We start from the raw sequence: 162862 nt of genomic DNA, 5'->3' as shown, positions 1-162862 counted from the left end.
TGCGGGGCACCATAGAATCTCCCACAGTGGCGTTGTAGCGGCCTCTGGAAGGCAACTCTGCGCGATGTTTGGGCGGCTCAGCTCTCCATCGCGGCCAGTTCATCCTCGAAGAAGAATTTCTCTTCGCCGAAGGCCGGTTCCAGATGGTTCAGCCAGGTGGCCTCGCCGTTGTATTTGGCGAAGAAAGGCCGTTGCACCCAGTCCGGGTTGCGGCCCTGGATGAAACGCAGCACGAACACCTTTTCGCCGTGGATCTCCGTTACCCCCTGGATCTCCACCTTGCCCGGATGGCTGGACATGCTCGGTCCGCGCGCGGTGCGGGCCAGGCCGGATACCTGTTTCATGGCGTCCCGGTAAATCCGCCAGGCTTTGGCCAGCGGCACTTCGAAATAGTGACGGGCTCCGGTGTCCCGTTCCACGAACATGTAGTAGGGCACCACGCCCAGCTCCACCTGGGTTTGCCACAGGCGTGCCCAGTCATCGGCGTTGTCGTTGATGTGCGCCAGCAGGGGCCCCTGGGCCCGGATCTGGGCACCGGTGGCACGAACCCGGCGGATCGCTTCCCGGGCGATGGACGGTTCCAGTTCCTTCCAGTGGTTATAGTGCGCCATCAGCGCCAGGTGCTTGCCGGCCGCCGTCACTTCCCGGAACAGGTCCAGCAGGTCGTTGGCGTCATTGTCGGAAACAAAACGGTATGGCCAGAACGTCAACGCCTTGGAGCCGATGCGGATGGTGCGCAGTTGTTCCAGTTCCAGCAGCGGTTCGATGTGGGCGCGCAGGTTCTTGGTCTTCATCACCAGCGGATCGCCGCCGGTGATCAGCACGTCGGTGATCTCCGGATGCGCCTGAATGTACTTCTTCAGTTGTCCCGCTTCCTTGGCCGCGATCTTGAGATCGTTGTCGCCGATGAACTGGGCCCAGCGGAAGCAGAAAGTACAGTAGCTGTGGCACACCTGACCCTGGCTGGGGAAGAACAGCACGGTTTCATCATACTTATGCTGCAGGCCATTGATGCGCTCGCCGTCCACTTCCGGAATATTGTGTTCCATCTGTCCGGCGGGGTGTGGATTGAGCGCCTCGCGGACTTCGGCGATGGCCTGGTTCAGGCTGTCCTTGTCGCCACTGCGCATGGCGTCCGCCACCCGTTCGAAGTGTTCCGGCGCTAGCATGTCCTTCTGCGGGAAAGTGAGCTGATAGATCGGGTCGTCGGGTACTTTGTCCCAATCAATCAGTTCCTCGATGACATACTCATTCACCCGGAAGGGCAGGACGCTGGCGACCACGTCCATGGCGAAACGGGCTTCCTCGTCCAGCCGCTGGAGCGGCTCGATCTTGTCCAACTGGCGGGCGGTATACACCTTGAAGCGACGGGGTTCGCCGAAGTCGGTGTCGTGATGCTCGCGCAGCGGTATCACGGTGTTGGTTTCTTGCATGCTTGTGTTCCTCATGCCGTGCCGACGCCGCAAACGCGTCGGTACACTGGTCAAGGGACCAGCAGGTTTCTGCTTTCAGAGTGACCGGCGCGGCCGATCCTGGAATTTGCCGATGATCGCAGGTACGGATGACCGGGCGATGATGGCACTTCAAATGGGTGGAAGATTCCGACCCGGTGCGCCTGTTGGACGCGGAGGGTGAAAAACGGACGACGATTGTAAGTTATTGAAAATAAAAGAGCAAAATCACGACTGCAAGCCCCGGGCCGGCCAATATGCTATGTTTCCCCGGGATTGCGGCCCCGGCACCGGGATGATCTAAGCGAGGCGATGACGTGAGCGACTTTCTACATACGGCTTTGCTGTGGCTGGAGCAGGCCTCCGCCTGGCTGGAGGCGTTCTGGCTGGCGATCGTCGCGCCGGTGGGCGTGGGGCTGGCGGTATGGGTGACCGTGCATGTGGCCCAGCACAAGCGGGATGCCCGGGCCGCCGCGGCCTGGACCGGCCTGGTCTGGCTGGTGCCGTTTCTGGGCGCTTTGTTGTATCTGTTGCTCGGGGTCAATCGTATCCAACGCCGTGCCCGGCAGCTTACCGGTGGCGGCATCGATACGCTGGAGAGCACGGAATCGGTCGCCGAGGACACGGTGCAGGCGCCGCAATTGCGCGTACTGTCGCGGCTGGTGGGGCGCCTGACGCGATTGCCGCTGACCGCCGGCAATCGCGTCACCATGCATGAGGCCCGCGAGGCCCTGCATTTGATGGCGCAGGCGGTGGATGAAGCACAACACAGCGTCTTCATGGCCACCTATATCTTCGGCAACGATGCGGCCGGCAAGCCGTTGGCGGAGGCGCTGACACGGGCCGCCGCCCGTGGTGTGCAGGTCAGAGTTTTGCTGGATGGCGTCGGGGCCTTGTATTCCCTGCCTTCGGTGACCTGGCGTTTGCGCAAGGGCGGAGTGCGGGTGGAGCGGTTCCTGCACTCGGTGGCGCCGTGGCGCATGCCTTACATGAACCTGCGCAATCACCGTAAACTGATGATCGTCGATCACACCCTGGGCTTTACCGGCGGCATGAACGTGCGTGCGGGCTATGTGCGGGAACCGGCTCGAACCCACGACCTGCATGCCCGTCTGGAAGGGCCGGTGGTGGGGCATCTGCTGCGCACCTTCGCGGCGGACTGGATGTTCACCTGCGGCGAGAAGCTGACGGCGGAATATCAGGGACAGCAGGCGCCGGGAACGGTGCGCGCCCGTGGCATCAGCGCCGGCCCGGACGCCGATTTCGATAAACGCCGCCTGACCCTGTTCGCCGCCATTGGCTCGGCGGAACGGGAGATCCGTATCGTCACGCCTTATTTCGTACCTGACCAGACCTTGATGGCGGCCCTGCAACTGGCGCTGCTGAAGGGCGTCAAGGTGGAACTGGTAGTGCCGCGCAAGAACAATCTGCGTCTGGTGCAGTGGGCCAGTATTCACGCGCTGAAATGGCTGGTGCGCGGTGGCGCGCATCTGTATCTTTCCGCTCCGCCGTTCGATCACAGCAAGGTGATGACCGTCGATGGCCATTGGGTACAGCTTGGCTCGGGGAACTGGGATGCGCGCAGTTTGCGGCTGAACTTCGAGTTCGATCTGGAATGCTACGATGGTCCCCTGGCGGAACAGGTCAACACTCTGATCGACGGCCGGATCGCCGGCGCCAGGCGCATGGACGATGCCGACTTCCAGGCCATGGCAGGCTGGCGCAATGTGCGCAATGCCCTGGCCCATATGCTGGAACCCTATCTCTGAGAGCACTGAGAGGAGCCCTCATGCGTCTGCCCCGGGATGCGGAACTGCCCGCCCATCTGGTTACCCTGATTCGTTTGCAATTCCTGCATGGTCTGCTGGTGGTGGCGGTGGCCACCGGGATCTGGCTGCCGGCGCCGGCGGTGGCGCACGGCTGGTTACCACTGGTGCCCTTGCTGGTGGCGATTTTCCTGTTGCTGCCCTCGGGATTGTATCTGGGGGCGGAGGTTCAAAGGGGAGAGGCAACGCTGACGCCGGCGGTATTGCTGTTGTGGTTGCTGGCCAGCGCCACGCCGTTCGTGCCGGCATTGATCGCCGCACTACTGATGATCGTCGCCGTGATGTTGTTGTTTCTGATGGAGAAGGTGGCCGCCATCCGCGAACACTGGCCGGAAGCCTGGTTACGGGGACGGCGGCAGCACATGCAGTTCCAGATGGTGTCTCTGGCCAGCGTGGTGTTCTGGCTTTTCAGCCGTGACAACCAGCTGTTGCTGAATCTGGGGTTGGGGGGCTGACCCCGGCCTGGTTATTTTTTCACCGGAGAGCCCGGTCCCAGCAGGGCCCAGAGAATCAGACCAAGCAGCGGCAGAATGACCACCAGCGCGATCCACAAGGCCTTTTGTGGTACCTCGGCGCCGGACTGCAGGATTTTCACGATGGCGAAAATATCCAGGATCAGAATGATGATGCTGAGTGCTTTCATGAGTGGATCCTTTCCTTGATCAGTTCTTGTTGACCCTAGAATCGCCTACCGTGATGCGTAAAGGCAACAAAGGTAAAACGTCATCCACGGAGGCGGGCTGTGGTCATGGCGAGGACAGAATCAAGGCCCCCAGCCGGGCGGCGAGAAACAGGCCGATACCGAATACGGTGTGATTGATCAGGCTGCGAAGACGGGCCTGATTCGGGTTCGGTGTTTTCGACGCCGCCACGCCAGCGCCCATGCCCGGCTGCAGAATCAACAGAGGCGCCGCCACGGACAACACACCGAACAGCAGCGCCGGCCATAAGGACGGTTCCCTGGCCCAGGATAACCCCGCCAGTGCCAGCAGCAGACCAGCGAAACCAATGCCTATGAGATAATGGGTAAGCCACCCCAGTGCGGTCTCGCCCGTGATCGCAGGGGCCTTGGCGATGCTGTCATGGATCCATCGACCGCGGCGCAGATGCCCCACCCAACGTCCCACCATCCCCCAGTTTGGCGCCGGAATACCCAGCAAACGCCGGGCGGCGAGAGCATAGCCATCCACTATCGCCGTGGCCCCGATCCCGATCAGCAGAGTGCGGATGACGAATTCGAAAATATCGGTCATGGCAGTGATTCCTGAATGATGAAAAAAGTATTCAATTGAATTATTGAATATTTGATGAGGCGATATGGAATGTCAATGGCTGACTCCCTGGATTCGCTGCCCAGGCAGCCTCCCACAGCAGCTTCGTCACTCCTTCTGTGGGAAGCTGCTTTAGCAGCGAATGGGCGTATGGGCTGGCACGGGGCGTTCAGGCCGGTACAATGCCGCCTTTCAATGCCCCGGTAGCTCAGTTGGGTGAGGGCGGGGCTTTCCGGCGCCCTGCGCCGGCCGTCCTCACGCCGCGCGGATACCGCCGCGTGGCCGGTGCCCGGAGGGTGAGTAAGCGCCTCCACAGAGAGTCTTGCTCCCCGCTACTGGCACTACCGCTTCAGGCCGGTACAATGCCGTTCTTCTGCCCCGGTAGCTCAGTTGGATAGAGCAAGCGCCTCCTAAGCGCTAGGTCGGACGTTCAAATCGTCTCCGGGGCGCCATTTCCCCCTCTTTCCTTGTCGAATTCGCCTTTGTCGTGGCTTTTGACGTAACGTTTTCCTTATCCGTGCGTCCATTACAGATAGAACAACGGACAGGAGCTGATCATGAGAGACAGTCGCGCGTTACTGGTACGCAGCGGCACCGATTTCCCCGCGCTACGTCGGCGGCGGACCACCATCTTGCAGGTGAATCTGGGCTATCGGTGCAATCTGAGCTGCGTGCATTGCCACGTGAACGCGGGCCCCACGCGCACGGAGATGATGTCCGCGGAGACCGCGGATCTGGTGATCGAGGTGCTGCGGCGGGGGCATATCGAGACCCTGGACCTGACCGGCGGCGCACCGGAGATGAGCCCTCACTTTCGTCGATTGGTCCGGGAAGCACGGGCGCTGGGAGTCACCGTGATCGACCGCTGCAATCTGACCATCCTGCTGGAACCGGGCTATGAGGATCTGCCGGCTTTCCTGGCGGAACAAGGCGTGCAGGTGGTGGCGTCCTTGCCCTGCTATCTGGAAGAGAACGTCAACAAGCAACGGGGCAAGGGGGTCTATGCAGCCAGTATCGAGGCGATTCGTCGACTCAATCGGGTGGGCTATGGCGGCGATTCCCTGATTCTGGACCTGGTGTACAACCCGGTGGGTGCGCACCTGCCGCCGCCGCAGGCCGGTTTGCAGGATGATTACAGGCGTGAACTGGCGGCCCGTTTCGATATCCACTTCAATCGCCTGCTGACCATCACCAACATGCCGATCAGCCGGTTCGGCGCGGTGTTACTGGCCCATCACCAGTTCGATGACTACATGCAACTGCTGCGCAGCAACCATAATCCGGCCAACCTGGACGACGTGATGTGCCGGAATACCCTGAGCGTGGATTATCAGGGCTACCTGTACGACTGCGATTTCAACCAGATGCTGGGCCTGGCTCAGGGGGGCGCCGGACGTCATCCGCATCTACGGGAAGTGTTACAGGGCGACAAGGACGGCGAACCGGTATACGTGGCGGACCATTGTTTTGGTTGCACCGCCGGTGCCGGCAGCAGCTGCGGTGGAGCGCTGGCGTGACGCGGCGTTTGAGCGTGGTGATTCCGGTGCTCAATGAAGCTCCTCGTTTGCGCCGGTTGCTGCCGAAGTTGCGACGCCATCTGTGGGATCAGGATGAGATCATCGTGGTGGACGGCGCCAGCACCGACGATACCGTGTCGGTGGCGGAGGAAGGCGCGGACAAGGTCCTGCACTGCGATCGTGGCCGGGCCCGGCAGATGAACTTCGGCGCTGAACGGGCCTGTGGTGATCTGCTCTGGTTCCTGCACGCTGACAGCGGCTTGCGCCGGGAGCAGCCGGCGGCATTGCGTTATCTGCCGGAGGGGCCGCTGTGGGGCCGGTTCGATGTCCGTCTCAAAGGCCGCCACCCGCTCTTCCCGATTATCGGCGGCGCCATGAATCTGCGCTCGCGCTGGACCGGCATTGCCACTGGCGATCAGGGGATCTTCGTGGACCGCCTTTTGTTTCTCGATGTGGGTGGCTTTCCATTACAGCCATTGATGGAGGACGTGGCGTTGAGTGCCTGCCTGCGTCGCCATGGCAAGCCGTTGTGTTTGCGCCCCAGGATGGTGGTGGACAGTCGCCGCTGGCAACAACACGGCGTGTTGCGGACCATATTGCTGATGTGGCGATTGCGCTGGCGCTATTGGCGCGGCGCCGACCCGGCTGAACTGCACCGAATCTACTATCGCGACCATGACGATGGTGAAGCCGCTCCAGAGCGGGAGGGCGGGCGTGCCCCGGGATAAGGGCGAGAGCACGTTGCTGTTGGTCTTCGCCAAGGCGCCGGAGCCGGGGCGGGTGAAAACCCGGTTGGCGGCTTCCTTGGGAGAGGCCGCTGCTCTGGCGGCCCATCAGGCGCTGCTGGAACGGACGCTGTGTTTGGCGGCGACGTTTCCCGGCCCGGCGGTGTTGATGCTGGACCGCGCCGAGGCCGCGACCGAGTGCCGGGCGCGAGAGCTCGGGCTGGACATCGACTACCAGCAAGGGGCGGATCTGGGCGAGCGCATGGAGCGGGCCATGGCCTGGGGGCTGGCGCGCGCGGATAGAGTGTTGCTGGTGGGCAGCGACTGTCCCGCGATGAGCCCCGACTATCTGCGGGAAGCCGCGGACACCTTACGGCAAGCGCCGGTGGTACTTGGTCCCAGCGAGGATGGCGGATTTGTCTTGCTGGGCGGCAGTGATGCCACGCTCTGGCGTCAGCCGCTGTTCCGCCATGTGGCGATGAGCACCGATCACACCTTGGCCGATACCCTGGCGGCGCTGTCCGCCCATTGTCAGCCACGACTATTGCCGATGCTCTGGGACGTGGATTATCCGAAGGATCTGGAGCGGGCCCGGCGTCTGGGCTTGCTGCCCTGAACCCTTTCTCTGGTCGTACCACCTTCATGGCCTCAACGTGCCCTTGCCGGGTGCGCCTGCCCGTTGATTTCTCATCCACTCCGTTGAAGTCTGTGCGATATTATGGCGCTGTTATTGGCGTCACGATCGTGTTGACGCGGGGCTCAGCTGGAGTGATTGATGAGCAGGCAGGAAGCGGTGGACCTGGCGGTTATCCAGGAACTGAAGGAAGTGATGGGGGCGGATTTTCCCCGCCTTGTAGTGTCGTTCGTCAAGGATGGCGAACAGCGTTTGCGCGCGATTCAGGATGGTCTGGTCGCCGCCGATGTGGAAGTGGTACGCCAGCAGGCACATAGCTTCAAGGGCAGTAGTGGCAACCTTGGTGCGGTACGGGTGTCGGCGTTGTGTCTGGAGATGGAAAGCGCGGCCCGCGACGGAGATCTGGCAGTGGCGGCATCCCTGTTCGAGCCGTTGAAGGAGGCTTTTGAATCGGTGTGTGTGCGGTTGAAGTCACTCTGACTCGTCGGACAAAAAAAACCCCTCTTCCAAAGGGGGGGGGTGGAAGAGGGGGGGGTTGTGAGCGCTATTTCTAGCGCCTTGGGGGGATACCTTTTCCGTTGGCTCGGCCTAATGCTCTAGCCAATCGAGATACTGTATATCCTACAGGGAGAGCCTTCCCCCTGCTGTAAAATGCGGTGAGAGAATGTAAAAACTTCCTAGCTTGTTCGGGTGCACCGTATCCGGGGTGCAAATGGCAGGCTCGTGAAGTGAGGATCAACCGCGATCTTGTAAGCCATAGCTTACAATGGTGTAAGCATTTTTACCAATGTTGTGTCCGCCATCTGCTCTTTCTTTCGACCTGAAAGTTCTTACCTCCCTGATCTAAAAGGGTTTTTTGTTTTTCTGAAGATAAGATCCATTTACTTTTTAAAGATCTTTAACCCTCGAGCGTCAGGGCGCTTGCTATAGTACTTCTCGTGCTCAGGGACATGAGCACAGGGAACTGCTAAGGATGGCGGACAAGGATGTCCAGGTGAGCGCAAATCGGGTAAGGACGACTCGACGCAAAAAGGGCGGCAGGATGCCGCCCTTCTCATTTTGTGGCCACCTTCCATGGCGATGCCAGTCCGCCGCTCAGGCGGTTGGCGGAAAGACGAGTCTTCGATCCGCCTTTCCCGCCCATCGAATTACCATTCCCGAATCAGCTTCTCGCGCTTGTTGGCCACGCCATCCCAATCCGCGGCGTCGTCAGGAGCGTCCTTCATCTCCGTGATATTCGGCCATTTCTCCGCCAATTCGGCATTGATTTCCAGGAATTCCTGCTGATCGTCGGGCAACTCGTCTTCCGAAAAGATCGCGTTCACGGGGCACTCCGGCTCGCACAGCGCACAGTCGATGCACTCATCCGGGTGAATCACCAGAAAATTCGGACCTTCATAAAAGCAGTCCACCGGACATACTTCCACACAGTCCGTGTGTTTACACTTGATGCAGTTTTCACCTACTACGAACGTCATTAGCCTGTCCTCGCCAGGTGTGTTCTCTTCCACGACCGGTCCGCTCGCTATAAAAGTCTAGCAGAGCACCGGTTTGGGGGTCTCGGGGCCGCGCTAGTCTAGCTTCAAGGTCCCGGGCAGGCAAACCGGCTTACCCGGTTAAGCTAAGCTCTTCAGCCGATAAAGCAGATCCAGCGCCTGGCGAGGTGTCAGGTGATCGGGATCGACTTCGGTGATGGCCTCCTTGAGCGGGTCCGGTGCCGCGAACAGCTCGCTTTGCATCGGCGCCACCGGGCGCGCGGGAGCGGGCGCCGGCGCGGGGGTGCCGGTTTCCAGCTCCTGCAGTTTCTCCGTGGCCCGCTGGATCACCGGCGCCGGCACCCCGGCCAGCTGTGCCACCTGCAGACCGTAACTGCGGCTGGCGGGCCCTTCCTGCACGCGGTGCAGGAACACGATGCGATTGTCGTGCTCGCTGGCGGTGAGGTGGGCGTTGTAGACCGTGTCCAGAGTTTCCGGCAACTGCGTCAACTCGAAATAATGGGTAGCAAACAGAGTGAAGGCGCGCAGCCGCGTGGCCAGATGCTCCGCCGCCGCCCAGGCCAGGCTGAGCCCGTCGAAGGTGCTGGTACCGCGACCGATCTCATCCATCAACACCAGACTTTCCGGTGTGGCGTTATTGAGGATGTTGGCGGTTTCCGACATTTCCACCATAAAGGTGGAGCGGCCGCCGGCCAGATCGTCGGAGGAGCCGATGCGGGTGAAGATCCGGTCCAGCGGCCCGATGCGGGCGCTGGCGGCGGGCACCGCGCTGCCGATGTGAGCGAGCAGGGCGATCAACGCGGTCTGACGCATATAGGTGGATTTACCGCCCATGTTCGGACCGGTGATGACGACCATGCGGCGGCGATCATCCAGGTGCAGACTGTTGGGTACGAACGCCTCTTCCAGCACCTGCTCCACCACCGGATGGCGGCCGTCGACGATTTCCAGTAGTGGTGTCTCCAGCAATTGCGGCCGCACCCAGCCGAGCGCCTCGGCGCGTTCGGCCAGTGTCGCCAGCACGTCCAGTTCGGCCACCGCCGAGGCGCACACCTGCAACGGACCCAGATGTGCCGCCACCGTTTCGATCAACTCCTCGTAGAGCCGTTTTTCCAGCGTCAGTGCCTTGCTGGACGCGGACAGTGCTTTGTCCTCGAAGGTCTTCAACTCCGGCGTAATGAAGCGCTCGGCGTTTTTCAGGGTCTGCCGGCGTTGATAGTCCACCGGCGCCTGCTCCGCCTCGCGGCGGGACAGCTCAATATAGTAGCCGTGGACCTTGTTGTACTTGACCCGCAGAGTGGCAAAGCCGGTGCGCTCGCGCTCGCGCTTTTCAATATCCACCAGCACCGCGCCGGCGTTCTCACTGATGGCGCGCAGCTCATCCAGATCCTCGCTGTAACCGGGGGCGATGACGCCACCGTCGCGGATCAGCATGGGCGGATTCTCGATCACGGCCCGAGTCAGCAATTCGCACTGTTCCGGGAACGCGCCCAGGCGCTCATGGGCTTCGGCGAAGGCGTTGGATTCCGGCAAGGCCGTGTGCAAGGCCGGCAGCGCTTCCAGGCTGGCGCGCAGGCGGGTCAGATCGCGGGGGCGGGCGGAGCGCAGCGCCACCCGGCCAAGGATCCGTTCCATATCACCAATCTGATCCAGTACCTGGCGCAGCGCCTCGAAACGCCAGCCGTCACGCAAGGCATCGATACGATCCTGACGGCCATTGAGCACGGCGCGATCACGCAATGGCTGATGCACCCAGCGCTTCAGCAGGCGCGCGCCCATGGCGGTGGTGGTGTTGTCCAGAACCCAGGCCAGGGAATGCTGTTCGCGGCCATCCAGCGTTTCGGTCAGTTCCAGATTGCGGCGGGTGGCGGCGTCCATGGCCACGCTGTCGTCGAACGACTCCACCGCCAGGCCAATGACATGGGGCAGGGCGCTGCGCTGGGTATCGCGGGCGTACTGCAACAGCGCGCCAGCGGCGGCCACCGCGGCGCCCGGCGGCTGCCCGAACCCGGACAGGTCCTGCACCTGGAACTGCTTGCACAACTGGCGCCGCGCCGCTTCCTCATCGAATTCCCACACCGGCCGGACCCGGCTGCCGGGGCGCTCCGTCAATGCCGCCGGGAAACCATGCGCTTCGCTCAGCAACAACTCCGCCGGCTGCCAGCGCTCCAGCAGCGCCTGCAACTGCTCCAGGCCTTCCACCTGGGTCACCACGAAACGGCCGGCGGCCACATCCAGCGCCGCCGCGCCCACGCGGGGGCCGTCCTCACACAAAGCGCAGAGCAGATTGTCGCGGCGCTCTTCCATCAAGGCTTCGTCACTCACCGTCCCCGGCGTGACGATGCGTACCACCTTGCGCTCCACCGGCCCCTTGCTGGTGGCCGGATCACCGATCTGCTCGCAGATCACCACCGACTCACCGAGCTTCACCAATCGCGCCAGATACCCTTCCGCCGCGTGATACGGAATCCCCGCCATCGGAATCGGCTTGCCCGCGCTTTGCCCGCGCTGGGTCAGTGTGATGTCCAGCAACCGGGCCGCCTTCTGCGCATCGCCGAAGAACAGCTCATAAAAATCCCCCATGCGGTAGAACACCAACTGGTCCGGGTGCTCGGCCTTGATGCCCAGGTACTGCTGCATCATCGGGGTGTGGCCGGATAGATCTTCCTTTGCCATATACGCGGTTTCGCCTGTTTTCTGGAGAATGTGGGCCGTGCCCCGGAAACGGGGCCCAAGTGGGGGAGAATAGCAAACCCTTGCGCATCGCTCTATTGAGTGGGTGGTGGGGTGCTCAGCGCTTGGCTACATCATCAGCCCGGCCAGCGCATAATAGCGGGTACCGCGCGATCAGGGTGGTCCGAATAAACAGTCATGCGGTTAGTCGGAAAGGCTCCCGCCGCCTGGGCGGGAGCCGTCATCCAAGGTTTGGGTTAGAGCCGGCAGTCTTTGCCAAAATTGGCTTCGATAATGGCCCGGTCAGCGGCATCGGTGATGCCGTCGTGATTCAGGTCATACCAGCTGGACAGGCCGCGAGCCGCTTCGGTGTCGGCCCAGTAGGTCCACTCGTCCAGGTCCGTTTGGTCCACCACCAGATCGTCGTTGCCGTCGCCGGGGCAGTCAGTGGCGGTGGCCAGCAGGCGGTCCAGTTGGTCACGCAGCACTGTCAGGTTGGCCGCTTGTTCATCGCTTAGATCGCCCTCGCCATTGGCCAGTAGATCCGCGTCGGCGCGATCCAGTTTTGGCGACGGAATGGCTTGATCGATTTGGTAGAATTCTTCGCTGTCCACCAGCGCATCCAGTGCGCAATCCTGTCGGCTTATTCGCACCAGTTTGTAGTGATCATTGCGCAGCGTCCGTTGATCCCGTGGGAAAATATCCACTGGATTCTCGCCTTGCGAAATCAGTTGATCGTTCACCGCGCAGCAGGAGTCGAAGCCGCCGTTACCGTGTTCATCCGGTCCGTACCAGACTCCTCCCTGGTCCGCACACACTTCTTCTTGGGGGAAGATCTGCACACACGTATTGGCGGCGGGGATGACGCAAGGCGGTGGCGGCGTGGCAGCGATATTGGTGCCCTGCTCGCTGAAGTTGTAGTCGCGAATGCCCGAGTGGCCCGGTTCTTCCAGGTAGGGGAGTACGGGCTGTGCATCCCGTGGCAGCCAAGCCGGTAGGGCACTATCTTCGATACCGGCGATTTCCCGGAACAGGCTGAACAGGTCGGTAGTGTTGATCAGGTGTTCAACGTCACGGTCGGGGTTGGCGACGATCGATTCCGGCCCAACCACGACCAGGGGCACCCAGACGCCGCTTTGGTACAGAGACCCTTTGGCGCGCAACGGGTCGAATGGCAGCTTCACTGAGGGCATATAAGTGCCATTGTCGCTTACCAGCACCACGACAGTGTTGCTATCCGGATTGTATTGCAGGCTACCGTCCTCCAGTCTTTTGGCGATATGGGTTTCCTCCAACAGTCGTCCGATTTCATGATCCACCGCTTCCAGCATGTGTTGAGCGACGATGCGCTGCTGGGCAAAGTCGCCGATGTCGCCGGTGACGGGCAATCCCACCTCCGCCAGACCGTCCGCCACGGGGGTGCCACAGCCGAGCAGACTTGGGGTGGCGTCGGGGTGGGGCAGCAGTGAGGCCGGCGGGGGTTGCAACGGTGCATGCAGGGCGGAAAAGCCCACGGTCATCATCCAGGGGGTATCAGAGTGAAACGACTGCTTTTCGGCGATCCAGTCGATGGCATATTGCGCTTCCAGGGTGAGGCGATACCCCCGGGCGCGGGCGTCGGGAGCGCGCAGGGTTTCATTGCCGCCATCTTCATGGTTGATTTTCCATTCGCCCGTGTAATAGCCGTTCTGGGCATTGAAATCGAGTTCGGCGCGCCGCTCCTCGCTGGCCGTCAGGGTGCCGGGATCAAGAATGCCGCCCAGTTCCAGGCAGGAGCGTCCGGGGGTTGCGTTATCCTGGCCGGGCAGGTCAATTGCTGGGTCCATGGGGATCCAGGCGTGCCCGCTGGGATGGTTGTCCGGCAGGTAGCAGACGCCGAAATCGGCGCCATTGTCACCATCGGCGGCGGTGGTGGGAACGAAGCCACATTGATAGGTCCCCTCTGGCGCCACGCCACCAGCGGTGGTGTCGATGGGGTAGGGGGCGCCATCCAGATACCCGGCAAAATAATCCCAACCCAGCTCGCGCATGGCGTCATCGTGCAGCGGATGGTTGTCCGGGTTCAGGTCGGAACCGGTCAGGTGCATCTTGCCCACCAAGGCGCTGACGTAGCCCTTCTCCTCACGCAGAAGTTTGGGAATCGTCAAGGCATAGGGAGAGGGCTGCGAGTTCGCCAGGTCGGTGCTGACGATGGCGTTGCGTACTCTGCTGCGGAACGGATACTGGCCGTTGAAAAAAGTAGCTCGGGTTGGTGAGCAGGTGGGCATGGACCAGGTATTGCGGAAGCGTACCCCGGCCTTGGCGAGGGCGGCGGGGGGCGCGCCGCCGTAACCGAATGCTTCGAACTGATCGACGCCGGCATCGTCCACGACGATGAACAGAATGTTGGGCGGTAGCGGATCGTCGGGTGACCCCTCTCCTCCAGTCGACTGCGAACTGGAGTCAGAACCGCAGCCGCCGAGGGCCAGCATGCCGGCGAACAGCAAGATGTATGATTTCATTATTGATCTCCCCAAGTGGGTATGGATTTTCTTGTCATTCCAGTCTGTAATCGCGCTGCCTGTACCACTGGGTCATCCGGGTTGAGGTCCCGCAGCTCGTTCAGCAGACGGTCACGTTCCTCTCCGGCCGGCAGGTAACTGATCAATCCAAGACGTAGCGGACGGTTGGCCGGGTGTTGCCGTACCTGATCCCGAAGTAGTTGGAGTGCGCGTTCCCGCTCTCCGGTGTCGTGCAATGCCACTGCCAGTACCCAGGCGTACTGGCTGTTGTCGGGGGCCAGCCGGTGGGCCCGTTGCAGAGCCTGGATGCCGGTGCGAAGCTGTCGCGCGCGGATCCGAGCCAGCCCCAGAGCGTGTTGCAGATTGGCATCGTCGGGGTAGGTGCGCGCCTGTTCCTGAAGTAGAGGCAAACCGGCGCCGGGAGTTTGTTGGTCAAGCCACTGACCCAAGGCAATGGCGGCGGGGGAGAAGGCCGGACTACGCTCCAGGGCGGCGCGCAGATGAGGCGCTACCTGTTCATCCCGGCCCGTGGCCTGATACAGGTTGGCGAGATTGAAGTGCGTTTCGGCATTGGCCAGCAGGGACAGCTGAAGCTGTTCGTATTCCTCGAACAGACTGGCGTCGAGCCGGCTGCCGAGCATCAGCATCTGCTCGGCGGCGCTCACACGCACCGCGCGCACCGGGTCGTCCAGCAGGGTCCGCAGGCGCGGCGTGAGCTGCTCCGGTGGCAACAGGGCAGTAGCGCTGTCGATAGCCGCCCGGCGCACATTCGGGTGGGGATGGTCGAGGGCTTCAAACAACTGTCGTTGCGCTGCCGCGGAAGGGTAGTTGGGCAGTTCCGCCACCAGAGCGGCCCGGCGCAGGGCAGGCAAATCGTCTCGCGCCAGTTGGGCCAGTAGCGCGCGGGCGGCGCCGGGGCGTCCTGCCCGCGCCTTGAACAGTGTCCGCGCATAGCCGCTATCGCGAGGTTGGTGGTCGGGATACCACCGGCGGAAGGTGGTTATCAGTTCGTCGTCCTTTTTATCCGCGTGGCAGTCCATGCAGGCGTCGCTGTGTCCGAGCGCCCGCGCTTGCACCGGGTCCGGTGAACTGAAGCTGTGATCGTGGCGCAGGTCGTTGCCCATGTAGACCTTGCCGGGCATATGGCAATTGCGGCACTGAGCACCGGGGGAGCCGGGAGCATGGTGATGGTGATCGGGATTGCCATAGTCGCCGGCCTGCAGGCCGCTTCCATCCAGACCGGGGCGGATGGTCTGACCCTCGGGGTTGTGGCACTGGGTGCAAACCGCGTTTCCGGGAGCACGCAATTGGCCGCTGTGAGGGTTGTGGCAATCGCTGCACTCCACCCCGGCCTGCTGCATTCGGCTTTGCATGAAGGATCCGTGCTCGAACACTTCATCGAGAATTTTGCCGTCCACTTGATAAAGATCCGCGCTTAACTGGCTGACCAGGTAATTGTCGTCCAGGCGCTCGCCGTACACCGGGTGGCCCAGTGGCGTGCGACGGCTGTGGCATTGGGCACAGGTTTCCAGCTGCCGGGTTCCCGGCGTCAGCGAGAGGGGAAAGCCCTTGTCGGCGGGGCCGGTGTCGGAATGCCGTTCCGGGCCCCGTGCCCAGGTCAGGTGTTCCGAGGCCGGGCCGTGGCAGGCCTGGCAACCAACACCGAGATCCCGCCAGTGGCTGTCGAAGTGGTCGCGTTTGGCATCGTAGCCGAGCTGGAAACCGCTGGTGTGGCATTCGATACAGTGGGTGTTGGCGTTCTGGGTTGGCTGTGTCCAATGCAGTGGATGATGCGCGTCCGTCGCCTCCGGGTAGAGTGGAAACCAGCGTTCCCGTTCTGTGTCCCAGGCCATGCCCAGCGCCTGGAGTTGGCCGTTTTCCATTTCCAGGAGGTATTGCTGCAAGGGCGCCCAGCCGAAGGTATAGGCCACGCGAAACTCATCCGGTGTGCCATCGGCACTGGTGGCCCGCACATGAAATTCGTCATTTTCACGGAAAAAGTGGAGGCTTTCGGTATCGTGGCGCGGCCGCGCATTGTCAAAATCGCCACGCACACTGTCTTCCGTTGGCGGCAACATGGCCAGTTGGTGATGCGAGCCTTGCCAGTCCTCGAACTGTGGCTGATGGCATTGCCGGCACTGGCTTTCATCCACCCAGTGCATCTCGGTGGTGGAGGTGTGGGTCTGGTGGGAAGGGTGCCTTATCAACCCAACCAGTACCCCAACCATAAGAAGCACGGGCAAGCCCAACCACAAGCGTGGCAAACGACGAGCTCCGGGCCTATCGTTGCTTCCCTCGCGACTGGTCATGGTGATCCCCCCTGTTCTGGAAAAGGGTGACAGGCCGAGAGGGAGATCCCTATACCCTGTTTATGGTAGTCGTACTGGCTTTGGCAGGGTGTCGCCGTTCCGGCGGCGGTCAGGTAAGTGTGGATGAGCCGGGCAGGTGTGGCGGCAACAGCAGAGTCAGTCGTGTGCCTTGATCCAGGGGGGCGATTTCAATAACGCCGCCAAGCTGACGGATGCGACGTCGCATATTGGGTAAACCGGAACCTGAACGGTTCGGGTTGCGGGGAATGGGGACGCCATCGTTTTCCACTTGAATACGTGCGGCGCCGTCTTCGGCCTGATCCCCCTTCACTTGAATGAAGGAAGCATGACCGTGCTTGATCGCGTTGGTGATCGCTTCTTGCAGGATGCGCAGGACATTCAGCGCTTGTGACGGCGTCACCCCCTGTATCTCCGGCAGTTGTGCCATGGACCATTCCAGCCGGACCCCAATGCGTTTGAGTTGCCGCTCCAGGCGCTCGCGCAAGCCTGCGAGAGCGACCGGCAATTCCCGGTCCTGAATATCCAGTGAGTGGATCACCAGACGCAGGTCGTCGAGGGCTTCGCGCGCGGCGCGCTCCACCAGCTCGGACTTTTCTCGTTCAGACAGTGCGATGATCGAGGCCAGGTGCCCTGACAGACCGTCGTGTAAGTCCGACGTCAGTCGACGGCGCTCTTCACTGAGGGCTCGCTGAGCGGTTTTCCGGCGCTCATCCTGGTGCAGACGCTCCAGCTCCCGTTCCTGCTCGTTGAGGCGTTGCGTCAAATAGGCATTGGCGCCGTCCAGCTGGTTCAGACTGACACCGAGACGGCGCATCAGAATCATGGCGATACCGATCATCAGAGCGGGCCGATAGTACACGGAGAGAAGCACCGGACCGTCCAGCCGGGTCGTGATCACCGCGTAGTCATGGAAGGCCGCGAGCACCGCCAGCAGCAACGGTAGCAACAGTAGCCAGGCCTCGCTCAGATGCCTGGTCACGGCGGCCCAGGCGGTGATGACCAGGCTGGCCAGCAGCCCCAGGATATTGAGCGGCGCATTCACCAGCTTCACCAACTGGGGAGCAGGAACAACACCGCTGAGCGCCAACACGATACACGCCACCGGTACCAGCACCGCCGCCAGCTTCAGCCAGCGCGGTGGCGGGATGCCCGCGATCAGCAACACGATGATCACCTGGATGGCGGCGGCGGAGGAGCCAAGCATGTGCAGGTAGGGCATCACGGCGAGCAACTGAGGCAACAGATCGCGCATCATGCCCAGATAGAGATACATAGAGGTCGTCAACAGCAGGAACAGCCAGCCGAATAGCGCCTCCCGGGGCCGGTACAACCACAGCACCGCCACCACCAGCGCGATGAGTATCTGGCCAGCGGGAATCATGAGACGCAAATATTCGAGCAGGAACACCTGACCGCGGTAGTAGCGGGAAAGCTCGTTCGCATTGCCGACATAGACAGTGGACAGATAGGAGGGGACCAGGCTCAGGGATTGAACGTGGATGTCGACCGCATTGTCGCCGGGGCGCAGCAAGCCTCTGGGTAAAGGAACCAGAGCCGCGACACCGGATGCCATGCCCATCAGGGTGGTGCGATGCTGAGTGTCGGCGATCTCTTCCCCCGCCAGTTCAATGATGGCGCGCTGACTGACCGTCGGGATAAACAGGTTCGGAGCGGCGTTCTCTTCGCTCTGAAAGACGAACCGGTAATGTTCCCAACTGCCTGAGGGCCGGCGCGCTTGCGGCAGGGTGACCGGCTTCCAGTTCCCCCCTTCCAAGCGCAGCACTTCGTTGACGGCACCCTTCTCGGGAGCGGGCATTTTCAGCCATAGAGGCACACTCGCCAGTGCCAGCAGCAGCCCCCACAACGCCCCCAACCCCAGCTTGCGTATCACAATCGAATCAGACCCCTTCTCGACGCTTCGTAGACGGCTTCCGACCGGTTATTGGCGGCCAGTTTGCGGTAAATGTTTTTAATATGCACTGGCACGGTCTGACGGGAAATACTCAGCCACTCGGCTAATTCGGCATAGGTGAACCCCTTGGCGATGCCGCGCAATATCTCGGTTTCTCGTGGTGTGAGCGGTGGCCCCGACGGGCTCGGGGGCGGAGCCGTCATGCGCCGTACCAGAATGCGGGCGATGGACGAGGAAATCGGCGATCCCCCGGCGCGCAGTTCCTCGATGGATTCCACCAGTTCAAAGGGATCCGCGTCCTTGAGCAGATAGCCCACGGCCCCGGCTTCGATGGCGGCGAGCACCGTTTCGTCATCGGCCAGCACCGAGATCACCATGGCATCGGCATTCGGATACAGTTTGCTCAGCAGGTGAATCGCCTCGATGCCATGGCCATCCGGCAGGTTCAGATCGGTCATCAATAAATCCACCGGCTGTTGCCTGAGCAGGGCCAGTGTCTCGTCCAGAGTGGCACAAGCCGCCACCAACTCGCCGCCGGGCCAGTCTTCGAGAATCCGCGCGAAACGTTCTCGCAGCGGGGTGTCATCTTCCAGCAGCAGCACCCGGACAGGGTCGGTCCGCTCCAGGTCAGGGCTGGCAGGGGTGTCGGTCATGGAAAGCCGCCTTGTTGAATGAGTCAATCATCGCAATTGGAACCCGCTAATCACTATACCCAATTCATGGTATGCCGGTGCCGGACTTTGGCCGGCTTTCCCTCTGTCTACCCTGTTTATGGTATTTGCCTGCCCGCCGGGAAACGGGATGCTGTGCTCAAATTGTATGTGGCGGAAAACGCATTTTGGGGCGCGCCGGTGGACTGGGCGTGTTGTATCAGTGGTGGGGGCCGCGTGGCCTTTTTGCATGCGGCAACTGGATTTCCTGGAGAGACCCGGATGAAGAACAATATTAAAACGGATCGTTTCGTGGGCCGCTGGCTCGGCCCCGTGTGCCTGAGCCTGGCCATGATTCAGCTTATCGGCTGCGGCGGAGACAGCCACTCATCGGCCGCGGAGGAACCGGCGGAACAAACCCCTCCCAATTTCGTGCTGGTGGTGGTGGACGACATCGGCATTGATCAGTGGGCTCAGTTTGGTTATGGCGGCTATACGCCGGCCGCGACGCCAAGCATCGACGCCATCGCCGAGCAGGGGGTGCGCTTTGACAATCTCTGGGCGATGCCGGCCTGTTCCAACGGGCGCGCCGCCTTGTTCACGGGCCGCTATCCGTTCCGCACCCAGGTTTATACCGCCCTGGGCAATAACGACCTGGCGAATTACATGGTCAATCCCAGCGAAACGACATTGCCCAAGCTGCTCAAGCCGGTTGGCTACAAGAGTGCGCTGTTCGGCAAATACCACCTGGGGATTCAGGCCAACAACCCCTACGGTTTGGGCATGGCGCGGGACGCCACGGGCTTCGACTATTTCGAGGGCTGGCTGGATGAGACCGGCGACCCGTCGTCCATCGACACCACCGCCGGTGGGGTGGGAGAGGACGGAGACTATACGTGTGGTTTCGTGCCCGACTTGCGCGTCGCCCCCCTGAAAGGCGCCAACAGCGGCGCCTGCTGGATGCCTGACGGCGCCTGTGAGGTGATGAACACCGTGGCCACCACGCCCCAGGCGCCGGGCCGGGTGTGCCGGGATCAGGGTGGTATTTTCGATCCGCGTGAGAGCTGCGGGGCTTCGGTCCCGGATTACATCGATTTCAACCGCCTGAGTGGCCACTATGTCTCGCCACTGGTGATCAATCATGAAAACGGCGAAGTGGAAGCGGTGCCGCCGACGGATCCGCGTGCCCGCACCTATCGGGGCAGTCAGTTGATCGACGCCGCCGCGGATTGGGTCGACCGGCAAGATCAGCCCTGGATGGTGGCGCTGAGCTTTGCCACCAATCACACGCCCTTGATGCAGCCACCCAGTGCGACGCTTCCGGATAGCCCGGATGCCGGAGGTCTTGACTGCGCTTCCCTGATTGACCAGCGCACCTTGTCCAATCTGATGGAAGAATCCCTGGACCATGAACTGGGGCGCTTCCTGGTCAATATCGGGGTGGCGACCTACGGTGATGAGGGGCAATTGGTCTACGACGGCGACAGCAACACCTACGTGATCCTGGTCAGCGACAACGGCAGCCTGGGCACCACGGTGAAAGTGCCCTTCGACGTGACCCGCGCCAAGTCCACCGCCTACCAAACCGGGGTCTGGAACCCTGGCCTGGTGGTCGGACCGGGTATTGCCGAGCCGGGCCGCGCAGTAGATGCCATGGTCAATATCGTCGACCTTTATCAACTTGTTGGGGAGTTGGCGGGGATTGCGGATGTCCACACCGAGGTATCGCGTCCTTTGGATTCCCAGCCGCTCAAACCTTATCTGGACAACCCCAGGCAAGCGCCGATCCGCACCAGTAATTACACGGAAATCGGCACTAATCACCACGCCAATGGCGGCATGAACAGCCCCTGCGTATTCAGTAACGGCTCCACCTGTAGTCAGATTACTCCGGATGCGGGCGTCTGCCACGACAACGGCGGCCTCTGGTTCGGCGAAAACCCGGACGACGCCAGCGCGCCGGCGCAGGGCTTTGGCAAATGCTGCGAACTGGCCACCTGGCAGCAACACACGGGTAAGACGGTAGTCGACAATATCTATCCCAAGGCCGCCTATGCAGTGCGCAATGAGCGCTTCAAGCTGGTGCGCAATGTCTATGACGATTACGACGAAACACTCTACGACGCGGACCTCTACGATCCGGCGAGCCCGGCGGCGAATACCGCCTGCGTGAACGACACTGTGGTCGATGAGCTCTATGTGATCGATCAGAACACCTCCGAACCCACCCTCGATACCGAGGAGCGCGACCTGCTGGCCGCTGGCGAGGCCGCACTCAACGAGGAGCAGGCCGGGAACTACCAGGTGTTGAGAACCGAACTGGCGGACCTGCTTGCTTCCAAGGCTTCCTGCACCGGTGATATCAATCTCGATGGCCAGGTTGATCAGGCCGATGTGGCGGAGTGGCAACGCTACAGGTCGCTGACCGACGGCTCCAGCTGGGCGGATATCAATCAGGATGGCGTGACCGACGATACCGACAAGCAACTGATCGAAGCCGCTTTCGGTACCTGCTTCAGGGGCTGACAGCCTGTTTGAACGGGGACAATGTATCCGAGGGGCGATGTACCTATTGCGTGAGAGATAGATGACATTGCCGATATACCCGGCTCGCTGGCCCTGGAAGCGGGAATACCCATGGTATTCCGCCCCAGGGCTGCGCCGATTATCCCTTCTGGCAGCGCATCATCGGCAGGAGGCTACACCTGCTCAAGCCCCAGATCGGCCAGTACTGTGGCCGCAAGTTTCCGCTGCTCGCTTGTCGGTTTCTGCTTCCAGTACAAACCCACCTGTCTGGCACCATTGTCCTGGCAAGTCACTTTCTCCAAGGTCTCGATGGAGGAGAGTGCGTGACTAACCTGATGCTCGGTGGCCATTTGCTTGAGTTTATAGCGAGCGATTTTCCCCACGGGAGTGAGTGGCATTTCCTCAAGGATAAAGGCGTGTTTTGGCCGGGCAGGCGGCTCGGCGATGCGCTCACCCGTATGCGCGATGAGTTCCTTGGGGCTGACCTGCGCTCCCGGTGTCAGCGCGACATACAAAACCGGGAGTTCACCCGCATAGGCATCGGGCATGGCGACCGCGGCGGCCTGAGCCACGGCCGGATGTTCCATGGCCACTTCTTCAATCAGTAGCGGGTCGATATTGTGTCCGCTACGGATGATGATTTCCTTGCTGCGGCCAACCAATCGCAGGTCGCCTTCCTCGGTGACTTCACCAAGATCCCCGGTGCTGATCCAGCCATCGGCCGGGCCGCCCTGAATACCGTCGTTGGTGCGGTAGCCGAGAAAGACATTCGGACCGGACACGAACACTTCACCGGTGTCGCCGGGTTGGAAGCTGCCGTTCGGGCCGCCAATCGCCACCTTCATCATGGGGATGGGCCTGCCGCCGAGGATCGGGTGATAACTTCCATCAGCGCTTTGAGCGGTGGTGATGCCGGCGGTTTCAGTCTGGCCATAAAGCTGGCACACCGGTTTGCCGCTGACTTCTTCCACCTTCCGCTTCAATTCGGCGGGCAGTGGTGAGCCGCCGGTTACGAACCCTCGTAATGTACTCAGTGTCGAGCCGGCACGTGGGCTGGATACCATCGCCGAGAGCATGGTCGGTACTCCGCCGACAAGGGTCGCCCGGGTCTCGTCCACCAAAGGCCAGAAGCGGCTGATGACTTCTGGATTGCGTAGGCCCAGGGCTGTAGGAAACATCAGCGTGACGCCGGCCGCGATGCCGGAAAGCAGCATGTCGACGGAACCGCCAACGTGAAACAGAGGCAGCCCGGTAAGAATGCGGTCGTTCTTCCGCCAGCCAAGCGCCGAGGCGGCCATGATAGCGCCGGCCGCCAGATTGCGCTGCGTCAGTTCGGCAAGTTTGGGGGCGCCGGTGGTGCCGCCAGTATGAACCAGCGCCGCCGGTGCCGCGGGAAAATCCTCAACAGGCGAATCAGTATTGCCGTCTGCAAGCAGCTGTGCCCAGGAAAACGAAGCTGAGGTCGGCTCGCCCAGAGCCACCTCGATCAGGTTGATCTCGCTATCCAGTAACTCGATGGCGGCGCCGACCCGCTCGTGGACGTCCAGGGCGGGGTGAGGGCCCATGACAATGATCTCTCTGGCCCGGGCCAGTTTGAACTGGGCGGCCATCGCTTCCGGAGACAGCAACAGATTCACCGGGAAGGCGACGCCCACGGTCAGGGCGGCAATCAGGCTGGATACCGCCTGAGGAACCAGTGGCAGCAGTATGGCGATGCCGTCATCCTGACTGACGCCTCGCGCTTTCAATGCTCGACAAAGGGTCTCTACTTCCTCGAGTAATTGACCATAAGTGAATGTCACGGGGTGCTGGTCGTTGGCATCGCGCAGATAGACCAGCGCCGGATGATCCGGACGCCGGGTAACGGTTCGGCGCAACAGTGCCAGCGGGCTGGGAGCCTGTTCAAGCAGTTTGGCGGCCTCAATGTCGTCATGAGGAATGGCCTGGCTCATCGATTCGTCTCCTGTTTCTTTATTTTCAAATGAGGATGGATTGCCAACCCGCCCGAACTGAGACGAAAAGAGCTTTCGGTGACGATGCTCAGGTTTCCAGTGATTTTTTGATCACTTCAACCCATAACGAAATCATTCGCCATCGGTATTCGGGCCGTTTTCTCAGGATGTCGGAAAAGGCCACGCCTCTGAGGAACTCCACGCTCAGATCCGCCAGAAGCTGATAATTTTCGTGCTTCTTCCAGCATTCAAGGAGCTTCCCGACCACCCGGTCCAGATCAAAGCGGGCAGCTTTTTCCGCCTGGTAGAGGGCGTCGCGTAATTCCTGATCGTTTCGTGAGATCGCCCACAGCTCCATTTCAGCCAGATACGAGGGACGGGCCATGTTGTCGCTCAATGCGATCAGCGCTTTTTCCACGTCCTCGGCCGGGTCCGAGCAGCTCAGAAAGGATTCATTGATCTGCTGCTCGTTCATCCGCACCAGCCTCTCGATGGTGGAGGCGAGTAATTCCGCTCTGCTCGGGAAGTGATAGAGCAGAGCCCCACGACTCACGTTCGCCCTTTTCTGAACCGCCACCGTTGTGGTTCTTGCCACGCCTTCGTCGATCAGCAATGCCACCGCCGCGTCGGTAATCCGATCCTTCAAGGAAGGGGAAGGCCGTGCTTTGGACGTTGAGCTCTTCATTGAGTTTGCACTCCGAAATCCAGGGTGATACTTTGCAGTCAGTCATGACTGACTGTCAAGAAGTCGAAAACCCCCTTATTGGAGAGAATCATGCTGGAATTGACAACCGTCCGGATTTCCCAGGATGAGAAAAACCCGAGAATCGCCAGGCTGCTCCTCAATCGTCCGGAGAAACTCAATGCCATCATCGATGAAACCGGTGACGATATTCGGCGCGCGGTAAGGTGGGCGGAAGACAATGACCAGGTCCACGTGATTGTCGTTGAAGGCGCCGGTAAGGGGTTTTGTGGCGGTTACGATCTGACCTACTACGCTGAATCACAAAGAGAGAATCCCTGTCAGCAGGAAGCTACTCCTTGGGATCCGATGGTCGACTACGCCCATATGAAGCGGAACACCGAGGATTTCATGAGCCTTTGGCGGTCCCGTAAACCCACGATTGCCAAGATTCATGGCGCCGCCGCCGCCGGCGGAAGCGATATCGCTCTGTGCTGCGATTTGATGATCATGGCCGAGAACGCACGTATCGGTTACATGCCGACCCGGGTTTGGGGATGTCCGACGACCGCCATGTGGACGTATCGGCTTGGGCCTGTCCGGGCCAAGCAGATGATGTTCACCGGGGATCTGATTTCCGGCAAGCAGGCTGGTGAATGGGGCCTGGCCAACTATGTGGTGCCGGAGGAGGAACTGGACGCCAAGACCATGGAAGTGGCGGGGCGCATTGCCGGGGTGCCAAGCAGCCATCTGAGCATGCACAAACTGGTGGTGAATCAGGTCATGCTGACCATGGGCCTGGAGCAGACCCAGATGCTGGCCACGGTGTTCGATGGCATCACCCGACACAATCCGGAAGGTCTCTGGTTCCGCCGTTATGCTCAGACCGAAGGGTTCAAGGCGGCCATCGAATGGCGTGACAGCGGCCGCGACATTCCTGAAGGCGATGAAGCGCGCCGCAAGATCGCCGAGCTGGAACAAAAGTTGAAGGAACTCAAGGGAGAGTGAGTCTCTCTGTCTGGCTGCTTCCCGGGTCCGACGAAGGGTGCGGCCAGGTCTGCATGGCATGGAGCCGGCTCACTGTTCTCTGAAAGGGCAAGATCAGATGCCCTTCCGTGTAGAGAGAATCCAGCGATACATCGGCGTGCACGTAGAGGGGGCAGCCACGGTCATAACATTCGTCCACCAGGGCGATCAACCGTCGGACGGCGTCGTCGTGCCTGGACAGGGCCGGCAGCGCCCGATCGCCGGCGGCGACCTGGCTGGCGGCGTCCTCGGTGCCGCGGGCGATACGAGACGCCCTCGGCGTGCCGCCCAGGGCCGGCACATGGCTGAGAAAAAGCGCCTGAAAATGGTCGCAAAGCGCCATGTAATCAGAACTGGATCGGGGTGTTTCACAGAGTTGAGCGAAGGTGGACCAGAGTGCGTGTTTCCCACGCCGGACCACCGGCAAGAGGCGCCGCTCTAATGTCCAGGGGGCGTCGGTAGCCGATTCTCCCGTTTCGAGATACTCCAGGAAAGCGCCTTCCAGCGGCTTGCGATCCATGACCCAGTATCGGGAAAAGGCGCCGCCATCGCGGAGCCGGTGGTCCTGCCCGCCGTCCACCCGGAGCACCTTGAGATGTTGCTGTAGTGCGCTGACAGCGGGGGCGAAGCGGTCATAGTTAAAACCATCCTGATACAGATGTTCCGGTGCGCAGTTGGACGTGATGATCAGCGTCAGTCCGGCGTCGATGAGCGTTTCAAATAGCGGCCCCAGCAGCATGGCGTCACCGATATCGCTGACGAACAGCTCGTCGAAGCAGAGCACGCGCAGTTCACCGGCCAGCTCCCTCGCCAAGTGGCGAAGCGGATCGCCGTGGCCAGTTAATTGGAACAAGCGTCGATGCACCCATTGCATGAAATGGTGGAAATGCTGGCGGCGGACCGGGACCGAAAGACTGTGATGAAACTGGTCCATGAGCCAGGTTTTGCCACGGCCCACCGGTCCCCAAAGATAGAGCCCGGCGGGGCGTTCGCCCCGTTTCAAAGCGTCAAAACACTGTTGCAGCGCGATCACGGCCTGTTCCTGGCCGGAGTCCATGGTGAAGCCATCCTTCAAGGCCTGGCGGTAGAGTGTCAGAGGGCCGGACTGGGGCATGGCGGTCACTGCCGAGGGTGGAAAGAGTTTGCTTGAGGTGAGCGGGAAATACGGTGTCGGCGGAACCACGGAAAGTCAAGCACCTGGCTGCGGCGGGGCGAACTTGATTTATGTTAAAGATGTACATAATATACCTCTTTATAAGATGTATTTTTAATGTACCTTAAGGAGGTGCCATGCTGTCAGCGGCCCAGATGGAGATCATCAAACAAACCGTTCCCGTGTTGGAGGACCATGGTGAGGTGCTGACGCGCCACTTTTATCAACGGATGTTCCGGGAAAACCCGGAGGTGCTGGCGTTCTTCAATCCGGCCCATCAGCATGCGGGAACCCAACAGCGCGCGCTGGCGGCCGCCATATGCGCCTACGCACGGAACATCGAAAACCCGGCCATGCTGGCGGGAGCGGTGGAACTGATCGCCCAGAAGCATGTCTCTCTGGGCATCCAGGCCGAGCATTATCCGATCGTGGGAGAGAACCTGCTGGCGTCGATCCGGGAAGTGTTGGGCGAAGCGGCCACGGATGAGATCATTGATGCGTGGGCGGCGGCTTACGGGGCATTGGCGGATCTCTTTATTCAACGCGAAGGTGAGATTTACCGCCACCAGACCGAGGTCCATGGCTGGCAAGGCTTCAAGCGGTTCGTCGTCCGGCAACGGGAAGCTGCCAGCGACAATATCGTTTCCTTGTATCTGGTCCCTGAAGACGGCCAACCTTTACAACCCCATCAGCCCGGTCAGTACGTGACGTTGCGTGTCACGCCTGAAAACGGTGTGCCGGTGATGCGCAACTATAGTTTGTCCAACCGGCCGGGCTCGGAGCACTACCGGATCAGCGTGAAGCGGGAGCTGGCCTGTGACGCCGGGGCCCCGGACGGTGTTTGCTCCAACTATTTGCATGACCGAATCGCGCAAGGCGATGTGGTGGAACTGGCGCCGCCCTGCGGTGAGTTTGTGTTGACCCCCGTCGCGGAGGCCGGCAAGCCGCTGGTCCTGATTGCCGGCGGTGTCGGTATCACGCCGATCCTGTCCATGCTCTATGCGGCTTTGGAGCAGCAGCCTGACCGGGAAGTGATCTTTATTCAGTGCGCCCTTAACGGAGCGGTGCGTCCGTTCGAGCGGGAACTGGCCACGCTGCGCGAGGAGTATCCCAATCTGACCGTCCATGTACGCTTCAGCGAGGCTACTGATGAGGACCGTATCCGGGCGCTTCATGACAGTGAGGGCCTGCTGGATTCCGCTCTGCTGGATCAACTGATCGGAGACCAGGACGCGGAATTCTACCTATGCGGCCCGGCGCCAATGCTGAAGCACGGTTGGCGGCTGCTGAAGCAGCGCGCCGTGGAGGACGCCGACATCCATTTCGAGTTCTTCGGACCCGCCGGGGACCTTGCCGCTTAGCGAGCCCGAAGGCCGCCGGTTGAGATCGGGGGCGGAAAGCGCGGAAAATAAACCTGTCCGTTGCAAGCGCCCCGCCGGATACTTAGGCTTGGCGGTCTGTTTCACCGGGAGATCCGAAAATGGCATTCAAGGTTTATGTGGACGGTCAGGAAGGCACCACCGGTTTGCGTCTGTTCGAGTACCTGGAAGGGCGCACGGACATCGAGTTGCTGCGCATTGACAGCGCGCTGCGCAAGGATCCGGACGAGCGCGCCCGGCTGCTGAACGCCGCTGACGTGGCCTTTCTGTGCCTGCCGGATGCCGCCTCGCGGGAAGCGGCGGCCATGGTGGATAACCCGGACACCTGCCTGATCGACGCCAGCACCGCGTTCCGGGTAGCCGACGACTGGGTCTATGGACTGCCGGAACTGGAAGCCGGGCAGCGTGACCGCATCCGTGCCAGCAAGCGCATCGCCAACGTGGGCTGCCACGCCAGTGCCTTTATTCTGGCGGTGCGGCCGCTGGTGGATGCGGGTCTGCTGCCCGCGGATTACCCGCTCAGCGCCACCTCCCTGACCGGCTACAGCGGCGGCGGCAAGAGCATGATCGCCGACTACGAAGCCGATAGCGAGGGCCGCCTGCGGGCGCCGCGCGCCTACGCCCTCGGCCTGGAGCACAAGCATCTGCCGGAAATGCAGCGCTACACCGGCCTGGCCCGGGCTCCGATCTTCGTCCCCACCGTGGGCCCCTTCCTCAAAGGGCTGGCGGTGACCGTGCCGCTGCAAATGTCCCACCTGAAACCGGGCACCGACGTTGGCCAGCTCTATGAGGCCTTGCGGCACCGGTACGCCGACGAGCCGTTCATCCGCGTCCACGCCCCGGACGATCCCGCCGGCCTCAACGGCGGTTTCTTCGACGTTCAGGGCAGTAACGACACCAACCGGGTGGATCTGTTCCTGTTCGGTAACGGCGAGCGCCAGTGCGTGATCGCGCGGCTGGATAACCTGGGCAAGGGCGCCGCCGGCGCCGCGGTGCAGAACATGAACGTCCATCTCGGCATTGACGAAACCACGGGACTTACCGCGGACTGAGCCACGCGTCCGGGCTCCAACAACGTCGACCGCTGGCACGGAAGGGGGTGGGAGCTGGCCTGCAAGCGAATCTTTGGGCCCGGAAGCCCATTCGCTTGCAGGCAAGCTCCCACAGCGGCGTTGTAGCAACCTCCGGATTTATGTCTCCAAGGCCATAAGAACACCTGTGCCTGCCGATTACCTCGAAGCGGAGCCGCGTTACGCCTTTGTGGGACCCTGCTTTACGGTGTTCCCGCAAAGGCGTAACGCGGCTCCGCTATCCCTGATGAAGGGTCATACCGTTTCCCTCTGAACCGCGATAAACCCGACAAAGGGGCCGGCCCGCTCAGAAGTCGTAACGCGCTTGCAAGGCGATGGAACGGCCTGGCTCCAACAGCGGACTCACGTCGAGGAACTCCTGACCATAGCTGGCCCGGTCCACGTAGTCCTCGTCATTGAGGTTGTCCACCGACAGACGCAGGGTCAGCGGCGGCACCGGCCGGTATTCCGCGTAGATGTCCACCACCGTGTAGCCCTGCTGCTTGGCGCCGCTGCTCTCCACGTCATCGTTGTCGAGGGCGATTTCCGCGCTGGCGCCCAGTTCCAGGGGCCAGCGCGGTACCGCGAACACGCCGCTGACGGTGATTAGCTCGCCCAGCGGCGCGGTGAAATAGTTGCCGTCATAAGAGGTGGCCGGGTCGCCGTCTTTCTCCGAATCGATGTTGGCGTATTTCACCGACACTTCGCCCAGACGTCCCATGTAGCCCACCGCCAGGTCGTAGCCATCAATGTCGAAATCCGCCACCGCGGCCGGGTCGCCGCTGTAGGACGGCACCCGGGCGTTGGCGATGGCGGTGCGGAAGCGATTGGCCTCGGCGAAGAAGCCGCCACGATGCAGGTGCAATCCGACGGTGCGGTTGTGGGCGCGCACCGGTTCCAGATTGGCGTAGTCCCAGGCGCCGTTGAGGATGTAGTTCTCGGCCAGGGCGGTGCCCGCCCAGACGTCGGTGTAGCCGGCGTTCAGTGACAGATGATCGTTGACGTGGAACTCGCCGAACACGTTGCTGCTGACGCCCTCGTCGTCGTGGTGGGAATCGTCGGTGCCGGTGAAGGTCTGGTCGTCGTAGCGGGCACCATAGGAGAGTTCCAGCCGTTCCCACAGATCCTGGCGAAACTGCACGAAGACCCCGGTATTGCGGGCGGCTTCCTCCAGGTCCGCGCTGCCGGCCTCGCGGAATATGGCACTGTCATCGTAATGATCGAGGCCAAAGGTGATATTGGCGAAGCGGGTGTGCGCCACGTTCTTGAGGGTGGCGGAGACGCTTTCGGTGATGCCGGTGTAGACCACCCGGGTATCCGGCGCGGACAGCGGCACTTCGCGGGTGTCCAGTTCGGTTTCGTTATGAGCCAGCGTCACCGCCGGGTTCCAGTAACCCTGGCCGGTGTCGCGCTGGTAATTGAAGACGGTATTGCGGCGGGTCAGATCGTAGACCCGGGAATCGGGCACCGGCCGGCCGCCGTCCAGACCGGCGAAGTTGGCCCGGTAGGGGCGGGCGGCATCGTCGTTGACCACTTCGTGACTGAGCTCGAAGCGGCCCGCTCCGGCATCCTCGTAGGCCACCTTGACCAGGCCGCTGATCAGTCCGGGGGCGGTGAAACGGGCGGTGTCGCCGTTGCCGTCTTCGTAGTCATTGCCGTCGGTATGCTTGATGTAACCCAGCCCCTCGAAGCCGCCGGCCCGGCCAAAGGCGGCGCCGGCAACGGACCGGGTATCGCCGTTGGAGGCATAACGGCCGTCCAGGAAAGCGCCGGCATTGTCGTCCGGCGCCAGCAGATCGGCCGCGTCCACGGTCTCGTAGGCGAGACTGCCGCCCAGTGCGCCGGGGCCGGCGTCGGCCGCCGCTACACCGGCAGAGGCGCGCGCGGCTTTGAGCAGGGACGGGTCGATCAGATTGGTGGCGTTGTGGTGGAACACCTTGTTGTTCTGCCGGGCGCCATCCACGGTGACCACCATGGCGGTTTCCTCGACACCGCGCACATAGACTTTCTGGTTCATGGCGATGGGGCCGCCCACCGCCACCGACGCTTCCTTCTTGAACAGATCCTTGATGTCCTGCGGACGCTGCGCCTCGATGGTTGCGCGGTCGTAGTCGAGGGTGCGCGGCCGCCCGCCCTGGTGAGTCGGCGCTGTGACCGTCACAGGGGCGAGCCGGGTGCTGGTGCTGGCGGCCTTGAGCGTATAGCTGCCGTCATCTTGACGTTCGGCCATCAGTCCGCTGCCGGCCAGGATGCGGTCGAGCGCCTCCTCGCGGCTGAAGCGGCCGCGCAGGCCGTCGCTGTGCTTGTCCGCCGTCAGCCGGAGGTCGCCGGCAATAAAGGTGCCGGAGCGTTCGGCGAAGCGCGTCAGTACCGTGTTCAGCGGACCGGGAGGAATGTCGTACTGCTGTTGCTCGCTGCCGGGCGGGATGGTTTGGGCGGTGGCGCTGGTGAACGGTACGCCGCCCAGACCCAGGGCCACGCCAAGGGCCAGGGCGCGCAGCCGGCGGCGCGTCGGTGCTGAATGTGACACGGTATCTCCTGTTGTCGTCGGTGCCCGACAGTGCGGGCTTACCGATATATCGAACAGGTCGGCTGAAAGCGGAAAATTATTTTTCTTCTGCCCGGAAGCTGGGGCCAGGGCCGATCTCCGTCCACCAGGGCAGAGGGCGTTGGATGCGGATCGGCAAGGCCGCCTCCAGCATGGTCAGCGCCCGTTCCGGTTGCGCCAGCGGATAGCCGCCGAAGACCCGCAGACCGGCCACCTCCGGCGCCACGTTGATGAAGCCGTGTTGGTAGTGCCCCAGTTCCTTCACCAGTTCGTCGAGGCGGATGTCGTCGGCCAGCAGGATGCCCCGATGCCAGGCCTCACGCGCCGGGTTCGCCCGGGCCGGTGTCTCGATGTCCGTTGCGGAAAAGCGGGTCTGAAAACCGGCTGGCAGTCGCGCCTGCTGATGGCCACGGGTGGTGATCGCCACCTCACCTGCGTAGACCGCAAGGAAAGTGCGCTCCTGTTCCAGACGGACGGTGAAGCGGGTGCCCAGCGGGCGGGTGACGCCCGCCGGTGTGGCCACTTCCAGTGGTCGCGGGTCGGGGCCGGTTTCCAGCAGGATCTCGCCGCGTAGTAATTGAAAGTGGCGTTGGGTCCCGGTCAGGTCGGTGTTCAGCGCGGTGTCCGTGTTCAACCACACCCGGGTGCCGTCCGCCAGTTCCAGGGCGCGGATCTCGCCGACGCCGGTGCGGTGGCTGGCCCGCCAGGCGGCGATCCGCTCACCGGCGCCGGTGACCTGCCAGCCGGACCAACCGAGGCCGCCGCTGGCAAGCAGCAGCGCCAATCCCTTGACTATGCCACGACGTCGCAGCCGGTCATGGCGTGCGCGCTCCAGAGTGGCTTCGGTGTGATGTGGATGGTCGCCGGTGGCGGCTTCGAAGCGCTGCTCCACCTGTTCCACCAGGCGCCAGCCCTGTTGATGGTCCGGGTGCCGGGCCAGCCATTGCCGCCAGCGCTCGGTGTCCGCCTCCGAGGCCTGGCCGGAACGCAGTAGCGCGAACCAGTCGGCGGCGTCGCTGAGAATGCGGGGATTGAGCGGCGCGGAGGGTGTCACGAGTGGGGCTCCGGGGCGCCATCCAAGCGTGCTTGCAAACGCAGACAGGCGAGCATCGCCCGCGACAGATGGTTGCGCACGGTACGGTCGGTGATGCCCAGACGTTGAGCGATTTGCTTGCCGTTCAGGCCGTGCACCATGGACAGCACGAAAGTGCGCGCCACCATCGGCGGCAGCCGTTTCAACATGCCGTCCACCGCCACCAGCGCTTCCAGGGCGGCGGCGCTTTGCTCGGCGGATGGCGCCTCGGCCTGCGGATGGTGGGCCAGGGTGTCCAGCCAGGCCCGTTCGATTTCCCGGCGGCGCCACAGATCCACGCACAACCCCCGGGCCATGCGGCTCAGATAAGGGCGGGCGCTGCCATGATCCAGCGGTCGCGGCCGCGTCAGCAGACGCAGGAAGGCATCGTGGGCCAGGTCGGCGGCATCGTCGGCATCGCCCAAGCGGCGCTGCAGCACGCGGTGCAACCAGCCGTGATATTCACTGTACAAGGCGTGGACCGTAAGGGGGTCCCGTGTGGCGCCGGACATTTGCCGCCCCCGACATTTTTATAAGGTTAGGGATGACGGCGAGTCTATGTGAGAATGGATATCATTACAATGGTGTCCGGGGGGAGGACAGAACCGGGAGGAAGCCTTCCTGATCCAGAAAACGCTGGTGGTCGCGGAGGGCGGGCAGCAGTTGCTGGTCCGCGTAGGGGCAGCCGGTGTTGCCGGGATCGTTCTGACGTCCCTTGCCTGCCTGTTCGGCGCCATGGCCCTGGCCATCCTCCAGCGCCAGGAGCATGGGCTCATAGCCCGGGCGCCAGGCCGCCAGTTGCGGCAGGCTGTGTCGCAGCGCGGCGAGAATACCCAGGCCGGCGAAATCCAGATCGCCCCAGAAGAACGCGGGCAAGGTGTTACTGAGCCAGCGCGCCTGGAAATCAGCGCCGTCGCTGCCGGGCAGAAAGGCGAAACGGGTGTGGGGGCTGGTGAGGCGCTGAGCGCTGGCGCGGAAACCGCCGCTGTAGAGCAAGGCGTGGCCGGCGGGCGCCTGTTCCACCAGACGCAGGAAGCTGTCCTGGTTTTCCACGATCAGTAAGCGGTCGAAACCGGCCGGCGCCCAGGCGGTGAGCAGTAAAGGACGTGGCCGGAGGCGTTGGGCGCGCTCGCCGAACAGGCGGGCGAGCAGGTCCTGGCGGCCATCGAGAAACTTGGAGTCGCCGCGAAAGCAGCGGGCGGAGAGTTCACGCAAGGTGGGGTCGCTGTCCAGCCAATTAGCGGCAAGGACGAAGTGGCCGACCATGTCTTCCGGTGATTCACCCGCCAGTGTCGGTTGGGCATCGAGGAGAGCCGCGCCGCCATCCTGGAAATGCACTTCATGGCCGCTCAGAGCGTTCTGCCAGGCTCGTCTCCGTGGATCCACGCGGGGACGATCGAGCCAGTCGCGCAGTAGTGCCTCGCAGATTGGATCAAGACGCAGCTGGGCGTTCTCGTAGTGTTCCTGAAAAGGATCCAGCCGGGAGTCGTAATGGATGCTGAAGACCCGGTATTCCTGTGCCAGCCGTTCCACCAACTGCCAGCGATAGCGGGTGTCCTCGCTGAAGCGGAACAATTCCGGCACCGTGGTTTTTTTGACCCGCCGGGTGATGGCCTGGGTGCGTGGGCGCTCCAGCCGGTCCAGGAACCAGCTCAGTAACCGCCGCAGCCAGGGCTCCTCCTCCAGCCAGGGCGGCGCGCTCATGGCATTCCTTCCATCACGAGAGCCCTTCTATCATGAGAGTCCTTCTCATCACGAAATCCCTTCCATGAAGTCCAGCGCGCCTTGCTGGCGGATCACGCGCCGGTGTTGATCCCACAGCTCGGCGATGCGTTCCTGGTTGAGTTGCTGGCGGTCCACCAGCACGCGGGTATTGAGTTCGCCCACCGGCACCGGGCTTGGCACCTTGCTGAACACGAACTGGTTGCTGACCAGATCCAGGAAGGGGCCGGCCTTGCTGGTGGGCATGATGAAGATCAGTTGCAGGCCCAGGGTTTCGGTGAGGTAACGGATCACCTGGCGCGAGCGGGTTTCGTCCATGTGCATGAACGCCTCGTCGACGATCACCATGCGCAGGTGGCTGTCGCCTTCGTTGAAGCGGAACGCGCTGGTGATGGCGGCGGCGCGGATAATGTAGGCGGGCGTTTCCAATTGGCCGCCCGAACCGGTGCCGTACTGGCTGAGACGGATCGGCGCCTTGCCTTCCGGGTGTTTGAGGATGTCGTAGCGGCGATAGCGCCGGTAGTCGCTGATCCGCTCCAGCTCGCGCAGCGCCTGCTGTTCGTCGCCGTCCAACAGCAACGCGAGCAGCCGGTCGCGCACGGCCGTGGCCTTGTCGGAGAGGGTGCTCTCGAACAGGCTGGCGCCGTCGCCCAGGTTGGGAATCTCGGTGACTTCGCGGAAGAAGTCCCAGTATTCCTTGTATTCTTGCACCCACTCCCAGTCGAAGGAGAACCGTTCCCGGTCGGCGCCGAAGTAATGGTGTTCCAACTCCTTGTTCAGATTCTTGAGAGTACGCTCGCCGTCCTTGATGGCTTGCTGGATCTGGTTGCACAAATCACTGACGAAAGTGGTGTTGAAGGTGTCGCGCAGGCCGCCCAGCTGTTCCAGTTTGCTCAGCAGGACATTGTTGCGCAGCCGGTTGTGCAGGTTGTCCAGCTGCTGATGCAGGTGGTGCACGTGGCCGAAGAACGGGGCGCTGTGCAGCTCCTCGGCGGTTTCGATAAGGATCTGATCCGCCGGCTGGGCCTGCTGATTGTAGTCACCGACAAGCCGTTCCAGGGTGACGGCGTTGCTGTTCAGGGTGTTGAGCAGGGCCCGCTCCTCGCTGCCGAAATCGATGTCGTCCTGGGCGGCTTGCAAGCGCCGGTCCATGGCTTCGATACGGGGCAGTACATCCAGATCCGGCCAGTAGCGGGTACAGGCGTGCAGGTGCGTCTCGGCGTCTTCCTGGTCCTGCTGCAGTTGCTCACTTTGATCGGCAAGGGCGCTGATGGCACGTTCGCAGGCGTGTTGCTGCTCGCCGAGCTTGCCGTTTTCCTCCTTCAATTCGCCCTGCCGTTGGGTCAGCTGCTTGTGCCGTTGACGGGCGTTCTGCTGTTGCCGTTCCAGCTCTTCATGGTCACTGAGGTCGAGATTGGCCAGGGCCTGTTCGGTGTCGGACAGCTGGCGCTGGCATTGCAGCAGGTGAGTGACGGTGGCCACCCAGTCCAGCGGCTTGAACTCGAGCACCTGCTGCTGCAATTGCCGCACCGCCTGATAGTCGTCGCTGGCGTGGCGGTAGCTTTCCTGTACGTCCATCAGGGCGTTGCGCTGCGCATACAGGTTGCGCTCGCGGGCGGTCTCGCCGAACACCAACTGGCTGTCGTCCAGATCGCAGCGGAACAGTGCGTAGTTGCCGGAGCCGAGACCGTCGCTGGTAATGCCGCGCCGGGTGCGGCGAAGGGTTTCGGCGTCGTCCACTCGTACCACATTGCCGTAGGACGCCTTCAGATAATGCTCCGCCGTGCGATGAGAAAAACGCAGCACATGGAAGATGGACTCCGCCGGCAGGGCGGCTTTCTCCGCGTCCCGCCGCGCCTGCTCGCCCTGAATCACCCGGGCCTTGTTGCGCTGGCGGCCGGCCAATCGGCGTACCACGCGGATCGCTTCCGCTTCGTAATCCGGCTCCACCAGAATGCCGAAGCGGGCGCCGCCCAGGTAACCCTCGATGGCCATTTGCCATTCCGGGTCTTGCACTTCCACGTGATCGCAGAGCACACGAGGGTCGGCCTGGGGGCACTGCTCGCGGATCGCCTGTAGTGCTTCCTCCACGTCACGGGGATAGTTCACCCGTTTCGATTCCAGCGTGCTGATGCGGTGCTGAATCTGCTTTTGCTGTTCGTCCAGTTTTTCCAGAGACTGTGCTCTTTGCGTCACCAGACGGTCCAGCCGCTGCGCCAGGGAGAGGCTTTCCCGGTCGGAGGCGGTTTCCGCCTGTCCGTGCAATTGCTCCGCCAAATAGTTGTGCAACTGCTGCTCGGCGCGGGCCTGTTCCAGACCGCTTTCCAGCGGTGACAAATCGATCCAGTCCCGCGCCAGCATCTGATTCAGGTCCGGTATCGGGCGCTGCTCCAGGGCCAGCAGCTCCTTGCTGGTGGCGCGCCAGCCCTTGCTGGCGAACAGCGGCAGTTCCAGCTCGATGCTGTGACGGTTGAGCAGATCACGCAGATTGCGCAATGCGGTGAAGTTGCGGCTGCGCTGCTGATCCTGCTCCAGCAGGGGGCGGGTGCCTTGTTGCAACTGTTGGGTCAGGCTTTCCTGCCGCGCCTGCAGTTGCTGTTTATCGCGCAGCGCGGGGATGCCTTGTATGCGTGCTTCCAGCCCCACCAGTTCGTCGTGGGCCTGCTCCAGGCGCTGTTCCACCTGTTCCGCTTCTTCGCGCAACGCCTGTTGTTGCTGGCGGAGTTGGGACTGTTCCTCTTTTTTCTCCAGATACTGGCGCTGGTTGCGGCGGTAACGTTGCGCGGCGGCGCCGTAGGCGAGGGCGGTGCGCTCCAGCCAGGTCTCCTGATACTGCCCCGCCAGGCCACGGGCCTGCTCCAGATAGTCCACGCTGGCGCGCAGTTGCCGGGCCTCCTGCTCCATGCCATGGATAGTGCGCAGCATGTCGCGGATACGACGTAGCGTGTCGCCCATGTCCTGGGCTTCCAGCACTTCGCCGGCGACGAACTGATCGATGGAGTCCACCGGTTTGTAGGCCATGAAACGGGCGAAGGTGCGGGCGGCGTTCTTGGCTTCCTGCTGGGACACCGCGTCGCGGCGGCCGCGCAGGGCGCCGTACAGCCGGGCCAGATAAGCGCCTTTCTTCTCGTAGGTTTCCACGTTCTTTTTGCCGAACGTCCGGCGCAGCGCATTGGGCAGCTCGGTGATTTCCATCACCTGACGCTCGGCGCCCTCGCCGTGCACGAAGTGCGACAGGCTCAGCATCTCGCCAGGCACGATCATCAACAGCAGTTCATTTTGCCGCGCCTGGGCGGTAACGCCGGCGCGGTCCAGATGCGCGCGCACGCCAATCACCGCCGTGAACGGCTCGGCGGTCTCGCCCTTGGTGGGATGAAACACGCCGGCCAGGTAACCGTCGCTGTCATAGGGGCGGGCGAAGGCGCCGTCGTCGCAGCCGAGAATATAGGAGGCCAGAGTACGCACCTGCTTGCCGCCCCGGCCGCGCTGGGTGGTTTCGTCCTGGCCCGGGTTGTAATTGAACAGATTGTCGTGGGCGGCGGTCATCAGCGTCTGCAGGGCGTCGGCGGCGGTGGTCTTGCCGGAGCCGTTACCGCCGGAGAACAGATTGATGGGGCCGTATTCCAGCTCTTCGGCGGGCAGGTTGCCCCAATTGACGGTGATGGAACGTTTCAAAAACATGGGCGGCTCGGATCAACAAAGGCGAACGTGAAATAACCGATCATGATGGCAGCTCTTCCGATGAAGGGGCTTCGGTGTCCGGCCCGTCGCCGGTGAGCTGGCTGAGTACCGCGTCGGTGACCAGGCTGGTGATGTCCGGACGGATGGTCAGCCAGGTCTCGGCGTCTTCCAGACCGTCGTCGCTGGCGGTGCGGATCAGCCGTAACTGACGCAGCCGGCGGAACAGGGCGCGCCGTTCGGTGAGCGCTTCCGGCAGCGGCCGGCCAAGCAGATTCTTGCTGGCCAGATTGAACGCTTCCAGCGGCAGCATCACCTGGCCGTGTTCGTCGATCTGACCTTCGCGCAACGCTTTGTCGTACTCCGCGCGCAACACCAGAATGGCGGCCACTTCCTGTTGGCTCAGACGCTCGCGCAGGCCCTGGTTGAAGCCGTCCTCGCTGTCGGCCAGGCCGGGCACCTCGGCGCCGGGCGGGAACAACCTCAGCGAATGGAAGCGCCGTTCGTGCAGCAGGCGAATGCGCAGCACGCTCAGGTAATCCTCCACCAGATCGGCCACTTGCAGGTAGCGATCGTAGAGCTCCGTTTCTTTCTTGCTTTCGTCGCGGCACAGCACGCCCCGGTCCAGCAGCCGGATCATCAGTTCGGAGAACTGATCCGGGCCGACGCCGCGGGCCTCCAGAGCCTCGGCCAAAGCGTCACGTATCGTCATCGTGTTCCAGTTCCAGCAGAAAACCATCACGGCGGGCGAAGTAGCGTTCGCCGACGATGGGGTCGGTGGGTTCGATGCGCAGCCGGAAACCGCTGGCCCGATGGTCGGCGCTGCCCAGCTCGATCACATGGCTGAGCGCCAGCAGATCGGTGGCGTTGTTCACCGGCAGGTCGCGGTTGTCGATGCGGCGGCTGGCGCCCAGAGCCTGGCGCAGATAGTCGCGCAGACCTTCGCCATGGATGCTGAACGCCTTCTCCAGCAGCTGTTGAATCGCCAGGTCGCGCAGGGTAGCCGGGTCTGGCGCGTCCAACTGCGTCATGCGGCTTTGCACCTGCCGTTTCTCCCGCTGCTCGCGCAGCCGGTTCTGGGCCGGATCCACCAGCCCCAGACGCAAATGGGCCATGGCTTGCCCGGCGGCCTCCAGGCGCTTGGCGGCGGTGGCGTCGTCCAACTCGGACAGCTCCCGGCACAGGCCGACAATATCGCTGTGCTGTTGGCTGTGCAGATAGCTGAGCTGGCGGATAATAATGTCCGCCCGCCGGGTAAAGCCCTGCAAGGTCCGGCGCAGGGCCGGCAGCATGATCTCGGCGGCGCTGCGCATGCGGGTTTCGATGCTGTCCAGCAACTGCCACAACACCGAGCCCTCCGGGTTGATCACCAGATCCGGCGCCAGCCGCCGCAGCTCCAGCTCCGCGTTACGCTTCCACGCCTTGGGCTTGCGGCGAATGCGCTCGATGGTGTTCTGGATGCGATCGCGGTGTTTTTCCACGCTGTCGGCGGACATGCGGATCGCCACGTCCGGCTGGAAGCGCTTCTCCATGAACTCGAAGAACTGGTCGCTGGCCTGCTGCACCAGTTGCTGGGCCTCCACTTCCTTGACCAGCTCCCGCTTGCGCTCTTCCAACTCGGCGATGATGTCGGTGAAATCAGCGATGATGCGCTCGGAATGCTCGTGGGCGTCGAGCAGATCATAGACCTCGCCGCGATCCAGAAACGCGGCCAGGGCATTGAGCGTATTGCGGGTATTGCGATGGCGGGTGCGGATGCCGCGGCCGTCCACCTCCGCCAGGGTCTGGGTGAACAGGCGCCCGGTGCGGCTGAACGGATAGGTGGACTGAAACGACGCCTCGTCCTTGTCCCGCTTCAGCCAGCCGTGCTCCACCAGCGTATTGAGAATCCAGGCGGCCTGCTCCCGGTTGTTGCGGAAGCGGCCGCCGTCCTCATCGCCGCCCTCCAGCAAGGGCGCCCGCTCCAGCGCCTCGCTGAACACATCCAGCACCTGCTCGCGCTTGAGCGACTCGCCGTAATCGGCCTGGGCGCTGTACAGACGCTCGTGCAACAGCCGCAGACACTCCGCCACCTGCTCGCGGTACTTGCCGGTCAGCGGCTTGAAGAATTGGTGGCGGTCTTCGGTGAAAAACATGGCGTCAGCTAAAGGGTTGAAATAATGAGTTGAAATAAGGGCCGATGATACCGGCAATCGGCGGCGGCTGCTTGCTGGCCTGCCCGCATATTCAGAGCTATGTTGGCATCTTCGGGCGGATGCGCAAACCGGGGTTAAGGGGCAGGATAGGGGCTATGGACAAGCAGATCGAGATTTATCAGACCGGGGAGGGGCGGACCCGCATTGAGGTGCGGGTGGGGAGCGATACGGTTTGGTTGACTCAGGCGCAAATCGCGGAGCTGTTCGAGGTGAGTCCCCAGAACATCACGATGCATCTCAGGAATATCTATAAGGAACAAGAGCTTGCGGAGGGACCAACCTGTAAGGATTTCTTACAGGTTCAGATTGAGGGGAAACGGCGGGTCAAAAGGCAGCGGAAGCATTACAACCTGGACGCCATCATCTCAGTGGGGTACCGGGTGAATTCCCACCGCGCCACCCTGTTCCGCATCTGGGCCACCCAGCGCCTGAAAGAGTACCTGGTGCAGGGCTACAGCATTAATCGAGCCCGCTTCGACAAGAACGCCTCCGAACTGGAGCAGGCCCTGACCCTGATAAAGAAAGCCGCGCAAAGCCCGGAACTGAGCGGGGAGGCCGGCCGTGGCCTGGTGGACATCGTCTCCCGCTACACCCAGACCTTCCTTTGGCTGCAACGCTACGACGAGGGACTGCTGGAAGAACCGGCCGGGGAACGGGGCGGCCAGCTACCGGACGAAGCCGAAGCGATGCGTTCATTGGGCAGCCTCAAAGCCCAGTTGATGGAACGGGGAGAAGCCACGGAACTGTTCGCCAGACCCCGGGGCGATGGCCTGGGCGCCATCCTGGGGAACCTGGACCAAACCGTCTTCGGCGACCCGGCCTACCCAACGGTGGAAAGCAAAGCAGCGCACCTGCTGTATTTCATCGTCAAAAACCACCCGTTCGCCGACGGCAACAAACGCAGCGGCGCCTTCCTGTTCGTGGACTTCCTGCATCGCAACCGGCGCCTGTTCAATCCCCAGGGCGACCCGGTGATCAACGACACCGGCTTGGCGGCTCTGGCGCTGCTGGTAGCGGAGTCCGACCCGAAACAGAAGGACACCCTAATCCGACTCATCATGAACATGCTTAGTCAGGGGTAGGTCGCTCGGCCTCTCGCAATTCGGCAATAACTTCAACTCGAAGCCGCTGTGGGAGCCCAGCTTGCTGGCGAATGGCTCATACCTATCTATCCAAGTGTAGTGAGTGCGAATATCGAGTGATTTGAAAATTATTGATGGTGGATATATGTCCAGTATTCTGGATAGGATACGAAGTGACGACTTCCCTTGAATTGATAGAAAAAGTAACCATAATGGTTGATCCTGGATCCGGCGATGAGCAAACGAAGCAAATCCCAGCCTATGCGTTGGAGCGTATTCGTGAGCTGGCACGGGGCAGTAAGGTCATATACGCCAGCCATCGCGTGGAGCTGGATATCGTGGACAACCTGTGCATGAGCCAGGAGGAGGTGTGTCGATGTCTTGCGTCATTGGAGTCTTCCCATTTCCGGCATTCCAAGTTGTATCCGAATCAGCGCAAGTGGATGGATGTCTATTGCCCAACGTGGGCCGTGAATGGTCAGGTTCATGATCTCTACATCAAGTTGATGTTAAGCAGGAATGTAATGACGGTGACGCTTTGCTCGTTTCACTGGCAACGTTAGAGGTTCACCAGCAAAGAGGGACATGATGAAATCAACGGACGCTATTCGCACCTGCCCGATGTGTGAGGAAGGCCAGCTTGAGCCGCGTACCCATACGGTCATGATCCGTTCTAATGACCGGCCGCTGGCCGTGGAAGGAATGGAGTATTGTGCATGCCCCGTATGTGGCGCTGATCCGGTACTGGTGGACCAAATCGCTCGTAACGAGCGTCGTGTCGCCGATGCCAAGCGTGCCGAAATGGGCATGTTGACGAGCGACGAAATACGTTCGGTGCGGAAGATGTTGGGGGTTACTCAGAAGCAGGCGTCGGAGTTGTTGGGCGGCGGCGCAAATGGCTTTTCCAAGTACGAGCGCGGAGCGGTATTGCAAAGCGTGGCCATGGACACACTGCTGAAATTACTGGCTCTGCGTCCAGATCTTGTCGGATTGGTCGGGCGCCTAAAAGGACGTTCCCTGGAAGAGTGTTACTTACAGTACGACTGGGCGGAGGTAACTCGATCCACCATTCGCGTCTCTGCGGTCGATGAAATACCTTCTGCCATTCAACGCCTGCCTCATCAGGAGAGTGAGTGGAGCGGTGCCGCCTGATGCCACAGGATAATGAAGCGCTCATCGTCCAAGCGACGGCAGGATTGGAACTGCAGGATATTACCCTGGTTCGTAGCCAATATGACCGTCCATCCATGGTGTTGGAAGGTGCGCAGTTGGTTCAGCAGCAAAAGCGTGCCGTTCGTTTCGTTGTGGATGGACATGAAAGAGAGGGGCAGCCGCTCCTGCGTGTGCGTGTCGATCTGGGTGTTCGACTGGTGAATAAGAATGACCCTGGTGCTGTGTTCTTGATCATTGAAGCGGACTATATCGTCGATTACCGCATCAAAAGTGACCTCCAGGAGGAAGCCCTGAAAGCATTCGCCGAGTTCAATGCGGTGCACAACGTCTGGCCCTTCTGGCGCCAGCATGTTTTTGACGTGGTGGACAAAGGTCGACTACCGCGTATAGAAGTGCCTTTCTTCGCTGGCCTGAAGCTGTAAGGGCACCGTCTTACTGCTTCCGTGGGAGCCCAGCTTGCTGGCGAATGAAATTACCCTCTACCTCCACCTCAGCCACCATCCCCCCACAACCAAGCCGCCACCGCCTCCCGATTCCCCAACGCAATCTGCTGCGCCTCCGGCGCCCGATTATCGGCCACATCCAAATGCAGCAGCTGCACCACGTAATTCACCAACGCGGCACGGCAGGGAATCAGCAAACGGCCGTCTTCCATGGCGTAATCCCGGGCGATCATCGCCTGCTGACGGGTGTCCAGACGCGGGTCCGGCATCACTTCTAGCGTCAGCCGGGTCTGCCAGGCCTCGTCCTCGTCAGCCCCCTGCCACCCCTCGGTAACCGGCTCCGGATCATCCTCGATCCGGCTCAGCACGAAATCCCGGTACGCGGAGTTCTTCTCGCACCAGGCGCGCACATGCCAGCGCAGCCCACTGTGCACCACCGTATGCGGCTGAATCACCCGCTCCTCCGGCACCGGATTACGCAGCGACGCATAACGAATCTCCACCCGCAGCCCTTCCCGGCAAGCCTGCAGAATAGGGCGCAACACCGCCGGGCGCAGATCCCGCCGGGGCGGCAACAACACCTCCGTGTTCAGCTCCCGCACGTCCAGCGCCTCGAAGGCGCAGCTCAAATCCTCCCGGGCGTGCATCATCTGCAAATACTCATCCGCCACCCCGCGCGTAAACCGGGGCGTGAAGTCAGGGGAGGGCTTGTAACCCTTCAAGGAACGGTCATAAACCAGATTCTCCGGCGCGTGCTCGGACAAATACTGATTGATGTCCTTGCTGGCCTGCTGCCGCCCGATCCCGAACGCCCGCTGCAAATGATTGGTGGTCAATCGTCCCTCCCAAAGAGCGATCACCTCGATCAACCGATACCGCAGCAACAAATCCCAACGCAGAGGCCACTTCCCCGCGTTCTGTCCAGTAGTGCGCGCCATCCTCCCACCTCCCCAAAGTGCGCCAAAAAGCGATATAACCCAAAAGACGACATGTTCATGTAGCCAGTATTGGCATGACAATAATAAAGTCATAGGTTGATTGTCCAGAGAGCGATGTCGCTTTGGTATCAAGGGGGATAGCCGTGGGAGCACGAGGAAGTAATAAGAAAGTGGGAGCTGCCGGACTGGCTCAGACCAATGTATGTGATAAAGTTCACACTCGTACAACGAAAAGCCCCGCGCCAGAAAGGCGCCGCCGGGCCGCGATTGGGGACGGCATGGCAAGAAGGGACAGCAACATGGAAAGCCGACACCACAACCTGAAAACCCGACAACGCCGGGAGCGCCATGGCTACCCGGACAATTTGTCCCTGCGTGTCCACCGGGCCCTGAGCTGGCTCGACCGCGCCGAGCAGGAAGCCGACCCGGACAGCCGCTTCATTTTCCTGTGGATCGCCTTCAACGCCGCCTACGCCACCGAAATTGACGACCGGCACGGGCTCAACGAGCAAACCACCTTCAACGGCTTCCTGCAGAAACTCTGGGACCTGGACAGCCAAAAGCGCCTGGACGAACTGGTATGGAGCGCCTACTCCGGTGCCATCCGCGTCCTCCTGGACAACCCCTACGTCTTCCGCTGCTTCTGGGAACACCAAAAAGGCAACCTGACGGAAGACCACTGGAAGCAGAGCTTCGAGCGCGCCAAGAAAGCCGCCAACGCCGCCCTGGCCAAACAGAATACCCCCACCGTCCTCGCCATCGTCTTCAGCCGCATCTACACCCTGCGCAACCAGATCATCCACGGCGGCGCCACTTGGGGTGGCAGCGTCAACCGCGAACAAATCCGCGACTGCGTCGCCATCCTCAATGACCTGGTGCCGACGGTGATCGAGATCATGATGGATAATCCGGGGGCGTTGTGGGGGGAGGCGAGTTATCCCGTGGTCTGAGCGATGGAAAACAAGTGCTACTATTCCCCTTTGGGGATGGATCTGAACAGGAACCCTTATGGCCAGTTCCCTTAATCAAACACCGGAACAGCGGGCTCGGGATCGGATTGACCGCAAGCTGATCGCCGCGGGCTGGGTGGTTCAGGACAAGACGGCAATCAACCTCAATGCGGGGCCGGGGGTTGCCGTACGCGAATATCAGACCGACGTTGGTCCAGCGGACTATGTGTTGTTCGTAGAGCGCCAGGCCGTGGGGGTGATCGAAGCCAAGCCCGAAGATTGGGGCCACAAGATCACCACGGTGGAGGACCAGGCGGACGGGTACGCGAACGCCAAGCTTAAATGGATCAAGAACGAGGAGCCCCTGCCGTTCGTCTACCAGAGCACGGGCACCATCACCCGGTTCACCAACGGGCGTGACCCGGCCCCACGTTCGCGGGAAATCTTCCACTTCCCCCGCCCGGAAGAACTGGCCCGCTGGCGCGAGCGCCTGAATGATAACCAGGGCACCTTGCGTGAACGCCTGAGAAAGCTGCCGCCACTCAATACCGCCGGCCTGCGCGACTGCCAGATCACCGCCATTACCAACCTGGAAGACTCCTTCAAACAGGACAGGCCCCGAGCTCTGGTGCAAATGGCCACGGGGTCCGGCAAAACCTATACTGCTATCACCGCCGCCTACCGTCTGCTCAAATACGCCAAGGCCAAGCGGATCCTGTTTCTGGTGGACACCAAGAACCTGGGCGAACAGGCCGAACAGGAGTTCATGGCTTACCTGCCCAATGACGACAACCGCAAATTCACCGAGCTGTATACCGTGCAGCGGTTGAAGTCCTCCTATGTCGCCAGCGACAGCCAGGTCTGTATCAGCACCATCCAGCGTATGTACTCCCTGCTCAAGGGTGAAGAGCTGGACGAAGCCACCGAAGAGGACAACCCGGCGGAAAAGAAAGGCCTGAAGAAAGAGCCTCTGCCGGTGGTCTACAACGACAAAATTCCGCCGGAATTCTTTGACTTCATCATTATCGACGAATGCCACCGTTCCATCTATAACCTGTGGCGGCAGGTGATCGAATACTTCGATGCCTACCTGATCGGCCTCACCGCCACCCCGGACAAGCGCACCTACGGCTTCTTCAGAAAAAACGTGGTCAGTGAATACGACCATGAGAAAGCCGTGGCGGATGGCGTCAATGTCGGCAACGAGGTCTATTTGATCGAAACAAAGAAAACCAAAAGCGGCGGTGTGATCGAGGCCAGACAGCAAATAGAAAAGCGTGAACGTCTGACGCGCCAGCATCGCTGGGAAACCCAAGACGAGGACGAAGCCTACAGCGCCAAACAATTGGACCGCGATATCGTCAACCCAGACCAGATTCGCACGGTGATCCGCACCTTCAGAGACAAGCTGCCGGATATTTTCCCTGGAAGGCAAGAAGTGCCCAAAACCTTGATCTTCGCCAAAACCGACAGTCACGCCGACGACATTATCCAGACTGTGCGCGAAGAGTTTGGCGAGAGCAACGCCTTCTGTAAGAAGATCACTCACAATGCGGACGACCCCAAATCGGTGCTTAACCAGTTCCGCAACGACTACTACCCGCGTATCGCCGTCACCGTGGACATGATTGCTACCGGCACCGATGTGCGTCCACTGGAATGCCTGCTGTTCATGCGCGACGTGAAAAGCAAGAACTACTTTGAGCAGATGAAGGGGCGCGGTACCCGTACTCTGGATGCCGATGGCCTGAAAAAAGTCACTCCCTCCGCCAACAGCGCCAAGACCCATTACGTCATCGTCGACGCCATCGGCGTTACCCAATCCCTGAAAACCGCCAGCCAACCCTTGATTACCAAACCCGGCGTCTCCCTGAAGGAACTGGCCATGGGCGTGATGATGGGCGCCGCCCGCGATGAAGACAGCGTAAGCTCACTGGCAGGCCGCCTCGCCCGGCTCGACAAGCAATTGAACGACAAAGACCGCGCCCGCATCGCCGAAAAAGCCGACGGGACGCCGCTTACCCTGATCGTGGGCGAACTCCTCAACGCCATCAACCCGGATGTGGTGGAACGGAAAGCCTGTGAAATTGCTCAGGTGCCCGCAAGCAGCAACCCTGGTGATGATGCCAGGGGCAAGGCTCGCGACCAACTGGTCGGAGAAGCCGCCAAAGTCTTCAACGGTGAACTGATCGAACTCATCGACACCATTCGCCGTGAAAAAGAGCAAACCATCGTCCATGAAGATCTGGACGAACTGAATCACGCGGGCTGGGCCGGTGACAAAACCGAAAACGCCAAACAGATGGTGCAGGACTTCGCCGAGTACATGGACGAACACCGCGACGAGATCGAGGCCCTGACCATCTACTACAGCCAACCGGCCCGTCGCAGTGAAGTCACCTACGATATGATCAAAACGCTACTGGAAGCCCTGCAACAAGACAGACCCAAGCTGGCTCCGCTGCGTGTCTGGCAGGCCTACGCTCACCTGGAGAATTATCAAGGTGATAGCCCGATCAGCGACCTCACCGCACTGGTCGCTCTGATTCGCCGTGTCACCAATATAGACCAAACCCTGACGCCCTTCGCCGCAACCGTAAAGGAAAATTTCAAACGCTGGATCTTCCAGCGCCACAGCGGCGCCGGCGAAAAATTCAACGAGGAACAAATGACCTGGCTCACCCTGATCCGCGATCACATCACCAGCTCCTTCCATCTGGAGCGCGATGACCTGGAAATGGCGCCCTTCGACAGCAAGGGCGGGCTGGGGCGCATGTATCAGTTGTTTGGGGAGCAGATGGATGGGGTGATTGAGGAATTAAATCGGGAGTTGGTAGCGTGAGTGCTGAATTGGTAATGGAATCATCCAATACTTGGGCGATAGAGACTCTGCACTCACTAACTGCTGAGTTAGGGCTCTTCAAGGATGGCGATTGGGTTGAAAGCAAAGACCAAGACCCCAATGGCGAGGTTCGACTTATTCAGTTGGCCGATATAGGCGATGGGCAGTTTATCGACAAGTCCTCAAGGTTTCTGACAAAAGACAAGGCAAAGGAGCTCAGGTGTACTTTTCTTAAAAAAGGCGATTTGTTGATCGCTAGAATGCCTGGCCCATTAGGAAGAGCTTGCATCTTCCCGCTAGAGGGCGAACATAAATACGTAACAGTCGTAGATATATGTATCGTAAGAGCTAACCCAAAAAAGGTAGATACAAAGTATCTAATGTATCTCCTTAACAGTCCTGATATCAGGGAGAAAATTGAATCACTCAAATCCGGGTCAACTAGGAAGCGAATATCTAGAGGGAACCTGTCAATCATTGAGCTTCCGATTGCTTCGCTGGAAGAGCAAAAGGATATTGTAGCCAAAATCGAAACCCTATTCTCCGAACTCGACAAAGGCATCGAGTCCCTGAAAACCGCCCGGCAACAACTCAAAGCCTACCGCCAGGCCGTCCTCAAACACGCCTTCGAAGGCAAACTCACTGAACAATGGCGCCAACAAAACCCCGGCAAACTGGAAACCTCCGAACATCATCATGGGGGTGAAATTTCCGGAGAAGAATTGGCCAATCTTCCTCGGATTCCAGCAGAATGGAAATATGCTCGACTGGGGGATTATATATTGGGAATTGAAGCTGGAAAGAGCTTCAAGTGCGATGAGCGCGAACCTTCGGCAGAAGAAATAGGAGTAGCAAAAGTAAGCGCTGTAACGTGGGGTGAATACGATGAATCAGAGAGCAAAACCTGTATGGATCCTAGTAAGGTAAACGAGAACTATTTCATCAACAAAGGGGACTTCCTACTCAGCCGGGCGAATACTATAGAGCTCGTAGGAGCTTGTGTCGTCGCTAAGAATGTGACGAAGAGAGTAATGCTCAGTGATAAAACCTTGAGGATAACGTTTTCCTGCCTGCTATCAGGATACTTCCTCTACTGGCTTCGGAGCCCAAAAGGGCGCGATGAAATTATGCATCGCTCCACAGGAAATCAGGAATCCATGAGAAACATTGGGCAAAGTCGTATTAAGAGCATTGTTTTTCCTCTTTGTAGTGCCAAAGAAGCGGAAGAAATCGTCAGAGTAGTTGAGCAGCAGGAAGCTCAGATACAGAAGTTGGACGAAGAAGTAGCCTGCGAGCTAGTTCGTGCCGAAACCGTACGCCAATCCATCCTGGGAAAAGCTTTTTCCGGAAGTCTAATTATTTAAAAAAAGGAATTACCATGAGCCTGCATACCAATTTAAAAGGGCGCTTACGTAATACGTCTTTGCCCAAAAGCCATGGTTTATTGCCTGCATTTGAAGCAGTGGTTAACTCGATCCAAGCTATTGAAGAGAAAGGAGACAAAACTCCCGGAAAGGTTGTTCTGAAAATCAATCGAGATACGCAGGGCAGCTTGGATCTGGATGCCAAGGCGTTACCGCCTATCGTTGGCTTCACTATTACGGATAATGGCTGCGGTTTCGATGAGGATAACCTCAAGTCTTTTGAAACGCTCGATTCCGACCACAAAATCGACAAGGGGTGCCGTGGTGTGGGCCGCCTGTTGTGGTTAAAGGTGTTTGACTTGGTCGAGGTGGAAAGCCATTTCTTCGATACAAATGGTAACCTTAAAAAGCGAGCCTTTAGATTCGATTCCAAACTTGGGGTGCATGCGGACAAGGTAAGCGAGGCTGTTGCTCAAAAAGCAGGAACCACTATTAAACTGGTTGGCTTTGATAACAGCTTTCGAGAGAAAGTGCCAACCAGGATGCTTTCCATTGCTAACCAGTTGTTAGAGCATGTTCTTTGGTATTTTGTGCGCAACGAGGGCGCTCCAGAAATACAGATCGAAGATATGGGAGAGAGTATCGACCTATATGCGCTCTATGATCAGTACATGCATGCCAGTGCTTACCACGAAGCAATCACCATCCGTGATCAGACTTTCGAGCTGACCCATATCAAGTTCCGTGCTTCCGTTAACAAAAAGCACCAATTGGCGCTTTGTGCGGCGAACCGGCTTGTAAAAGATGAGCCTATACAAGGGAAGATTTCCGGCCTGTATGGAAAAATTTCCGATCAATCTGGCGAGTTTACCTATACCTGCTATGTGTCTTCCAATTACCTTAATGAACATGTGCGTAGCGAGCGGACAGCTTTCGATATTGCTGAGAATGTTGAGGATATGTTTGATGAAATATCCTTTAAAGAAATTCGAGAGGCAGTTCTTGATCGAACGAAGGAGTATCTTGAAGATGTGCTTTTCGAGAATGTTTCGGCTGGAAGAAAGCGTGTAGAGGATTTTATTAGCAACCATGCTCCACGCTATCGCCCTATTGCTAGTTATGTCCCTGAAGAGATGCTGATCGTTGACCCAGAAAAATCCGATAAAGAATTGGAGCTTCATTTGCATGCCCAATGGTATGAAGTTGAACGCCAGTTGGTGAGTGAAGGTCACGACATTATGCTGCCTCAAAATGAGGAGCATCTAGAGGAATATAGAGAGAGGTTGAATGCCTACTTGCTAAAAGCAGAAGACCTAAAAAAATCTGATCTTGCTAATTACGTCTCTCACCGAAAAGTCATCATTGACTTGCTAAAAAGATCCATAGAAAGACTGGATAATGGCGCGTATGCCCGTGAAGATATGATCCACGAGCTCATCATGCCGATGCGAAAAGATTCCAGCGAAGTTTTTCTGGATTCTTGTAACTTATGGCTGATTGATGAGCGCTTGGCCTTCCATAACTATCTGGCATCCGATAAAACCATCAATGCCATGCCTATCACCGGCAACGAGTCTACGAAAGAGCCAGACTTGCTTAGCTTGAGAGTCTTCGATAACCCTCTTCTTGTAAACGATCAAGCTAGCTTTCCTCTTGCTGCGATTACGGTTGTTGAGATAAAGCGACCAATGCGTAACGACATGCGAGAAGGGGAAGATAAAGATCCCATCGACCAAGCTCTGAGCTACGTTGAAAGAATTCGCGAAGGGCAAGCCAAGACTAAGTCGGGCCTCCTTATCCCAAGAAATCAAGATATACCAGCGTACTGCTATGTGGTTTGCGATCTCACTTCCACAATGATTAAGCGCTGTAAAAACTTCAGTTTGACAATGACAGCCGATGGAATGGGATTTTTCGGGTATAATCCCAATTACAAGGCTTATATAGAGGTCATTAGTTTCAATCAACTTGTAAAGGCTGCAAAAGAACGTAATCGAGCATTTTTTGATGCATTGGGGCTGCCAGCTTCATGACCCCCAAACTCCCCATCAACCTCGACTCCCTGCTCCACCACCGCACCATAGAAAGCGAACGGGTGGAATGCAAGGCGGGCTGGAACCCGGAAGCGGTGTTGCACAGCATCTGCGCCTTCGCCAATGATTTTCACAATCTGGGCGGTGGCTACGTGGTGGTGGGTGTAGAGGAGCAGGATGGTCAGCCCCTCATTTCGCAAGAAGGGTCGTCCGTGGGTTTGCAGCCAGAGCAGATCGATGGAATCCAGAAGGAACTGCTGAACCTGGGCAATGCGGCGATTCAGCCGCCTTATCATCCGTTGACCGCCACTTATGAAGTCCAGGGCAAGCTGATTCTGGTGCTGTGGGTGCCGGGCGGGGAAACCCGGCCTTACAAGGCCAGAACCCGCTTGGGGGATAAGAAGGCGGATTGGGCGTATTACCTGCGTAAGCACACCAGTACGGTGCGCGCCAAAGGGGCGGATGAGCGGGAGTTGTTGTCGCTGGCTGCGACGGTGCCGTTTGATGACCGTTACCGGCAAGGGGCCAGCCTTACGGATTTATCGGCTCACCTTATGCGTGAGTTCCTGCAGGAGATCGGCAGTGAGCTGGCGGCTGAGGCCGCAGTTCTGGATGCCGAGGCGCTGGGGCGGCGGATGAATGTGGTCGGCGGTCCGGCGGAGATGGCGTTCCCCAAGAATGTTGGACTGCTGTTTTTTAACGAGCATCCGGAGCAGTTCTTCCCGGCCACCCAGATTGACGTGGTGTATTTCCCCGATGGGCCGGGCGGGGACCGTTTCGAGGAAAAGGAGTTTCGTGGCCCGTTGGGGCGCATTACCCGTGATGCGGTGGATTACATCGCCCGCAATTACCTGAAAGAAACCGTTGTCAAACACCCGGACCGGCCCCAGGCCGAGCGTTTCTGGAACTATCCTCTGGCGGCCATTGAAGAGGCGGTGGTGAATGCGGTATACCACCGCTCCTATGAAATCCGCGAACCGATAGAGGTGCGTATCACCCCTGAGGAATTGGTGGTGTTAAGCTTTCCCGGCCCGGATAGATCGATTCGCATGGAGGACTTGCGGGCAGGCCGCGCCGTCAGCCGCCGCTACCGCAACCGCCGTGTTGGCGAGTTTCTGAAGGAACTGGACCTCACCGAGGGCCGCTCCACCGGTATCCCCAAGATTCTGCGAGTGATGCAGGCGAACGGATCGCCTGTGCCCGTCTTCGAAACGGACGAGGAGCGCAGTTCGTTTCTGATTCGCTTGCCGGTGCATGAAGGGTTTGCCGGGGAAGGCATCCAGAAAGTAACCGAACAAGTAACCGAACAAGTAACCGAACAAGTAAGGCGTCTGCTGACCGCTCTGGAGGCCGCGCCCCTGGGTACCAAAGACCTGTTGGGCATCCTGAAGCTGAGCCACCGGCCAACCTTTATACAAAATTATCTGCAACCTGCGCTGGAGGTGGGACTGGTGGAAATGACCCAGCCCGATTCCCCACGCAGCCCCACTCAGAAATACCGATTAACCGACAAGGGCAGGCAGTGGCTTGCCCGCGAGCAGTAAGGACCCTGAATGAGCCCCGCGAGTGCCCCGATCATTTCCAAAGTCTGGAGTTTCTGTACCACCTTGCGCGACGACGGCGTCGGGTACGGCGACTATTTGGAGCAGCTCACCTATCTGATCTTCCTGAAGATGGCGGATGAGTACGCCAAGCCGCCCTATAACCGAGAGGTGGGTATTCCGAAGAAGTATTCATGGACAACCCTGAAGAACAAAAAGGGCGCTGAGCTGGAAGTGCATTATGTCGAGCTTCTGATGGCATTGGGCAAGAAGAAAGGGTTGCTGGGGCAGGTATTCACCAAGGCGCAGAACAAGATACAGGACCCGGCCAAGCTGGCACGGCTGATCGAGATGATTGACAGCGTGCAGTGGGTGGTGATGGGAGCCGATATCAAAGGTGATATCTACGAAGGCCTGCTGGAGCGCAATGCGGAGGATACTAAGTCCGGCGCCGGGCAGTACTTCACGCCCCGTGCCTTGATTAAAACCATGGTGGAGTGTGTGCGTCCGGAGCCGGGCAAGACCATTGCCGATCCGGCCTGCGGTACCGGCGGCTTCTTTCTGGCGGCTTATGATTTCCTGGTGCAGAGCCACAAGCTGGACAAGAAGCAGAAAGCCTTTCTCAAACACGACACCTTTGCCGGAAATGAGATTGTCGCCAATACCCGTCGTCTATGCCTGATGAACATGTTCTTGCATAACATCGGCGAAATCGACGGCGAAGGCGCGGTTTCGCCCAACGATGCTCTGGTGGCCGCTCCATCCAGTACGGTGGACTATGTGCTGGCCAACCCGCCTTTCGGCAAGAAGAGCTCCATGAGCTTTACCAATGAGGAGGGTGAGCAGGAGACCGACGACCTCACCTATAACCGTCAGGATTTCTGGGCTACCACTTCAAACAAACAGCTCAACTTCGTACAGCATATTCGCTCCATGCTGAAAACCACCGGCAGGGCCGCGGTGGTAGTGCCGGACAATGTGCTATTCGAGGGTGGCGCTGGCGAAACCATTCGCCGTAAGTTGCTGGAAACCACGGACCTGCACACGATTCTGCGCTTGCCGACGGGTATCTTCTATGCCCAGGGGGTGAAAGCAAACGTATTGTTCTTCGATAACCGCGAAGCCAGCCCCAAGCCCTGGACCAGAGAGGTCTGGTACTACGATTACCGGACTAATATCCACCACACGTTGAAGAAGAAACCATTACGCTTCGAGGACCTGGCAGAGTTTATCGAGTGCTACAACCCAAAAAATCCCCGAAAGCGGAAAGCCACCTGGGATGCCGAGAGCAACCCCGAAGGGCGCTGGCGATCATTTACCTATGAAGAGCTGATTGCGCGTGATAAAACCAGTCTGGACGTGTTCTGGCTGAAGGATAAAAGCCTTACCGACCTGGATAACCTGCCCGAACCGGATGAGCTGGCGGAGGAAATTATCGAAAATCTCGAAGCCGGTCTGGCGAGTTTTCGTGCGGTGTTGAGTGAGCTCAAGTGATGGTGTTGTGGACTTTGGGGAAGATTTATGAGTGATATCAAGCTCTTCACTATCACCAACGGGAACGCCGCCGAGCTGCCAGGCAAAGCCGCGTCTCTGGAAAAGCACCTCCAGCAGCATGTGGAAGCCAACATGGATGCTTTGCTGGGGGTGCGCTTTCTAGCCACGGAATACGCTACCGGCAAGACTCATAAGGGGCGCATCGACTCCCTGGGGCTGGATGAAAGCGGCTGCCCGGTGATTGTGGAGTACAAGCGCCACAGCAATGAGAATGTGATTAATCAGGGGTTGTTCTATCTGGACTGGTTGCTGGATCACCAGGCGGAGTTCCGGTGGCTTGTGATGGAGAGGTTGGGGAAAGAGGCTTCCGAGACCATTGAGTGGGGTGGTACACGGTTGATTTGTATCGCGTCTGATTTCAATAAGTACGATGAGCATGCAGTCCAGCAGATTAATCGTAATATTGAGTTAATGCGGTATCGCTACTTTGGTGACGGCTTGCTACTGCTGGAGCTGGTCAATGCTCAAACTGCCAGTCAGGTAGCGAACAGTGCTTCCTCTCAACCCCCATCCAGTGCCGCGCGAGCCGGCTCGGGAAAGGATAAAACGCAGTCAGAGCGATTGGCGGAAGCTCCTTCTGATCTGAAGACACTGTTTGACACCGTGTGTGGCTATGCGGAACAGCTCGGGGATGAGGTTCAGCGAAAGGAGTTGAAGCTGTATACGGTGTTCAAACGAATCCGGAACTTTATGTCCGTGGTGATCATGCCGGGCAAGGCGGATCCGAAATTGCTGATTTATCTGAAGCTGCCGGGTGATCTGGCTGAGGAAGGTTTCAGCCGCGATGTCAGCCGGATTGGCCACTGGGGGACAGGGAACCTTGAGTTGACGGTGCGTAGTCCCGGGGATTGGTTGAAAGCAAAAGCTCTGGTGGAGCAGAGCTATCAGGAGAGTTGAGTCCTCGAACTGGACCTGTCTGGACAAGAGGTATTCAGTGGAGAGTAGGGTGCGGCACTTGCCATAAGTTTGTCATTTTGATGCTGGATATTCGCCTTTGGGGACCACCGGAGCGAACACCATCAATCACGCATCGTATCAGCATTTCATTGCGCGATTTTCGGGCAATCTTGCACGGATCGCTCGTCAAACCCGAGGAGAGCATACTGCTGAAGACATCCAGGGTGAGATCTGGATAACCGCCTACGATTTGCAGGAGAAAAAGGGCATTGAGGTCAACTTCAATGATCCGGAACATCAGCAGTTGATCCTCTCTTTCACCTATCAACGCTTGGTTGTCTATACGGAAAAGCGTCTGCGTTATGCCTCCAGTCTCGATCATGGTGCCTCTGAGGACGATACCTTTGGGCCATTGGATCGAGTCGCTGATGAGGCGGAAGGTGATCCGCTCGATCATCTACATAGGGAGGAGCAAGAGGCGAGAGATCAAGAGGCGCTGGTTGCTCAAGGAATGTCCGTGGCGGCGGCTTGGTTGCTGGTATGGGATCGGTGCGGCAGGCGTATGGTGCATGTGGCCCGCTTTCTCAGAATATCCCGATCACACGCTTATCGTTGTTATGACAAGGTACAAAATCTGGTCAGACTACAAACTGTCCTTGGACTGGGCATGGAAGGAGAAGCCTATCGCCAGGTCGCACCTTGGCGGCCTTTCCGTCTTTATCGAGAGCCTGAGCAGCTGTGGTTTGATTTTGATCCCAAGCTGGAGCTTGATTGAGTCCGGTACTACAGTACGGCGATAGTCTGGTGGCTGCGGCTACCTGTCCTTGATCTTCAATGCCTATCCCAATAACCCGAAACCATCAAAGTATCCCTTGTGATCCACCTCCACTGCACCAAAAAACTCATCGCCAAGCTGCCGTTGGACAAGAACGGCCTGCTGAAGGATCCGCAGCGTGATCAGCCTGTCTTGCACGAGGTCAGTGAAGCCAATCCGTTGGATCATTGGCATGCGAATCTGGTTCTGTTGCAGGGGCGTCAGTGTTTGATGTTTGTGCATGACGCTACCCGTTTCCCTTTGTTTATTCCGGCGGTGAAGAAGGCGGATTTTGCCGGGTTGGATGGGTTGTTCGCCGATACTTTGATCCGTGTGCTGGGCAAGGCGGGGGCGACGGAGGCTCAGTTGGATCGGGCGTGGCATTGGTTAGGGCCTTTGATGTGTGACGGCGAATCGGATCGGTCTGTGCAGGGTTCTTCCACTGAGTATGGGAAGATGATTCGGTTCGGGTTGTTGGACGGTGGGGCGGCGGTGGTGGATCTGGCGCCTTACAGTACTTCCGTTTGGTTGGCGGATCGGCCTATGGGGATGAAAGGACGGAAGGGTTATATTCGGCCGATCAAGGAGATGTTGGGCTTGTTGGGGGAAAGATGATTTGTCTGGCGGCATCGTTGTGGTGGGCAACGGTGCCGCCGTGGTTAGGGAGAAAACAGAAGATTCGCCAGCAGGGCTGGCTCCCACAGCGGCTTCGAATCGGAAGTCGTGCGGTGCGTAGGTAAACGGTGGTGCTTCAGAACCGCCAATCCACCTTCCCCCAGAACGTCCGTCCCGGTTCGTTGATGCGTGTGTCCGCGGGGAAGCCGAAGCCGGCGTTGCCGGCCAGGTTGAGGTGCTCGGCGTAGGCTTTGTCGAACAGGTTGTCGACGCCGGCGCTGACGGTGAACTGGTGGTTGATGCGGTAGGCGGTGTTGAGGGAGAAGACGCCGAAGCCGTTGCTGTCGCCGAGGTCGCGGCCGACCACGTTGCCTTTGTTGTTGGCGGTGCGGTGTTGGGCGGCGACCAGCCGCCAGAGGGCGCCGGCGCTCCAGTTGCCTTGTTCGTAGGTGGTGGTGAAGCGGGCTTCCAGCGGCGGCATTTGCGGCAGCGGTTCGCTGTCGTCGCGGTTGCGGCCCCAGGCGTAGGCGAGGGTGGCGTCGCCGCTGAGGTTGTCGGTGAAGCGGTAGCGAGCGCCGAGTTCGGCGCCGGCGATGTGGGCGTCGATGTTATCGGCGTCGGTGCTGTAGCCCATCATGCCGCTTTGGTAGGTGAACAGGATGTAGTCGTTGATCTGGCCGACGTAGGCGGAGGTCCAGGCTTCCAGGTTGCCGTTGCGGTATTGGCTGCCGATGTCGAGCTGGGTGGTTTTTTCCGGTTCGATGGCGTCGAAGGCGTTGACCGATCCGGCCGGGCCTTCACCTGGGGAGAACAGTTCCCAATAGTCAGGGAAGCGTTGCACGTGGCCGATGCCCACGTAGTAGTTGGTGTTCTGGTTCAGGTCCGCTTCATAGCGCAGGAAGCCGCTGGGCAGGGTGTCGCCGCGAGTATCGCCGGCGGTGGCGCTGTCGGCGGCGTCGCGGAAGTCGCGCACTTCGTTGCGGTCCAGGCGGGCGCCGGCGACGATGCGGCCGTTGTCGGTGACGGCATGGGTGACTTCGGTGAAGGCACCGTACTGGTGGAAGTCCGCGTCTTTGTCCCAGGCTTCGCCGCGATAGGCGTCCACGCCCATGGCGCTGCGTTTTCGGTGTTCGCTGGATTGGGCGTCGACGCCGGCCAGCGCTTCCCAGCCGTGACCGCGCCAGGTGAGTTTGAAGCGCCCGCCGAGGGTGCGACGGTCCACGTTGGAGGCCATGGGGCCCGCCATCATGCCGGTGCCGGACGGGGTGCGCAGGCTATAGTTGTCCATCACGTGGTCGGCGTAGTTGTAGTAGACGCGGCCGTCGATCTGATCGAGCACGGCACCCAGATTACGGAATTCAAAGCGCATCCCCAGGCTTTCCCGTTTGAACTGGCTGCCGTCCATGCCACGGCCGGCGTAGCGGGCTTCGCCGTCGCCCTTGCCGGCACTCAGTTCGATGACGCTGTCGGCGTTGGGCGTCCAGCCGAGCACTACGTCGCTGTTCCATTTCTTCCAGCGTGAGGGCACGCGGTCGCCGTTGCCGTCCTTATAGTCGTCGGCGTGGGCGTTGTTGCCGGAGAGGCGCAGGTAGCCCAGCGGGTTGCCGAGGGTGGCGTCGATGCGCTGGTCGTTGCGGCCATGGGAGCCCAGCAGCCATTGGGCGTCCACCAGGGCGTCCGCTTCGCTGAAGTATTGCGGGTCACGCTCGAACAGCACGGTGCCGGCGGAGGCGCCGGGGCCCCACTGCACGCTCTGCGGGCCTTTGATCACGGTGAGTTTGTCGTAGTTTTCCGGGGCGATGTAGGAGCTGGGGGCGTCCATGCGGTTGGGGCAGGCGCCGATCATCTGGCCGCCGTCCACCAGCAGATTCAGGCGCGAACCAAACTGGCCGCGCAGTACCGGGTCGCCGTTGCTGCCGCCGCTACGGATGGCGGAGAAACCGGGGATGGTTTTCAGATAATCGGTGGCGTCGCTGGCCGGTACCGGCTGGCGCGGCTGTTTGGGGTTGGCCTCGATCACCGGTCCGGAACTGGGTGCCACGCCGGTGACCACCACCGGGGCCAGCAGGGCCGGGGGTTGTTCGTCCTCGGCCAGCGCCGGAGCGGAGAAAGGAAGCAGCCCGCCGAGCAGAGCCGGGCCCCAAAGGCTCCGTCGTTGAATCAGGCGTAATGCAGAGACAGAAGAAGAGAAAGAAGAGAGAAAAGGCGTCGTCATGATCCCATCCAAGAAGTCAGTACCCAGCGCTCCGTCGACCGCCAAGCACGGCGGTAAAGTCGGCGCAGAGGCTAGCATCGAGGGGAGAGGGACTCACTGCGGTGTTTTGCCGCGCTGTTGAACTGGCGCTGTATTTGCATCGTTTCTTGTCGCGGTCTATTCGCCAGCAAGCTGGCTTCCCACAGCGGCTAAAGAATGACGGCCTGTATTCGCAGCAAGCTGGCGTGCCAGCGAATGGCGAGATGGTCATAGAACATCAGGAGGGCAGGGTATGAGGAAAAACCCCGTGGTCGGCGTGCGCCGGCAGCGTGCTTTGCCGTTCCGGCCGTTCTGGCAACGCACCGCTTTTGCTCACCAGTTGTTCTGATTCGCTCCGAAATCGCGCTTTTGCTTTTTCCTTTTCCGCGTTTTCGGAGTGACGAATGACAACCTTATTGATCGACCGTATCGACTACCTGGCAACCTTCGATGATCAGCGCCACGAGTGGCGCGATGCCGCCATGCTGATCCGTGACAACCAGATTCTGTGGGCCGGGCCGCGCACGGAGAAACCAGACCTTCCGGTGAACGAGACCCTGGACCTGAGCGGTCATGTGGTGATGCCGGGGATGGTGAACACGCACCACCACATGTATCAGAACTTCACCCGGGTGATGGCTCAGGACGACTCGCTGTTCCCCTGGCTCAATACGCTTTACCCGATCTGGGCGCGACTGGACGACGAGGCGATCTACCTCAGCAGCAAGGTGGCCATGGCGGAACTGTTGCTCTCAGGCTGCACCACCGCCGCCGACCATCTTTATATGTTGCCCAACGGCGCCCGCCTGGACAGTCAGATCCAGGCCGCCGGGGAGATGGGCATCCGCTTCCACGCCGCCCGGGGCGCCATGTCTCGGGGGCAGAGCCAGGGTGGTTTGCCGCCGGACAATTGTGTGGAGAAGGAAGACCACATTCTGTGTGACGCGGAACGTCTGATCCGCCGTTACCACGATGCCGGCCGCCATTCGATGCTGCGCCTGGTGCTGGCGCCGTGCTCGCCGTTCTCGGTGACACCGGAACTGATGCGGGACGCCGCGCAGTTGGCCCGGCGCCACCAGGGCGTGCGTCTGCATTGCCACCTGGCCGAGGAACTGGATGAGGAGGACTACTGCCTGGCCCAGTACGGCATGCGTTCGGTGGCGTTCGCGGCGTCGGTGGAATGGCTCGGTGAGGATGTATGGTTCGCCCACGGCATCTTCCTCGACGACGAGGAGATCGCGCTGCTGGCCCGCACCGGCACCGGTATCGCCCACTGCCCCAGCGCCAACATGCGCTGCGGGCAGGGCATCGCCAAGGTGCGCCAGTTGCTGGACGCCGGGGTGCCGGTGGGGCTGGGGGTGGACGGTTCCGCCTCCAACGATTCCAGTAATCTGTTCCTGGAGGCGCGCATGGCGATGATGCTGCAGCGGGTGGCGCCGGCCCGTTACCGTTCGGAAGCGCCGGGCGGGCGGGGCGGCTTCGGTGGTGATCCCGGGGCGCTATCGGCGCGGGAGGCGCTGATCCTGGCCACCCGTGGCGGCGCCCGCTTGCTGGGCCGGGATGACATCGGCCATCTGGCACCGGGGATGAGCGCGGACTGGGTGGCGGTGGATATGAATCACCTGTCCTTCGCCGGCGCGCAGCGGGACCCGCTGGCGGCGCTGGTAATGTGCGGGCCCTTTCTGGCCAGTCAGGTCATGGTCAATGGCCGGATGCGGGTTCGGGATGGCCAGCTGCTTGGCACGGAACCCGCGGCGCTGATACGGGAACACGCCCGGGTCATGACGCGTCTGTATCAGTGACGCCTCTGTATCGGTAGAGGGAGCAGCGGGGCTACGGCTGTTTCGACGCCCAGATCGCCAGCTTATGCTGGATCGACTGCTGAGAAACCTGATCCTCCGGCAGCGGCTGGATGACCTTGTCATGAACCAGCAGGCGGTAAATGTACTCCAGCTTCAGTGCCGCCGAATCGGTGGGCTCGAACTCGACCACGCCCCGCTTCTCGCCGTACTCCATGCCGAGTGCGATGGCTTTCTTGACCCATTCCTTCTCATTCTTGAGCTTTTTCATGATGACTCCGAAGGCCAGGGGCTACTTACGGCCCAGAGTAACAAAGCCGATGGAAGGATGCCCTTTGTTTCCCTTCGGTTTCGGGGCGTCAGTCCGTGAACCGGTGGCCGGTTTGCTGGATCACCGGTGGGCAGCGTCGGTAAAGTCCGCCATCATGGATGGCGTTTTTTTTGATCTTCTCTGAACATCAGGAGTCACCATGACCATACCCGAGCAGGTCACTGCATTGGCCGACACCCTGCGCGAACGGGGCCTGCGCGTGGCCACCGCCGAGTCCTGCACCGGCGGCGGCATCGCCCGCGAAATGACGGAGCTGGCCGGATCCTCGGACTGGTTCGAATGCGGCTTCGTCACTTACTCCAACGAGGCCAAGCAGAGCATGCTGGGTGTCTCGGAAGCGATTCTGGCCAGCGCCGGCGCGGTCAGCGAACAGACCGTCCTGGCCATGGCCCGGGGCGCGTTGGGGCGTTCCCGGGCGGATCTGGCGGTGGCGGTGAGCGGCGTGGCGGGGCCCGGCGGCGGCAGCGCCGATAAGCCGGTGGGCACGGTGTGGATCGCCTGGGCACAGCAGCCGGACTGGGCCCGCGCTGAGCGATTCCTCTTCGACGGTGATCGTGGGCAGGTCCGGCATGCTACCATCGCGGCCGCCCTGGAAGGGCTGCTGGCCCGCCTCGAATAAGGGGGGTTGCAGTGGCGCGGGACAGTGTCCATAATGCTGTCCTTATAGACAGTGCTGATCAAAGGGTCAGGCCGAAGGACGCTCGCCGGCCAACGATCAGCACGCTCTTGCCAGGGCACAGGCCGGTCAGCGGCGAGCCACGGCGTCATTAAGGAATAAACGGAATCCAGGAATAAACGGACAGGGGTCATTCAATGAGCGATAAAGGTAAAGCACTTTCCGCGGCGCTGTCGCAGATCGAGCGACAGTTCGGCAAAGGTTCAGTGATGCGCATGGGCGACCGCAAACGCGAGCGCATGCCCTCCATCTCCACCGGATCCCTGGGCCTGGATATCGCCCTGGGCATTGGTGGTCTGCCCAAGGGCCGGATCGTGGAAATCTACGGTCCGGAATCCTCTGGTAAGACCACGCTGACTCTGAGCGTCATCGCCCAGGCGCAAAAAAAAGGCGCCACCTGCGCCTTCGTCGACGCCGAGCACGCGCTCGACCCGGATTACGCCGAGAAGCTGGGCGTCAACGTGGACGACCTGATCGTGTCCCAGCCGGACACTGGTGAGCAGGCGCTGGAAATCACCGACATGCTGGTGCGCTCCGGCGCGGTGGACGTGGTGATCGTGGACTCCGTGGCGGCTCTGGTGCCCAAGGCGGAGATCGAAGGCGAGATGGGGGACACCCATGTGGGCCTGCAGGCCCGCCTGATGAGCCAGGCGCTGCGCAAGATCACCGGTAACGTGAAGAACGCCAACTGTCTGGTGGTGTTCATCAACCAGATCCGCATGAAGATCGGGGTGATGTTTGGCAACCCGGAAACCACCACCGGCGGTAACGCGCTCAAGTTCTACTCCTCCGTGCGTCTGGACATCCGCCGTATCGGCGCGGTGAAGCAGGGCGACGAGGTGACCGGTAACGAAACCCGGGTCAAGGTGGTGAAGAACAAGGTGTCGCCGCCGTTCAGGCAGGCCGAGTTCCAGATCCTCTACGGCCAGGGCATCAACCAGCTTGGTGAGGTACTGGACCTGGGCGTACAGCAGGGACTGGTGGACAAATCCGGTGCCTGGTACGCCTACCAGGGCAACAAGATCGGCCAGGGCAAGCAGAATGCCTGTGAATACCTGGCCGAGCATCCGGAAGTGGCGGGCGCCATCGAGCGGGAAATCCGGGCACGCCTGCTGGGTACACCTGCGGAAGAGAGCGCTGAAAATGTGGCCCAGCCAGAGTCCACGGAAGAATAAAGGCGGCGACCCGACCCCCGCCGATGCCGCCCAGGGGCGCCAGCATGCGGTCAGCTTGCTGGCGCGCCGGGACCACTCCCGCCACGAACTGCGCGCCAAGCTGACGCGCAAGTTCGGTGCGGCGCCTTGGCTGGACGAAGTGCTGGCGTGGTGCGAGGAGCAAGGTTTCCTGGATGACCGGCGTTTCGCCGGTTTTTTTGTCCGTTCAAGAATCGAACGGGGGCAGGGGCCGCTGCGCATTCGCGCCGAACTGCAACAGAAAGGGGTGGGGGAGGCGCTGGTTACCGAGGCGCTGAGTGAAGCCGAGAGCGATTGGTTCGCCCATGCCACCGAGGTCCTGGGCCGACGTTTCCGGCATCCGCCGGCGGACCAGAAGGAAAAAGCCAAACAGCTGCGTTTTCTGCAGGGCCGCGGCTTCGATGCCGAGCAAAGCTTCCATGCCCTGGATCAGCAACGTGAGCAGGACTGAGCCAAAGCCCCCACCTTGAAGACCTGAATTCAGCGGTCGCTACAACGCCGCTGTGGCAGCTTGCTGGCCGGGATTCGCCAGCAGGCTGGCTCCCACGGAGGGAACTACAACGCCACTGTGGGAGCTTGTCCGGGCGGCGGGCCGCTGCAAGCGAATTTTTTTAGCTCTTGTGCCCTCCTCAATTCGCTTGCAGGCAAGCTCCCACAGCGGCACAGCGGCTTCGTAGTTCCCCCTCTCTGTGAGAAGCGAGCTTGCTCGCGAATAGCCTGTTGCGTGCAAGCGCCCCGCCTCGTCAACAGGCATAATACCCGCTCCTGTTTTCTGCCCTGGACGTCCGCCCCATGGAATATCTTGGCGACCCCTGGCTGGTGGCGGCCCTGCTTGGCTCGGGGGTGATCGCCGGCTTTATCAATACCCTGGCCGGCGGTGGCGGCCTGTTGATTCTGCCGCTGCTGATGCTCAGTGGCATGGGCCCGGCCCTGGCCAACGGCACCATGCGGGTGGCGGTACTGATTCAGTGCGTGGAAGGTGTGCGCCAGTTCCACCGGCACGGCTCGGTGCCGTTCAAGGTCCTGCCCGGCATCCTCATTCCCACCCTGAGCGGTGCTTTGATCGGTGCGGTGGCCGCCTCCTTCCTGCCCACGACCATTCTCAAACCGGTGTTGCTGACCACCCTGGTGGTAATGGCGGTGATCATGGTGGTGCGTCCCTCCACGTTGATGCCGGAGGAGGGCGAAACGCCCAAGGCGTTGGCCAGTACCCCCGCCGCCTGGCTGGGCCTGTTCCTGACCGGCGCTTACGGCGGGTTTGCCCAGGCCGGCGTCGGGTTCCTGGCCATCGCCGTGCTGGCCGGCCAGTTACGCTATGACCTGCGCCGCACCAACGCGCTGAAACTGGCCATGACCGCCAGCTTCACCATCCTCGCTCTGGTGGTGTTCGTCTGGCGCGGCCAGGTGGCCTGGCTGCCGGGTCTGGTGGTGGGGCTGGGCACTTTATTGGGAGTGCGGCTGGCGGTGGGCTTCGCTCACCGGGTCTCCGGCGGCTGGCTCAAGGGGCTGCTGCTGATCATGGTGCTGGTGACCTGTTCCGCCGCTTTCCTCAAGGGTTGATCGGCCACGCCTATCGGTGTTCGTGACCCATCGCAACCGGTCGATGACGACGCTATACTTGCCGGTCACCCCCAATCCAGCAATGACGTGTTCCTTATATGAAGAGCGCTGAGATTCGCCAGGCCTTTCTTGATTACTTCGCCAGCCAGGGCCATACGGTCGTGCCGTCTTCCTCCCTGGTGCCGGAGAACGATCCCACCCTGCTGTTCACCAACGCCGGGATGAACCAGTTCAAGGACGTGTTCCTGGGCCGTGAAAAGCGGGATTACACCCGTGCCACCAGCTCGCAACGCTGCGTGCGTGCCGGCGGCAAACACAACGACCTGGAAAACGTGGGCTACACCGCCCGCCACCACACCTTCTTCGAGATGCTGGGGAATTTCAGCTTCGGCGACTACTTCAAGCGCGAGGCGATCCGCTTTGCCTGGGAATTCCTCACCGGCACCCTGGGGCTGCCGGAAGAGCGCTTGTGGGTGACGGTGCATGTCTCCGACGACGAAGCCGCCGACATCTGGCTCAAGGAAATGGGCGTCAGCGCGGAGCGCTTCTCCCGCCTGGACGAGGACAATTTCTGGCAAATGGGCGATACCGGTCCTTGCGGTCCCTGCTCGGAAATCTTCTACGATCACGGCGAGGACGTTCCCGGTGGCCCGCCGGGCTCCGAGAACGATGACCTGGATCGCTACATCGAGATCTGGAATCTGGTGTTCATGCAATACGATCGCCAGCCGGACGGTGAGCTCCAGCCGCTGCCCAAACCCAGCGTGGATACCGGTATGGGGCTGGAGCGCATCGCCGCGGTGATGCAGGGCGTCCACTCCAACTATGAAATCGATCTGTTCCAGGCCCTGCTGAAAGCCGCCGCCGAAGCCACCGGTTGCCAGAATCTGGAAGAGAAGTCTCTGCGGGTGATCGCCGACCACATCCGCTCCGCCAGCTTCTTGATCTGCGATGGTGTGATTCCCTCCAACGAGGGGCGCGGTTATGTGCTGCGCCGCATCATCCGCCGGGCACTGCGCCATGGCCACAAGCTGGGGCAGGACAAGCCATTCTTCTCCACCCTGGTGAAAGCGCTGGTGGCACAGATGGGCCAGGCCTACCCGGAGCTGGTGCGCGAGCAGGCACGCATCGAAAAAGCACTGCTCACCGAGGAAGAACAGTTCGCCCGTACGCTCAACGCGGGCATGAAGGTGCTGGAAAACGCCATTGCCAGCCTGCAAGGCAGCGAGCTGCCCGGCGATGTGGTGTTCGCGCTGTACGACACCCATGGCTTCCCGCCGGATCTGACCGCCGACGTGGCCCGCGAGCGCGGCCTGACCGTGGACATGGCCGGTTTTGAAAAGGAAATGGAAGCGCAACGGGCCCTGGCCCGGGGCACCGGCGCCTTCGCCAACGATTACAGTGACCGCCTCACCATCGAGTCGGTGACCGGTTTTTCCGGTTACGAAAAGCTGGCGGATCAGGACGAGATCGTCGGTCTCTACAAGGACGGTGACGCTGTGGACAGCCTCAATGCCGGCGACGAAGGCATGGTGGTGCTGGCGCGCACGCCGTTTTACGCCGAATCCGGCGGCCAGGTGGGCGACACCGGCCTGCTGGTCAAGGACGACAACCGCTTCGCCGTGGCGGATACCAAAAAGCGCCAGTCCGCCCATGTGCATCTGGGCACGCTGGAAGCCGGCACCCTGAAGGTGGGTGACAAGGTCGATGCCTACGTGGACGTCGAGCGCCGCAACGACATCATGCGCAACCACTCCGCCACTCACCTGATGCACGCCGCGCTGCGTCAGGTGCTGGGCGGGCATGTGCAGCAGAAAGGCTCGCTGGTGGCGCCGGATTACCTGCGCTTCGATTTCTCCCATGGCGAGGCGCTGAGCGCCGAACAGCGCGAGCAGATCGAGACCATCGTCAACCGCCAGATTCTGGCGAACACGGCGGTGTCCACGGAGCTGATGGACATCGACGCCGCCCGCGAGGCCGGTGCCATGGCCCTGTTCGGCGAGAAATACGACGACCAGGTGCGGGTGCTGACCATGGGCCGCGATGGCTTCTCCAAGGAGCTTTGCGGCGGCACCCACGTGAGCCGTACCGGCGACATCGGTCTGTTCAAGATCACCCTGGAAACCTCCGCCGCCGCCGGCGTGCGCCGTATCGAAGCGGTCACCGGGGAAGGGGCTCTGGCGCTGGTGCGTCAGCATGAAGCGGCGCTGGCGGAGATTGCCGGCACCCTCAAGAGCAGCCCGGAACTGGCCGCTGAGCGGGTGGGTGCCCAGGCTCGTCGCGTGCGCGAGCTGGAGAAGGAGCTGGAACGCCTGAAGCAGAAACTGGCTTCCGGTGCCGGCGGTGATCTGACCGCCGACGCCCGCGAGGTGGCCGGGGTGAAAGTGCTGGCCACCCAGGTGGACGGCGCCGACGCCAAGACCTTGCGAGTGACCATGGACAAGGTGAAGGACAAACTCGGTTCGGCGGTGATCCTGCTGGCGGCGGTGGAAGGCGACAAAGTGGCGCTGGTGGCTGGCGTCACCAAGGACCTCACCGACCGCTTCAAGGCCGGCGATCTGATGCGCCTGGTGGCCGGTCAACTGGACGGTCGCGGTGGCGGCCGGCCGGACATGGCCCAGGGCGGCGGCAACGACGTGGCGGCGCTGCCGAAAGCGCTGGCCGGCGTTTACGACTGGGTGGCGGAGCAGGCCTGAACCCGCGGTGCTTCGGCGGGAAAAATCGGCCTCACATGATAACCGGGCGCGGAAATGTTACCCTTACGCGCCCTTTTTTGCGGAACAACGTCATATATGGCCCTAATTGTTCAGAAATACGGCGGCACCTCCGTGGGGTCCGTCGAACGCATCCAGGCCGTCGCCGAACGGGTGGCGCGCTTTCACCAGCAGGGTGATCAGGTGGTGGTGGTGGTTTCCGCCATGAGCGGCGAAACCAACCGTTTGATCGAGCTGGCCAACGGCATCAGCGGCACCCCGTCTCCGCGGGAAATGGACGTGCTGGTGTCCACCGGTGAGCAGGTCACCATCGCGCTGCTGTCCATGGCCCTGCATGGCCGTGGTATCGATGCCCGCTCCTACACCGGCTGGCAGGTGCCGATCCGCACCGATCACAGCCACTCCAAGGCGCGTATCGAGGACATCGACGACCAGAAAATGAGCGCCGACCTGAAGGCCGGGCGCGTGGTCGTGGTGGCCGGGTTCCAGGGGATCAACGACGACGGCCACATCACCACCCTTGGCCGGGGTGGTTCCGACACCACGGCGGTGGCCCTGGCGGCTGCCCTGAAGGCCGATGAGTGTCAGATCTATACCGACGTGGACGGGGTTTACACCACGGATCCCCGGGTGGTGGACAGTGCCCGCCGCCTGGACAAGATCACCTTCGAGGAAATGCTGGAAATGGCCAGCCTCGGCTCCAAGGTGCTGCAGATCCGTTCGGTGGAGTTTGCCGGCAAATACAATGTGCCGCTGCGTGTACTGTCCAGTTTTCAGGAGGGTCCGGGCACCCTCATTACCGTCGACGACGAGGTGGATATGGAAAAGCCGGTAATTTCTGGCATTGCTTTTACCCGTGATGAAGCCAAGATCACCGTGCGCGGTGCCCCCGACACCCCGGGTATCGCCGCCAAGATTCTCGGCCCGGTAAGCGACGCCAATATCGAAGTGGACATGATCGTGCAGAACGTAGGGGCCGACGGCGCCACCGACTTCACGTTCACCGTGCACCGCAACGACTTCAACAAGGCCAAGGACGCGCTGCAGAAATCGGCGTCGGAGCTGGGCAACCCGGAAATCATCGGTGACGACAAGATCGCCAAGATCTCCCTGGTGGGTGTGGGCATGCGCTCCCACGCCGGCGTGGCCAGCAAGATGTTTGAAACCCTGGCCCAGGAAGGGGTTAATATCACTATGATCTCCACTTCGGAAATCAAGATTTCCGTGGTGGTGGCCGAAAAGTACCTGGAGCTGGCGGTTCGCGCACTGCACCAGGCCTTCGAGCTGGATCAGCCCGCCGCCTGACAAGACATTCGTATTGGCATGCGGCATACTACCCGCCTCGCACACGGGGCGGGTACCGGCTTCCCGATAGTGGAACGCTCAAGGATGACGGGTGGCTCGTATCCAGTGTGCAAAACCGCGCTCACTGAACAATATATGGATTCGAGGAGGGAACTCCCATGCTTATTCTGACCCGCCGCGTCGGCGAGACGCTCATGGTCGGCGACGATGTCACCGTCACCGTCCTGGGTGTAAAAGGTAACCAGGTACGTATTGGTGTTAACGCGCCCAAAGAGGTGGCGGTGCACCGTGAGGAAATTTATCAGCGTATCCAGCACGAAAAAGGTACTGATGGCGAGTCTGCCTGATTTTTGAGCTGTATTTTTTGCTCAAACTGGTATGATGCGCGGCGATGTCACGGATCGCCGTAAAGAAGTAAGCAACAAGCGATCGACCGTGTTCCGGAGAGGTGGGTGAGTGGCTGAAACCAGTTCCCTGCTAAGGAACCATATGGGTAACCGTATCGCGGGTTCGAATCCCGCCCTCTCCGCCATACAAACAAAAGCGCCCCGCTCCGCGGGGCGTTTTTGTTTGTATCGGTGACCGGTAGCGGAAAGAACCCGCCGGTTCGACCAGCCGCGCTTGCGCGCAACACTCCGCCACACTGACACCTCCATTCGCTGGCAAGCCCGCTCCCACAGACAAAGCTACGAAGCCGCTGTGGGAGCGGGCTTGCCAGCGATCAGCCTGTAGGCGGACCGTCCCAAAGCCGTGGGACTGGCATGCCGCCACAAAGCTTGATTGCGCCAACGCTCACAGTGAATCCGATTACTGCCGACTCTGCCAGCCCGCCACTGCTCTGGCGACTCTGGGGCCTATCGACAGCACGATCAACAGGCGCAGGAACTGCGAAGCCAGTATCAGCGGCAGAACCACGTCGGCGTCCCTGGCGATAATAATGATGGTTTCGATGCCGCCCGGGCTCAGCGCCAGATAGGCGGTCAGCAAGTCGATGCCCGGGACCGTGCGCGCCAGCAGCAGCGCCATCAGGCCGCACATGAGAATGACCACCGCCGTCGCCGACAACATGATCGGTAACAGTTTAAGACAGTGCTTGATCGCGCCACGAGTGAACGTCAGTCCCACGTACCAGCCGGTCATGGCGAAAGCGGGAATGAAGATGAATGACGGAACCTCGATCGTGACCAGACCGGCTCCCTGCAAGGCGGTACCGCCGAAAGCGGGGATGAGCAGTGCCAGAGTGCCGTTGCCGGTCAGTTTGCTGGTGGCATAGCCGCACAGTGCCAGCGCCAGACCGGCGAGGATGGGCGGATAATCCGTGGGCAGAGACCAGGTCAACCGGAGCGGGCCCGCCGCTGATGCGCCGCCATCATGCATCTGATCAAGTAGCGCCGCCATGGCGATGGAGGCGACGGAAACCAGCACGATTCGTGAGTACTGCATCATCGCGACGACGCGCGGATCGGAATGGTGGGTGTCGGCGAGCAGGACCATGGCGGAGGCCGCCCCGGGGAAGAGCCCCCAGATGGCGGTGGTGTTGGGCAACCAGCGACGCCGCGCGATGACAACACTGATGACCACGATAATGGCCATGGTGGTGAGGTTGATGGTTGTCAGCAGCAACCAGTGGTCCATGTAGACGGCCAGCAGCTTCGGTGTGATAAAGGCGGCGATCAGACACCCCATGACACTTTGCGCGCCGAGCGAGAAGTTCCTGTGCAGACGAAGGCCGCTTCCGCCCAGGGCAACGACTACCGCCGCGATCATCGGCCCAAGCATGAAAGCCGCCGGCAGTTGCAGCTGGCGCATCAAGGTGGCGGCTCCTACCGACAGCAGGATAAGCAGGAGCCATGAGAGACGTTTTCGAGTGCTGCTTGTTGTCATTATCGATTCCCGCTTGCGCTTCGCCCACGATCAATCGTCATTGAAAGGCTTGTCTGGATCTCTGCTGCCGGGCGGTCCGGGCGGTTGGATGTCGTCGCAGTTCGAAGTGGGGGGCTGTCCATCGAGTCGAGCGCGCGCGAAAGCGAAGGCGTCATTGAGCGAGCCGTGCATCGCGCCGTCATGGCCCAGCCCCTGGTAAACATGCCAGGTGACTTTATTGCCGGCGGCGCACAGTGCCGCCGCCACGGCATGTTGTCTGGCCGGAGGGATGGTTTCATCGGCCTGGCCGGTGGCAATCAGTAGCGGGAAGGGAATCGTCGTCGCCGGCATATCGGTGGTGGGCACGCGCAGAGTGGCGAGCCGCTCGGGGCTGATGTCGAGAAGATCGAGAGGCGAGGTGATCTTCAACTCTCGTGCCTTGATGGCGATGTCACGCGTGCAGCTCCGACGGGCAACGTCGAGAAGCTCAAGGCCTGGAGGGGAGAGGATGTCCTCTATGCCGGGGCCATCCTCTCGCAGACCACCGGTGGCGAACGCAAGAAACATGGTCATGGACTGGCGTGGTGGTACCTCGATGGGGCCATCGGGGAAGGTGCTGTTCGGACCGGTTACAACCGCGCCGAGGATATCCAGGTCCGGGGCGTAGTTTGCCGCCAGTGTCGCCGCTCCCAGCGCCGCGCCTCCGCCCTGGGATTGCCCCGCCAGGATGGCGCGGTTGTCAATCCGGCCTGGCCTGGCCGCGCGGGCGGCGCGGATTGAATCCAGCACGGAAGTTCCTTCCGCCCGCCAGACTGAATAGGGGTGAGGACCGGGGCCGCCCAGGCCCTGATAGTCGGTGGCGACGACGGCGAAGCCCCGCTTCAGCCAGCGGTTGAGGTACGCCGCGTCACGATCCCTGAAGCCAGTCCAGGAAGGGGCGCAGACGTCGGCGATACCGAGCGTTCCATGGCCCCAGGCCAGAATGGGCCATCCCCCTGCGGGCACGGATCCAACCGGAAGGAACAGGGTCCCGCTGACGGGAATCGCGCCGGAATGCCAACGTTGGTCCGTTGAGCTATAGAGAAGGCGGATGGCTTCCGAGGCCGCTGGCATGGTCTTCTGCGGCGGCAGAGTCTGGCTCCGCAGTACCGCACCGGGAGATTGAGGCATCTCGTTGCGCCAGCGATAAAACGGGGAGAGGTCCATATCCCCCGAAGACGGACCGACCGGTAACTCGCCGGCGCTCAACAGGTTGGATGAAATCGCTACGATGGCCCCAAGGCAGATTCGCATAAGGGCTGGTGACGGTTTAAAGGTTTGAAAAATAGGCATTGAGAGTTCGCTTCTCTGAATCGGGGCCGAGGGCACCAGGTCAAACAGCAAGTCGGTGGAACATATATCATTGACTGAATCAAATAAATCTGTACGAACTTTATCAATATAAGGATTGCTGGCCTTACGCCGAGCGTGTCGTCGAGATTGCTGGCGAAAGTAAGGTGTAAAAGCGGTTTTTTTTGTTTTGGGTGTCGGGTTTTGTCGGCGCTGCGGCGTCTCGATCTGTTATTTAAGTAGAATAAAGAATTATCAATAGTTGATAAAAATAGTACACATTTACACATAATTTGTGTGTGTATATGCTCCCGCCTTCAGTCGTCCTCCCTTGCCCTCTGGTTTGAGATGAAGGGGTAAGGGACAAGATAGTGATGGACTTTGGAACCGCTATGTTTTGGAGCCGCCATGTTTGAAGACGCCAAGGAGCCGAGAACCCTCTACGACAAGCACATCGACTCACACACCATTCGTGAACTGGATGAGCATGGGCATGTGCTGCTCTACATTGATCGCCAGGTCGCCAATGAGTACACCAGCCCCCAGGCGTTCAGCGGACTCCGGGAGGCGGGGCGGAAGGTGCGTCGGCCCTCTGCCACCCTGGGGGTGGTGGACCATGTGAACCCCACCTCGCCGTCGCGTACCGCTGCAGTGGCCGATGCCGGAGGTGCTCGTCAGGTGTCGTATTTCGGCCAGAACTGCGCGGAGTTCGGTATTGAATTGTTCGATATCCTCGACGGCCGTCAGGGGATTGAACATGTGGTCGCGCCTGAGCAAGGTTTTATTCTGCCGGGTATGGTGATCGCGGCCGGTGACAGTCACACCACGACTTATGGCGCGCTGGGGGCTTTCGGCTTTGGCATTGGCACGTCGGAGATCGAGCATCTGCTGGCTACCCAGACCCTGGTCTACAAAAAACTCAAGGCCATGCGGGTGGTGGTGGACGGTGCTCTGGCCCCGGCCGTTACTTCCAAGGATGTCATCATGGCGTTGATCGGGCGGATAGGCGCGTCCGGTGCGTCCGGCTACGCCATCGAGTTTTGCGGCTCCGCCATCGACGCCATGTCGGTGGAAGCGCGGATGACCATCTGCAATATGGCCGTCGAGGCCGGGGCCAGAGGGGCCTTCATGGCGCCTGACGACAAGGTCTACGCGTACCTGGCGGATAAGCCCCGGGCGCCGAAGGGCGAGATGTGGACGCGGGCTTTGGCCCAATGGCGTGAGCTGTATAGCGATCCCGGCGCCCATTTTGACCGGGTGGTGACTCTGGACGCCGCGGAGCTCGGGCCGATGGTGACCTGGGGAACAAGCCCGGACCAGGTCGTGAGCATAGACGGAAGCGTTCCAGATCCGCAAAAGGAGCCTGACCTTCTCAAGCGCGGGGATATGCAGCGGGCTCTTCGCTATATGGCGCTGGAGCCGGGAACACGTCTGGACACGATCCCCATCACGCATGCCTTCATCGGTTCCTGTACCAATTCGCGTATCGAGGATCTGCGCTCCGCCGCCAGGGTGCTGCGAGGCCGTGCGGTGGCGGGTCATGTGCGGGCAATGATCGTTCCGGGTTCGACCCTGGTCAAACGGCAGGCGGAAGAGGAAGGGTTGGCGCAACAGTTTATCGACGCGGGGTTCGAGTGGCGGCAATCCGGTTGCTCGATGTGCCTTGCCATGAATGATGACGTGCTCGCTCCCGGCGACCGGTGTGCCTCGAGCACTAACCGTAACTTCGAGGGAAGGCAGGGGGCGGGCGCTCGCACCCATTTGATGAGCCCGGCGATGGTGGCCGCGGCTGCCATCGCCGGGCGGCTCGCCGACGTCAGAGAAGAAGATCGCGCGGATCTGGAGGATTAATGGAACCGTTTACCAATGTCAGGGGCGTGGCCGCGCCGATGCTCTCCGCCAACATCGATACCGATGTCATCATGCCAAAGCAGTTTCTGAAGGGGATCGACCGTTCGGGGCTCGACAGCGGGGTATTTCACGATCTGCGCTTTCTTCCCGACGGACGGAAGAATCCCGATTTCGTGTTGAACCGGGCGCCATGGTGTGACGCGAAGTTTCTTGTCGTGGGTCCCAATTTTGGTTGCGGTTCGAGTCGTGAGCATGCGGTCTGGGGGCTCAGGCAGCTTGGTATCCGGGCGCTTATCGGAAGCAGTTTCGCCGGCATCTTCTTTGATAACTGCAAGCGCAATGGGGTGTTGCTGATCGAGTTGACGCAAGAACAGGTTGGCGACGTGGGCAAGGCGGTGTCCGAAGAAAGCACGGCGCTGATTGAGATTGATCTGCCCGCGCAGAAAATCTCCCTCGCCGACGGAGCCACGCTTGGCTTCGCCATCGATGACCTGCGAAAGGACGCTTTGGTGTCGGGGCTCGATGCGATTGGTGGCACGCTCAAACTGAGTGACGAGATCGAGCAGTTCGAGCGGAGGCATTTCGCCGCTCATCCCTGGCTGTCATAGGGCGCCGGGCCGCGAGACCCGGCGGTGCCGGGGTTACAGGGGAAGCTGGCCGATATAGTTCGCCCGCTGCCGGGACAGAGGCAGTTGACATTGTTCGCTGGCATGAGCGATCCAGCCAATGGTGCGGGCAATGCCCGCCAACGCCAACTCCTCGCCCACCAGGTTGCATTTGCGCCCCACGAAACTGGCCAGCAAGACAAACTCCGGCGGCTTGCGAACCAGTTCGTTCGCCACTTCGACGGCCTTCAGAAGATTCCGGAACTCCGGGTCGGATTCAAACAGGGCGGTCAGGGCGGTCATCAGATTATCGACCCGCGGGTCCTCGACTCTGTGCGTGGAATGATTGAAGCCAGGAATTTCCCCGTTCTGGCTGAAGTGTTGCAACAGTGGGGGCGTGGGATCCTTCGCCGTGCATATCTCGGTAAGCAGCCGGTTGGCGGCCTGGTGCCGGCTGTAGGCGGTTCTTCTGCCCTGATAGGTGGTAAGCCCTGCAATGGCCGCGTAGTAGGGCGTCACGCCAGTACGCGCCGCAGCTCTGACACTGTAGGTGCAATGATCGAACTCGTGATCGATGAACAGGACCAGCAGGCGCCTGATCAAATCCTCATAGGCGGAATCAAGTCCCAGTTCCTGCGTCAGGAACCGGTGCAGCGGCCTGGTATCGGGCCTGCCGTGGCCGGCGATAAGAGACGCCAGGATGCGCACTACATCGGCACCGGTCCTGGCGTAAGCATCGGGCGACAGGTCGAAGGATCGGGGATTTTCCCGTTCAACCAATGGAAAGAGCGCAATGGCTTTTTCCGACACGGTCATATCACGATACAGGTCAAGCAGCGCTTTGGTGCCTTCCGGCATTACCGGGAGAGAATCCGAAAATGCCCCTTCTGATTGCCAAATAAGTTCCGCGGCTTCTTCGACAGAGGCCGAGTCAGCCAGCTCGGTGGCGCTCACGCCACGGTAATAGACGCCGTTGTCGGTTAGCAGGGTGATGGCGCTGCTTTGGCTGCCCAGGTCAAGCGCGGGTTGCCCGGCTATCTTGGTCCGGCGCTCGCCGCTGGACAGCCTTTCGATGTCGGCGGCCCAGTAGCGCCGCTTGCGCGACCCTTCGACTTTCACCGAGCGAATGCCTTTGCGGCTTACGTACGCGTACAGGGTAGGCAGGCTGACGCCGAGCATGTCGGCGGCTTCCTCGGCGCTCAGGTACAGATGATCATCACTCACGGGAGTTCGTCCTGGTCGTTCACGGGACATTGCTTTCTCTTTGATGTTCAAGACAAGCACAGCTATGCCGATTACAGCACACATGAATGATAAATGTAAATATAGATTGAAAAAATCAAGATTTACATGCTTTTTATCAATGTGTACGGTTTTGCCCTGATCGCCGTACGGGCGGCTTGTGTAATTCAGAAAATAAGAAGGAAAGTGGTATGGCTTGGATTGGTTTCGGCATGGTCATCACCTTCATGACGTTGATCATGACCAGGCGGCTGTCCGCCGTGGTGGCTCTTATTCTTGTTCCGGTGGCTTTTGGATTGCTCGCCGGTCTGGGCAGCGACATGGGTGGCATGATCATGGAAGGGATGCGGCAAGTCGCGCCCATCGCGATCATGTTGGTGTTCGCGATACTTCTGTTCTCGATTATGTACGACGCCGGACTGTTCGAGCCGCTGGTCAAATCGATCACGCGTTTCGCCGGTCATGATCCTCTGCGGATAGCACTGGCCACCGCCTTTCTGGGAGCGGCGACGTCCCTGGATGGGGACGGCACCAGCACCGTGCTGATCGTGGTGACGGCCTTTCTGCCGGTTTACCTCCGTATCGGAATGAACCCACTGATCATTGCGTTGCTGATCCTGCTGACCAACACAATGATCAACATCATCCCCTGGGGCGGGCCCACCGCCCGGGTGGCCAGCGCTCTGAACCTGGATGTAATGGAGGTTTTCTGGGGCCTGATCCCGGCGGCTTTGATCGGCCTTGTTTATGCCACGGGTATGGCTTGGTGGCTGGGTCTGAGGGAACGCAAACGACTGGGTTGGGAGCCGGGAAAGGACATGCTGATGTCGGAGACGGGAGTCAGAGTGCCGGAAATCGACCGTAGCCATCAGCGTCCGAAACTGGTCTGGATCAACCTCTTTTTGATGCTGGGAATGGCCGCGGCCATGGGCACCGGGCTGGCGCCGCTACCGGTGGTCATGGTGGTCACCTTTGCTCTGGCCCTGCTGATCAATTACCCGCGGCTGTCGCAACAGAAGGAGCGTATCGCGGCGCATGCGGAAAACGCGGTCACGGTGGCGACGCTCATCTTCTCCGCGGGGGTCTTTACCGGAATCCTGACCGGCTCGGGCATGGTGGACGCCATGTCGGAGTCCTTTGTTGGCATCATCCCTGACGCCGCCGGCGAATATATGGCATTGATTACCGCCTTTGCCTCGCTGCCTTTCACCTTCTTCGTATCCAACGACGCCTACTTCTTCGGCATCGTCCCGATTCTGGCGGCCGCCGGGGCGGAGTATGGCGTGGATCCGATTCACATCGCCCGTGCCTCGATGCTGGGGCAGCCGGTGCATGCACTGAGCCCGCTGATCGCCGCGATCTACGTGATAGGCGGGCTGCTTAATAAAGAGGTCGGCGAGCTGCAAAGGTTCTCGCTGTTACCGGCCATTGTGTCGTCGCTGATTTTTATCGCCGGGGCGTTCATTACGGGCGCCATTCACTAAGTTCGATAAAGAAAAAAAGTTCGGCGCCCGCGTAAGCGCGGGCGCGCGGGACCCCTTGCGTCAAAAAATAAATATAAGTGGGTGAATAACATGAAATTAAAACAAGCAATTGTATCGGCATTGGTGCTGGGTGTTCCGACCCAGACCCTCGCGGTCAGCATTAATGATTACGACAGAACGGGAAACGAAGGTGAGTTCAATGTCTATATGCGGGCGGTCCACATCGACACCCGGATCGAAAACGATCTGATGGACGATCTGTTCGGCGGCATCCCCATCGGCGAACGATTGGGGGGTACGGCACTGGGTGTGGTCGCCGACTACAAGTCGAGGTACTGGCTGAACAGCATCGGCTTTGATGCTTCTGTTTACGGCGTGGCAAAGCTGGATGCCCGCCCGGAAGACCGGGATCTGTTTGATGATACCTCGGGCGAGAGTGAGAGCTTCGGCAAGCTGGGCCAGGTGAATTTAAAGTTTCTTCACGGCGGTGAGAACTGGGTTGGCGCGTTCCAGGTTGGCAGGGGCCGATTTGATGCCGGCACCGTGGTGACCAAGGACACCAGGGCGGTGCCAAGCAGTTATCAGGGCGCGCGGGGGCAAATGCGTATCGAAGGTCTGGACATCGGTCCGCTGCCGGGCGTGCTCAGTTTTGATGCCGCGTACATTAATCGCACTTCACCGCGCGACCGGGAGGACTTCGAGAAAATCCTCAGCGAGAGCGGGGAAGAGATCAAGGATATCCGCACCTTTGGCGTTGAGTATGACGCCAGGCTGTTCGCCTTGAAGTTCGCCAGAGGCGTGGCCGAGGACTTCAACCAGAACACCGCCTATGGATTAACGCTGCGCGCGCCTATTGGCGAAAGCGGCGGCGCCCTCCTGGAAACCCAGTACTACGATTTTCGCCGGGAAGGCGCGGCCTGGGATCGTGACTGGGAAAACGGCGACGCCGCTTATGACGACAAGGCGAACTGGCTGAATATAAATCTGGGGCTGGAGCTTGGGCGCTGGGGTTGGGGCATTTCCTATTCCGATGCGGAAGCGGAGCTAAGCAATGGCATGTTGGGTTACGCGTACTTCGACCATGGACAGAACGCCGACGGTTTGATGGATGCCTGGACGAGATCAGGAAACGACTTCAATAACGACGGGGAAGAGGCCTGGCAGATCGGCGGTAAGTACAAGTTCGATGGCTATTCCCTGGCCGGCATACCGCTGGATGGCTTCAACGCCATGGTCCTGTTCAAACGCGGCAAGTTCGACGCTACCAATCCACTTTCCGGAGTGAATACAGAGGTTCAGGAAAGCCAGATGGAGTATCGGTTGAACTACCGGTTTGATGAGCCGGAGCACAAAGGCCTCGCCGTTGGGCTTATATATACACGTTATTGGATCGACGAGGACTTCGTCGCGTTGGTGTCGGCGCAGCCGGACAACGTGCTCAACGGGGAGGAGGTCAGGGTGTATATCGATTATGCGTTTTGAGGCTGCAAGCGATCAGGGCAATGAAAGGCAATTTTGAACGGTGGATTTCAAATGGTAGGTGAAAAGAAGTCGGTGGTGGTAACGCAGAAGTTCTTCGACGAGGCGACGATCAGCTATTTGGAACAGCATGGCTTTTCGGTAACCGTGGCGAACTTCGCGGATGGCAAGACGGATGCTTCGGTGACGGAGGCAGAGTTGATCTCGATTCTGTCCGAGGCGGATGCCTGGATCGTCGGGCACGCCAAGGTGACCTTGAGTCTGCTTCGGTCACTGCCCCGGCTTCGGGTCATTGCCCGCAGAGGTGTGGGTTACGAGAAGGTGGATCTGGAAGCCGCGTCGGCGACGGGAAAGGTGGTGACTATCGCCGCCGGCGGCAACGAGGAGAGTGTGGCGGACCGCACTCTGGCCTTGATGCTTGCGGCGGCGCACCGGCTGCGGGAGTCCCAGCAACAGCTTATAGATGGCCCCGGCTCCATTCTGCTCGGCAATGATCTTTATGCCAGGACGGTGGGCATCGTCGGGCTGGGCCGCATTGCCCGAAATGTGGTGAGGCGACTGAAGGCATTCGATGCCACCGTTCTGGTGACCACGCCCCGACCTGATCCCGACTATGGGGCGGCCATGGGAGTTGAGTACGTGGATCTGGAGACGCTACTGCGGCGCAGTGATTTCGTCTCGATCCATGCGCCGTTCAAACCCGAGACGAAGCATCTTATCGACGCCGGTCGACTGGCGCTGATGGAAAGCGATTCCTTTTTGATCAACACAGCACGTGGAGGTCTGGTGGATGACCAGGCCCTGCTGGCGGCCCTGAAAAGCGGGCGGATTGCTGGTGCCGGACTGGATGTGTTCGAAAGTGAGGCGGACCCCGATCTGGCCGGGGTCACTCGGGAGCTGGTACGTCTTCCCAACGTCGTCGCTACTCCGCACTCCGGGGCGTCGACGCACGAAGGGCTGCGACGTACCAACGCGGTAGCGGCCCGGTGCGTGATTTCCGTGCTTGATGGGCAGGAGCCGCCGCCGGGATGCCTGATTGTGGGTGATGCCGGTTTACGGCCCGCCAACGGATAAGCGGAAAGTCGTTGGGAGCCGGGCTCCTTGCGCTTGGGAATTTATCACGAGATTGAGAGGACGCTTTTATGAAACAGGATTTGGAAGACGGCATTAAGGTCATCGTACCTTGCGGATCCCTGGGGGCCGGTGTGCGCGAGGAGGAGATCGCGCGTGGGTTGGAATTGGGTGCCCAAGCCATCGCAACGGACGCCGGTTCGACGGACAGTGGCGCGGCTTATCTGGCGCAGGGCAAGTCCAAGAATAATCGTGGAGCGGTAAAACGCGATTTAAAGATAATGATGAAAGCTCAGGCCACCAGCGGCGTGCCCATCATTGTCGGCACCTCCGGGCAGGCCGGCGGTGATCTCAACCTGGCCTGGACCCGCGACATCGTGCTCGAGGTGGCGCGGGAACTGGCTGTTTCGCCCAGAATCGCGATGATTCATTGCGAGCAGGACAAAGCGACGATTAAGCGACTGAACGCCGAAGGCCGTATCACTCCGCTTGCCCCTTCCCAGGATCTGGATGACGCGACGGTGGACGCCTGTGAGCATATCGTCGCGGTCCTGGGGGTGGAGCCCTTCGTTGCCGCCCTGGAAGACGGGGCGGATATTATCCTGGCCGGCCGGGCCACCGATACCGCTGTCATCGCCTCTTTTCCCATCTGGAAAGGCGCGCCCTGGGGGCCCTCGTGGCACGCTGGAAAGATTGCCGAATGCGGTGCGCAGTGCGCTGAAAACACCACCGGAGGGGCAGGAGTGCTGCTCTCCATCGACGCCGAAGGCTTTGAAGTGGAGCCCCTGGCCCCTGGCAATCGGTGTACGCCAAACAGTGTTTCCGGACATATGCTGTACGAAAACAGCGATCCCTTTCGTCTGACGGAACCCGGTGGCGTTCTTGATGTGACCACCGCCGAGTACGTGTCTCTCAATGATCAGACTGTCAGAGTGATCGGATCACGCTGGGAGCCCCAGCCCTACACCATGAAACTGGAAGGCGCCGCGGCAGGACCGTATCAGACCATTATGCTGGTGGGCATACAGGACCCGGACGTACTGGCGGACATCGATGGTTTCCACGATCGCTTGCTGGCGGCACTTTATGAACGCACCCGTCAAAGCATTCCCGAGGAAGAGCTGGGTGAGTTCCATATCTCCCTTCGTATGTACGGCTGGAACGCGGTAACCGGCGTCAAGCCCTTGGCCGGAACCGCCACGCCGCCGGAAGTGGGTGTGCTGTTTGTCGCGACCGCGGCCAATCAGGAGCTGGCCAATACCATTGCCCACGCCTGCAATCCGTATTTCTTCCATTATCCAAGCATCATGGGAAAAGAGTTGCCGTCATATGGTTTCGCTTTTTCTCCGGCGGATATACCGCGCGGCCGGATCTACGAGTTCAAGCTGAATCACGTCGTGCGGCTGGACGACCCGTTTGAGCTGGTGACGACTGAATGGTTGGATCTTTCCCAAGAGAATGGCAGTAAGGAGAAGGAATATGCCTAAGCTAGGCGAAGTGTGTCGTTATATCAGGTCGAAACAGGCAGGGCCTTTCTGGATTACCTTCGATATCTTCTTCGACGGCCGCGAGAACTTTGATCGCTATCACGAGAGTCCGGAGCTCTCCGTCGAGGCGTTCGCCCGGCTGTACGGCGCGGATCCGGCGTATGTGAAGCGTATACCCGTTCCACAACTCAATATGATCAAAATCTCCTACCCCAGGCCAACACCGCAAGGTGGATTGGTTGAGCGAGATATGCACGCCGGCCAGCAGTATGTCCGGCTGCTGAACGTGCCGATCAGCTAGCTCCTGTCAGGCCCTTGTGCACAGGGTGTTCATAAGGGTCTTCGCTTAGCCGGTCAGGGCAAATGCCAATCTGGATCTGTAACAAGGGTGGGAGATCCTGGCCCACTGAATTTTTATTGCTATTTGGGAGAGCAGGATGGCTGCTATGACGATGGCCAGGAGTATCGCGAAGTACGCGTACGAATTTCCGGTCGATGGGATGCCTGATGATCTGAAGACGATTGTGCGCAATCGCTTCCTGGATAGTCTCGCGTGCATATTGGGCGCGTACGGCGCCGCGCCGGTCAGGGCCAGCGTCGCTTACGCTTCGTCGATTCCCGGTGGTACCGCGAGTATCTTTGGCACGACATTGAAAACAACACCTGAATGCGCCGCCTTCGCCAACGGCGTGATGGTGCGCTTTCTGGATTATAACGATGGCTATATGGGGCTCGAGCCGGGGCACCCCAGTGACAACATCCCCGCTTGTCTGGCCATTGTCCAGGCCGAAAACGCCGGTGGGGATGAGTTGATCGCCGCCATTGTGTTGGCGTACGAGATTCAGATGCGGTTTCAGGATGCCGCCAGCCTGAACAAGCAGGGCTGGGATCATGTGAATTACGTCAACATCTCGGCGGCGGTGGCGGCCGCCAAGCTGATGAAGCTCAGCGAGGCGCAAATCGAGCAGGCGATCAATATTTCGCTGAGCGGTCATTTGGCGATGCGGCAGGTGCGTTCCGGCACTTTGTCGGACTGGAAGGGCTGCTCCGCGGCAAATGCCGCGCGTAACGCCCTTTTCTCCGCGCAACTGGCCCGGCACGGCATGACCGGCCCTGCGCCGATCTTCGAGGGACGGATGGGGTTTCAGAATCAGGTCACCGGTGAGTTCTTTCTCGATCCGGCGGATTTCGGGTCGGTGGCTGGCGGAGACCTTGCCATCCGGCGCTCTCTGACAAAGACGTTTCCCACCAACGGGGAACTGCACACGGCGGTGTGGGCGGGAATCGAGTTGCGTAACCGGATCGGCGAGGTGTCTGATATCCAGTCGATACGAATCGAGACCTCCGCGTTCAACAAGCGCGTATTGGCGGATGGCGCTGACAAATGGCGGCCGCGAACACGGGAGACCGCCGACCACAGTTTGCCCTACAACGTGGCCCGGGCACTGATCGACGGGGACATATCCATTGAGTCTTATTCTCCGGAGAACATCACCGATCCGGTTGCGATCGCGCTTATGGACAAGACCACCGTTGTTGTTGATCCGGAGCTGACGGCACTTTTCCCGAAGCACTTGGCCAACCGGGTCACGGTGACGTTGAAATCCGGTGAGAGTCTGGTCAGTGAGGTGATCAGCGGGCCGGGCTCCGTTGAAACGCCGATGACGCAGGCCCAGTTTGAAGCGAAGTTCCGCAAGATGGCCGTACCGCACCTGAGCGAAGGGGCGCAAGAAAGTGTGCTGGACTTTGTCTCGAAGCTTGACCAACAGTCCGGATACGACTCCCTTTTTGCCGCCATGGCGGGAGCGGCCGGCTGACCCTGCATGCGGATTTGCACGGGCTGCCGGCGGCCCGATTCCCCGGCAGCCGCTCAGGTCGGGTAGTCGAGCAGGCATCCAACCCGGTGACCCTCCAGAACAGAAGGGTCGAAGCAGACAATGTTGTTGTCCCGGCGCCAGCCGCAGGGGTAAAAGCCCGCATGGTAGACCCGGAACAGCGCTTCAAGCACCGGTTCGCCGTCCAGGCCCAGGCAATGCCGTGCCGCCGACACCTGCTTGAGTTGTTCCACGGCGTCGTAGAGCAGGGTGGTGACGAAGTTTTCGAACTCGGTCTGGGTTTTCCTGAGACGGCGTTTGACCAGGGTCATCCGGATCGGCTCCCAGTGTTCCCAGAATGGGGCGACGGCTTCCTCAATATCCCTGCTGATGGCGGCGTAGGCGTCGGTGCAATAGAAAGGGGAAACCGCATTGGCCTGCACGTCCTGCCAGATACGGTACTCCGGCGGTAACTCCTGCGAGTTCTCCAGCAGCATGGCCCGGTCCAGATCGGTGAGGACCTCCGTGCCGTCGGGCAGGGCTTCCCGGTGGGAGGCGGAGAACAGCCGCTCCGAAAAGGGGAGCCGGACCGGCTCCAGTACCAAGGACAAGTCATAATCAGACAAGAGGCCTCTCCCAAATCACGGTAATGGTTTAAGCCTGGCGTTCACCCAGCGTCCGGCCCTGGAACCGGATCAGCAACTGCTCCAGTGAGTCCGCACTGACTCTCAGCTCCGAGGCCATCATCACGCCCATGTCCACTTCGAACACGGCAGGCTCCTGGTCGCGCAGCAGCAGCGCCATGCCGCCGCTGTCATCTCCGATCATCAGGTAGCCCGGCAGATACTCCGCCACCTCATAATCGCGATTGCGTTCCGCGATGCTGTCCGCGTCCAGCAGCACCAGGTTGCCTCCGGTGTACAGGCCATCGCTGAGCCGGAGAAAGGCTGCATAGTCCGGATGCAGCGGCCGGCCCAGTCCGGCTTCGGCCCCGGCAAGGGCTTCCGGGGAGGCCGGCGGCTCCAGCCGGTAATGTTGCTCCAGGTTTGCTCTGTTCAGCATGGTCGCTACCGTTCAGTTGTCGCTGATCAGCCAGGGCCGGCATTCGTCCCGATTCATAAGTACGATTTGTTGCGCCTCCGGCGGGCGAGGGCGCGTTTGCTCCAATCGCAGCCACTGTAGCAGGTAGCCGACCAGCGCCGCCCGGGTGGGCAGGGCCAGTTCGCCGTTATCCATGCCGTAGTCCGCGGCGATCAGCGCTTGTCGTGCCGGATCCAGACGAGGGTCCGGTGCCAGCCGCACGGTGATGACCGTCTGCCAGGCGTGGTCTTGCCGTGCGTCCCGGTCGGCCGGGGTGAGCAGACGGGCGCCGTCGCTGATGCGGCTCAATACGAAATCGCGATACTCCCGGTTTTTCTCACACCAGCCGCGAACGTGCCAGCGATAGCCCGAGAACACCACGGTATGAGGGTGGATTACCCGGGGCTCCGGCTCGGGATGAGCCAGCGAGGCGTAGTCGATTTCCAGCCGCAGCCGCTCCCGGCAGGCTTGGATCAGTGGCCGCAGCACCTCCGGGCGGAGCCCCCGGTTCGGCACCGGCAGCATCTCGATATTCAGTTCCCTGACTGTCAATTGCTCGAAGGCGCCGGCCAGGTCTTCGCGGGTCCGGACCATTTGCAGGTACTCGTCGGCGGCTCCCAGGGTAAAGCGCGGGGTGAATCCGGGGCCGGGGCGGTAGCCCTTGAGAGAGCGGTCGTAGACCAGATTGTCCGGTGCATACTGCTTCAGGTACAGGTTGATGTCCTTGCTGGCCTGCTGGCGGCCGATGCCGAAGGCGCGCATCAGGTGATTGGTGGTGAGGCGGCCCTCCCAAAGGGCGATGATCTCGATCAAACGGTAACGCAGCAGCAAATCCCAGCGTAACGGCCAGTCGCCGGCGCTCTTGCGGGGGGAACGGGACATTTCCCATGGGCTCCAAAAAACGACGTGTTCATGTAGTCAGTGTTGGTATGACCACACTGAATACATATTATGGTCTCCTTGCCCGGCAGGGCGCTGGAACAGGTCACGAATCCAGACCGTCGTGAATCGGTTCACCGCGCTTCCGGGCCAGGAAGAAGAACAGGGATGGAATAAAGAAAGGAATGTCCGCGCCGCCTTTGGGACGCGTCGCCGGGGTAACTATCCGTTGGGGAAGGATAGAGGGTGAGCGAGATGGGGATCTTCGCTTTGGGGGCATCGATACCATCGATGACCGGTCATCGGGGGGAATCTTCGTGCCATCCACCTGCGGTGGAGGGTCCTTCAGTGCAAAGGTGCATTCGGGTGGGCATGACCTTTCGTGGTTGTGACATGGCGCCGGCCATGTCCATCGTCGCCCAGAGGTAATGCCATGGCCCAGCGTTTGCGCCACACCCTAGTCCTGGAACCCGGTTTCGGGCCGCCGTCCCCCTATGCCTGGAGCGGACTGCCGGAATCACCGGAGACCACGGAACGGGTTGCCCACCGTCTTGGCCTGCATGGCGAAGGCGGCTTGCTGGTGCCCGACCGGGGCTATGGCCATCGCCTCAAGTCCGTGCTGAGCCGGCGTTCCCTGGTGCGGCGCGGCCTCCGCCATGGCGAGCTGGAGATCTTGTCGCGGGTGGCGGCGCTGCTGGTCAACGAACATACCGGCAACATCCAGGTGCTGGACCGGGAGCAGCGTCCGCTGGACCCTCAGGCGTTGATGCTGCTGTTACGGGTGGACCCGGACGGGGTTCGTCAATCGGTGGATGAGCAGATCCAGCAGCACCAGCAACGACTGGAAGGGTTGGTGACCTTGCACCATTGCACTCCCGCCCCCGGAGAGCAGCCGCTGCTTTCTCCAATGGCGCCGGAGGAACCGGAGCCGGCCACGTTGCCGTTCCGGGCCGGGCTTTGGGAGCGGTTCCTGGCGCTCTGGTCGGCGCGCCGAAGGGCTTGTCTGACAAGTCGGCGGCGGCAGTGGCGGGAACAGCAACAGCAGGTGCGGCTGGCCTGGTTGCAGCGCCTGCATCGGCACGCCGGCCAGTTCGAGCGGCTCAGGCGGCTGTATCAGGCGGCCCGGCAGGGGCAGCGTCAGGCCCTGGAAGGCGTGCTGGCCCATCGGTTGTCCATGGTGCCCTGGCCGCGGGTGACTCAGGTGGCGTTCCAGCTCAGTGATGATCTGCGCGGCCTGACCCTGGAAGTGGATGTGCCGGATCCGGCGCTGTTCCCCTATACCAAATTGCGTCCGCACCCGCGGGGCGCCGGGGTGTTGGTGACCTGGCTGTCCGACGGCGCCCGGCGGCGTCTGCATCGCGAGCATGCTCACGCCACCGGGGTGCGCTTGATCGGTGAAGCGCTGGCGGTGATTCCGCAGGTGCATTGGCTGGTGCTCTCCGCCCATGGCCGGGGCCGTGCCGGTGATCCGGTGCGCGGCCACTATCTCTACAGCGTTCGAGTGGAGCGTGGCGGCTGGCACGGGCTGGTGTTCGAAGAGTTTTCCTGCCACCCGCCGGAGCGCATTTTGTCCGGCTTCGAGTATCGGCAAACCCTGGATGGCCAGGGCAACTGGCGGCCGGTACAGCCCTTTTCCACCCAGCCCCCCGAAGCACTTTAACCCCCGTTGACAATATCGCTACATTCCTGCGCCGGCTGACGTAGTACAACCGTACCAGATACCCACATGAAAATGAGGGGTAAGGATCCAGAACAACAATATTCAGGGGATCGGCTTATGTGCGAGCGAGGAATCGGTTGGCTGTCATTGTGTTTGCTGTTGGGCGTGCTGGCGGGCTGCGGTGGTTCGGGCGGCTCGGACTCTGGTGGCGATAATCCTGGTGGCGAGAACCCGGGAGGTGAAGTGCCGGATCCGCAAGGCCAGGGCCGGGTGTTCACGGTAGCGCCGGGCGAGGACGCCACCCAGAGTATGGTGGACGCCATGATTCAGCTGAAACCGAAGGACGTGCTGCAATTCGAATGTGGTTTCTTCGAGCTGGATCAGGGGCTGCTGATTCAGGCCACGGAAGACGTCACCATCCAGGGCTGCGGCAAGGATAAAACCGTGCTGTCATTCCGCGACAGCGTCAATGTCACCGGCCTGGAAGCACTTAACGTGCGTGGCATCACGGTGAAGGACCTGACCATTCTCGATTCCCCCGGTGACGCCTTTAAACTCAAGAGCGTGAAATGGGGCACCCTGAGCAAAGTGCGCGCGATCTGGTCCGGCGGCGGCGAGCCCATCACCGCCGCCAATTACAGTGGGCGCCTGCACGTGGCCTGCACCGCGCCGCCACTCAACGAGGGCGACCCGGCGCCGGATTACATGCCCAGTTCCAGCAGCGGCCGCTATGGTATTTACCCGGTGGAATCGGAATACATTCTGGTGGAAGACTCGGAATCCATTGGTGCCTCCGATGCCGGCATTTACGTGGGGCAGACCGACACCACTATTATTCGTAACAGCCGCGCTGCCTATAACGTCATGGGTTTCGAAATCGAGAACGTGCGCGGCGGTGAATACGACAACAACATCGCCGAGTGCAATACCGGCGGCTTCCTCATCTATGATCTGGAGAACATCACCCGCTACGGCGACACCTCGGTGATGGTCAACAACGTGGCCCGCAACAACAACACCTACAACTTTGCCCACAGCGGCCTGGTATCCATGGTGCCGCGCGGGGTCGGGTTCATTACCCTGGGCTATGACAATATCGAGGTCTACGACAACGTCTTCGAGGATCACAGCACCGCGGCCATCCTCTACATCAGCTATGAACTGATCGACGGTCCAGGGCAAACCGCCGACAAGAAACTGGACCCCTATACCGAAGGGCTGCACATCCACGACAATGTTATCCGCAACTCCGGTTACAGCCTGCCACCGCCGGATCTGGAGGCGGCCGCGAACGGTGACATCCAGACCCTGCTGCCGATGATGATCGGCCTGAAAAATTTGCCCACCATCAATGATCCTTCCGAGTTGCTCGGCAGTCTGGACAATCTGTTTAATCTCGGCCGCGGCGCGCACATCATCTGGGATGGTTTACTCGATGACCTGGACGCGGACTGCCCCTATCCGGTGGACGCCAACGGTGACCCGGTGCCCGCCGATGACAACGGCAAGCCGATCCACACCAACCAGCATCCCAATCCGTCCTGCCACTACAACGCCTATAAGTTCGACGATCAGGGGCAGCGAAAACTGCCGCAGTGGGGCTCGTGCATTCATGACAACCAATTCGATGAAGACAGCGTGCCGTACCTGAATTTCCACGGTACCGATGGGCTCGAAGTGGTGATGGCTCTGGCCGAGCAGGATCTGTCTCTCCTTGATCCCGCTGAACTGCTGGAGGTCATCCAGGGCCTGTTGAATCTGCCCAGCGATCGCAAGCTGGAAGATCACGACTGCCAGGCCCGTTTCGGCAAGCTGCTGGCGCCGCTGCCGAGGGTGACGATTCCGCCGTTCGAACCCAGCGGCGAGCACGATCCGGCGGTGTCCGAGGAATACGTGAAATTCCTGTGCGAAGCGGAAACCGCCCAGGACGCCATCAATCGTCCGGCCCTGGCGGTGGATTGTCCGCGCCTGGATCAGTACAACCTGTTCGCCGATCCGGAAAATCCGCGCAGCCTGCCCCATGAAGGCGGCGTGCCCTTTGTCCTCAACACCAAGCTGTTTTCCGACTATGCCACCAAGTACCGGGTGGCGTTTATTCCGCCCGGGGAACAGGCGGTGTATCAGGACGGTCAGGACGGCGCCAACCCGAACGGCGCCGTTGAGTTCCCGTTGGGGACGGTATTGGCGAAAACCTTCGCCTTCACCGACGAGGAGCAGGGTACCGAACAACTGGTGGAAACCCGCCTGCTGATTAAACGGGAAAACAGCAGTGGTAATGCTTACTGGGCTGGCTTGCCGTACCTCTGGGATGACGATGGCGTGGCCCGGCTGGCCATGGGCGGCGGCGCCCGGGCGGTGAGCTGGCATTACCGTGACGTGGACAGTGGCGCGGTGATCAGTGGCGACACCGAGCGCTACAATATTCCCAATGCCAACCAGTGCATCACCTGCCACGGCAATGACGATCAGGCCACCGGCAGTCCGCCGATCGGTCCCAAGCCGCGTAACCTGAATCTGGCCTACCGGCCGGAAAGCACCTTCATGGGGGAGCAGGGACAAGGCGGCTTCCCGCGCGTGAATCAATTGCAGTACTGGGTGGAACAGGGCCTGCTGGCCGGCGCGCCGCAATTGCAGATCGATAGCCGTGGCGTGGCCACCAACGTGCCTCGTTTGCCGCATTGGAACGTGGCCGGTGACGGCGGCGAAGCGGCCCATTCCCCGGCGGATATCGAGCAGCGGCTGCGGGCCTATATGGAGGTCAATTGCCAGCACTGCCACAACGACAAGGGCGCCGCTTCCAACACGGGCTACTATCTGGACCACTTCCGCGACGTGGATGCCGGCTACGGTATTTGCAAGAAGCCCACCGCCACCGGCGGCGGCTCCTGCGGCCGGCAGCATGTCGTGGTGCCCGGTAACAGCGAGGCCTCCATCGTCACCTGCCGGATGGAAGCGGAACACGATCCGCAACGTATGATGCCGCCGATAGCGCGCAGCGTGGCGGATGACGAGGCGGTGGCCCTGCTGCGCCAATGGATCGATACCGTGGTGGACGACAGCTATACCAATGCGGGGGCCTGTCAGTAGAGCATCACTGTTTGCCAGGGGAGGAGAGCCGGCGGGCAACCTTCCAGGACACGGGAGAAGCACGGTCCTGGAAGGCTGCCCGCCGGCTCTCCACGAGTTCTGAAAGGGCCGGTTTCCAATCAAGCTCGAGCTACGCAGCCGCTGTCGTCGTCCCAGAACCGTGGGACAGCGGTGGTCAGGGGATAAAAATATCCTCGATCTTCAAAGCAAAAACACTGGCGATGGCGAAGGCGAGCGGCAGGCTGGGATCGTAGCGCCCGTTTTCAATGGCGTTGACGGTTTGCCGTGACACTGACAGCGCCTTGGCCAGATCGGCCTGGCTCCAGCCGCGTTCGAGGCGATACGATTTAAGGTGGTTTTTCACGCGTATTTCCGGCTGACGACACCCAGACTGATGACCCAGAATGCGGCCATCATCGGCCAGACCGCGAAGATTGGAAGAGCCGGCATTCCCGCGTCCTGGGCGAAACCCCAGGTGAAGGTCGCCAAGGCAGTGGCCATGAATGACAAGGCAATCGCTTCGAGCTGAATCCGTCGTTGTAACTCGTCAAGGCCCAGGATGGTTGTCACCACGGTTCGTGCCACCACCAGAGCACCGACCATCGGCAGCAGGTGCAAAGCCAGCTTCAAGGTTCCCGAGGGTTCAAGCCAGGCGGTTATTGCCTGGGCGGCGAACAGCAAGGCAACGTATAGGAGTAAGCCGAGAGACAGCTTGACGTAGTAATGCTTCATGATTAATTCCCTCGTTCCGATGTAAAGTGTACTTTACAGCGCTGTAAGGTGATGTCAAGGAAGCTTTACATGGCGGGATGGCGCTACCGATGAAATGGAAGCGCAATGCAGTCAGGGGCGTGGCATCGCCGACGTATACGGTTACCGTTCCGTCACATTGAGTCTTTATCCTTCCTTTTTCCTGGACTTTGAGTAAGGGGAAAGAATGAAATGGCTCGATGACATGACGGTGAAGCGCAGCTGGGACTGGGTGCTGCTTGGCTTCAGCGTGATGATTCTGGTGCTTGGTGGGGTGAGCCTGTACGCCTCCCATTTCAGCCGCCAGGCATTCGGTACCCTGGAGCAGATTCATGTCCGCCAGACCAGCGCCCTGAACCGCACCTACATCGATCTGCTGCAGGCCCAGGTGGCCATGGACCGGGCGGCGGAGCTGATCCGCGTGCCGTCCTTTGATGAACCGGAGCCGGTGATCGACGAGGCCGAGTCCTTGATGAAGGACGCTCGCCAGGCGTTCCAGCGCTTTTTGGAAATCCCCCCGCAACCGCAACAGCGGGAGGCCATCGATGCGTTGTCCGAGCAGTTGTACGCGTTGCTCAATGTTGGCCTGAGTCTGCAATTGACGGTGCTCAAGGAAGGGGATTTCGCCAGTTACCGCTCCGGTCGCGGTCGGGTCAGCGACATGAATTACGCTTTCGCCACCGGCGCGGACGCTTTTCTGGAAGCTTCGGAAGAAAGCGCCCGGCGTCTCACCGAAGGTTTCGAAGGACTGGTGCGACAGGGCGTGGCGGTTCTGGCGGTGACTGTGGCGGCGGCGCTGCTGCTGGTTTTGCTGGTGCGCTGGGGCGTGACAGTAAACGTGATCCGGCCGCTGCAGCGTTTGCTGACGCATTTCGAGCGCATTGCCGAAGGGGATTTGTCCGCCCGTCTGGAGCGGCGCGGCAACAGCGAAATTGGTCAGCTCTACGCCGGTCTGGGCGCGCTGCAATCGGGATTGGCCAACATCGTGGGGCGGGTGCGCAAAAGCTGCGAGACGCTGCACCGGGGCAGCGCCGGTATTGCCAACGGCACCGGCAATCTGTCCTCCCGCTTCGAGCAACTGGCCACGTCATTGGAAGAGACCGCCTCCAGCATGGAACAGCTTACCGCCACGGTGCAGCGCAATGAGGACCACGCCCGTCAGGGGCATGGCCTGGTCCGCGATGCGCACCGGGTGGCTTCGGAGGGTAGCGAGGTGATGGGCGCGGCGGTGGATCGCATGGAGCGTTTGCGCGCCGCCGCCGGGCAGATCGCCGAAACCACCAGCGCGATCCAGGGGATTGCCTTGCAGACCAGTATTCTGGCGCTCAACGCCTCGGTGGAGGCGGCCCGGGCCGGGGAAGAGGGCAGCGGTTTCGCGGTGGTGGCCAAGGAGGTGCGGGATCTGGCGCGGCGCAGCGCGACTCTGGCCAAGGACATCGAAACCCGTATGGAGCAAGCCCTGGTGGAAGTGGACGACGGTGTGGCTCTGGTGGGCAAAGCGGGCGGCACCATGGAGCACATCGTCGAGGCGGTGACCCGGGTCACCACCATCATGGACGACGTGGCCGTGGCGTCCACCGAACAGGCCCGGGGGATCGAGCAGATTGGCGAAGCGGTGGTGCGGATGGATCAGGTCACCCAGCAGAACGTTTCGGTGGTGGCCCGCGCCGCCGACCACGCGGACCATCTGCGCCGCCAGGCGGATGAGCTGATGGCGGCGGTGGCGTCCTTCACCCTGGCGTCCGACGGCCCGGTGTCACCCCCGGGCGAGCTGGAGCAACCGCGCCTCGGTGTCCGCCCAGCCGAGGCAGGCATCGGTGATGGAAACGCCGTAGCGTAGCGATCCAGACAGGGGCTGGTTTCCGCCGTTGAGGTGGCTTTCCAGCATCACCCCGACCACCGTGCTGTCACCCTGGCGCCGCTGGCGCAGCACCTCTTCCAGCACCAGCGGCTGCCGGGCCGGGTCCTTGCCGCTGTTGGCATGGCTGCAATCGACCACCAGGCGTGGATTGAGGCCGGCGCTTTCCAGGGCGTCACGGGCGGCCAGCACCTGCTCTTCCCGATAGTTGGGGCCCTGATGACCGCCGCGCAGCACCAGGTGCGTGTCGGCATTGCCTGGTGTTTGCACCAGGGCCGGATGGCCGTGATCGTCCAGTCCCAGGTGGGTGTGGCCGTGGGCGGCGGCGGCGATGGCGTCGCGGGCCACGGTGACGGTGCCGTCGGTACCGTTCTTGAAGCCCACCGGCAGCGGCAGGCCGCTGACCATTTCCCGGTGGATTTGTGATTCGGTGGTGCGCGCGCCAATCGCTGCCCAGGCCAGTAGATCGCTCAGGTAGGAGGCGGCCAGCGGGTTCAACAACTCGGTGGCCAGCGGCAGACCGAGCCGCGCCAGGTCGCGCAGCAGCTCCCGGGACAGACGCAGCCCCGTGGCCAGGTCGTGGCGGCCATCCAGGTGCGGATCGTAGAGCAATCCTTTCCATCCCACCGTGGTGCGTGGCTTCTCCACGTAAGCGCGCATGACCAGCAGCAACGAATCGCTCACCTGCTCGGCAAGGCCGGCCAGCCGCTGGCCGTATTCGAGGGCGGATTCGGGGTCGTGCAGGGAACAGGGGCCGGTGATTACCAGCAGGCGATCGTCTTCGCCGTTGAGGATGGCGCGGACCGCCTGGCGTTGCTGGCGGATGCGAGCCTGCAACCCGGTTTCCAGTGGCAGCGCCTCACGTAGGGCGACAGGGCTGGGCAGACGTTGGTGGCGGGTTTCCTGGTCCTGGGCTTCGCCGGTTTCGGCCAGGGTGGCGACGGAGGCGTTCATAATCCTTTCCTTGAGCAATCAGGCGCCAATCATCGGCGCAAGGGTGTCGATGGTGGTGTCGAGTCGTGGCGGCGGCCGGCGGTCAGGCTAGCGCCGCTAAATCGCCAGTAGCAAAACAGCGCGAAGTTACGGTAATAGCGATTCATGGCGTCTCTCCATCCTATTCTCAGTAAAAAAATCCGTGAAAAATGTTATGCCCGAAAATGAAAAACCCCCGGTTGGGAAGCCAACCGGGGGTTCAGGGGTTTGGCAGGCGTCCCGGATCCGGGCGCCTGGGCGGGTGGGCTCAGGCGCTCGAGCGGCTAAACCAATACCCGTAAAAGTAACCGGCACACGCCATCGCCACCGGGGTACCGGCGGTGAGCAAAGCGTTGTCAGGGCGTGCGATGGTCATTGAAATCTCCAAAACAATGGACGAAGACTAACCCAGCCTTGGCGGGGCCGCAATCCCCGGGGGGATTCGCCCCGGGGACCGGTCGTGGCTCAGGTATTCATTCAGGCGTTGGATTCCGCTGGCTCCAGGGCGGGGGCGCGGGAGCCGAACAGCACCCCGGAGACCACCTGCCAGGCCACCGACAGGGCACCGATGATGAACACCACATCGCCGAAGGTGCGCACCCAGCGCAGCGTTTGCAGCAGGTCCTGTTGCATGAACGCCTCGCTGCGGGCGTACCACATGCCTTCGCTGACACTGGCGTGGAACTGGATCAGGCCCACCGGCAGCAGACTGGTGGTGATCATCAGCACCAGACCGACATTGAGCAGCCAGAAGCCATTGCGCATCAGGCGGTCACTGAATTGCAGCCGTGGCCGGATGTAACGAAGCACCAGCAGCGTGAAGCCCAGAGCCAGGAAGCCGTAAACACCGAACAGAGCGGCATGGGCGTGCACCGGCGTGGTGTTCAGACCCTGAATGTAGTACAGGGAGATCGGCGGGTTGATCATGAAGCCGAACACCCCGGCGCCGAGCATGTTCCAGAACGCCACCGCAACGAAACAGGCCAATGGCCACTTCATCTGATCCATCCAGGGAGCCCGCTCGCGCAGCTTACTGTGTTCCCAGGCCTCGTAGCCGAGTACCACCAGCGGAACCACTTCCAGGGCACTGAACGTCGCCCCCACCGCCATCACCGGAGTCGTGGTCCCGGAGAAATACAAGTGATGGAAAGTGCCGGGCACGCCGCCGAGCAAGAACAGGGACGCGGAGGCCAGGCTGGCGCCGGTGGCGACGGTGCGGGATACCAGCCCCAGGTTGTAGAAAATGAAGGCCAGGGCGGTGGTGGCGAACACTTCGAAGAAGCCTTCCACCCACAGATGCACGATCCACCAGCGCCAGTACTCCATGATGGAAAGGTGAGTGCGCTCGCCGTAGAAGAAGCCGGCGCCGTAGAACAGACCGATGGCGGTCACCGAGGCGGTGAGCAGCACCAGCAGATGTTTGTCGCCGGGTTTGCGCAGGGCCGGGCCGATACCGCGCAACATCAACACCAGCCAGAAAGCGACGCCGGTGAATTTGCCGATCTGCCACAGACGGCCCAGATCCACGTACTCATAGCCCTGATGACCGAGCCAGAAGTTCAGGTTCTCCGGCATGATCTGGGCGATGGCGAGGTAGTTGCCGACGAAGGAACCGACCACCACCACCACCAGTGCCCAGAACAGAATATCGACGCCGAGCTTCTGGAACTTCGGATCCTTGCCGCCGTTGATGATCGGCGCCAGGAACAGACCGGCGGCGAGGAAGCCGGTGGCGATCCAGAACAGAGCGCTCTGGATATGCCAGGTGCGCAGCAGTGAATAGGGGAAATACTGGGACAGTTCGAAGCCATAGAAGTGCTGGCCCTCCACCGTATAGTGGGCAACCGCGCCGCCGACGAACACCTGGAAGACGAACAGGGCCACCACCAGGAACAGGTATTTTCCCAAGGCTCTCTGCGACGGCGTCAGGGAGACCAGGCTGAGCGGATCGCGGGCGGGGGCCGGCGGTTCGTCTTCGTCATGGCGGCGCAGGAAAGCCCAACCCAGGATCAGGAAGCCAACGCCGGCGATCAGCAGAATCACGCTGACGATGGACCAGATGATGTTTTCGGCGGTGGGGACATTGTCGATCAACGACTCGTGTGGCCAGTTGTTGGTGTAGGTGGCCTCCCCGTCGGGGCGCTCGGTGGCCGCCGCCCAGGCGGTCCAGAAGAAGAACTGGGTGAGTGCCTGCCGGCGGCTTTCACTGGGCAAGGTGTCTTCCTTCATGGCGTAGCTTTGCCGCGTGCCGCGCAGTTCCGGCGCGTCGCCGAACAGCCGCGAATAATAGTCCGCGGTCAACGCCATGGCTTCGGCGCGCCGGTTGCTGACCGTCAGAGTGCCGTCACTCTGCTGGAAAGTGTTGGTGCGATAAGCGTCGCGCAACGCCCGTTGCAGCATCGCCTGATGTTCGCTGTCCAGGGTGTCATAGGATTGGCCGTAACGTTCCCGGGCGGTCAGTTCCAGCCAGTGGATCAACTCCCGGTGCAGCCAGTCGGCGGTCCAGTCCGGCGCCTGATAGGCGCCGTGTCCCCAGATCGACCCCAGTTGCATGCCGCCCACGGATTGCCAGGCGGTTTGGCCGTCGAGAATGTCGTCCCGGGTCATCAGTACGGTGCCGTCCTCGGTCACCACCCGATCCGGGATCGGCGGCGCCTTGCGGTAGACCTCGGTACCGAAGTAGCCGAGCAACGCGAACGTGACCGCCAGAACGGCGATCAGCGTCCACCAGAGTTTGCGGTAGTGGGCCATGGTCGGGTCCTCCTGTTGATCCATGGGCATGGGGTTGGCGAACAAGCCTTAAAGGTGCATATAAAATATATCTTTAAAGATGCATTCACAATACATGTTAAAGAGAATTTTCTGTATTCAATGGGCATGGCCTTCCACGAAGCAGGAGAAGCAGCAGGGTCAGATAGGCGAGACTCCAGCAAAGAGCTGCCGCCGGCAGCAGCCACGCTGGCGCCGTCGCCGCGCTCCAACGGGTCACCGTGGCGGTGCTCAGCAACATCATCACCGCCGTGATCGGGCGACGCGGCGGAACCCAGCCGCGATGGCGCGGCCCGGCTTGCCGGGCCATGACCCCGCAGGAGAGAGAGCCAAGGGCGCCCACGGTGATGCCGTGCAGCGGCGTGGTGATGGCATCGCCGTTGATCAAGGCAATGCCCATTCCACTGAGCCCCAGCGCCAGCCAGCCGTAGCCCTGGCCGAGCAACCACAGGTCCGGCCGGGGCACCGACCACGGACGCCAGCGCCATAGGCGCACCAGCAACAGAGCGCCGAGGGCGCTCAGCAGTAATCCGGTGAGTACGGGGTAGCGCCAGGCGCTACCCCAGGCCAGTCCGAAGATGATCAGCAACAGGCCTTCCAGGCGTGGCTGCACCCGCGCCCGCAACACTTCTCCCCGTTGCTGCCAGGCTGCCGCGGCCAAAGGCGCGATGATGCGTCCGCCCATGTAGGCGAGCAGCGCGGCGAGGGTAATTACGGCGGGAAGACGCGGCCAGGGAGGCGGCAGCCACCACACCAGAAGAGGTGTCAGGCACAACCAGGGAACCAGACCCAGGCCGGCCCGATTGCGCCATTTTCTGGCGTGACGCAGACGGGGCAGCAGCAGTGCGGTCAGCAGCACGCCGGTCAACAGATCCCAGCCAGACAGCGTAAACGGCGCGTCGGCAAACAGTCGTTGCCAGCGGCCCAGGCCCCAGAGCAGCGTCAGCCCCCATAGCCGTGCTGGCGGCTGCGGGCCGAGCAGATAGCCGGCGATCAACATCGGCGCCAGTCCGAACAGCATCTCCATACCATGACCGGCACCGAGCAGGCCGGGGGGAGCGCCATTGAGGTAAGCCCAGGTGGAGAGCGGCACCATCACCGCGGCCTCGACGCAGGCGAGAGGAAAGAACAACCGGGAAGACGACAGCCGGTATGGTGAGGACGGGGAAAGAGTGGACATGGACTGGTATTTCCTTTAAAGATGCATTTAAAATACATCTAAAGTCGCGCTGTCACCCACTGTCATGCCGGTGGTATCGAGGAACCTTGTCATGGATCAAACATTGCGATCACCAAGACGGTCATGGGCGGTGTTGTTCGCTTTCCCGTTTCGTATTTTCTTCCTCTCCACCGGCCTGGCCGCCGTTCTGTTGCTGCCGCTGTGGCTGTGGTGGTTGCTCGGCGGCGGCGGGCCGGCGATGTCGGCGTTGCTATGGCATCAACACGAGATGACGGTGGGTCTGCTTAACGCGGCCATCGCCGGCTTCCTGCTTACCGCGGTGTGCAATTGGACCGGCACCGCGCCGGTGTCGGGGCGCGCGTTGCTGGTTTTGTGGGGGCTGTGGCTGTCGGCCCGTCTCGGATTGTTGTTGGGTGACGCTTGGCAACTGCTGGCGGTGTTGCTGGATCTGGCTTTTCTGCCCGTGGTGGCGACGCTCGTCGCAAGGCGCGTATGGTCCGCGCGCCAAGCGCGCCAAGCGCCCCTGATCGGGGTGCTGCTCGCCCTGTGGGGATTGGACGTGGCGTTTCATTGGAGCGGGGATCCCCGTTTTCTGCATGGGTTGGTGCTGTTGGGCGCATTGTTGATCCTGATGGTGGGCGGCCGCATTACCCCGGCTTTCACCGCCAACTGGCTGCGTCTGCACGGCGACGATCCGGAACGAGTCCGCCGTCGTCCGGCGCTGGATATTGCGGGTCTGGTCTGCGGGTTGGCCGTGGTGGTGTTGGAATTGACCGCGTGGCGGGGGCTGGCGGTGGCTCTGGTGGGGCTGCTGGCGGCACTGGTCGCTGCCATCCGGCTGGCAGGCTGGGCCGGTTGGCGGGTCCGGCGCGAGCCGCTGTTATGGATTCTGCACCTGGGGCATCTTTGGGTAGTGCTGGGATTCGGGCTCTGGGCGGCGGCCAAAGCTGGCTTGCCGGTGGCCCCCACGGCCTGGGTGCACGCCTTGGGCGCCGGAGCCATCGGCACCATGATGCTGGGCGTGATTACCCGTGTCGCCATGGGGCATACCGGACGCCCCATGCGTTTGTTGCCGGGCATGCGTTGGGGGTTCCTGGCGATACTGGCGGCCGGTCTGGTCCGGGTGCTGGCCGGGCTCGGCGTGATGCCCTGGTTGCCGGGGCTATGGCTGGCGGCGTCGTTGTGGCTGCTGGCCTGGTTGCTGTTCCTGTGGCTTTATACCCCGGTGCTGGCGGCGCCGAGGGCGGACGGGCGACCGGGCTGATGCGGATTACCCGCTATACCGACTATGCTCTGCGTGTGCTGATTCAACTGGCGCTGCAGCCGCGACGTCTGACCATCGCCGACATGGCCAGGGCCTACGGCATTTCCCGCCACCATCTGACCAAAGTGGTACATCAACTGCAGCGCCTGGGTTATGTGGAAACCCAGCGTGGACAAACCGGCGGTGTCCGTCTGGCCCGCCCGGCGGTGGATATCCGGGTAGGTAAGGTGGTGCGGGATATGGAGCCGGACCTGGCTCTGGTGGAATGCTTCCATGGCGAGGACCGCTGCGCGATCACGCCATACTGTCAGCTGCGGGTGGTGTTCGAGCAGGGGCTGAGGCTGTTTCTGGAAACGCTGGACGACTATACCCTGGAAGACCTGGTCCGTGGTGAGCGTCGGCAACTGATTCGGATTCTGGAACCGCCATCCTTTGGTTGACGGGCCGGCTCAGGCGCTCCGTTCGGTGACGGTGGGCAGGAGCCGTTTGTGCAGCGCCCGCCGCGGTTCGATGAGATCGGCCAGAGTGTAGCCATCAAGGACGTGCAGGAACGCGTTCAAGGCTTCGTTGAGGGCTCCGCGTAGCACGCAATTGGGGGTAAGGACACAGGCATTCTGGTCCCCGAAGCACTCCACCAGACTCATGTTGGCCTCGGTGTAGCGAATCACCTCGCCCACATTGATGTCTTCGGGGTGATGAGCCAGGCGCAGGCCGCCGTTCTTGCCACGCAGGGTTTCCACGTAGCCCAGTTGTCCGAGCTGATGCACTACCTTGACGATATGGTTGCGGGAAATGCCGTAGCTTTCCGAAATGGCACTGATGGTGCTCAGCGCCTCTCCCCGCAGGCCAAGATAGATCAGTACACGTAAGGAGTAGTCACTGTATTGGGTCAGCTTCATGGTCCCGCTTCCAAACGATGAACAATGGATTAGCCGGCAGTATAACGGAGTCTCGCAATGATGTTGGATTACCTGTTGATCAAGCACCTGCACATGACCTTGGCGGCGTTGAGTCTGGGGTTGTTCGTGCTGCGTGCCGGCTGGTCGGTGGCCGGATCGCCGATGCTGCGGCGGCGCTGGGTGCGTATCACCCCCCATATAGTGGACACGCTGTTGCTGACCTTCGGGGTCACGCTGATGATTCTACTGCGCGCCTGGCCTCACCAGACGCCCTGGCTGGCGGCCAAGCTGCTGGCTCTTCTGGTTTATATCGGCCTGGGCACCATGGCGATAAAGCGGGGAACCACGCCCGCGCGAAGGGCCGGGTACGCGCTGGCGGCGGTGTTGGTATTTCTCTATATGGTGGGGGTGGCGGTTAGGCATCACCCTGGATCCTGGCTGACATGAGAGGTCGATGAATACAACAATGAAGTTGACCTGGAACGATGGTCTAAAAAGTGTTTTTGACGAAAATAGTTTTATTATGATTGGTTGAAAAGACCGAAAAAAAAGCTGCCAAAGCCAATGAGGGAATTTTTGTTTTTTGAACCATCCCCTTTTTTTTGAATAAAAGTCTGGCTTTTACCTTTTGTTACTTGAGCTTCCCGTCGCCTGATTTAATGTGCCCTCATCTGGGACGTATCGCGTCTCCAGTCCGTTAGATCGCACGAGGAGCGAAATATGAAGAAGCACTGGATGTTGGTACTGGCTTCCACGGCGGCCCTGAGCAGCCAAGTGGCCGTGGCGGATCTGTCCGCCGGCGTGAATGCCGCGGTGAAAGCGGATGCCGATGCCAAAGCCGCCGAGAAAGCTCTGCGTGACAAGCGCGACGCCGCCAAGGACAAGGCCGAGGCTACCGTCGAAAAGGCCAAAGCCGAGAAAGAGGCCGCTGTGGAAGACGTCAAGGCCAGGAAAGAGGCGGCGATGGGTGCCGCCGAAGCACAGAAAGAAGCCGCCAAGAATCGCATGGAAGACAGCAAAGCCGAAGCCAATCGCGAGGAAGCTCTGAAGAAGGCCGAGGCCGCCCGGGAGAACGCCTCCGTGAAGGCGGAAGCCAACGCTAGCGCCAGCGTGAAAGCGGAAGAGAAAGGCAAGCCCTGGTACAAATTCTGGGATTGATAGCACCGCCGCCGATAAATGACGACCGGCCGCCGTCCTAGGCGGCCTTTTTGTGCCCACCGTCCGTGGTGTGCCGTCCTCCGGACCGTCACTCTGGTGATGTGATAAATCGCCCCCGGAGATTTTTTGGGCCTTGCCTTATTACACCAATGGGCTATGGTCATGACTTCCATTGGTACTGAATCCTGATTAGCTCAACGCGATGACTCTCTTCTTTCGTTTTACCTCTCTGACCTTTCCGGTCTAAGCCGGACGGCCTCTGGCTGTTCCGGCATCCCTCGTTTTATTCGATAACTGTCTGTCGTTAAGCGACATTTCCATGATGACGTGGAGGCACGCTAATGAAGCCTGTTCGTGGTTCATGGCTGGAAAGGCGATTCGTACCCATGGTTCGCAAATATGCGGTGAGAAATCCTTGCTGCTTCCCTCCCGGGCCCGGCGAGATCAGTGCCGTGCTCGGCAAGCTGGAAGCACTGAATCATGCCGGTGGAGAGCCTCGGGCTTCCGTTGGCACAATCGTGCGGATGGAGGATCTGCTCAGCGGTGAGCAGGGTTTCTTTCAATTGGTATGGCCGGATGACGCCGCACCCGAGCAAGACCGTCTTTCGATTCTATCGCCATTGGGCGCCGCTCTACTGGGCGCCCGTTGTGGTGATGAAGTGACGGTGACCCTGTTCGGATGCCGCTGTGATTTTCGGGTTCTGGCCCTGCAGGAGGCGCGACCTCCGGAGGGTAGTGCCGTGCCATCCTGAGCGCGCCGCGCGGGATACCGCGAATCACTGAGCCCCGCCAGGGGCCCTGTGACCCACCTCCCGTCATGGGCGGCGCGGCGGGAGGCGTCTCGTCCACCATGGGTGAAATCATGAGTAAAGAGAAACCCAAAAAGAAGGCACGGAAGTCCCTCAAGGAAAAACGCCGCGACAAGCGGGAGAGCCGTTAAAGGAAGCGTGACGGGGCCATTGCGGCCCCGTTCTTCCGGCTCGTGTGGTACAGGATGAAACCCATTGGGGCGCGGGGGTCGGGAAATTGAGTTACATCATAATCCGCGCAGGCACTTCTTGGTTCAATGAAGCCTGGGCCGGACCATTATGCCGGCGGATCGTCAACCATAATCAAAGAAGAGAGGGCGATGTCAGCAATCATTGACGTGTTGGCGAAGGCGGCGCTGTTCTCGACCCTGGACGAAGGCGCTCTGGGAACGTTGTGCGAGGAAGGCCGGACGATAAACCTGGACTGTCGCGGGCATCTGTTCGAAGTGGGTGAGAGGGCCAATGCCTACTACCTGATGACGAGCGGTGTCATGCGCTTGTATCGGCCCGGTCTGGACGGCGAGGACAAGGTGTTTCAGGTGGTTGGTGAGGGGGACCTGGTGGCGGAAACCGCCATGTTCGCCGAGCCCTGCATCTATCCTCTGTCGGCCGAGGCGGAAAGCGCTTGTACGTTGATCCGCTTGCCACGCCATGGATTGCTGAGTCTGGTCCGGGCGCAACCGGATTTTGCCCTGCGATTGCTGGGGGAAATGTCCCACCGGCTTTATCAGGCGGTAAACCGCTTGGATCAACTCACGGTGACCAATGCCGGCCAAAGAGTGGTGATGTATTTGTTGGAGCTGACCGAGTGGCGCAGGGAGCACTGGGTGGTGCTGCCGGTAAGCGCCAAGGTTCTGGCGCGACAGCTGAATGTAACACCGGAAACGCTGTCGCGTCTGCTCACCCGTTTTCGCCAGAGCGGTTTGATCAGCGGGCGCGGACGCAAGTGGGCCATTGTTGATCCTCCGGAGTTGTGCCGGGCCGCTAATCTGCCGTTACCGGACGCCCAGTGCCATTGCGCCGGCTCGCAGTTCTTTCGCTGTTGTAATTTCAGCCACCGATCCTGTTCATAAGGCGGGTCCCTTAGTGGTCCAGGGTATGGATCAGGGTGACGACCTGATCGACCACCTGCTCAATATCCTCTTCACCGTAACGCCGCCCGCGTCTTTTTCTCAGTCCGTTCTGATAAAGACGAACGTGGTGGTCCGGCCGTACATCCGCGCGTTTGAGGCAATGTTCGGCGCAGTGCATCTGGCAGCCGTCGATGGCGATGATCACCCGCCCGGAACGGGCCTTGCGCACCAGGCCGGGCACGCCGCCGCCGACGCCGGCGATACAGGACATTTCGGCGTGCCCGGCGTGGTCCAGACGCACCGCCACTTCGTTGGCGAGCTGAGCCACGTCGGAGCAGCCGGAACAGGAATACAACAAGGGCGGTTTGCGTGAACGCTGGCCGGTCATGAATCCTCCTCGAGGTGGAATCCGCGAACGCCGATATCGTTCTCCAGCGCCAGCAGATACTGATGCAAGGCGCGGCGGCTGGCTTGTTCGAGCAGCTCGTGACGCACGCGTTCATTGACTTGTTCAAAGGGCAGGGCGCGCGCCGGCCGCAACGCGTTGATGTGTACCAGATGCCAACCGTACCGGCTGGCCAGCGGCCTCCCGTGCAGCCCTGCCGGCAGGCGCGCCAGCACCCGGTCCAGCTCGGCGACGGTCTGTCCCGGCCCCAGCCAGCCGAGTTCGCCGCCCTGGTCCCGGGAGGGGCAATCGGAGTAGCGCTGGGCCAGTTCCGTGAACCGATGCTCTGACGCATCCAATTGGCGCAGCAGTTTCTGTCCCAGACGATATTGCCGATCCCGGGCTCGGGCGTCGTCCGGGGCGGCGGCCAGAAGGATGTGTTGTAGATGCCAGCCCGGAGGGGTTTGGAAGCGCTCCGGGTGGTTGTGGTAATAACGCCGACAATCGGCCGGGTGCGGCTCCGGGACCTGTAGGTCCTGCTCCAGCAGGGCGCTGATGCAGGCTTCTTCATCGGTCGGATCCAACCCGCATTGCGCCGCTCGTTGCAACAGCAACTGGCGGATCACCAGGGCCCTGGCCGCCTGTCGCCGGGCCCGATCAAGGTCGCCAGCGGGATGGTGCTGGGTTTCCCGGGCGATCTCGCTCTCTTCGATGAGGGCCTCGCCAACCTGAATCACGCCGCCGCCGGGGCGTTCCACCATATCGATGCGTTGCATGGCTCAGGCCCGCCTGCGGACGATTTGATAGCGACGGAAAAGATAGCCCAGCGGCAGGCTCCAGACGTGCACCAGGCGGCTGAACGGAAACACCAGGAAAATGGTCAGGCCGATGAAAATGTGCACCTTGTAGATCCAGCCCACGCCTTCCAGGTAAGCGGCGGCGCCGCCCTGGAAAAAGGCGATGGCCTGGGCCCAGTGCGCCAGCTGCAGCATCAGACCGCCGTCCAGATGCCCCAGGGCCGGGCCGATGGTGGCCAGTCCGAGGGTGACCTGTACCACCAGAAGAGCGATGATGAAAGTATCCATGGCACTGGAACTGGCCCGCACGCGTGGGTTGAACAGGCGTCGCCAAAGCAACATGACACCGCCGATAAAACAGAGCACGCCGGCGATGCCGCCCACCAGGATCGCCATGATCTGTTTGGCCCCCGCGCTGATAATCCAGGCGTAGGCCCAGTGTGGCGTCAGCAATCCCACCAGGTGGCCGAAGAAAATCACCAGGATACCTATGTGGAAACAGTTGCTGGCCAGCCGCATGTGCCGCGACGACAGCATCTGGCTGGAGCCGGTTTTCCAGGTGTACTGGCCATGATCGAAGCGGATCAGGCTACCCACCAGAAAGACGCTGACGGCGACATAGGGATAGATGCCGAACAACAATATGTGCAGATGATGCGACAAGGATTCCATCAGCTCACTCCTTGGCGCGACCGCTGGCGGCCGCCGCTGTGGGTGGGACGAAACGGACCGGTTGCTCCTCGGCCCGTTGCCGTTGCCGGGTCCGGTGACGGCCTTGGGCGGATTGCAATTGACAGTCCTGATCGGATTCGGCGGAGAACCGCACGGCTTCCTCTTCCCACACCGCGTCCAGGGCCTGGGGAGTGTGGTCCGGTGCTTCCCGGGATACCTCGGGCCGATGCGCCTGGATTTCCGATTCCGCGCCGATCAGAGCCAGCAAAGCGGTGACGGCCAGGGCCTGGGGCGCCTCCCGGCTCTCCAACCGTGCCGCCAGCCGGGCGAGAATGGCGCGGACTTCACCGAGCCAGCGGCCGATTTCCGCTTCCCGGCGGGTGGACAGAAACTCCAGAAACAGGGGCAGATAATCGGGTAATTCCCGCGCTTCCAACTGAAAGCCGGCCTGCCGGTAGTGATCAAGCAAATCCACCATGGCCTGGCCCCGGTCCCGGGATTCACCATGGACATGCTCGAACAGTAGCAGCGAAGTAGCGCGGCCACGGTCGAACAGGGCCACGTATTCGGCCTGCAGATCCAGCAAATCGGCGGCGCCAATCCGTTCGCACCATTGGCCAAGCCGGTCCCGCATCGACAGGGTCCAGCGTCGTTCCGCGTTCAGGGCGTCGACCAGCTCCGGTGTCGCCTGTTGCAAAGTAGCTTCGGGATACTCCAGCAGGCGGGCGAGGGCGCGCAGGCTCCGTTGGGTGATCTCAGTCATGACGGGTCTCCTGCTGATCCGGTTCGAAACGCCGCGGTTTTACCAGGGTGGCGGTCTGCTTGCGCCCGCCGAACAGACTGACCTCGTCGTCGCCGCCCTGGCAACCATTGCCGAAGGTGAAGCCGCAGCCGCCGCGTTCCGGAAACGCCTCGCGAGCCTGTTCGCGATGGCTGGTGGGGATGACGAAACGGTCCTCGTAGTTGGCGATGGCCAGATAGCGGTACATTTCCATGACCTGGGCTTCGCTGAGACCCACCTGGTCGAGTACGGTGGTATCGGTTTCGCCATCCACCTGTTTGCCGCGCATATACACGCGCATGGCCAGCAATCGTTTCAACGCCAGCACCACCGGTTCTTCCTCGCCGGCGGTGAGCATATTGGCCAGATACTTAACCGGGATGCGCAGGGATTCGATCCTCGGCAGCACACCGTCGAATTCCAGATCGCCCGCCTCGGCGGCGGACTGGATCGGCGACAGTGGCGGCACATACCAAACCATGGGCAGGGTGCGATACTCCGGGTGCAGCGGCAGCGCCAGCTGCCAGTCCACCGCCAGCTTGTACACCGGCGAGGCCTGGGCGGCGGCGATCACGTTATCGGGAATGCCATCGGCGCGGGCCTGTTCGATAACGTCCGGGTCATGGGGATCGAGAAAGATGTCCCGTTGACGGTGGTACAGATCCCGCTCATCCGGGCTTTCCGCCACTTCCTTGATACGGTCCGCGTCGTACAGCAGCACGCCCAGATAGCGGATCCGTCCGACGCAGGTTTCCGAACACACGGTGGGCTCTCCGGCCTCGATACGCGGGAAACAGAAAATGCATTTTTCCGATTTTCCGCTTTTCCAGTTGTAATAGATTTTCTTGTACGGACAGCCGGACACACACATGCGCCAGCCCCGGCATTTGTCCTGGTCGATCAGGACGATGCCGTCCTCCTCCCGCTTATAGATGGCGCCGCTGGGACAGGAAGCCACGCAGGTCGGGTTGAGACAGTGTTCGCACAGACGCGGCAAATACATCATGAAGGTGTTTTCAAACTGCCCGTAGATGTCCGCTTGTATCTGATCGAAGTTGCTGTCCTTGCGGCGCCGGGCGAACTCGGTGCCGAGAATCTCCTCCCAGTTGGGGCCCCATTCGATTTTCTTCATGCGCTCGCCGGAAATCAGCGAGCGCGGCCGCGCCACCGGTTGATGCTTGCCAGGCTTGGCCTGGTGGAGATGCTCATAGTCGAAGTCGAAAGGCTCGTAGTAATCGTCGATTTCCGGCAGGTCCGGATTGGCGAACAGATTGGCCAGCACCCGCCACTTGCCTCCGATGCGTGGTTCGATGCGGCCGTCCTTGCGACGCAGCCAGCCACCTTTCCATTTGTTCTGGTTCTCCCATTCCTTGGGGTAGCCAATGCCGGGCTTGGTTTCCACGTTGTTGAACCAGGCGTATTCCACGCCCTCGCGGCTGGTCCAGACGTTCTTGCAGGTCACCGAGCAGGTGTGGCAGCCAATGCACTTGTCCAGATTGAGAACCATGCCGACCTGGGATCGAATAGTCATTTCGCGGCCTCCTGAACGAAGTCCTGGCCTTCACCGTCCAGCCAGTCAATGTGTTTCATGCGCCGGACCATGACGAACTCGTCACGGTTGGAGCCGACGGTGCCGTAGTAGTTGAACCCATAGGCGAGCTGCGCGTAGCCGCCAATCATGTGGGTGGGTTTGGGGCAGACCCGGGTCACCGAGTTGTGGATGCCACCCCGGGTACCGGTGATTTCCGAGCCCGGCACATGCACGTTGCGCTCCTGGGCGTGGTACATCATCACCATGCCCTCTTTCACCCGCTGGCTGACCACGGCCCGGGCGGCGATGGCGCCGTTGGCGTTGTACAGCTCGATCCAGTCGTTGTCGGCCACGCCCAGATCAGCGGCATCGGATTCCGACAGCCACACCACTGGTCCGCCCCGGTTCAGCGTCAGCATCAGCAGGTTGTCACTGTAGGTGGAATGAATACCCCACTTTTGGTGCGGCGTGAGGAAGTTCAGCGCCTTGCTGGGATAGCCGTTGTCCGCCGGTGGCGTGACGCTGCTGGCGGCGCGGGTGTCGATGGGCGGCCGGTACACCAGCAGGCTTTCGCCGAAGGCGCGCATCCAGGGGTGGTCCTGATAAAGCTGCTGACGACCGCTCACCGTGCGCCAGGGAATCAGTTCGTGCACGTTGGTGTAGCCGGCGTTGTAGGACACATGTTCGTCTTCCAGGCCGGACCAGGTCGGGCTGGAAATGATCTTGCGCGGTTGGGCGACGATATCGCGAAAACGGATTTTTTCCTCTTCCTTGGGATGGGCAAGGTGGCTGTGATCGCGGCCGGTGAATCGGGACAGCGCCTCCCAGGCCTTGACCGCCACCTGACCGTTGGTTTCCGGTGCCAGGCTGAGGATCACCTCGGCGGCGTCAATGGCGGTTTCGATGCAGGGTCTATCCTTGGCCGGGCCCGCTGTCTTGCGACGGTTAAGCTGGCCGAGAAAAGCCACTTCCTTATCCGTGTTCCAACTGATGCCCTTACCGCCATTGCCGAGTTTCTCCAGTGCCGGGCCCAGAGCGGTAAAGCGTTCGTAGGTGGCCGGGTAATCGCGTTGCACCTCGATCAGCGAGGGCATGGTTTTCCCCGGCACCGGCTCGCATTCGTCTTTTTTCCAATCCTTCACCTGCGGCTGCGCCAGCTCCGCCGGAGAGTCGTGCTGCAGCGGCAGGGTGACCAGATCGGTTTCCTCGCCCAGATGGCCCTCGCACACTTGGGAAAAGGCTTTGGCGATGCCTTTATAGATATCCCAGTCGCTGCGTGACTCCCAGGCCGGATCGGTGGCGGCGGTGAGCGGATGGATGAACGGATGCATGTCCGAGGTGTTGAGATCGTCTTTCTCATACCAGGTGGCGGTGGGCAGCACCACGTCGGAGTACAGGCAGGTGGTGGACATGCGGAAATCCAGCGTCACCAACAGATCGAGTTTGCCCTCCGGTGCGTCGTCGTGCCAGGTCACTTCCCGGGGGCGTTCACCGCCGTCGCCAAGGTCCTTGCCCTGAATGCCATGGCGGGTACCGAGCAGGTACTTGAGCATGTATTCATGGCCTTTGCCGGAGCTGCCGAGAAGATTGGAGCGCCACACGAACAGATTGCGTGGAAAATTTTGCGGATCGTCGGGATCCTCGGCGGCGAATTTCAGCGCACCGGATTTCAGTTGAGATACCGCGTAATCCGCGGTGTTTTGCCCGGCCTGCCGCGCGGCTTGAGCCAGACGCAGCGGATTGGTGTTCAATTGCGGCGCGGAAGGCAGCCAGCCCATGCGTTCGGCGCGCACATTGAAATCGATCAGACTGCCATCGTAGTCCTCCACTTTCGCCAACGGCGAGAGCAGGCTCCTCACGTCCAGTTTTTCGTAACGCCATTGGGAAGAGTGGGCGTAGAAAAAAGAGGTGCCGTTCATGTGGCGCGGCGGCCGGGACCAGTCCAGGCCGAAGGCCAGAGGCAGCCAGCCGGTTTGCGGCCTCAGCTTTTCCTGACCCACGTAATGAGCCCAGCCGCCGCCGCTTTGTCCGACGCAGCCGCACATCACCAGCAGATTGATCAGGCCCCGGTAGTTCATGTCCATGTGATACCAGTGGTTCATGCCGGCGCCGACGATGATCATGGATCGGCCGCGTGTCCTGTCGGCATTGCTGGCGAACTCCCGGGCGATGCGAATGCACTGGTCCGCTGGTACACCGGTGATGTTCTCCTGCCAGGCGGGGGTATAGGGTTTGACTTGCCGGTAATCGGTGGCGCCTTGATCCTCGCCGAGCCCCCGATCGATACCGTAGTTGGCGCAGAGCAAATCAAACACCGTTACCGCCAGAATCTCGCCGCCATCAGCACCGGTGAACACTTTCACCGGCAGGCTGTGGGTGAGGGTGTCGTCGCCGCCATTTTCCACATGAGGAAAGTGTTCGTGGGGAATGCCGCCGAAATAAGGGAAGGCGACCTTTTCCACCCGGTCGTGATCGCCGGCCAGGCTGAGGCGGGGTTGGATGTCCTGGCCATCGGCGTCAACCGGTTCCAGATTCCATTTGCCCTGTTCGCCCCAGCGGAAGCCAATGGAGCCGCGCGGTACCGCCAGCCGTTCCCCGTTCTCATCCCAGACCAGTGTTTTCCAGTCCGGATTATTGTCCTGGCCCAGATTGTTGGCGAAGTGGCTGGCGCGCAGTTGTCGGCCGGGCACATAGCGGCCATCGTCGCGGCGTTCCAGTTCCACCAAACAGGGCAGGTCGGTATAGCGGCGCACGTAGTCGGTGAAGTAGGTGCTGGGGGAATCCAGGTGAAACTCCTTGAGGATCACATGGCCCATCGCCAAAGCGAGGGCGGCGTCGGTGCCCTGCCTGGCGCTCACCCACTCATCGGAGAGCTTGGCCACCTCCGCGTAGTCCGGCGTGATCGCCACGGTCTTGGTGCCCTTGTAACGCACCTCGGTGAAGAAATGGGCATCGGGGGTACGTGTTTGCGGCACGTTGGAACCCCAAGCAATGATGTAGCCACTGTTGTACCAGTCCGCGGATTCCGGCACATCGGTTTGTTCACCCCAGGTCTGCGGCGAGGCGGGCGGCAGGTCGCAGTACCAATCGTAGAAGCTCAGACAAACACCACCAATAAGGGACAGGTAACGTGCGCCGGCGGCGTAGGACACCATGGACATGGCCGGGATGGGCGAGAAGCCGATGATGCGATCCGGCCCGTACTGCTTGGCGGTGTAGATGTTGGCGGCCGCGATCAGCGTATTCAACTCATCCCAGCCGGCGCGCACGAAACCGCCCATGCCCCGGTTTTTCTTGTATTGGGCGGTCTTGGCCGGATCCTCGACCAGGCTGGCCCAGGCGTCCACCGGATCGGTGTGCTGGCCCAGTGCCTCGCGCCACAGCCGCCACAGGGATTGCCGCACCAGTGGATACTTGAGCCGGTTGGCGCTGTACAGATACCAGGAATAGCTGGCGCCACGGGGGCAGCCCCGGGGCTCGTGGTTGGGCAGGTCCGGGCGGGTACGGGGGTAATCGGTTTGCTGGGTTTCCCAGGTCACCAGGCCGTTCTTTACGTAGATCTTCCAACTGCAGGAGCCGGTGCAGTTCACCCCATGGGTGGATCGCACGATCCTGTCGTGTTGCCAGCGGGCCCGATACCCGTCTTCCCAGTCCCGGTTTTCGTCGCGGGTCTCACCATGGTGATCGGAAAATTCGGTTGGATTCTTTCCGAGATACCTCAGGCGGTCCAGAAAGTGGCTCATGGTGTTGCTCCTAACAGGGAATCACCGCTTTTTTGCGGGTGTAATAGAACCAGGTCAGTCCCAGACACAGGACGTAGAACAGCAGAAATCCGTACAGCGCCGGTTCGGCGCCGCCGGTGAGATCCAGGGCCGTGCCGAAGGCCTTGGGAATAAAAAAGGCACCGTAGGCGGCGATGGCGGAGGTAAAGCCGACCACGGCGGCGGCTTCGCGGTCGCTTTCCAGTTGCTGTTGCCGGACATCCTGGTCCGGCATCAGCCGGGCCACTTCATGACGGAAGATGGCCGGCACCATTTGAAAGGTGCTGGAGTTGCCCACCCCGGAGACCAGGAACAGCCAGAGGAAACAGACGAAGAAGCCGACGAAGGCGCCAGGTTGATCGCGATGGTCGAGGAACCAGAGTAATCCGATCACCCCGGCGATCATGCCGACGAACACCCAGAAGGTAACGCGGCCTCCGCCAAGCCGGTCCGCCACGCCACCGGAGAAGGCACGGCTCAGCGCTCCGAGAAGCGGACCGAGGAACGCCAGCTTGAGAGCGTCCACTTCGGGGAACAAATGGGAGCTGAGCAGCGGAAAGGCGGCGGCGAAACCGATAAAGCTGCCAAAGGTGCCGGTGTACAGCACGCACATCAGCCAGTTGTGCTTGCGCCGGAAAATCACCGCCTGATCCTGGAATGAGGACTTGGCGCTGGCGATATCGTTCATGCCGAACCAGGCGGCCACGGTGGCGGCAATAATGAACGGCACCCAGACGAAGCCCGCGTTCTGCAGCCATAAGCGCTCGCCGTCGGCGGTCGTTTGCGGATCGCCGACCACGAAGGCAAAGACGCCGGTGGTAATCACCAGCGGTACCAGGAACTGCATCAGGCTCACGCCCAGGTTACCGAGGCCCGCGTTGAGTCCCATGGCGGCGCCCTTTTCCTTTTTCGGAAAGAAAAAGGAAATGTTCGCCATGCTGGAAGCGAAGTTGCCGCCGCCGAAACCGCACAGCAAAGCCAGTACCAGCATCACCAGATAAGGGGTGTCCGGATTGCGCACCGCGAAGCCGATCCACAGCGCCGGCAGTAACAGCGACGCGGTGGAAAAAGCGGTCCAGCGACGGCCGCCGAAGATCGGCACCATGAAGCTGTAGAACACTCGCAGAGTGGCGCCGGAGAGACCCGGTAACGCCGCCAGCCAGAACAGCTGGTTGGCGCTGTAGTCGAAGCCCACTTGCGGCAGCCGTGCCACCACCACCGACCATACCATCCAGACAGAAAAGGCCAGCACCAGATTGGGAATGGAAATCCACAAGTTGCGGCGGGCGACGGCGCGGCCCTGATGTTCCCAGAAATCGGTGTCCTCCGGCCGCCAGTCCTGCAGTACCAATTTGCTCGGGGTGGACAGTTCCGGCAGGTCGCCGGTTTCGCGTTGCTCCGTCCATTCCACCCGGTTGGCCTTGATGATGGCGTAATGCATCCACGCCAGCGCTCCCGCCACCAGCACGAACAGCAGCATGAAACAGCTTTGCCAGATGCCCACCACGTCATTGAGCATGCCGAAGGTCAGCGGCAGGAAGAAGCCGCCAAGGCCGCCGACCATGCCCACCACACCACCCACGGCGCCCACGTGTTCGGGGTAGTAGGTAGGGATGTGTTTGAAGACCGCCGCCTTGCCCAGGGACATAAAAAAGCCCAGCACCATGATCAGCAGCACGAAGGGCGGCAGGCCCATGATCAGAGAGAAACGCAGCTCGCCGTCGATGCCCTGAATACGGTATTCGGTGGGAGGGTAACTGAGCAGGAAAGTGCAAACCAGGCAGGCGATGAAGGTCCAGTACATCACGCGCCGCGCGCCGTACCGGTCGGAGAGCCAGCCGCCGAGAATGCGGAACAGGGAGCCGGGCAGGGTGAACAAAAGGGTGATCAGGCCGGCGGTGGTGAGACTCACCCCGTAGACCCTCATCAGGTAGTGGGGCAGCCACAGGGCCAGGGCAACGAAGGCGCCGAATACGAAAAAGTAATAGAGCGAGAAGCGCCACACTCGAAGGTCGGCCATGGGCGCCAGCCGCTGACTCAAGGTGAGAGACGGCGTCGGATGACGCGGATCCCGCGCGAACACCAGGAAGCCAAGGCCCATCAACGCCAGCACCAGTGCGTACACCTGGGTGGTGCCCTGCCAGCCGAGGGCGACCAGCAGTAAAGGCGCGGCGAAGTTGGTCAGCGAGGAGCCCATGTTGCCGGCGCCGAAAACGCCCAGGGCGATGCCCTGACGGTCACCGCCAAACCAGCGGGAAACGTAGGCGGTGCCCACGGCGAAGGCGCCGCCGGCCAGCCCCAGCCCCAACGCCGCCAACAGCAGCATCGAGTAACTGTGGGCCAGGGTCAGAAGGTAGACGCAACTGGAGCTGACCAGCAGCAGGATGCCCATGACCAGACGCCCGCCGAAGCGGTCGGTGAGAATGCCGAGAACCGGTCGGCTGATCGAGCCGGTGAGCACCGGTGTCGCGATCAGCAAGCCCAGTTCGGTATCCGACAGATTCAGTTCTTTACTGAGAGGGATGCCGATAATGGACAACAGCGTCCAGACGGCGAAGCACAGAGTGAACGCCAGGGTGGAAAGGAACAATGCCTGCCCCGAGCCGGGGTGTGAGACCGGTTCCGTTGATGCCACGGTGCCTCCTTGAGGTATGGGCCGTCCGTGTGTGGCAATCTGTCAGAAATACCTATCAGACGTATTGATCAGGGTCAACGTGTCTCCGACGAATGGCAGGGAGCATGGGTATTCCTGTCATGACAGTCTGGAGACTGCTCAATGCGTTTTCCCTTAACGCCGTTCGGGCCACCGTCGCCGCTGGCGGTATTTCGCCATATCGATGCTCATGCTCCGTTGTTGCTGAAGCGTCCCTTTCTGGAACCGCTGATGAACCGTCTGTTGGCGGAGCCGTTGGCGGCGGGGGAATTCGAACCCTTGCAGGGACGCCACCTGACCCTTGATCTGGCCGATGGCGCGCCGCGTTTTACCGTGACGCTGCAAGCAAACCGTCTGCGGTTAAGCGAACGCCCTGGCGAGGCGTGCATTCGTGGCGGCTGGCGTGAATTTTTGCAGCTCCTTGGCAGGGAACAGGACCCGGACACTTTGTTTTTCCAGCGCCGTTTGTTGGTGGAAGGGGACACCGAATTGGGGTTGTGGGTGAAGAACCTGCTCGATGGCCTGGACCAGGGCGGCTGGCCGGAACCGGTGCGGGAGGGCTTGCGGCTGTTGGCGCGGGGGCTTTGCTGAAGCGGATAAATACCCGCTGCAGGTTCCCGCAGAGGGGCCGCGAAGCCGCTGTAGGAGCTTGCCTGCAAGCGAATCTGTTGGGGTTGAAAGCACAATTCGCTTGCAGCGGCCCGCCGCCCGGACCAAGCTCCTACAGTGCTCTTGTGGCGACCTTTGAATTCACATCCCCATTGTCAACGCACGCTGAGCGTTTCAAATAATGGCCGCAGCCGTTCCGCCAGGCCGGGCAGAGGATTGGCTATCGGCGACGGCTGTTGATAGGACGGTGACAGGCATTGTTGTGGTCGCGCCCATTGCAGAGCGTAGTGGCGCACTCCTTTAGCGGCCAGCCAGCGTGCCAGCCGTTCCAAGGCGGCCTCATCGAAATCGCGCCAGTGCACGGTAGTGCGGCACTCCAAAGCGAGATCGGCGGCCAGCAACTGATCCAGACTGTCGCACAGTTGTCGCCACTGACGGCCGCGCCCGGTGATACGATCGATTTGGGCCGCATCCCCTTTCACGTCCAGGCCCACCCAATCCAAATCCGGTATCAGTGTGCTCAGACGTCGGGGGTAACTGCCGGCGGTGTGCAGACCGATGCCGAACCCTCGCTCACGGGCTCGCTGTATCGCCAGTAACAGCTGCGGATGCCGGGTGGGTTCGCCACCACTGAACACCACCGCCTCCAACAGACCTCGTCGTGTTTCAAGAAAGGATTCGACCTCGCGCCACTCCCGCATCTGGCCCCGCCGGGGCGGGATCATGTGCGGGTTATGGCAATAGCCGCAACGCAGCGGGCAACCTTGAAGGAAGACCACGCACGCCAACCGGCCCGGATAGTCCAGTGTGGTCAGCGGTGTCAGCCCCGCCACCGGCAGGGCCGGACCGGAACCGACATCAGTCATCCAGCCGAGCCTGCCGCTCACAAAAATGACGGCGCTGGCGATGTTCGGATTTTTTACCCGGATTGAACTGGCTGACCGGTCGGTGATACCCCATCACCCGGGTCCAGACTTCGCAGCGCTGGCGTTGTTCTTCGGGCAGAGTGTCACGGGGATTCAGGGAAGCAGTGGAGAGAGAAGCGTTCATGGTGTGTCTCCTTTTTGCGATGGAATAAAAACCAATGTGAAAGTGTCAGGCCACGTGGGTGTCTTTCACCGTTGTTTGTTGGGCCAGCAGCGCGTCGTCGCAGCGCGGGCAGAATTCGTGTTCTCCAGCCAGGTAGCCGTGCACCGGACAAATGGAAAAGGTCGGCGTCACGGTTATGTAAGGCAGTCGGAACCGGGACAGGGCGGTGCGTACCAACTGGCGGCAGGCGCGGGAGCTGGAAAGCCGTTCGCGCATGTACAGATGCAGCACGGTGCCGCCGGTATAGCGGGTTTGCAGCGGGTCTTGATGAATCAGCGCCGCGAACGGATCCTCGGTATGGCCCACCGGCAACTGACTGGAGTTGGTGTAATAGGGAGCCTCGGGGGTGCCGGCCTGGAGAATGTCGGGATAGCGGCGGGCGTCCTCCTTGGCGAAGCGGTAGGTGGTGCCTTCCGCCGGGGTGGCCTCCAGGTTGTACAGATGGCCGGTCTCTTCCTGGAAACCACGCATGCGTTCGCGTACGTGTTCCAGCAGACGCAAGGCCAGGTCACGACCCTGCTCGGTGGCGATATCCTGGCGATCATGGGTGAAATTACGCACCATCTCGTTGAGACCGTTCACGCCCAGTGTGGAGAAATGATTGCGCAAGGTGCCCAGATAGCGCCGGGTGTAGGGATAAAGACCGGCGTCCATCCAGCGTTGGATGCAGTCGCGTTTGATTTCCAGACTGTCGCGGCCCAGTTCCAGCAGACGATCCAATTCCCGGTAGAGGCCGCTTTCGTCGCCGGCGAAGCGGTGCCCCAGCCGCGCGCAATTGATGGTCACCACGCCCACGGAGCCGGTCTGCTCGGCACTGCCGAACAAGCCATTGCCGCGCTTGAGCAGCTCGCGGACATCCAACTGCAAGCGGCAACACATGGACCGCACCATATGCGGCTGCAGGTCGGAATTGAGGAAGTTCTGAAAGTAGGGCAGGCCATATTTGGCGGTCAGCGCGAACAGCCGCTCCGTGTTGGGCGCGTCCCAATCGAAATCCTCGGTGATGTTGTAGGTGGGAATCGGGAAGGTGAAAACCCGGCCGCGTTGATCGCCGGCTTCCATCACTTCCAGATAGGCGCGGTTGATCAGATCCATCTCTGCTTGCAGCTCGCCGTAGGTGAACGGCTGCTCCTCGCCGGCGATCACCGGTACCTGTTCGCGCAGATCCTCCGGGCAGGTCCAGTCGAAGGTCAGATTGGTGAACGGCGTCTGGCTGCCCCAACGGGACGGCACATTGAGGTTGTAGATGAATTCCTGGAGTGCTTGCCGTATCGCCGGGTAGTCCAGGTTGTCACGGCGCACATAGGGGGCCAGATAGGTGTCGAAGGAACTGAAGGCCTGGGCGCCGGCCCATTCGTTTTGCAGTGTGCCAAGGAAGTTGACCATCTGGCCAAGCGCGCTGGAGAGATGTTTGGGCGGGCCGCTTTCGGCGCGGTCGGTGACGCCGTTGAACCCTTCCATCAACAGGCTGCGCAGGGACCAGCCGGCACAGTAGCCGCTCAGCATATCCAGATCATGCAGGTGCAGATCGCCTTCCCGATGGGCGCTGCCGATCTCTGGTGGGTAAACCTGATCGAGCCAGTAGTTGGCGATCAGCTTGCCGGAGATGTTGAGAATCAGCCCGCCCAGGGAGTAGCCCTGATTGGCGTTGGCGTGCACGCGCCAGTCGGCGCGACTGAGGTATTCCTCGACGGTGGTGCTCACCGTCACCGTGCTGTCCGGGCGGGGTGTGGTCATGACACTGTTTCCATATTTAGTGTGTTTTGTTTGTGTTGGCACAATATATGGTGGTCAGCGTAAAGGTGAGGCCGAGAGAAAGGGCTGATCTGGGTCAAGGAAAGGGAGAGTGGGAGGGACCAGCTTTTCATCTTGCCGGCGTCCTATCGCCGCTCCATCCCGGGAGCACCGTGCCAGTAGCCGTCGCAGCGCGCTTCGTCCACCAGGGCAAGCGGGTCCCGGTTATCCGGCTGGCCCCGGCGCACTTGATCAAAAGCCGCCACTATGTCGGCCATGGGCTCGTCGGCCACCACCAGGCGCGCGCTGCTTATCCCCATTTCAGCCATCACCGGCAGTTCCCGGCGCAGGTCCTGGGGCCAGGCGGAGAGGGTCTGGATGCCATTGAGAGTGAACAGTCTTCGACCATCCTGACTGAACAGAGGCAGCCCCTGAGGATCGTCCCGGCAAACAAACTGGCAGCGGTCCTTGGCATGGCCCCGCCGCCGGGCGGTGAAGCAACGGGCCGACCAGGCCAGCGCCAGATGCCCATAGGCGTGTACCTCGCACGGCAGAGCCAGATCCTGTTCCCGCAGTGCTGTCAGCAAAGCGGTGAGCGCCTGCCGGGACAGCTCCAGTGGCGCGTGCCAGCGCTGCATACCGGAACCGGCCAGCAAACGGATGGCTTCCACGTTGTAGAGGTTGAGGGGGGCGCCGCCGATAAAGGGGAGCCTCGCTTCACTCAGCAACTGCACGGCGCTCATGTCATTGGCTTCCACCGGCAGTTCGCCGTTATCGCACAGTCGGCGCAGCGCGCGCAGATCGGCGCCGGCCTCGATCAGGGTCTGCGAGGCCAGCACCACGGTCTTGCCCTGCGCGCGCAGTTCCCGGGCCAGCCCGAGCCAGTGATCCAGTTTCATGTCCCGCCGCCGCCCGCACACGGTCTCACCCAGATAGATCCGTTCCACCGGCCAGTCCGCCGCGTGCTCATAGAAGGTCTCGTAGTCCCGTTGGTGCCAATAAAACGGCACCGGTCCCAGGGCCAGTTCCAGCATGCCGATGCCTCCTATTTCCAGCGGCGCTCGTAGGCGCCCAGAGTGGTGGTGGTGCCTTCGGACAGGTTGCTCAGAGTGCGTTGCCAGGCCGGCTCCGATTGGAACTTGGACGGCGTCCGGGAGAGACGGTCCAACGCCTGGCGCCACACCCGGGTGACCTCCCGCACGTAGGCGGGACTGCGTTGCCGGCCTTCGATCTTCACCGCGGCGATGCCGAGAGCTTGCAGTTCCGGCAGCAGCTCCAGCGTGTTCAGGCTGGTGGGTTCCTCGATGGCGTGATAGAGCTCGTCATCGACCCGGAAGCGGCCCTTGCACAGGGTCGGATAACCGGCCTGCTCGCCGGGACCGTAACGATCGATGAGCACGCCGTTGAGGCGCGAACTGAGACCGCCGTCCTGCTCTTCCCAGCGCACGTGGGCGGCGGGTGAGCAGGCGCCGTGGGTATTGGGGGATTCACCGGTGAGATAAGAGGAAAGATAACAGCGTCCTTCCACCATGATGCACAGGCTGCCAAAGCCGAACACCTCCAGGGCTACCGGAGAAGCCGCGGCCAGTTGTTTTACCTGATCCAGTGACAGCACCCGGGGCAGCACCGCGCGGCGAATGTCGAAATGGCGATGATAGAAGTGCAAGGCCTCGGCGCTGGTGGCGGAGCCCTGCACGGACAAATGTCGGGGCAGGTCCGGGTGGCGGCGGGCGGCATACTCGAGCAGGCCCAGGTCCGCCAGAATCAAGGCGTCCACGCCGAGATCCGCGGCCTGATCCACGGCCCGGGTCCAGAGCGGCCAGCCGTCGTTTTGCGGATAGGTGTTGATGGCGCAGAACACCCGGCAGCCTTGCCGGTGGGCGTAGTCGATACCTTCCCGGGCCCGTTCCGGGGTGAAGTTGAGACCGGCGAAGCGACGCGCGTTGGTGATGTCCTTGAAACCCATGTAAACCGCGTTGGCGCCTTCGTCCACCGCGGTTTTCAGTGCCGGCAGATTGCCGGCGGGGCAGACCAGTTCCGGGGAACCGTTCATGTCTCCTCCCATGCCAGATACTTTGGCCGGTCAGGGTAAAGCCGCCGGGCCTCACCGGGCTGACCTGGGTCAAGGGAAGGCCGGACGTCAGACGTCGAGAACCAATTGACTCTCCATGCGCCCAGCATGGCGCCGGTCATGGGTGACCATGATTAGAACCCGGTCGTTCAAGGTGGAATGCAGCGTGTCGAACAGAGCGTCGGCGGTGGCCGGTTCCAGACCGGTGAACGGCTCGTCCAGCAGGATCACCGGACTGTCCCGCAGCAGCACCCGGGCCAGTGATAACCGCCGCCCCTGTCCGCCGGAGAGATGCATGCCGTTGGCGCCAATCCAATGATCGAGACCGCCGCGTTGCCGCACCAGATCCGCCAGCCGGGCCTGTTCCAGCACTTGCCAGAGGCGCTCGTCGTTGGCGTCCGGTCTGGCCAGGCGCAAGTTATCCCTCAGGGTACCGGTGAACAGCTGCTGTTGCTGTAACAGCAGGGCGAAACATTGGCGCCAGGCATCGCCGTCCGCCCGTGCCTGGCTGACACCGCCGAAACGGATCTCGCCGGCACTGATCCGTTGCAGGCCCATCAGGCAATGCAGCAGGGTGGATTTACCACTGCCGCTTGGGCCGACGATGGCCAGCGGGGCGCCGGCTCGCGCTTGCAGATCAAGACCGCTGAACAAGGCCGGCTGCCCAGGCCAGGCGAAACTCAGTCCGGAGACCTTCAAATCGCCGTCGGCCTGGGGAATCTCGCTGCCACTGGCGGCCGGCGGCGGGATCGGCGTGCCGGTCAGGGCGTCCAGGCGTGTCACGGTGGCCCGGGTGTCCGGCCAGCCCTGCCAGGCCTGGGCCAGGGGCAGGGTCACTTCGGCGGCGGCCAGCACCAGTAGCATCAGGGCCAGCGCCACCGGCGCGTCGATCATCTCCTGCCGCACCGGCGTGATCAGTATCAGCAGCATCGCCACCGCCAGCCATTGCATCAGACTCTGAATCAGGGTCTGGGTGATGGCGTGCCGCAAGGCCAGCCGATGTTCGAGCCCGGCCAGATCGGCCAGGCGGCGGCGCCACTGCTCGAGTAATGACGGCCGCAGGCCATAGGCAAGCACATCGGGCAGTCCGTTGAGGGTTTGCACCAAATCCCCACGAAGCTGTTCGCGTTGCCAGGCCCGCTGTTCCAATGGTTCGGCGGAAACTTTCGACAAGTGCCGCAGCAGCAGGAACATCACGATAAATCCCGCCAGCATGGCCAGGGCCGCCACCGGTCCGGCGATCCAGAATCCGGCGAGCAGCAATACCACGGCGGTGGCGGCGGCCACCAGGGCGGGCTGCCCCTGTCCGAGCCAGGCGTTCTCCAAACGTTCCACATCGCCCAGCAGGCGCTCCAGCAAATGGCCGCTGCTCAGTGACGACAAGGGCCCGGGTATGCGCGGCAGAATCGCCGCGAACAATTGCGTGCGCAGGCGCTGCATCACATGGAAGGTGGCGTCATGGCTGACCAGCCGCTCGAAATAGCGGGACACGGTGCGGCCCACCGCCAGGGCGCGAATGCCGGCGCTGGGAACCAGCAGGTTGAACGCCACCGCCGGGCCACCGGCGGCCAGTCCGGCCAGCGCCGCGGCGCTGATGAACCAGCCGGACAACCCCAGTAGCGCCATGGCGGCGAGGACAGTAATCAGTGCCAGTAACCCGGCATTGCGGAGTCGCGCGCCTTCCCCTTTGAATTGATGACGAAGCCAGGTGATGCGATCAGCCATGGGCCTGCCCTTCCATGGACACGGGTGAGGGGCCCAGCCACAGGCTCTGGTCGGCCAGGGTGGCGAGCGCCGGGGAATGGGTGGCGATCACCAAGGTGCGTTGTCCCTTGCGGGCGCGCAGCGCCGCGATGATGCGTTGTTCCAGTGTTTCATCCAGCTCCGCGGTGGGCTCGTCGAGCAGCAGCAGCGGTGCCGGACTCAGCAGTGCCCGGGCCAAAGCCAACCGGCGTCCCTGGCCGCCGGAAAGGCCGCCGCCGTTCTCGTCCAGCGCGGTATCCAGCCCGGCGGGTAAGTGGTTCAGGCCGCATTCGGCCAATACTTGATGTAAGGCCGCGTCATCGGCATCCGGGGCGGCCAGGCGCAAATTGTCCGCCACCGTGCCGTGGATGAACCACGGATGCTGCCCGGCCCAGGCCAGATTGCCGGTCGCCTGCGCCAGCAGTGGCGCCGGCCGGCCGTTATGACCTATCTCGCCGGTGTCCGGCGCCAGCAGACCGGCGATCAGTTTCAACAGGGTGCTCTTGCCGGTGCCGCTGTCGCCTCTGAGTACCAGGCACGCTCCGGCTGTTACGGTCAGAGAGCAGTCGTGCAGCAGAGTTTCCTCGCTGCCAGGGTAACGGAACGACACTTGGTCGAGGGTCAGAGTGGTAGCGGTGGCGGAGACGTTAGCGGGGGCGGAGGTGGTGTCACCTTCCTCGAGCAGGGGGGCCAGGGCTTCGGCGGCGGCGTGGGCGGCGGCGCGGTCATGATAGCCGGCCGCCAGCTGACGCAACGGCTGATAGAACTCCGGCGCCAGCAGCAGTAGCCAAAGCCCGGTGGCGAAATCAAGCCGGGGACCGGGGCCAATGGCGATCAAATTGAGCAGGTGCAAACCCACATACAAGGCCACCAGGGCCACCGATAACGCCGCGAACAGCTCCAGCACGGCGGAAGTAAGAAAAGCGATCCGCAGTACTTTCATGGTGTGTTTGCGATATTCGCCGTTGACGGTATCCACCGCCTGTTGCTCCGCCGCTTCACGGGCGAAGGCCCGCAGCGTCAGTACGCCGCGCAGACGATCGAGAAAATAGCCACCGAGAAAGCGCAAACTTTCCAACTGTCGATCCGCCGCCCGCTGCGCGCCACTGCCCACCAGCATCATGAAGACCGGGATCAAAGGCGCGGTGCACAGGAAGATCACGCCAACGATCCAGTCCACGCTGAACGCGGCCAGTAAAAACAGCACCGTGGCTAAGCTGGCCACTCGCCGTTGCACCGCGAAACCGGCGTGATAGCGACCCACCGCGCCGGCTTGTTCCAGCAGAGCGGTGCTGGCTTCCCCGGCCGTCAAAGTACCGCCTGCACCGCGCAACAATGCCTCCGCCACGGCGTTGCGTACCGCCTGGCCGATATCGGCGGCGGCGCCGGCACTGAATCGGGCGCGGGCGGCTCCGGCCAGGGCCCGCAACGCCAGCGTCAGCAATAGCAGGGAGGCGGGCAGCCATAAAGAGGGCTCGCTGTTGAGCAGACCAGCGGCGAGCCAGGCCAGCAGTCCCGCCTGAACGATCGCCAGCGGCGTATCCGCCAGCGCGCTCAGATACAGCCAACGCACCATGATTCTGGCGTGACGTCGTTGCGCATCCAGCCAGAGCCGCGGGCTGGTTGGGGGCTCCGCGGACGATGCGGGAGAATCTTGATGTAAATCAATAGGCATGCCGGTTTTCAACTCTTCTCTGGACCGCCGACGTGAACAGGGGCAGGGCCGGTGCTATGCTGAACTCAGTTTCACCAGCGCGAACGACGATGGGGATTAATGGTAGACCCGATTGCTCAGGCTTTCACCCGCAGTCCGTGATCGCTTGGATGAAAGTCAACGGGCAGTTTTTTATGGCCATCGTCCATGGTGGCCACCCCGCGGGCCGCTGCGGAGCAACGTTAAAAATTGCTCCCGGCAATTTGTAATCTTGAATCGTTTCTTTATCGACACGGAAACGTTTCTCCCGTCGTATACGCGCATCGGTAAAAGAGGGCCACGGAGGGTCTTCCGCAAGGAGCAGCGAGTGGTCAACGTCTCCCAAGGTGGAGCGGGTCGAGTGAGTTCGATCCGGTTGACGAGCCGCTAATGTGTATTCAGGGGAGAAACGCAGATGATCGACGCTACTCTGGTTGAGTTGTCGCGGGCGCAGTTTGCCCTGACGGCAATGTACCATTTCCTTTTCGTACCTTTGACTCTGGGACTGTCCTTCATGATCGCCATCATGGAGAGCGTCTATGTCATGACCGGACGCACCATCTGGCGTGACATGACCAAGTTCTGGGGGTTGCTGTTCGGCATCAACTTCGCCATGGGCGTGGCTACCGGTATCGTCATGGAGTTCCAGTTCGGTACCAACTGGGCCTACTACAGCCATTATGTCGGTGACGTGTTCGGCGCGCCTTTGGCGATCGAAGGTCTGATGGCGTTTTTCCTTGAGGCCACGCTGGTTGGTCTGTTCTTTTTCGGCTGGGACAAGCTGGGCAAGGTCCAGCATCTGGCGGTGACCTGGCTGGTGGCCTTGGGGTCGAATCTGTCGGCGTTGTGGATTCTGATCGCCAATGGCTGGATGCAGAATCCGGTGGGCTCCTTTTTCAATCCCGACACCATGCGCATGGAAGTGACGGATTTCGCCGCGGTGATTTTCAATCCAGTGGCGCAGGCCAAGTTCGTCCATACGGTGGCCGCCGGCTACGTCACCGGCGCTGTGTTCGTATTGGCGATCAGTGCCTACTACCTGCTGCGTGGCCGTTACAAGGCGCTGGCCAAGCGGTCCTTCACGGTAGCCGCCTCTTTCGGTCTGGCGGCGGCACTGTCGGTGGTGGTGCTCGGCGACGAGTCAGGCTACGCCATTACCGATAACCAGAAAATGAAACTGGCGATGATCGAGGGAATGTGGCACACGGAAGAGGCGCCGGCGTCCTTCACCCTGTTCGGTATTCCGGATCGTGAGGCCCAGGAAACTCACTACGAGTTGCAGATTCCCTGGGTCATGGGGCTGATCGCCACGCGCAGCTTCAGCAAGGAAATACCCGGCATCATGGAGCTGGCGGCGCTCTCGGAGATGCACATCCGTGACGGTCTGCTGGCCTACGACGCGCTGGAAACCCTGAAGGTCGACGAGGCCAATCCCGAAGCCAGGGAGGCCTTTCTACGGAACCAGCAATATCTGGGCTATGCGTTGCTGTTGAAGAAGTACGTGGATGACCCCCGTGAAGCCAGTGATCAGCAGATCGTTATGGCGGTACAGGATTCGCTGCCCAATGTCTTCGCGCTGTTCTGGTCGTTCCGTTTCATGGTGGCCATTGGGTTCTACATGATCGCCTTGTTCGGCCTGGCGTTCTATCTGGTGTCACTGCGTCGCCGGGTGCCACGCTGGTTCCTGAGAGTGTCGTTCTACACCTTGCCGCTGCCCTGGATCGCCGCGGAACTGGGCTGGCTGGTGGCGGAGTACGGCCGGCAGCCCTGGGTTATCGAAGGCGTGTTGCCTACTTTTCTTGGCGTCAGTTCCATCGGCATCAGTGACATTCTCATTTCCCTGGGCGGCTTCATGATTTTGTACACGGTGCTGGCGGTGATCGAGGTCCGCCTGATGCTCAAGTACATCCGCCAGGGGCCGGAAGAGGACAGCGGTGACGATCCCGCCAAACTGGATGCCGGCCTGTCACCGGCCTTTGCCAAGTCCAAGGACTGAGGGAGGAAACGCCATGATATTCGATTATGAAATGTTGCGTTTGATCTGGTGGGCCTTGCTCGGTGTCCTGCTGGTGGCCTTTGCCGTCACCGATGGCTTCGACATGGGCGTGGCGGCGCTATTGCCGGCGGTGGCCCGAAGCGACGGCCAGCGCCGTCAGGTGATCAATACCGTGGGACCGGTGTGGGAAGGCAATCAGGTCTGGTTCATTCTCGGCGGCGGTGCCATTTTCGCCGCCTGGCCGGCGCTTTACGCGGTCAGCTTCTCCGGATTCTATCTGGCCATGTTCCTGATTCTGTCGGCACTGATTATCCGGCCGGTGGCATTCAAATTCCGCTCCAAGCGTGACGAGCCGGCCTGGCGCGCACGCTGGGACGCGGCGCTGTGCTTCAGCGGTGTGGTGCCGGCGCTGATATTCGGAGTGGCGGTGGGCAATGTGCTGCAAGGCGTGCCGTTTCATTTCGACAGCAGTCTGCGGCCTTTCTATACCGGTTCTTTCTTTGCGCTGTTGAATCCGTTTGCTTTGCTATGTGGTCTGGTCTCGCTGGCGATGCTGATGCTTCACGGCGCCACCTGGCTGCAGATCAAGGCGGATGGTGAACCGGCCGAGCGCGCCCGCAAATACGGCATGATCGCCGCCGTCGTCGTGATCGTACTGTTCGCCATTGGTGGCTTCTGGGTCAGCAACATGGACGGCTACCGGATCGTCACGGCAATGGATCCGCAAGGGCCGAGCAATCCGCTGCGCAAGGAAGTGGTGTCGGAAGCCGGTATGTGGCTGAACAATTACCGTACTCAGCCGCTTCTCTGGCTGGTGCCCCTGGCTGGCTTCGCCGGTGCCGTGCTGGCGTTGATGGGATTGTTCTGGCGTGTGGGCGCTTTGAGTTTTCTCGGCTCCAAGCTCTCGGTGGCCGCCATCATCACCACGGTGGGGGTGTCCATGTTCCCGATGATTCTGCCGAGCAGCACCGATCCGGGCCACAGCCTGACCGTCTGGGACAGCTCCTCCAGTCATTACACCCTGGGCGTGATGCTGTTCGCCACGGTGGTGTTCCTGCCCATCATCCTGCTGTACACCGCCTGGGTGTATAAGGTGCTGTGGGGCAAGGTGAGCGAAAGCGACGTCAACAAGGACATGTACTGAGGAAACGAATATGTGGTACTTCAGCTGGATTCTCGGCGTGGGCCTGGCTTGTGCTTTCGCCATCCTCAACGCCATGTGGTTCGAACTGTCCGAGGTGGACGAACAGGCCCGTGAGGCCGAAGACGAGGGGTGATTGAGGGTAGGCGTAGGGCGGTCCTGCAAGTTACGGGGCCGCTTGCTTGCATGGCTGCGTCGCTAAAATCGCTCTCCACGGAAAACCACGAAGCCACTGTGGGAGCTTGCCTGCAAGCGAATGAAGTTCGCTCGGGCGTTGAGCAACATTGGCTTGCAAGCAAGCTCCCACAGCAGCTTCGTAGTTCCCTGAGAGAAGGCGGGTCTGTGTATTGGGGAAAGCGGGAAAGCAAAAGTGCCGCCGCCGGACCCCCCAGCGACCGGACGGAGCGCGAACCAGGGGACGGGGAGCGGCGACGGCAGAGTCAGGCTACCGGTTCACCGTTTCCACGGTCTTGACCTGGGTCAAGGGAATACCGGTTAGCGCGATGGGCTGTTTTTCAGACGGGCTTCCAGATAGTTTTTCAACGCCAAGGCGTTGTTGTGCTCGGTATCGCGGGCGGCGTAAAGAAGCGTCAGAGGGCGGCCGGCACAAGTCTTGAGCAGAGCCTCGACCGGTTCCGGATTGGCTTCCAGCTCTTCATGATAACGGCACTGAAATTCTTCCCAGCGTTGTGGGTCGTGGCCGAACCATTTGCGCAACGCGGTGGAAGGGGCCAACTGTCGAAACCAGTGATCGGCGGCCACGTGATCTTTCTTCATGCCCCGCGGCCAGGCGCGATCGACTAGCGCGCGATAGCCGTCGCTGTCGTCCCGGGCGTCGTAGACGCGTTTGCATTGAATGCGAGAGGGCAGTTGCATGATGGAACCCCGATGACCTCAATGAGCCGTGGCGGTGGCCGCGCCGCCCAGGCGTGCCAGCGTCTCCATCGCTTCCTCGATGATGCGGTTCAGACGTTGCTCCGCCGTTAGCATTTGATGAATCTGTCCACAGGACTGACCGGCGTACAAAGCCATGTCATCCAATTCTCCACGGGCATCCGCCAGCGGTGAATCCGTGGAGAACAGATAAACCGGCTGGCCGTCCTGTTCTCCGATGATCTCGGAAATATTGGCCTGCCGCAAATCGTCGTATTCCCCTCGGGTTACGCGATTGCGCAATACTCGCACTGGGGCCGGCTCATGCCAGTTGCGGGTGAAATCACGGCAATGAACGGTATCGCCGGCGCCGGCCTGAATCAGCCGTTGTTGGTGGTGAGGGTGGGCGTTGGCTTCCTCGGTGGCAAGGAAGGCGCTGCCGATGCTAGCGCCCTGAGCCCCCAAAGCCAGAGCCGCTACCAGTGAGCGGCCATTGGCGATGCCGCCGGACGCCACCACGGGAACCGGGCAGACAGGAACGAGTTCGGCCAGCAGGCTCAGGGTGCCGATATGACCGCGAACATGACCACCGGCCTCCCAGCCCTGGGCGATGATGATCTCGGCGCCGGCGTCGATGGCCAGTTCCGCGTCCCAGGTGCTGCCGACCTGATGGATGACACGAATGCCTTCGCTGACCAGGTGCCGCACCAGGGCGGTGTCCACGTCCCAGAAAAGCACCACGAACGGCACCTGAAGGGTCACACAGATTTGCACCTGCTGACGAAGCAGGGCGCGCTCGGTGGCCGCGGGAATCAGATTGACCGCGAACGGCTTGTCGGTGAGTTGTCGCAGCGCCTGGATTTCATTGCGGATCCGTTCCACCGGCTCGCGCACCATGCCGAGCACACCAAAGCCGCCGGCCCGGCACACCGCCGCCGCCAATCGGTGGCGAGCGACGCCACCCATGCCGGCCAGCAGGATGGGGAAGGTGCAGCCCAAATGATCACAAAGCGGGGTGCGCAGTGCCGGTGGCGGTGTTACCACTGCCATATTTGATCGACCTGTTCGTACAGCTCCACCAGTCCGGCCCGGCTTACCAGTTCAACTCCGGCTTGCAGAGGAAGGCCGGCGAGCCCGCGTTCTTCCAGATCCTCGCGCACCGCGTACACGGGCACGCCGCTTTCGGTGAGATTGGTGAGGTCGCGAACCAGTTCCGCCGGTTGGCTTTGTTTCCAGGTGCCCAGGACCAGGGGTGGTTGGCGCTGATTCAGCACCGCGTAATGCACGCCATGGCCACTGAGCAGCACCTGCAGATCGCCACCCGCGCCGCGCATGGATTGGGTCAGCCAGAGAATGGTGTCGTCTTGTTCCTCCACCGTGGTGCGGAAGGCTTGATCGATAACCTGCAGTACTTTCATGGCGCTTACCTCGTGCCGATGGTCAGGGTGTTGAAGGCGTCGCTGGCGTAGCGCCACAGGTCCGGTGGTCCGCCCCGGCCGCAACCGTCGATGACGTCATTGACGCCGCGCTCGTCCACGCACAGGCCGCAGTTGATCCATTCGAAACCCAGCTCTTTGGCGGCGGCTTTTTCCTGCAGAGCACGGATCCATTCGCGGGTCAGCGGATGATCTTCTTCCGCCGCGTCACGGCCGTGTACCGCGTTGCCATGAGGGGCTTGCCGGGCGAAGGCCAGGGCCACGGCACCCTCGTAAGCGAAGACGCGCACCGAAGCGCCACGTTCCAGAGCCGCGTCGAGTAAGCGAAAGAAGGTGACGGTCCGCTCGCTTTCAAAAGGCGGATCCATGAAGGCGAAGGTCAGGGTTTTCAGGTCGCTCATGGGGACTCCTAGTTCCAGATCACTTTGCTGCCGGCCAGCAGGGCATCGACGGCGTCGCCGACGTCGCCCACGGTGACTTCGGCTTTCAAATCGGACGCTTCGATTTCCCGCTGCTTCAGTGAGAAGCCGTCGGCGCTGACAGTGACACCGCCGCCGAGCAGTGCGTCGAAGACCTCGCTGCGGGCGCCTAACCGGGCCGGCGCCACACCGTTTTGCACCAGCAGGACATGCACCCGGTGGCCAGCATCGCGGAGTTGCCTGGCCAATTGGTATTGCGCCGCGCAGCGGACCTCGGTAAACGGGTCCTGGCTTTGGATGAACAGATAGTCGGACATGGACGTCTCCAGGATCAGGAAGAAAGGGAAGTCAGCGGACGTTCTTCCAGCAGCTGCTTGCGCAGCAGGAAGTCACCGAAATGTTCGCCGTCACGGCGTTGGCCGGCATAGCGTTCGAGCATGGGCGCGAGCAACGCGAGGAAGCGTTCTTCGTCCACGTTGCCGGCGTACAGTTGCGCCAGCCGGTCACCGTGAAAGCTGCCGCCCAGATACAGGTTGTACAGTCCGGGGGCTCGGCCGGTGAGGGCAATCTCGGCCAGATAGGGCCGGGCGCAGCCGTTGGGGCAGCCGGTCAGACGCAGGGTGATGGGTTTCTCGCGCAGCCCATACTGCCCTTTGAGCCGCTGAAACCGTTCCAGCAATTCGGGCAAATAGCGCTCCGCCTCGGCCATGGCCAGACCGCAGGTGGGCAATGCCACACAACTGAGGGTATGAGCCGCCTGGGCATCCGGGGTGAGGCGCCAGTCCAGCCCCAGGTCCTCGAGGCGCCAACGTACCTGTTCGAGTTCGTGTTCCTCGATGTGGGTCAACTGCAGATTCTGGTTGGTAGTCAGCCGCAGGCGGCCGCCGTACTGTTGCAGAAAACCGCCCAGTTGCGTGCGCAGGGCATCGTCCACGCGACCGCTTTCCACATAAAGGGTGGCGTGCCAAAGACCATCGTCGCCCTGTTGCCAGCCGAGTCGGTCGCCGTTGTGTTCGAAGTGGATGCCGCGGGCCGGCTCCAGCGGGCGACCACGACGGCGTTCCAATTCTTCCAGGAACCAGGGCAGGCCGAGACGGTCGAGGGTGTACTTGAAACGGGCCCGGTGGCGATCCCGCCGATCACCGAAGTCGCGTTGGATGCCCATTACCAGTTCGGCGAAAGCGGGCGCTTCATCGGCGTCGATAAAGCCGATTTCCTCCGCCAGACGGGGATAGCTGTCCTCGCGATTGTCCAACTGGCCCATGCCGCCGCCGACACAGACGTTGAAGCCGATCAGATCGCCGTTGTCCACCACCGCGATATAGCCCAGATCCTGGCCATAGATGTCGACGTCGTTCACCGGCGGCAGCACGAACCCCACCTTGAACTTGCGCGGCAGATACAACTCGCCGTAGACCGGCTCCTCGTCGTCGCGGACCGGCGTCGGTTGCCGGTACCAGATGTCCGCATAGGCGCCGGTTTTCGGAATCAGACGATCGCTGGTGATTTGCGCCAGTTTCTGTAGCCGCTCATGAGCCTGGGACAAGTACGGATTGGCGCCGCACACCACGCCGCGACTGTCGTCGCCGCAGGCGGCGATGGTGTCCAGCCCCAATGGGAGCAGCCCCTGGATCAACGGGCGCAGATGCGGTTTGCGCACACCATGCAATTGAAGGGTGCCACGGGTGGTGATGCGCAGACCCCGTTCGGCGTAAAGACGGGAAAGACAGTCCAGGCCCAGCCATTGGTGTTTGTCCAGCACGCCGCCGGGGATGCGCAGCCGCACCATGAACTGGTAGGCCGGTTCCAGGCGGCGCTGGCGGCGATCAGCGCGGCGGTCGCGGTCGTCCTGCTGATAGATGCCGTGAAACTTCATCAGCAGAGGGTCCTCGCCCGGCACCGCGCCGGTGAGCAGGTCGTCGAGCCCCTCGGAGATAGTGCCGCGAAGGTGACGGCTGCGGGCCTTCAGTTGTTCGTTCTCGTTCAGTCGTTCCAGCGGCTGACGGAGATCGGGGTGGGGATCGCTCATCACGCTCTCCTCAATACAGGTTGCGGTGCAGGCGCTTTTCCCGGCCCAGTTGTTTCCAGGCGCCGTCTCCCTGGCGCTGGTCCAGGGCGGTTTTCAGTCCGCTCTCAAGGTCGCTCAATCGACCCTTGTCGCCGCACAGGTAGAGGTGTGCGCCCCGGTCGATCCAGGTGCCCAGGCGATCGATCTGGTCGAGCAATGGGGTGATCAGGCCGGCGCCGGGCTGGTCTTGATAAAACACGGTATCCACCCGTTCCAGCACACCGTCGGCGCGGGCCTGCTGAATATCCAGTTGATAAAGAAAGTCGTCCTCGAAGCGCTGTTCGGCGAACACCAGCCAGCAGGGCGGACGTTGGGATTGTTGCGACAAGGCTTGCAGGAAGGCGCGATAGGGGGCGATGCCGGTACCCTCGGCGATCAGGATCAGCGGCGCGTCGTCGTCCGGCAGCCGAAAGCGCGCATTGCGGTGCGGATACAGACGGACCGGGTCGCCGGGCTGTAGGTCCAACAGGTATCGGGAGGCGATGCCCTGCTCATGCCGCTTCCGGAAAGGATAGTGGAAGGCCTTGACGGTAAGATGCAGCTCGTCGTCCAGCACCGCCAGACTGTTGGCCACGTCGTACAGACGCGGCTGCAGTGGCCGCAGGGCTTCCACCAGGGCTTGTGCCGGCGGGCGCGCCGGATACTGGTGGAGCAGGTCGAGCAGTTGATGGTCTCGCAGAAACGCCCGCTGCCGACGGCTCTCCGCCTGACACAGTTCGAGCAGGGCCGGAGCCTGGCTTTGCTCCGCCCAGAAAGCAAGAAAGCCGGTGCCGGCGATGGTCAGATCCCGCGTCTGACGCAGCGCTTGCACCAGGGGCTGAGCGTCATCGTTCACGGTCACCGGTTGCTCGCCGGACAGCTCGCAGGCGTCCAGCACCGCCGCCACCAGCTCCGGCGGGTTGTCGGCCAGAATGCCGACGGCATCGCCGGGGAACAGGTCCGGAATCGCCTGATCCAGGGCCAGTTCCAGATGGTGTATTGGCTGGGCGCGATCCGCGGCGCTCAGATTCTGGTTGACCAGTACCTCCACCGTTAGTGGATGGTGTTTGTCGTAGCTGGGAGGGCTGGAGGTGGGTGCCCGGGCCGGACCCTGTGCAGTGCCCGTGGTGTTGGCTTTGGGCAGTTTTTCCAACAGGCGGGCGATCCAGTCCCGGGCCGGCTGTTCAAAATCCACGTCACAGTCCTGCCGGGCGATCAGCCGTTCACCACCGAGGGCCTCCAGACGCTGGTCGAACTCCTGGCCGGTGACACAGAAGCGTTCGTAGCTGCTGTCGCCCAGGGCCAGTACGGCGAATTTCAGGTTCGCCAGTTGCGGTGCACCGTCACCCATCAGGCCCTGATAAAAGTCCTGGATGGGTTCCGGCGGATCGCCGTCGCCATGGGTGGCGGTGATGATCACCAGATGATCCCGGCGCGCCAGCTGTCGGGGGCGCAGACGGGCTAGATCGACCACTTCCGTGGCGATGCCGGCGTCACCGCAGTGCTCGCTCAAGGTCCGCGCCAGATGCCGGCAGTTGTCGGTTTCCGTGCCGTAACCGATCAGTACCGGCTGGGTGCCTTCCGTTCCGGCAACGGCGGCCGGCGCGCTGCTGGCGGCAGCGAGATAGCCGCTCAACCACCAGCGTTGCCGCTCATCCAGGGTCTCCAGCCATTGCCGGAGCTGGCTCCATTGAGGGTCGGAAAAAGGGGGCGGTGTGGCTTGCGCCGTCATTTCCGGCTCCGTGTTTCAACATCAGGCCGACAGTATGAGTGTGTGTTTTGAATACGAATAATGAAATAGAATGCGGTTTAACTTTAAAGAAATTGATATAAGTCATGGATATCGATCTGGCCCGCACCTTTCTGGAGATCGTTCGCACTGGCAGTTTCATGGCCGCCGCCGAACGGTTGCACATCACCCAGACCACGGTGACCGCCCGCATTCATAACCTGGAAGGTCAACTGGGCTGCCGCCTGTTCGTGCGCAACCGGGCCGGTGCGCGGTTGACCTCCCATGGTGAGCGGTTCACCACCCATGCTAGCCAACTGGTGCGTACCTGGGAGGCGGCGCGGCGCGAGTTGCCGTTGCCGGAAGGGGCCGAGGACATGTTGGTACTCGGTGGCGAGACCAGCCTGTGGAATCCGCTGTTGCTGAACTGGGTAACGCGGTTACGGGAACAGCATCCGACCGTCGCCACCCGCGCCGAAGTGCATGACAGTGAAGCATTGCAGGAACGTTTGGAGAGAGGGGTACTGGACGCCGCGCTGGTGCACCGGCCAGCGTACTGGCCGGGATTGCAGGTGGAACAACTGCTGGAAGAAAAATTGATCCTGGTGCGGGCGGTCCGCACCGGGGAGCCCTATGTCTATGTGGACTGGGGCGCGGATTTTCGCAAGCAACACGACGTCGCTTTGCCGGAGCGGGCGCGCTCGCCGGTGTCCGCCAATTTCGGACCGCTGGCGATTCAGTTTCTGTTGCAGCAGGGCGGCAGCGGTTATTTCCGTACCCGCGTGGCCGAGCCGCATCTGCGCGAAGGCACCTTGGAACGGGTTGCCGATGCACCGGAATTCACCTATCCGGTGTACCTGGCCTACGCCCGGGGGAAACACAGCCCGCTGCTGGACCAAGCCTTTCGGGTGTTGCGGACGGTGGCGGGGGAAAGCGCTGAGTGGTCAGCGTAACCGCAACGGATCCACCAGCCCCGCCGCCACCGCCATGCCGACCAGATCGGGCAGGCGTTCGGCGCCCATGCGCTTCATTACCCGTGAGCGATACAGATCCACGGTTTTGACGCTGACATTTAACTGCGCGGCGATCTCCCGATTGGTATAGCCCTTGACCAGTGGCAGCAGCACATCCCGTTCCCGCGGGGTGAGCGTGTCCAGCTTATCATCCACCTGCTGACGGCCGGTTTCTTGCTGATATTCTTTTCGCTCACTGTTGAGTGCCTGTTGCACGCTGTCGAGCAGTAACTGCTCGTTATAAGGCTTTTCGATGAAATCCACCGCACCGGCCTTGAACGCCCGCACCACGATGGGAACGTCGGCGTGGCCGCTGACGAAGATGATCGGATAATCCAGGCCGCGTTCCTTCATCGCTTGCTGGACGTGCAGGCCACCCAGAGTCGGCATGCGCACATCCAGTAGCACACAGGCGTTTTCCCCTGTCGCGCAAGCGTCGAGAAAGTCACCGCCGTTGGTGAACGGGCGGGCATCAAGGCCAACCGATTCCAGCAGCCAGGCGGTGGATTCCAGCATGCCGGGGTCGTCGTCCACCACATAGACGATTTGTGCGCCGGTGGTCATGGGGTCTCCTCGTTATGGGCCAGCGGCAGCCGGCAGTACATTTCCAGTCCTTGCTCGCACGAGCGGGCATTCAGCTCACCGCCGAGCCCCTCGATGACCGAGCGGCTCATCGACAATCCCAGGCCAAGGCCGTCGGGTTTACTGGTATAGAACGGTGTGAACATATGCTTGAGCGTCTCCGGGTCGGCACCGGGGCCTTGATCGAGGACTCGGATCACCAGGAAATTGTCCGGCGCGCGCTGGGTGGCGACGGTGATTTCGGAGGGGTGCTCCCGCCAGCGTTCGCGGTTGGCGTCGAGCGCGTTACGCAGCAAATTCACCAGCACCTGTTCCAGCAGGATACGGTCGGCGTACAGTGGTGGCAGGTCCTTGGCAAACTGCCTGGCGATGGTAATACGATGACTCTCCGCTTCCCAGGCGCAAAGGTGAATGGCCTGACTCGCCACCGTGTTGATATCGAGCGCCTCCAGGCGGCGCTGGCCTTTGCGCAGAAAGGCGCGCAGCCGCCGGATCACCTCCGAGGCATGGTGGGCGTGTTCGCTGATCCGGCCCAGCCCCTGGGCGACCTTGTCAATTTTGGGCGCCAGATCGGAAGCCGTATCCAGTTTCGCCGGATCACCGTGGTGGGGCGGTTCAAGTGCGCGCAGATGGCGCAGGCTGGCGGCGGCGTAATTGCTGATTGCCGCCAGCGGCTGGTTGATTTCATGGGCGATGCCGGAGGCCAGTTCGCCCATGGCGATCAGCCGGCTGCTTTGCGCCAGTTCATTCTGGTGGCGGCGCTGTTGCGCTTCGCGCAAAGCCCTTTCGGTCATGTCCCGGGCGACCAGGGAATAGTACTGGTCGTTGCCGGCGCCGCGGTGGGCCAGCAGTACCAGGGACACCGGAAAGAATTCGCCGGAGTCGCCGGCGCGCAGTTGCGCCTCGCTGGTCCACACCCCTTGTTCCCGAGCGCTGTTCCAGCCATGTTCGCGTAGCCGCCGGATATCCTCGGCGGCGAACAATTCGGCCAGATCCGGCAACGGATCCGGGCCGATGGCGAGAGCCTCGCGGGCGGCGCGGTTGGCGTAGGTGAGGCGCTCGTCGAGCCCGACGAACAGCACCAGGTCGGTATTCGCTTCCACGACTTCGGCCAGACGGCGGCGATTCTCTTCCGCCCGGACCCGGGCGGTGATGTCGCGTGTGACACTGACCACTTCCACCACCGCGCCGGTATAGGTTTCACGGATGGCGTGGCTGGCGGTCTCGAACCACAGATAGTGGCCGCGCCGATGACGGATCTGATAGGTCATGGTGTGATAACCCAGTTCCTCCAGCGCCGCCTTGGCCTGTTGTTGTAACCGTTCGCGGTCCTGCTCATGAAACAGCGCCTGCACCGCCGTGCCGCGCAATTGTTCCGGCCAATAGCCCAACAAACCCCAGGAGGCTGGTGAGGCGTCAAGGAACACGCCGTCGGGCGTGTGCCGCGAGATCAAATCGGTGGTGTTCTCGGTGATCAGACGGTACAAGCGCCGGGCACGGTTGCCGGCCTTTTCGTTTCGCAACTGATCGGTAGCGTCACGGCCACGGGCCAGGATCCGCTGGCCGGGCGGGTCGGGGATAAAGTTCCACAACAGGATGCGATCGCCGAGCCGCGCCTCCACGTCGACGATGGCGCGGCCCTGGGACAGACAAGCGGCGGCCAGGGCCTGGTGGTTGATTGGCAAGCAGCTGTCGGCGTCGATGCGGTGCTCGCCGAGCAATTGTTGCAGTGCGTGGTTGGTATCGACGGGACGGCCCCGGGTATCGAGCACCGCCGCCGGTTGAGGGTCGTTGCTGAGCAGTGCAAAAGCCCCTTCCCGGTGAGTCAATGGACAGGCCAGTTGATTGAGCATGGCGGCCAGCCAGGGCAGCCACTGGCTGCCGCACTGCGGTGACAACTCCAGCAACAACAGGCCTTGGCTGTGGTCGTCCAGCGCCAGTGGCAGGATCGCGCCATGGTGCAGGGCGGCGCGACGGACCCGGCCGGCGAGCCAGCAGGGCAGAGCGCGTAATTCACTCAGCGATAGCACCGTCTCACCTGCCAGGCGCTGGTGCAAGGTGTGATCCGAAGCCTGAAACGGGTCGCCGGGGCCCGGCGGCAGGCCGGCCTGGCCGTCGGCGTGATCGTAGACGCCGGCGTCCTCCTGCCAGAACAGGTAGAAGGCGCGCCGCACTTCCGGGGTGCTGGCCATCATCCGGCATAAACCGGCGGCCCGTTGAGAACGGGGCATACGGTCCTGCTGCAATCGCAGCCAATCGCGCATCAACAGGGGAAAGGCGTCGTCCTGGTCCATTATGGGCTCATTCAAGAGATATGGTAAATATACTATAAGACTCTAGTTTTATTTCCATATTTGTTCTTTATGGTCTATAAATGCGCCCTGGGTTGCGGGCTAATGCTGGTAACTCTACCCGAAGAATACCGCGAACAACTACGGGACGGTCATTATGTCCATTTATGAGCAGGGCCTTTCGCCCACCGAAGTCAATCATGTTCCCCTGACCCCGCTGAGCTTTATTGAGCGTACCGCGGCGGTTTACCCCGACTATCCGTCAGTGATTCACGGTGATATCCGGCGCACCTGGCGGGAAACCTACCGGCGCTGCCGGCGGCTTGCTTCAGCCCTGGCGGGTCGTGGTATCGGCAAGGGCGATACCGTGGCCGCGATGTTGCCGAACATCCCGGCAATGCTGGAAGCCCATTTCGGCGTGCCGATGATCGGCGCCGTTCTCAATACGCTCAATGTCCGTCTGGACGCCGACGCCATCGCCTACATGCTGCGTCATGGTGAGGCCAAGGTTCTGATCGTGGATCGCGAATTCCACCAGGTGATCGGTGACGCCGTGGCCAAACTGGAGACGCCGCCACTGCTGATTGATGTGGATGATCCCGAATACGGTGAAGGTGAACCGGTCAGCGAGCTGGATTACGAGGCTTTCCTTGCAGAGGGTGATCCGGAGTTCCAGTGGCAATGGCCGGACAACGAGTGGAATGCGATTTCTCTCAACTACACCTCCGGCACCACCGGCGATCCCAAGGGCGTGGTCTACCACCACCGCGGCGCCTATCTGAATTCCCTGGGCAACCAGGCCACTTGGTCCATGGGGTTGCACCCGGTGTATCTGTGGACGCTGCCCATGTTCCACTGTAACGGCTGGTGTTATCCCTGGACCATCACCGCCCAGGCCGGCGTGCATGTGTGTCTGCGCCGGGTCGACCCGCAACGTATTCTGACACTGATCCGCCAACATCAGGTCTCTCATCTTTGTGGCGCCCCGGTGGTGTTGAACGCTCTGATCAATATGCCGGACGAGGCCAAGGCCGCCATTGATCATCCGGTCAACGCCATGACCGCTGGCGCGGCGCCACCGGCCAAGGTGATCGGCGCGGTGGAGGAAATGGGGATCAACGTCACCCATGTGTATGGGCTGACCGAAGTCTATGGGCCGGTCACCGTCTGTGCCTGGCACGGCCACTGGGATGAGCTGCCATTGGAGGAGCGGGCGACAATCAAGTCCCGCCAGGGTGTGCGTTACCCGACCCTGGAAGGCGTGATGGTGGCGGATCCCAAAAGCCTGCGGCCGGTGCCCAAGGACGGCGAAACCATTGGTGAAATCTTCATGCGCGGCAATACCGTGATGAAGGGCTACCTGAAAAACGAAGCCGCTACCCGCGAAGCCTTCGAGGGTGGCTGGTTCCATACCGGTGATCTGGCGGTGTGGCATGCGGACGGTTACGTGGAGATCAAGGACCGTCTCAAGGACATCATCATTTCCGGCGGCGAGAACATTTCCACCATCGAGGTGGAGAATACGCTGTACCGTCACCCCTCCGTGCTGGAAGCGGCGGTGGTGGCGCGTCCCGATGAAAAATGGGGTGAGACGCCTTGCGCCTTCGTCACCCTCAAGGCCGGGCAGGAGCACGCCGCTGTTACCGAGACGGATGTGATCGGCTTCTGCCGTGAACACCTTGCCGGATTCAAAGTACCCAAAACCGTGGTGTTCCAGGATCTGCCGAAGACTTCCACCGGCAAGATCCAGAAGTATGTTCTGCGGGAGTGGGCGAGAAACCTGTAGCTTTTGCCTCGCTCCGGCGCACTCAGCAAGCCGCCGGGGCGAGGTTTTTTTGAGTAAGGCCCGATAGCCGGGGCCCGCCCGGCGTTTCCGGTAGCAAGCTTTCCGACAACAACAATGACCCTGCCGGCGCTCGCCGGTCGAGGAGAACGACAATGCAAATGTATCAACGCAAAGACGGCGAGCAGCAACCGTGCTGGCCGTTGGGGCCCTTCCGAATCCGCTTACCGTTCGTTCATTACCGCTGGGAAATGGCGGAAATGATTCAGGCGCTGATCATGTTCGTGGTCAGTCTGGCGATGATCCCGCTGCTGCAGAAACACCTGGGCTTGCCTTATGACGTGGCACTGGCCTATGTGGTGATTTGTGGCATCGGCTTCATGTTGCCGGCGCTGCTGGGCGTGCCGCTGGTGCCGGGTTGGATCACCCCGGCGATACCGGTGGTGGTGTTGTATCTCGGCCAGTTCGAACCGGGGCCCGAGGCGATCCAGGGCCTGTTCGCGCTGCAGTTTCTGGTGTTTCTGATTTTCCTGATTCTCGGCCTCACCCGCCTGGGCAGCGCGCTGGTGCGCATCATTCCCAACTCGATGAAAGCGGGGATCATCATCGGCGCGGGTATCGCCGCCATCACCGGGGAAATTAGCGAGGGCGGCCGGGTCGCCAATACGCCGGTCTCCCTGGTCATCGGCGGACTGATCTGTCTTTATTTCATGTTCTCGGCTTCGTTCCAGGAGTACGTGAAGCAGTTTCCGCTGGCGCGCAAGATCGTCAACTACGGCATGGTGCCGGGTATGCTGGTGGCCATCGGGGTAGGTATCGCGGTGGGTGAGTACAAGATGCCGGAGCTGCAATGGGGGATTACCCGCCCGGCCTTTGCTCAGCTCTGGCAGTATCTGCCGTTCGCTCATGGATTACCGGACGCCAAGGTGTTCCTGTACGCGGTGCCCACGGCGGTGATCGCTTACGTGATCGCTTTTGGCGATATCATCGTCGGGCAATCGCTGATGCAGCGGGCGGATGAATTACGCAGTGACGAAGTGATCGAAATTGATCTGGACCGTGTTCATCTGGTGACCGCCATCCGCAACGCGCTGCATGCTTTCTTCGCTCCCTATCCGGGGCTGGCCGGGCCGCTGTGGACGGCGGTGGGGGCCACCATGGCCGAGCGCTATAAATATGGCCGGGACGCCATGGATTCGATCTACAGCGGTGCCGGGACTTTCTGGATCGCCGGCTTCCTGGCGCTGTTCATGCTGCCGCTGGTCAGTTTTTTCCAGCCGGTACTACCGATCGCCTTGTCGCTGACGCTGATTCTGACCGGCTATATCTGCCTGATGGTAGGTTTCGAGCAGCTCAACAACAACCTGGAGCGGGGCATCGCCGGCACCATGGGCGTGGTGCTGGCGGTCTATGGCGCTGGTTGGGGGTTGGCGGCCGGGGTCATTCTCTACCTGGCGTTGGAGCGGCCGCGTTTGCTGGGCGGCTGGAAGCAGGCCGGCGCCGCCGAGTGAGCAGGCCGGGACGCGCCGCCCCGATCAAGCTATCATGCGAGGCCAATTTTCATCATTCCGCCGGGCCCGGCCCGGCGTGACCGGGAGAGAGATTATGCAAGACGTGGTCATCGTCGCCGCCACCCGCACCGCCGTCGGTGCTTTCCAGGGGTCCCTGGCCAATCTGCCCGCCACCGCCCTGGGGGAAGCGGTGGTGCGCAAACTGCTGGCGGATACCGGAGTGGCAGCGGATCAAATCAGCGAAGTGATTCTCGGCCAGGTGCTCACCGCCGGTGCCGGCCAGAACCCGGCGCGTCAGACCGCGATCAACGCTGGCCTGCCGCAGCAGGTGCCGGCGCTCACCATCAACAAGGTATGCGGCTCCGGCCTCAAGGCGGTGCACCTGGGCAGCCAGGCAATCCGCTGCGGGGAAGCTGATATCATCATCGCCGGCGGCCAGGAAAACATGAGCCTGGCGCCTTATGTGCTGCCCAAGGCCCGCACCGGTCTGCGTATGGGGCACGCCTCGCTGGTGGATTCGATGATCCAGGACGGCCTGTGGGATGCCTTCAACGACTACCACATGGGCATCACCGCCGAGAATCTGGCGGAGAAATACGGCGTTACCCGGGAGGAGCAGGACGCCTTCGCCGCCGCCAGCCAGGCCAAGGCGCTGGCCGCCATCGAAAGCGGCCGCTTCAAGGACGAGATCACGCCGGTAACGATTCCCCAGCGCAAGGGCGACCCGAAGATATTCGACACCGACGAGCAACCGCGCGCCGGCACCACCGCCGAGAGCCTGGCCGGCCTGCGTCCGGCGTTCAAGAAGGATGGCACGGTGACCGCCGGTAATGCCTCCACGCTGAATGATGGTGGTGCCGCGGTGATGTTGATGAGCGAAGCCCGCGCCAGGGAACTGGGGCTGCCGATCCTCGCGCGTCTGGCCGGGCAGGCCAGTGCCGGTGTGGATCCGGCGATCATGGGCATCGCGCCGGTGTCCGCCACCCGCCGCTGCCTGGAACGGGCCGGCTGGACCCTGGATCAGGTGGATCTGATCGAAGCCAACGAAGCGTTCGCCGCCCAGGCGCTGTCCGTGGGCAAGGAACTGGAGTGGGACGCGGAGAAGGTCAACGTGAACGGTGGCGCCATCGCTCTGGGCCACCCGATCGGTGCGTCCGGCTGCCGAATCCTGGTCACTCTGCTGCATGAAATGCAGCGCCGTGACGTCAAACGCGGTCTCGCCACGCTGTGCATCGGTGGCGGTCAGGGCGTAGCTCTGGCGGTGGAACGCTGATCGAACCGAGTGCGGTGGCGGCTAATCGGCTACCGCACTCGACGCAAGAAATAATCGTCATTTCTTCTTTTTACGCTAGCAAGCCCCTCGACTCCCTCCTCGCCCCGGTTCAATGTTTTTTATATCCACAAAGCAAACCGGGGACGAGGGCTCAATCATGGGGGATTGGCCTATACGTTCCCTTCTGACATAGACTCATCCTGGACTCCCAATACCTGTAACAGGAGATTCATGGATACCCCGGACCGGCAACTTCGCTGTTTCGTTCACATCGCGGAACTCAAGTCACTTTCCAAAGCCGCTGAAGAACTGAATCGAACGCAGTCATGGATCAGTAAGGAACTGGCGGCGCTGGAGACGGGCCTGGGAAAGTCCCTGTTCACTCGAACCGGCCGTGGAGTGGTGCTGACCGAAGCTGGCGAGAAGCTGTACGAAGTTCTCAAGCTGTCTTATCAACAAATCGATCAGGCCGTGGATGCCATTCGCCAAGAGCACGGCATCACGCGGGGCACCGTGCGCCTGGCAACGGTGCATACGCTGAGCTATTACTTCATGTCGGATGTGGTGGCGAGCTTTGTTAGCAAACATCCCAGCGTCAATTTGTCACTGCTGGGGCGGAGCTCACCCGAAGTCGTGGAGCTGGTGGAAAGCGGAAAAGCGGATTTGGGCTTCGTCTACGACTCCGCTGTGGCGTCCCGTTCCTTGAACTCCCAACCCTTATTCGATGATGACATGTGCCTGATCACCCATCAGGAATCTGCCCTCGGTGTTGATGGCAGTATCGATCTGAATGATGTGGATCTCAGGCTTGTTGGCTTCCCGTCACATTATGCACTTCGGCGTATGCTGCAAAGTGGGGGACTGAAACCGATATATGTGGCGGAGGCGGAGACTATTGACGCTATGTTGAAGCTGGTTTCGTCGGACGTCGGTGCTTGCATTCTTCCCGGGCGTATTCCGGATGCGCTGCTTGCTGATTACCAGCTTCGAAAAGTCCGGATAGTCAATCCTTTGCTACGCCGGAAGGTCGTAGCTATCAGTCCGGGAAAACGATCATCCTTGCCTTTGGCGGAGGACCTTCTGCAATGTGCGTTACGCATATGCAGGCAATTGACATAAATCATGGAATAGCTGGTATGACTCTCACTCCATGGCTCTGAAAATATAGCCCTCCGATACTGACTCCTGATTATCAATGTACAAAGGAGTCAGCATGAATTCCTCCCTTAGAGAAAAATCCTATTTCGATCAGCGAGCGACGCAGGAGATGGAGAAGCATCTTCATGGCGTTGAGCGCGATGTTCGGGAAACCATGGCCTATGCCTGCCGCATCCTGGCGATGACCGAGCAAGAAGCCGGTCTGGCAGGGCAGATAAGCGTTCGCTCGCGGCGTCCTGGTGCTTATTGGACACTCCGGTTCGGGCTTGGTTTCGATGAGGCGACTCCTGATGATTTTATTGAGGTCGATCGCGATCTACATACCTTAACGGGAGAGGGGATGGCTAATCCCGCCACCAGATTCCATCTTTGGGTCTATGACGCGCGGCCGGACGTCAACGCCATCATTCATACTCATTCACCCTGGGCGTCGGCCCTTGCCGCGGCGCGGCAGCCGTTGGTGATTTCGCAGATGGATATGACGCCTCTGCACGATGATTGTGCCTTCCTGGCGGACTGGCCTGGGGTGCCTATCGCTGATCAGGAAGGAGTGATCATTTCCGAAGCTATCCAGGACAAGAAGGCGATTATCCTGGCTCATCACGGCTACTTAACGGCCGGCGTATCCTGTGAAGAAGCGACCTACCTATCCGTTTATCTGGAGCGCGCTGCCCGAATGCAGATCCGGGCGCGTGTATTCGGACCGCTAACTCCTGTGGACGACGAGCTTGCCCGGGAAGCCCACGATTACCTTCTCAAACCGTCGATCGTTAACGCCACCTTCAACTACTGGGCTCGACAGACACACGGCATTCCTCCATTGCCGACGAAATGAGCCTGGCTCTCCTCTGAAAACAACAAAAACGCATAAAGGAAACTAAAATGACTACGCATACGCCCGCGGCGGCGCGCTCTCGCCGCCAATACATCACCGCCGGACTGGCCAGCATGATGGGGACGACCATCGAATGGTACGATTTCTTCCTCTATGGCACCGCCGCGGCTTTAATATTCAATAAGATATTCTTTCCTGAGTTTGACCCCCTCACCGGGACCCTGGCCGCGTTCGCCACCTACTCAGTGGGGTTCTTTGCCCGCCCTCTCGGTGGCTTGATATTCGGCCATTTTGGTGATCGGGTCGGACGCAAATCCATGTTGCTCATTACACTATTTCTGATGGGGATCCCAACTATTCTTATCGGTCTGATTCCCACCTATGAAGATATAGGTTATTGGGCCGCAATCCTGTTGGTTCTGATGCGCTTCCTGCAAGGCATTGCCGTGGGGGGCGAATGGGGCGGTGCTGTACTAATGGCGGTGGAATCGGCGCCTCAGGGCAAGAAAGGCTTCTTTGGCAGCTTACCTCAAGCCGGGGTCGCTCCCGGCCTGATCCTGTCGTCGTTCGCCATGGGGTTAGTTGCCACTTTGCCGGAAAGCGACATGTTGAGCTGGGGGTGGAGGTTGCCATTTCTGGCTAGCGTCGTACTGCTTTTGATTGGTTGGTTCATCAGGGTGAAGGTGGCCGAATCACCGGATTTTGAGAAGATGGAAGAGAGGGGGAACAAGGTCGACGTACCCGCATTGAGAGTTCTGCGGTGCCACCCAAAGGAAGTGCTCGTGGTGATAGGAGGGCGCTTGGCCGAAGTCACATGGTTCTACACAGTGGTTACCTTTGCGCTTACCTATGCTACCGGTACGCTTGGACTGGATCGTGGCATTATGTTGGATGCTACTATCTGGGGCGCCTTCGCGGCCCTGATATTCATACCGTTATTCGGGATGCTGGGGGATCGGATAGGCTACAAATGGATTTTCATGGGAGGCTCTATCGGGATAGCGCTGTTTTCACCGGTGTTTTTCTCTCTGCTGCAAACTCTGGATGTAACGTACATCACCCTGGCTGTAGTGATTGCAATTGGTGGTGTGTATTCATCACTGTATGGCCCCGAGGGTGGGTTGTTCTCCGCTCAATTTCCGCCGGAAGTGCGCTACAGCGGCATCTCCATTGCCGTTCAGGTGTCGGGGGCCATTGGCGGTGGGCTGGCACCCATCGTGGCCACCTCGTTGCTCGGCCTCGGTAATGGCGACCCTCGTTATATTGTTTGGTATCTGAGCATACTCGGAGCCATTGCCGTGGTCTGCTCATTCCTGATGCACGGCCCAAAGCGGTTCGCCATGCCGGATCGTATAACGGAAGGGGTGGGTGTATGAAAGTCGCGATAATTGATTACTACTTTTGGATGAACTCGGACTGGGCCTACCTTGGTGCGGATCGTCTGGAAGCTCTGGCGGAGCGATGGAATATTAGGGTGCGATACAGGCCGGTCGATCTGCCCGACGTCTATTCCAGAACAGGGGGGCAGCAGCTGAGTGATCGGTCACCTGAGCGGCAGGCTTATCGCGTACTGGAGTTAAAGCGATGGTGTCGTAAATTGGGAATATCGATTAATACGCAACCCGCTTTCATGTGCCCGAATGCGGATCTGGCTTCTTGCATCGTCATTGCCGCTGATCGTCAGGGACTCCCGGTAGGAGCATTGTATAAGTCGATTCTCCATGCCCAGTGGTGTCAAGACAGGGATATCTCTTCGGAGCGGACATTACTCGATATCTTGCGAGAGAGGGGGGTGGATGGTGATCGTCTGATCTCTCTCGCCAAACAAGACGATATCGTGGATCTTTATCGTCGCTATACTGATGAAGCAGTGGCCGCCGGTGTGTTCGGCTCTCCGTCTTATGTTTTTCAGGGTGAACTTTTTTGGGGGCAGGATCGACTGGAGATGCTGGAAGGCGCCATACAACGGACAACAAGGCTGGCTGACAGCTAAACAGACAGAAACAAAGACCCGCTTGGGCGTTGTCCTGCCGATGCTTCAAATGGAATACGATGGCGATATAGCCACCGTATTCCGCTGTCGAGGGGTTCGATGCTCGTTCAATCGGACCGCTTCAACGGGTCATGCCCTTATAGGCCTGATAACGCGATCCCTCTTCGTACTCTTTCACCCGCTCTTGAGCCAGGGCCTTGAAGCCGTCCGGCTCCCAGGTGTATTCCTTGCGGCCGTCGTCGCGGGGGATGCTCAGCGTTACCGGCTTGCCGGCGATCAGCGACGCGCTGATATCGTGAGCGGCGTCCACGCCCTTGAACGAATAATGGGTGTGGCCCTCCAGGCAATTTTCCGAGGAGGGGAATTCCTGGCCGTTCACCTGCATCAGACGGGACGGATCCGGGGCGCTCAGGGTCATGGTCTTGCCGTCGCTCTGACCACAGCTTGCCGCCGGCGCATCGAATACGCCGAGGAACTGTTCGGTGCTGCCGATGATGGTTTCGAAGGTGAACACCATTTGCATCTCGCCGTCGGTGGACAACGCCGCCACGGACAGGCGGTTGTCTTCCTCGGCCTGGGCCACGGTTTTCCAGGTGGTGCCTTCGGCCTTGCCCAGGGGATACAGATCCCCGGCCAGGGCGGAGGGGCTGAACAGGGGGAGGGCGATCAGGGGGACGAGTACGCGTTTTTGCACGGGGGCTCTCCTTTGCGCGTCAAAAACGCGCAAGTTTAGGCAGCGCGTGCGGCGTCTTCAAAGGCACCCTCTGGAACGGTGACCTGAGTCTCAAATGAGTGGCATCGTATCCGGTGTCAGCTTACCCGCCGTTGTTGGCCTGCCCAGAACGGTTTGCGCAGCTCGTATTTGAGGATCTTGCCGGCGCCGGACATGGGCAGGGCATCGCGGAACTCGATGCTCTTGGGGCATTTGTAGCCGGCGATCAGGTCACGGCAGTGAGCGTCGATGCGCTGCTCGTCCAGTTGCTGACCGGGGGCCGTTACCACCACCGCATGCACGCGCTCACCCCAGCGTTCATCGGGTACACCGATCACCGCGCATTGGGCGACCTCCGGCATTTTCAGTAAGGCGTTTTCCACTTCCGCGGAATAGACGTTCTCGCCGCCGGTGACGATCATGTCCTTGATCCGGTCGACTACGTAGATAAAGCCGTCCTCGTCCATGTAGCCGCCATCGCCGGTGTGCATCCAGCCGTTGCGCAGGGCCTCGGCGGTCTGTTCCGGCTTGTTCCAGTAGCCTTCCATGACCATGGGGCCGCGCGCGATGATTTCGCCCACCTGGCCCGGCGGCACGTCGTTATCGTTTTCGTCGACGATGCGGACTTCCGCGTTGGGCAGCGGATAGCCGGCGGACTTCAGTTTGCCGGCGCGGCGTCCCTCGGCGGTGTGGTGCCAGCCGCTGAGGATCGAAATCACCGGCGACAGCTCGGTCATGCCGTAGCTTTGCGAGAACTCCGCGCCGGGCAGGACTTCCATGGCCCGCAGCAGCAGCGCCTCGTCCATGGGGGAGGCGCCGTAGCGAAGGTATTTCAGCGCTGAAAGATCGTGCCGGGAGAAGTCCGGGTGATCCAGCAGCATGCGCAGCATGGTCGGCACCAGAAAGGTTTCTTCCACGCCTTCCCGCTCGATGGTGTCCAGCACCACCGCCGGATCGAATCCCGGCAGAATCACATGGGTGCCCTGGCGCACCGCGATCTGCACCACCGAGGCCATGCCGGCCACATGAAACAACGGCGAGGAGTACAGCGCCACCGGATGACGGCTGCGTTGCACCGCCGCCATCTGACCCAGGGTGCCGGAGTACAAATTGCGATGGCTGAGCATCACCCCTTTGGGCGCACCGGTGGTGCCGCCGGTATATAGAATGGCGGCCAACTGTTGGTGACTGGCGATCTGGTCGTCCAGTTCGGGCGCGTCGGCGATCCAGCTTTCGTAGCCGGTGAGATCCGCCGGTGCGTCGTCGTCCAGATAGATCACTTCTTCCAGAGCCTCGGACAACTCTCCCAATCGCGGCACCATGTGAATAAAGTTACGGTCCACCAGCAGCACCCGGGTGCCGCAGTCATCCAGAGAGTAGGCGATCTCCCTCGGGCTCCAGCGGATGTTCACCGGGTTGATCACCGCGCCGCGCCACCAGCAGCCGTAAATGCTTTCCAGGTAACGGTCCGAGCCCAGGGCGAGAATACCGACGCGGTCGCCGGGTGCCACGCCGAGTCCCTGCAGGGCTCCGGCCATCCGGGCCACCCGCGGGACCCACTCGGCGTAGCTGTGACGCCGGCCGTCGCAAACGGTGGCGGTGCGCTCAGGGCATTGTTGCAAGGCCTTGTGCAGGGATTGCGTGAGGTACATGAGAGATTTTCTCCAGGAACCGTTACATGAGGTTGGGCAGGAAGGTGACCAGATCCGGGAACAGGATCAGGATGGCGACGGTGATGACATCGAGGACGATGAACCAGGTCACTCCGTGGAAGATCTGGCCGAGGCTGACGGAGCGGCCCACCACACCTTTGATGATGAAGCAGTTGATCCCCACCGGCGGTGTGATCATGCCGATTTCCAGATACTTGATCATGATGATGCCGAACCAGATCAGGTCGTATTCCAGCCCCTTGATGATCGGGATCACCACCGGCAGCGTCAGCAGCATGATCTCGATGGAACCCATGAAGGTGCCCAGGAACACATAGAGCACGGTCAGCGACAGCAGGATCACCACCGGTGGCACATCCAGGTTGCCGGCCCAGGAGGTCAACTCCGAGGCGATGCCGGTGAGGGCGGTGAAAGAGGTTACCATGTAGGCGCCGATCACCGCGGCGAACAACATGGACGTGGTCTTCAGGGTTTCGTTCAGGGCGCTGCGGGTTTTTTCTCCGTCCAGGCGGCGAGTGACGATACACATCAGGAACGCCACCGCGGCGCCCACCGCGCCGGCTTCCGAAGGTGTGAAAATACCGCTGTAGAGACCGATCACGATCAGCGCGATCAGCGCCAGCATGTTCCAGCTTTTCTTCAGCGCCGCCATCTTCTCGGCCATATCGACCTTCGGCACTGGCGGCGCCAGTGCCGGATTCATTTTGCTGCGAAGCATGACGAAACCGACATAAATACCGAGGGACAGAATGCCGGGAATGATGCCGGCGATGAACAGCTTGGCGATGGACTGATCGGTGAATACCGCGTACAGGATCATCAGAATGCTGGGCGGAATCAGCGAGCCAAGGGTGCCGGAAGCGGCCACCACGCCGGTGGCGAGGCGCTTGTCGTAGCCGTGCTTGAGCATTTCCGGAATCGCCATGCGGCCCATGGCGGCGGCGGTGGCGAGGCTCGATCCGCTGATCGCGGCGAACAGCGCGCAGCCCACCGAGGAGGCCACGGCCAGGCCGCCGGGGACCCGCGCCAGCCACAGCCGGGCGGTCTGATAGATATCACGGGTGAAACCGGCTTCGGTGGCCAGATAGCCCATCAACAGAAACATGGGAATGGTGGTGAAGGTGTATTCCGCGGTGGAGGAATAGGGCAGATCCGACAGGAACTGATTGGCGGTGCTCAAACCGCGCGCCAGATCGAACTCGCCGGTGCGTACCGCCATGACCAGTACCAGGCCGACATAACCGGTACTGACCAGAACCACGGCAATGGGAATACGCAGCAATAACAGGGCCACCATTACCACGGTGACCACAATGCCGATCGTAACCGGATCCATTGGATCTCCTGTTGTTATCGTTCTTGAAGGGGCGATGCGCCCGAAATATTCAGAGGGCCTGTGCTATCCCGATAATCAACAGTCAGGCGTCCTCGGATTCGCGCAAAGTGCGTTCCACCTCGGACTCCGGCGGCTCGCGGGTCCAGGGCATCAGCAGTTGAATCAACATGCGCACGCACCACCAGATCAGGCCCAATGGAATCAAGGCGCGCACCGGCCACTCCGGTAACCCCAGCGTGCTGGCATAGGCGATTTCTCCCCACTCATAGGATTCCCAGGCCTTGCCGGCGCTGAGCCAGGCCATCCAGGCGAACATGACGATGCCGATGATCAGCCCGAGTGAGACCAGGGTTTCCTGTAGCCAATGGGGCAGATGATCGGTGAGCACGGTGACTTCGATATGGGCTCGAATGGACTGGACGTAGCTTAGTGGCACGAACACGATCGCCACCATCAGCATTTCCGAAAGCAACAGATCATCGGGGACCGGGCTGCGGAAAAAACTCCGCCCCACCACCGACACAAAAGTGATGCCGACCATGGCGGCGAGCAGGGCCTGGGATAGCCATACCAGGACCTGATCCACCCGGTCCATCACACGAACGGGCCACGGCATTCGAGACATGGATCAGTTCCCGGCGACTTTTTCGGATTGCCAGGGGTAGCCGTTATCCGCCACTTCTTTCTGCACCACGCGCAACTCGTTCTGGAAGCTCTCGAAGACTTCCAGGGCACGGGGGTCACGCTTCGCCAGTTTTTCCGCGTAGGCGCGTTCGACCGGTTCCAGGGCGGCTTGCCAGGCTTTTTGCTGTTCCTGGGTGAGGATATGGAATTCGGTGGGGAATTCCTTATTGGTACGCATCATCTCACGCGCATCCTCGGCTTCCTGGAGACCGGCGCGGGCCATGCGGATGCGGTACTCATCGTTCAACTCGGCAAACACCTGCTGTTGTTCCGGCGTCAGGCTGTTCCAGGTATCCAGATTCATGTTGACCACCACCATGGACTGGCCGATACCGGTTTCCACCGCGTACTTCGCCACTTCGTGGTGTTTGTAGGGAGGCATCAGATAGGTGTAGGTCTGGGCGCCGTTGATGGTGCCGCGATCCATGGCGGAATAGATATCGGCGAATGCCACCTGCACCGGTGTCACGTTCCAATTGGCCTGCTTGGCCGCCTGTACCGCTCTCGGTGTCATGCGGACCTTGTCGCCGTCGAAGTCATCCGGCGTCAGATAGGGACGGCTGGTGCTGGCGTTGACGCGGGGGCCGCTGGAGTAAGCGATCAGATGCACCATGTTGTTTTTCTTCAGTTCCTCGGCCATGGCTGGGGTTTTTTCCAGCACACGGTGCCAGGCTTCATTGGCGATGTAATTGTCACCGGAGCCGATTTCGGTCTGCGACAGCGTCCACAGCGGGAAGCGGGATTCCACGTATTCCGGGTTCATCGGCGAAATATCAGCGAGTCCGGAGCCGAGCGCCTGAGCGGAGTCATGGTATTTGACCAGGCTTTGCAGCCAGTGGACTTCGATTTCGATTTCGCCGTTGGTGCGTTCCTTGACCTCATTGGTCCACCAGCGCAGCACCTCGTTGCTGGGGCGGTCGGTGGGAGGCGCGGGGGTGGCGTAATGGAGCGTACGGGTGTCCGCGCCGGCCAGAGCACTGGTGAGGGAGAAAGTGATGGCCGCGCCCGCGACCATCAGATGTTTTTTCAGCGACATTGGTAGGGCCTCCGCTATTACTATTCTTATTTAATGGGTCGATCCATTACATTCGAGGCAGGGGCGGCCAGCGGGCCACCCTATTCGAATTTCAGTCTGTCGGTCCCCCGGTTGGGCAACAATGACCTATCGCGACAAAAGATTTGGCGTAAAGCGCCAGCGGGTTCAGCGTTCCGCCACCTTATCCCGTTCCCAGGGGTAGCCGCTTTCCTTTACTTCCGCCGCCACTTCCCCGAGACGCTCCTGAAAACGCTCGAACACCGATATCGCCTGGGGGGCGCGCTTGCCGGTTTTTTCCGCGTAGGCGCGTTCTACCGGCAGATAACCGGTTTCCCATTGGGCCTGTTGTCGGGCATCGAGAATGTGGTATTCGGTGGGGAATTCGCGGTTGCTCCGAATCATCTCCCGCGCCTGTTTCAACTCTTCCAGGCCGGCTTCCGCCATCCGCACTTCCAGTTCCCGGTTCACTTCCTCGAACACCTTTTGTTGCTCCGGGGTCAGGCTGTTCCAGGTGTCCAGGTTCATTGCTTCCAGGATCATGGCTTGGCCGTTACCGGTTTCGACGATGTGCTTGGCGACTTCGTGGTGTTTGAACAGCGGCACCAGATAGGCGGCGGACTGAGCGCCGTTGATGGTGCCGCGATCCATGGCGGAGTAAATGTCGGTGAAGGTCAGATTGATCGGTGTCACCTCCCAGTCCGCCTGCTGCGCCGCCTGCACGCTGCGCGGCGTGAGCCGCACACGGTCACCGTCGAAGTCTTCCGGTGTCAGATAGGGCCGGGTATTGCTGATCAGCACCCGTGGTCCGGTGGAGTACACCGCCATGAACGCCATGTTGTTGCGCTGCAGTTCTTCCTGGAGAGCGGGCGTGTTCGCCATCATCCGCCGCCACGCCTCGGCGGCGATATAGTGATCCCCCGGACCCACCTCGGTTTGTGACAGCGCCCAGAGCGGAAAACGGGCGGCGGTGTAATCCGGTGTCATCCCGGCGATATCCGCCAGGCCGGAGCTGACCGCCTGGGCGGTATCCGCGTATTTCACCAGACTCTGCATCCAGTGGATTTCGATTTCGATCTCGCCGTTGGTACGAGCCTTGATCTGTTCGGCCCACCAATGCCGGGCCCGATTGTTGGGGCGATCGGTGGGCGCCACGGCGGTGGCGTAATGCAGGGTCCTCGGCTCGGCCTGGACCGACGGGGAAAGACACCACAGCGACAATGTGGAAAGAACGCACAAAACACGAACAAAAGGCGTCATGGCATGGCCTCCGGTATTGTTATTGTTCCGATCATCCCGGCGGTGTTCCGGCGACGAACAGAGCGTGTGGAGCGGCGGACGGCGAGGTTCCCCACTGCAGGCCTGATTCCAGTCTGAAGGGGCGGGGCGCCGCCACAATGGCCGGCTCCGACAAAGCCATTGGCGAAAACGATCAAGGCCGGTACGGTATGATTTTGGCCAACCAGGAGCGTAGGCCGTGGATACCTCCAGGGAACCTGGGATTTATACCCCTTTGAATCAATTGAAACCGGTGGCCGACTCGGTCTGGGTGGTGGATGGCCCGATGATCCGCTTCGGGCCGCCGGGTATGAAGATGCCGTTTCCCACACGCATGACGCTGGTGCGTTCGGCCGACGGCGGATTGTTCGTGCATTCCCCCACCGCCTTGACCGAGCCGCTACGGCGGCAGGTATTGGCGTTGGGCGAGCCGCGCTGGTTGATCGGTCCCAATCGCATTCACTACTGGTGGCTGCCGCGGTGGCAGGCCGCTTTCCCCGCGGCTCGCACGTTCGTGGCGCCGGGGGTGCGGGAGAGGGCCGGGGAGCGCATCGACTTTCCCGTGGAAATACTGGATCGCGGCGGGCCCTGGCCCTGGGATGATCTGCTGCGGACCTTGCCGGTGACCAGCCGCTACATGACCGAGGTGGTGTTCTTCCATCCACACAGCCGTACTTTGATTCTCACCGACCTGGTGGAGAATTTCGAAGCCTCCCGCCTGGCGCCGGCCCACCGCTGGCTGGCCCGTCTGGGCGGTGTACTGGACCCGGACGGCCAAATGCCCCGGGATATGCGCCTCACCTTTCTCGGGCGTCGATCCGCGTTGCGTGAGGCGGTGCGAACGTTGCTTGGCTGGGAGCCGGAACGGGTGATTCTGGCGCACGGTCGCTGGTACCGGGAAAAAGGCGAGGAAGAATTGCGCCGGGCATTTCGCTGGCTGTTGTAAGAGAGCATGGGGTTGTGATTTATATTGATTTTGTTATGTTATAACAAATTGGCGCAACGCCATGGAAAACCGGTTCTTCAGGGCAAGCTCCGGCGGTTTTTCGTATCATGGCACTTTTCCCGGACCCGACTGTTTTCCTATGACCGATACTCTGACACTTTGCCGCCCCGATGATTGGCATCTGCATTTTCGTGACGGAGCCATCCTGGCCGAAACCGTGCCGGTGACCGCGCGGGTGTTCCGCCGCGCCATCGTCATGCCCAACCTGACCCCACCGGTCACCACCGTGGCCCAGGCCGAGGCCTATCGTCAGCGCATCGTGCCCCACATTCCCGCCGGCGTGGAGTTCGAACCGCTGATGGTGCTTTACCTCACCGACCAGACGCCGGTGGAAGAGGTGGAAAGGGCGGCCGCCAGCGGTTTTGTGCATGCTTTCAAACTGTACCCCGCCGGCGCCACCACCAACTCGGATAGTGGCGTTACCGATCCGTCGCGGATCGCCCATCTCTATGAGGCAATGGAGAAGCACGATGTGCCGTTGCTGGTGCACGGTGAGGTGACCGAGGCGGAGATCGATGTGTTCGATCGCGAAAAGGTCTTCATCGACCGTTATCTCACCGACATTCGCCGCCGCTTCCCGGCCCTGCGTATCGTCTTCGAACACGTCACCACCGGCGAAGCGGTGGATTTCGTCAAGGAATCCGGCGACGCCACCGCCGCCACCGTGACGCCGCAGCATCTGATGATGAACCGCAACGATCTGCTAGTGGGAGGCGTGCGTCCGCACAACTATTGTCTGCCGGTGCTCAAGCGCCGGACCCATCAGGAACGTATTCAACAAGCGGTGCTGGAAGGGCATCCGCGCTTCTTTCTCGGTACCGATTCCGCGCCGCACGCCCGTGACAAGAAAGAAGCCGCCTGCGGTTGCGCCGGCTGTTATTCGGCGCGGGCGGCCTTGCCGTTGTACGCCACTTTCCTGGAGCGCCACGGCGCGCTGGACAAGCTGGAAGGTTTCGCCAGCCATTTCGGCGCGGATTTTTATCGTCTGCCGCGCAATCCGGACACCGTCACGTTGCGGAGGGATCCCTGGGCGGTGCCGCAACAAGTGCGGGCCGCGGGAGAGGAGCTGGTGCCGTTCCTGGCCGGTGAAACGCTGCCCTGGTCGGTGGCGCCGTGACCCTTTTGCCGGTGGTGGTGCTGACCGGATTTCTTGGCAGCGGCAAAACCACGGTGCTGAATCACTGGCTGTCCAGACGCGATGATCTGGCGGTGATCATCAATGAACTGGGGCAGGTGGGCATCGACCAGGCGCTGGTGGGTGAGACATCTGTGCCGGTGAGTCTGCTGGCCGGTGGCTGCGTCTGCTGCACGGTGCAGGGGTCGTTGCGCACTACCTTGCGCAACCTGTTCATGGCCCGGGCCGCCGGCGACGTGCCGCGCTTTTCCACGGTACTGGTGGAAACCACCGGCGCCGCCGATCCCTTCGGCGTCACCTCGGTGTTGGAACAGGACCCGTGGCTGCGGCGCCATTTCCAGCTGCGATCGGTGATCACCACGGTGGACGCGCGATCCGGCATGGCGGGGTTGAGCCGGCATCCCGAGGTGATTGAGCAGGTGCGTGCCGCCGATGTGCTTTTGTTAACCAAGGCGGATCAGGTGGAAGCGGAACAACGCGGGCCGCTGGAAGTCGCCCTGGCGGAGTTGAACCCCGCCGCCGAACGGCGGTGGAGCGAGCAGGGGCGGGTAGAACCGGCGTTGCTGGATCGCGGCTTCCCACGCCGTTGCCGGGTCACCGGGCAATTGAGCGCGGTGGCCGACCCCGCCGTCCCGCCGCTGGCTGCGGCATCGCTGGCAAGCCGGCACCGGTTCCACGCCGCAGATCTGCGCTGGCGCGGCGCGGTGGACTATTTCGCGCTGCAGTCCTTGTGGGCGGACCTGCTGGAGCAGTGTGGACCGCGTTTGGTGCGGCTCAAGGCGCTGGTGGCTGTCGATAAACTGGACGGACCTTTGCTGGTCCAAGGTGTGGGTGGCCAGCCGCTGGAGATGTCGCCGCTGCCATCGTGGCCCGGTGATGATGACGACAGCCGGCTGGTGCTGATTACCGATGGCGACGACCCGGCCTTTCCCGGCCAGTGTCTGGCGACGTTCCGCACGGCTCTGGACCGCATACGGCACTGATATTCCGCATTTGAAGAGGAGCACCACCATGCGACGGTTGGCGATAGCGATGGCGTTGAGCACTTCGGCGGGGTTGGCCCAGGCGGCGGGCCCCCATGTGCACGGACAAGGCAATCTGGACCTGGCCATGGCCGGCGGCACGCTGCTGGTGGAACTGTCGCTGCCGGCGGCGGACGTGGTGGGTTTTGAACATGCTCCCCGGGACGACGATCAGAAGGCGCTGGTGAAAGACGCCCTGGCCCGGCTGGGCAAGGGCTCCAATGTCCTGGAACCAGCGCCCGCCGCCGCCTGCAAGGTAACTCGCGAGAGCGTGCACAGTGGTCTCTCCGATTCCGAAGCCGAAGAGCATGATCATGGAGAAGAAAGCCATGATCATGACGCCGACCACGACCACGGTGGCCATGCCGACTTCGAAGCGCGCTATCGCTGGCACTGCGATCACCCGGACAAACTGGCGTGGATCGATGTGCCGTTGCTGGAATTCCTTAACGGCGTCACGCTCAAGGTGCAACTGGTCACCGACCAGGGCGCCCGCGCCGACAGCCTGAAGGCGCCCCACACCCGGTTGTCCATGGACGTGCAATGAAGGGAGTGCAATTGAGGGAAGTGCAATGAGCACCGAAGTGTTGCGCTGCCAGGACCTGTGTTTCGGCTGGCGTGATAGCCCGGTACTGATGCTGGAATCACTTTGCGTGGCCGCCGGGGAGAGAGTGTTTCTGGGTGGCCCCAGCGGTTCCGGCAAATCCTCGTTACTGGCCCTGATCGCCGGTTTGGTGCTGCCGCAAGAGGGCTGCATAACCGTGGCCGGACAGGATCTGGCGAGCCTGTCCGCCGCCGGTCGCGATCGCTGGCGCGCGCGTCACCTGGGCATCATCTTCCAGCAGTTCAATCTGGTGCCGTACCTGAGCGGCCTGGACAACGTGCTGTTGGCCGCCGCGCTCTCCGGCATCGGCCGCGCGTCCGGCAAGGAACGCGCCCTGGCCCTGGCGGAGCGCCTGGAACTGTCTGAAGTGCTGCTGGCCCGGAAAGCCATAGAGCTGTCGGTGGGTCAGCAGCAACGGGTGGCGGCGGTGCGAGCGATGATCGCCGAGCCGGCGCTGCTGATCGCCGACGAGCCCACCTCGGCGCTGGATGACCGCCGCCGTGACCACTTCATGACTTTGTTGCTGCGTGAGAGCGAGCGGCAGAACAGCGCGGTGTTGTTCGTCAGTCACGATCAACGGCTGGCGGCGCATTTCGACCGGCATCTTGATTTGCCCACCCTCAACGGAGCGGCGCCATGCTCTGGCGATTGACCCTGCGCAGCCTCTGGCACCGCCGCGCCACCCTGGTTCTGGTGGTACTGGCCATCGCTTTGAGCACCGCTTTGCTGGCGGGGGTGGAGCGGGTCCGCCAGGAAACCCGTGATCGTTTCACCAGCACCGTTTCCGGAGTGGATCTGATCGTCGGCAAACCCAGCGGCGCTCTGAATCTGTTGCTCTATAGCGTGTTCCGCCTGGGCGAGCCGGTGGCGAACCTGGACTGGGAAAGCGTCGAGGCGATCACCGAGCGGCCGGAAGTGGCCTGGGTGGTGCCCATTTCCCTCGGTGACAATCTGCGTGGTTTTCCGGTGGTGGGGACCACCACCGATTACTTCCGTTACTACCGTTATGGCCGGGGCGAGACGCTGCGTTTCAGCGCTGGAGAGCCGTTCGATGATGTGTTCGACGCGGTGCTGGGCGCCGGGGTGGCGGCGCGGTTGGGACTGAAGGTGGGCGACGAGGTGGTGTTGGGACACGGCACTGGCACGGTATCGGTGCGGCGTCATGACACCATGCCGTTCAAGGTCCGCGGTGTGCTCGCCGCCACCGGTACGCCGGTGGACCAGTCGGTGCATATCTCCCTGGCGGCGATGAGCGCGATCCACCTGGATTGGGTGGCGGGCACACCGCTGCCGGGCCGCCACACCAGCCCGGATCAGGCCCGCTCCCGCGATCTGCAGCCGGATTCGGTGACGTCGTTGCTGGTGGGGCTGAATTCCCGGGTCGCGGTGTTCCAGATGCAACGCTGGATCAATACGCGGGCGCCGGAGCCGCTGCAGGCGGTGATTCCCGGCGTCGCCCTGGGCCAGATGTGGCGCATGCTGGGAATGGTGGAACAGGCGCTAAGGGTGATTTCGGTGGCGGTGCTCGGCGTCGCCCTGCTGGTGATGCTCAGCGCCTTGCTCACTGCCCTCAACGAGCGGCGACGGGAAATGGCGATTCTCCGGGCCCTGGGCGCGCGGCCCTGGCAGATCGGACTATTGATGGTGGGGGAGAGCGCTTTGCTGTCCCTGGTCGGCGTGGTGGCGGGGGTGCTGCTGTTGCAAGGCGTGGCCGCGTTGGCGATGCCGATACTGAGCGAGCGCCTGGGCATGGCGCTGAGTCTGTGGCGGCCGGCGCCACTGGAGGCGCTGTGGTTGCTGGTGGTGCTGGTTAGCGGCACCCTGGTGGGATTGATTCCGGCCTGGCGGGCCTACCGTCACACCCTCAGTGACGGGCTCACGCCACGCTATTAGAGAGGTCGAGAGAGTATGAGATTCGCTTTGGTGGTGGTGTTGGCGATGCTGACGCTGACGGCGCGGGCGGCGCCGGTGACACTGGAATGGGACCATCTGATACCGGAAGACTGGAACCCGGAAAAGGAAGTCAACGAACTGGCCGAGCGTATCAACCGCACCGAGGACGAGGACCCCGAGGCGATGTCGATCATGGACGACATCCAGGCGCTGTGGAACAGCGCGCCGTTGCAACAAAGCCTGGACGACAAGGACATTCGGCTGACTGGCTTTGGCGTGCCGCTGGAGGGCGACGCCGACCATGTGCGCGAATTTCTGCTGGTGCCGTATTTCGGCGCCTGCATCCATGCGCCGCCGCCGCCGCGCAATCAGATCATCCTGGTCCGCGCCAGCGGCAAGGGCGTGCCGCTGGATGCCATCATGGGCGCCTTGCAGGTTACCGGCACACTCAAGGTGACGCCGGAAGAAACCGAGTACGGCCAGGCCGGCTACAGCATGAAAGCCAGCGATGTGAAGATTATCTCCGAGCCGTTGTATTAGGCGCCAGTGCCACACGTCGATTCGCTGCCCAGGCAGCTTCCCACAAGGGGTTCTACGGAGCCGCTGTGGGAAGCTGCCTGGGCAGCGAATAACGGTTGCGTCAAACGCTCCCTCTCCGCAAAACAATGTCTAACGTGTAGGAGCGGCCAGACGGTCGCGATATGCTGTCGGCTGATCTGAAATGATGGAGTCAGCCATGCCGCAACACATGGACAACGCCGAGCAGGCGGTGGACCGGGTTCTTGAGCTCACCGGCGGCGAGGTGCGCCTGGGACTGCCGCTGGGTCTGGGTAAACCCAATCGCTTCGTGAATGCCTTGTACCAGCGGGTGAAGGCCGATCCGTCCCTGTCCCTGGAAATTTATACTGCTCTGTCCCTGGGGCGGCCCGGTGCCGGCAGTGATTTGGAGCGGCGTTTTCTCGAACCGTTCGCCGACCGCGTGTTTGCTGATTACGAGGAACTGGATTATCTGCACGCGGTGCGCAAGGACGCCTTGCCGGAGAACATCCGTGTGTTCGAGTTCTTTTTCCAGCCCGGCAGCCTGCTGAACAGCACGGATGCCCAACGGCATTACATCAGCGTCAACTACACCCACGCCGCCCGTGACATCAATGCCCGGGGCGTCAATGTGGTGGCGCAACTGCTGGCCACGCGAGAACGTGATGGGCGGCGCCAATACAGCTTTTCCTGCAACCCGGAGGTGACTCTGGAATTGCTGCCCATGCTCAAGGCGCGCCGCGACGCCGGCGAAACCATCGTCGCGGTGGGGCAGGTGCACCATGATTTGCCGTTCATGGAGAACGATGCGTCCCTGGGTCGCTGGTTGCCGGAGATGGACATTCTGTTGGATGACGAGCAGGCGCAGACCCGTTTGTTTTCCACCCCGAACATGCCGGTCAGCCACCAGGACCATTTCATCGGTTTGCATGCCAGCACCCTGGTTCGTGACGGTGGCACTTTGCAGATCGGTATCGGCGCCCTCGGCGATGCCCTGGTGCATCACACCCTGCGCCGTCAACATCACAACGATGAATACCGTGCCCTGCTGGGGCAGTTGCCGATGTCCGACAGCCAGTGGCAACTGATCGAACGTGAGGGCGGGGTGGGGCCGTTTCAGCAGGGGCTTTACGGCTGCAGCGAAATGATGACCCATGGGCTGCTGACCCTGATTGATGACGGCATCATCCGCCGTGCGGTGTATGACTGGCCGGCGCTGCAACGGCGGGTGCTGGCGGATGCGGCGCTGACGCCGACTCTGGCGTTGCTGGATGATTTGCGTGAAAGCGGTGATCTGCCGGCGCGCCTCGGCGCCGACGATCTGAGCCGGTTGCGCCACTACGGCATTGTCCAGGAAGCACTGACGCTGCGGGACGGCGGCGATAACCTGTCGCTGCCCAACGGCGTGGTGGTCCCCAATGATCTTGAAGAACGTGCCACTCGCGAGGCGCTCAAGGCGGTACTGGGACGCGGGCTGCTTGGCGGCACCGTCATGCACGGCGGTTTCTTCCTGGGGCCGCGGGCGTTCTACCAGCGTTTGCGCGAACTGGACGACGACACCCGCGCGGCCATCAACATGACGCGGGTGAACTACATCAACGACCTGTTCGGCGAGGAGGCCATCTGCCGTTTGCAGCGGCGCGATGCCCGTTTCATCAACAGCGCTTTTTCCATCACCCTGCTGGGCGCGGCGGTGGCGGACCAATTGGACGATGGCCGCGTACTCAGCGGTGTCGGCGGTCAATACAACTTCGTTGCCCAGGCCCACGAACTGGCCGGTGCCCGTTCCATTCTGATGGTACGGGCCTGGCGTGAACGTGGCGGTGAGGCGCAATCCAATGTGGTGTTCTCCTACCCGCACAACACCATTCCGCGGCATCTGCGCGATATTGTGGTGACCGAATACGGGGTCGCCGATTTGCGCGGGCGCAGTGACGAGGAAGTGGTGATGGCGACGCTCAATATCACCGACAGCCGCTTTCAGGCGCAGCTGCTGGAACAGGCCCAGGAAGCGGGCAAGTTGCGGCGGGATTACCAAATTCCGGAACCGCACCGCCACAATACCCCGGAAGCACTGGAGCGCCTGGCGGCCCGGGCCGGTGCCGGGGCTCTGCCGTCGTTTCCGCTGGGCAGTGATTTCACCAGTACCGAACAGCGGGTTCTGGAAGCGCTGACCTGGCTCAAGGCCAAGGTCAGCCAGAAGGAATACCTCAAACTGGGCCGCAAGGCGCTGTTCCAGGATCACCACGCGGAACGCTACGGCGAGGAACTGGCGCGGATGGGACTGGCCGACCCGGACAGTCTGCGCGAGCGACTCTATCAGCGTCTTCTGCTGACAGCGCTGGAGGCGGCGAAGCCTCGCTAGAGTTGACAGTTGCTAGTGGACGGTTGACAGCGAGAAAAGACAATAACCAGATCTTTAGCCGCTGTGGGAGCTTGCCTGCAAGCGAATATCGCTAAACGCCTGGGCGTGCCCCATTCGCTTGCAGGCAAAGCTCCCACAGAAAACTGCCTCAGCGGCTGTCGCCGCCGTTGTTGTCTTCGCTGTCCTTCTCCTTGCCCGTCCGGCCCCGTCCGCGGACAGCCCCCGCCAGAACGGAATGCGGCGGGTCACCGCCACCATTTCATCCACGGTATCGCCGATGCCGGAGAGCCGGTCCACGGTGTCGCGCAGTCCCACCAGTTGGTCGACGTGCTCGGAGATCTTGAACACCACCATGTAGAACTCGAGCAGGGCACGCAGTGCCGAGGCCATGAACAGGAACCCCAGCGGCGCGCCGATGAACAGGAAGAACAGGCCGCGCCAGGTGGAGGTCATGAACGCTTCCACGGTGAGATACAGCAGCCCCAGAGCAATGGCGGTGAGCGCCACGCCGTACACGCCGGGAATCACCTGGATGATCATGTAACGGTCGAAGCGAAAGCTCACCAGTTCCTTCCAGTACTGCACCATCCAGAACAGGCCCCGGCGCAGCTTTTCATTGAACGGATCCTGAGCCGGCGGAGTGGTAGCACCGGCTTCGGGTGTGCTGTCTTCGTTATGCGGATCTACCATTTGGCGTATTGCTCCTCGACAAAGCCGGGCTGGCCGGATAGGGACAGGGTGGTGCCATCGGGCAGCCTGAGCTCGCCGTGGAACACCCCGAAAAGTTGATGGAAGTTGCTGGCGAACAGTCCCAGATTGAGGCGCTCGCGGTGTTCGCCGCGCGGCTCGAAAGACAGCTGCAGACGGCCGCAGCGGCTGCGCATCCGCCACGGAGCCATGAGGTCGTCCCGCTGATACTCGAAGCTGACGCCATCGAGCTTGATCAGACGACCGTCCAGCCACAGGCAGTTTTCATTGACGCTGGTTTCGTTGACGCCGCAGGACACGTTCAGGCCCACCCGGTGACCGTCGATGCAGGCGGAAAAACAGGCCCAGTTCCAGAAGGTTTCCCGCCGCATGTAACCGGCGGAAAAATCGTGGTGGCCACCGACATTAGCCAGATCCGCCAGTGACCATTCGCGACCGCGCCAGCGCAGTCTGCCGCGCAGACCGACACCGGCCACTTTGTTGGCGTAGACCCAGCCGTTGACACCGGTGCGGGTGCACAGGGACATGGGCTGGTAGCCTTCCGGCTCTTCCAGCACCACATCCAGTTCCAGCCCGGCGCCGCGCACGGTCAGGGATTTCTCCCGGGTGCTGCCGTCGGCGAGGTAACCCAGGACGATGTCGGTGCCGCCACGGCGGAAGCGGCTTTCGCCGTTCACCGGCGAGTCCGACATACACAGACCGCGCCCCAGTGGAGCCCGCCAGGTGTGTTCTTCCAGGGTGCCGGTGGCGGGTTCGTAAATATAGAGAAAAGCCACGCCCAGATAAGCGGTGTCCGCCAGGGCACAGCCGATCAGCAGATCGTCGCTGATCACGCCGAGATACTGGAACTGCTTGTAATGGAAATGACGGGCCCGGCGCGAGGCGGGCGACCCCATCGGCGTTCGGTAATCGCAGGCACGGCCGTTGATGGTGGTGACGGAATCGGGGAACAGGCCGAGCCGGACCTGTCCCCGCGGCCCGACCAGCGGTTCAGGCAGGGGATCGAAGTTCATTAAAAGGCCAAGAGTCCGGCACCAGAAAGCCCGGTGCGTTGTTGTCGGTGCGAATCATCACCACGGATTGTTTGCGCTGAACATAGTCTTGCAGCTCGGCGGGGGCAACTGGCGAGGTAAAATTGTCCGACAACAGTTCGGGAATGGCCCAAAAGGCCCGGGGTATCGGGCGGGCCGGGGAGTTCCAGTGCCCGGCCCGGCACCAGAAGCCACTTTGATGCCCATGAGCGGCCTGTGCCGGTGACGGACAGGGTGGCGCCGGGTAGAACAAGCGCCCGCGAGTCAGCGCCTGCCGATGGTCGATGGGGGCGATCGGAGGTTCCGCCGCGCTCACGTCCAGGCTGCGGGGTAGCTGGTGCTGAAACAGGTGTTCGGCTTTGCTTTGCAGGGTGTCGCGTGGATTGGGGCCCGGCCATTGGCCGTCGTGGCCGAGAAAGAATTTCAGCGCCAGCTCCCAGTGCAGGCACCGACCGCTGCCATGGTCGAACAGCACCATGTCCAGCTCTCCCAGAGTGCGTCCCTGTCGGCGCAGAGGGACGTTGCGCGCCAGCAGTTCAAGGCGCTGACTATGGGCGAGCAGGGCAGCCACCAGGGCTTCGAACCAATGGCCGAGACGACCTTGCACGGGAGGGGCGCCCGCCGCCGCGGCCCGATGCGGCCAGTCAGGGTCCTCGGTCAGGCATTGCTCCAGCAGAACACCGGCATCCTGGTCGGCGCCCGCTGGTGTGGCGAAGAGAGGCGGGGCTTCGATCAGCCATTGAAACAGGCGGATCGCCGGTGGCCCCTCGAACGGGATGGAGGGATCAGTGTTGATGGTTCAGTGTGTCCTCCAGGACTTCCCGAACTTCTTCGGCCCAGGCCAGCCAGGCCTCCTGGTCGAGAATGCCCCGGCGCAGGGTCAGATGTTGAAAGCGGCTGTTGCCTTCACTTTGTCGCTCCAGCTTTCTGGCTTCGGCTTCGAAGTTGGCGAGTCGCTCCTTGCGTTGCTGGACCAGCTGATCCAGCTCGCCAAGCAGGGTTTCCGGGTCGGCCAGGGCGCCCCCGGCGACTTTCACCATGAAGGCGTCCCGGACCCGGGCCGGCGCGGCCGGGCGGCGCAACCATCGCACCAGTTCCTGTCGCCCCTCATCGGTAATGCGGTATAGCTTCTTGTCTGGCTTTCCGTCCTGGGGCACATGGCGGTAATGCACCATGTTCTGTTCGTTCAATTTCCCCAGTTCCAGATAGATCTGCTGGTGGGTGGCGTTCCACACCAGGCCGATGCTGTTGGCGAACTCCCGCGCGAGGTCGTAGCCGCTGGCTTCTTCGTCTTGTAACAGGACAAGAATGGCATGGCGCAATGACACGGCTGGCTCCTCGTTTTCGTTTATCGGTCTCTCTACTGCGATAGTAGAGAGCGAAATTGTGCCTGCGCAATCCGTTGTATAAGCAGTTTTGTAAAAACTTAGTGAGGTTATATCCCAGCCTGATACCTAGGTAATACTTTGTTATGAAAGCGTTTTATTGATGAGTACAACGGATACATTCAGTGACGCCATGTGCACAAAAAGGAGGAATAAACAAGGAAGCGGGGCACAAAATCAGAACGTCATCTGCATGCCACAATAATAGTGCACGGAATGGAGCAACTGCTGGCGCTCCAATTTGGGGATGACCTTGCCGATAACGCCAAAGCTGGCGCGGCGAGTGGTATCGATACCAACGGCGGCTACTTTACGCAAAATGGGGCCAAAATGAAGCAGGGCCACCGGTTTTTCGAAGTACCAGTCCAGAGCGACCTCGGTCATTTCACGCAAATAGGCGACCAAAGCGTCGCGGGCCTCGGCCTCCCTGCCTTCATTCGCCAGCCGCCGTGCCTGGCGGCCTTTTTCCGCCAACGCCTCGTCGATGGGGAAAGCGACGTACCAGGTGCCGCCGTCCTCCGATTGGAAACGGATGTCATCCATATAGCGGGCGGCGGCCTGATTTTGCTCCAGATCCATCTTTCTGGCACTGCGGCCCACCACCAGGCCGGTAGCTTTGGCTATGGTGTCGCAGGCCATGCGGATCAGGCGGGTCTGCCCGCTGCCAAGACCGGCCATCGCCGCCGGTTTGAGGAAAAAAGTCCCCAACGCCTCCTCGACGAAGGTCTTCATGATTGTTTCCACGGTTTCAGGCTCCGCTTTCCGCGCGCCCTCGTTCATGCGGCGAATAAAGCCGTCGGTGGTCCGGTGGAGGGTTTCGCTGGAGGGAAAGGCCACGTAGGTCTTTGTTGTCATCGTTTGCTTCCGGTCTTCAATGAACAAGGACAGAATTAGCATGTTAGCGGTTCCCGACCGGGGTGGGCACGGCTGCGGCGTCGTCACACCGGGGCCGGATCGGCAAACGGCGGGCGGATCGGCTCTTTCTTTTGCCCGGCGAATGCCGGATGATGCGCCTCCCAAGAGCCTGTTCATGATCTTTACGCCACCGCGTTGCTGCTGGAAAAGCCGCCAGGCGGCGTCGCGGACTGCAGGCTTTGGTGGGGCCAAAGTCAAAGGCCGGGGCGTCGTCTGGCGGCTTTTCCAGCGCAACCC

The 162862-nt window shown here is 61.3% G+C and carries 137 protein-coding genes and 2 tRNA genes; 71 read left to right on the top strand and 68 right to left on the bottom strand.

Annotation, left to right across the window (positions count from 1 at the left end; genetic code table 11):
* Positions 1–77: 77 nt before the first annotated feature.
* Positions 78–1433, bottom strand: a complete 1356-nt coding sequence (locus MA04_RS09325) for a KamA family radical SAM protein (RefSeq protein ID WP_262460211.1) — start codon at positions 1431–1433, stop codon at positions 78–80.
* A 335-nt stretch (positions 1434–1768) separates the two neighbouring features.
* Here MA04_RS09325 and MA04_RS09320 point away from each other — a divergent pair, with 335 nt between their 5' ends.
* A complete protein-coding gene (locus MA04_RS09320; RefSeq protein ID WP_262460210.1) occupies positions 1769–3220 on the top strand; it encodes a phospholipase D-like domain-containing protein in 1452 nt (483 codons plus the stop codon).
* Positions 3221–3240: 20 nt separating this feature from the next.
* Positions 3241–3732, top strand: coding sequence for a hypothetical protein (locus MA04_RS09315; protein WP_022995286.1), 492 nt, complete (start codon positions 3241–3243; stop codon positions 3730–3732).
* A gap of 11 nt (positions 3733–3743) precedes the next feature.
* Here MA04_RS09315 and MA04_RS09310 read toward each other — a convergent pair whose 3' ends face one another.
* Together MA04_RS09310 and MA04_RS09305 are read right to left on the bottom strand one after the other, a co-directional pair.
* Positions 3744–3920 (bottom strand): PLDc N-terminal domain-containing protein, encoded by a 177-nt coding sequence (locus MA04_RS09310; RefSeq protein WP_022995285.1) that lies wholly within the window; start codon positions 3918–3920, stop codon positions 3744–3746.
* 103 nt (positions 3921–4023) lie between these two features.
* On the bottom strand, positions 4024–4530 hold the full coding sequence (locus tag MA04_RS09305) for a DUF2938 domain-containing protein (protein WP_262460209.1): 507 nt from the start codon (positions 4528–4530) through the stop codon (positions 4024–4026).
* Positions 4531–4923: 393 nt separating this feature from the next.
* Here MA04_RS09305 and MA04_RS09300 point away from each other — a divergent pair.
* The 5 genes from MA04_RS09300 to MA04_RS09280 all read left to right on the top strand — a co-directional run bounded on the left by MA04_RS09300 (position 4924) and on the right by MA04_RS09280 (position 7904).
* A tRNA-Arg gene (locus MA04_RS09300) sits at positions 4924–5000 on the top strand.
* A gap of 105 nt (positions 5001–5105) precedes the next feature.
* Entirely contained in the window at positions 5106–6065 is a 960-nt protein-coding gene (arsS, locus tag MA04_RS09295) for an arsenosugar biosynthesis radical SAM (seleno)protein ArsS (protein WP_163127246.1), read from the top strand.
* A complete protein-coding gene (locus tag MA04_RS09290) occupies positions 6062–6793 on the top strand; it encodes a TIGR04283 family arsenosugar biosynthesis glycosyltransferase (RefSeq protein ID WP_163127247.1) in 732 nt (243 codons plus the stop codon). The genes arsS and MA04_RS09290 overlap by 4 nt, the downstream gene beginning before the upstream one ends.
* Positions 6780–7406 (top strand): TIGR04282 family arsenosugar biosynthesis glycosyltransferase, encoded by a 627-nt coding sequence (locus MA04_RS09285; RefSeq protein WP_163127248.1) that lies wholly within the window; start codon positions 6780–6782, stop codon positions 7404–7406. Before MA04_RS09290 ends, MA04_RS09285 begins: the two co-directional genes overlap by 14 nt.
* Before the next feature lie 159 nt (positions 7407–7565).
* Complete coding sequence (locus tag MA04_RS09280; protein WP_163127249.1) at positions 7566–7904, top strand: Hpt domain-containing protein; 339 nt, start codon at positions 7566–7568, stop codon at positions 7902–7904.
* A gap of 668 nt (positions 7905–8572) precedes the next feature.
* On the opposite strand, the gene fdxA is transcribed toward MA04_RS09280, so the two are convergent.
* The 6 genes from fdxA to MA04_RS09250 all read right to left on the bottom strand — a co-directional run bounded on the left by fdxA (position 8573) and on the right by MA04_RS09250 (position 18989).
* Entirely contained in the window at positions 8573–8902 is a 330-nt protein-coding gene (gene fdxA, locus MA04_RS09275) for a ferredoxin FdxA (RefSeq protein WP_163127250.1), read from the bottom strand.
* Between the two features lie 138 nt (positions 8903–9040).
* Positions 9041–11596, bottom strand: a complete 2556-nt coding sequence (gene mutS, locus MA04_RS09270; protein ID WP_262460207.1) for a DNA mismatch repair protein MutS — start codon at positions 11594–11596, stop codon at positions 9041–9043.
* 254 nt (positions 11597–11850) lie between these two features.
* Positions 11851–14094, bottom strand: a complete 2244-nt coding sequence (locus tag MA04_RS09265) for a sulfatase-like hydrolase/transferase (RefSeq protein ID WP_262460206.1) — start codon at positions 14092–14094, stop codon at positions 11851–11853.
* A complete protein-coding gene (locus MA04_RS09260; RefSeq protein ID WP_262460212.1) occupies positions 14094–16322 on the bottom strand; it encodes a tetratricopeptide repeat protein in 2229 nt (742 codons plus the stop codon). Before MA04_RS09260 ends, MA04_RS09265 begins: the two co-directional genes overlap by 1 nt.
* Positions 16323–16512: 190 nt before the next feature.
* Positions 16513–18315, bottom strand: a complete 1803-nt coding sequence (locus MA04_RS09255; protein ID WP_262460205.1) for a sensor histidine kinase — start codon at positions 18313–18315, stop codon at positions 16513–16515.
* The gene (locus MA04_RS09250; RefSeq protein WP_063140540.1) at positions 18312–18989 is read right to left on the bottom strand and encodes a response regulator; all 678 of its coding nucleotides are present in this window, start codon (positions 18987–18989) and stop codon (positions 18312–18314) included. Before MA04_RS09250 ends, MA04_RS09255 begins: the two co-directional genes overlap by 4 nt.
* Positions 18990–19268: 279 nt before the next feature.
* Here MA04_RS09250 and MA04_RS09245 point away from each other — a divergent pair, with 279 nt between their 5' ends.
* A complete protein-coding gene (locus MA04_RS09245; protein WP_262460204.1) occupies positions 19269–21512 on the top strand; it encodes a sulfatase-like hydrolase/transferase in 2244 nt (747 codons plus the stop codon).
* 173 nt (positions 21513–21685) lie between these two features.
* Here the strand turns inward: MA04_RS09245 and MA04_RS09240 are convergent, their stop codons facing one another.
* Positions 21686–23464 (bottom strand): AMP-binding protein, encoded by a 1779-nt coding sequence (locus MA04_RS09240; RefSeq protein WP_262460203.1) that lies wholly within the window; start codon positions 23462–23464, stop codon positions 21686–21688.
* A gap of 88 nt (positions 23465–23552) precedes the next feature.
* Entirely contained in the window at positions 23553–24149 is a 597-nt protein-coding gene (locus tag MA04_RS09235; protein WP_163127259.1) for a TetR/AcrR family transcriptional regulator, read from the bottom strand.
* A gap of 90 nt (positions 24150–24239) precedes the next feature.
* Between MA04_RS09235 and MA04_RS09230 the strand changes: the two genes are divergently transcribed.
* Complete coding sequence (locus MA04_RS09230) at positions 24240–25154, top strand: crotonase/enoyl-CoA hydratase family protein (RefSeq protein ID WP_163127260.1); 915 nt, start codon at positions 24240–24242, stop codon at positions 25152–25154.
* Here the strand turns inward: MA04_RS09230 and zapE are convergent.
* Entirely contained in the window at positions 25141–26286 is a 1146-nt protein-coding gene (gene zapE / locus MA04_RS09225; protein ID WP_262460202.1) for a cell division protein ZapE, read from the bottom strand. The two genes, MA04_RS09230 and zapE, sit on opposite strands and share 14 nt — an antisense overlap.
* A 176-nt stretch (positions 26287–26462) precedes the next feature.
* Between zapE and hmpA the strand changes: the two genes are divergently transcribed.
* The gene (hmpA, locus tag MA04_RS09220; protein ID WP_262460201.1) at positions 26463–27686 is read left to right on the top strand and encodes an NO-inducible flavohemoprotein; all 1224 of its coding nucleotides are present in this window, start codon (positions 26463–26465) and stop codon (positions 27684–27686) included.
* A gap of 119 nt (positions 27687–27805) precedes the next feature.
* Positions 27806–28756 (top strand): N-acetyl-gamma-glutamyl-phosphate reductase, encoded by a 951-nt coding sequence (gene argC / locus MA04_RS09215; RefSeq protein ID WP_262460200.1) that lies wholly within the window; start codon positions 27806–27808, stop codon positions 28754–28756.
* Between the two features lie 325 nt (positions 28757–29081).
* Here the strand turns inward: argC and MA04_RS09210 are convergent, their stop codons facing one another.
* The 7 genes from MA04_RS09210 to MA04_RS09180 form a co-directional block, all read right to left on the bottom strand.
* The gene (locus tag MA04_RS09210) at positions 29082–31304 is read right to left on the bottom strand and encodes a TonB-dependent receptor (RefSeq protein ID WP_262460199.1); all 2223 of its coding nucleotides are present in this window, start codon (positions 31302–31304) and stop codon (positions 29082–29084) included.
* Between the two features lie 76 nt (positions 31305–31380).
* Positions 31381–32376 (bottom strand): FecR domain-containing protein, encoded by a 996-nt coding sequence (locus MA04_RS09205; protein WP_262460198.1) that lies wholly within the window; start codon positions 32374–32376, stop codon positions 31381–31383.
* Entirely contained in the window at positions 32373–32906 is a 534-nt protein-coding gene (locus MA04_RS09200) for a sigma-70 family RNA polymerase sigma factor (protein ID WP_262460197.1), read from the bottom strand. The genes MA04_RS09205 and MA04_RS09200 overlap by 4 nt, the downstream gene beginning before the upstream one ends.
* A gap of 64 nt (positions 32907–32970) precedes the next feature.
* A complete protein-coding gene (locus MA04_RS09195; RefSeq protein ID WP_262460196.1) occupies positions 32971–34098 on the bottom strand; it encodes a DUF2220 domain-containing protein in 1128 nt (375 codons plus the stop codon).
* A 48-nt stretch (positions 34099–34146) separates the two neighbouring features.
* Positions 34147–37797 carry an ATP-binding protein gene (locus MA04_RS09190; protein ID WP_262460195.1) on the bottom strand — a complete coding sequence of 1217 codons (3651 nt, stop codon included), beginning with the start codon at positions 37795–37797 and terminating at the stop codon, positions 34147–34149.
* A 40-nt stretch (positions 37798–37837) separates the two neighbouring features.
* Positions 37838–38506 carry a DUF4194 domain-containing protein gene (locus MA04_RS09185; RefSeq protein WP_262460194.1) on the bottom strand — a complete coding sequence of 223 codons (669 nt, stop codon included), beginning with the start codon at positions 38504–38506 and terminating at the stop codon, positions 37838–37840.
* Complete coding sequence (locus MA04_RS09180; RefSeq protein WP_262460193.1) at positions 38493–39929, bottom strand: Wadjet anti-phage system protein JetA family protein; 1437 nt, start codon at positions 39927–39929, stop codon at positions 38493–38495. Before MA04_RS09180 ends, MA04_RS09185 begins: the two co-directional genes overlap by 14 nt.
* A gap of 155 nt (positions 39930–40084) precedes the next feature.
* Between MA04_RS09180 and rhuM the strand changes: the two genes are divergently transcribed.
* The 4 genes from rhuM (at position 40085) to MA04_RS09160 (ending at position 42666) form a co-directional block, all read left to right on the top strand.
* Positions 40085–41071, top strand: a complete 987-nt coding sequence (rhuM, locus tag MA04_RS09175) for a RhuM family protein (protein WP_262460192.1) — start codon at positions 40085–40087, stop codon at positions 41069–41071.
* Between the two features lie 173 nt (positions 41072–41244).
* Positions 41245–41634 (top strand): type II toxin-antitoxin system MqsR family toxin, encoded by a 390-nt coding sequence (locus MA04_RS09170; RefSeq protein WP_262460191.1) that lies wholly within the window; start codon positions 41245–41247, stop codon positions 41632–41634.
* Between the two features lie 22 nt (positions 41635–41656).
* Positions 41657–42223, top strand: a complete 567-nt coding sequence (locus tag MA04_RS09165; protein WP_262460190.1) for a type II toxin-antitoxin system MqsA family antitoxin — start codon at positions 41657–41659, stop codon at positions 42221–42223.
* Positions 42223–42666, top strand: coding sequence for a hypothetical protein (locus MA04_RS09160; RefSeq protein ID WP_262460189.1), 444 nt, complete (start codon positions 42223–42225; stop codon positions 42664–42666). Before MA04_RS09165 ends, MA04_RS09160 begins: the two co-directional genes overlap by 1 nt.
* A gap of 68 nt (positions 42667–42734) precedes the next feature.
* Here MA04_RS09160 and MA04_RS09155 read toward each other — a convergent pair whose 3' ends face one another.
* Positions 42735–43625: a helix-turn-helix transcriptional regulator gene (locus MA04_RS09155; RefSeq protein ID WP_262460188.1), complete on the bottom strand. Its 891-nt coding sequence runs from the start codon at positions 43623–43625 to the stop codon at positions 42735–42737.
* 299 nt (positions 43626–43924) lie between these two features.
* Here MA04_RS09155 and MA04_RS09150 point away from each other — a divergent pair, with 299 nt between their 5' ends.
* The 9 genes from MA04_RS09150 to MA04_RS09110 all read left to right on the top strand — a co-directional run bounded on the left by MA04_RS09150 (position 43925) and on the right by MA04_RS09110 (position 56235).
* Entirely contained in the window at positions 43925–44575 is a 651-nt protein-coding gene (locus MA04_RS09150) for a HEPN domain-containing protein (protein WP_262460187.1), read from the top strand.
* 58 nt (positions 44576–44633) lie between these two features.
* A complete protein-coding gene (locus tag MA04_RS09145) occupies positions 44634–47417 on the top strand; it encodes a type I restriction endonuclease subunit R (protein WP_262460186.1) in 2784 nt (927 codons plus the stop codon).
* Positions 47414–48781 (top strand): restriction endonuclease subunit S, encoded by a 1368-nt coding sequence (locus MA04_RS09140; protein WP_262460185.1) that lies wholly within the window; start codon positions 47414–47416, stop codon positions 48779–48781. Before MA04_RS09145 ends, MA04_RS09140 begins: the two co-directional genes overlap by 4 nt.
* 14 nt (positions 48782–48795) lie before the next feature.
* Complete coding sequence (locus MA04_RS09135; protein ID WP_262460184.1) at positions 48796–50814, top strand: ATP-binding protein; 2019 nt, start codon at positions 48796–48798, stop codon at positions 50812–50814.
* Positions 50811–52358 carry a Fic family protein gene (locus MA04_RS09130; protein ID WP_262460183.1) on the top strand — a complete coding sequence of 516 codons (1548 nt, stop codon included), beginning with the start codon at positions 50811–50813 and terminating at the stop codon, positions 52356–52358. Before MA04_RS09135 ends, MA04_RS09130 begins: the two co-directional genes overlap by 4 nt.
* 9 nt (positions 52359–52367) lie before the next feature.
* Positions 52368–53849 carry a class I SAM-dependent DNA methyltransferase gene (locus tag MA04_RS09125; RefSeq protein ID WP_262460182.1) on the top strand — a complete coding sequence of 494 codons (1482 nt, stop codon included), beginning with the start codon at positions 52368–52370 and terminating at the stop codon, positions 53847–53849.
* 27 nt (positions 53850–53876) lie between these two features.
* Positions 53877–54806: a DUF5655 domain-containing protein gene (locus tag MA04_RS09120; RefSeq protein ID WP_262460181.1), complete on the top strand. Its 930-nt coding sequence runs from the start codon at positions 53877–53879 to the stop codon at positions 54804–54806.
* Between the two features lie 97 nt (positions 54807–54903).
* Entirely contained in the window at positions 54904–55581 is a 678-nt protein-coding gene (locus MA04_RS09115; protein WP_262460180.1) for a hypothetical protein, read from the top strand.
* Positions 55582–55680: 99 nt separating this feature from the next.
* Positions 55681–56235: a DUF6933 domain-containing protein gene (locus tag MA04_RS09110; protein ID WP_262460179.1), complete on the top strand. Its 555-nt coding sequence runs from the start codon at positions 55681–55683 to the stop codon at positions 56233–56235.
* Between the two features lie 136 nt (positions 56236–56371).
* Here MA04_RS09110 and MA04_RS09105 read toward each other — a convergent pair whose 3' ends face one another.
* Positions 56372–58450 (bottom strand): TonB-dependent copper receptor, encoded by a 2079-nt coding sequence (locus MA04_RS09105; RefSeq protein WP_262460178.1) that lies wholly within the window; start codon positions 58448–58450, stop codon positions 56372–56374.
* A gap of 422 nt (positions 58451–58872) precedes the next feature.
* Here MA04_RS09105 and MA04_RS09100 point away from each other — a divergent pair, with 422 nt between their 5' ends.
* Positions 58873–60270, top strand: a complete 1398-nt coding sequence (locus tag MA04_RS09100) for an 8-oxoguanine deaminase (RefSeq protein WP_262460177.1) — start codon at positions 58873–58875, stop codon at positions 60268–60270.
* A 31-nt stretch (positions 60271–60301) separates the two neighbouring features.
* On the opposite strand, the gene MA04_RS09095 is transcribed toward MA04_RS09100, so the two are convergent.
* The gene (locus tag MA04_RS09095) at positions 60302–60538 is read right to left on the bottom strand and encodes a DUF5062 family protein (RefSeq protein ID WP_014995436.1); all 237 of its coding nucleotides are present in this window, start codon (positions 60536–60538) and stop codon (positions 60302–60304) included.
* A 199-nt stretch (positions 60539–60737) separates the two neighbouring features.
* On the opposite strand from MA04_RS09095, the gene MA04_RS09090 reads away from it, so the two are divergent.
* From MA04_RS09090 to MA04_RS09055, 8 genes are all read left to right on the top strand, one after another.
* Positions 60738–61217, top strand: a complete 480-nt coding sequence (locus MA04_RS09090) for a CinA family protein (RefSeq protein ID WP_262460176.1) — start codon at positions 60738–60740, stop codon at positions 61215–61217.
* Between the two features lie 194 nt (positions 61218–61411).
* The gene (recA, locus tag MA04_RS09085) at positions 61412–62449 is read left to right on the top strand and encodes a recombinase RecA (protein ID WP_163126161.1); all 1038 of its coding nucleotides are present in this window, start codon (positions 61412–61414) and stop codon (positions 62447–62449) included.
* Positions 62418–62918, top strand: a complete 501-nt coding sequence (locus MA04_RS09080) for a regulatory protein RecX (protein WP_262460175.1) — start codon at positions 62418–62420, stop codon at positions 62916–62918. The genes recA and MA04_RS09080 overlap by 32 nt, the downstream gene beginning before the upstream one ends.
* 341 nt (positions 62919–63259) lie before the next feature.
* A complete protein-coding gene (locus MA04_RS09075; protein ID WP_022995677.1) occupies positions 63260–64027 on the top strand; it encodes a sulfite exporter TauE/SafE family protein in 768 nt (255 codons plus the stop codon).
* A 98-nt stretch (positions 64028–64125) separates the two neighbouring features.
* Entirely contained in the window at positions 64126–66723 is a 2598-nt protein-coding gene (alaS, locus tag MA04_RS09070) for an alanine--tRNA ligase (protein WP_262460174.1), read from the top strand.
* A 96-nt stretch (positions 66724–66819) separates the two neighbouring features.
* Positions 66820–68046 carry an aspartate kinase gene (locus tag MA04_RS09065; protein WP_262460173.1) on the top strand — a complete coding sequence of 409 codons (1227 nt, stop codon included), beginning with the start codon at positions 66820–66822 and terminating at the stop codon, positions 68044–68046.
* Between the two features lie 158 nt (positions 68047–68204).
* Positions 68205–68393, top strand: a complete 189-nt coding sequence (gene csrA, locus MA04_RS09060) for a carbon storage regulator CsrA (RefSeq protein ID WP_014995428.1) — start codon at positions 68205–68207, stop codon at positions 68391–68393.
* A gap of 95 nt (positions 68394–68488) precedes the next feature.
* A tRNA-Ser gene (locus MA04_RS09055) sits at positions 68489–68578 on the top strand.
* Positions 68579–68853: 275 nt separating this feature from the next.
* Here MA04_RS09055 and MA04_RS09050 read toward each other — a convergent pair.
* Entirely contained in the window at positions 68854–69930 is a 1077-nt protein-coding gene (locus MA04_RS09050) for an AbrB family transcriptional regulator (protein WP_262460172.1), read from the bottom strand.
* 30 nt (positions 69931–69960) lie between these two features.
* Positions 69961–70914 (bottom strand): lipase family protein, encoded by a 954-nt coding sequence (locus MA04_RS09045; RefSeq protein ID WP_262460171.1) that lies wholly within the window; start codon positions 70912–70914, stop codon positions 69961–69963.
* A gap of 732 nt (positions 70915–71646) precedes the next feature.
* On the opposite strand from MA04_RS09045, the gene leuC reads away from it, so the two are divergent.
* Complete coding sequence (leuC, locus tag MA04_RS09040) at positions 71647–73089, top strand: 3-isopropylmalate dehydratase large subunit (protein ID WP_262460170.1); 1443 nt, start codon at positions 71647–71649, stop codon at positions 73087–73089.
* Positions 73089–73697, top strand: a complete 609-nt coding sequence (leuD, locus tag MA04_RS09035) for a 3-isopropylmalate dehydratase small subunit (protein WP_262460169.1) — start codon at positions 73089–73091, stop codon at positions 73695–73697. Before leuC ends, leuD begins: the two co-directional genes overlap by 1 nt.
* Before the next feature lie 33 nt (positions 73698–73730).
* Here leuD and MA04_RS09030 read toward each other — a convergent pair whose 3' ends face one another.
* Positions 73731–74918: a citrate synthase gene (locus MA04_RS09030; RefSeq protein ID WP_262460168.1), complete on the bottom strand. Its 1188-nt coding sequence runs from the start codon at positions 74916–74918 to the stop codon at positions 73731–73733.
* Between the two features lie 209 nt (positions 74919–75127).
* On the opposite strand from MA04_RS09030, the gene MA04_RS09025 reads away from it, so the two are divergent.
* The 6 genes from MA04_RS09025 to MA04_RS09000 all read left to right on the top strand — a co-directional run bounded on the left by MA04_RS09025 (position 75128) and on the right by MA04_RS09000 (position 82274).
* Positions 75128–76420 (top strand): CitMHS family transporter, encoded by a 1293-nt coding sequence (locus tag MA04_RS09025; RefSeq protein ID WP_262460167.1) that lies wholly within the window; start codon positions 75128–75130, stop codon positions 76418–76420.
* Between the two features lie 90 nt (positions 76421–76510).
* Entirely contained in the window at positions 76511–77902 is a 1392-nt protein-coding gene (locus tag MA04_RS09020; protein ID WP_262460166.1) for an OprD family porin, read from the top strand.
* 51 nt (positions 77903–77953) lie between these two features.
* Positions 77954–78973, top strand: coding sequence for a phosphoglycerate dehydrogenase (locus tag MA04_RS09015; protein ID WP_262460165.1), 1020 nt, complete (start codon positions 77954–77956; stop codon positions 78971–78973).
* 68 nt (positions 78974–79041) lie between these two features.
* The gene (locus tag MA04_RS09010; RefSeq protein WP_262460164.1) at positions 79042–80457 is read left to right on the top strand and encodes a DUF1446 domain-containing protein; all 1416 of its coding nucleotides are present in this window, start codon (positions 79042–79044) and stop codon (positions 80455–80457) included.
* Positions 80450–80758, top strand: a complete 309-nt coding sequence (locus tag MA04_RS09005; RefSeq protein ID WP_262460163.1) for a DUF4387 domain-containing protein — start codon at positions 80450–80452, stop codon at positions 80756–80758. The genes MA04_RS09010 and MA04_RS09005 overlap by 8 nt, the downstream gene beginning before the upstream one ends.
* A 136-nt stretch (positions 80759–80894) precedes the next feature.
* On the top strand, positions 80895–82274 hold the full coding sequence (locus MA04_RS09000) for an MmgE/PrpD family protein (RefSeq protein ID WP_262460162.1): 1380 nt from the start codon (positions 80895–80897) through the stop codon (positions 82272–82274).
* A 53-nt stretch (positions 82275–82327) separates the two neighbouring features.
* Here the strand turns inward: MA04_RS09000 and MA04_RS08995 are convergent, their stop codons facing one another.
* The 3 genes from MA04_RS08995 to MA04_RS08985 are packed head-to-tail and all read right to left on the bottom strand — an operon-like array spanning position 82328 to position 84233.
* On the bottom strand, positions 82328–82897 hold the full coding sequence (locus MA04_RS08995; protein ID WP_262460161.1) for a hypothetical protein: 570 nt from the start codon (positions 82895–82897) through the stop codon (positions 82328–82330).
* A 28-nt stretch (positions 82898–82925) separates the two neighbouring features.
* Positions 82926–83333, bottom strand: coding sequence for an SMI1/KNR4 family protein (locus tag MA04_RS08990; RefSeq protein WP_262460160.1), 408 nt, complete (start codon positions 83331–83333; stop codon positions 82926–82928).
* Positions 83334–83345: 12 nt separating this feature from the next.
* The gene (locus MA04_RS08985; RefSeq protein WP_262460159.1) at positions 83346–84233 is read right to left on the bottom strand and encodes a helix-turn-helix transcriptional regulator; all 888 of its coding nucleotides are present in this window, start codon (positions 84231–84233) and stop codon (positions 83346–83348) included.
* Between the two features lie 430 nt (positions 84234–84663).
* Between MA04_RS08985 and MA04_RS08980 the strand changes: the two genes are divergently transcribed.
* Both MA04_RS08980 and MA04_RS08975 read left to right on the top strand, forming a co-directional pair.
* A complete protein-coding gene (locus MA04_RS08980; protein WP_262460158.1) occupies positions 84664–85890 on the top strand; it encodes a hypothetical protein in 1227 nt (408 codons plus the stop codon).
* Positions 85891–86007: 117 nt separating this feature from the next.
* Complete coding sequence (locus tag MA04_RS08975; protein ID WP_262460156.1) at positions 86008–88977, top strand: parallel beta-helix domain-containing protein; 2970 nt, start codon at positions 86008–86010, stop codon at positions 88975–88977.
* Positions 88978–89152: 175 nt separating this feature from the next.
* Here MA04_RS08975 and MA04_RS08970 read toward each other — a convergent pair whose 3' ends face one another.
* Together MA04_RS08970 and MA04_RS08965 are read right to left on the bottom strand one after the other, a co-directional pair.
* On the bottom strand, positions 89153–89341 hold the full coding sequence (locus MA04_RS08970) for a helix-turn-helix transcriptional regulator (RefSeq protein ID WP_163126141.1): 189 nt from the start codon (positions 89339–89341) through the stop codon (positions 89153–89155).
* Complete coding sequence (locus tag MA04_RS08965) at positions 89338–89709, bottom strand: hypothetical protein (protein WP_163126139.1); 372 nt, start codon at positions 89707–89709, stop codon at positions 89338–89340. The genes MA04_RS08970 and MA04_RS08965 overlap by 4 nt, the downstream gene beginning before the upstream one ends.
* Before the next feature lie 205 nt (positions 89710–89914).
* Here MA04_RS08965 and MA04_RS08960 point away from each other — a divergent pair, with 205 nt between their 5' ends.
* Entirely contained in the window at positions 89915–91567 is a 1653-nt protein-coding gene (locus MA04_RS08960; RefSeq protein ID WP_262460154.1) for a methyl-accepting chemotaxis protein, read from the top strand.
* Here the strand turns inward: MA04_RS08960 and MA04_RS08955 are convergent.
* From MA04_RS08955 to MA04_RS08945, 3 genes are all read right to left on the bottom strand, one after another.
* Positions 91484–92539 carry a 3-deoxy-7-phosphoheptulonate synthase gene (locus MA04_RS08955; protein ID WP_262460153.1) on the bottom strand — a complete coding sequence of 352 codons (1056 nt, stop codon included), beginning with the start codon at positions 92537–92539 and terminating at the stop codon, positions 91484–91486. The two genes, MA04_RS08960 and MA04_RS08955, sit on opposite strands and share 84 nt — an antisense overlap.
* A 495-nt stretch (positions 92540–93034) precedes the next feature.
* Positions 93035–95308 (bottom strand): nitric-oxide reductase large subunit, encoded by a 2274-nt coding sequence (locus MA04_RS08950; protein WP_262460152.1) that lies wholly within the window; start codon positions 95306–95308, stop codon positions 93035–93037.
* A 97-nt stretch (positions 95309–95405) separates the two neighbouring features.
* Entirely contained in the window at positions 95406–96506 is a 1101-nt protein-coding gene (locus MA04_RS08945; RefSeq protein ID WP_163126131.1) for an NnrS family protein, read from the bottom strand.
* Positions 96507–96597: 91 nt separating this feature from the next.
* Here MA04_RS08945 and MA04_RS08940 point away from each other — a divergent pair, with 91 nt between their 5' ends.
* Both MA04_RS08940 and MA04_RS08935 read left to right on the top strand, forming a co-directional pair.
* Complete coding sequence (locus MA04_RS08940) at positions 96598–97770, top strand: NnrS family protein (protein WP_262460151.1); 1173 nt, start codon at positions 96598–96600, stop codon at positions 97768–97770.
* Positions 97770–98210 carry an Rrf2 family transcriptional regulator gene (locus MA04_RS08935; RefSeq protein WP_163126127.1) on the top strand — a complete coding sequence of 147 codons (441 nt, stop codon included), beginning with the start codon at positions 97770–97772 and terminating at the stop codon, positions 98208–98210. Before MA04_RS08940 ends, MA04_RS08935 begins: the two co-directional genes overlap by 1 nt.
* A gap of 9 nt (positions 98211–98219) precedes the next feature.
* Here the strand turns inward: MA04_RS08935 and MA04_RS08930 are convergent, their stop codons facing one another.
* The gene (locus tag MA04_RS08930; protein ID WP_163126125.1) at positions 98220–98669 is read right to left on the bottom strand and encodes an RrF2 family transcriptional regulator; all 450 of its coding nucleotides are present in this window, start codon (positions 98667–98669) and stop codon (positions 98220–98222) included.
* Positions 98670–98729: 60 nt separating this feature from the next.
* Here MA04_RS08930 and MA04_RS08925 point away from each other — a divergent pair, with 60 nt between their 5' ends.
* The 4 genes from MA04_RS08925 (at position 98730) to MA04_RS08910 (ending at position 101709) form a co-directional block, all read left to right on the top strand.
* A complete protein-coding gene (locus tag MA04_RS08925) occupies positions 98730–99116 on the top strand; it encodes a SirB2 family protein (RefSeq protein WP_163126228.1) in 387 nt (128 codons plus the stop codon).
* Between the two features lie 273 nt (positions 99117–99389).
* Positions 99390–99827 carry a hypothetical protein gene (locus MA04_RS08920; protein WP_163126123.1) on the top strand — a complete coding sequence of 146 codons (438 nt, stop codon included), beginning with the start codon at positions 99390–99392 and terminating at the stop codon, positions 99825–99827.
* A gap of 386 nt (positions 99828–100213) precedes the next feature.
* Positions 100214–100579, top strand: coding sequence for a GreA/GreB family elongation factor (locus MA04_RS08915; RefSeq protein WP_262460150.1), 366 nt, complete (start codon positions 100214–100216; stop codon positions 100577–100579).
* 377 nt (positions 100580–100956) lie between these two features.
* The gene (locus tag MA04_RS08910) at positions 100957–101709 is read left to right on the top strand and encodes a Crp/Fnr family transcriptional regulator (protein WP_163126119.1); all 753 of its coding nucleotides are present in this window, start codon (positions 100957–100959) and stop codon (positions 101707–101709) included.
* A gap of 10 nt (positions 101710–101719) precedes the next feature.
* Here the strand turns inward: MA04_RS08910 and MA04_RS08905 are convergent, their stop codons facing one another.
* Genes MA04_RS08905 through MA04_RS08875 form a run of 7 tightly spaced genes read right to left on the bottom strand, consistent with a single transcriptional unit; the run spans position 101720 to position 112271 of the window.
* On the bottom strand, positions 101720–102097 hold the full coding sequence (locus MA04_RS08905) for a putative zinc-binding protein (RefSeq protein WP_022995210.1): 378 nt from the start codon (positions 102095–102097) through the stop codon (positions 101720–101722).
* Positions 102094–102870, bottom strand: coding sequence for a peptidylprolyl isomerase (locus MA04_RS08900; protein WP_262460149.1), 777 nt, complete (start codon positions 102868–102870; stop codon positions 102094–102096). The genes MA04_RS08905 and MA04_RS08900 overlap by 4 nt, the downstream gene beginning before the upstream one ends.
* Positions 102871–102873: 3 nt before the next feature.
* Positions 102874–103563: a respiratory nitrate reductase subunit gamma gene (gene narI / locus MA04_RS08895; protein ID WP_163126115.1), complete on the bottom strand. Its 690-nt coding sequence runs from the start codon at positions 103561–103563 to the stop codon at positions 102874–102876.
* A 4-nt stretch (positions 103564–103567) separates the two neighbouring features.
* Entirely contained in the window at positions 103568–104326 is a 759-nt protein-coding gene (gene narJ, locus MA04_RS08890) for a nitrate reductase molybdenum cofactor assembly chaperone (protein ID WP_163126113.1), read from the bottom strand.
* Positions 104319–105875 carry a nitrate reductase subunit beta gene (gene narH, locus MA04_RS08885; protein ID WP_262460148.1) on the bottom strand — a complete coding sequence of 519 codons (1557 nt, stop codon included), beginning with the start codon at positions 105873–105875 and terminating at the stop codon, positions 104319–104321. The genes narJ and narH overlap by 8 nt, the downstream gene beginning before the upstream one ends.
* Positions 105872–109618 (bottom strand): nitrate reductase subunit alpha, encoded by a 3747-nt coding sequence (locus MA04_RS08880; protein ID WP_262460147.1) that lies wholly within the window; start codon positions 109616–109618, stop codon positions 105872–105874. Before MA04_RS08880 ends, narH begins: the two co-directional genes overlap by 4 nt.
* A gap of 10 nt (positions 109619–109628) precedes the next feature.
* Positions 109629–112271, bottom strand: coding sequence for a nitrate/nitrite transporter (locus tag MA04_RS08875; protein WP_262460146.1), 2643 nt, complete (start codon positions 112269–112271; stop codon positions 109629–109631).
* Between the two features lie 141 nt (positions 112272–112412).
* Here MA04_RS08875 and ubiT point away from each other — a divergent pair, with 141 nt between their 5' ends.
* Entirely contained in the window at positions 112413–112880 is a 468-nt protein-coding gene (ubiT, locus tag MA04_RS08870; protein ID WP_163126105.1) for a ubiquinone anaerobic biosynthesis accessory factor UbiT, read from the top strand.
* A gap of 173 nt (positions 112881–113053) precedes the next feature.
* Here ubiT and MA04_RS08865 read toward each other — a convergent pair whose 3' ends face one another.
* The 7 genes from MA04_RS08865 to cydD all read right to left on the bottom strand — a co-directional run bounded on the left by MA04_RS08865 (position 113054) and on the right by cydD (position 121111).
* A complete protein-coding gene (locus MA04_RS08865) occupies positions 113054–113764 on the bottom strand; it encodes an anaerobic ribonucleoside-triphosphate reductase activating protein (protein WP_262460144.1) in 711 nt (236 codons plus the stop codon).
* A complete protein-coding gene (gene nrdD / locus MA04_RS08860) occupies positions 113757–113948 on the bottom strand; it encodes an anaerobic ribonucleoside-triphosphate reductase (protein WP_163126100.1) in 192 nt (63 codons plus the stop codon). Before nrdD ends, MA04_RS08865 begins: the two co-directional genes overlap by 8 nt.
* 45 nt (positions 113949–113993) lie before the next feature.
* Positions 113994–115724 carry a ribonucleoside triphosphate reductase gene (locus MA04_RS08855; protein WP_163126098.1) on the bottom strand — a complete coding sequence of 577 codons (1731 nt, stop codon included), beginning with the start codon at positions 115722–115724 and terminating at the stop codon, positions 113994–113996.
* A gap of 143 nt (positions 115725–115867) precedes the next feature.
* On the bottom strand, positions 115868–116755 hold the full coding sequence (locus tag MA04_RS08850) for a U32 family peptidase (protein ID WP_163126096.1): 888 nt from the start codon (positions 116753–116755) through the stop codon (positions 115868–115870).
* Between the two features lie 11 nt (positions 116756–116766).
* Complete coding sequence (ubiU, locus tag MA04_RS08845) at positions 116767–117774, bottom strand: ubiquinone anaerobic biosynthesis protein UbiU (protein WP_163126094.1); 1008 nt, start codon at positions 117772–117774, stop codon at positions 116767–116769.
* 87 nt (positions 117775–117861) lie between these two features.
* Positions 117862–119517: a thiol reductant ABC exporter subunit CydC gene (cydC, locus tag MA04_RS08840; protein ID WP_262460143.1), complete on the bottom strand. Its 1656-nt coding sequence runs from the start codon at positions 119515–119517 to the stop codon at positions 117862–117864.
* A complete protein-coding gene (cydD, locus tag MA04_RS08835; RefSeq protein WP_262460142.1) occupies positions 119510–121111 on the bottom strand; it encodes a thiol reductant ABC exporter subunit CydD in 1602 nt (533 codons plus the stop codon). The genes cydC and cydD overlap by 8 nt, the downstream gene beginning before the upstream one ends.
* A gap of 532 nt (positions 121112–121643) precedes the next feature.
* On the opposite strand from cydD, the gene MA04_RS08830 reads away from it, so the two are divergent.
* The 3 genes from MA04_RS08830 to cydX are packed head-to-tail and all read left to right on the top strand — an operon-like array spanning position 121644 to position 124501.
* Entirely contained in the window at positions 121644–123224 is a 1581-nt protein-coding gene (locus MA04_RS08830) for a cytochrome ubiquinol oxidase subunit I (RefSeq protein WP_163126089.1), read from the top strand.
* 13 nt (positions 123225–123237) lie between these two features.
* Positions 123238–124368, top strand: coding sequence for a cytochrome d ubiquinol oxidase subunit II (gene cydB / locus MA04_RS08825; protein WP_163126087.1), 1131 nt, complete (start codon positions 123238–123240; stop codon positions 124366–124368).
* A 10-nt stretch (positions 124369–124378) separates the two neighbouring features.
* Positions 124379–124501: a cytochrome bd-I oxidase subunit CydX gene (cydX, locus tag MA04_RS08820; RefSeq protein ID WP_163126085.1), complete on the top strand. Its 123-nt coding sequence runs from the start codon at positions 124379–124381 to the stop codon at positions 124499–124501.
* A gap of 359 nt (positions 124502–124860) precedes the next feature.
* Here cydX and MA04_RS08815 read toward each other — a convergent pair whose 3' ends face one another.
* The 7 genes from MA04_RS08815 to MA04_RS08785 are packed head-to-tail and all read right to left on the bottom strand — an operon-like array spanning position 124861 to position 130872.
* The gene (locus tag MA04_RS08815) at positions 124861–125241 is read right to left on the bottom strand and encodes a DUF488 domain-containing protein (protein ID WP_014995380.1); all 381 of its coding nucleotides are present in this window, start codon (positions 125239–125241) and stop codon (positions 124861–124863) included.
* A gap of 18 nt (positions 125242–125259) precedes the next feature.
* The gene (locus MA04_RS08810) at positions 125260–126288 is read right to left on the bottom strand and encodes an NAD(P)H-dependent flavin oxidoreductase (RefSeq protein WP_262460141.1); all 1029 of its coding nucleotides are present in this window, start codon (positions 126286–126288) and stop codon (positions 125260–125262) included.
* Positions 126276–126656, bottom strand: a complete 381-nt coding sequence (locus MA04_RS08805; RefSeq protein WP_262460140.1) for a hypothetical protein — start codon at positions 126654–126656, stop codon at positions 126276–126278. Before MA04_RS08805 ends, MA04_RS08810 begins: the two co-directional genes overlap by 13 nt.
* Positions 126657–126661: 5 nt before the next feature.
* A complete protein-coding gene (locus tag MA04_RS08800; RefSeq protein ID WP_262460139.1) occupies positions 126662–127075 on the bottom strand; it encodes a DsrE/DsrF/TusD sulfur relay family protein in 414 nt (137 codons plus the stop codon).
* Between the two features lie 8 nt (positions 127076–127083).
* On the bottom strand, positions 127084–127410 hold the full coding sequence (locus tag MA04_RS08795; protein WP_022997131.1) for a DsrE family protein: 327 nt from the start codon (positions 127408–127410) through the stop codon (positions 127084–127086).
* A 14-nt stretch (positions 127411–127424) separates the two neighbouring features.
* Positions 127425–129122 (bottom strand): NADPH-dependent assimilatory sulfite reductase hemoprotein subunit, encoded by a 1698-nt coding sequence (locus tag MA04_RS08790; protein WP_262460138.1) that lies wholly within the window; start codon positions 129120–129122, stop codon positions 127425–127427.
* A gap of 10 nt (positions 129123–129132) precedes the next feature.
* Entirely contained in the window at positions 129133–130872 is a 1740-nt protein-coding gene (locus MA04_RS08785; RefSeq protein WP_262460137.1) for a diflavin oxidoreductase, read from the bottom strand.
* 104 nt (positions 130873–130976) lie between these two features.
* On the opposite strand from MA04_RS08785, the gene MA04_RS08780 reads away from it, so the two are divergent.
* A complete protein-coding gene (locus MA04_RS08780) occupies positions 130977–131822 on the top strand; it encodes a LysR family transcriptional regulator (RefSeq protein WP_026949516.1) in 846 nt (281 codons plus the stop codon).
* Here the strand turns inward: MA04_RS08780 and MA04_RS08775 are convergent.
* A complete protein-coding gene (locus MA04_RS08775; protein ID WP_022997127.1) occupies positions 131814–132446 on the bottom strand; it encodes a response regulator transcription factor in 633 nt (210 codons plus the stop codon). The genes MA04_RS08780 and MA04_RS08775 overlap by 9 nt on opposite strands.
* Positions 132443–134758: a PAS domain-containing sensor histidine kinase gene (locus MA04_RS08770; protein WP_063139918.1), complete on the bottom strand. Its 2316-nt coding sequence runs from the start codon at positions 134756–134758 to the stop codon at positions 132443–132445. The genes MA04_RS08775 and MA04_RS08770 overlap by 4 nt, the downstream gene beginning before the upstream one ends.
* Before the next feature lie 154 nt (positions 134759–134912).
* Here MA04_RS08770 and MA04_RS08765 point away from each other — a divergent pair, with 154 nt between their 5' ends.
* The 7 genes from MA04_RS08765 to MA04_RS08735 all read left to right on the top strand — a co-directional run bounded on the left by MA04_RS08765 (position 134913) and on the right by MA04_RS08735 (position 143308).
* The gene (locus MA04_RS08765) at positions 134913–136541 is read left to right on the top strand and encodes an acyl-CoA synthetase (RefSeq protein WP_022997125.1); all 1629 of its coding nucleotides are present in this window, start codon (positions 134913–134915) and stop codon (positions 136539–136541) included.
* 152 nt (positions 136542–136693) lie between these two features.
* Positions 136694–138049 carry a solute carrier family 23 protein gene (locus MA04_RS08760; protein ID WP_022997124.1) on the top strand — a complete coding sequence of 452 codons (1356 nt, stop codon included), beginning with the start codon at positions 136694–136696 and terminating at the stop codon, positions 138047–138049.
* A 94-nt stretch (positions 138050–138143) separates the two neighbouring features.
* The gene (locus MA04_RS08755) at positions 138144–139322 is read left to right on the top strand and encodes an acetyl-CoA C-acetyltransferase (protein WP_014995372.1); all 1179 of its coding nucleotides are present in this window, start codon (positions 138144–138146) and stop codon (positions 139320–139322) included.
* A gap of 231 nt (positions 139323–139553) precedes the next feature.
* On the top strand, positions 139554–140441 hold the full coding sequence (locus tag MA04_RS08750; protein WP_063139921.1) for a LysR family transcriptional regulator: 888 nt from the start codon (positions 139554–139556) through the stop codon (positions 140439–140441).
* 94 nt (positions 140442–140535) lie between these two features.
* The gene (locus MA04_RS08745) at positions 140536–141315 is read left to right on the top strand and encodes an aldolase (protein ID WP_063139922.1); all 780 of its coding nucleotides are present in this window, start codon (positions 140536–140538) and stop codon (positions 141313–141315) included.
* 47 nt (positions 141316–141362) lie between these two features.
* Positions 141363–142691, top strand: coding sequence for an MFS transporter (locus tag MA04_RS08740; RefSeq protein ID WP_097058192.1), 1329 nt, complete (start codon positions 141363–141365; stop codon positions 142689–142691).
* Positions 142688–143308 carry a 2-hydroxychromene-2-carboxylate isomerase gene (locus tag MA04_RS08735; RefSeq protein WP_097058191.1) on the top strand — a complete coding sequence of 207 codons (621 nt, stop codon included), beginning with the start codon at positions 142688–142690 and terminating at the stop codon, positions 143306–143308. The genes MA04_RS08740 and MA04_RS08735 overlap by 4 nt, the downstream gene beginning before the upstream one ends.
* Before the next feature lie 121 nt (positions 143309–143429).
* Here MA04_RS08735 and MA04_RS08730 read toward each other — a convergent pair whose 3' ends face one another.
* From MA04_RS08730 to dctP, 6 genes are all read right to left on the bottom strand, one after another.
* Positions 143430–144002, bottom strand: coding sequence for a hypothetical protein (locus MA04_RS08730; RefSeq protein WP_080531230.1), 573 nt, complete (start codon positions 144000–144002; stop codon positions 143430–143432).
* Positions 144003–144118: 116 nt separating this feature from the next.
* Positions 144119–145672: an acyl-CoA synthetase gene (locus MA04_RS08725; protein WP_262460136.1), complete on the bottom strand. Its 1554-nt coding sequence runs from the start codon at positions 145670–145672 to the stop codon at positions 144119–144121.
* 22 nt (positions 145673–145694) lie between these two features.
* Positions 145695–147029 carry a TRAP transporter large permease gene (locus MA04_RS08720; RefSeq protein WP_063139856.1) on the bottom strand — a complete coding sequence of 445 codons (1335 nt, stop codon included), beginning with the start codon at positions 147027–147029 and terminating at the stop codon, positions 145695–145697.
* Between the two features lie 82 nt (positions 147030–147111).
* Positions 147112–147654, bottom strand: coding sequence for a TRAP transporter small permease (locus MA04_RS08715; RefSeq protein WP_253825086.1), 543 nt, complete (start codon positions 147652–147654; stop codon positions 147112–147114).
* A gap of 3 nt (positions 147655–147657) precedes the next feature.
* Entirely contained in the window at positions 147658–148749 is a 1092-nt protein-coding gene (locus MA04_RS08710; protein ID WP_262460135.1) for a TRAP transporter substrate-binding protein, read from the bottom strand.
* A 165-nt stretch (positions 148750–148914) separates the two neighbouring features.
* Entirely contained in the window at positions 148915–150006 is a 1092-nt protein-coding gene (gene dctP / locus MA04_RS08705; RefSeq protein WP_262460134.1) for a TRAP transporter substrate-binding protein DctP, read from the bottom strand.
* A gap of 217 nt (positions 150007–150223) precedes the next feature.
* On the opposite strand from dctP, the gene MA04_RS08700 reads away from it, so the two are divergent.
* From MA04_RS08700 to MA04_RS08665, 8 genes are all read left to right on the top strand, one after another.
* Positions 150224–150970 (top strand): DUF4336 domain-containing protein, encoded by a 747-nt coding sequence (locus MA04_RS08700; RefSeq protein WP_262460133.1) that lies wholly within the window; start codon positions 150224–150226, stop codon positions 150968–150970.
* Between the two features lie 139 nt (positions 150971–151109).
* Positions 151110–152147 carry a dihydroorotase gene (gene pyrC, locus MA04_RS08695; protein ID WP_014995359.1) on the top strand — a complete coding sequence of 346 codons (1038 nt, stop codon included), beginning with the start codon at positions 151110–151112 and terminating at the stop codon, positions 152145–152147.
* Positions 152144–153148 carry a CobW family GTP-binding protein gene (locus MA04_RS08690; protein WP_163126062.1) on the top strand — a complete coding sequence of 335 codons (1005 nt, stop codon included), beginning with the start codon at positions 152144–152146 and terminating at the stop codon, positions 153146–153148. The genes pyrC and MA04_RS08690 overlap by 4 nt, the downstream gene beginning before the upstream one ends.
* Positions 153149–153176: 28 nt before the next feature.
* Positions 153177–153734 (top strand): DUF2796 domain-containing protein, encoded by a 558-nt coding sequence (locus MA04_RS08685; protein WP_262460132.1) that lies wholly within the window; start codon positions 153177–153179, stop codon positions 153732–153734.
* A 25-nt stretch (positions 153735–153759) separates the two neighbouring features.
* A complete protein-coding gene (locus MA04_RS08680) occupies positions 153760–154443 on the top strand; it encodes an ABC transporter ATP-binding protein (RefSeq protein WP_262460131.1) in 684 nt (227 codons plus the stop codon).
* Positions 154428–155684: an ABC transporter permease gene (locus MA04_RS08675; protein WP_163126056.1), complete on the top strand. Its 1257-nt coding sequence runs from the start codon at positions 154428–154430 to the stop codon at positions 155682–155684. Before MA04_RS08680 ends, MA04_RS08675 begins: the two co-directional genes overlap by 16 nt.
* A 15-nt stretch (positions 155685–155699) precedes the next feature.
* Positions 155700–156224, top strand: a complete 525-nt coding sequence (locus tag MA04_RS08670) for a DUF3299 domain-containing protein (RefSeq protein ID WP_262460130.1) — start codon at positions 155700–155702, stop codon at positions 156222–156224.
* 196 nt (positions 156225–156420) lie between these two features.
* On the top strand, positions 156421–158586 hold the full coding sequence (locus tag MA04_RS08665; RefSeq protein ID WP_262460129.1) for an acetyl-CoA hydrolase/transferase C-terminal domain-containing protein: 2166 nt from the start codon (positions 156421–156423) through the stop codon (positions 158584–158586).
* A 54-nt stretch (positions 158587–158640) separates the two neighbouring features.
* Here MA04_RS08665 and MA04_RS08660 read toward each other — a convergent pair whose 3' ends face one another.
* The 5 genes from MA04_RS08660 to MA04_RS08640 all read right to left on the bottom strand — a co-directional run bounded on the left by MA04_RS08660 (position 158641) and on the right by MA04_RS08640 (position 162565).
* Entirely contained in the window at positions 158641–159276 is a 636-nt protein-coding gene (locus MA04_RS08660) for a DUF4282 domain-containing protein (protein ID WP_262460128.1), read from the bottom strand.
* On the bottom strand, positions 159270–160307 hold the full coding sequence (locus MA04_RS08655; protein ID WP_163126048.1) for a DUF2804 domain-containing protein: 1038 nt from the start codon (positions 160305–160307) through the stop codon (positions 159270–159272). Before MA04_RS08655 ends, MA04_RS08660 begins: the two co-directional genes overlap by 7 nt.
* Positions 160285–161058 (bottom strand): DUF1853 family protein, encoded by a 774-nt coding sequence (locus MA04_RS08650; RefSeq protein ID WP_229682958.1) that lies wholly within the window; start codon positions 161056–161058, stop codon positions 160285–160287. The genes MA04_RS08655 and MA04_RS08650 overlap by 23 nt, the downstream gene beginning before the upstream one ends.
* Before the next feature lie 52 nt (positions 161059–161110).
* On the bottom strand, positions 161111–161653 hold the full coding sequence (locus tag MA04_RS08645; protein WP_014995349.1) for a PadR family transcriptional regulator: 543 nt from the start codon (positions 161651–161653) through the stop codon (positions 161111–161113).
* Positions 161654–161887: 234 nt separating this feature from the next.
* Positions 161888–162565 (bottom strand): hypothetical protein, encoded by a 678-nt coding sequence (locus MA04_RS08640; protein ID WP_163126046.1) that lies wholly within the window; start codon positions 162563–162565, stop codon positions 161888–161890.
* A 40-nt stretch (positions 162566–162605) separates the two neighbouring features.
* Between MA04_RS08640 and MA04_RS08635 the strand changes: the two genes are divergently transcribed.
* A partial coding sequence (locus MA04_RS08635; RefSeq protein ID WP_262460127.1) for a hypothetical protein occupies positions 162606–162862 on the top strand: 257 nt, incomplete at its 3' end.

Source organism: Alloalcanivorax balearicus MACL04 (genome assembly GCF_025532145.1).
Taxonomy (GTDB): Bacteria; Pseudomonadota; Gammaproteobacteria; order Pseudomonadales; family Alcanivoracaceae; genus Alloalcanivorax; species Alloalcanivorax balearicus.
The sequence above is the reverse complement of the archived record's forward strand: the minus strand, read 5'-3'. Positions and strand labels throughout refer to the sequence as shown.

Bases quoted from the DNA above. Each gene is read 5' to 3' on its own strand.
- MA04_RS09325 (WP_262460211.1), bottom strand. From the start codon at position 1,433: ATGCAAGAAACCAACACCGTGATACCGCTGCGCGAGCATCACGACACC.
- MA04_RS09315 (WP_022995286.1), top strand. From the start codon at position 3,241: ATGCGTCTGCCCCGGGATGCGGAACTGCCCGCCCATCTGGTTACCCTG.
- MA04_RS09310 (WP_022995285.1), bottom strand. From the start codon at position 3,920: ATGAAAGCACTCAGCATCATCATTCTGATCCTGGATATTTTCGCCATC.
- MA04_RS09305 (WP_262460209.1), bottom strand. From the start codon at position 4,530: ATGACCGATATTTTCGAATTCGTCATCCGCACTCTGCTGATCGGGATC.
- arsS (WP_163127246.1), top strand. From the start codon at position 5,106: ATGAGAGACAGTCGCGCGTTACTGGTACGCAGCGGCACCGATTTCCCC.
- MA04_RS09280 (WP_163127249.1), top strand. From the start codon at position 7,566: ATGAGCAGGCAGGAAGCGGTGGACCTGGCGGTTATCCAGGAACTGAAG.
- fdxA (WP_163127250.1), bottom strand. From the start codon at position 8,902: ATGACGTTCGTAGTAGGTGAAAACTGCATCAAGTGTAAACACACGGAC.
- mutS (WP_262460207.1), bottom strand. From the start codon at position 11,596: ATGGCAAAGGAAGATCTATCCGGCCACACCCCGATGATGCAGCAGTAC.
- MA04_RS09265 (WP_262460206.1), bottom strand. From the start codon at position 14,094: ATGAAATCATACATCTTGCTGTTCGCCGGCATGCTGGCCCTCGGCGGC.
- MA04_RS09260 (WP_262460212.1), bottom strand. From the start codon at position 16,322: ATGGTTGGGGTACTGGTTGGGTTGATAAGGCACCCTTCCCACCAGACC.
- MA04_RS09250 (WP_063140540.1), bottom strand. From the start codon at position 18,989: ATGACCGACACCCCTGCCAGCCCTGACCTGGAGCGGACCGACCCTGTC.
- MA04_RS09245 (WP_262460204.1), top strand. From the start codon at position 19,269: ATGAAGAACAATATTAAAACGGATCGTTTCGTGGGCCGCTGGCTCGGC.
- MA04_RS09240 (WP_262460203.1), bottom strand. From the start codon at position 23,464: ATGAGCCAGGCCATTCCTCATGACGACATTGAGGCCGCCAAACTGCTT.
- MA04_RS09235 (WP_163127259.1), bottom strand. From the start codon at position 24,149: ATGAAGAGCTCAACGTCCAAAGCACGGCCTTCCCCTTCCTTGAAGGAT.
- MA04_RS09230 (WP_163127260.1), top strand. From the start codon at position 24,240: ATGCTGGAATTGACAACCGTCCGGATTTCCCAGGATGAGAAAAACCCG.
- zapE (WP_262460202.1), bottom strand. From the start codon at position 26,286: ATGCCCCAGTCCGGCCCTCTGACACTCTACCGCCAGGCCTTGAAGGAT.
- hmpA (WP_262460201.1), top strand. From the start codon at position 26,463: ATGCTGTCAGCGGCCCAGATGGAGATCATCAAACAAACCGTTCCCGTG.
- argC (WP_262460200.1), top strand. From the start codon at position 27,806: ATGGCATTCAAGGTTTATGTGGACGGTCAGGAAGGCACCACCGGTTTG.
- MA04_RS09200 (WP_262460197.1), bottom strand. From the start codon at position 32,906: ATGTCCGGCGCCACACGGGACCCCCTTACGGTCCACGCCTTGTACAGT.
- MA04_RS09195 (WP_262460196.1), bottom strand. From the start codon at position 34,098: ATGAGCGCGCCGCCCTGGCTGGAGGAGGAGCCCTGGCTGCGGCGGTTA.
- MA04_RS09190 (WP_262460195.1), bottom strand. From the start codon at position 37,797: ATGTTTTTGAAACGTTCCATCACCGTCAATTGGGGCAACCTGCCCGCC.
- MA04_RS09185 (WP_262460194.1), bottom strand. From the start codon at position 38,506: ATGACGATACGTGACGCTTTGGCCGAGGCTCTGGAGGCCCGCGGCGTC.
- MA04_RS09180 (WP_262460193.1), bottom strand. From the start codon at position 39,929: ATGTTTTTCACCGAAGACCGCCACCAATTCTTCAAGCCGCTGACCGGC.
- rhuM (WP_262460192.1), top strand. From the start codon at position 40,085: ATGGACAAGCAGATCGAGATTTATCAGACCGGGGAGGGGCGGACCCGC.
- MA04_RS09165 (WP_262460190.1), top strand. From the start codon at position 41,657: ATGATGAAATCAACGGACGCTATTCGCACCTGCCCGATGTGTGAGGAA.
- MA04_RS09160 (WP_262460189.1), top strand. From the start codon at position 42,223: ATGCCACAGGATAATGAAGCGCTCATCGTCCAAGCGACGGCAGGATTG.
- MA04_RS09155 (WP_262460188.1), bottom strand. From the start codon at position 43,625: ATGGCGCGCACTACTGGACAGAACGCGGGGAAGTGGCCTCTGCGTTGG.
- MA04_RS09150 (WP_262460187.1), top strand. From the start codon at position 43,925: ATGGAAAGCCGACACCACAACCTGAAAACCCGACAACGCCGGGAGCGC.
- MA04_RS09145 (WP_262460186.1), top strand. From the start codon at position 44,634: ATGGCCAGTTCCCTTAATCAAACACCGGAACAGCGGGCTCGGGATCGG.
- MA04_RS09135 (WP_262460184.1), top strand. From the start codon at position 48,796: ATGAGCCTGCATACCAATTTAAAAGGGCGCTTACGTAATACGTCTTTG.
- MA04_RS09130 (WP_262460183.1), top strand. From the start codon at position 50,811: ATGACCCCCAAACTCCCCATCAACCTCGACTCCCTGCTCCACCACCGC.
- MA04_RS09125 (WP_262460182.1), top strand. From the start codon at position 52,368: ATGAGCCCCGCGAGTGCCCCGATCATTTCCAAAGTCTGGAGTTTCTGT.
- MA04_RS09120 (WP_262460181.1), top strand. From the start codon at position 53,877: ATGAGTGATATCAAGCTCTTCACTATCACCAACGGGAACGCCGCCGAG.
- MA04_RS09105 (WP_262460178.1), bottom strand. From the start codon at position 58,450: ATGACGACGCCTTTTCTCTCTTCTTTCTCTTCTTCTGTCTCTGCATTA.
- MA04_RS09100 (WP_262460177.1), top strand. From the start codon at position 58,873: ATGACAACCTTATTGATCGACCGTATCGACTACCTGGCAACCTTCGAT.
- MA04_RS09095 (WP_014995436.1), bottom strand. From the start codon at position 60,538: ATGAAAAAGCTCAAGAATGAGAAGGAATGGGTCAAGAAAGCCATCGCA.
- MA04_RS09090 (WP_262460176.1), top strand. From the start codon at position 60,738: ATGACCATACCCGAGCAGGTCACTGCATTGGCCGACACCCTGCGCGAA.
- recA (WP_163126161.1), top strand. From the start codon at position 61,412: ATGAGCGATAAAGGTAAAGCACTTTCCGCGGCGCTGTCGCAGATCGAG.
- MA04_RS09080 (WP_262460175.1), top strand. From the start codon at position 62,418: ATGTGGCCCAGCCAGAGTCCACGGAAGAATAAAGGCGGCGACCCGACC.
- MA04_RS09075 (WP_022995677.1), top strand. From the start codon at position 63,260: ATGGAATATCTTGGCGACCCCTGGCTGGTGGCGGCCCTGCTTGGCTCG.
- alaS (WP_262460174.1), top strand. From the start codon at position 64,126: ATGAAGAGCGCTGAGATTCGCCAGGCCTTTCTTGATTACTTCGCCAGC.
- MA04_RS09065 (WP_262460173.1), top strand. From the start codon at position 66,820: ATGGCCCTAATTGTTCAGAAATACGGCGGCACCTCCGTGGGGTCCGTC.
- csrA (WP_014995428.1), top strand. From the start codon at position 68,205: ATGCTTATTCTGACCCGCCGCGTCGGCGAGACGCTCATGGTCGGCGAC.
- MA04_RS09050 (WP_262460172.1), bottom strand. From the start codon at position 69,930: ATGACAACAAGCAGCACTCGAAAACGTCTCTCATGGCTCCTGCTTATC.
- leuC (WP_262460170.1), top strand. From the start codon at position 71,647: ATGTTTGAAGACGCCAAGGAGCCGAGAACCCTCTACGACAAGCACATC.
- leuD (WP_262460169.1), top strand. From the start codon at position 73,089: ATGGAACCGTTTACCAATGTCAGGGGCGTGGCCGCGCCGATGCTCTCC.
- MA04_RS09025 (WP_262460167.1), top strand. From the start codon at position 75,128: ATGGCTTGGATTGGTTTCGGCATGGTCATCACCTTCATGACGTTGATC.
- MA04_RS09020 (WP_262460166.1), top strand. From the start codon at position 76,511: ATGAAATTAAAACAAGCAATTGTATCGGCATTGGTGCTGGGTGTTCCG.
- MA04_RS09015 (WP_262460165.1), top strand. From the start codon at position 77,954: ATGGTAGGTGAAAAGAAGTCGGTGGTGGTAACGCAGAAGTTCTTCGAC.
- MA04_RS09010 (WP_262460164.1), top strand. From the start codon at position 79,042: ATGAAACAGGATTTGGAAGACGGCATTAAGGTCATCGTACCTTGCGGA.
- MA04_RS09005 (WP_262460163.1), top strand. From the start codon at position 80,450: ATGCCTAAGCTAGGCGAAGTGTGTCGTTATATCAGGTCGAAACAGGCA.
- MA04_RS09000 (WP_262460162.1), top strand. From the start codon at position 80,895: ATGGCTGCTATGACGATGGCCAGGAGTATCGCGAAGTACGCGTACGAA.
- MA04_RS08990 (WP_262460160.1), bottom strand. From the start codon at position 83,333: ATGCTGAACAGAGCAAACCTGGAGCAACATTACCGGCTGGAGCCGCCG.
- MA04_RS08985 (WP_262460159.1), bottom strand. From the start codon at position 84,233: ATGTCCCGTTCCCCCCGCAAGAGCGCCGGCGACTGGCCGTTACGCTGG.
- MA04_RS08980 (WP_262460158.1), top strand. From the start codon at position 84,664: ATGGCCCAGCGTTTGCGCCACACCCTAGTCCTGGAACCCGGTTTCGGG.
- MA04_RS08975 (WP_262460156.1), top strand. From the start codon at position 86,008: ATGTGCGAGCGAGGAATCGGTTGGCTGTCATTGTGTTTGCTGTTGGGC.
- MA04_RS08965 (WP_163126139.1), bottom strand. From the start codon at position 89,709: ATGAAGCATTACTACGTCAAGCTGTCTCTCGGCTTACTCCTATACGTT.
- MA04_RS08960 (WP_262460154.1), top strand. From the start codon at position 89,915: ATGAAATGGCTCGATGACATGACGGTGAAGCGCAGCTGGGACTGGGTG.
- MA04_RS08955 (WP_262460153.1), bottom strand. From the start codon at position 92,539: ATGAACGCCTCCGTCGCCACCCTGGCCGAAACCGGCGAAGCCCAGGAC.
- MA04_RS08950 (WP_262460152.1), bottom strand. From the start codon at position 95,308: ATGGCCCACTACCGCAAACTCTGGTGGACGCTGATCGCCGTTCTGGCG.
- MA04_RS08945 (WP_163126131.1), bottom strand. From the start codon at position 96,506: ATGTCCACTCTTTCCCCGTCCTCACCATACCGGCTGTCGTCTTCCCGG.
- MA04_RS08940 (WP_262460151.1), top strand. From the start codon at position 96,598: ATGGATCAAACATTGCGATCACCAAGACGGTCATGGGCGGTGTTGTTC.
- MA04_RS08935 (WP_163126127.1), top strand. From the start codon at position 97,770: ATGCGGATTACCCGCTATACCGACTATGCTCTGCGTGTGCTGATTCAA.
- MA04_RS08930 (WP_163126125.1), bottom strand. From the start codon at position 98,669: ATGAAGCTGACCCAATACAGTGACTACTCCTTACGTGTACTGATCTAT.
- MA04_RS08925 (WP_163126228.1), top strand. From the start codon at position 98,730: ATGTTGGATTACCTGTTGATCAAGCACCTGCACATGACCTTGGCGGCG.
- MA04_RS08920 (WP_163126123.1), top strand. From the start codon at position 99,390: ATGAAGAAGCACTGGATGTTGGTACTGGCTTCCACGGCGGCCCTGAGC.
- MA04_RS08915 (WP_262460150.1), top strand. From the start codon at position 100,214: ATGGTTCGCAAATATGCGGTGAGAAATCCTTGCTGCTTCCCTCCCGGG.
- MA04_RS08910 (WP_163126119.1), top strand. From the start codon at position 100,957: ATGTCAGCAATCATTGACGTGTTGGCGAAGGCGGCGCTGTTCTCGACC.
- MA04_RS08905 (WP_022995210.1), bottom strand. From the start codon at position 102,097: ATGACCGGCCAGCGTTCACGCAAACCGCCCTTGTTGTATTCCTGTTCC.
- MA04_RS08900 (WP_262460149.1), bottom strand. From the start codon at position 102,870: ATGCAACGCATCGATATGGTGGAACGCCCCGGCGGCGGCGTGATTCAG.
- narI (WP_163126115.1), bottom strand. From the start codon at position 103,563: ATGGAATCCTTGTCGCATCATCTGCACATATTGTTGTTCGGCATCTAT.
- narJ (WP_163126113.1), bottom strand. From the start codon at position 104,326: ATGACTGAGATCACCCAACGGAGCCTGCGCGCCCTCGCCCGCCTGCTG.
- narH (WP_262460148.1), bottom strand. From the start codon at position 105,875: ATGACTATTCGATCCCAGGTCGGCATGGTTCTCAATCTGGACAAGTGC.
- MA04_RS08880 (WP_262460147.1), bottom strand. From the start codon at position 109,618: ATGAGCCACTTTCTGGACCGCCTGAGGTATCTCGGAAAGAATCCAACC.
- ubiT (WP_163126105.1), top strand. From the start codon at position 112,413: ATGCGTTTTCCCTTAACGCCGTTCGGGCCACCGTCGCCGCTGGCGGTA.
- MA04_RS08865 (WP_262460144.1), bottom strand. From the start codon at position 113,764: ATGACTGATGTCGGTTCCGGTCCGGCCCTGCCGGTGGCGGGGCTGACA.
- nrdD (WP_163126100.1), bottom strand. From the start codon at position 113,948: ATGAACGCTTCTCTCTCCACTGCTTCCCTGAATCCCCGTGACACTCTG.
- MA04_RS08855 (WP_163126098.1), bottom strand. From the start codon at position 115,724: ATGACCACACCCCGCCCGGACAGCACGGTGACGGTGAGCACCACCGTC.
- MA04_RS08850 (WP_163126096.1), bottom strand. From the start codon at position 116,755: ATGCTGGAACTGGCCCTGGGACCGGTGCCGTTTTATTGGCACCAACGG.
- ubiU (WP_163126094.1), bottom strand. From the start codon at position 117,774: ATGAACGGTTCCCCGGAACTGGTCTGCCCCGCCGGCAATCTGCCGGCA.
- cydC (WP_262460143.1), bottom strand. From the start codon at position 119,517: ATGGCTGATCGCATCACCTGGCTTCGTCATCAATTCAAAGGGGAAGGC.
- cydD (WP_262460142.1), bottom strand. From the start codon at position 121,111: ATGGTGCGTTGGCTGTATCTGAGCGCGCTGGCGGATACGCCGCTGGCG.
- MA04_RS08830 (WP_163126089.1), top strand. From the start codon at position 121,644: ATGATCGACGCTACTCTGGTTGAGTTGTCGCGGGCGCAGTTTGCCCTG.
- cydB (WP_163126087.1), top strand. From the start codon at position 123,238: ATGATATTCGATTATGAAATGTTGCGTTTGATCTGGTGGGCCTTGCTC.
- cydX (WP_163126085.1), top strand. From the start codon at position 124,379: ATGTGGTACTTCAGCTGGATTCTCGGCGTGGGCCTGGCTTGTGCTTTC.
- MA04_RS08815 (WP_014995380.1), bottom strand. From the start codon at position 125,241: ATGCAACTGCCCTCTCGCATTCAATGCAAACGCGTCTACGACGCCCGG.
- MA04_RS08810 (WP_262460141.1), bottom strand. From the start codon at position 126,288: ATGGCAGTGGTAACACCGCCACCGGCACTGCGCACCCCGCTTTGTGAT.
- MA04_RS08805 (WP_262460140.1), bottom strand. From the start codon at position 126,656: ATGAAAGTACTGCAGGTTATCGATCAAGCCTTCCGCACCACGGTGGAG.
- MA04_RS08800 (WP_262460139.1), bottom strand. From the start codon at position 127,075: ATGAGCGACCTGAAAACCCTGACCTTCGCCTTCATGGATCCGCCTTTT.
- MA04_RS08795 (WP_022997131.1), bottom strand. From the start codon at position 127,410: ATGTCCGACTATCTGTTCATCCAAAGCCAGGACCCGTTTACCGAGGTC.
- MA04_RS08790 (WP_262460138.1), bottom strand. From the start codon at position 129,122: ATGAGCGATCCCCACCCCGATCTCCGTCAGCCGCTGGAACGACTGAAC.
- MA04_RS08785 (WP_262460137.1), bottom strand. From the start codon at position 130,872: ATGACGGCGCAAGCCACACCGCCCCCTTTTTCCGACCCTCAATGGAGC.
- MA04_RS08780 (WP_026949516.1), top strand. From the start codon at position 130,977: ATGGATATCGATCTGGCCCGCACCTTTCTGGAGATCGTTCGCACTGGC.
- MA04_RS08775 (WP_022997127.1), bottom strand. From the start codon at position 132,446: ATGACCACCGGCGCACAAATCGTCTATGTGGTGGACGACGACCCCGGC.
- MA04_RS08770 (WP_063139918.1), bottom strand. From the start codon at position 134,758: ATGGACCAGGACGACGCCTTTCCCCTGTTGATGCGCGATTGGCTGCGA.
- MA04_RS08765 (WP_022997125.1), top strand. From the start codon at position 134,913: ATGTCCATTTATGAGCAGGGCCTTTCGCCCACCGAAGTCAATCATGTT.
- MA04_RS08760 (WP_022997124.1), top strand. From the start codon at position 136,694: ATGCAAATGTATCAACGCAAAGACGGCGAGCAGCAACCGTGCTGGCCG.
- MA04_RS08755 (WP_014995372.1), top strand. From the start codon at position 138,144: ATGCAAGACGTGGTCATCGTCGCCGCCACCCGCACCGCCGTCGGTGCT.
- MA04_RS08750 (WP_063139921.1), top strand. From the start codon at position 139,554: ATGGATACCCCGGACCGGCAACTTCGCTGTTTCGTTCACATCGCGGAA.
- MA04_RS08745 (WP_063139922.1), top strand. From the start codon at position 140,536: ATGAATTCCTCCCTTAGAGAAAAATCCTATTTCGATCAGCGAGCGACG.
- MA04_RS08740 (WP_097058192.1), top strand. From the start codon at position 141,363: ATGACTACGCATACGCCCGCGGCGGCGCGCTCTCGCCGCCAATACATC.
- MA04_RS08735 (WP_097058191.1), top strand. From the start codon at position 142,688: ATGAAAGTCGCGATAATTGATTACTACTTTTGGATGAACTCGGACTGG.
- MA04_RS08725 (WP_262460136.1), bottom strand. From the start codon at position 145,672: ATGTACCTCACGCAATCCCTGCACAAGGCCTTGCAACAATGCCCTGAG.
- MA04_RS08720 (WP_063139856.1), bottom strand. From the start codon at position 147,029: ATGGATCCGGTTACGATCGGCATTGTGGTCACCGTGGTAATGGTGGCC.
- MA04_RS08715 (WP_253825086.1), bottom strand. From the start codon at position 147,654: ATGTCTCGAATGCCGTGGCCCGTTCGTGTGATGGACCGGGTGGATCAG.
- MA04_RS08710 (WP_262460135.1), bottom strand. From the start codon at position 148,749: ATGTCGCTGAAAAAACATCTGATGGTCGCGGGCGCGGCCATCACTTTC.
- dctP (WP_262460134.1), bottom strand. From the start codon at position 150,006: ATGACGCCTTTTGTTCGTGTTTTGTGCGTTCTTTCCACATTGTCGCTG.
- pyrC (WP_014995359.1), top strand. From the start codon at position 151,110: ATGACCGATACTCTGACACTTTGCCGCCCCGATGATTGGCATCTGCAT.
- MA04_RS08685 (WP_262460132.1), top strand. From the start codon at position 153,177: ATGCGACGGTTGGCGATAGCGATGGCGTTGAGCACTTCGGCGGGGTTG.
- MA04_RS08680 (WP_262460131.1), top strand. From the start codon at position 153,760: ATGAGCACCGAAGTGTTGCGCTGCCAGGACCTGTGTTTCGGCTGGCGT.
- MA04_RS08675 (WP_163126056.1), top strand. From the start codon at position 154,428: ATGCTCTGGCGATTGACCCTGCGCAGCCTCTGGCACCGCCGCGCCACC.
- MA04_RS08670 (WP_262460130.1), top strand. From the start codon at position 155,700: ATGAGATTCGCTTTGGTGGTGGTGTTGGCGATGCTGACGCTGACGGCG.
- MA04_RS08665 (WP_262460129.1), top strand. From the start codon at position 156,421: ATGCCGCAACACATGGACAACGCCGAGCAGGCGGTGGACCGGGTTCTT.
- MA04_RS08660 (WP_262460128.1), bottom strand. From the start codon at position 159,276: ATGGTAGATCCGCATAACGAAGACAGCACACCCGAAGCCGGTGCTACC.
- MA04_RS08655 (WP_163126048.1), bottom strand. From the start codon at position 160,307: ATGAACTTCGATCCCCTGCCTGAACCGCTGGTCGGGCCGCGGGGACAG.
- MA04_RS08640 (WP_163126046.1), bottom strand. From the start codon at position 162,565: ATGACAACAAAGACCTACGTGGCCTTTCCCTCCAGCGAAACCCTCCAC.